General features: G+C 75.2%; 202 protein-coding genes and 6 pseudogenes (2 of these 208 running past the window's edge). 116 read left to right on the top strand and 92 right to left on the bottom strand.

All coding sequences use genetic code 11. The features are described 5' to 3' along the window. The 3 genes from KPL59_RS26645 to KPL59_RS26635 form a co-directional block, all read left to right on the top strand. A protein-coding gene (locus tag KPL59_RS26645) for a hypothetical protein (protein WP_226362399.1) crosses the window boundary here: on the top strand, positions 1-944 show its 3' portion. Its footprint begins 73 nt before the window's first position; 944 of the gene's 1,017 nt are visible here — the last part of the coding sequence; the start codon falls outside the window, past its left edge; it ends in the stop codon at positions 942-944. A gap of 108 nt (positions 945-1,052) precedes the next feature. Continuing rightward, entirely contained in the window at positions 1,053-1,520 is a 468-nt protein-coding gene (locus KPL59_RS26640; RefSeq protein ID WP_226362398.1) for a nitroreductase/quinone reductase family protein, read from the top strand. Positions 1,521-1,560: 40 nt separating this feature from the next. Continuing rightward, complete coding sequence (locus KPL59_RS26635; RefSeq protein ID WP_226362397.1) at positions 1,561-2,361, top strand: LLM class flavin-dependent oxidoreductase; 801 nt, start codon at positions 1,561-1,563, stop codon at positions 2,359-2,361. Here the strand turns inward: KPL59_RS26635 and KPL59_RS26630 are convergent. Continuing rightward, positions 2,345-4,063, bottom strand: coding sequence for a class I adenylate-forming enzyme family protein (locus tag KPL59_RS26630; protein ID WP_226362396.1), 1,719 nt, complete (start codon positions 4,061-4,063; stop codon positions 2,345-2,347). The two genes, KPL59_RS26635 and KPL59_RS26630, sit on opposite strands and share 17 nt — an antisense overlap. Before the next feature lie 144 nt (positions 4,064-4,207). Between KPL59_RS26630 and KPL59_RS26625 the strand changes: the two genes are divergently transcribed. Further along, positions 4,208-5,287, top strand: coding sequence for an AbrB family transcriptional regulator (locus tag KPL59_RS26625; RefSeq protein WP_226362395.1), 1,080 nt, complete (start codon positions 4,208-4,210; stop codon positions 5,285-5,287). A gap of 7 nt (positions 5,288-5,294) precedes the next feature. Here KPL59_RS26625 and KPL59_RS26620 read toward each other — a convergent pair whose 3' ends face one another. Next, positions 5,295-6,176, bottom strand: a complete 882-nt coding sequence (locus KPL59_RS26620) for an ABC transporter substrate-binding protein (protein ID WP_226362394.1) — start codon at positions 6,174-6,176, stop codon at positions 5,295-5,297. Positions 6,177-6,230: 54 nt separating this feature from the next. On the opposite strand from KPL59_RS26620, the gene pgm reads away from it, so the two are divergent. The 3 genes from pgm (at position 6,231) to KPL59_RS26605 (ending at position 9,406) form a co-directional block, all read left to right on the top strand. Further along, positions 6,231-7,889: a phosphoglucomutase (alpha-D-glucose-1,6-bisphosphate-dependent) gene (gene pgm, locus KPL59_RS26615; RefSeq protein ID WP_226362393.1), complete on the top strand. Its 1,659-nt coding sequence runs from the start codon at positions 6,231-6,233 to the stop codon at positions 7,887-7,889. Continuing rightward, positions 7,886-8,635 (top strand): polyphosphate--glucose phosphotransferase, encoded by a 750-nt coding sequence (gene ppgK / locus KPL59_RS26610; protein ID WP_226362392.1) that lies wholly within the window; start codon positions 7,886-7,888, stop codon positions 8,633-8,635. Before pgm ends, ppgK begins: the two co-directional genes overlap by 4 nt. Before the next feature lie 159 nt (positions 8,636-8,794). Next, positions 8,795-9,406 (top strand): TetR/AcrR family transcriptional regulator, encoded by a 612-nt coding sequence (locus KPL59_RS26605; RefSeq protein ID WP_158071490.1) that lies wholly within the window; start codon positions 8,795-8,797, stop codon positions 9,404-9,406. A 13-nt stretch (positions 9,407-9,419) separates the two neighbouring features. On the opposite strand, the gene KPL59_RS26600 is transcribed toward KPL59_RS26605, so the two are convergent. Further along, a complete protein-coding gene (locus tag KPL59_RS26600) occupies positions 9,420-9,965 on the bottom strand; it encodes a dihydrofolate reductase family protein (RefSeq protein WP_226353638.1) in 546 nt (181 codons plus the stop codon). Between the two features lie 74 nt (positions 9,966-10,039). After that, complete coding sequence (locus KPL59_RS26595; protein WP_226362391.1) at positions 10,040-11,521, bottom strand: mannitol dehydrogenase family protein; 1,482 nt, start codon at positions 11,519-11,521, stop codon at positions 10,040-10,042. Positions 11,522-11,728: 207 nt separating this feature from the next. Between KPL59_RS26595 and KPL59_RS26590 the strand changes: the two genes are divergently transcribed. The 9 genes and pseudogenes from KPL59_RS26590 (at position 11,729) to KPL59_RS26550 (ending at position 21,176) form a co-directional block, all read left to right on the top strand. After that, entirely contained in the window at positions 11,729-12,649 is a 921-nt protein-coding gene (locus tag KPL59_RS26590; RefSeq protein ID WP_226353639.1) for a TetR/AcrR family transcriptional regulator, read from the top strand. After that, entirely contained in the window at positions 12,646-13,539 is an 894-nt protein-coding gene (locus tag KPL59_RS26585) for a 3-keto-5-aminohexanoate cleavage protein (RefSeq protein WP_226362390.1), read from the top strand. The genes KPL59_RS26590 and KPL59_RS26585 overlap by 4 nt, the downstream gene beginning before the upstream one ends. A gap of 61 nt (positions 13,540-13,600) precedes the next feature. Next, positions 13,601-14,551: a 3-hydroxyacyl-CoA dehydrogenase NAD-binding domain-containing protein gene (locus KPL59_RS26580; protein WP_226362826.1), complete on the top strand. Its 951-nt coding sequence runs from the start codon at positions 13,601-13,603 to the stop codon at positions 14,549-14,551. Further along, entirely contained in the window at positions 14,544-15,017 is a 474-nt protein-coding gene (locus tag KPL59_RS26575; RefSeq protein WP_226362389.1) for a thioesterase family protein, read from the top strand. The genes KPL59_RS26580 and KPL59_RS26575 overlap by 8 nt, the downstream gene beginning before the upstream one ends. A 56-nt stretch (positions 15,018-15,073) precedes the next feature. Then, on the top strand, positions 15,074-16,627 hold the full coding sequence (locus KPL59_RS26570) for an ABC transporter substrate-binding protein (RefSeq protein WP_226362388.1): 1,554 nt from the start codon (positions 15,074-15,076) through the stop codon (positions 16,625-16,627). A 5-nt stretch (positions 16,628-16,632) separates the two neighbouring features. Then, positions 16,633-17,591, top strand: a pseudogene (locus tag KPL59_RS26565) (ABC transporter permease). Continuing rightward, entirely contained in the window at positions 17,588-18,463 is an 876-nt protein-coding gene (locus KPL59_RS26560) for an ABC transporter permease (RefSeq protein WP_226362387.1), read from the top strand. The pseudogene KPL59_RS26565 and the gene KPL59_RS26560 overlap by 4 nt, the downstream one beginning before the upstream one ends. Next, a complete protein-coding gene (locus KPL59_RS26555) occupies positions 18,460-20,067 on the top strand; it encodes an ABC transporter ATP-binding protein (protein WP_226362386.1) in 1,608 nt (535 codons plus the stop codon). Before KPL59_RS26560 ends, KPL59_RS26555 begins: the two co-directional genes overlap by 4 nt. Before the next feature lie 11 nt (positions 20,068-20,078). Further along, positions 20,079-21,176 carry a serine hydrolase domain-containing protein gene (locus KPL59_RS26550; RefSeq protein ID WP_226362385.1) on the top strand — a complete coding sequence of 366 codons (1,098 nt, stop codon included), beginning with the start codon at positions 20,079-20,081 and terminating at the stop codon, positions 21,174-21,176. Positions 21,177-21,206: 30 nt separating this feature from the next. Here KPL59_RS26550 and KPL59_RS26545 read toward each other — a convergent pair whose 3' ends face one another. The 4 genes from KPL59_RS26545 to KPL59_RS26530 all read right to left on the bottom strand — a co-directional run bounded on the left by KPL59_RS26545 (position 21,207) and on the right by KPL59_RS26530 (position 27,670). Further along, a complete protein-coding gene (locus KPL59_RS26545; protein WP_226362384.1) occupies positions 21,207-21,806 on the bottom strand; it encodes a malonic semialdehyde reductase in 600 nt (199 codons plus the stop codon). Positions 21,807-21,899: 93 nt separating this feature from the next. Next, positions 21,900-22,802, bottom strand: a complete 903-nt coding sequence (locus KPL59_RS26540; protein WP_226362383.1) for an aldose 1-epimerase family protein — start codon at positions 22,800-22,802, stop codon at positions 21,900-21,902. Between the two features lie 57 nt (positions 22,803-22,859). Continuing rightward, entirely contained in the window at positions 22,860-26,447 is a 3,588-nt protein-coding gene (locus KPL59_RS36585) for an AAA family ATPase (RefSeq protein WP_308187957.1), read from the bottom strand. Further along, positions 26,444-27,670: a DNA repair exonuclease gene (locus KPL59_RS26530; protein ID WP_226362382.1), complete on the bottom strand. Its 1,227-nt coding sequence runs from the start codon at positions 27,668-27,670 to the stop codon at positions 26,444-26,446. The genes KPL59_RS36585 and KPL59_RS26530 overlap by 4 nt, the downstream gene beginning before the upstream one ends. Before the next feature lie 224 nt (positions 27,671-27,894). Between KPL59_RS26530 and KPL59_RS26525 the strand changes: the two genes are divergently transcribed. Both KPL59_RS26525 and KPL59_RS26520 read left to right on the top strand, forming a co-directional pair. After that, complete coding sequence (locus tag KPL59_RS26525) at positions 27,895-28,077, top strand: hypothetical protein (protein ID WP_226362381.1); 183 nt, start codon at positions 27,895-27,897, stop codon at positions 28,075-28,077. After that, on the top strand, positions 28,074-28,301 hold the full coding sequence (locus KPL59_RS26520) for a hypothetical protein (protein WP_226362380.1): 228 nt from the start codon (positions 28,074-28,076) through the stop codon (positions 28,299-28,301). Before KPL59_RS26525 ends, KPL59_RS26520 begins: the two co-directional genes overlap by 4 nt. A gap of 7 nt (positions 28,302-28,308) precedes the next feature. On the opposite strand, the gene nhaA is transcribed toward KPL59_RS26520, so the two are convergent. The 3 genes from nhaA to edd all read right to left on the bottom strand — a co-directional run bounded on the left by nhaA (position 28,309) and on the right by edd (position 32,522). Then, positions 28,309-29,688: a Na+/H+ antiporter NhaA gene (nhaA, locus tag KPL59_RS26515; RefSeq protein ID WP_374111669.1), complete on the bottom strand. Its 1,380-nt coding sequence runs from the start codon at positions 29,686-29,688 to the stop codon at positions 28,309-28,311. A 313-nt stretch (positions 29,689-30,001) separates the two neighbouring features. Further along, a complete protein-coding gene (gene eda / locus KPL59_RS26510) occupies positions 30,002-30,619 on the bottom strand; it encodes a bifunctional 4-hydroxy-2-oxoglutarate aldolase/2-dehydro-3-deoxy-phosphogluconate aldolase (protein WP_226362379.1) in 618 nt (205 codons plus the stop codon). A gap of 31 nt (positions 30,620-30,650) precedes the next feature. Continuing rightward, on the bottom strand, positions 30,651-32,522 hold the full coding sequence (gene edd / locus KPL59_RS26505) for a phosphogluconate dehydratase (protein WP_226362378.1): 1,872 nt from the start codon (positions 32,520-32,522) through the stop codon (positions 30,651-30,653). Positions 32,523-32,661: 139 nt separating this feature from the next. Between edd and KPL59_RS26500 the strand changes: the two genes are divergently transcribed. Then, complete coding sequence (locus KPL59_RS26500) at positions 32,662-33,840, top strand: ROK family transcriptional regulator (protein WP_226362377.1); 1,179 nt, start codon at positions 32,662-32,664, stop codon at positions 33,838-33,840. Between the two features lie 5 nt (positions 33,841-33,845). Here the strand turns inward: KPL59_RS26500 and KPL59_RS26495 are convergent, their stop codons facing one another. Beyond that, positions 33,846-34,583 (bottom strand): GNAT family N-acetyltransferase, encoded by a 738-nt coding sequence (locus tag KPL59_RS26495; RefSeq protein WP_308187956.1) that lies wholly within the window; start codon positions 34,581-34,583, stop codon positions 33,846-33,848. A gap of 155 nt (positions 34,584-34,738) precedes the next feature. On the opposite strand from KPL59_RS26495, the gene galK reads away from it, so the two are divergent. Then, positions 34,739-35,818: a galactokinase gene (galK, locus tag KPL59_RS26490; protein WP_226362376.1), complete on the top strand. Its 1,080-nt coding sequence runs from the start codon at positions 34,739-34,741 to the stop codon at positions 35,816-35,818. Between the two features lie 175 nt (positions 35,819-35,993). Next, positions 35,994-37,511 (top strand): glucose-6-phosphate dehydrogenase, encoded by a 1,518-nt coding sequence (gene zwf / locus KPL59_RS26485; protein ID WP_226362375.1) that lies wholly within the window; start codon positions 35,994-35,996, stop codon positions 37,509-37,511. A 7-nt stretch (positions 37,512-37,518) separates the two neighbouring features. Here zwf and KPL59_RS26480 read toward each other — a convergent pair whose 3' ends face one another. From KPL59_RS26480 to cobT, 4 genes are all read right to left on the bottom strand, one after another. Further along, positions 37,519-38,196: a cutinase family protein gene (locus KPL59_RS26480; RefSeq protein ID WP_226351078.1), complete on the bottom strand. Its 678-nt coding sequence runs from the start codon at positions 38,194-38,196 to the stop codon at positions 37,519-37,521. 139 nt (positions 38,197-38,335) lie between these two features. Beyond that, complete coding sequence (gene cobM, locus KPL59_RS26475) at positions 38,336-39,079, bottom strand: precorrin-4 C(11)-methyltransferase (RefSeq protein WP_226362374.1); 744 nt, start codon at positions 39,077-39,079, stop codon at positions 38,336-38,338. A gap of 10 nt (positions 39,080-39,089) precedes the next feature. Next, positions 39,090-40,301: a precorrin-6y C5,15-methyltransferase (decarboxylating) subunit CbiE gene (gene cbiE / locus KPL59_RS26470; RefSeq protein ID WP_226351076.1), complete on the bottom strand. Its 1,212-nt coding sequence runs from the start codon at positions 40,299-40,301 to the stop codon at positions 39,090-39,092. Next, a complete protein-coding gene (gene cobT / locus KPL59_RS37160) occupies positions 40,294-42,012 on the bottom strand; it encodes a nicotinate-nucleotide--dimethylbenzimidazole phosphoribosyltransferase (protein WP_308187955.1) in 1,719 nt (572 codons plus the stop codon). Before cobT ends, cbiE begins: the two co-directional genes overlap by 8 nt. A 100-nt stretch (positions 42,013-42,112) precedes the next feature. On the opposite strand from cobT, the gene KPL59_RS26455 reads away from it, so the two are divergent. From KPL59_RS26455 to KPL59_RS26425, 7 genes are all read left to right on the top strand, one after another. Then, the gene (locus KPL59_RS26455; RefSeq protein ID WP_075306530.1) at positions 42,113-42,499 is read left to right on the top strand and encodes a YchJ family metal-binding protein; all 387 of its coding nucleotides are present in this window, start codon (positions 42,113-42,115) and stop codon (positions 42,497-42,499) included. A 53-nt stretch (positions 42,500-42,552) separates the two neighbouring features. Then, positions 42,553-43,200, top strand: coding sequence for a hypothetical protein (locus tag KPL59_RS26450; protein ID WP_226362373.1), 648 nt, complete (start codon positions 42,553-42,555; stop codon positions 43,198-43,200). A 116-nt stretch (positions 43,201-43,316) separates the two neighbouring features. Next, entirely contained in the window at positions 43,317-44,120 is an 804-nt protein-coding gene (locus KPL59_RS26445; RefSeq protein WP_226362372.1) for a DUF222 domain-containing protein, read from the top strand. A gap of 20 nt (positions 44,121-44,140) precedes the next feature. After that, positions 44,141-44,647, top strand: coding sequence for an HNH endonuclease (locus KPL59_RS26440; protein ID WP_226362371.1), 507 nt, complete (start codon positions 44,141-44,143; stop codon positions 44,645-44,647). Between the two features lie 35 nt (positions 44,648-44,682). Further along, complete coding sequence (locus tag KPL59_RS26435; RefSeq protein ID WP_226362370.1) at positions 44,683-45,867, top strand: CaiB/BaiF CoA-transferase family protein; 1,185 nt, start codon at positions 44,683-44,685, stop codon at positions 45,865-45,867. A 55-nt stretch (positions 45,868-45,922) separates the two neighbouring features. Beyond that, positions 45,923-46,405 (top strand): DUF4188 domain-containing protein, encoded by a 483-nt coding sequence (locus tag KPL59_RS26430; RefSeq protein WP_226362369.1) that lies wholly within the window; start codon positions 45,923-45,925, stop codon positions 46,403-46,405. Positions 46,406-46,448: 43 nt separating this feature from the next. Continuing rightward, the gene (locus KPL59_RS26425) at positions 46,449-47,846 is read left to right on the top strand and encodes a sugar porter family MFS transporter (RefSeq protein ID WP_226362368.1); all 1,398 of its coding nucleotides are present in this window, start codon (positions 46,449-46,451) and stop codon (positions 47,844-47,846) included. Here KPL59_RS26425 and KPL59_RS37155 read toward each other — a convergent pair. After that, positions 47,836-50,130 (bottom strand): molybdopterin-dependent oxidoreductase, encoded by a 2,295-nt coding sequence (locus KPL59_RS37155; protein WP_226351072.1) that lies wholly within the window; start codon positions 50,128-50,130, stop codon positions 47,836-47,838. The genes KPL59_RS26425 and KPL59_RS37155 overlap by 11 nt on opposite strands. A gap of 63 nt (positions 50,131-50,193) precedes the next feature. Here KPL59_RS37155 and KPL59_RS26415 point away from each other — a divergent pair, with 63 nt between their 5' ends. Next, positions 50,194-50,709 carry a DUF664 domain-containing protein gene (locus KPL59_RS26415; protein WP_226351071.1) on the top strand — a complete coding sequence of 172 codons (516 nt, stop codon included), beginning with the start codon at positions 50,194-50,196 and terminating at the stop codon, positions 50,707-50,709. Positions 50,710-50,736: 27 nt separating this feature from the next. Next, the gene (locus KPL59_RS26410; protein WP_226351070.1) at positions 50,737-51,660 is read left to right on the top strand and encodes a LysR family transcriptional regulator; all 924 of its coding nucleotides are present in this window, start codon (positions 50,737-50,739) and stop codon (positions 51,658-51,660) included. Positions 51,661-51,685: 25 nt separating this feature from the next. On the opposite strand, the gene crcB is transcribed toward KPL59_RS26410, so the two are convergent. The 8 genes from crcB to KPL59_RS26370 all read right to left on the bottom strand — a co-directional run bounded on the left by crcB (position 51,686) and on the right by KPL59_RS26370 (position 57,444). Next, the gene (gene crcB / locus KPL59_RS26405; protein ID WP_020625581.1) at positions 51,686-52,054 is read right to left on the bottom strand and encodes a fluoride efflux transporter CrcB; all 369 of its coding nucleotides are present in this window, start codon (positions 52,052-52,054) and stop codon (positions 51,686-51,688) included. Further along, positions 52,051-52,440: a CrcB family protein gene (locus KPL59_RS26400; protein WP_226351069.1), complete on the bottom strand. Its 390-nt coding sequence runs from the start codon at positions 52,438-52,440 to the stop codon at positions 52,051-52,053. Before KPL59_RS26400 ends, crcB begins: the two co-directional genes overlap by 4 nt. Continuing rightward, positions 52,437-53,684, bottom strand: a complete 1,248-nt coding sequence (locus KPL59_RS26395; protein ID WP_075553934.1) for an MFS transporter — start codon at positions 53,682-53,684, stop codon at positions 52,437-52,439. Before KPL59_RS26395 ends, KPL59_RS26400 begins: the two co-directional genes overlap by 4 nt. Next, entirely contained in the window at positions 53,681-54,121 is a 441-nt protein-coding gene (locus KPL59_RS26390) for a MarR family winged helix-turn-helix transcriptional regulator (protein ID WP_226351067.1), read from the bottom strand. Before KPL59_RS26390 ends, KPL59_RS26395 begins: the two co-directional genes overlap by 4 nt. 84 nt (positions 54,122-54,205) lie before the next feature. Beyond that, complete coding sequence (locus KPL59_RS26385) at positions 54,206-54,673, bottom strand: MarR family winged helix-turn-helix transcriptional regulator (RefSeq protein ID WP_020626520.1); 468 nt, start codon at positions 54,671-54,673, stop codon at positions 54,206-54,208. 346 nt (positions 54,674-55,019) lie between these two features. After that, positions 55,020-55,529, bottom strand: a complete 510-nt coding sequence (locus KPL59_RS26380; protein ID WP_226362367.1) for an SRPBCC family protein — start codon at positions 55,527-55,529, stop codon at positions 55,020-55,022. Between the two features lie 61 nt (positions 55,530-55,590). After that, on the bottom strand, positions 55,591-56,688 hold the full coding sequence (locus KPL59_RS26375) for a hypothetical protein (RefSeq protein WP_226362366.1): 1,098 nt from the start codon (positions 56,686-56,688) through the stop codon (positions 55,591-55,593). 45 nt (positions 56,689-56,733) lie between these two features. Further along, on the bottom strand, positions 56,734-57,444 hold the full coding sequence (locus KPL59_RS26370) for an IclR family transcriptional regulator (protein WP_083907928.1): 711 nt from the start codon (positions 57,442-57,444) through the stop codon (positions 56,734-56,736). Between the two features lie 85 nt (positions 57,445-57,529). Between KPL59_RS26370 and KPL59_RS26365 the strand changes: the two genes are divergently transcribed. The 4 genes from KPL59_RS26365 to KPL59_RS26350 are packed head-to-tail and all read left to right on the top strand — an operon-like array spanning position 57,530 to position 61,572. Continuing rightward, entirely contained in the window at positions 57,530-58,720 is a 1,191-nt protein-coding gene (locus KPL59_RS26365) for a CaiB/BaiF CoA-transferase family protein (protein WP_075553932.1), read from the top strand. Continuing rightward, the gene (locus KPL59_RS26360; protein WP_226362365.1) at positions 58,717-59,451 is read left to right on the top strand and encodes an acetoacetate decarboxylase; all 735 of its coding nucleotides are present in this window, start codon (positions 58,717-58,719) and stop codon (positions 59,449-59,451) included. Before KPL59_RS26365 ends, KPL59_RS26360 begins: the two co-directional genes overlap by 4 nt. A 1-nt stretch (position 59,452) precedes the next feature. Next, positions 59,453-60,355: a 3-hydroxyacyl-CoA dehydrogenase NAD-binding domain-containing protein gene (locus KPL59_RS26355; RefSeq protein ID WP_226362364.1), complete on the top strand. Its 903-nt coding sequence runs from the start codon at positions 59,453-59,455 to the stop codon at positions 60,353-60,355. Beyond that, positions 60,352-61,572: an acyl-CoA dehydrogenase family protein gene (locus KPL59_RS26350; protein ID WP_226362363.1), complete on the top strand. Its 1,221-nt coding sequence runs from the start codon at positions 60,352-60,354 to the stop codon at positions 61,570-61,572. The genes KPL59_RS26355 and KPL59_RS26350 overlap by 4 nt, the downstream gene beginning before the upstream one ends. On the opposite strand, the gene KPL59_RS26345 is transcribed toward KPL59_RS26350, so the two are convergent. Further along, the gene (locus KPL59_RS26345) at positions 61,526-62,410 is read right to left on the bottom strand and encodes a hypothetical protein (RefSeq protein ID WP_226362362.1); all 885 of its coding nucleotides are present in this window, start codon (positions 62,408-62,410) and stop codon (positions 61,526-61,528) included. The two genes, KPL59_RS26350 and KPL59_RS26345, sit on opposite strands and share 47 nt — an antisense overlap. Before the next feature lie 107 nt (positions 62,411-62,517). Between KPL59_RS26345 and KPL59_RS26340 the strand changes: the two genes are divergently transcribed. The 6 genes from KPL59_RS26340 to KPL59_RS26315 all read left to right on the top strand — a co-directional run bounded on the left by KPL59_RS26340 (position 62,518) and on the right by KPL59_RS26315 (position 68,184). After that, a complete protein-coding gene (locus KPL59_RS26340; protein WP_020626529.1) occupies positions 62,518-62,847 on the top strand; it encodes a hypothetical protein in 330 nt (109 codons plus the stop codon). 44 nt (positions 62,848-62,891) lie between these two features. Further along, positions 62,892-63,287 (top strand): hypothetical protein, encoded by a 396-nt coding sequence (locus tag KPL59_RS26335; protein ID WP_075306548.1) that lies wholly within the window; start codon positions 62,892-62,894, stop codon positions 63,285-63,287. A gap of 234 nt (positions 63,288-63,521) precedes the next feature. Continuing rightward, a complete protein-coding gene (locus KPL59_RS26330) occupies positions 63,522-64,679 on the top strand; it encodes a polyprenyl synthetase family protein (RefSeq protein WP_226362361.1) in 1,158 nt (385 codons plus the stop codon). 84 nt (positions 64,680-64,763) lie between these two features. Beyond that, on the top strand, positions 64,764-65,522 hold the full coding sequence (locus KPL59_RS26325; protein WP_226362360.1) for a class I SAM-dependent methyltransferase: 759 nt from the start codon (positions 64,764-64,766) through the stop codon (positions 65,520-65,522). Beyond that, positions 65,519-67,156: an FAD-dependent oxidoreductase gene (locus KPL59_RS26320; RefSeq protein WP_226351061.1), complete on the top strand. Its 1,638-nt coding sequence runs from the start codon at positions 65,519-65,521 to the stop codon at positions 67,154-67,156. The genes KPL59_RS26325 and KPL59_RS26320 overlap by 4 nt, the downstream gene beginning before the upstream one ends. Before the next feature lie 20 nt (positions 67,157-67,176). Continuing rightward, positions 67,177-68,184 (top strand): DUF5914 domain-containing protein, encoded by a 1,008-nt coding sequence (locus tag KPL59_RS26315; RefSeq protein ID WP_226351060.1) that lies wholly within the window; start codon positions 67,177-67,179, stop codon positions 68,182-68,184. Here KPL59_RS26315 and KPL59_RS26310 read toward each other — a convergent pair. Both KPL59_RS26310 and KPL59_RS26305 read right to left on the bottom strand, forming a co-directional pair. Further along, the gene (locus KPL59_RS26310; RefSeq protein ID WP_226351059.1) at positions 68,181-69,002 is read right to left on the bottom strand and encodes an enoyl-CoA hydratase/isomerase family protein; all 822 of its coding nucleotides are present in this window, start codon (positions 69,000-69,002) and stop codon (positions 68,181-68,183) included. The genes KPL59_RS26315 and KPL59_RS26310 overlap by 4 nt on opposite strands. 46 nt (positions 69,003-69,048) lie before the next feature. Then, entirely contained in the window at positions 69,049-70,101 is a 1,053-nt protein-coding gene (locus KPL59_RS26305) for an AraC family transcriptional regulator ligand-binding domain-containing protein (RefSeq protein WP_075306551.1), read from the bottom strand. A gap of 118 nt (positions 70,102-70,219) precedes the next feature. Between KPL59_RS26305 and KPL59_RS26300 the strand changes: the two genes are divergently transcribed. From KPL59_RS26300 to mtnA, 5 genes are all read left to right on the top strand, one after another. After that, positions 70,220-71,824, top strand: a complete 1,605-nt coding sequence (locus KPL59_RS26300; RefSeq protein WP_226351058.1) for an NAD(P)/FAD-dependent oxidoreductase — start codon at positions 70,220-70,222, stop codon at positions 71,822-71,824. After that, complete coding sequence (locus KPL59_RS26295) at positions 71,824-72,702, top strand: SDR family oxidoreductase (RefSeq protein WP_226351057.1); 879 nt, start codon at positions 71,824-71,826, stop codon at positions 72,700-72,702. The genes KPL59_RS26300 and KPL59_RS26295 overlap by 1 nt, the downstream gene beginning before the upstream one ends. Further along, a complete protein-coding gene (locus tag KPL59_RS26290) occupies positions 72,699-73,586 on the top strand; it encodes an alpha/beta fold hydrolase (RefSeq protein ID WP_226362359.1) in 888 nt (295 codons plus the stop codon). Before KPL59_RS26295 ends, KPL59_RS26290 begins: the two co-directional genes overlap by 4 nt. A gap of 109 nt (positions 73,587-73,695) precedes the next feature. Continuing rightward, a complete protein-coding gene (locus KPL59_RS26285; RefSeq protein WP_226362358.1) occupies positions 73,696-75,048 on the top strand; it encodes a sorbosone dehydrogenase family protein in 1,353 nt (450 codons plus the stop codon). Between the two features lie 102 nt (positions 75,049-75,150). Continuing rightward, on the top strand, positions 75,151-76,206 hold the full coding sequence (mtnA, locus tag KPL59_RS26280) for an S-methyl-5-thioribose-1-phosphate isomerase (protein WP_226351054.1): 1,056 nt from the start codon (positions 75,151-75,153) through the stop codon (positions 76,204-76,206). On the opposite strand, the gene KPL59_RS26275 is transcribed toward mtnA, so the two are convergent. The 5 genes and pseudogenes from KPL59_RS26275 to KPL59_RS26255 all read right to left on the bottom strand — a co-directional run bounded on the left by KPL59_RS26275 (position 76,124) and on the right by KPL59_RS26255 (position 82,390). Next, positions 76,124-76,801, bottom strand: a complete 678-nt coding sequence (locus KPL59_RS26275; RefSeq protein ID WP_226362823.1) for a class II aldolase/adducin family protein — start codon at positions 76,799-76,801, stop codon at positions 76,124-76,126. The genes mtnA and KPL59_RS26275 overlap by 83 nt on opposite strands. A gap of 509 nt (positions 76,802-77,310) precedes the next feature. Next, positions 77,311-77,397, bottom strand: a complete 87-nt coding sequence (locus KPL59_RS37840) for a CBS domain-containing protein (RefSeq protein ID WP_374111679.1) — start codon at positions 77,395-77,397, stop codon at positions 77,311-77,313. Between the two features lie 124 nt (positions 77,398-77,521). Then, positions 77,522-78,136, bottom strand: a pseudogene (locus KPL59_RS26265) (CBS domain-containing protein); the annotation flags it as partial. A gap of 64 nt (positions 78,137-78,200) precedes the next feature. Further along, the gene (locus KPL59_RS26260) at positions 78,201-81,611 is read right to left on the bottom strand and encodes a bifunctional proline dehydrogenase/L-glutamate gamma-semialdehyde dehydrogenase (protein ID WP_226362357.1); all 3,411 of its coding nucleotides are present in this window, start codon (positions 81,609-81,611) and stop codon (positions 78,201-78,203) included. A gap of 101 nt (positions 81,612-81,712) precedes the next feature. After that, complete coding sequence (locus KPL59_RS26255; protein WP_226362356.1) at positions 81,713-82,390, bottom strand: maleylpyruvate isomerase family mycothiol-dependent enzyme; 678 nt, start codon at positions 82,388-82,390, stop codon at positions 81,713-81,715. 183 nt (positions 82,391-82,573) lie between these two features. On the opposite strand from KPL59_RS26255, the gene KPL59_RS26250 reads away from it, so the two are divergent. Then, positions 82,574-83,266 carry a DUF4190 domain-containing protein gene (locus tag KPL59_RS26250; protein WP_226362355.1) on the top strand — a complete coding sequence of 231 codons (693 nt, stop codon included), beginning with the start codon at positions 82,574-82,576 and terminating at the stop codon, positions 83,264-83,266. A 34-nt stretch (positions 83,267-83,300) separates the two neighbouring features. Here the strand turns inward: KPL59_RS26250 and KPL59_RS26245 are convergent, their stop codons facing one another. Then, positions 83,301-84,482, bottom strand: coding sequence for an SGNH/GDSL hydrolase family protein (locus tag KPL59_RS26245; RefSeq protein ID WP_226362354.1), 1,182 nt, complete (start codon positions 84,480-84,482; stop codon positions 83,301-83,303). Positions 84,483-84,589: 107 nt separating this feature from the next. Between KPL59_RS26245 and KPL59_RS26240 the strand changes: the two genes are divergently transcribed. After that, the gene (locus KPL59_RS26240; protein ID WP_226351047.1) at positions 84,590-85,357 is read left to right on the top strand and encodes a PIG-L deacetylase family protein; all 768 of its coding nucleotides are present in this window, start codon (positions 84,590-84,592) and stop codon (positions 85,355-85,357) included. A gap of 32 nt (positions 85,358-85,389) precedes the next feature. Here the strand turns inward: KPL59_RS26240 and KPL59_RS26235 are convergent, their stop codons facing one another. Further along, the gene (locus KPL59_RS26235; RefSeq protein ID WP_226362353.1) at positions 85,390-86,352 is read right to left on the bottom strand and encodes an MEDS domain-containing protein; all 963 of its coding nucleotides are present in this window, start codon (positions 86,350-86,352) and stop codon (positions 85,390-85,392) included. Between the two features lie 198 nt (positions 86,353-86,550). Between KPL59_RS26235 and KPL59_RS26230 the strand changes: the two genes are divergently transcribed. Both KPL59_RS26230 and mdlC read left to right on the top strand, forming a co-directional pair. Beyond that, positions 86,551-86,772, top strand: a complete 222-nt coding sequence (locus tag KPL59_RS26230) for a hypothetical protein (RefSeq protein WP_139318721.1) — start codon at positions 86,551-86,553, stop codon at positions 86,770-86,772. A gap of 38 nt (positions 86,773-86,810) precedes the next feature. Further along, on the top strand, positions 86,811-88,400 hold the full coding sequence (gene mdlC, locus KPL59_RS26225; protein ID WP_226362352.1) for a benzoylformate decarboxylase: 1,590 nt from the start codon (positions 86,811-86,813) through the stop codon (positions 88,398-88,400). A 14-nt stretch (positions 88,401-88,414) separates the two neighbouring features. On the opposite strand, the gene KPL59_RS26220 is transcribed toward mdlC, so the two are convergent. Further along, positions 88,415-90,217, bottom strand: a complete 1,803-nt coding sequence (locus KPL59_RS26220; RefSeq protein WP_226362351.1) for an ABC transporter ATP-binding protein — start codon at positions 90,215-90,217, stop codon at positions 88,415-88,417. Positions 90,218-90,292: 75 nt separating this feature from the next. On the opposite strand from KPL59_RS26220, the gene KPL59_RS26215 reads away from it, so the two are divergent. Further along, positions 90,293-90,748, top strand: a complete 456-nt coding sequence (locus KPL59_RS26215; RefSeq protein ID WP_308187954.1) for a MarR family transcriptional regulator — start codon at positions 90,293-90,295, stop codon at positions 90,746-90,748. 130 nt (positions 90,749-90,878) lie between these two features. Here the strand turns inward: KPL59_RS26215 and KPL59_RS26210 are convergent, their stop codons facing one another. Beyond that, positions 90,879-92,150 (bottom strand): APC family permease, encoded by a 1,272-nt coding sequence (locus tag KPL59_RS26210; RefSeq protein WP_308187982.1) that lies wholly within the window; start codon positions 92,148-92,150, stop codon positions 90,879-90,881. A gap of 54 nt (positions 92,151-92,204) precedes the next feature. Here KPL59_RS26210 and KPL59_RS26205 point away from each other — a divergent pair, with 54 nt between their 5' ends. Further along, positions 92,205-92,492 (top strand): YrhK family protein, encoded by a 288-nt coding sequence (locus KPL59_RS26205; protein WP_075306564.1) that lies wholly within the window; start codon positions 92,205-92,207, stop codon positions 92,490-92,492. A gap of 133 nt (positions 92,493-92,625) precedes the next feature. After that, a complete protein-coding gene (hchA, locus tag KPL59_RS26200) occupies positions 92,626-93,504 on the top strand; it encodes a glyoxalase III HchA (protein ID WP_226362350.1) in 879 nt (292 codons plus the stop codon). A gap of 9 nt (positions 93,505-93,513) precedes the next feature. On the opposite strand, the gene KPL59_RS26195 is transcribed toward hchA, so the two are convergent. From KPL59_RS26195 to KPL59_RS26185, 3 genes are read right to left on the bottom strand one after another with little or no spacing between them, the layout of a single operon-like run. Continuing rightward, positions 93,514-96,237 carry a molybdopterin-dependent oxidoreductase gene (locus tag KPL59_RS26195; protein WP_226362349.1) on the bottom strand — a complete coding sequence of 908 codons (2,724 nt, stop codon included), beginning with the start codon at positions 96,235-96,237 and terminating at the stop codon, positions 93,514-93,516. After that, positions 96,234-97,040 (bottom strand): FAD binding domain-containing protein, encoded by an 807-nt coding sequence (locus KPL59_RS26190; protein WP_226362348.1) that lies wholly within the window; start codon positions 97,038-97,040, stop codon positions 96,234-96,236. The genes KPL59_RS26195 and KPL59_RS26190 overlap by 4 nt, the downstream gene beginning before the upstream one ends. Positions 97,041-97,044: 4 nt before the next feature. After that, positions 97,045-98,433 (bottom strand): 8-oxoguanine deaminase, encoded by a 1,389-nt coding sequence (locus KPL59_RS26185; RefSeq protein ID WP_226362347.1) that lies wholly within the window; start codon positions 98,431-98,433, stop codon positions 97,045-97,047. A gap of 93 nt (positions 98,434-98,526) precedes the next feature. Between KPL59_RS26185 and KPL59_RS37835 the strand changes: the two are divergent. Together KPL59_RS37835 and KPL59_RS37830 are read left to right on the top strand one after the other, a co-directional pair. Then, positions 98,527-98,877 (top strand): annotated as a pseudogene (locus KPL59_RS37835) (PucR family transcriptional regulator ligand-binding domain-containing protein); the annotation flags it as partial. A gap of 989 nt (positions 98,878-99,866) precedes the next feature. Continuing rightward, a complete protein-coding gene (locus tag KPL59_RS37830; RefSeq protein ID WP_226362346.1) occupies positions 99,867-100,082 on the top strand; it encodes a helix-turn-helix domain-containing protein in 216 nt (71 codons plus the stop codon). Here the strand turns inward: KPL59_RS37830 and yidC are convergent. The 3 genes from yidC to KPL59_RS26160 all read right to left on the bottom strand — a co-directional run bounded on the left by yidC (position 100,039) and on the right by KPL59_RS26160 (position 103,454). Next, positions 100,039-100,989 (bottom strand): membrane protein insertase YidC, encoded by a 951-nt coding sequence (yidC, locus tag KPL59_RS26170; protein ID WP_226362345.1) that lies wholly within the window; start codon positions 100,987-100,989, stop codon positions 100,039-100,041. The genes KPL59_RS37830 and yidC overlap by 44 nt on opposite strands. A 96-nt stretch (positions 100,990-101,085) precedes the next feature. Then, entirely contained in the window at positions 101,086-101,424 is a 339-nt protein-coding gene (locus KPL59_RS26165) for a DUF6412 domain-containing protein (RefSeq protein WP_198932171.1), read from the bottom strand. Between the two features lie 86 nt (positions 101,425-101,510). Next, positions 101,511-103,454, bottom strand: a complete 1,944-nt coding sequence (locus tag KPL59_RS26160) for a solute carrier family 23 protein (protein ID WP_226362344.1) — start codon at positions 103,452-103,454, stop codon at positions 101,511-101,513. Positions 103,455-103,702: 248 nt separating this feature from the next. Here KPL59_RS26160 and KPL59_RS26155 point away from each other — a divergent pair, with 248 nt between their 5' ends. The 6 genes from KPL59_RS26155 to KPL59_RS26130 are packed head-to-tail and all read left to right on the top strand — an operon-like array spanning position 103,703 to position 108,216. Continuing rightward, positions 103,703-104,005, top strand: coding sequence for an urease subunit gamma (locus KPL59_RS26155; RefSeq protein WP_020622559.1), 303 nt, complete (start codon positions 103,703-103,705; stop codon positions 104,003-104,005). After that, complete coding sequence (locus KPL59_RS26150) at positions 104,002-104,328, top strand: urease subunit beta (RefSeq protein ID WP_075333380.1); 327 nt, start codon at positions 104,002-104,004, stop codon at positions 104,326-104,328. Before KPL59_RS26155 ends, KPL59_RS26150 begins: the two co-directional genes overlap by 4 nt. Further along, a complete protein-coding gene (locus tag KPL59_RS26145; RefSeq protein WP_226362343.1) occupies positions 104,325-106,040 on the top strand; it encodes an urease subunit alpha in 1,716 nt (571 codons plus the stop codon). Before KPL59_RS26150 ends, KPL59_RS26145 begins: the two co-directional genes overlap by 4 nt. Continuing rightward, complete coding sequence (locus KPL59_RS26140; protein ID WP_226362821.1) at positions 106,037-106,741, top strand: urease accessory protein UreF; 705 nt, start codon at positions 106,037-106,039, stop codon at positions 106,739-106,741. Before KPL59_RS26145 ends, KPL59_RS26140 begins: the two co-directional genes overlap by 4 nt. Beyond that, positions 106,731-107,459 carry an urease accessory protein UreG gene (gene ureG / locus KPL59_RS26135; RefSeq protein ID WP_075306574.1) on the top strand — a complete coding sequence of 243 codons (729 nt, stop codon included), beginning with the start codon at positions 106,731-106,733 and terminating at the stop codon, positions 107,457-107,459. Before KPL59_RS26140 ends, ureG begins: the two co-directional genes overlap by 11 nt. A 1-nt stretch (position 107,460) precedes the next feature. Next, on the top strand, positions 107,461-108,216 hold the full coding sequence (locus KPL59_RS26130) for an urease accessory protein UreD (RefSeq protein ID WP_226359193.1): 756 nt from the start codon (positions 107,461-107,463) through the stop codon (positions 108,214-108,216). 37 nt (positions 108,217-108,253) lie between these two features. Here the strand turns inward: KPL59_RS26130 and KPL59_RS26125 are convergent, their stop codons facing one another. Continuing rightward, on the bottom strand, positions 108,254-109,903 hold the full coding sequence (locus tag KPL59_RS26125) for a cytosine permease (RefSeq protein WP_226359192.1): 1,650 nt from the start codon (positions 109,901-109,903) through the stop codon (positions 108,254-108,256). Between the two features lie 411 nt (positions 109,904-110,314). Between KPL59_RS26125 and uraD the strand changes: the two genes are divergently transcribed. The 4 genes from uraD to KPL59_RS26105 are packed head-to-tail and all read left to right on the top strand — an operon-like array spanning position 110,315 to position 113,597. Next, positions 110,315-110,821 (top strand): 2-oxo-4-hydroxy-4-carboxy-5-ureidoimidazoline decarboxylase, encoded by a 507-nt coding sequence (uraD, locus tag KPL59_RS26120; protein ID WP_226362342.1) that lies wholly within the window; start codon positions 110,315-110,317, stop codon positions 110,819-110,821. Continuing rightward, a complete protein-coding gene (locus KPL59_RS26115) occupies positions 110,818-111,123 on the top strand; it encodes a hydroxyisourate hydrolase (RefSeq protein ID WP_226362341.1) in 306 nt (101 codons plus the stop codon). The genes uraD and KPL59_RS26115 overlap by 4 nt, the downstream gene beginning before the upstream one ends. Before the next feature lies 1 nt (position 111,124). After that, positions 111,125-112,039, top strand: a complete 915-nt coding sequence (pucL, locus tag KPL59_RS26110; RefSeq protein WP_226362340.1) for a factor-independent urate hydroxylase — start codon at positions 111,125-111,127, stop codon at positions 112,037-112,039. Positions 112,040-112,073: 34 nt separating this feature from the next. Continuing rightward, on the top strand, positions 112,074-113,597 hold the full coding sequence (locus KPL59_RS26105; RefSeq protein WP_226359188.1) for a nucleobase:cation symporter-2 family protein: 1,524 nt from the start codon (positions 112,074-112,076) through the stop codon (positions 113,595-113,597). Positions 113,598-113,642: 45 nt separating this feature from the next. On the opposite strand, the gene KPL59_RS26100 is transcribed toward KPL59_RS26105, so the two are convergent. From KPL59_RS26100 to KPL59_RS26080, 5 genes are all read right to left on the bottom strand, one after another. Then, positions 113,643-114,539 (bottom strand): type IV toxin-antitoxin system AbiEi family antitoxin domain-containing protein, encoded by an 897-nt coding sequence (locus KPL59_RS26100; RefSeq protein WP_226362339.1) that lies wholly within the window; start codon positions 114,537-114,539, stop codon positions 113,643-113,645. Positions 114,540-114,862: 323 nt separating this feature from the next. Continuing rightward, positions 114,863-115,684: an IclR family transcriptional regulator gene (locus KPL59_RS26095; protein ID WP_226362338.1), complete on the bottom strand. Its 822-nt coding sequence runs from the start codon at positions 115,682-115,684 to the stop codon at positions 114,863-114,865. A gap of 9 nt (positions 115,685-115,693) precedes the next feature. Further along, on the bottom strand, positions 115,694-117,121 hold the full coding sequence (allB, locus tag KPL59_RS26090; RefSeq protein WP_226362337.1) for an allantoinase AllB: 1,428 nt from the start codon (positions 117,119-117,121) through the stop codon (positions 115,694-115,696). After that, complete coding sequence (locus KPL59_RS26085) at positions 117,118-117,849, bottom strand: aspartate/glutamate racemase family protein (protein ID WP_226362336.1); 732 nt, start codon at positions 117,847-117,849, stop codon at positions 117,118-117,120. The genes allB and KPL59_RS26085 overlap by 4 nt, the downstream gene beginning before the upstream one ends. Then, positions 117,849-119,387: an NCS1 family nucleobase:cation symporter-1 gene (locus KPL59_RS26080; RefSeq protein ID WP_226362335.1), complete on the bottom strand. Its 1,539-nt coding sequence runs from the start codon at positions 119,385-119,387 to the stop codon at positions 117,849-117,851. Before KPL59_RS26080 ends, KPL59_RS26085 begins: the two co-directional genes overlap by 1 nt. 224 nt (positions 119,388-119,611) lie before the next feature. Here KPL59_RS26080 and KPL59_RS26075 point away from each other — a divergent pair, with 224 nt between their 5' ends. The 6 genes from KPL59_RS26075 to alc are packed head-to-tail and all read left to right on the top strand — an operon-like array spanning position 119,612 to position 125,662. Then, entirely contained in the window at positions 119,612-120,004 is a 393-nt protein-coding gene (locus tag KPL59_RS26075; RefSeq protein WP_020623886.1) for an amidase, read from the top strand. Positions 120,005-120,041: 37 nt separating this feature from the next. Beyond that, positions 120,042-120,830: a hydroxypyruvate isomerase family protein gene (locus KPL59_RS26070; RefSeq protein WP_226362334.1), complete on the top strand. Its 789-nt coding sequence runs from the start codon at positions 120,042-120,044 to the stop codon at positions 120,828-120,830. Then, positions 120,827-121,723: an NAD(P)-dependent oxidoreductase gene (locus tag KPL59_RS26065; RefSeq protein ID WP_226362333.1), complete on the top strand. Its 897-nt coding sequence runs from the start codon at positions 120,827-120,829 to the stop codon at positions 121,721-121,723. The genes KPL59_RS26070 and KPL59_RS26065 overlap by 4 nt, the downstream gene beginning before the upstream one ends. Further along, complete coding sequence (gcl, locus tag KPL59_RS26060; RefSeq protein ID WP_075306584.1) at positions 121,720-123,510, top strand: glyoxylate carboligase; 1,791 nt, start codon at positions 121,720-121,722, stop codon at positions 123,508-123,510. The genes KPL59_RS26065 and gcl overlap by 4 nt, the downstream gene beginning before the upstream one ends. Beyond that, the gene (locus KPL59_RS26055) at positions 123,507-124,673 is read left to right on the top strand and encodes a glycerate kinase (protein WP_226362332.1); all 1,167 of its coding nucleotides are present in this window, start codon (positions 123,507-123,509) and stop codon (positions 124,671-124,673) included. Before gcl ends, KPL59_RS26055 begins: the two co-directional genes overlap by 4 nt. Next, positions 124,670-125,662, top strand: coding sequence for an allantoicase (gene alc / locus KPL59_RS26050; RefSeq protein WP_075306586.1), 993 nt, complete (start codon positions 124,670-124,672; stop codon positions 125,660-125,662). Before KPL59_RS26055 ends, alc begins: the two co-directional genes overlap by 4 nt. A 31-nt stretch (positions 125,663-125,693) precedes the next feature. On the opposite strand, the gene KPL59_RS26045 is transcribed toward alc, so the two are convergent. The 5 genes from KPL59_RS26045 to KPL59_RS26025 all read right to left on the bottom strand — a co-directional run bounded on the left by KPL59_RS26045 (position 125,694) and on the right by KPL59_RS26025 (position 128,057). Further along, positions 125,694-126,179 (bottom strand): sodium-independent anion transporter, encoded by a 486-nt coding sequence (locus KPL59_RS26045; protein ID WP_226359184.1) that lies wholly within the window; start codon positions 126,177-126,179, stop codon positions 125,694-125,696. 342 nt (positions 126,180-126,521) lie between these two features. Further along, positions 126,522-127,040 (bottom strand): hypothetical protein, encoded by a 519-nt coding sequence (locus KPL59_RS26040; RefSeq protein ID WP_226362331.1) that lies wholly within the window; start codon positions 127,038-127,040, stop codon positions 126,522-126,524. Beyond that, entirely contained in the window at positions 127,037-127,237 is a 201-nt protein-coding gene (locus tag KPL59_RS26035; RefSeq protein WP_043281068.1) for a hypothetical protein, read from the bottom strand. Before KPL59_RS26035 ends, KPL59_RS26040 begins: the two co-directional genes overlap by 4 nt. A gap of 185 nt (positions 127,238-127,422) precedes the next feature. Beyond that, positions 127,423-127,569, bottom strand: coding sequence for a hypothetical protein (locus tag KPL59_RS26030; RefSeq protein WP_226362330.1), 147 nt, complete (start codon positions 127,567-127,569; stop codon positions 127,423-127,425). Next, a complete protein-coding gene (locus tag KPL59_RS26025; RefSeq protein ID WP_226359181.1) occupies positions 127,518-128,057 on the bottom strand; it encodes an oxaloacetate decarboxylase in 540 nt (179 codons plus the stop codon). The genes KPL59_RS26030 and KPL59_RS26025 overlap by 52 nt, the downstream gene beginning before the upstream one ends. Before the next feature lie 135 nt (positions 128,058-128,192). On the opposite strand from KPL59_RS26025, the gene KPL59_RS26020 reads away from it, so the two are divergent. From KPL59_RS26020 to KPL59_RS26005, 4 genes are all read left to right on the top strand, one after another. Further along, entirely contained in the window at positions 128,193-129,140 is a 948-nt protein-coding gene (locus KPL59_RS26020) for an acyl-CoA desaturase (protein ID WP_043281069.1), read from the top strand. Between the two features lie 163 nt (positions 129,141-129,303). Next, complete coding sequence (locus KPL59_RS26015; RefSeq protein WP_226362329.1) at positions 129,304-131,280, top strand: MFS transporter; 1,977 nt, start codon at positions 129,304-129,306, stop codon at positions 131,278-131,280. Beyond that, the gene (locus KPL59_RS26010; RefSeq protein ID WP_226362328.1) at positions 131,273-131,899 is read left to right on the top strand and encodes a TetR/AcrR family transcriptional regulator; all 627 of its coding nucleotides are present in this window, start codon (positions 131,273-131,275) and stop codon (positions 131,897-131,899) included. Before KPL59_RS26015 ends, KPL59_RS26010 begins: the two co-directional genes overlap by 8 nt. 31 nt (positions 131,900-131,930) lie before the next feature. Further along, positions 131,931-132,773, top strand: coding sequence for an alpha/beta fold hydrolase (locus KPL59_RS26005; RefSeq protein WP_226359179.1), 843 nt, complete (start codon positions 131,931-131,933; stop codon positions 132,771-132,773). Positions 132,774-132,832: 59 nt separating this feature from the next. Here the strand turns inward: KPL59_RS26005 and KPL59_RS26000 are convergent, their stop codons facing one another. The 3 genes from KPL59_RS26000 to KPL59_RS25990 are packed head-to-tail and all read right to left on the bottom strand — an operon-like array spanning position 132,833 to position 135,607. Beyond that, positions 132,833-133,687, bottom strand: coding sequence for an ABC transporter permease (locus KPL59_RS26000; RefSeq protein ID WP_226362327.1), 855 nt, complete (start codon positions 133,685-133,687; stop codon positions 132,833-132,835). A 4-nt stretch (positions 133,688-133,691) separates the two neighbouring features. Next, positions 133,692-134,579 carry an ABC transporter ATP-binding protein gene (locus KPL59_RS25995; protein WP_226362820.1) on the bottom strand — a complete coding sequence of 296 codons (888 nt, stop codon included), beginning with the start codon at positions 134,577-134,579 and terminating at the stop codon, positions 133,692-133,694. Then, positions 134,576-135,607 (bottom strand): ABC transporter substrate-binding protein, encoded by a 1,032-nt coding sequence (locus KPL59_RS25990; protein ID WP_226362326.1) that lies wholly within the window; start codon positions 135,605-135,607, stop codon positions 134,576-134,578. The genes KPL59_RS25995 and KPL59_RS25990 overlap by 4 nt, the downstream gene beginning before the upstream one ends. Positions 135,608-135,824: 217 nt before the next feature. Between KPL59_RS25990 and KPL59_RS36045 the strand changes: the two genes are divergently transcribed. Beyond that, a complete protein-coding gene (locus tag KPL59_RS36045; protein WP_255677778.1) occupies positions 135,825-136,799 on the top strand; it encodes a hypothetical protein in 975 nt (324 codons plus the stop codon). Here KPL59_RS36045 and KPL59_RS25980 read toward each other — a convergent pair. The 7 genes from KPL59_RS25980 to KPL59_RS25950 all read right to left on the bottom strand — a co-directional run bounded on the left by KPL59_RS25980 (position 136,766) and on the right by KPL59_RS25950 (position 143,546). Then, a complete protein-coding gene (locus tag KPL59_RS25980; RefSeq protein WP_226362325.1) occupies positions 136,766-137,896 on the bottom strand; it encodes an amidohydrolase family protein in 1,131 nt (376 codons plus the stop codon). The two genes, KPL59_RS36045 and KPL59_RS25980, sit on opposite strands and share 34 nt — an antisense overlap. Beyond that, positions 137,893-138,333 carry a Rieske (2Fe-2S) protein gene (locus KPL59_RS25975; RefSeq protein ID WP_226353421.1) on the bottom strand — a complete coding sequence of 147 codons (441 nt, stop codon included), beginning with the start codon at positions 138,331-138,333 and terminating at the stop codon, positions 137,893-137,895. Before KPL59_RS25975 ends, KPL59_RS25980 begins: the two co-directional genes overlap by 4 nt. Continuing rightward, entirely contained in the window at positions 138,330-138,782 is a 453-nt protein-coding gene (locus KPL59_RS25970) for an aconitase X swivel domain-containing protein (protein ID WP_020626400.1), read from the bottom strand. The genes KPL59_RS25975 and KPL59_RS25970 overlap by 4 nt, the downstream gene beginning before the upstream one ends. Next, positions 138,779-140,059, bottom strand: a complete 1,281-nt coding sequence (locus tag KPL59_RS25965) for an aconitase X catalytic domain-containing protein (RefSeq protein ID WP_226362324.1) — start codon at positions 140,057-140,059, stop codon at positions 138,779-138,781. The genes KPL59_RS25970 and KPL59_RS25965 overlap by 4 nt, the downstream gene beginning before the upstream one ends. Before the next feature lie 56 nt (positions 140,060-140,115). Next, entirely contained in the window at positions 140,116-141,423 is a 1,308-nt protein-coding gene (locus tag KPL59_RS25960; RefSeq protein ID WP_226362323.1) for an FAD-dependent oxidoreductase, read from the bottom strand. 85 nt (positions 141,424-141,508) lie between these two features. Then, positions 141,509-142,468, bottom strand: coding sequence for a LysR family transcriptional regulator (locus tag KPL59_RS25955; protein WP_226362322.1), 960 nt, complete (start codon positions 142,466-142,468; stop codon positions 141,509-141,511). A gap of 94 nt (positions 142,469-142,562) precedes the next feature. Continuing rightward, on the bottom strand, positions 142,563-143,546 hold the full coding sequence (locus KPL59_RS25950; protein WP_226362321.1) for an AraC family transcriptional regulator: 984 nt from the start codon (positions 143,544-143,546) through the stop codon (positions 142,563-142,565). A gap of 82 nt (positions 143,547-143,628) precedes the next feature. On the opposite strand from KPL59_RS25950, the gene KPL59_RS25945 reads away from it, so the two are divergent. Further along, positions 143,629-144,063 carry a pyridoxamine 5'-phosphate oxidase family protein gene (locus KPL59_RS25945; RefSeq protein WP_075311844.1) on the top strand — a complete coding sequence of 145 codons (435 nt, stop codon included), beginning with the start codon at positions 143,629-143,631 and terminating at the stop codon, positions 144,061-144,063. A gap of 13 nt (positions 144,064-144,076) precedes the next feature. Here the strand turns inward: KPL59_RS25945 and KPL59_RS25940 are convergent, their stop codons facing one another. After that, complete coding sequence (locus KPL59_RS25940; RefSeq protein ID WP_226351037.1) at positions 144,077-144,655, bottom strand: hypothetical protein; 579 nt, start codon at positions 144,653-144,655, stop codon at positions 144,077-144,079. 315 nt (positions 144,656-144,970) lie between these two features. Between KPL59_RS25940 and KPL59_RS25935 the strand changes: the two genes are divergently transcribed. After that, positions 144,971-145,543 carry a L,D-transpeptidase gene (locus KPL59_RS25935; protein ID WP_226351036.1) on the top strand — a complete coding sequence of 191 codons (573 nt, stop codon included), beginning with the start codon at positions 144,971-144,973 and terminating at the stop codon, positions 145,541-145,543. Positions 145,544-145,632: 89 nt separating this feature from the next. Here the strand turns inward: KPL59_RS25935 and msrA are convergent, their stop codons facing one another. Then, entirely contained in the window at positions 145,633-146,145 is a 513-nt protein-coding gene (gene msrA / locus KPL59_RS25930) for a peptide-methionine (S)-S-oxide reductase MsrA (protein ID WP_020624599.1), read from the bottom strand. Between the two features lie 125 nt (positions 146,146-146,270). Here msrA and KPL59_RS25925 point away from each other — a divergent pair, with 125 nt between their 5' ends. Continuing rightward, a complete protein-coding gene (locus KPL59_RS25925; RefSeq protein ID WP_226362320.1) occupies positions 146,271-147,455 on the top strand; it encodes an acyl-CoA dehydrogenase family protein in 1,185 nt (394 codons plus the stop codon). A gap of 81 nt (positions 147,456-147,536) precedes the next feature. Then, positions 147,537-150,140: an HAD-IC family P-type ATPase gene (locus KPL59_RS25920; RefSeq protein WP_226362319.1), complete on the top strand. Its 2,604-nt coding sequence runs from the start codon at positions 147,537-147,539 to the stop codon at positions 150,138-150,140. Here KPL59_RS25920 and KPL59_RS25915 read toward each other — a convergent pair. Together KPL59_RS25915 and KPL59_RS25910 are read right to left on the bottom strand one after the other, a co-directional pair. Then, positions 150,125-151,468, bottom strand: a complete 1,344-nt coding sequence (locus KPL59_RS25915; protein WP_226362318.1) for an AI-2E family transporter — start codon at positions 151,466-151,468, stop codon at positions 150,125-150,127. The genes KPL59_RS25920 and KPL59_RS25915 overlap by 16 nt on opposite strands. Positions 151,469-151,671: 203 nt before the next feature. Further along, on the bottom strand, positions 151,672-152,484 hold the full coding sequence (locus KPL59_RS25910; RefSeq protein ID WP_226362317.1) for a hypothetical protein: 813 nt from the start codon (positions 152,482-152,484) through the stop codon (positions 151,672-151,674). Between the two features lie 158 nt (positions 152,485-152,642). On the opposite strand from KPL59_RS25910, the gene KPL59_RS25905 reads away from it, so the two are divergent. From KPL59_RS25905 to KPL59_RS25875, 5 genes are all read left to right on the top strand, one after another. Further along, entirely contained in the window at positions 152,643-153,179 is a 537-nt protein-coding gene (locus tag KPL59_RS25905) for a dimethylamine monooxygenase subunit DmmA family protein (RefSeq protein WP_226362316.1), read from the top strand. Then, a complete protein-coding gene (locus KPL59_RS25900) occupies positions 153,176-154,114 on the top strand; it encodes a PDR/VanB family oxidoreductase (protein ID WP_226351031.1) in 939 nt (312 codons plus the stop codon). The genes KPL59_RS25905 and KPL59_RS25900 overlap by 4 nt, the downstream gene beginning before the upstream one ends. Next, positions 154,111-155,076 (top strand): heme-dependent oxidative N-demethylase subunit alpha family protein, encoded by a 966-nt coding sequence (locus tag KPL59_RS25895; protein WP_226362315.1) that lies wholly within the window; start codon positions 154,111-154,113, stop codon positions 155,074-155,076. Before KPL59_RS25900 ends, KPL59_RS25895 begins: the two co-directional genes overlap by 4 nt. A 242-nt stretch (positions 155,077-155,318) precedes the next feature. Further along, positions 155,319-157,022, top strand: a complete 1,704-nt coding sequence (locus tag KPL59_RS25880; RefSeq protein WP_308187953.1) for a DUF222 domain-containing protein — start codon at positions 155,319-155,321, stop codon at positions 157,020-157,022. Positions 157,023-157,352: 330 nt separating this feature from the next. Next, positions 157,353-158,642, top strand: a complete 1,290-nt coding sequence (locus KPL59_RS25875; protein ID WP_226351029.1) for a hypothetical protein — start codon at positions 157,353-157,355, stop codon at positions 158,640-158,642. 80 nt (positions 158,643-158,722) lie between these two features. Here KPL59_RS25875 and KPL59_RS25870 read toward each other — a convergent pair whose 3' ends face one another. Genes KPL59_RS25870 through KPL59_RS25855 form a run of 4 tightly spaced genes read right to left on the bottom strand, consistent with a single transcriptional unit; the run spans position 158,723 to position 162,890 of the window. Further along, positions 158,723-159,589, bottom strand: coding sequence for a hypothetical protein (locus KPL59_RS25870; protein ID WP_226362314.1), 867 nt, complete (start codon positions 159,587-159,589; stop codon positions 158,723-158,725). A 45-nt stretch (positions 159,590-159,634) separates the two neighbouring features. Further along, a complete protein-coding gene (locus KPL59_RS25865) occupies positions 159,635-160,924 on the bottom strand; it encodes a glycosyltransferase family 2 protein (RefSeq protein WP_226362313.1) in 1,290 nt (429 codons plus the stop codon). Further along, positions 160,921-161,880 (bottom strand): hypothetical protein, encoded by a 960-nt coding sequence (locus KPL59_RS25860; RefSeq protein ID WP_226362312.1) that lies wholly within the window; start codon positions 161,878-161,880, stop codon positions 160,921-160,923. Before KPL59_RS25860 ends, KPL59_RS25865 begins: the two co-directional genes overlap by 4 nt. After that, entirely contained in the window at positions 161,877-162,890 is a 1,014-nt protein-coding gene (locus KPL59_RS25855) for a glycosyltransferase family 1 protein (protein WP_226351025.1), read from the bottom strand. The genes KPL59_RS25860 and KPL59_RS25855 overlap by 4 nt, the downstream gene beginning before the upstream one ends. A gap of 75 nt (positions 162,891-162,965) precedes the next feature. Between KPL59_RS25855 and KPL59_RS25850 the strand changes: the two genes are divergently transcribed. Further along, positions 162,966-163,868: a WcbI family polysaccharide biosynthesis putative acetyltransferase gene (locus tag KPL59_RS25850; protein ID WP_226351024.1), complete on the top strand. Its 903-nt coding sequence runs from the start codon at positions 162,966-162,968 to the stop codon at positions 163,866-163,868. 114 nt (positions 163,869-163,982) lie between these two features. Continuing rightward, positions 163,983-164,387 (top strand): glycosyltransferase, encoded by a 405-nt coding sequence (locus KPL59_RS25845; protein WP_226362311.1) that lies wholly within the window; start codon positions 163,983-163,985, stop codon positions 164,385-164,387. Here the strand turns inward: KPL59_RS25845 and KPL59_RS25840 are convergent. Beyond that, complete coding sequence (locus tag KPL59_RS25840; protein ID WP_226351754.1) at positions 164,295-165,518, bottom strand: ISAs1 family transposase; 1,224 nt, start codon at positions 165,516-165,518, stop codon at positions 164,295-164,297. The two genes, KPL59_RS25845 and KPL59_RS25840, sit on opposite strands and share 93 nt — an antisense overlap. A gap of 41 nt (positions 165,519-165,559) precedes the next feature. Between KPL59_RS25840 and KPL59_RS37150 the strand changes: the two are divergent. The 4 genes and pseudogenes from KPL59_RS37150 to KPL59_RS25825 all read left to right on the top strand — a co-directional run. After that, positions 165,560-165,928 (top strand): annotated as a pseudogene (locus KPL59_RS37150) (glycosyltransferase); the annotation flags it as partial. Between the two features lie 45 nt (positions 165,929-165,973). Next, positions 165,974-166,471 carry a glycosyltransferase gene (locus KPL59_RS37145; RefSeq protein ID WP_308187981.1) on the top strand — a complete coding sequence of 166 codons (498 nt, stop codon included), beginning with the start codon at positions 165,974-165,976 and terminating at the stop codon, positions 166,469-166,471. After that, positions 166,468-167,526: a glycosyltransferase gene (locus KPL59_RS25830; RefSeq protein ID WP_226362309.1), complete on the top strand. Its 1,059-nt coding sequence runs from the start codon at positions 166,468-166,470 to the stop codon at positions 167,524-167,526. The genes KPL59_RS37145 and KPL59_RS25830 overlap by 4 nt, the downstream gene beginning before the upstream one ends. Next, positions 167,523-168,323, top strand: a complete 801-nt coding sequence (locus KPL59_RS25825) for a glycosyltransferase family 2 protein (protein ID WP_226351022.1) — start codon at positions 167,523-167,525, stop codon at positions 168,321-168,323. Before KPL59_RS25830 ends, KPL59_RS25825 begins: the two co-directional genes overlap by 4 nt. 282 nt (positions 168,324-168,605) lie before the next feature. Here KPL59_RS25825 and KPL59_RS25820 read toward each other — a convergent pair whose 3' ends face one another. Together KPL59_RS25820 and KPL59_RS25815 are read right to left on the bottom strand one after the other, a co-directional pair. Further along, positions 168,606-169,169 carry a hypothetical protein gene (locus KPL59_RS25820; RefSeq protein WP_226351021.1) on the bottom strand — a complete coding sequence of 188 codons (564 nt, stop codon included), beginning with the start codon at positions 169,167-169,169 and terminating at the stop codon, positions 168,606-168,608. Between the two features lie 30 nt (positions 169,170-169,199). Then, the gene (locus tag KPL59_RS25815; protein WP_043276884.1) at positions 169,200-169,820 is read right to left on the bottom strand and encodes a LysE family translocator; all 621 of its coding nucleotides are present in this window, start codon (positions 169,818-169,820) and stop codon (positions 169,200-169,202) included. 81 nt (positions 169,821-169,901) lie between these two features. Here KPL59_RS25815 and KPL59_RS25810 point away from each other — a divergent pair, with 81 nt between their 5' ends. Next, entirely contained in the window at positions 169,902-170,387 is a 486-nt protein-coding gene (locus KPL59_RS25810; RefSeq protein ID WP_075306615.1) for an Lrp/AsnC family transcriptional regulator, read from the top strand. Between the two features lie 5 nt (positions 170,388-170,392). Here the strand turns inward: KPL59_RS25810 and KPL59_RS25805 are convergent, their stop codons facing one another. Continuing rightward, positions 170,393-171,583 (bottom strand): alcohol dehydrogenase catalytic domain-containing protein, encoded by a 1,191-nt coding sequence (locus KPL59_RS25805; RefSeq protein ID WP_226362308.1) that lies wholly within the window; start codon positions 171,581-171,583, stop codon positions 170,393-170,395. A 268-nt stretch (positions 171,584-171,851) separates the two neighbouring features. Here KPL59_RS25805 and KPL59_RS25800 point away from each other — a divergent pair, with 268 nt between their 5' ends. Genes KPL59_RS25800 through KPL59_RS25785 form a run of 4 tightly spaced genes read left to right on the top strand, consistent with a single transcriptional unit; the run spans position 171,852 to position 176,699 of the window. After that, positions 171,852-173,498 (top strand): phytoene desaturase family protein, encoded by a 1,647-nt coding sequence (locus KPL59_RS25800; RefSeq protein WP_374111668.1) that lies wholly within the window; start codon positions 171,852-171,854, stop codon positions 173,496-173,498. 56 nt (positions 173,499-173,554) lie between these two features. Next, positions 173,555-174,577 carry an acyl-CoA dehydrogenase family protein gene (locus KPL59_RS25795; protein ID WP_226362307.1) on the top strand — a complete coding sequence of 341 codons (1,023 nt, stop codon included), beginning with the start codon at positions 173,555-173,557 and terminating at the stop codon, positions 174,575-174,577. Beyond that, positions 174,577-175,863 carry a bifunctional PIG-L family deacetylase/class I SAM-dependent methyltransferase gene (locus tag KPL59_RS25790; protein WP_226351016.1) on the top strand — a complete coding sequence of 429 codons (1,287 nt, stop codon included), beginning with the start codon at positions 174,577-174,579 and terminating at the stop codon, positions 175,861-175,863. The genes KPL59_RS25795 and KPL59_RS25790 overlap by 1 nt, the downstream gene beginning before the upstream one ends. Continuing rightward, the gene (locus KPL59_RS25785; protein WP_226362306.1) at positions 175,860-176,699 is read left to right on the top strand and encodes a glycosyltransferase family 2 protein; all 840 of its coding nucleotides are present in this window, start codon (positions 175,860-175,862) and stop codon (positions 176,697-176,699) included. Before KPL59_RS25790 ends, KPL59_RS25785 begins: the two co-directional genes overlap by 4 nt. A gap of 18 nt (positions 176,700-176,717) precedes the next feature. Here KPL59_RS25785 and KPL59_RS25780 read toward each other — a convergent pair whose 3' ends face one another. Beyond that, entirely contained in the window at positions 176,718-177,485 is a 768-nt protein-coding gene (locus tag KPL59_RS25780; protein ID WP_226362305.1) for a class I SAM-dependent methyltransferase, read from the bottom strand. 8 nt (positions 177,486-177,493) lie between these two features. Then, on the bottom strand, positions 177,494-178,492 hold the full coding sequence (locus tag KPL59_RS25775; protein ID WP_226362304.1) for a methylenetetrahydrofolate reductase: 999 nt from the start codon (positions 178,490-178,492) through the stop codon (positions 177,494-177,496). Between the two features lie 123 nt (positions 178,493-178,615). Here KPL59_RS25775 and KPL59_RS25770 point away from each other — a divergent pair, with 123 nt between their 5' ends. The 5 genes from KPL59_RS25770 (at position 178,616) to KPL59_RS25750 (ending at position 184,905) form a co-directional block, all read left to right on the top strand. Beyond that, positions 178,616-179,275 carry an HAD family hydrolase gene (locus KPL59_RS25770; RefSeq protein ID WP_226351012.1) on the top strand — a complete coding sequence of 220 codons (660 nt, stop codon included), beginning with the start codon at positions 178,616-178,618 and terminating at the stop codon, positions 179,273-179,275. An 89-nt stretch (positions 179,276-179,364) separates the two neighbouring features. Next, the gene (locus tag KPL59_RS25765) at positions 179,365-180,684 is read left to right on the top strand and encodes a cytochrome P450 (RefSeq protein WP_226362303.1); all 1,320 of its coding nucleotides are present in this window, start codon (positions 179,365-179,367) and stop codon (positions 180,682-180,684) included. Positions 180,685-180,737: 53 nt separating this feature from the next. Next, positions 180,738-181,358, top strand: coding sequence for a TetR/AcrR family transcriptional regulator (locus tag KPL59_RS25760; RefSeq protein WP_020624550.1), 621 nt, complete (start codon positions 180,738-180,740; stop codon positions 181,356-181,358). Positions 181,359-181,440: 82 nt separating this feature from the next. Then, the gene (locus KPL59_RS25755) at positions 181,441-182,436 is read left to right on the top strand and encodes an amidohydrolase family protein (RefSeq protein WP_226362302.1); all 996 of its coding nucleotides are present in this window, start codon (positions 181,441-181,443) and stop codon (positions 182,434-182,436) included. Positions 182,437-182,775: 339 nt separating this feature from the next. Further along, positions 182,776-184,905: a DEAD/DEAH box helicase gene (locus KPL59_RS25750; RefSeq protein ID WP_226351009.1), complete on the top strand. Its 2,130-nt coding sequence runs from the start codon at positions 182,776-182,778 to the stop codon at positions 184,903-184,905. A 57-nt stretch (positions 184,906-184,962) separates the two neighbouring features. Here the strand turns inward: KPL59_RS25750 and KPL59_RS25745 are convergent. Beyond that, positions 184,963-185,831: pseudogene (locus KPL59_RS25745) on the bottom strand (alpha/beta fold hydrolase). Positions 185,832-185,927: 96 nt separating this feature from the next. On the opposite strand from KPL59_RS25745, the gene KPL59_RS25740 reads away from it, so the two are divergent. Further along, on the top strand, positions 185,928-186,410 hold the full coding sequence (locus KPL59_RS25740) for a CGNR zinc finger domain-containing protein (protein WP_226362301.1): 483 nt from the start codon (positions 185,928-185,930) through the stop codon (positions 186,408-186,410). A gap of 7 nt (positions 186,411-186,417) precedes the next feature. Here the strand turns inward: KPL59_RS25740 and KPL59_RS25735 are convergent, their stop codons facing one another. After that, positions 186,418-186,861, bottom strand: coding sequence for a Rid family hydrolase (locus KPL59_RS25735; protein ID WP_226351008.1), 444 nt, complete (start codon positions 186,859-186,861; stop codon positions 186,418-186,420). 68 nt (positions 186,862-186,929) lie between these two features. On the opposite strand from KPL59_RS25735, the gene KPL59_RS25730 reads away from it, so the two are divergent. Together KPL59_RS25730 and KPL59_RS25725 are read left to right on the top strand one after the other, a co-directional pair. After that, positions 186,930-187,487, top strand: a complete 558-nt coding sequence (locus tag KPL59_RS25730; protein WP_226362300.1) for a MarR family winged helix-turn-helix transcriptional regulator — start codon at positions 186,930-186,932, stop codon at positions 187,485-187,487. A gap of 36 nt (positions 187,488-187,523) precedes the next feature. After that, positions 187,524-188,519, top strand: a complete 996-nt coding sequence (locus tag KPL59_RS25725) for an LLM class flavin-dependent oxidoreductase (RefSeq protein ID WP_226362299.1) — start codon at positions 187,524-187,526, stop codon at positions 188,517-188,519. A gap of 9 nt (positions 188,520-188,528) precedes the next feature. On the opposite strand, the gene KPL59_RS25720 is transcribed toward KPL59_RS25725, so the two are convergent. Beyond that, the gene (locus KPL59_RS25720) at positions 188,529-189,518 is read right to left on the bottom strand and encodes a LacI family DNA-binding transcriptional regulator (RefSeq protein ID WP_226351006.1); all 990 of its coding nucleotides are present in this window, start codon (positions 189,516-189,518) and stop codon (positions 188,529-188,531) included. Positions 189,519-189,947: 429 nt separating this feature from the next. Here KPL59_RS25720 and KPL59_RS25715 point away from each other — a divergent pair, with 429 nt between their 5' ends. From KPL59_RS25715 to KPL59_RS36035, 6 genes are all read left to right on the top strand, one after another. Further along, the gene (locus KPL59_RS25715) at positions 189,948-190,961 is read left to right on the top strand and encodes an ABC transporter substrate-binding protein (RefSeq protein WP_226351005.1); all 1,014 of its coding nucleotides are present in this window, start codon (positions 189,948-189,950) and stop codon (positions 190,959-190,961) included. A 121-nt stretch (positions 190,962-191,082) separates the two neighbouring features. Continuing rightward, positions 191,083-192,657 carry a sugar ABC transporter ATP-binding protein gene (locus KPL59_RS25710; RefSeq protein ID WP_226362298.1) on the top strand — a complete coding sequence of 525 codons (1,575 nt, stop codon included), beginning with the start codon at positions 191,083-191,085 and terminating at the stop codon, positions 192,655-192,657. Between the two features lie 130 nt (positions 192,658-192,787). Further along, positions 192,788-193,819, top strand: coding sequence for an ABC transporter permease (locus KPL59_RS25705; protein ID WP_226351087.1), 1,032 nt, complete (start codon positions 192,788-192,790; stop codon positions 193,817-193,819). Further along, positions 193,816-194,841 carry a galactofuranose ABC transporter, permease protein YjfF gene (yjfF, locus tag KPL59_RS25700; protein WP_226362297.1) on the top strand — a complete coding sequence of 342 codons (1,026 nt, stop codon included), beginning with the start codon at positions 193,816-193,818 and terminating at the stop codon, positions 194,839-194,841. The genes KPL59_RS25705 and yjfF overlap by 4 nt, the downstream gene beginning before the upstream one ends. Further along, positions 194,838-195,179: a hypothetical protein gene (locus tag KPL59_RS36040; protein WP_308187952.1), complete on the top strand. Its 342-nt coding sequence runs from the start codon at positions 194,838-194,840 to the stop codon at positions 195,177-195,179. Before yjfF ends, KPL59_RS36040 begins: the two co-directional genes overlap by 4 nt. Further along, positions 195,152-195,847 carry an aldose epimerase family protein gene (locus KPL59_RS36035; protein ID WP_308187951.1) on the top strand — a complete coding sequence of 232 codons (696 nt, stop codon included), beginning with the start codon at positions 195,152-195,154 and terminating at the stop codon, positions 195,845-195,847. The genes KPL59_RS36040 and KPL59_RS36035 overlap by 28 nt, the downstream gene beginning before the upstream one ends. An 86-nt stretch (positions 195,848-195,933) precedes the next feature. Here the strand turns inward: KPL59_RS36035 and mmsB are convergent, their stop codons facing one another. The 3 genes from mmsB to chvE form a co-directional block, all read right to left on the bottom strand. Beyond that, a complete protein-coding gene (gene mmsB / locus KPL59_RS25690; RefSeq protein WP_020624558.1) occupies positions 195,934-197,184 on the bottom strand; it encodes a multiple monosaccharide ABC transporter permease in 1,251 nt (416 codons plus the stop codon). Beyond that, positions 197,181-198,698, bottom strand: coding sequence for a sugar ABC transporter ATP-binding protein (locus tag KPL59_RS25685; protein WP_305080587.1), 1,518 nt, complete (start codon positions 198,696-198,698; stop codon positions 197,181-197,183). Before KPL59_RS25685 ends, mmsB begins: the two co-directional genes overlap by 4 nt. Before the next feature lie 92 nt (positions 198,699-198,790). Next, the gene (gene chvE, locus KPL59_RS25680; RefSeq protein WP_075306627.1) at positions 198,791-199,921 is read right to left on the bottom strand and encodes a multiple monosaccharide ABC transporter substrate-binding protein; all 1,131 of its coding nucleotides are present in this window, start codon (positions 199,919-199,921) and stop codon (positions 198,791-198,793) included. 310 nt (positions 199,922-200,231) lie between these two features. Between chvE and araB the strand changes: the two genes are divergently transcribed. From araB to araA, 3 genes are read left to right on the top strand one after another with little or no spacing between them, the layout of a single operon-like run. Next, positions 200,232-201,935 carry a ribulokinase gene (gene araB / locus KPL59_RS25675; protein ID WP_226362296.1) on the top strand — a complete coding sequence of 568 codons (1,704 nt, stop codon included), beginning with the start codon at positions 200,232-200,234 and terminating at the stop codon, positions 201,933-201,935. Next, positions 201,932-202,618, top strand: coding sequence for an L-ribulose-5-phosphate 4-epimerase (locus KPL59_RS25670; RefSeq protein WP_226362295.1), 687 nt, complete (start codon positions 201,932-201,934; stop codon positions 202,616-202,618). Before araB ends, KPL59_RS25670 begins: the two co-directional genes overlap by 4 nt. Before the next feature lie 31 nt (positions 202,619-202,649). Beyond that, positions 202,650-204,161: an L-arabinose isomerase gene (gene araA, locus KPL59_RS25665; protein ID WP_226351000.1), complete on the top strand. Its 1,512-nt coding sequence runs from the start codon at positions 202,650-202,652 to the stop codon at positions 204,159-204,161. A gap of 34 nt (positions 204,162-204,195) precedes the next feature. On the opposite strand, the gene KPL59_RS25660 is transcribed toward araA, so the two are convergent. Continuing rightward, entirely contained in the window at positions 204,196-206,937 is a 2,742-nt protein-coding gene (locus KPL59_RS25660) for an AAA family ATPase (RefSeq protein WP_226362294.1), read from the bottom strand. 368 nt (positions 206,938-207,305) lie between these two features. On the opposite strand from KPL59_RS25660, the gene KPL59_RS25655 reads away from it, so the two are divergent. Then, complete coding sequence (locus KPL59_RS25655) at positions 207,306-207,605, top strand: GNAT family N-acetyltransferase (protein WP_020625919.1); 300 nt, start codon at positions 207,306-207,308, stop codon at positions 207,603-207,605. 106 nt (positions 207,606-207,711) lie between these two features. Continuing rightward, positions 207,712-208,635: pseudogene (locus tag KPL59_RS25650) on the top strand (DUF5996 family protein). A gap of 4 nt (positions 208,636-208,639) precedes the next feature. Here the strand turns inward: KPL59_RS25650 and KPL59_RS25645 are convergent. Further along, the gene (locus KPL59_RS25645) at positions 208,640-209,185 is read right to left on the bottom strand and encodes an NADPH-dependent F420 reductase (RefSeq protein WP_020625921.1); all 546 of its coding nucleotides are present in this window, start codon (positions 209,183-209,185) and stop codon (positions 208,640-208,642) included. A 312-nt stretch (positions 209,186-209,497) separates the two neighbouring features. Here KPL59_RS25645 and KPL59_RS25640 point away from each other — a divergent pair, with 312 nt between their 5' ends. Beyond that, positions 209,498-210,334 (top strand): TIGR03084 family metal-binding protein, encoded by an 837-nt coding sequence (locus KPL59_RS25640; RefSeq protein WP_226350997.1) that lies wholly within the window; start codon positions 209,498-209,500, stop codon positions 210,332-210,334. Positions 210,335-210,464: 130 nt separating this feature from the next. Next, positions 210,465-211,499 carry an ABC transporter substrate-binding protein gene (locus tag KPL59_RS25635; RefSeq protein ID WP_226362293.1) on the top strand — a complete coding sequence of 345 codons (1,035 nt, stop codon included), beginning with the start codon at positions 210,465-210,467 and terminating at the stop codon, positions 211,497-211,499. Here KPL59_RS25635 and KPL59_RS25630 read toward each other — a convergent pair. The 6 genes from KPL59_RS25630 to KPL59_RS25605 form a co-directional block, all read right to left on the bottom strand. Then, positions 211,486-212,298 carry an alpha/beta fold hydrolase gene (locus KPL59_RS25630; RefSeq protein ID WP_226350995.1) on the bottom strand — a complete coding sequence of 271 codons (813 nt, stop codon included), beginning with the start codon at positions 212,296-212,298 and terminating at the stop codon, positions 211,486-211,488. The two genes, KPL59_RS25635 and KPL59_RS25630, sit on opposite strands and share 14 nt — an antisense overlap. Further along, positions 212,295-213,935 carry a (2,3-dihydroxybenzoyl)adenylate synthase gene (locus KPL59_RS25625; protein WP_226362292.1) on the bottom strand — a complete coding sequence of 547 codons (1,641 nt, stop codon included), beginning with the start codon at positions 213,933-213,935 and terminating at the stop codon, positions 212,295-212,297. Before KPL59_RS25625 ends, KPL59_RS25630 begins: the two co-directional genes overlap by 4 nt. Further along, positions 213,932-215,419, bottom strand: coding sequence for a salicylate synthase (locus KPL59_RS25620; RefSeq protein WP_226362291.1), 1,488 nt, complete (start codon positions 215,417-215,419; stop codon positions 213,932-213,934). Before KPL59_RS25620 ends, KPL59_RS25625 begins: the two co-directional genes overlap by 4 nt. Before the next feature lie 105 nt (positions 215,420-215,524). After that, a complete protein-coding gene (locus KPL59_RS25615) occupies positions 215,525-216,211 on the bottom strand; it encodes a formyltransferase family protein (RefSeq protein ID WP_226362290.1) in 687 nt (228 codons plus the stop codon). Beyond that, the gene (locus KPL59_RS25610) at positions 216,208-217,527 is read right to left on the bottom strand and encodes an MFS transporter (protein WP_226362289.1); all 1,320 of its coding nucleotides are present in this window, start codon (positions 217,525-217,527) and stop codon (positions 216,208-216,210) included. Before KPL59_RS25610 ends, KPL59_RS25615 begins: the two co-directional genes overlap by 4 nt. Continuing rightward, positions 217,527-230,686, bottom strand: partial view of a non-ribosomal peptide synthetase gene (locus tag KPL59_RS25605; protein ID WP_226362288.1) — the 3' portion only. 1,054 nt of this gene lie beyond the right edge of the window; only the last 13,160 of its 14,214 coding nucleotides appear in the window; the start codon falls outside the window, past its right edge; the stop codon is at positions 217,527-217,529. The genes KPL59_RS25610 and KPL59_RS25605 overlap by 1 nt, the downstream gene beginning before the upstream one ends.

Genomic DNA, 230,686 nt, shown 5'->3' with positions numbered 1-230,686 from the left:
CCGTCGCCCGGGCCCGCGCCGAGGCCGACACCGACTCCGCCCGGGCGATCGCCGCCGCCCGGCGGCCGACCCGGGCCGCGTGGCTGGCGAACCTGCTGGTCGACGACGCCCGCGACGAGGTCGAGGGGCTCCTGGCGCTGGCCCCGGTGCTCGCCGACGCCCAGCGCTCGCTCGACGGCGCGGCCCTGCGGGAGGTGTCGGCGCAGCGCACCCGGCTGGTCGGTGCGCTGGCCCGGCGGGCCGCGGCCCTCGGCCGCGCCGCGGGGGCCCGGGTGGACCCCGGCCTGGAACGCGACGTGCGGTGGGTCCTGGAGTCGGCGCTGGCCGACCCGGAGCTGGCCGACCGCGTGCGGTCGGGACGGCTGGAGCGCTACGAGCGACACAGCGGCTTCGGCCCGCTCGCGGAGCCGGACTCCGGGCCACCTGCGCCGCGGACCTCGCCGCCGCACACCTCGTCACCGCCCACCTCGACGGACCGCGACGCCGAGCCTGCACCAGGCACCGGGGCTCCCCCGGACACCGGCGCATCCCGACCGGACGGCGACGGGGAGCTGTCCCGGCGCCGGCGCGAGGCCCGGCGCCGGGAGGCCGAGCGCCGGGCCGCCGAGGAGCAGGAGCGGCGCGCGGCGCAACGGCACGCGCGGGCGGTCGCCGAGGCCGAGAAGGCCGTCGAGACCGCCCGGCTGGCCGCCCACGACGCCGACCGGGAACGCGAGGACACCCGCGACCGCGCCGCGCTGGCCGCGGGGCGCCGCGACGACGCGCACCGCCGCGTCGCGGAGCTGACCGCCGAGCTGGCCCGCGCCCGGTCCGCCGCCGAGGACGCCGACCGCGCCCGGGACGAGGCCGAGCGCGCCGCCCGGGACGCGGCGGCCCGGGCCGACCGGGCCGGGGAGGACCTGGCCCGCGCCGAGGAGATCCTGGACGGGCTGCGGTCGGACTGAGGAGGACCCGTCCCTGCCCGGCCGCCACCGGGCACGGCGGCGAGCGGTGCCGCCACCCGTCCGCGGACCCGTGGCATCCTGGCCCGGATCCGACAACGAGGAGCTCCCGTGTCCGACGATCCCCGCCGTCACATCCGTGCCCCCCAGCAGATCAAGGACCACAACGACGACCTGCTCGCCCGGCGCGACCGCGGCGACCTGCCGTTCGAGCTGCCCGTCCTGACCGTCCCCGGCCGGCGCAGCGGCCGGCCGCGGCACACCCCGCTGACGGTGTACGCGACCGGCGGGGAGCGGTTCGTCGTCGGCGGGTTCCCGGGCGCGGACTGGATCGTCAACGTCCGGGCCGCGGGCGGGCACGCCACGCTGAGCACCGGGCACGACGCCGAGCCGGAGCCCGTCGTGCTGGTGGAAGTGCCGCCGGAACAGGCGCGCACCGTCCTCGAGGCGTGGCCGGAGGTCACCCCGGACGGCGTCGCGATCATGATGGAGAACGGGATCGTCACCGAGCCGACGCCCGAGGCGCTCGGTGCGCTGACCGGCATCTGCCCGGTGTTCCGCATCGACCCGGCCCGGTAGTCCTACGACGCCGGCGGCCGCGCGTGGCACGGTGACCGGTATGGACATCGGCATCGTCTTCCGGCCCGAGCTGCCCCCCGAGGAGCTGCCGGGCGCCGCCCGTGACGTCGAGGCCGCGGGGCTGGACCAGCTGTGGCTGTGGGAGGACTGCTTCCTGCACGGCGGGACCGCCACCGCCGCCGTCGCGCTGGCCCGCACCGAGGCCCTGACCGTCGGCGTCGGGCTGTTCCCGGTGCCGCTGCGGAACCCGGCGGTCGTCGCCATGGAGATCGCCTCGCTCGCCCGGCTGTTCCCCGGCCGGTACCTGCCGGTCCTCGGGCACGGCGTGCTCGACTGGATGGGCCAGGTCGGCAATCGGGTCACCTCGCCGCTGACCCTGCTCGCCGAGCACACGACCGCGGTGCGGGACCTGCTCGCCGGGCGCGAGGTCACCCGCTCCGGGCGCTACGTCCGTCTGGACCGGGTCCGGCTGGACCACCCGCCGACGACCGCGGCGCCGGTCCTGGTCGGCGGGCGCGGGCCGCGCACCCTGCGGCTGGCCGGGGACCTCGCCGACGGGGTCCTGCTCGACTCGGGTCTGACCCCCGAGGAGGTCCGGTCCTCGCTCGGGTCGTGCGGGCCGGGCGGCGCGGCGGACGGCTTCCGGCGCATCGGCTACGTCGCGCTGCCGGAGGGTCCCGCACTCCCGGAGCGGCGGCGGGCGGTCGAGACGATCGTCACGACCTACGCCGCGGCCGGGCTGGACACCGTCGTCCTGGTCCCGCCGACCGACGCCCCGGACCCGCGACCCTGGCTGGACGCCGCGTCCGCGGCCCGCAGGACCCTCACCTCGGAGCGGTGAAGCCCGCCCGCAGCTCGCGCTTGCGGATCTTCCCCGTCGCGGTCCTGGGCAGCGGCTCGTCGGTCCACCGCACGTGCGCGGGCGCGGCGAACTCCCCCACCCGCGCGGCGACGGCGGCGCGGACGGCGTCGTCGTTGCGAGCCGCCCCAGGGCGGGCCCGGACCAGCGCGGCGACCTCCTCGCCCAGCCGCGGGTGCGGCATCCCGAGCACCGCCACCTCCAGCACCCCGTCGACGGTGTGGATCGCCGCCTCCACCTGCGCGGAGTACACGTTCTCCCCACCGCGCAGCACGACGTCCTTGCACCGGTCCACGACGTACACCCAGCCGTCGGTCACGTGCCCCAGGTCGCCGGTGCGGAACCAGCCGTCGACGAACGCCTCGGCATCGGCGTCGGGCCGGTTCCAGTAGCCGCGGACCACGTTCGGGCCGCGGAACCACAGCTCGACGACCTCGCCGTCGCCCAGCGCCTCCCCGGCCGGGCCCACGACCCGCAGCTCGGCCCCCGGCGCGGGCCGGCCGACCGAGTCGGGGCGGGCCCGGTACTCGGGCCCGGTGTTCGCGCAGATCGCCGAGGTCGTCTCGGTCAGGCCGTAGCCGTTCGCCGCACCGGCGCCGAGGTCGCGTCCGATCCGGGCGACGAGCTCCGGCGGCACGGGTGCCCCGCCCATGCCGACCGTCCGCAGCGAGGCGAGGTCGGCGGGGTCGGCGCCGTCGAGCAGCTCCGCCGTCGTCGACGGGACACCGTTGGAGCGGGTCAGCCGCTCGGCCCGGACGACCGCCCGCGCCGCGGCAGGGTCCCAGCGGTGCAGGGTCGCGAGCTTCGCCCCGCCGAGCACGGCGCCGACGAGGCCGTTGATCCCGGCGATGTGGAACATCGGGTACATGAGCAGCGTCCCCTGCTGCCCCGGCGGCGGTTCCGTCCCGGCGTCGAGCGCGGTCGCCCGGGCGGTCAGCGCGACGTTGAGCAGGTTCGTCACGTGGTTGCGGTGGGTGCCGACCGCGCCCTTCGGGCGGCCGGTGGTGCCGGAGGTGTAGAGGATCGTCGCGTCGTCGTCGGGGCCGGGCGCGCTGTGGCCGACCGGGTCACCGGGACCGTCGGTGCGCAGCCCGAGGTCCTCCCACTCGACCACCGGGCCGGGCGCGGGCGCCCCGCCACCGCGGACCCGCACGACGGGCACCCCGAGGCCGCGAGCGCTGCCATCGGTGCCGCTGCCGCACAGGGCGGCGCACCGCTCCGGGTCGGCCACGACCACCCGGGCACCGGAGTCGGCCACCGCCCATGCCAGCTCGGGCGCGCTCCACCAGGCGTTCAGCGGCACGACGACCAGGCCCGCGACCTGCGCGGCGAAGAAGACCACCGGCCACTCCGGCAGGTTGCGCATCGCGATCGCGACCCGGTCACCGGGGCGCAGCCCGAACCGCCCGGTGAGTACGCCGGCCAGGTCGGCGACCAGGCTCCGGTGCTCGCCGTAGGTGCGCCGCTCACCCTGGTACACGGTGAAGGTGCGCTCCGGCCAGGCCGCCGTCGCCGCCCACACCTCGGCCAGGGTGTGCGGGCCACGCCGGTAGACCCGCATCGCGACGCCCCGCACCTCGGCGTCGACCAGCTCGAACTCCCCGCCGGGTGCGGTCAGCGCCGCGATCACCGGGCCGAGTCCCGTCGTCGCCGCTCGGGTGTCGTTCCTCGGGGTGTCTCCCATCGGCGCACCTCCTCGTGCCCGTCCGTCCTACCCCGGCGGCCGCTCCGACGGAAGCGGTGATCGTTCGCTCACGACAACGATCGTGTCCGGACTCACCGCGCCCCAGTACGTCCGTACCATTTAGGCTCGGGTCGTGATCCCACGGTGAGTTCCCGCCCGTCGCTGTCCGGATGGTGGCGCTGGCCGTTGCTCGCCGCCCTCACCGTGCTGGTGACCGCCGGGCTCGCCACGGTCGACGTGCCGTCTCCCGCCCTGTTCGCCGGGCTGCTGGTCGCGACCGTGCTCGCGCTGTCCGGGCTCGGCCCCACCCGGGTCGCCCGCCCGGCGACGTCAGCCGCCCAGGCGGTGATCGGTGTCGTCATCGGCCTGCTCGCCCGACCGGACACCCTGGCAGCGGTGGCCGCGGAATGGCTGCCGGTGCTGCTGATCAGCCTCGCGACGCTGCTGCTCAGCATGGGGTCCGGGCTGCTCATGGGGCTGCAGCGCGGGGTCACCCCGCTCACCGGGATGCTCGCGCAGACCGCGGGCGGTGCGTCCGGGCTGGTCGCGATCAGCCGCGAGCTCGGCGGCGACGAGCGCACCGTCGCCGTCATCCAGTACCTGCGGGTCGGTCTGGTCACCGCGACGATGCCGGTGGTCGCCGCGTTCGTCTACGGCGCCTCGCCCGGTGCCCCGGCCGCCGCGGGCACGGGCCCCGGCGCGCCGTGGTGGGTCGGGCTCGCGGTGACCGCGGTGTGCGTGGGCGTCGGCGTCCCGCTGGGGAAGGTCGCGCGGGTCCCTGCCGGGGCGCTGCTCGGGCCGATGGTGGTGGCGCTGGTGATCAGCCTGGCCGGGTTCTCCCTCGACGCGTCGGTGCCGCTCCCGATCGTCGACGTCGCCTACGCCGTCATCGGCTGGCAGGCCGGGCTGCGCTTCACCCGGGCCGCGCTCGGCACCGTCGCGCGGGTGCTGCCGCTGGCGACCGCCCTGATCCTGGGCGTCGTCGCGCTGTGCGCCCTGCTGGGGCTGCTGCTGTCGCACCTCACCGGCATGACCCCGCTGGAGGGATACCTCGCGACCACCCCCGGCGGGATCTACGCGGTGCTGGCGACGGCGATCTCGTCCGGCGTGGACGTCACCTCGGTGGTCGCGGTGCAGGTGCTGCGGGTGATCCTGATGCTGCTCGTCGCACCGTGGACCGCGCGGATGGTCGGGCGGCGCCTGGGCCCCGGCACCGGGGAGTGAGGCCCGCTCAGCGGACCCGCGCGACCCGTCCCGGCGGCGGCGCCGGGACCGCACCGGGGTGCAGCACGGCCGCGACCGCCTCCACCCCGTCGACCAGGCGCGGACCGGCCCGCACGACGTAGGACGCCGAGTCGATCGCGTGCACCGGGACCCCGGCGGGAAGCCACGGCAGCGCCGCGCGGGCCTGGGCGAGCGCGTCGTCGAGCCCGAACCCGCAGGGCGCGACCAGCACGGCGTCGCACGGGGGCAGGTCGGCCCGGTCGACCGCGGTGCTGCGCCCACCCGGGGCGGCGGCCACCGGGACACCGCCCGCCGCGGTGACCAGGTCGGGCACCCAGTGCCCCGGCAGGAACGGCGGGTCGGTCCACTCCAGCACCAGCACCCGCGGCGCCGGGCGGCCCCGCACCGCGGCGGCCACCGCGTCCAGGCGCGCCGACAGGCCCGCGACCAGCTCGCCGGCCCGGTCCGGCACCCCGGCCGCGGTGCCGACCGCGGTCACCACGTCGAGCACGTCGGCCAGCCGGTGCGGGTCCAGCGACAGCACCCGGGCCCGGGTACCCAGCTCGGCCTGCACCTGCGCGACGGTCGAGCCGGGCAGCGCGCACACCGCGCACAGGTCCTGGGTGAGGATCAGCTCCGGGTCGGCGGCGGCGAGGCGGGCGCGGTCCACCTCGTACAGCGGCAGCCCGGCCACGGCCCGCTCGCGGACGACGGCGTCGATCTCCCCCGGCGACGCGGCGGGCGGCAGCGCGGTGTCCACGACCACCGGCACCCGGTCCCGCACCCCCGCCGGGTCGTCGCACTCGAAGGTGACGCCGACCAGGTCGGCGGCCAGGCCGAGCCGCCCGGCGATCTCGGTGCCGGCCGGGAGCAGCGACGCGATCCGCACACCGCGCAACGGTAGGCGGTGGCGTGCGCCGCGACGAGAGGGAAGGATCGCCGCATGACCGTGCACGAGCGCGCCGGGACCCCGGCCCGCCCCGAGGACCTCGTCGACGTCGACGCGCTGCTGGCCGCGTACGCCACGACCCACCCCGACCCGTCGGTCGACGTGCAGCGGGTCGCGTTCGGCACGTCCGGGCACCGCGGGTCGGCGTTCACCGCGACCTTCAACGACGACCACATCGCCGCCACCAGTCAGGCGATCGTCGAGTACCGGGCCGCCCAGGGCACCGACGGCCCGCTGTTCCTCGGCCGCGACAGCCACGCGCTGTCCGAGCCGGCCTGGCGCACCGCGGCCGAGGTGTTCGCGGCCAACGACGTCGACGTCGTCGTCGACTCCCGGGACGGGCTGACCCCGACCCCCGCGATCTCGCACGCGATCCTGGTCACCAATGCCGGGCGCGACGGCCGGCACCTGGCCGACGGCGTCGTCGTCACGCCCTCGCACAACCCGCCCGCCGACGGCGGCTTCAAGTACAACCCGCCCGACGGCGGCCCCGCGGGCACCGAGGCGACGACCTGGATCGCCGACCGGGCCAACCAACTGCTGGAGAACGGCCTGAAGGAGGTGCGCCGCGCCGCCCGGTTCGACGCCGCGGCCGCGCACCGCTACGACTACCTCGGCACCTACGTCGACCAGCTCGACCAGGTCCTCGACATGGCCGCGATCCGCGACGCCGGGGTCACCATCGGCGCCGACCCGCTCGGCGGCGCCTCGGTCGACTACTGGGGCGCGATCGCGCAGCGCTGGGGCCTGGACCTGACCGTGGTCAACCCGGCCGTCGACCCGACGTTCGGGTTCATGACCCTGGACTGGGACGGGAAGATCCGGATGGACTGCAGCTCGCCGTACGCGATGGCGTCGCTGCGGGCCCGGATGGAATCCGATCCGGCTCCCTTCACCATCGCCACCGGCAACGACGCCGACGCCGACCGGCACGGCATCGTCACCGCCGACGGCGGCCTGATGAACCCCAACCACTACCTCGCCGTGGCCATCGGCTACCTGTTCGCCCACCGCCCCGGCTGGCCCGCCGCCGCCGGGATCGGCAAGACCGCGGTCAGCTCGTCGATGATCGACCGGGTCGCCGGTGACCTCGGCCGGACGCTGGTCGAGGTGCCCGTCGGGTTCAAGTGGTTCGTGCCCGGCCTGCGCTCGGGCGAGATCGGCTTCGGCGGCGAGGAGAGCGCGGGCGCGTCGTTCCTGCGCCGGGACGGCTCGCCCTGGAGCACCGACAAGGACGGCCTGCTGCTCGCCCTGCTCGCCTCGGAGATCACCGCGGTCACCGGCTCGACCCCCAGCGAGCACTACGCCCGGCTGACCGAGCGGTTCGGCGCCCCCGCCTACGCCCGCACCGACGTCGCCTGCTCGCGGGAGGACAAGGCGGCGCTGTCGAAGCTGGACGCCGGCGCCGTCACCGCCACCGAGCTCGCCGGGGACGCGATCACCGCGAAGCTCACCCGCGCCCCGGGCAACGACGCCGCGATCGGCGGGCTGAAGGTCCTCACCGACACCGGCTGGTTCGCCGCCCGCCCCTCGGGCACCGAGGACGTCTACAAGGTCTACGCCGAGAGCTTCCGCGGGCCGGAGCACCTGGCACGCATCCAGGACGAGGCGCGCGGCGTCGTCTCGGCGGCCCTGGCAGGATCGGGCGCGTGAGCAGCAAGCACGCACTCGGGTTCGGCATCGACATCGGCGGCTCCGGCATCAAGGGCGCCCCGGTGGACCTGCACAAGGGCCGGCTGGCCGCGGAGCGGGCGCGGATCCCGACGCCGCAGCCGTCGACACCGGAGGCGGTCGCGGAGACCGTCACGCAGATCCTCGACGAGTTCGACTGGCGTCACTCCTTCGGCTGCACGTTCCCGGCGGTCGTCACGCACGGGGTGACCCGCACCGCGGCCAACGTGGACCGGGCCTGGGTCGACTGCGACGCGGCCGCGGTGCTGCGCCGGGTCACCGGCCGGCACGCGGTGCTGGTCAACGACGCCGACGCCGCGGGCGTCGCCGAGGCCGAGTTCGGCGCGGCCGCCGACCACCACCACGGGCTGGTGCTCGTCGTGACCCTCGGGACCGGCATCGGGTCGGCGCTGGTCAACCACGGGAAGCTGGTGCCCAACACCGAACTCGGGCACCTGGAGCTCGACGGGTTCGACGCCGAGTCGCGCGCCGCCGACTCCGCCCGCGAGCGCGAGGACCTGGACTGGGAGCAGTGGGGCGGGCGGCTGCAGCGCTACTTCACCCACGTCGAGAACCTGCTGTGGCCGGACCTGATCGTCGTCGGCGGCGGGGTCAGCAAGAAGTTCGAGAAGTGGTCGCCCTACGTGCGGACCCGCACCAAGCTCGTCCCGGCCGGGCTGCTCAACGAGGCCGGGATCATCGGGGCAGCGCTGCTGGCGCACGGCTGACCCTCGTCCGGTGCCGGATCTCGTCGTGCAGTAGTTTGCGGTGCTCACGATCCTGCGAGCACACTGCAGTGACTGCACGACTGCACTCCCCGCTCGGGTCGAGGGTGCGAGCCGCGCGCCGGGACCAGCGGGAGAGGCGGGACGGGCATGATCGGCGACATGCTGACCGACCAGGAGGCACGCTGCCACGGGCTGCGGGAGCGCAAGAAGGTGCGGACCCGCCAGGCGCTGCGCGCCGCGGCACTGGAACGCGCCCGCACCCAGGGCCCGGACGCGTTCACCGTGGAGGAGATCTGCGCCGACGTCGACGTCGCGCCGCGCACGTTCTTCAACCACTTCCCGTCGAAGGACGCGGTGCTGTTCGACTGGGACGCCGCCTCCCTCGCCGAGCTCGCCACCGAGGTCCGCGCCCGGCCCGAGTCGTCCCCGCTCGGGGCCGCGACGGCGGTGCTCGCCGAGGTCGCCGAGGCGCTGACGACCAGCCCGACCTGGCACGGCCAGATGGAGCTGCTGCGCACCCACCCCGAGCTGCGCCCACGGATCGCCCACGTCGGACGGACCGTGGAGCAGACCGTCGCCGACGCGCTCGCCGAGCGCGACGGCACCGACACCCCCACCACGGCCCACCGGCTCGCCGCGGCCGCCGCGATGGCGATCATGCAGGTCGCCGTCGCCGGCTGGCTGGCCGCCCCGGAGGGTCCGGCGGCCCGCCAGGTCTACGGCGACGTGCTGGCGGCCGCCCGGGAGTCCTTCGCGGCGCTGCCGGACTGAACGCGCCCCCGGCTCAGGCCGCCGGCGGCCCGTAGGTCAGCCGGACCACGCCGTTCTCGTAGCCCTCCGACTCGCGCAGCCGCAACGGCACCCGGACGCCCTCGGCGAACAGCCGCAGCCCGGCCCCGAGCGACACCGGGTAGACGAACAGGTTGAGCGTGTCGACCAGGCCGTCGGCGAGCAGCGCACGGACCAGGGTGACGCTGCCGGAGACGTAGATGCCGCCGTCGGTCGCGTCCTTGAGCTGCTGGATCCGCACCGGGTCGTACGGGCCGAGCACCCGTGAGTTCTCCCACTCCAGCGGGTCGGCCAGGGTCGAGGTGACGACGTGCTTGGGCGCGCCGTTGAAGAACGCCCCGCCGGACTCGACGTCGTGGCCGCGGGCCGACCAGGACGGGTGGAACATCTCGTAGGTGGTGCGGCCGAGCAGGATCGCCGCGTCGGTCAGCCGGCCGATCGCCTCCCCCATCGCGTCGGGGAAGCCGTACTCGGCCGTCCACGACGGGTCGGACACGACCCCGTCGAGGCTGATGAACTCGTGCACGTCGATGGTGCCCACCGTGGTCTCCCGAGGTCCGGTACGGAGGTGACGGAGGTAGGACCGCGGCCCGGCCCGGATCTCATCGGCTCGGCTCAGGCCAGGTCCGCGACGGTGGACGCCGCGCCGCGTGACCACAGCGACTCCAGCGCGGTCCGGAACGCGCCCGCGAACCGCTCGTCGGAGCCGAGGCCGCCGAACACCCCGCGGTGGGACAGGAACGACCCCGGGGTCTCCCGTTCGGCGCGGGCCAGCGCGGTCATCTCCTCGGCGAGACGGTCCTGCTGGGGGATCTCGCGGCCCTGCTCGTCGGTGCCCTCGGCGTAGCGGCACCACCCGGCGACGACGGCCGCCGCCCGCGCGACCGGCCCGCCCGCGGCCAGCTGCTCGCGCACCACCGGCAACAGGAAGATCGAGATCCGGTCGGAGCTGCCGTAGTTGATCCGCATCAGCGTGTCGGCGACACCCGGGTTCGCGAAGCGTTCCAGCAGGGTGTCCTTGTAGGCGTCGAGGTCGATGCCGGGCACCGGGCGTAGCGTCGGGGTGGCCTCGTCGTCCATGTAGGACCGCAGGAACGCCGCGAACGTCGGGTCCTGGGCGACCTCGTGCACGTAGCGGTGCCCGGCGAGGTAGCCGAGGTAGCCGAGCGCCTGGTGGGTGGCGTTGAGCAGGCGCAGCTTCATGAACTCGTAGGGGACGACGTCGTCGACGAGCTGGACCCCGACCCGCTCGAACTCCGGGCGGCCCGCGGCGAAGTGGTCCTCGAGCACCCACTGGGTGAACGGCTCACACACGACCGGCCAGCCGTCGCGCAGCCCGAAGCGCTCGGCGAGGGCCTCGCGGTCGGTGTCGGCGGTGGCCGGGGTGATCCGGTCGACCATCGAGTTCGGGAAGGTGACCGACTCCGCGACCCAGGCGCCCAGCCCGGCGTCGCGGAGCTGCGCGACACCGGTGAACACCCGGCGGGCGACGTCGCCGTTGCCCTGCATGTTGTCGCAGCTCATGACCGTGAGCGGGCCGGTGCCGCGCTCCCGGCGACGCGCCAGCGCCTCGACGACCAGCCCGAACGCCCCGGTCGGGGCGGAGCCGGCGGCCATCGCGTCCAGGTCGGCGCGGATGCCGGGGAAGTCCGGGTCGAACTCGCCGGTCTTCTGGTCGATCGCGTAGCCGCCCTCGGTGATCGTCAGCGAGACGATCCGGGTGTCGGGGTGGGCGATCCGCTCGATGACGGCCTCGGGGTCGTCGGGGGCGTAGAGGTAGTCGACCAGCGACCCGACCACCCGGGGCGTCAGCGTCCCGTCGGCCTCCTTCAGCACGAGCGTGTACAGCCCGTCCTGGGCGGCCAGCACGTCACGCATCCGGTCGTCGGCGGCGAGCACGCCGACCCCGCAGATCCCCCACTCCGGCGCCCCGCCGGACGCGAGCAACGCGTCGACGTACATCGCGAGGTGCGCGCGGTGGAACCCACCGACGCCGATGTGGACGATCCCGCGCCCCACGGCGGCCCGGTCGTAGCCGGGGACCTCCACGCCCTCGATCCCGTCGGCCCAGATCCCGGTCTCGTCCAGCGAACGCATGGTCCCCCTTGCCACGTCCCCCGCGCCCCACGGCGCCGTCGGGTGAGACGCCGACCCTACCGCTCGCACCGTGCCGCGCAAGCGCTTCCGCGAGAAGCCCCGCGAACTGGTCCTACAACCGGTAACGCCTACGAAACAACGTCGTACGCTGCGACGATCAGAGATCAGTACTTGCGCATATCGCAAGTCAGGGCCTACGGTCGCCCGGTGACCGCCCCCCGTGCCACCCGGACCGCCGAGGACGCGGTGGCCGGACGGGTGCGCGCCCTGCTGGAGCGCGACGGCTGGACCCAGCGCCGGTTCGCGGCCGCGATCGGGCTGGAGGAGACCAAGCTGTCGAAGTCCCTCGCCGGGCGTCGCCGCTTCGCCGCCGACGAGCTCGTCCGCATCGCCGAGGTCACCGGTGAGACGGTCGCGCGGCTGCTGCACGGCCGCGACGGCGCCCGGGCCAGGACCGCGGTCCCCACCGGTGCCGCCGCCGCGGCGGCCGAGCCCGACACCGGACGCGAGCCCGGCGGGGCCCACGGCACCCGTGGCCGGATCCTCGACGCGGCCTGGGAGCTGATCGCCGACCACGGCTACCACCGGGTCCGCACCGCCGACGTCGCGCGGGCGGCGGGGACCAGCCCGGCGGCGATCCACTACCACTTCCCCACCCGCTCGGAGCTGCTCGACTCCGCGCTGCGGCACAACGTGCGCCTCGCCTTCGACCGCCAGGTCGCCGAGCTCGACACGATCGCCCACCCGCACGAGCGGCTGCTGCGGCTGATCGACCTGCAGCTCCCCGACGGCGCCCTGCTGCGCCGCGAGTGGTCGATCTGGATCCAGGTGTGGGCGGAGTCGGCGATCGACCCGGCCCGGCGCGCGCTGTACTGGGACGCCTACGACCGCTGGTACCGCAGCATCGCCATGACGATCGCCGAGGGCGCCGCGGCCGGGGTGTTCGTGTCCGGCCGCACCGAGGCCCTGGCCGACCAGCTCACCGCGCTGATCGACGGGCTCGGCATCCAGGTGCTGGCGATGACCCCGCGGGCCGGGACCGACCGGATGCGCGCCCTGCTGCACGACTTCATCGACCGGGCCGTGCTCGCGGCGCCGGCAGGCACGGAACGAACGGAGATCGGATGAACCATGACGTCATCATCACCTGCGCGGTGACCGGGGCCGGCGACACGGTGGGCCGCAGCCCGCACGTGCCCGTCACCCCGGCCGCGATCGCCGCGGACGCGATCGCCGCGGCCCGGGCCGGGGCCGCCGTGGTGCACATCCACGTGCGCGACCCGGAGACCGGGAGCCCGTCGCGGGCGGTGGAGCTCTACCGCGAGACAGTGACCCGCATCCGGGACTCCGGCGTCGACGTCGTGCTGAACCTGACCGCAGGCATGGGCGGCGACCTGGTGATCGACGCCGACGACCCGCTCAAGCCGATCGACGGCACGGACCTCGTCAACGCCCTGGAGCGGCTCCCGCACGTCGAGGAGCTGCTGCCCGACATCTGCACGCTGGACTGCGGCTCGCTGAACTTCGGGGAGGGCAACCAGCTCTACGTCTCCACCCCGGACATGCTGCGCACCGGGGCCAGGCGGGTGCAGGAGCTCGGGGTGAAGCCCGAGCTGGAGATCTTCGACACCGGACAGCTGTGGTTCGCCACCGTCCTGGTCGATGAGGGTCTGATCGACGCCCCGGCGCTGTTCCAGCTGTGCATGGGCATCCCCTACGGCGCCCCGGCCGACCCGGGTGTGCTGGCGGCGGAGGTGAACCTGCTGCCCGAGGGCGCCAACTTCGCGTCGTTCGCGATCGGGCGCGACCAGCTGCCGTGGGTGGCGCAGTCGGTGCTGGCCGGCGGGCACGCCCGCGTCGGGCTGGAGGACAACCTCTACCTCTCCCGCGGGGTGAAGGCGACCAACGAGCAGCTGACCGAGCGCGCGGTGGAGATCGTGCAGAACCTCGGCGCGAGCGTCGCGACGCCGGACCGCGCCCGCGCGATCCTCGGCCTGAAGGAGCGCGCCGGTGTCTGAGCCCGAGACCGAGTCCGTGTCCATCACCGAGTCCGAGCCCGACCTCCGGCCCGTCTCCGCGATCCGGACCGTCGCCTGCATCGGCGCCGGGGTGATCGGCGCGGGCTGGGCGGCGTACTTCCTGGCCCGCGGGCTGCGGGTCCGGGCCTGGGACCCCGCCCCGGACGCCGAGGAGACGCTGCGCCGCGTGGTCGACGCCGCCTGGCCGGCGCTCACCGAGCTGGGGCTGGCCGAGGGCGCCGACCAGGACGCGCTGACGATGTTCCCGACCGCGGCCGAGGCCGTCGCGGGCGCGGACTTCGTGCAGGAGAGCGCCCCGGAGGACCTGACGCTCAAGCGCTCCCTGCTGGCCGAGCTGGCCGACGCCGCGGTGGCGGCCGGTCCGGACGTGGTGGTGGCGTCGTCGACCTCGGGGTTCCCGATGACCGACATGGCGACGACCGCGGCGCACCCGGACCGGCTCGTCGTCGGGCACCCGTTCAACCCGCCCTACCTGATCCCGCTGGTCGAGGTCGTCGGCGGGGAGCGGACCGCGGCCTGGGCGGCGTCGCGGGCCGCGGACTTCTACCGGCACATCGGCAAGTCGGTGATCGAGATGGAACGGGAGCTGCCCGGCTTCATCGCGAACCGCCTGCAGGAGGCGATCTGGCGCGAGGCGCTGCACATGGTCGCCGCGGGCGAGGCCACCCCCGAGGAGATCGACCGCTCGATCACCGACGGCCCGGGGCTGCGCTGGCCGGTGCACGGGCCCTGCCTGACCTTCCACCTGGCCGGGGGCCGGGGCGGGATGGCGCACATGCTGGACCACTTCAGACCGTCGCTGAAGGCGCCGTGGACACGCCTGGAGGCCCCGGAGCTCACCCGGGAGCTGCGCGACGACATGGTCGCCGGCGCCGAGGTCTCCGCGGGTGGGCGACCGATGGCCGAGCTCGTCGCCGAGCGCGACCGCGCGGTCATCGCCGTCCGGCGCGCGGTGGCCGCGGCCCGCGCCGCCGGAGGAGCCGGTGCCTGAGCAGCTGCGCCACACCGACACCGTCCGTCCGGAGTGGATCGACTACAACGGCCACCTGCCCGAGCCGTACTACGTGCTCGTGTTCGGTGACGCGACGACCGCACTGATGGACCGGACCGGCATGGACTCCGGGTACCGCGAGGCCACCGGCTGCTCGCTGTACACGGTCGAGGGGCACGTCCGGTACCTGCGCGAGATCGGCCCGGACGCCGCGCTGGAGGTCCGCACCCGAGTGCTGGGCCGGGACGCGAAGCGGCTGCGGCTGTGGCACGAGCTGCACGTGGACGGGCGACTGCGGGCGACCGAGGAGCTGATGTGCCTGCACGTCGGCCCCGGCGGGACCGCACCGTTCCCCGACGACGTCGCGGCCGCTCTCGACTCGCTCGTCACACCCGGCGAGCCGGAGCACGCGGGCCGGTCGATCGCGGCCATCGGCCGGGAGGAGGTGCACCGCCCCTCGACGTGATGGGCCCGAGACCGCGGCCCCGGCGCGACCGGGGCCCTCTGCGAGGAGACACGTTCATGACCAGCCCCACAGTGGCGCGCGGCGGGTTCACCCGGCGCCGCCTGCTGGGCGGAGCGGCAGGCCTGGCCGCGGCGGCCTTCCTGGCCGGCTGCGGCGGGTCGGCGACGGCCCGTGAGGCCGGAGCCCCCCGGCGCGGCGGCGTCCTGCGGGTGGGGGTGACCGGCGGAGGCTCGTCGGACTCCCTCGACCCGCACAGCCCCTCCACCAACCCGGACATCGCCCGCGTCATCAGCCTCTACGAGCCCCTGGTGCGCTGGGACGACGACTACACGCTCCAGCCCGCCGTGGCCGAGTCCGTCCTGCCCGACCCCGGGGCCCGCAGCTGGACCGCGAAGATCCGGCCCGGCATCACCTTCCACGACGGGCGCCCGGTGACCCCCGACGACGTCGTCGCGACGTTCCGGCGGATCACCGACCCGGACGACCCGAAGTCCGGCGCGGCCCAGCTGGAGACGCTGCGGGAGGTCGTCGTCGGTGACGACCGGGTGCGGTTCGTGCTCAGCGAGCCCGGACCGGTGTTCGACCAGTACCTGGCCGAGTACAGCTGCGGGATCGTGCCCGCGGACTTCTCGCTCGACCGTCCGGTCGGCACCGGTGCGTTCCGGTTCGGGTCCTTCTCCCCCGGTCAGCAGAGCGTCTTCGTCCGCCACGACGGGTACTGGCGTCCGGACCAGCCATGGGTCGACCGGCTCGAGCTGATCAACTTCAGCGAGGAGGACGCCCGGATCAACGCGCTGCTGTCCGGGCAGGTCGACGCGATCGACCAGGTGCCGCTCTCGCTCACCGAGGTGGTCGGCGCCTACGACTCGATCACGCTGCTCACCGCCGAGACCGGGAGCTGGCTCCCGTTCACCATGCGGGTCGACGTCGAGCCGTTCGACGACGTCCGGGTCCGGCAGGCGCTGCGGCTGGCCACCGGCCGCGGCGAGATGGTCGGTCAGGTGCTGTCCGGGCAGGGCGTACCGGCGGGCGACCTCTACGGCCGCTTCGATCCCGACTTCCTGGCCCCCCGCCGGGAGCAGGACCTGGAGCGGGCGCGCGACCTGCTCGCCGCCGCCGGGAAGCCGAACCTGTCGCTGGAGCTGGTGACCTCGCCGATCCAGGCCGGATCGGTCGAGTCCGCGCAGGTCCTGGTCACCCAGGCCCGCGCGGCCGGGATCGACATCGGGTTGCGCCGGGTGGACACCTCCACCTTCTTCTCCGACCAGTACCTGCAGTGGGAGTTCGCGCAGAGCTTCTGGAACACCCGCAACTACCTGCCGCAGGCTGGGTCGTCGTCGCTGCCGGACTCGCCGTTCAACGAGACGCACTGGAACGACGCCGAGTACATCCGGATCGTCCGCCGGGCCCGGGCCGAGGTGGACGCGACCCGGCGCGGCGAGCTGGTTCGTGCCGCCCAGCGCATCGAGTACGACCGCGGTGGCTATCTCATCTGGGGCTTCCCGAACCGGGTGGACGCCCACCAGGCCTACGTCGGCGGGCTCACGCCCAGCCGGACCGGGCTCTCGCTGTCCGGCTACGAGTTCCGGAAGGCGTGGGTGGGCGCGTGAACCTCCTGACGAAGATGATCCTCAGGCGGCTGCTGGTCAGCGTCCTGGTGCTGTTCGTGGTGTCGCTGCTGGTCTTCGCGGCGACCCTGCTGCTGCCCGGTGACCCGGCCCGCGCCATCCTCGGGCAGCAGGCCACCCCCGAGCGCGTCGCGGCCCTGACCGCGCAGCTCGGCCTCGACCAACCGGTCTGGGAGCGCTACCTCGCCTGGCTGGGCGGGGTGCTCACCGGCGACCTCGGCTACTCCGCAGCCACCCAGGGCCCGGTGACCGAGCTGCTCGGCGGCCGGATCGCCGCGTCCGCGGTGCTGCTGGTCCTCACCGCGGTCGTCGCGACCCCGGTCGCGCTGGCGCTGGGCGCGTGGGCTGCGGTCCGCCGCGGCACGCGCACCGACTCGGTGCTGTCGGGTACCAGCCTGGTGCTCGCCGCCCTGCCCGAGTTCGTCATCGGCGTCCTGCGGTCGTGCTGTTCGCGACCTCGGTCCTGCAGGTCCTGCCGTCGGTCACGATCGCCCGGCCCGGTGAGCCGGTGTGGACCCGGCCCGAGCAGCTCGTGCTGCCGGTGCTGACCCTGGCGCTGGTCGTGATCCCCTACGTCGTCCGGATGACCAGGGCCACGCTGTCGGAGACCTTCGACACCGGGTTCGTCGAGATGGCGCGGCTGAAGGGTCTGCCCGAACGCACGGTGCTGCTGCGCCACGCCGTCCCGCACACCGTCGGGCCGGTCGCGCAGGTGCTGGCGTTGCAGCTCGCCTGGCTGGCCGGCGGGGTCGTCGTGGTCGAGTTCCTGTTCCGCTACCCGGGCATCGGGCAGGCCCTGATCGACGCGGTCAACAACCGCGACGTCCAGGTGGTCCAGGCGATCTCGATGCTGATCGCCGCGTTCTACGTCGTGGTCAACCTGGCCGCCGACGTGGCCGGGATCCTCGCCGACCCGCGGATCCGCAACTCCGGAGGTGCCCGATGAGCGTCGTGAACCCCCCTGTCGCCGCGGACCCCGCCCCGGCCGGGCTGATCCGGCGCACGTTCCGGCGCCGGCAGGCCCGGATCGGGGCCGGGCTGACCCTGCTGGTGGTGGCCGTCGCGGTGCTCGGTCCCGTGCTCGGGCCGTTGCTGACCGGGTTCGGCGTCGACGACTTCGCCGGGCGCCCGTTCGGCCACGACGGCGTCGCCGGTACCGACGACCTCGGCCGCGACGTGCTCACCCGCTTCCTGGCCGGCGGTGGGCCGGTCCTGCTCTACGCCCTCGCCGCGACCGCGGTGGGGCTGGTCGGCGGGGCCGCCGCCGGGATGCTCGCCGGGTACTCCGGCGGCCGGCTCGACACTCTGATCATGCGCGGCGGCGACGTGCTGCTGTCGTTCCCGCAGCTGGTGCTGGCGCTGCTCGCGGTCGCCGTGCTCGGCTCGTCCGGCTGGCTGCTGGTGCTGGTCATCGGGATCTCGCACATCCCCCGGGTGGCCCGGGTCGCCCGGCAGGCCACGCTCTCGGTCGCCGGTCAGGACTACGTGCTGGCCGCCCGGATGTACGGCGTCCCGCGCCGGCGCATCCTCGGTACCGAGATCCTGCCGAACATCACCGGCCCGCTGATGGTGGAGCTGGGCCTGCGGCTGACCTACTCGATCGGCTACATCGCCTCACTGTCGTTCCTCGGCCTCGGTGTGCAGCCCCCGGCCGCCGACTGGGGACTGCAGATCAACGAGAACCGGATCGCGCTGATCGTCGCCCCGTGGGGCGTGCTGCTGCCGGTGCTGGCCATCGCGGTCCTCACCGTCGGCACCAACATGATCACCGACGCCCTGGCCAAGGAGTCGGCGGACACCACCGGGGAGGGCGCATGACCGCCACCGATTCACCCACCGAGTCGCCCACCATCGGCTGCATCGACCTGCGCGTGTCCACCACGGGCGGGCGGGAGGTGCTGCACGGCGTCGACTACGCCGTCGCCCCGGGTGAGATCCTCGCGCTGGTCGGCGAGTCCGGCTCCGGGAAGACTACAGCGGCGCTGGCCGCGCTCGGTCACTTCCGGACCGGCCTCGTGCACACCGGCGGGACGATGGCGTTCCACGGGCACACCGAGACCCACGACGACCTGCTCACCCTCGACCCGGTCACGCTGCGCGGGGTCCGTGGCCGGCTGGTCAGCTACGTCCCGCAGGACCCGGCGCTGTCGCTGAACCCGCTGCTGCGGATCGACACCCAGGTCGCGGAGGTGCTGGAGGCGCACTCCTGGGACGGCGACGTCACCGCACGGGTCCGCGAGGTCCTCATCGAGGTCGGCCTCCCGGCCGACGACACGTTCCTGGCCCGGTACCCGCACCAGCTCTCCGGCGGCCAGCAGCAGCGGGTCGGGATCGCCGCGGCCTTCGCGAACCGGCCCGACGTCGTCGTGCTCGACGAGCCGACCACGGGCCTCGACGTCACCACCCAGGATCTCGTGCTGGACACCGTGCGTGAGCTGGTGACCCGCTCGCGGACCGCGGCGCTCTACATCACCCACGACCTGGCCGTCGTCGCCGGGCTGGCCGACCGGGTGGCGGTCATGCAGTCCGGCGAGGTCGTCGAGACCGGGCCGGTGGCCCGGGTCCTCACCGCACCCGAGCACCCCTACACCCGGGGCCTGATCGCCGCCGTGCCCGACCTGGACCGGCGGGTCGAGCGGGAGCCGGTGCCGTCCGGGGCCGGCGCGGGCGAGCCGGTACTGCGCGTGTCCGGCGCCGGGAAGCGCTACGGCGCGACGACCGTCCTCGACGGGGTCGACCTGGAGCTCTGGCCCGGCGAGTGCCTGATGCTGCTCGGCGAGTCCGGCTCCGGGAAGACGACGCTGGCCCGCGGGCTGTCCGGCCTGCTCACCCTGGACTCCGGCACGCTGACCCTGAAGGGCGAGGAGCTGACGACCCCGCGATCCTACGCCCAGCTGCGCAGCGTCCAGTACGTGTTCCAGAGCCCGTTCGCCTCGCTCAACCCGCGCCGCACACTGGCCGGGTCGCTGGACGTGCCGCTGCGTCACCTGACCGACTCCGACGCCGGGACCCGCCGGGCGCGGGTGCTCGACATGCTGCGCCAGGTCCGGCTGGACGAGAGCTTCGCCGGGCGCTACCCGGGGTCGCTGTCCGGCGGCGAGCGCCAGCGTGCGGCGATCGCCCGTGCCCTGGTCACCGCACCCGACGTGCTGGTGTGCGACGAGGTGACCTCGGCGCTGGACGTGTCGGTGCAGGCCGCGATCCTCGACCTGCTGGCGACGGTCCGCCGCGAGCTCGGCACCGCGATGGTGTTCGTGACCCACAACATCGCGCTGGCCCGCGAGGTCGCGGACCGGATCGCGGTGCTGCAGGGCGGGCGGATCGTCGAGCAGGGCACCGTCGAGGAGATCCTGGCGAACCCGTCGCACGACTACACCCGCGAGCTGCTGGCGCACACGCCGTCGATGGCGGCGGTCCGATGAGCGGGGCGCGGATGCGGGGCACGGTCGCACCCGGGTACGCGGCGGTCGCGGACGCGTTCGCCGCGGTGCTCACCGGGACACACGGGGGCGTCGCGTTCTCGGTGGTCCGCGACGGCGAACCGCTGGTCGAGCTGTACGGCGGCCTCGCCGACCCCGCCACCGGACGGCCGTGGGCGGCGGACACGGTCGCGGTGCTGTTCTCCGGCACCAAGGGGCTGACCGCGTCCGCCTGCGCCGCGGTCGCCGACCGGCTGGACCCGGACGCCCCGGTGGCCCGGTACTGGCCGGAGTTCGCCGCGGGCGGCAAAGGGGACGTCACCGTCGGCCAGGTGCTCTCGCACACCGTCGGGCTGCCCTACACCGACCCCGAGCCGGCACCGGCCGACCGGCTCGACGACCGGGTCTGCGCCGCGGCGCTGGCCCGGCAGGAGCCGATCTGGGAACCCGGCACCCGGGTCGCCTACCACCCGACGACCTACGGGGCGATGGCTGCCGAGCTGCTGACCCGGGTCACCGGGCGCGACCCCCGTGCGGTCGTGCGCGACACCGTCGCGCAGGTACCCGGCGCCCGGGTGTTCCTGGGCGGCGACCCGCCCGGGCCGGCGCGGATCGTGCGCGATCCCGAGTACCGGATCTCGACGTTCCTCACCGACCCGGAGCGACGTCGTCTCGTCGACCGGATGTACCGGATGCTCGTCGCCGAGCCGGACCTGCCGAACAGCCCGGCCTACCACCACAGCGGCGCACTGTCCGGGGCCGGCCTGGCGAGCGCGCCCTCGATGGCGCGCTTCTACGCGGCGCTGTGCGCCCCGGGCACCTCGCCGGTACCGGCCGCGGCACTGGCCCGGGCCACGACGACCTGGTCGGAGGGCACCGACGCGATCAACGACCGGCCGTTGCGGTTCGGGCTGGGCTTCGAGCTCGCCGACCCGATCGGCACCTACGGACCGGAACCGGTCGCGTTCGGACACAGCGGCGCGGGCGGCGGACGGCACGGTGCCTGGCCCGGCCGGGGGATCGGCTTCTCGTTCCTCACCAACGAGATGCGCGCCGAGGACGTCGACGACCGGGCGCCGAGCCTGCTGGCGGCGTTGCACACCTGCGGGTGAGGGCGTGCCGCGGCCGCCCGGCGTGCTTCCTCAGGCGAAGTCGAGGACCTGCTCGGCCGCGAGCCGCGGCAGCCGCGGGTGCCAGGCGTCCGGGCCGGGGTGGCCCAGGTTGACCACGAGCAGCGCGCGGTGCCGGCCGCCGGGGAAGAACTCCTCGGTGACGGCGTCGGCGTCGAAGCCGGCCATCGGGCCGGTCGCGAGACCGTGGGCGCGGGCCGCGAGCAGGAGGTAGCCGATCTGCAGCGACGCGTTGAACCGGGCCATCGGCTCGCGACCCTCGCGCCCCTGGGACTCCAGCCCCTCGCGGAAGCCGGGCTTCACCGGGAACGTGGTGTCCGAGTGCTCGTGGAAGTCCAGGTCTGCGGCCAGGATCGCCACGACCGGGGCGGCCTGGGACTTGGCCCGGTTGCCCTCGGCGAGCAGCGGCACCAGACGGGCCTTGCCCTCGTCGCTGCGGACGAACGTCACGCGCAGCGGCTGAGTGTTGGCCGCGGTCGGCGGCCACTGCGCCAGGTCCCACACCGCACGGAGCGTCTCGTCGTTGACGGGCTCGTCGGTGAAGGTGTTGGCGGTGCGGGCCTCGGTGAACAGCGCGGCGCGGCCGGCCTCGTCGAGACGGGGCAGGAGCACCGGGGAAGCGGTCTCAGCAGTCACGAAACGTAGAGCGTTCAACGACTTCGCCCGCATTCCCCGTTGCGCCGTGACACGAGTCACGTGCTGCGGTCACCCGGTGGCGTGGACGCCCCAGCGCAGCACCTGCGTCTCGCCAGGGACCAGCTCGATCAGGTCGGTGCCCGAGTTCAGCGCGTCCGGCGGGCAGGTCATCGGCTCGACCGCGATCGCCCGCGACGGCGTGACGACCCCGTCCGGGCCCTGGCGCGGGAAGTCCGACGGGGTGAAGACCTGCACCCAGCCGAACGCCGCGTCGGCCCACAACTCGGTGCCCCCGCCGTCGCGGGCCCCGACGCGGTGCCGGACCCGGCCGTCGGCTCCGCCGTCCGGGCCGTCGCCGGGCGTGCAGCCGCCGAACGCGCCGTCCAGGACGAGGCCGGCGAGCTTGGTGCGGGAGATCGGGGCGGGCAGCGGCGCCGGCGGGCCGTCGGGCAGCTGCTCGCGCAGCGGCAGCTCGGTCCGCGCGGACAGGGTGAGCTCCAGCTCGTCGGTCGGGACGTCACCGACCCGCAGGTACGGGTGGAACCCCAGGCCGAACGGGACGGGCGCGTCCCCGAGGTTCTCCACCTCGGTGGTGACGGTGAGCCCGTCGCGGCCGACGGCGTAGGTCACCGTGAGCCGCACCGGCTGCGGCCAGCCGGGCTGCACCGGCGCGACGGCGGTGAGCGTGATCCGGTCCCCCGCCCGCTCCACCGGTGTCCACGGCACGTGCCGCAGCAGGCCGTGGATGGCGTTACCGGCGTCGGGCTCGGTCAGCGCCAGCCGGTGGCGGGTCCCGCGGTGGGTCCAGACACCGCCGCGGACCCGGTTCGGCCAGGGCGCGAGCACCGCCCCGGAGCCCTTCGGCGGGCGTGCCGTGGGCGGGTGCGGCTCGATCCGGACCCGGCCCCCCTGGGAGAACCCGGCCAGCGCCGCCCCGACCTCGTCGACCTCGGCCCGGGAGTCGCCGCTCACGATCACGAACCGTTCACCGCACGCGTCCACGTCGGTGAGTCTCCGTGATCGCTCCGCTCAGCCGGCCAGCGGGGTGGCGCGGGCGGCGTCGGGGTCGCCGACGACCTCGACCGGGGCGGGCGGCCCCAGCTCGGCCACGGTGAACGCGACGCCCGCGTCCCGGGCGAGGCCGACGACGTGCTCGTGGTGGGTGAACAGCAGCACCTGCGCGGTGGCGGCCAGCTCCCCCAGCACGGCGACGGCGGCGGCGCCGCGCTCGTCGTCGAAGGTCATCAGGACGTCGTCGAACACGACCGGCACCGTCGGCAGCCCGGCGGCGACCCGATCGGCCTGCAGCTGCTCGATCCCGGCCAGGCGCAGCGCGAGGTGCACCTGGTCCGCGGTGCCCTCCGAGAGCCGGGTCGGCGCGAGCTCCTCGCCGTCGGCCCGCACCGCGACCAGGCTGCGTCCGGTGCCGCCCGCCTCGGCCGGGGGCCGCAGCGCGACGAACCGGCCGCCGGTGAGGCGTTCGAGCACCACCCCGGCGCGGACCAGCAGCGGGGAGGCGTGGCTGCGTTCGTAGGCCTCCAGCTCACGGCGCAGGATCTCGCGCTGCAGGTGCAGCACCAGGTAGCGCTCCGCGGCGTCGGCGACGCCCGCCAGCTCGGACTGGGCGCGGGCGTGCAGCTCGGCGGCGCCCTCGGCCTCCTCCAGCTCACGGCGCCGGGCCCGCAGCCCGCCCAGCTGCTCACGGACCTCGTCCTGCTCGGCCCCGAGTTCGCGCTCGTGGGCCTGCGCCCGGTCGAGCGCCTCGGTCAGCGCACCGGGCTCGGTGTCCGGGGCGGCGGCGACCAGCTCGTCCGCGTCGAGGTCGGGCGCCGCGGCGGCCAGCAGCCGCTCCTGCTCGGCGATGCGGGTGTCGAGCACGGCGACGTGCGCGCCGCGCTGCGCCGCGGCCTCCAACCCACCCGGCTCCGGGGCCTCGGTCAGCGCCAGCTCGACGGCGAGCCGGTCCAGCACCGCGGTGGCCGCGGCCGCGCTGCGGGCGGCGCGGGTGGCGTCGTCCTCGGCGGCGGCGATGCCGTCGTCGAGGTGGCCCGCCGAGACCGCGGCCTTGGTGACCTCACGGACCCGGTCGGCGAGCTCACCGAGCCGGTCCACGGCGGCGGTACCGGTCGGCGCGGGCTCCAGGTGCCGCTCCACCAGCGCGACGACCGCCCGCCCGTGTGCGGCGACGGCGCGCTCCAGGCGGCGGGCCTCCTCGTCGTCCTGGCGGGCGAGTGCCCCCGCGGTCCGGGCGTCGGCGACGGTGTCGCGGCGGGTGTCCCAGCCCGCGGGCTCCAGGTCGGTGGGCAGTCCGGCGCCGCGCAGCGCGAACCGCCAGCGCTGGGCGGCCAGCTCGCGCTCGTGCCGGGCGGCGTCGGCCGCTCCCCCGGCGCGTTCGGCCTCGCTGCGCAGCCGGGCCAGCAGCACCCGCCGGTCGCGGGCGTGCTCGGCCTCGGTGGCGAGGTCCGCGGCGGCGACGAGCAGCACGTCCAGCGGGGCGCCGTCGCGCGGGCGCCCGGCCGCGGCGAGCGCGGAAGCCAGCGCCCGCTCCTGCACCTCGGCCTGGTCGCGCAGCCGGGCGAGACGCTCGTCGGCGCGGGCGGCGTCGTCCTCGGCGCGGGCGGCCTCGGTCAGCGCGGCGACGACGGCGTCGGCGTCGTCCGGGTCCGGGACGGCGACGCCGTGCGCCCGCCACAGCGTCGCCCAGGCCGCGGCCGCGGCGGCGGTGCGCTCCGCGGCCGCGGTGGCGGCGGCCGCGGTGCGGGCGGCCTCGGCGGCGGCGGTGTCGAGCTCGGCGTCGCGGTGCGCCAGCTCGGCGACCCGGTCCGCGGAGGCGATCATGTCGTCGGCGACCCGGTCGGCCCCGGCGAGGGCGGCCGAGAGCCTGCCCGCGGCCGCGGCGGCGCCGTCCGGCCCGGCGGCGAGCAGCTGTTCCAGCGCGGCGTCGCGGGCGGCCCGGGCGGCGGCGAGCGCGTCCGCGCCGACCGGGCGGCCGTCGGCGGCCACCCCGTCGCGGGCGGCCCGGGCCCGGTGCACGCGGTCCGCGGCGTCCGCGGCGGCCCGCTCGGCCCCCCGCTGGTCGGACTCCGCGGCGCGCAGGGCGGCCCGCAGCTCCCGGACCTCACGGCGCGGCGGGGCCAGCACGCCGGGACCGACCACCCCTGTGCCGTCCACCGCGGGGCCGTCCACCGCGGGGCCGTGCCCTGTGGGGCCGTCGGGGGTGCCGCGGTACCCGGCCGCGACGAGCGCCTCGGCACGGCGGCCACGGGCGGCGTCGCGCTCGGCGACGGCGGCCCGGCACAGCGCGGCGGCCGAGCCCTCGGCCTCGATCGCGCGCCGGACCTCGGCGACCCGGCCGACCCGGTCGGCGTCGAGACCGCCCGGGACGTCGGCCACCTCGCGGACCTCGGCGAGCGCGTCGGCGTGCAGCCGCTCCGCCCTGGCCTGCTCGGCGATCGCCTCGGTGAGGCGTCGGGCGTGCTCGTCGAGATCACGGGCACGGTCGGCCGGCAGGTGGACGGCGGCGAGCCGGTCGGCGGAGCTGCGCCCGTCCTCGGCGACCAGTCCGGCCAGCGCGGTCTCGGCGCGACGGTGGGCCTCGGCGGCCTCGGCGCGCAGCCGGGCCGCCCGCTCGGCGTCGGCGCGCCGGGCCTGGGCGGCGGACTCCAGCTCGCGGACCCGGGTGGCGTCGGCGAGCAGGTCCTCGTCGAGGTCGAGCTCGGCGCGCCGGGCCCGCAGCGCGTCGGCGGTGGCGCGGTGCTCGTCGCGGGCGGTCTCGGCGTCGGCCAGCGCGGCGGTGGCGCGGGTGTACTCCTCCAGGGAGGCCGCGTCCAGGGCGGCGCCGGTCGCACACAGCGCGGCGCGCTCGGCCCGCAGCGCGGCCAGCTCCCGGGCCGGCTCCTGACCGCGGACGGCCTGCCGGGCCTTCTCCGCCGCCACCGCCGCCCCGCGACGGGTGCGGGTCAGCTCCGCGGCGCGGCGCTCCAGCCGGGCGATCTCCTCGGCGAGCGCCGTGACCTCACCGGCCCGCGAGACCCGCTCCTCCACGGCCTTCTCGGTCGCGGTGAACCGGGCGAACGCCGCCCGCACCTCGACCGACCGGTTGCCCCGGTGCTCCTTGAACAGGGCGTCGGCCTCGGTGTCCAGCGCGGCGATCAGGGCTCGGGCATCGCGGCCGCTGCGCGCGGTGAACACCAGCTCGGCGAGGTCCCCCTCACCCGCGCACAGGGCCCGGCCGCCCTCGCGCAGGTCCTCGTGGCCGAGCCCGAAGCCCTCCCGCCAGCGGCGCCGGGCGTCGGCACCGGACTCGCCCCAGGGCGGGTCGGCGACGGCGCCGGTGTCGTCGTGCAGGCCGCGGGTGGTGCGGCGCAGCACGGTCTCCCCGTCCGCGTCGGTGACCCGGGCCGAGACGGCCAGCCGCGACGGGCCGACGGCGTAGGCGTGACGCACCGGGCGGGGCATCCCCCACAGCAGGTCGGACAGGGCGTCGAGCAGGGTGGTCTTGCCCGCCTCGTTGGGGCCGGACACGATGGTCAGCCCCTCGCCGAGGGTCAGCTCGCGGCCCTCGTAGGCGCCGTAGCGCTCCAGGACCAGGGTGCGCAGCCGTGCGGTCGGGCTCACGACCCGGCCATCCGGGCCAGCAGCTGCTGCTCGGCCTGGCGGGCGAGCGCGGCGAGTCGCTCGTCGTCGCGCAGGTCCAGCAGGCCCGCCTCGCGCAGCCGGCGGCCGACCTCCCGTTCCAGCGGGGCGGCGAGTTCGCGGATGCGGTCCGGCTCGGCGGCCAGGCCGGCCGCGGCCGCGGACACCGCCGCCGTCAGCTCCGGGTCGACGGCGAGCGCCCCGGCGGGCGGCCGGGTGCGGTTGCGGACCTTCTCCAGGACCGCTCCGCAGCGCTCGGCGAGCAGCTCCAGCTCGGTGCGGACCCCGTCCGCGGAGGTGAGGTCCGCGGCGGCCGGGCCCGCGCCGTACAGCGTGACCTGGGCGACGACGGTCCGCGTCGCGGCCACCACGCAGCGCTCGCGCAGCGCGACCTCGACGGCGTCGTAGACGTCGTCGGCGCCGCCCAGGCCGGTGATGTCGACCTCGACGAGCTCCCAGCGGGCGACGTCGAGGACGAGCGGGGTGACCGTCGCCGCTGCGCCGGGGGCCGCGTCGACGAGCAGGGCGCCCTTCGCACCGCGCTCCTGCGGGTGGCGGCCCTGCAGGTTCCCGGAGAACCAGGCCGGGTGCGGGCCCTCGCAGACCGCGCGCTGCTCGTGCACGTGGCCGAGGGCGAAGTACTCGTACCCGCAGCCGGACAGGTCCTCGGGGCGGCAGGGGGCGTAGGTGTCGTGCCGGTCGTCGCCCTGCACCGAGGTGTGCAGCATGCCGACGTTGACCAGGCCGGGGATCCGGTCGGGGTAGGCGGGCACGAGGTTCTCCAGGACCGCGCGGCGGGCGAAGCCCTGGCCGTGCACGGCCAGGCCGAGGTCGTCGTCGACGACGGTCTCGGGGGCGTCCACCGAGAGCCGGCGGGTGGTCGGCGGGAGCCGCAGCGACCGGGTGATCTCGGACTCGGCGTCGTGGTTGCCGCTGATGAGGAACACCGGGATGCCCTCGTCGTGCAGCCGCGACAGCTGCCGGACGAAGAACGCGCCGGTCGCGTAGTCCTTCCAGTCGCCGTCGTAGACGTCGCCGGCCAGCACCAGCGCCTCGGCCCGGGAGTCGACGACCGCGTCGACGAGGTTCTCGCAGGCCCGCCGGGTCGCCGCGCGCAGCGTCGCGGCGAGCTCGGAGTCCCCGAGCCGCGACAGGCCGCGCAGCGGACTGTCGAGGTGCAGGTCGGCGGCGTGCACGAAGCGCACGGAGGAACTCCCGGAACGGTCGGGTACGGGGGAACCGCCGAGTCTAGGACGGGGCCCGCGCCGATCCCCGCCGCGACACCGCCCGCCGGGTCACCGATGACGGCGCCGCAGGTCAGGTGGGGCGCACCACACAGCGGCGCCGGTCACGTTCCGGTGTCCGGATGATGGCCGGTAGGTGGATCCTGGCCGTCCGATCCCGAGAGAGAGCCGCGAGGTCGAGCCCGATGATCCAGCTCTGCGAACGCTGCTTCGCCCCCGTCGACGCCGAGACCGAGCGCGTCTACCGGTTGTCCCACATCGAGTCGGCCGATGCGGCGGGCGAGGTGACCTGGCGCGAGGCCGTCGTGCACGTCGAGGCGTGCGTCCCCGCGGGCACCGTGGTCCCGGCCGGTCGGTGGGCTGCGTGATCCGGGACGCGCTCTGCGAGCGCTGCCTCAACCCGATCGACCCGACGACCGAGCCGCTGCGGATGCGCACCCACGGCGGGACGACGCCCGACGGCGGGCCCGTGCGCAGCTTCGTGCACGCCCTGCCCTGCGCGCGCCCGGACACCGGGGACTGGGACCACGGGCGGCGCGGCCTGTCCCCGGCCGCGGTGCAGCACGCCGCGGCCCGCGCCGACCACCGCTGACCGGCCCTCAGCCGTCCGGGCTGGTCCGGTCCTCCTGCTGGTACACGTCCGGGACGCCGTCCCGGTCGTCGTCGCGGGTCTCGATGTCCCGGATCCGCCGGTAGTGGGCGTTGCGGACACGCAGCACCACGGTCGCGAGCAGCGCCGCGAGCAGCGACCCGCCGAGCACACCGATCTTCGCGTGGTCGTCCTGCGGGGTCCCGGTGCCGAAGGCCAGCTCCCCCACGAGCAGCGACACGGTGAACCCGATCCCGGCGAGCTGCGCGAGGCCGAGCAGGTCCCACCAGGACAGGTCGTCGGACAGCTCGGCCCGGGTGCACCGCTGCACCAGCCAGGTCGCGCCGAGCACGCCCACGGTCTTGCCGACCACCAGCCCCGCGACGACCCCGAGGGTGACGGTGTCGGCCAGGGCGGCACCGATGCCCCCGCCCCCGCCGTCGCCGTTGCCGTTGCCGTTGCCGTTGCCGTTGCCGTTGCCGTTGCCGCCGACGACGGTGACCCCGGCGGCGAAGAAGGCGAACACCGGCACCGCGAACCCGGCCGACAGCGGGCGCCACCGGTGCTCGAAGTGCTCCGACAGCGACACCCCGTGCACCCGGCGCCGACCGAGGACCGGCACCGCGAAGCCGAGCAGCACCCCGGCGACGGTGGCGTGCACCCCCGATGCGTGGACGAGCACCCAGGTCAGGGCGGCGAGCGGTAGCAGCACCCACCAGGACCGGACCCCGCGCTGCACCGCGAGGGTGAACAGCGCGAGCGGGACGAGCGCCCCGAGCAGCGCGGCCACCGACAGCCGGTCGGTGTAGAACACGGCGATCACGGTGATGGCCAGCAGGTCGTCGACGACGGCGAGGGTCAGCAGGAAGGTCCGCAACGCGGTCGGCAGGTGGGTCCCGATCACGGCGAGCACCGCGAGGGCGAAGGCGATGTCGGTGGCGGTCGGGATGGCCCAGCCGACCAGGGCGTCGGGGTTCGCGAGGTTGATCGCGACGTAGATCAGGGCGGGCACCGCCATGCCGCCGACGGCCGCGGCGACCGGGAGCAGCGCCGTGCGCGGGTCGCGCAGGTCCCCGGCCAGGAACTCGCGCTTGAGCTCCAGCCCGACGACGAAGAAGAAGACCGCCAGCAGCCCGTCGGCGGCCCAGGTCGCGAGCGACAGGTCCAGGTGCAGCGCGGCGGGGCCGACGGTGAACCCGGCGAGCGCGGTGTAGGTGTCGCGCCAGGGCGAGTTGGCGAACAGCAGCGCCGCCGCGGCCGCGCTCACGAGCAGGACACCGCCGACGGTCTCGGTGCGCAGCACGTCGGCGACCCGGCGGGCGCGCGGCCAGGACCCGTGGGGGAACAGGCGTCGGCGGGTGGGGGTGGTGGGCACGGGACCGGTGTTCACGGGGCTCCGGGGAGGTCGGGCGGGCAGCGGGCAGCGCTCGCCGACCAGACTTCCCGGCACACCGGTACGGGATCCTAACGGCCGCCGGCGTCGGCGTCAGCCCGTTCGAGGCGCGCACCACCGGCGGCCCGACGCCCCGGCGCGGCCCCCTCGTGCCGTCCCCGGGCGTCAGGATCGCGTCCGGATCCCACCCGCCCGTGCCGCAGCGGCGCCACCATGGCGCGGTGAGCGACATCGCCGGAGCAATCCTGGTCCTCGGCTACGTGCTGCTGGCCGTGCTGGCGGCCCGGGCCGTGCTGCGTTCGCCGAACCGTCAGCCGAGCGCCGCGGCGGCCGCGGCGAGCCCGCGGATCCGCTCGAAGTCCCCCGCCGCGACGGCGTCGGCCGGGGTCAGCCAGGACCCCCCGACGCAGGAGACGGTGGGCAACGCGAGGTAGTCCGGCGCGGAGTCGACGGTGATCCCGCCGGTCGGGCAGAACCGCAGGTCCGGCAGCGGCCCGGCGACGGCCTTCAGGAACGGGCGCCCGCCCGCCGCCTCGGCCGGGAAGAACTTGCACGCGGTGTGTCCGCGCTCGGCGACGGCCATCATCTCCGAGATCGTCGCGGGCCCGGGGAGGAAGTCCAGCCCGGAGTCCTCCATCGCGTCGAGCAGCCGTGGCGTCGCGCCGGGGCTGACCAGGAAGCGGGCGCCCGCCTCGACCGAGGCGCGCACGTCGTCGGGGGTGCGGACGGTTCCGGTGCCGACGACGGCGTCGGGCACCTCGGCCGCGATCCGGCGGACGCCCTCGAGCGCGGCCGGGGTCCGCAGGGTCACCTCGATGACCGGCAGCCCGCCGTCGACCAGGGCGCGGGCGAGCGGGACGGCCGTCGCCGCGTCGTGCAGCACGACGACGGGGACGACGGGGGCCAGCTCCAGCAGCTTCTCGCTCACGGGCGGGGTCCTCTCGGTAGGGCAGGGCGGCTCAGTAGGGCAGGGCGACGGTCGCGCCGGCGTCGGCGGGTCCGACGGCCGCCCGGAACGCGCCGAACAGCTCCCGCCCGGTTCCGGTCGTCGGACCGGAGGGGCGGGTGGGTCGGGCGGGCTCGCGGGCGTCGAACTCGTCGGCGTCGACCAGCAGGGACAGCGTGCCGTTCAGGGTGTCCAGACGTACCAGGTCGCCGTCGCGGACGCTGCGCAGCGGTCCGCCCTGTGCGGCCTCCGGGGTGACGTGCAGTGCGGCCGGGACCTTGCCCGAGGCGCCGGACATGCGGCCGTCGGTGACGATCGCGACCTGGTGGCCGCGGTCCTGCAGCAGCCCCAGCGCGGGGGTCAGCTTGTGCAGCTCGGGCATGCCGTTGGCACGCGGGCCCTGGTAGCGGACGACGGCGACCAGGTCGCGCCCGTCGAGCTCACCCGCGGCGAACGCCGCCAGCAGGTCGTCCTGGTCGTCGAAGACCACGGCCGGTGCCTCGACGACGCGGTGGTCGGGCTCGACGGCGGAGGTCTTGACCACCGACCGGCCGAGGTTGCCGTGCAGCACGCGCAGCCCGCCGTCCGGGGAGAACGGGTCGGCGACCGAGCGGAGCACCGACTTGTCCAGGCTCTCCGTGGGTCCCTCGCGCCAGACGAGAACGCCGGTGTCGCTGCCGATGCCGCTGCCGCTTCCGGTGTCGAGGAACGGCTCGCGGGTGTACCGGCGCAGGCCGGGGCCGTCGACGGTGCGGACGTCGTCGTGGGCGAGGCCGTGGTCGAGCAGCTCGCGGACCAGCAGCGCCGTGCCGCCCGCGGCGTGGAAGTGGTTCACGTCCGCGGAGCCGTTGGGGTAGATCCGGGCCAGCAGCGGCACCACCGCGGACAGGTCCGAGAAGTCGTCCCAGGTGATCTGCACGCCCGCGGCGGCGGCCATCGCGACCAGGTGCATCGTGTGGTTGGTGGAGCCGCCGGTGGCCAGCAGCGCGACGATCCCGTTGACCACGGCCTTCTCGTCGACGACGGCGCCCATCGCCCGGTCCGGGTCCCCCGCGGCGTCGAGTGCGCGGCGGGCGACCTCGTCGATCAGGGCGTCGCGCAGCGCGGTGCCGGGGTTGACGAACGACGACCCCGGCAGGTGCAGGCCCATGACCTCCATCAGCAGCTGGTTGGAGTTCGCGGTGCCGAAGAAGGTGCAGGTCCCGGGGCCGTGGTAGCTGGCCGACTCGGCCCGGAGCAGCTCGGCGCGGTCGGCCTCGCCCGCGGCGAACGCCTGCCGGACGCGGGCCTTGTCCTTGTTCGGCAGGCCGGAGGTCATCGGGCCGGCCGGGGCGAGCAGCACCGGCAGGTGACCGAAGGACAGCGCCCCCATCACCAGCCCGGGGACGATCTTGTCGCAGACCCCGAGCAGGACGGCGGCGTCGAACATGTCGTGGCTCAGCGCGATCGCGGTGGACATCGCGATGACGTCGCGGGAGAACAGCGACAGCTCCATGCCGGCGCGGCCCTGGGTGATCCCGTCGCACATGGCGGGGACCCCGCCGGCGACCTGGGCGACCCCGCCCGCGGCGCGGGCCGCGGCCTTGATCCGCGCGGGGTAGGTCTCGAACGGCTGATGCGCCGAGAGCATGTCGTTGTAGGCGGTGACGATGCCGATGTTGCGGGCGGGCGACGCGGTGAGCGTCAGCTTGTCCGGGCCGCACGCGGCGACGGCGTGGGCGAGGTTGGCGCATCCGAGGTCGGCGCGGCCGGGACCGGCTGCGGGCCCCGCGGCGGCGGCCGCACGGATGCGCTCGAGGTAGGCGGATCGGGTGGTGGCCGAGCGGGCGACGACCCGCCGGGTGACGGCGTCGACGACGGGGTGCAGCGGGACGGAAGCGGTCACGGTACGTCGATCTCCAGAGGGTGGGGGGCCTGGCGAACCGTTCGATAAGCACTCTATCGACTGACTTATGTACTCACAAGACGTTAGTGCGACGGCATCAGCGTTTCACCAGGTGGAAGCCCTGTGGTTCACTGGACGAATGCGAGGACGCACCCCGACCAGCGCGCCCGCCACGGCGGGCGAGATCTTCCGGCTGGTCCGGGACGGCGTGGCCGGGACCCGGACCGAGATCGGTCGCGAGACCGGCCTGTCCCGGACCGCGGTCGCCGCACGCGTCGACCGGCTGCTCGCCGACGGCCTGGTCACCGAGGTGGTCGGCGCCGCCGCGACCGGCGGGCGCCCCGCCGCGCGCCTGGAGTTCAACGCCGCCGGCGGCACCGTGCTGGCGCTGTCGGTCGGGGTCAGCCGGTCCAAGGCTGCCGTGTGCGACCTGTCCGGCACCGTGCTCGCCGAGGAGGTCGTGGACATCCCCGCCTCCGCCGGTCCGGAGCACCTGCTCTCCGAGGCGGTCATCCGGCTGGAGAAGCTGCTGCTCACCGCCGGTGTGGACGACGCGACGATCCGCGGCATCGGGTTGTCGATCCCGGGCACCGTGGACGGCGAGCGGGGCTGGTCGGTGGGTGTCCCCGCGCTGCCCGGCTGGGAGCGGATCGCGCTGCCGCCGCTGCTCACCGCGCGCTTCCCGGCCCCGGTGCTGGTCGACAACGACGTGAACGTCATGGCCCTGGCCGAGCACGACGCGCATCCCGACGTCGACGACCTGTTGATGGTCAAGATCGGGTCCGGGGTCGGCGCCGGGCTCGTCTGCGGCGGCGTGCTGCAGCGTGGCGCCTGGGGCGCGGCGGGCGAGATCGGGCACACCCCGGTCCACGACGGGCCGGGCATCGGCTGCGGCTGCGGGAACATCGACTGCCTGGAGGTGCTGGCCTCGGGCCGCGCCCTGGTGCGCGACCTCGCCGAGTGCGGGCAGCCGGTCACCGCGATCGCCGACGTCGTCGCGCTGGTCAAGCAGGGCGACCCGGACGCGGTGCGGCTGGTGCGCATCGCCGGGCGCCGGCTCGGCGAGGTCCTCGCCGCCGCGGTGAACCTGGTCAACCCCGCGCTGGTCGCGATCGGCGGGGACCTGGTCGGGGCATTCGACCCGATCGTCGCGGGCGTGCGGGAGGCGATCTACCGGCGCTCGATGGCCGCGGCCACCCAGAACCTGCGCATCGAGCCGGGCCTGCTCAGCGGGCGCTCCGGCGTGATGGGCTGCGCGATCCTGGTGCTCGACGAGGTGCTCTCCCCCGGCTCCGTCGACGCCGCCCTGTCGGCCTGAGCCGCTCAGCGGTGCGGCACGCGCAGCAGGTCGAACCGCATCGCGCGGGCCAGCGTGAACCCCATCGCCTCGTAGAGCCGGATCGCGCCGTGGTTGTCGGCGGCCGTGTGCAGCACGGGGCGCTCGCCGCGGGCGACGATCCCGGCTGCGACGGCGTCGACCAGGCGGCGGGCCAGACCGCGGCCGCGGTACTGCGGGTCGGTGCAGACCGCGCTGATCTCGGTCGCCCCGGCGGCACCCTCGCCGCCGAGGCGCATCCGCTCCCCCGCCATCGCGACCAGCCGGCCGTCGTGGCGGACGCCGAGGTAGCGGCCCAGCTCGGCGGTGCGCGCCAGCCACGGCCCCGGCCGGGTGCGCGCGGTGAGATCCGCCATCTCCGGCCGGTCCGCCGGGCCCAGCTCGACGACGTCGTCGGCGGCCGCGCCCGGCACCGCGGAGCCGTCCATCTGCACCCCGGGGATCGCACGGAGCAGCTCCCAGCCCGCCGGGACCCGGGGTGGCCCGTCGGCGGAGCGCACGACGACCACCTCCTCGCCCGGCCCGCACAGCGCCGCGAGGTCGGCCCAGTCACCGGCGCTGCCGTGGCCGTCCCGGTCGAGCGGGAGCGCCCCGAACGGCGACACCTCCGGGTCGAAGCGCACCGCGCCACCGCGGGTCGCGCCGAAGGCGCCGAGCCGCCCGCGCAGGGTGGCGGTCACCGGGTCGTTCAGGACGGACTCGAGGCGATCGGACACGTCGGGCACGGAGGTCATCGTGCCCCGGCTCCCCGGCCCCGCGGCGCGGGGGTCGGCTACCGTGCCCGCGCCCCCGGACCAGCCACCGAGTCCGCCACAGAGTCCGCGACCGTGCCCACCACCGAGCCCGCCAGCGATCACGCACCAGTACGACCGGAGCTGCCATGTCCATCGTCTCCGACGCCTTCACCACCCGTCACGGGGCGGCCCCGACCGGGGTCTGGTTCGCCCCGGGGCGGGTCAACCTGATCGGCGAGCACACCGACTACAACGACGGGTTCGTGCTGCCCTTCGCGCTGCCGCACCGGGCCGTCGTCGCCGCCGCGCCCGCGACCGGTGGCCGCAGCCGCGTCCGGTCGGTGCAGGAGCCCGGCGGGGCGGTGGAGTTCTCCGCGGCGTCGGTGGTGCCGGGCCAGGTCCCGGGGTGGGCCGCCTACGTGGCCGGGACCTGCTGGGCGTTCCGCGAGGCCGGGTACCCGGTGGGCGAGGTCGAGCTGGAGCTGGACTCCGACGTGCCGGTCGGGGCGGGGCTGTCGTCGTCGGCCGCGGTGGAGTGCGCGGTCGGCGTCGCGCTCGCCGGGCTGGCCGGGATCGACGTCGACCCCACGACGCTGGCCCGGATCGCGCGGCGCGCGGAGAACGAGTTCGTCGGCGCCCCCACCGGCGGGATGGACCAGATGGCCTCGATGCACGGCCGCGCCGGTCGGCTGGTGTTCCTCGACACCCGCGACGACACCGTCGAGCTCGTCCCCTTCGACCTGCCGGCGCACGGCCTGGAGCTGCTGGTCGTCGACACCCGTGCGCCGCACGCACACGCCTCGGGCGAGTATGGGGCTCGGCGCGCCGACTGCGAGGCCGCGGCCGCCGCGCTCGGCGTCGCGGCCCTGCGCGACGCGGGCCCGGACGACCTGCCCCGCATCGCCGACGAGCGGATCCGCCGCCGGGCCCGGCACATCGTGACCGAGAACGACCGGGTCGTCGAGACCGTGCGCCTGCTCACCGGCGGCGCGGACCCGCGGGCGATCGGGCCGCTGCTCGACGCCTCGCACGCCTCGATGCGCGACGACTTCGAGATCACCGTCCCGCACGTCGACGTGGCGGTCGAGGCGGCCCGCGCCGGCGGCGCGACCGGCGCCCGGATGACCGGCGGCGGTTTCGGCGGCTGCGTGATCGCGCTGGTCGAGGCCGACGCCGCGGCCGCGGTCGCGGCGTCGGTGCGCGAGGCCTACGCACAGCGCGGCTGAACCGAGCCGGTCGTGTTCACCGGAACGCCGTCGGACGGGGCGGGCCGGCTGGCCTGACCGCATACCCCTTACGCCTTTCGCGGGCGGAACGGAATCGGTACAGTACGGAAGTGCCCGTCATGCGGGCCCTGGCACCGCTCGACCCGCACCCGTTCGCTTACCGAGGAGACGGCTCGTGCCGCACCCCCTTCCCGTCATGGCCCCCGCCGACGTCGTCGTGTTCGGCGGCACCGGCGATCTCGCGATGCGCAAGCTGCTGCCCGCGCTCTACCTCCGCGACCGCGACGGCCAGCTCGCCGACGACACCCGCATCGTCGCCGTGTCCCGCTCCGGAGTCGACGACCCCGGCTACCGCGACAAGGTCGACTCCGAGCTGCGGCGCACCGCGCCGCGCTGGGCCGGCCCCGACGCCTGCGCCGACGACGCGCAGCACCGCCGCTTCCTGGACCGGCTGCACCACGTGACCCTCGACGTCGCCGACGACGACTGGTCGCTGCTGTCGGACCTGATCGGGGCGCCCTCGCCGGGCCGCACCCGGGTGCTCTACCTCGCCTCCGCCCCGCAGCTGTTCGGCCGGATCTGCGTCGGCAGCGCGGCCGCCGGCATCGTCGACGAGCACACCCGCGTCGTGCTGGAGAAGCCGCTGGGCACCGACCTGGCGTCGGCGCAGGCGATCAACGACGAGGTCGGCTCGGTGTTCTCCGAGGAGCAGATCTACCGGATCGACCACTACCTCGGTAAGGAGACGGTGCAGAACCTGCTGGTCCTGCGCTTCGGCAACTCCCTGTTCGAGCCGCTGTGGAACGCCTCGCAGATCGACCACGTGCAGATCACCGTCGCCGAGTCGATCGGTGTCGGGAACCGCGCGGACTACTACGACGGTTCCGGCGCGCTGCGCGACATGGTGCAGAACCACCTGCTGCAGCTGCTGTGCCTGGTCGCGATGGAGCCGCCCGCCAAGATCGACGGCGAGGGCGTGCGCGACGAGAAGCTGAAGGTCCTGCAGTCGCTGCGGCCGCTCGACGGTCCGGACGTGGTGCGCGACACCGTGCGCGGGCAGTACGTCGAGGGGCTCGTCGACGGCACCGCGGTGCCCGGCTACGCCACCGAGCTGGCCGAGTCCCGCGCCGGGACCCCGCGGGAGCGGGAGCGCTCCTCCACCGAGACCTTCGTCGCGCTGCGCGCCGAGGTCGCCAACTGGCGCTGGGCCGGGGTGCCGTTCTACCTGCGCACCGGCAAGCGGCTCGCGACCCACGCGTCGGAGATCGTCGTGCAGTTCAAGCCGGTCCCGCACTCGATCTTCCCCGCGTTCGGCGAGGAGATCCCGGCCAACCGGCTCGTCCTGCGGCTGCAGCCCGACGAGGGCGTGCGGCTGCACATGACGGCCAAGCAGCCCGGCCCCGGCGGGATCCGCCCGATCCCGGCGCCGCTGGACCTGAGCTTCGCCCGCACCTTCGGCGACCGGCTGCCCGACGCCTACGAGCGGCTGCTCATGGACGTGCTGCGCGGCAACCCGACCCTGTTCATGCGCCGCGACGAGATCGAGGCCGCGTGGCGGTGGGCCGAGCCGATCCTGCGGACCTGGGAGGCGACCGACCAGCGGCCGCGCCCCTACAGCGCGGGCAGCCACGGCCCGGCCTCGGCCACCGCGCTGATCGAGCGCGACGGCCGGGCCTGGCACGAGGACTACTGAGCCGGGCTCAGCCGCCGATCCGCTGCACGGCGAACGTCGTGGCGGCGGTCCGGTCGCTCGCGTAGCGGTAGTGCCCCGAGCCGGTCGCCCCGCGCTGGCAGAAGTTGTCGGTGGCGTTGCAGTAGGAGCGGATCGAGGACGCGTAGGCCGACAGCGTGCCGCGCGAGCGGGCGAACACGCCGTTGCGGGCCGCGGAGTAGCTGCCGGTGTTGTAGCTCTCGCGGCCGTTGAACGTCGGGTCGCCGAAGAGCAGCACGGCCGGGATGCGGTCGGCGCCGGGTACGCCGCCCGCGGCCAGGGTGTCCCCGATGACCTGGGCGCCCTGCGAGTAGCCGATCAGGACGAACCGGGTGGACGGACACTGCGCGGAGGTCGCCGCCAGCCTGCTGCGCAGCGCGGACACCCCCTGGCGCACGCTGCTCGCGTAGTTGCCGAGCGAGGCCGGGTAGACCAGGTCGTGGGTCCGGACGGTCTGCGCGGACCGTGACTGGATCGACGACGCCTGCGGGCCCGCGATGCTGCCGCCGCCCTGGGCCTCGGTGCTGCCGCGTACGGCGATCGTCTCGATCTGCGGGCACCCGGTCGGCGGGGCGGGTGCCGCGCCCGCCGTGGGGGCGGCGACGACGCCTGCCAATGCGATGCCGACCGCGGCCGCGATCCCGGTGACGACGCTCCTGATCTGCACGGCTGGTTCCTCCCACCGACCGACGCCGATCCTCCGATCGGGTGCGTCCAGTGGGCCACGTGCGCGTTCGATCGATGATCGTCGCGCGCCCGGATGCCACCGTCGGGCGGCGAACGGACGACGAGCGGTCGCCGCGTCGTCAGCTCCGGCAGCGGTCCGCGCTGTAGAGGTGCGAGTCCGGGAAGTGCCGGGCCGCGAGCGCCTCGCCGACGATGATCACGGCGGTGCGCTGGATGCCTGCCTCGTCGACGGCCTTGGGCATCTGCTCCAGGGTCCCCCGCAGCGCGATCTCGTGTGCGCGCGACGCGTGCGCCACCACCGCGGCCGGGCAGTCGCCGCCGTAGGACGGGGCGAGCGCGTCGACGACCTCGGCGATGCGGTGCACGGCCAGGTGCAGCACGACGGTGCCGCCGGCGTTGCCCAGCTTGTCGAGACCCTCGTTCTCCGGCATCGGGGTCGCGCGCGCCGCGATCCGGGTCAGGGTGACCGTCTGGGCGACCGTGGGGACGGTGAGCTCGCGGCCCAGCGCCGCGGCCGCCGCCGCGTAGGCCGGGACGCCGGGGCACACGTCGTAGGGCACGCCGGCCGCCTCCAGCCGGCGCATCTGCTCGGCCATCGCGGAGAACACCGACGGGTCACCGGAGGCGAGCCGGGCGACGTCGAGCCCGTGCCGGTGCGCGCGCACCATCTCGTCCAGGATCTCGTCGAGCGTCATCAGCGCCGTGTCGACGGTGCGGGCCCCGGGCGGGCAGATCTCCAGCATCTCCAGCGGCACCAGGCTGCCCGCGTAGAGGCAGACCGGGGAGGCCGCGATCAGGTCGCGGGCCCGCAGGGTCAGCAGGTCGACGGCACCGGGTCCGGCCCCGATGAAGTGCACCGTCACGGTTCGGTCCTCACGAGGGGTTCCTCCAGCTCCACAGGGTCACGGGCATGGCGGGGCGCCATCCGTGGAAGCCGCCGACGGGGACGGCGCGGGCGACCTGCACCCGCACGAGGTCCCCGCCGTGTGCGGCGTGGGCGGCGGCCAGGGCCGCCTCGGTCTGCACCGTGACCGCGTTGGCGACCAGGCGGCCGCCCGGTCCCAGCGCGGCCAGGCAGGCGTCGAGGACGCCCTCGCGGGTCAGCCCGCCGCCGACGAACACGACGTCGGGGCGTTCCAGCCCGGCCAGCACGTCCGGCGCGGGGCCGGTCACCACCCGCAGGCCGGGGACGCCGAGGGCCGCGGCGTTGGCGGCGACCCGGTCGGCGCGCTCGGGGCGGCTCTCGACGGCGATCGCGCGGCACCGCGGGTGCGCCCGCATCCACTCGATGCCGATCGAGCCGGACCCGGCGCCGACGTCCCACAGCAGCTCCCCCGCGCGCGGCGCGAGGTGGGCGAGGGTGACGGCGCGGACCTCGCGCTTGGTGAGCTGTCCGTCGTGGTCGTAGGCGTCGTCGGGGAGACCGGGCGTCTCCCCCGGCGGGACCAGCCCGGCGTCGGGCACGCACTCGACCGCGACGACGTTCAACGCGTCCGCCTCGCCCCGCCAGGCCGCGGCGGTGGCGGACACCCGGCGCTCGTCGGGCGCGCCGAGCCGCTCCAGGACCGTCATCCGCGACCCACCCCACCCGGCGCCGGTGAGCAGCCCGGCGATCTCGGTGGGCGACCCGGCTCCGGCCGAGAGCACGACCAGCCGGGCGTCCGGGGCCAGTGCCCGGCGCAGCGCGTCGAGTGGGCGGCCGACGACGCTGAGCACCGCGACGTGCTCCGAGCCCCAGCCCAGGCGGGCGCACGCGAGCGCCACCGACGACGGGTGGGTCAGCACCCGCAGCCGGTCCGGCCCGGCGACGCGGGCGAGCGTGGCGCCGATCCCGAAGAACATCGGGTCGCCGGAGGCGAGCACCGCGACGCGGCGGCCGGACAGCTCGTCGAGGATCCCGGGCAGCGCCGGGACCAGCGGCGACGGCCACGCCCGCCGCTCCCCGGCGACGTCGGCGGGCAGCAGGTCGAGCTGGCGGGGCCCGCCGAGCAGCACCTCGGCGTCGCGCAGGGCGTCGCGGTGGGTCTCCGGCAGCCCGGCCCACCCGTCGGCGCCGACCCCGACGACGGTGAGCGGGTCACCCACCGGTCTTGTCCGTGACCCCGGCGGCGTCGAAGGTGGCGACGTCGGCCATCGCCCGCGCCGCGCCCTGCAGCACCGGCAGCGCGAGCAGCGCGCCGGTGCCCTCGCCGAGGCGCATGTCGAGCTCCAGCAGCGGCGCCAGGCCGAGGTGGTCCAGGGCGAGCGCACCGCCTGGCTCGGCGGACCGGTGCCCACCCAGGCAGTAGCCGGCGACCTCCGGGGCGAACGCGGCGGCGACGAGCGCGGCGGAGCCGGCGATGATGCCGTCGAGCACCACGGGGGTGCGCAGCGCGGCGGCGCCCAGGACGAACCCGGCCAGCCCCGCGTGCTCCAGCCCGCCGACGGCGGCCAGCACCCCGAGCGGGTCGGCCGGATCGGGCCGGTGCCGCTCCAGGGCACGACGCACGACGTCGGTCTTGCGGGCCAGGGTCTCGTCCTCGACGCCGGTGCCGCGCCCGGTCGCGACGGCCGGGTCGGCCCCGGTGAACGCACACACCAGCGCGGCCGCGGCGGTGGTGTTGGCGATGCCCATGTCCCCGGTGAGCAGGCAGCGGTTCCCGGCGGCGACCAGGTCTCGGGCGACCTCGATGCCGTGCTCCAGTGCCGCGCGGGCCTGCTCGCGGGTCATCGCGGGCCCGGCGGTCATGTCCGCGGTGCCGGACGCGACCTTGCGCGGGAGCAGCCCCGGGACGGTATCCAGATCGGCGGCCACCCCGACGTCGACGACGAGCACCTCCGCCCCGAGCTGACGGGCGAACGCGTTCACCACGGCACCGCCCGCGGTGAAGTTCGCGACCATCTGCGCGGTGACCTCCTGCGGCCACGGGGTGACGCCCTGGGCGTGCACGCCGTGGTCGCCGGCGAAGATCGCGACCGCAGCCGGGGACGGCACCGGCGGCACCTCGGCGCCGGCGATCCCGGCCAGCGCGACGGCGACGTCCTCCACCCGGCCGAGCGCGCCACGCGGCTTGGTCATGCGGTCGAGCCGGTCGCGAGCCGCGGCCCGGGCGGCCTCGTCGACCGGTGCGACGGCCTCCACGGTGGACTCCAGCAGCGCGGTGGGTGCGGCGCCGGGCAGCCCGCGGGCACCCCAGGTGTCCTGGTGCACCGCCCAGTCCAGCGGGCGGCGCCGGGCCCAGCCGTGCCGCTCCAGCTCGGGCCGGTCGGGGAAGGCGTCCACGTGGCCGACGCACAGGTAGGCGACGACCTCGACGTGTGCGGGCAGCCCGAGCAGCGCGCCGAGCTCGGTGAGCCCCTCGTCACCGAAGAACGACACCCAGCCGACGCCGAGGCCCTCGGCCCGGGCGGCCAGCCACAGGTTCTGCACCGCGAGGGCGGCGGAGTAGGGGCCCATCTCGGGCCGTTCGTGCCGGCCGAGGGTGTGGCGGCCGCCGCGGGTGGCGTCGGCGGTCACGACGACGTTCAGCGGGGTCTCCCGGATCGCCTCCACCCGGATCGCGCGCAGCGCCTCGGCGCGGGCGGCGGGCAGCGACGCGGCGTAGCGGTCGCGCTGGGCGGAGACCAGGGCGTGCACGCGCTCGCGGACGGCCGCGTCGCGGACCAGCACGAAGTCCCAGGGCTGGGAGAACCCGACGCTCGGAGCGGCGTGCGCGGCCGCCAGGACGCGGGTGAGGACGTCGTCGTCGACCGGGTCGGGCCGGAAGCCGGTACGGACGTCACGGCGGGAGTGCAGGACGTCGTAGAAGTCCGTCACGTCGGCATTCCTCCTGCGGTACACGGCACGGCGACGGATGAGACGACCACACGTCCGTCGAGGTGGTCAACTGTCCCGTCGGGTCGGTCGGGCACCTCACATGCGGGGTGGGGCATGCTCGACGACCGTGCTCTGCCCCTGCGGTACCGGCCGCCCCGAGGACACCTGCTGCGCCCCCGTGCTCGCCGGGCGCCCCGCCGCCACGGCGGAGGCCCTGATGCGCAGCCGTTACACCGCCTTCGTGCGAGGCGACCGCGCGTACCTGCTGGCGTCGTGGCACCCGTCGACGCGACCGCGGCGGCTGCGGCTGGAGCCGGGGTCGGTATGGACGGGACTGGAGATCGTCGCGCGTTCGGGCGGGACGATGTTCGAGACCGAGGGGACCGTCGAGTTCCGGGCCCACCGGACGGACGGGGTGCTGGCCGAGCGCAGCCGGTTCGTCCGGGAGGACGGGCGGTGGTTCTACGTCGACGGTGACGTCGGGTAGGTAACGCCCCGTGCCCCTCTGGCGACTCCGCGTGGACGGAGGGGTGGGGACGGTTGGCACGGCACGACAAGCGGGGCCCGGACGGCCGGTTCGTCAAGGCCGGAACCGGGGTGGGCGCGCTCCTGCTGGCGCTGTGGCTCGCCGTGTCCGGTGGAGGCCTCGGCAGCGGTGCGGCCGGCGGCGCGGCCGGAGCGGGGGCCGCGGCGTCGAGCGGGGCATCAGGATCCGCGGCAGCGAGCTCTCGCAGCGTCCGCGCGAAGGATCGGAACCAGTACGGCGCGGCTCGCCGGCTGGCCGGTGCAGGCCGTGAGGTCCGTCGTCTCGACGGCGACGTCCGCACCGACTGTGCCTCGGTCTCCTACGGCCGGGTGCGTGAGTTCTTCGCCGGTTCCCCGTGCGTCGCGGTCGGGCGGGCGTCGTTCGAGGTGCGCGAGCGCGGGGCCCGAGTGGTGGTTGCCGTCGCCGTCGTAGAGATGCCCGACATCACCGGCGCGGTCGAATTGAAGCGGCTCGTCGACACCTACGGCACCGGCAACGTCCGGGAGCTGCGGACACCTGAGGGGATTCGCTGGACGGGTCGCCATTATGCGTCGGGGCGTGACGAGGCGACGGTCGTGAACGCGCAGGCCGAGCCGGTCGGTGCCTCCGCGGTGGCCGCGCGGCTTGCCGAGGCAGTGGCCCGCGACGCCGCTCGGAACTGACGGCCCGGCACCCCGGGGAACGGGCGCCCGCACAGCGCGTTCGGGTGCGCGACGAGTGGCCTCCTGCCTGCGACGAAAGGCGTTCGATCGAACATATGGTCGAGTACCATGGTGAGGTGACCGCGACCCAGGAACCACCCGCCCACGCCACCGGCGTGGGCTCCGGCAGGTTCCGCTCCGGTGACCTCGCCCTGATCCAGCTCCTGATCGACCAAGCGATCGGCGACGACACCACCCTGTTCTCCGAGGCCGACCTGATCGACCAGGTCCAGCAGATCGAGTCCGTCCAGGCCTCCCTCGCCGCACTCCAGTCCACCCGCATCCGGGCGTTCGCCCGAGCCCACGTCGAGAACCGGCTCACCGACGACCGGACCGCCGGGAGCGACCGCGCCCGGACCGACCTCGAGCGGCTCCCCCGCAGTGTCGTCGCCCAGATCCAGCTCGCCTGCCGGGTCTCCACCACCGAGGCCCGCACCCGCCTCGCCAACGCCCGCGACCTGCACACCGGACTCGACCACATCCGCGGCCTCCACACCGCCGGCGAGCTCAGCGCCGCCAAGGTCACCGCCATCGCCGTCGAATGCCGCGACCTCGACCCACACCAGCGCAGACAGGTCGACACCCGCCTCGCCACACACGACCTCACCCGCCACGGCATCGGCCGACTCCGCGCCCTCACCCGCCACGGCATCGGCCGACTCCGCGCCCTCACCCGCCGACTCGTCGCCGAAATCGCCCCCGAACACTTCCGAGCCCGCGTCCACGCCGCCGCAGCCGAACGCCGGGTCACCCTGCGCCCGGCACCGGACGCGATGAGCTACCTCACCTCACCGCCTACCTCCCCGTCGCACAAGGCGCCGCCTGCCTCGCCGCACTGCAGAAAGCCTTCGTCCAAGCCCAGATCGACCCGGCACCCCTGACTCGCAGCCGCGGGCAGATCTTGGCCGACACCCTGGTCGAACGCGTCACCGGACAGACCACCGCCACCGCGGTCAACCTGGAAGTGCAGGTCACCGTCCCGGTCCAGGCGCTGCTCGACCCCACCTCCCCGCTCCCCGCGGAGATCCCCGGGCTCGGACCCGTCCCGGTCGAGCTGCTCGCCACCAGCGAGGGAACCTCATCCCTACGGCGGCTGCTCACCGACCAGGGCCTGGTCATCGGCGGCGACTCACGCCAACGCACCTTCACCGGACTCCTCGCCACCCTCGTCAAAGCCCGCGCGAACAACCGGTGCACCGAGCCCTACTGCGACGCACCCCTCCGCCACATCGACCACATCCACCGCCACACCGACGGCGGACACACCGAACTCGACAACGGACGCGGAGTGTGCGAGTTCCACAACCACATCCGCGAACAACTCGGCTGGCACGTGGCCCGCGGTCCGGACGGGGTCACGACCACGACACCCACCGGACACACCTACCTCGCACCCGACCCACCGTGAGCGGCCGGGCGTCGTCGCGGCTAGCGTGCCGGGACGTGGACCACTCCCCGTTCGGCGACGACCCCACCGGCGGACCGCTGGACGGCGTGCTGGTGGCCGACTTCTCCCGCGTGCTCGCCGGGCCCTACGCCACGATGATGCTGGCCGACCTCGGCGCGACGGTGATCAAGGTCGAGGGCCCGGGCGGCGACGACACACGCACCTGGAAGCCCCCGGTGGTCAGCGACCCCGAGCAGGGCGAGATCTCCACCTACTACCTGTCGATCAACCGGAACAAGCGGTCGGTCGTGCTCGACCTGACCGACCCGGGCGACCTCGCGGCGGCACGGGAGCTGGCGCGGCGGGCCGACGTCGTCGTCGAGAACTTCCGGCCGGGTGGTGCGGCGCGGTTCGGGCTGGACCACGACAGCGTCGCCCGTGACAACCCCGGGGTCGTGTACTGCTCGATCACCGGGTTCGGGGCCCGCGGCGGCGCCCACCTGGCCGGCTACGACCTGCTGGTCCAGGCGGTGTCCGGGCTGATGAGCCTGACCGGCGACGCCGACGGCCCCCCGTTCCGCGCGGGGGTCGCGGTCTTCGACGTCCTGACCGGGCTGCACGCGGCACTCGCCGTCAGCGCGGCGCTGCGGCACCGCGACCGGACCGGGCAGGGCCAGCTGCTGGAGACCAACCTGCTGTCGGTCGCGATGTCCACCCTGGTCAACCAGAGCGAGGCCTACGTCGCCGCCGGCGCGGTCGGCCGCCGGATGGGCAACGCCCACCCCAGCGTGTTCCCGTACCAGCCGATGCCCACCGCGGACGGCGACCTCATCGTCATCGCCGGCAACGACGGCCAGTTCCGCAAGCTCGCGACCGTCCTCGGCGACCCGGCCATGGCGCAGGACCCGCGCTTCGCGACCATGTCCGACCGGATCGGCCACCGCGAGGAGATCGAGCAGCGGCTGCGCGCCCGCCTCGCCACCCGCACCGCCCAGGAGTGGTACGACGCGATCACCGCCGCCGGTGTGCCCTGCGGCCCGATCAACACCGTCGACGGCGGTGTCGCCCTCGCCGAGGAGCTCGGACTCGACCCGGTCGTCCGGGCCGACGACGCCGCCGCCATCCCGACCGTCCGCAACCCGGTCGGCTGGTCGGCCACCCCGCCGTCCTACCGCCGCTCTCCCCCGCCGCTCGGGGCCGACTCCGCCGAGGTCCGGGCCTGGCTCGACCGCGACGGATGACCCCGCTATCGGATAGTGTCAGTATCCACAGCCCGCCGCACGAGGGAGTGGACCGATGGCGCCCTACACCCGCACGACCAACCAGCCGACCGAGGACCAGGTCGTCGTGTTCCTGATCGGGATGCGCTTCAACAAGCCCTGGAAGGTCCGGGCGTGGCTCCCGGTCGTGACCGCGATGGCCGGGATGCTGCGCGAGCTGGAACGCGAGCCCGCCCACGGGCTGCTCGGGACCCGCTCGGGGATCGGCCCCGGCGGTCCGCTGCTCGTCCAGTACTGGCGCGACCGCGAGTCCCTCTACGCCTACGCGAGCGACACCACGGCGACGCACCGGCCGGCCTGGGCCGCGTTCAACCGGCGGGCCCGCCGCTACCCCGGGGCCGTCGGCATCTGGCACGAGACCTTCGTCGCCGGGGAGTTCGAGACCGTCTACGGGGACATGCCGGCATCGGGGCTGGCGAAGGCGCTGGGGGTCCGGGAGGTCGACGCCGCGACCGACGACGGACGCCGCAGGCTGGACGCCTCCCGGCACGCCACCTGACCCTCCTGTTGCGGCCCGCAACACCCCGCCGGAGGATCAGCGGATGAGTTCGGGGGCAGGGACGGCGAAGCGGCCGTCGCAGTGGGCGATCTGGTTCTTCGGGGCACTCGGCGGGATCCTGTGGGGGTACGACACGGGCGTCATCTCCGGGGCGATCCTGTTCATCCCCGACGACATCCCGCTGTCCTCACTGGAGCAGGGCACCGTGGTGTCCGGGCTGCTCGTCGGCGCGATGCTCGGGGCGGGTGTCTCCGGCAAGCTCGCCGACACCCTCGGCCGACGGCCGCTGATCCTGCTCGGCGGCATCGTGTTCGTCGTCGGCACGCTCGGCGCGGCCCTCGGGGTGAACGTCGCGATGCTCGTCGGGTTCCGGTTCGTGATGGGCGTCGGCGTCGGGATCGTGTCGGTGGTCGTGCCGATGTACCTGTCCGAGCTGGCCCCGGCCCGGATCCGCGGGCGGCTCACCTCGCTCATGCAGCTGCTGGTGACGGTCGGGATCTTCCTCGCCTACGTCGTCGACTACGCCTTCGCCGACGCCCGGGACTGGCGCTGGATGATCGGGCTCGGCGTGATCCCCGCGGTCGTGCTCGCGATCGGCATCTACACCCAGCCGGAGAGCCCCCGCTGGCTGGTCGCACACGGACCCGGCGGTGACGAGGACGGTGTCACCACGGCCCGGGCCGTCCTGGAGCGGCTGCGCGGCACCCCGGAGGCGGCCGAGGCCGAGCTGTCGGAGATCCGGGAGAGCGTGCGCGTCGAGCGCGAGCACACCGAGAAGGTCGCGATCGGCACGCTGTTCTCCCCGCGGCTGCGGCGGCTGACCCTGATCGGGATGCTCCTGGTGTTCTTCCAGAACTTCGTCGGCATCAACACGATCATCTACTACGCGCCGACCCTGCTCACCGACGTCGGCTACGGGGCGACCGACGCGATCGGCGCCAACGTCGCCATCGGTGCGGTGAACATGCTGATGACGCTGCCCGGGATGTGGCTGATCGACCGCGCCGGGCGACGCCCGCTGCTGCGGTGGGGCGCGGTCGGCATGTGCCTGGCGATGATCGTCCTGGCGGTCACGAACCTGATCGGCCTGGAGCAGGGACCGCTGCTGCTCGGCCTGACGCTGGCCGGGATCGTCGTCTACATCGCCTCGTTCTCGATCTCCTGGGGCCCGGTGCAGTGGGTGCTGCTGCCGGAGCTGTTCCCGCTGCGGGTACGCGCCGGCGCGGTCGCGTTCTGCGTGACGTTCAACTGGCTGTTCAACATGACCGTCGCGCTGCTGTTCCCGTCGCTGCTCGAGGCGTTCGGGGCGGGCTGGAACTTCCTGTTCTTCGCGGTGACGACGGCCGCCGCCTACCTGTACGCGACGAGGCTCCTGCCGGAGACCAAGGGCCGCAGCCTCGAGGAGATCGAGAAGGACCTGGCGGGCCCGGTCACCGCATGACCGGCGGGACGTGCGCGGTGACCTGCGGGGCGTCGTGGCGGTACCGCTCGACGGCGACCGCGCACAGCTGACCGCTGCAGCCCTGCGCGAAGCTCGACGTCCCGCGGTCGCGGGTCACGGCGTTCGGGTTGCCGTGCACGCAGAGGCCGTCGTCGCCGAACTCGGGACGGTCCGGGTCGGGGCGCGGGTCCCACCACGCCCCGGTCGGCAGCTGCAGCACGCCGGGCCGGATGTCGTCGGTGACCCGCGCCGCGGCCAGACAGGCACCGCGGTCGTTGTGGATGCGGACGACGTCGCCGTCGCCGATCCCGAGCCGGGCGGCGTCGTCGGGGTGGATGCGCACGACCTCGCGCCCGGAGCGTTTCGCCCCGGCCGAGTGGGCGCCGAAGTCGAGCTGGGAGTGCAGCCGGGTCGCCGGCTGGTTGGAGACCAGCCAGAACGGGTGCCGGTCGTCGGGGACCTCGGTCGGCTCGATCCACGCGGGGTGGCCGGGGTGGTCGGGCAGCCCGAGCGCGGCGATCGGGCCGGACCCGAGCTGGACGCGGCCGGACGCCGTCGGCAACGGGTGCCGGGCGGGGTCGGCGCGGAAGCGGCCGAGCACCCCGCCGTCGTCGGGACGCTGGGGCAGCTCCAGCTCGCCGCGCTCCCAGAACTCCTCGAACGACGGCGCGTCGAGTCCCCGGTCGGCCAGGCCCTTGCGGGTGCGGTCGTACATGTCGACCAGCCACTCGTGCGACGTCCGGCCCTCGGTGAAGGCCTCGCCGTGCCCGAGCCGCGCGGCCAGGTCGGCGAGCACGTCGTAGTCGTCGCGGGCCTCGCCGTGCCGGGGCACGAGCTGCTTCATCGCGACGACGAGCGGGTCGGAGCTGGTGGCGCCGATGTCGTCGCGTTCCAGGGTCGTCGTCGACGGCAGCACGACGTCGGCGTGCCGCGCCGTCGCCGTCCACATCGGGTCGTGCACGACGAACGTGTCGAGCTCGGCGACCGCACGCCGCAGCCGGCGCAGGTCCTGGTGGTGGTGGAACGGGTTGCCCCCGGCCCACCAGGCCATCCGCACGTGCGGGTAGGTGTGGTCGACGCCCTGGTAGGAGTAGGTCTCCCCGGGGCGCAGCAGCATGTCCGCGACCCGCGCGACCGGGATGAACGAGGTCACCGGGTTGGGCGCCCGGGAGAACGTGGGCACCGGCACCGCGTTGCGCGGGCGCCCGTAGTGCCCGAGCGACCCGAGGCCGTAGTTGAAGCCGCCCCCGGACAGGCCGATCTGGCCGAGCACCGCGGCGAGCGCCGTCCCGCCCCACACCGGCTGCTCGCCGTGCTCGGCGCGCTGCAGCGACTGCGCGACGGTGACCAGGGTGCGGCCGTGCGCCATCCGCCAGGCCAGCTCCCGGATCGTCGCGGCCGGGATGCCGGTGATGTCCTCGGCCCACCCGGCGTCGCGCGCCGGGGCGGCGAACAGGTACTCGCGCAGCCGGTCCCAGCCGTCGCAGTGCGAGGCGAGGAAGTCGGTGTCGGCCCGCCCCGCCTCGACGATCGTGTGCATGAGCGCCAGCATCAGGGCGACGTCGGTGCCCGGCCGGATCGGCAGCCAGGTGGCGTCGAGGGCCTCCGGCAGATCCGGGCGCAGCGGGCTGACCAGCACGAACACCGCGCCCCGTTCACGCGCGGCACGCATCGCCCCGCGCTCGACGTGCCGGCTGACCCCGCCCGCGGCGATCGCGGAGTTCTTCAGCGCCATCCCGCCGAACGCGACGACGGTGTCGGTGTGCGCCGCGACCTGGTCCCAGGTCACCGCGTAGCGGGTCACCGCGTCGAAGGTGCCCAGCACGTGCGGCAGGACCACCTCGGCGGCACCGCCGGAGTAGGTGTTGACCGAGCGGGTGTAGCCCCCGGTCAGCGCCAGGAACCGGTGCAGCTGGCTCTGCGCGTGGTGGAACCGCCCGGCCGACGCCCAGCCGTAGGAGCCGCCGTAGACGGCCTCGTCGCCGTGGGTGGAACGGACCCGGTGGGTCTCCTCGGCGAGCCGGTCGAGCACGGCGTCCCAGGACACCGTGCGATAGCCGTCGCGCCCGCGGCCGGGGTCACGGCCGGGGCCCCGGTCCCACCAGCCGCGGCGCACCGCCGGTGCGGCGACCCGGGCGGCGTGCCCGACGGCCGCGGGGACGTTGTCCAGCACCGGCGACGGGTCCGGGTCGCCGGGGTGCGGGCGGACCCGCAGCCTGCTGCCGTCCCAGCGGGCGTGGAACACGCCCCAGTGCGCGCTGTGGGTCCTCACGTTCTCGGTCACCACGGCCCACCGTAACCCGCACGAACCCGCATGCGGAGGCCTGCATACGGGAACGCCTGCCGCATGACGACGACCGCGGAACTGCTGACCGACCACGTCGGCCGGATCGACGAGCTCGTGCGCGAGGTGGTCGACGGCCTGTCCGAGGCCGACCTCGCCCGCCGCCCGGAGGGTGCGGACGGCCCCGGCAACCCGATCGGCTGGCTGGCGTGGCACCTGCTGCGGGTGCAGGACGACCACGTCGCCGAGGCCTTCGACGCCGAGCAGGTCTGGACCGGCGAGGGCTGGGCCGAGCGGTTCGGCCTCGACCTCGACCCCGCCGACACCGGGTTCGGGCACACCTCGGCGCAGGTCGACGCCGTGCGGACGACCGCCGACCTGCTGACCGGCTACGGCGCGGCGGTGCACGAACGCACCGTCGGGCACCTCGCGGGCCTCGCCGACGAGGACCTGTCGCGTGTCCTGCCGCCCACCTGGGGGGAGAACGTGACCCTCGGCGAACGCCTGGTCAGTGTGGTCGGCGACGACCTCCAGCACGCCGGTCAGGCGGCCTATCTGCGCGGGCTGCTGGGAGTGTGACCCCGCCCGCCACCTAGGCTGGCTCCGATGGCCACCGCACCTGCACGCGTCCCCGACCTGACCGCTCTCGCCCTGCTCCGTGACATCGCCTGCTCCGGGAGCATGGCCACCGCGGCCGAGGGGCTCGGGCTGACGGTGCAGGCCGCGTCGGCGCGGATCCGGGCCGCCGAACAGCAGGCCGGCGGGCCGGTGCTCGAACGCGGCCGGCGGGGGCGCCGGTCGAGCAGCCTCACCACCCGCGGTGTCCTGCTCGTGGAGTGGGCGGGCCCGCTGCTGGCCGCCGCGGCCGACCTGGACGTCGCGGTCGCGGCCCTGCGCGACGAGCCGGCCGGGGAGGACGCGGTCGTCCTGGCGGCGAACCCGGTGGTCGCGGAGTGTCTGCTGCAGGGCTGGCTGGTCGAGCTGCGCGACGGTCCGGGCGGGCGGGTCGTGCTGCGCGACACCGCGGACCCCGCCGCGGCGGTCCGGTCCGGTGACGCGGCCGTCGGTGTGGTGTCCACGCCCGGCCCCCTGGAGGACCTGCACGCGGCGACGGTGGCGTCGGACCCGCTGGTGCTCGTCGTCGCCCCCGGGCACCCGTGGTCCGCGGTCGACGGTGTCGACGCCGCGGAGCTGGCGGGTACCCCGCTGCTCACCCGGCCGCCCGGTGCCGGGGCCCGGCCCGCGCTGGAGGCCGCGCTCGACGCCGCCGGTGCCGGTGAGCTCGCTGCGCCGCGTCGCGAGTACGCCGCGGACGCCGCCCTGCGTGCCGCCGTCCGCGCGGGTGCGGGCCCCGCGGTGCTGGGGCGTGCGGTGGTCGCCGCCGACGTCGCGGCCGGGTCCCTGGTCGTCGTCGACGTCCGCGGCCTCGACCTGACCCGGGAGTTCCGTGCCGTCTGGCGGGAGGGCACCTCCCCCCGCGGCACCGCCCGTGACCTGCTGCGCATCGCCACCGGCGGCCGCATCCGCTGACCCGGCCGCCGTCTCCCGGCGCGGCTCAGCCGGCCACGGCGGTGAGCAGCGCGTGCCCGGCCAGCGCCGCCGCGACACCGACGACGGCGCTGGCCGCCGCGTAGCCCACGGCGAGCGCGGTGCGACCCCGTTCGAGCAGCGACAGCGTCTCCCAGCCGAAGGTGCTGTAGGTGGTGAACGCCCCGCAGAACCCGGTGCCGAGCAGCGCGGCGAACCCCGGCCCGGCCGACGGGGTCAGCGCCACCACCGCACCCAGCACGAACGACCCCACCACGTTGATCACCCAGGTGCCCCACGGGAACGCCGACGGCGTCCGCGCCTTCACCGCGGTGTCGACCAGGTAGCGCAGCGGCGCCCCGACGGCCGCACCGAGGGCGACGAGCAGCGCCGTCATCGGGGGCTGCCCCCGGCGAGCGCGCGGGTCAGGCTCGCGCCGAGCGCCGTCGCGGCGACGGCGAGCACCGGGGTGCCGACCATCAGCGCGAGCGACCCCGGTGACCCGAACGCCGGCGCGGCGACGTCGACGGCGTAGGTGGAGAACGTCGTGTACCCGCCGAGCACCCCGACCCCGAGGGCCGGTCGGACCAGCGGGTGGGCGGAGAACCGCTCGGTGACCAGCACCATCAGCATCCCCATGAGCAGGCAGCCGGTGACGTTGATGATCAGCGTCGTCCACGGTGCCGGCGGGCCGACGAGCCCCAGCAGCCAGCGCACCTCGGCGCCCACCACCCCGCCGGCGGCGACGGCCGTGAGCACCGCCGGCCGGCCGGGCGCGCTCACGACGCGGCCTCCGCCCGGGCGGCGCGGCGCGCCGTGGGGAGGCCGATCGCGGCCGCGACCAGGCAGGCCACCGCCCCCAGCGCGAGCCCGCCGCGACCACCCCACTGCTCGCTGACCCAGCCGGCGATCGGGCCGCCGATCGGGGTGGAGCCGAGGAAGGCCACCGACCACAGCGCCATCACCCGCCCCCGCATGTGCGGGGCCGAGGCCAGCTGCAGCGTCGAGTTGCCGCCCGCCATGAACGCGACGCTGGCCATCCCGACCAGCCCCATCGCGACCAGCGCGACCCACAGCGACGGCGCGATCGCGGCGAGCCCCATGACCAGGCCGAACAGCAGCGCGGTGCGCACCAGCATCGGCACCCCGGTGCGCCCGTTCCCGGCGACGACGAGCCCCCCGACGACCGCGCCGACACCCATCGCGCCGGTCAGCCAGCCGTAGGTGCTCGCGTCGCCGCCGAAGGTCTGCGAGGCCACCACCGGCAACACCACCGGGAACTCGTAGGCCAGGCAGCCGATCAACGCCATCATCACCAGCGGGACCCGCAGCTCGGGGTTGTCCCGCACGTGCGCGAGTCCCTCGCGCAGCTGCCCGGGCGCCCGCGGCGCCGGCGCTGTGGGCACGAGCGCGGAGGTGTCCAGGCGCAGCAGCGAGGTCACGACGGCGACGAAGCTGACCGCGTTGACCGCGAAGCAGATCCCGGTCCCACCCGCGACGATGACCAGCCCGGCGACCGCGGGACCGACCGCGCGCGCGGCGTTGACCAGGACCGAGTTGAGGGTGACGGCGTTGCGGAGGTCGTCGGGGCCGACGAGCTCGTGCACGAAGGTCTGCCGGGCCGGGTTCTCGACGGCCTTGTTCAGCCCGAGCACCGCGGCCAGCACGTAGACGTGCCAGAGCGCGACGGTGCCGGTGAGGGTGAGCACGGCGAGCGCGGCGGCCTGCAGGCCCATCATCGTCTGCAGGCCGATCATCAGCCGTCGCCGGTCGAGCCGGTCCACCCACACCCCGGCGTAGGGCCCGAGGAGCAGCGTGGGCACGGTCTGGACGGCGACGACGGTGCCGAGCACGGCCGCGGACCCGGTCAGCTCGTAGACCAGCCAGGACTGGGCGATCGACTGCATCCAGGTGCCGACCAGGGAGATCGACTGACCGCCGACCCAGAGCCGGTAGTTGTGGCCGGACAGCGACGCGAAGGTCCGGGCGAGCGCCCGCCGGGGTGCCTGGTCCGGGCCGGCGGTCACCGTGCGTCCCGCAGGGCCGCGGCGAGCGCGTCGAGCGCGGGCAGCGCGGCCCGCAGCCGTGCGGTGTGGTCGGGGGTCAGGGCGTCGACGTGTGCGCCGAGCAGACGGGTGCGTTCCTCGCGCCGTCGGCGGTGCTCGGCCGCGCCCGCCTCGGTGACCGCGACGCGCACGGCGCGGCCGTCGTCGGGGTCGGTGTCGCGGACGAGCAGTCCCGCGGCCTCCAGCCTGCCGGCCAGACGCGACAGCATCGTGGGGTTGACCCCCTCGACGGTGGCGAGCTCCCCCATCCCGATGGGGCCGCGGACGGCGACGGTGCCGAGCACCGACAGGGCGCTGCGGGTGAGGTCGGAGCCGCGGGTGGCCCGGTCCAGGCCACGGGCGATCCGGGCCAGGTCCGTGCGCAGCCGCGCCAGCTCGTCGGGGTCGAGGCCGCTCATGCACACTCCATATGATTGCCTGTCGGCAAGCATATACCCGTGCAACGATCCGCGCCGCGTCGCGGACGCGTGGTGCGGCCCCGGTCAGGCCGAGGCGGCCCCGGCCTCCGACGCCCGGAGGCGGGAGGCGAGCCGCTGCAGGTCGTCCCGGAGGCGGAACAGCTCGTCCGTCGACATGCCGGTGGCCTTGATGACCTCGTCCTGCGCGGCGGCGGCCTGGTCCCGCAGCGCCTTGCCCTTCTCGGTGAGCGACACCTGCACGGTGCGCTCGTCGTCCGGGCGACGGGCGCGGGTGACCAGCCCGCGGCCCTCCAGCCGGGTCAGCATCGGCGACAACGTGCCGCTGTCGAGGAACATGCGCTCCCCGAGCTCCCGCTGGGGCACCGTCTCCTCGGCCCACAGCACGAGCAGGACCGCGTACTGGCTGTAGGTCAGCCCGATGGCGTCGAGGATCGGGCGGTAGCACCCGGTCATCGCGCGGGACGCCGAGTGGAGCGCGAAACAGAGCTGCTCGTCGAGCGCCAGCGGCGCCACGGTTCCGGGCTCGGTCATTCCCACAGGGTATGCGTTCGGCGTCGGGAGTACATCCGAGCCCGCGGGATCCGGCGTGCCGCGACGGCCCGCCGGGGTGGCCGCGACGAGGAACGGGTCCGGGGTGCGACCACCCCCGAAGCGGTCGCACCCCGGACCCGGGGCCCACGGACCGGAAGGCTCCCCAGCGCCCGGTCCGTGCAGGAGTTCGTGTCGTGCATTCGTGGCCCCAGGATTCCCCGGCCGTGCGCGGCTCAATCGCAAACAGGTCCGGTTCACCCGCACCGCCCAGTGCCGGCGCGCACCGTGGCCCGGTCGTCGGCACCGCGCTACGACAACGGGGTGACAGCGGGGTGACGGCGGACCGCTACGACGGTGGTACGGCGACCACCGGTGCCGGGAACGTCTGCACGGTCCGGGCGAGGATGCCCAGGGTCGCCCTGAGCGACGACGCGGAGATCACCGGGAACAGGTCGGAGTCGCGGTACTGCGGGTGGATGTCGGACCAGTCGCACCACGAGACGACCCGGGTGCCGCCGCCGTCGGCCTGGTCGACCGGCTCCAGCCGGTAGCCGTACACGTGGCCGACCGGCGGGCGCATGACGCCGACGATGGTCCAGGAGATCTCGCGGTCCGGCACGTAGCTCGCGATGTGCACGGTGACGTCGTAGCGCCCCATCGGACGGTCGCCGAGCGATTCGCGGTCCATGTGCACGACGAAGGTGTCCCCGGCCGCCGAGACCGGTTCGCCCTCGGCCGACATCAGCATGCCGGAGCTGTCGATGGCCACGTGCCCACGCGGGTCACGGAGCACGGCGAAGATCTCGGCCGGGCTCGCGTCGACGATGCGGGAGGTCTCGATCCGCTGGTCGCTCATGGAACCGATCATGCCCCGTCCCGGCCGGTCCGGCCCGGGACGGAGCACGACGATCGCGGGCTCAGGCGGCGGGACCGACCGGGAAGCGCAGGACGGCGCCGACACCGTCGGTGAGCGAGACCTCGTCGCCCGGGTGGACCAGCACGACGGCGGCATCGGTCGCGGCGGCCGCCCGGACGAGCACGTTCGCGGCCGGTCCGGACAGAACCGGGGTGTCACCGACGAGCTCGTCGGCCTTCTCCCCCACTGCCGCCGGGTCGGTCCCGGCGACCAGCTCGGTCCCGGGCACCGCGGACGGGTCGACCAGCAGCGTCTCGACGGCGTGCGCACGGGTGGCCCCGACGACGTCGCCGAGCCCGGTGACGGCGAGCCCGTCGTCGCGGCCGGAGGCGGTCGCGAAGCTCGAGACGGCCTCGCCGCGGCGGGCCTCGCGGACCTCGTCGGCCGCGGCGCGGACGGTGTCGTCGACCTGCTCGGGCGCCGTGCCGCCGGTGTTCTCGATCTCGGCCATGATCCCGGCCGAGGCCGGCGGGAGCTCGTCGCGCAGGCGGGCCCGGGACTCCGCGTCCCCGGCGACGACGAGCAGGTCCGCGTTGCCGCCGCGGACGATCGTGTCGACCCGCTCGGCGACGGCCCGGGCGTTGCGCTTCCAGGTCTCCTCGACCCGGGCGTCCGCGGAGCCCTCGCCGGGGCCTGCGACGTTCGCCTTGTGGACCGGGCCGCCGGAGTCGGTCGACACCTCCTCGACGGTGCCGTCGACACCGCGGATCCGACCGCCGGTCCGGTCGAGCGCGACGACGACGGTCGCCACGTCCTCCCCCACCGCGCCGAGCACGCCCAGCAGGTCCGGGACCGCACCCCAGGTCGCGGTCCCGCGCTCGGGCGGGACCTCGGTGTGCCGGTCGAGCAGCACCCGCGTCGCGTCGGCGACCAGTACCCGCCCGGCCGTGCCGTCGGGGGCGTCGGCGGCGGTCACGGCCTCGTCGAGGACGGCGAGCGCCGAGGAGTCGGCGCCGGAGTCGGCGAGGCGCTCACGCAGGTCGCGCCAGCGCAGGCGGTACTGCTCGGTCGCGTCGGCGGTGTCGTGCGTGGCGTCGAGCACGACGGTCGCGAAAGGGCCGTCGCTGTCGTTCAGGGGTCGGATCCAGTCGGTACGCATCGACCGTCGCCTTCCCGGCACACCGGTCGGCAAACGTCGCGCGGCTCAGGTCGACCACGCGTCCGCGGCGTCGGCGAGTGCGTCGGCGACCCCGCGGGGCAGCGGTCCCGACCCACGGTCGGCGGCCGAGAGCGCCCCCGTGACGCGGCCGTCGTGGCGGAGTGCGACCGCGACGGCGACCGCCCCGGGCAACAGGGCTCCGCTGGCGCCGCGTTCGAACCCGTCGGTGCGGATCCGTGCGCAGGTGTCGAGCAGCGCGGCGGCGGCGCCGGGGTCGCCGTCGTGCGCGGCCAGCGCCACCCGCTTGCGCTCGGCCGGGGCGAGGTGGGCGAGCAGGACCCGGCCGGCAGCGGTGTCGGGCAGCGGCGCGCGGACCCGGGCGGACAACGCCACGTCGAAGCTCTCGTCGGCGCCCGCCCAGTCGAGGTAGACGGCGTCGTCGCCGATCCGGGCGGCGAGGAGCACGGGCAGGCCGGTGTGCCGGGCCAGCTGGTCGAGTGCCTCGTGCGGGATCGCCGGGACGGGTGGTTCTCCCGCTCTCGCCGCGAGCATCCACGGCGCGGGCCCCAGGGTGTAGCGACGGTCGCGTTCGTCGAGGTAGCCGGTGGCGACGAGACCGTCGACGAGCTTCTGCACCGAGGACACCGGGGCACCGACGCGCCGGGCCAGCGCGGAGAGGGTGCTGCCGTCGGGGCGGCGCGCGGCGGCTTCGAGCAGACCAGCCACCCGGTCCACCGTCCGGTGGTGCTTACGCATATGGGTAAGGGTAGCTCGCAGGAGCGAGAGAAGTTAGCCATGCTCATGGAGAACGTGATCGCGGACCGACCGGAGGGAGCACGACATGGGTGGCGCACTGGACGGGCTGCGGGTGATCGACCTGGCCTCGGTGGTCATGGGCCCCTACGCCTGCCAGATCCTGGGTGACCTGGGCGCGGAGGTGATCAAGATCGAGCCGCCCGCCGGGGACATGACCCGCCGGACGCTGCCCCAGCGCCACCCCGGCATGGGTGCGCTCGCGCTGAACGTGAACCGCAACAAGCGCTCGGTCGCCCTCGACCTCAAGACCGACGCCGGGCGGGCCGTGCTCGACGACCTGCTCGACACCGCCGACGTGCTCGTCACGAACATGCGCCCCGGTGCGCTGGAGCGGCTCGGGCTCGATCCCGGGCGGGTCGCCGAACGCTTCCCGCGTCTGGTTCAGGTGCGGGCGCAGGGCTTCCGCAGCGACTCCGAGCTGGCCGACCGGGCCGCCTACGACGAGATCGTCCAGGCGTCCTCGGGGATGGTGGACCTGATGCGGCGGGCGACCGGCACCCCGTCGTACGCGCCGACGATCCTCGCGGACAAGGTGTGCGCGCTGACCATCGCCTACTCCACGCTGGCCGCGGTGATCCACCAGCGGGCCACCGGTGAGGGGCAGCTGGTCGAGGTCCCGATGACCGACACGCTGCTCGCGTTCAACCTGGTGGAGCACCTGTCCGGGCACACCTTCGTGCCCGCGGAGGGCCCGACCGGGTTCAACCGGTCGATGGCGGCCGGGCACGAGGCCGTCGCGACGAAGGACGGCTGGGCGTGCATCCTGCCCTACACCCCGCGCAACATCGCGGACTTCTTCGCCGCGGCCGGCCGTGAGGACCTGGCCGCCGACGAGCGGTTCGCCACCTCGCCGGCGATGGCGGCGCACCAGCCCGAGCTGTACGCGCTGATCGGCGAGCTCGCCCCGCAGCGCACCACCGACGAGTGGGCGGCGCTGTGCGCCGAGCACTCGATCCCGTTCGCGCCGGTGCTCGCCGTCGACGACGCCGAGACCGACCCGTACGTCACCTCCGGCGGTCTGCTGACCGAGGCCGAGCACCCCACCGAGGGCCGCTACCGCTCGATCGGCTTCCCGGTCCGGCTCTCGGCCACCCCGGCCGGGATGCGCACCCCCGCCCCCGCACTCGGTGCCGACGGCGCCGCGGTGCTGCGCGAGCTGGGGCGCACCGAGGACGAGATCGACGCGCTCGTCGCCGAGGGGGTGCTGGTCCGATGAGGGCCGCCGACGTCCTCGCCGCCGGGACCACCCCGCTCACCGCGCCGGCGTTCCCGCCCGGGGCGCACCGGTTCACCGACCGCGAGTACCTCAACGTCGTCTACCGCACCGACCCCGACGCGTTCCGCCACGCCCTGCCCGAGCCGCTGGTGGCCGGTGACCCGCTGGTCCGGTTCGAGGTCATGCACATGGGCGACGTCGACGGGTTCGGCCCCTACACCGAGTCCGGTCAGGCGCTGGCCTGTTCCTTCGACGGCGAGCAGGGCGAGTACCTGCACGGGATGTGGCTGGACAACTCGCCGGCCACCTTCGCCGGTCGCGAGCAGAGCGCCTATCCCAAGGCGTTCGGCACCCCGCGGCTGACCGTGGAGGACGGCGCGCTGGTCGGGACCCTGCACAAGGGGTCGCTGCCGGTCGCCGTCGCCACGATGGCCTACCAGCACGCCCCGCTCGATCCGGCCGAGGCCGCCGCGCAGATCGGCGTCCCGACGTTCATGGTCAAGCTCGTCCCCGGCCGCTCCGGCCCGGTCGACGCCCGCCTGGTCCGCACCCGGATCACCGACCTGACCGTGAAGCGCGCCTTCACCGGCCCGGCGCGGCTGCAGCTGTTCCACCACGTCCTCGCACCGCTGGCGGACCTGCCGGTGCGCGAGGTCGTCTCCGCATCGCACGTGCTCACCGACCTCACCCTGGCGCCGGTCGAGACCGTGCACGACTACCTGGAGCGCTGACATGAGGATCACCGAGATCGGCGCCGGCACGATCGGCGTCTCCTGGACGGTGCTGCTGGCCGCGGCCGGGCACGACGTCGTCGTCACCGACCCGCGGCCGGACCTGGCCGACGTCGTCGAGACCGAGGTGGCGCGCTTCGGCTCGCCGGACCTGCTCGACCGGGTCGTGTGCGAGCCCGACCTCGCCGTCGCCGTCGCAGGCGCCGACGTCGTCCAGGAGCAGGGCCCGGAGGACCTGGCGGTCAAGCGGGAGATCTGGGCGACGGTGGCGGCGCACGCCACCACCGGGGCGCTGCTGCTCAGCTCCACCTCCGGGATCCTGCCCAGCGACATCGCCGCCGAGCTGCCCGACGACGCCGCCGCGCGGCTGCTGGTGGCGCACCCGTTCAATCCGCCGCACGTGCTGCCGCTCGTCGAGCTCGTCGCCGGGCGGCGGACCGGGCGGGACGCCGTCGAGCGCGCCGCGGCGTTCCTGCGCGGCGTCGGCAAGGACCCGGTCGAGATCCACAAGGAGGTGTACGGCTTCGTCGGGAACCGGCTCCAGTCCGCGCTGTTCCGCGAAGCCGTGTCCCTGGTCCGCGACGGCGTGGTCTCCCCCGCCGAGCTCGACCGGGTGGTCACCGGGGCGCTCGGCCCGCGCTGGGCGACCGGCGGGCCGTTCCTGTCCTTCCACCTCGGCGGCGGTGACGGCGGCCTGCGCCACCTGCTCGAGCACCTCGGCCCGGGCATGGCGCGCCGCTGGGCCGACCTGGGGAACCCCGCCCTCGACGCCGACACCGTCGAGGCGATCAGCAGCGCCACCGAGGACGCCTACGGCCCCAGCCGCGAGGCGCTGACCACCGCACGCGACCGCGCCGAGACCGCCGTGCTCGCCGCCCGCGACGACATTCTGGAGCAGTCATGACCAGCCCCCTGCCCGCCGACCTCTACGGCTACCTGGACCTGCTGGGCGAGCAGGAGAAGAAGTTCCTCGCCCGGGTCCGCGAGTTCGCCGAGACCCGGATCGCCCCGATCGCCGACGACTACTGGGACCGCGCCGAGTTCCCGCACGAGCTCATCCCCGGCTTCGCCGAGCTCGACGTCGTCGGCCTGGCCCGGGAGTGGCCGGACCGGCCCGCGTACTCGCGGCTGCTCACGTCGTTCGTGTCGATGGAGCTGTCCCGCGTCGACCCCTCGATGGCGACCTTCTTCGGCGTGCACGCCGGGCTCGCGCTCACCTCGATCGACCTGTGCGGCTCGGAGGAGCAGAAGCAGCGCTGGCTCCCCGCCATGCGGCGGATGGAGCTGATCGGGGCGTTCGCGCTGTCCGAGCCGCACGGCGGTTCCGACGTCGCGGGCGGGCTGGAGACCACCGCGCGGCGCGAGGGGGACGGCGCGGACGCGGTGTGGGTGATCGACGGTGCGAAGCGCTGGATCGGCAACGGCACCTTCGCCGACCTGGTGGTCGTGTGGGCGCGCGACGTGACCGACGACACCACCGGCGGCCCGGTGAAGGGCTTCGTCGTCGAGAAGGACATGCCCGGTTTCACCGCGACGAAGATGGAGGGCAAGCTCGCACTGCGCTCGGTGCAGAACGCCGACCTCACCTTCGACGGCGTGCGGGTGCCCGAGGCGAACCGGCTGCCGGGTGCGGAGTCCTTCCGCGACACCAACCGGGTGCTGCGGGTGACCCGCGGCGGGGTCGCCTGGAACGCGGTCGGCGCGATGGCCGGGGTGTACGAGCTGGCCCGCGACTACGCCGTCGAGCGCGTCCAGTTCGGGCAGCCGATCGCGTCGTTCCAGCTGGTGCAGGACCATCTCGTGTCGATCCTGGGCGACGTCGTGGCCTCGCTCGGGATGGCGGTCAAGGTCGCGCAGATGCAGGACGACGGCACCTTCCGCGACGAGCAGGCGGCCCTGGCCAAGCGGCAGGCGACGATCATGCTGCGCGACGCCGTCGCGCGGGCCCGGGAGGTGTTCGGCGGCAACGGCATCCTGCTGGAGAACAAGGTCGGCCGCTTCTTCAACGACGCCGAGGCCCTCTACTCCTACGAGGGCACCAAGGAGATCAACACTCTGGTCGTGGGGCGTGCGGTCACGGGGATCGGGGCGTTCGTGGGGCGGAAGCCGGCGAAGCACTGAGCCGGCCCCTCGGCACGGCCCGTGGAGCACCGACCAGCGCCACGGCGTCGCGCAGGGCCCGCAGCCCGGCGACGACGGGGTCGGCATCGGGCAGCGCCGCGAGGTGGGCGTCGACGCACTCCCGGTAGAGCCCCGCCAGGTGGTCGGTCAGCAGCGACCAGGCGGCGACCCGGTCGCCGAGCGTCCCGCCGCGCCACCGCAGGGCCGCGGTCGCCAGAGCGCCGTGCTCGCCGTCGTAGGACGCGACGGCGTCGTCGTTGCGGCCGATCTCCCCGGTCGTGAGGGTGTGCAGGAACCGGACGGGGAACAGCACCGTCTTGGTGACCGCCCGCGGCCCGCGGGCCAGCAGTGTCGCCGGGTCGGCGATCCCGGCGAGCCAGGCGTCGTCGACCCGCTCGACGAGGAACTCCGCCGAGCCGCGGACCAGCTCGTCGTGGGTGGGCCGCACGGCGCCGTCGCGCACGTCGGTGCCGTGGCGCAGCACCCCGGAGTCGAGCAGGTCGAGCCGGTCGACGGCGGGCAGCCGGGCCGGCCGGTCACCGGGGCCGTGGCGGACGGTGTGCGGGTCGGCCCAGAACACCGAGAGCCGCTCGGCCAGCCCGTCGGTGCCCGCGGCGGCGTCCCGGGCCGCGGCGACGACGTCGTGCACCCGCGCCGCCGTACTGCCGCCGGTCTCCGACAGCACCAGGGCCAGGTCGACGTCGCTGACGGCGGGGGCGAACCCGCCGTGCGCGAGGCTGCCGAGGGTGTAGGCCGCCACCAGGTCGTCACCGAACTCCCGGCGTGCCGCGTCGGTCGCCGCGCCCAGCACCGCCTCGCCCCGAGCGTCGTCCGTCACCGGTCCAGCCTGCCACGCGGGACCGGTCGCCGACCGCCGGGCGAACCGGGGCGCCCGCCCGGCCCCCCGGCGTTGCGCACGTCCGGCTCCCGGGGAGGATCACCGACGTGCTCTACATCGGACCGGTGGAGATCCCCGGGTCGGACGACCACGAGGGTTTCGTCAGCGCGGACACCGCCGACGGTCGCGCGACGGGGATCTGGGCCGACGCGCGTCGCGCACCGGCCGTCGCCTACCGCGCGGCCTGCGAGTGCGGCTGGCGTGACGACGTGGCGTACGTGCCGGGCCCGTGCGGCCACTCCGCGGCGCTGCGCGCGTTCGTGGACCACCACTTCGTGCCGGTCACCGGCGTCCGGGCGCTCGACCCGGCGCGGCACTTCCTCCCGGCGTGGTCGGCCGTCGTGGGCGTGCGGGCACTCGCACCTGCGATGGCGTGAACGCCCGGTTCGTACACCTGCGGCCGGTTCGGCAGACTGGAAGAATGACCGTCCCACACCGCCACGCCGCACCCGACGCCGTCCGCTCCACGCCCGTCCTGGCCCTGCGGGTGCTCGCGACCGCCTCGGTCGTGGTCCTGGCCTGGCAGTTCGTGACAGCCGCCGGCCTGTTCACCGGCGGCGACGTCGGTCCGCACGGCGCCGGGGCGATCGTGCTGCACGTCGTCACCGGGCTCGCCGCGGCGGCCGCGGTGTGGCTGCGGGTCGTCACGGCCGGGTCGTGGTGGCCGTCCGTGCTCGCCGTCGCGGTCTTCGCGTTCACCTTCGTCCAGGCGTGGTTCGGGAGCATCCCGGGCCTGGTCGTGCACGTGCCCGGGGCGATGGCGCTGGTCGCCGGATCGGTGTGGCTGGCCGCGTGGTCGTTCCTCCGCGCCGGCTGACCGGCCCGGGTCGGTGACGGGGGTCACCCGAACCATGCGGACGCGTCCGTCCGAACACGACCGGGGTGGTCCGTCCGGTTCGGCGCGCGCGATGACGGCACCCCCCATACCCTCGACAGGACCCGGCCCGGCGGCGCCCTCGGCTCCCGACCGGGTCCGGACGCCGACGTCCGGCCGCCCACCACCCCAGGCGACCCGACGGGAGGCCGCGTGACGTCCGTGAAGAGCACGTCGGTGACGACCACGTCCGTGCAGACCAGCTCTGTGAAGACCGGCTCCGCGCAGACCACACAGCCCCGGCGCCCCGAGCTCGTCCCCACCCATCCGGGCTGGGCGGAGGAGATCCGCGACCGGGTCCGTGAGCAGGTCGCGGAGACGGTGCGCCGTCGCTGCGCCGAGCACGTCCACTCGATGCGCGGGGCGGACGTCGTGACCGGGGTGCTGAGCGACTTCGTCGGTCGCGGCAAGTACCTGCGCTCGATGTTCGGCTACCTGGGCTGGCGGGCCGCCGCCCCGGACTCCCCCGCCGCGCTGGCCGCGGTGTCCGGGCTGGAGCTGCTGCACGCGTTCGCGCTGCTGCAGGACGACGTCATGGACCGCTCGCAGCTGCGTCGCGGCCGGCCGACGGTGCACGTCCAGCTCGCCTCCTGGCATCGCGGCCAGGGCATGTCCGGCTCCGCGGAGCGGTTCGGCGAGTCCGGCGCGGTCCTGCTGGGCGACCTGTGCCTGGTCTGGGCCGAGCAGGCGATGCGCGAGAGCGGGCTGCCGCGCGCCGCGCTGGACCGCGGCTGGCCACGCTACGACGAGATGCGCTCCGAGCTGGCCGTCGGCCAGTTCGCCGACCTGCTCAACGAGGCACGCCGCGTCCCCACCCTCGACGAGGTGATGGACGTGCTGCGTCGCAAGTCCGGCAACTACACCGTGCGCCGCCCGCTGGAGCTCGGTGCCGCGATGGCGGGCGCCGGGCCGGAGCTGCTCACCGCCCTCGGCGACTACGGGACGATGGTCGGCGAGGCCTTCCAGATGCGCGACGACGTGCTGGGCGTGTTCGGCACCGACGCCACCGGCAAGACCGCGGGCGACGACCTGGCCGAGCGCAAGGCCACCAGCCTGGTCGTGCTGGCCCGCGAGGTCGCCGGGCCGGCCACCCGGGACACCCTCGACGCGCTGCTGCACGGCTCCGACGAGACCGACGGTCCGGTCGACGTCGCCGCGGCGCGGGTCGCGATCGAGTCCACCGGCGCCCGCCGCCGCATCGAGGAGCTGATCGCCACCCGGGTGCAGGGCGCGCTGCGGCTGGTGGACGGTGCGGTCGACGGCGGCTTGCTCGGCGACGACGTCGCCGCGGTGCTGCGGGCGATGGCCGTGCGCTGCGCCGACCGGGTCTCCTGACCGGGCCCGCCCCGCGAACGGCTGCGGTGCACCAGGATGCGACCCGACGCGCCGGGCGCCGTGGGCGGTCCTAGGCTCGCGGACATGGCCGACCGTTCCCCGTCCCGCCCCGCCCGCCCCGGAACCCTCGGCCGCGCGGGTCTGCCGCGCGAGCAGGTGCCGTCGCACTTCGACGACGGCGCGGCCGACTACGACCGGCTGGTCGGGATGAACCCCGGCTACCACGACCACCTGCGCGCCTCCGCGGCCCGGATGCGGCTGCCCCGGGACGGCGCCGGGCTGCGGCTGCTCGACGCGGGCTGCGGCACCGGGGCCTCCACCGCGGCGCTGCTCGGGGTCGCCCCGCGCGCCGAGATCGTCGCCGTCGACGCCTCGGCCGGGATGCTGGAGCGCGCCCGCACCAAGCCGTGGCCGGCGTCGGTGCGGTTCGTGCACTCCACCGCCGAGGCCCTCGCCGAGAACGGGGTCGAGGGCCCGTTCGACGGGATCCTCGCCGCCTACCTGCTGCGCAACCTGGACGACCCGGACGCCCAGCTGCGCCGCTTCCGCGACCTGCTGCGCCCCGGTGGGGTGCTCGCGCTGCACGAGTACTCGGTGGCCGACTCGCCCCGCGCCCGGCTGTCCTGGCACGCGGTCTGCTGGGGGATCATCGTGCCGCTCGGCCGGATGACCACCGGTGGGACCGCGCTGTACCGGCACCTGTGGCGCAGCGTGAACACCTTCGACGGCATCGGCCGCCTGCGCGACCGGGTGCGCGGCGCCGGGTTCGACGCCGTGCACTCCGAGACCATGACCGGCTGGCAGAACGGCGTCGTGCACACCGTGCTCGGGACGCGGTCGTGACCGCCCGCCCGACCGACCCGCGCCGGGTCCGCCACGAGCCCGCCGGCGGCCTCGGCGACGCCGGGCAACTGGGGCGGCGACCGCGGGTCGTCGTCGTCGGCGGCGGGATCGCCGGGCTGGCCGCGGCGACCGGGCTCGCCGAGCGCGGGGTCGTCGTCGAGCTACTGGAGCGCGAGCCCTACCTGGGCGGGCGGGTCGGCGGCTGGTCGGAGCCGCTGCCCGACGGCACCCCGGTGTCGATGAGCCGCGGCTTCCACGCGTTCTTCCGCCAGTACTACAACCTGCGCGCGCTGCTGCGCCGGGGCGACCCCGAGCTGGAGCGGCTGGTGCCCCTGGAGGACTACCCGCTCGTCGACGCCGACGGGCGCCGGGACACCTTCCGCGGGCTGCCGCGCACCCCGCCGTGGAACGCGGTGCTGTTCGCCCTGCGCAGCCCCACCTTCCGCCCGTCGGACCTGCTGCGCCTCGACGCCCGCGCCGCCGCGCCGCTGGCCGCGGTCAGCGTGCCCGGCATCTACGAGGCGATCGACCACGTCGACGCGCAGAGCTTCGTCGAGTCGATCAACTTCCCGCCCGCGGCCCGGCACCTGGCGTTCGAGGTGTTCTCCCGCAGCTTCTTCGCACCGCCCTCGACCATGTCGGCCGCCGAGCTCGCGACGATGTTCCACATCTACTTCCTCGGCTCCTCCGAGGGCCTGATGTTCGACGTGCCCGACGCGGGCTTCGACACCGCGCTGTGGGAGCCGCTGCGCCACTACCTGACCACCCGCGGCGTCACGTTCCGGACCGGGGTCACGGTCTCCTCGGTCGAACGATCCCCGGCAGAACGGTCCCCGGCCGACGGTGTCGGCAGTGGACGGTTCCACGTGAATCATCACGACGGCGGCGGCACCGGCGGCAGCAGCGAGGCGGACGCGGTCGTGCTGGCCCCGGACGTACGCGGGTTGCGCGACATCGTCGCCGCCTCCCCCGGTCTGGGCGACCCCGTCTCGGCCGTCGACGGGCCGGACGCGCTCGCCCGCTGGCGCGCCGACGTCGCCGCGCTGGGCAGCGCCCCGCCGTTCCTCGTGCAACGGCTGTGGCTCGACCGGCCCGTCGACGCCGCCCGCCCGCCGTTCCTCGGCACCGGCGGGCTCGACCCGCTCGACAACATCTCCGTGCTGGACCGCTACGAGCGCGACGCCGCGGGCTGGGCGGCCCACCACGGCGGGTCCGTCGTGGAGCTCCACGCCTACTCCGCGGCGCCGCCGCCGGGCACGGGCGACGACGCCTGGACCGCCGAGCTGCGCCGTCGCACGGTCGCCCGGCTGCACGAGCTCTACCCCGAGACCGCGGATGCCGGGGTGGTCGGCGAACTGGTGCAGTGGCGGGCGGACTGCCCGATGTTCGGCGTCGGCGACTTCGCGCGGCGGCCCACGGTCGCCACCCCCGTCGACGGCCTGGTGCTGGCCGGCGACGGCATCCGGATCGACCTGCCCGTCGCGCTCATGGAGCGGGCCGCGAGCACCGGCTGGCAGGCGGCGAACCGGCTGCTCGCCGGCTGGGGTCTGGCCGGCCACCCCCTCGAGACCGTCCCCACCAGCGGCCGCCTCGGTCCGCTGCGGCGCGCCGCCGAGTACGCGATGCGCACCTGACCCCCGAAGGACACCACGCCATGACCCTGCTCTCCCGGATCACCGAGAACTGGCCGTCCCACTGGCCGCTGCAGCCGCTTCCGTCGCAGCGGTGGGCGGCGCAGAAGCCGACCTACGCCGGCGCGGACCCGAAGCTGATCTCGGCCTCGCTGGAGCGGGCACAGGCACGTCCGTCGGGGAACTGGTTCGTCGTCGCCGCGAGCCGCGAGATCCGCCGCGACCGGCCGCACGGCGTCCGGGTCGGCGGGACCGAGCTCGTCGCGTGGCGGGAGCAGGACGGCACGGTCCGGGTGGGTCCCGGCGCCTGCCCGCACCTCGGTGCACCGATGGCGCTGGCCGCCGTCGACTGCGGCGAGCTGGTGTGCCGCTGGCACGGGCTGCGCCTGGGCGCCCGGTCCGGCCCGGGCTGGGCGGTGCTGCCCGTCCACGACGACGGGGTCCTGGTCTGGGTGCGGCTCGACGACCTCGGCGGCGAGGAGCCGACCGACGCCCCCGTCGTCCCGGCCCGACCGGCCGGCGCGGTGCTCGACGCCGTCACCACGCTGACCGGGGTGTGCGAGCCGGAGGACATCGTCGCCAACCGGCTCGACCCGTGGCACGGCGCCTGGTTCCACCCGTACTCGTTCCAGCGGCTGACGGTGGACTCCGCGCCCGCCGTCACCGACGTCGCCCCCGACGACGACCGGTTCCTCGTGAGCGTCACCTTCAAGGTCGGACCGGGGCTGGGTGTGCCGGTGCGGGCGGAGTTCGTGTGCCCGGAGCCGCGCACCGTGGTCATGCGGATCGTGGAGGGCGAGGGTGTCGGGTCGGTCGTCGAGACCCACGCGACCCCGCTCGGCCCCGGCCCCGACGGGCGGCCGCGCACCGCGGTGATCGAGGCCGTCGTCGCCGGGTCGGACCGGCCCGGTTTCGCGGTGGCGACCCGGCTCGCCCCGGCGATCCGCCCGGCGATGGCCGCGGCCGCCACGAAGCTGTGGCGCGACGACCTCGACTACGCCGAGCGCCGCTACGCGCTGCGGGCGCGCTAGGTCCGGTCGAACCGCCACCGCCCGTCGAACCCGGCGTCGCGGCGCTCGACGAACGCGGCGATCCCCTCGGGGGCGTCGGTGACGAAGTTGATCGCCTGCGAGATGGCCTCGGCGTCGAGTGCCTCGGCGAACGACGACCGGGTCGCGGCGTGCAGCATCGCTTTGTCCCTGGCCAGCGCGACCGGCGGTCCGTCCGCGAGCCGGCCGGCGATGTCGGCGACGAAGGCGGGCAGCTCGTCGCCGTCGACGACCCAGGTGACCAGGCCGAGCGCGTGCGCCTCCTCGGCGCCGATCGTCTCGGCGAGCAGCGCTAGCCGCTTGGCCTGCTGCATCCCCACCAGCCGGGGCAGCAGCCAGGTCCCGCCGAAGTCCACCGACAGGCCCCGGCGGGCGAAGATCTGGGAGAACCGCGCCGCGGGGGTGGCGACGACGAGGTCGCAGCCCAGCGCGAGGTTCCACCCGGCACCGACGGCGACACCGTCGACGACCGCGACGGACGGCACCGGCAGCTCGTGCAGCGCCAGCGCGACGTCGTTGATCCGCCGCATCAGCCGGGTCGGGTGCTCGGCGTCCGCCCCGCGGGCAGCCGGGTCGAGGTCGGCGCCGCCGCAGAAGGCACCACCGGCGCCGGTGACGACGACCGCGCGGACCTCCTCGTCGACGGTGGCCCGGTGCAGCGCCTCGCCGAGGGCGTCCCACAGCGCCCGGTCGATCGCGTTGCGCCGGTGCGGGCGGTTCAGGGTGAGGGTGAGCACCGGGCCGTCGAGCCGGGTGAGCAGCACCGCGTCGGACACTCGTACCCCCTTCGTCGGGCCCATCGTCGGGCGACCGTGGTGAGCACCCTGCCACCCCCGCGGATGATGGTCATCCGTGGGCGGCCGGCACCGGGGGCGCCGGCAGCCCGCCCGGGCCGGCCCGGCGCAGGGCGCGGGGCGACTCGCCGAACCAGCGCCGCGCCGCCCGCGACAGCGCGGACTGCTCGGCCAGCCCCACCATGGCCGCGACCTGGGTGAACGGCAGGTCGGTCCGCAGGATGAGCCGCTCGGCGGTGTCCCGACGCGCCTCGTCGACGACGGTCTCGAAGGTCGTGCCCTCGGCCGCGAGGTGGCGTTGCAGGGTCCGTGGGTGCACCCGCAGCAGCCGGGCCACCGAGCCGATGCGCACCGGCCCGGTGCCCAGCGACCGGTCGACCGCGGCTCGCACCCGGTCGGTGACGGTGCGGCCGGGGCGCGCGAAATGGGTCTCCAGGTACTCGATCGCGATGGCCCGGACGGTCTCGTCCCCGCCGGCCACCGGCCTTCGCAGCAGGTCGCCGGGCACCCGCAGGACCGCGGCCGGCCGGTCGAAGCGGACCTCGGCCCCGAAGAACTCGCGGAACCGCTCCGGGGCAGGCGGTGCCTCGTGCGGCAGGTGCACCGAGCGCAGGCCGTAGGGCCCGCCGGCCAGCAGGCTCACGATCCGGTGCAGCACCCCCGTGCCGAGGTCGGCGACCTGCGGCGGGAGCGGCTCGGTGCTGCCGTACGCCACGCCGGTCACCCCCGGCACGCCCTCCGGGTCGGGCACCGCGCCGACGGTCAGCACCGGGCTGTGCACGTAGAGGTAGCGCGAGGCGCAGTCCAGGGCGGCCCCCAGCGTCGGGGACGCCTCGACGGCGACGGCCAGCGGGCCGAGGATCTCCGGGCCCTGCCGCTGCGCGAGGCGCAGCCCGAGGTCGCCGCAGCCCAGCTCGGCTGCCGCGGTCTCCAGCACCCTGGCGACCGAGCGCGTCGGGACCAGCGCGTCCGGGTCGTTGCCCTCGACGGCGTCGATCGGGATCCGGAACCGGGCGAAGAGCTCGGCGCCGTCGCCGCCCAGCTCCCCGACCAGCGCGACGAACCCACGCAACGCCCTCGCCCGGGTGAGTGATCCGGTTCCCATGTCGTCCGAGGGTAAGTTGTTGTCGCGCCAGGTCAAGTTACTCCGGGTAGGTTTGGGGCACACTGGCCCCCGGTCGACAGAGGTAGTCAGCGCGGACGCGCCCGATGAGGAGGACCACATGACCCAGGCCGGTACGACACCCGCTCCGGACGGCACCGCCGTCGAGCACCGCGACGTGATCATCGTGGGGGCCGGGCTCTCCGGTATCGGTGCGGCGGCCCGGCTGCACCAGGAGCTGCCCGGCAAGGACTACGTGATCCTGGAGGGCCGCGAGAACATCGGCGGCACCTGGGACCTGTTCCGCTACCCGGGCATCCGCTCGGACTCGGACATGTTCACCCTGGCCTACCCGTTCCGGCCGTGGCGCGAGCCGAAGTCGATCGCCGACGGCGCCGACATCCGCCGCTACATCACCGAGACCGCCCGCGAGTACGGCGTGACCGAGCGGATCCGGTTCGGCACGAAGGTCGTCGACGCCTCCTGGGACTCCACCACCGCGCGGTGGACCGTCGAGACCACCACTGCCGACGGCCCGAAGCGCTACACCTGCTCGTTCCTGTTCATGTGCTCGGGCTACTACGACTACGACCGGGGCTTCCAGCCCGAGTTCCCGGGCCGGGAGGACTTCGCCGGCACCTGGGTGCACCCGCAGTTCTGGCCGGAGGACCTGGACTACACCGGCAAGAAGGTCGTCGTCATCGGCTCCGGCGCCACCGCCGTCACCCTGATCCCGTCGCTGGCCGCCCGGGCCGGGCACGTCACCATGCTGCAGCGCTCACCGTCGTACCTGACGGTGCTGCCCAGCAAGGACCCGGTCGCCGACCAGCTCCGCCGCTTCCTGCCCGCGAAGCTCGCGCACGCCATCCTGCGCCTGCAGTACGTGACGCTGACCCAGGCGTTCTACCAGCTCGCCCGGCGCCGCCCGGAGCGGGTGAAGAAGGTCCTGCGCGGGCTCGCCCTGAAGTTCCTCAAGGACGAGGCCTACGTCGACCAGCACTTCACCCCGAGCTACGACCCGTGGGACCAGCGCCTGTGCGTCATCCCGGAGGGCGACTTCTACAAGTCGATCAACCGTGGGGACGCCTCGGTCGTCACCGACCACATCGACCGGATCACCGCCAACGGCATCCGGCTGCGCTCCGGCGAGGAGCTGGAGGCCGACGTGATCGTGTCGGCGACCGGGCTGTCGCTGAGCCCGCTGGGCGGCATCACGATCCACGTCGACGGCGAGCAGGTGGACATCGGCAAGACCGTCACCTACCGCGGCCTGATGCTCTCGGGCATCCCGAACCTGGCGTTCTGCATCGGCTACATCAACGCGTCCTGGACGCTGCGCGCCGACCTCGTCGCCCGCTACGTGCCGAAGCTGCTGGCGCTGATGGACCGCGAGCGGATCGCGATCGCCACCCCGGCCCCGACCGTCTCGCCGGACCGCCCGCTGCTCGACATCGAGTCGAACTACGTGAAGCGCTCCGAGCACCTGTTCCCCCGCCAGGGCCGCAAGGACCCGTGGCGGCTGCACCAGAACTTCTTCCTCGACGCCGTCGGGCTCGGACGGGCCGACCTCAAGCGGGACATGATCCTCACCCCTGCCTCGGCGCTGGGCGCCCGCGACGCCCGCGTCCCCACCCCGACCGCGGCCGGCATCGCCGCCGACGCCACGACCGGCACCGGATCCGGCACCGCCGCCCCGGCGGCCGCACAGCAGGAGGTGGCTTCCTGATGGCCCGCTCACCGTTCCGTTTCGCCGAGGGCACCGCCGTCGTCACCGGCGCCGCCGGTGGCATGGGCGAGCACGTCGCGAAGCTCCTGGGCGAACGCGGCAGCGACCTCGTGCTCGTCGACCGCGACGGCGACCGGCTCGACACCGTCGCCGCCGCGATCCGCGCGAAGCACCCCGGCCTGTCGGTGACCACCGAGACCGTCGACCTGGCCGACCGCGAGGCCGTCGACGCGCTGGCGGCCCGGATCCTGGCCGGTCACCCGGAGATCAGGCTGCTGGTCAACAACGCCGGCGTCGCGCTCGGCGGGGACTTCGCCCGGCTGACCCTCGACGAGTTCGACTGGGTCATGGACGTCAACTTCCGCGCCCCGGTGCGGCTGACCCACGCCCTGCTGCCCGCGCTGACCGCGCGCCCCGGCGCGCACGTGGTCAACGTGTCCAGCCTGTTCGGGCTGATCGCCCCGCCGGGGCAGTCGGCGTACTCGTCGTCGAAGTTCGCGATCCGCGGGTTCTCCGAGGCGCTGCGCGCCGAGCTCGCCCAGGTCGGCGCGAGCGTCACCACGGTGCACCCGGGCGGCATCCGGACCAGGATCGCCGCGAGCGCCCGGGTCGGGGTGAACATCCCGGCCGAGGAGGCCGAGCGGGGGAAGAAGGACTTCGAGAAGCTGCTGACCTTCCCCGCCGAGAAGGCCGCCGAGCTGATCGTCGACGCCATCGAGAAGCGCCGCCCGCGGCTGCTCATCGGGATCAGCGCCAAGGTCCCGGACCTGCTGGCCCGGCTCGCCCCGGCGAACAGCATCCGGATCTTCGCGAAGATCGTCGGTGCCTCGGGGAACGCGAAGTCGGCGAAGTCGGCGCGATCGGCGGGGGCGCGATGACCGTCCCGCAGCCCCGCTTCGTCGACGTCGGGGGCACCCGGATCCGGGTCCGCGAGTCCGGTGACCCGGCCGGTGAACCGGTCCTGCTGCTGCACGGCATCGGCCGGAGCCTCGAGGACTGGGACCCGCAGCACGAGTTCCTGTCCCGGTACCGGGTGGTCGCGGTCGACCTGGCCGGGTTCGGTCACTCCGACCGGGTGCCCGGCCCGGCGACGCTGGAGAAGCTCGCCGACACCGCGCTGGTCACCCTCGACGCGCTCGGGGAGACCCGGCCGGCGCACGTCATGGGCAACTCGCTCGGCGGCGCCGTCGCGCTGCTGATCTCCACCCGGCACCCGGAGCGCGTCGTCTCGCTGGTGCTGGCCGACCCGGCCGGGTTCGGGGCCGAGGTGACGCCCGCGCTGCGGGTCATCGGGGTGCCGCTGCTCGGCCGGTTCCTGCTGGGCCACCTCGACGCCGCGGCCGCCCGACGCTCGGAGCGGTCCCTGTTCGTCGACGGCTCCCTGGTCACCGACGAGCGGGTCGCCCGCGCCGTGGAGATCGCGCGGCGGCCGGAGTTCGCGCAGACCTTCGCCGAGGTCGCGGCCGAGCTGGGCACCGTCCGCGGCGTCCGCCCGGGCTGGCGGCGGGCGCTGCTCGACGCGTTCGCCCGCGCGCCGAAGCCGACGCTGGCCGTGTGGGGCGAGCGGGACCTGATCCTGCCCGCGGCCCAGCTGCGGGCGGCGAGCCGGCTGCCGCAGGTCACGACGCACGTGTTCGGCCGGGTGGGGCACATGCCCCAGATCGAGGTGCCCGCCGCGTTCGCGACGCTGGCCCTGGACCACCTCGCCCGGGCGGGACAGCAGGCCGGCATCCCCGGCGACACCCGCGCCGGCACCCGGTAGCCCGGGCCCGGGCCGGTCTGGCCCGGGCCCGGTCGGCCGGGTCCGGGCTCGTCCGGCGGCCGCGCGCCCCGCCGCGCGACGGACCGGTTCCGGCCGTAGCGTCGGGTTCATGCGGATCGCCCCCTGGCTGGCCGCCCTGGTCACGCTGCACCTGCTCGCCGCCTGCGACACCGGCCCCAACCCGGTGACCAACGCGTTGTCCGGCGCCGAGGCCCCGGTCGCCGCGGCGGGTGCGGGCCTGGTGCCGGTCCCGGTGTCGGTGCCGCCCGGGGCCGCGACCGCCCCGTTCGACGAACCCCGCGACGCACTCGTCCCGGCCGGCTGGACGATGTCGGTGTTCGCCCGCGTCCCGAACGCCCGGCTGGCCGTGTGGAGCCCCGACGGTGAGCTGCTCGTCTCGGTGCCCGACGACGGCAGGGTGCTGGCGCTGTCGCGCACCGGTGCGCAACGGCCGCTGCTGACCGGGCTCACCCAGCCGCACGGGCTGGCGTTCTCCCCGGACGGCACGGCCCTCTACGTCGCCGAGTCGAACCAGGTGTCCGCCTTCACCTGGGCGCGCGGCGTGGCGACCCGGCAGCGGGTCGTCGTGCCCGGCCTGCCCGATGCCAACTCCCCCGACCTGCGCGGCGCCTACGGCCACGAGCTGAAGTCGGTGACCGTCGGCCCGGACGGCGCGGTCTACGTCTCGGTCGGCTCGACCGGCAACATCTCGGTCGCCGACCGGGACGCCACTCCGCCGCGCGCGTCGATCCTGCGGATGCCGCCCACCGGCGGGCCCGCCGCGCCGTTCGCGACCGGCGTCCGCAACGGCACCGGGCTGGCCACCGCCCCCGACGGCTCGGTCTGGACCGCGGTCAACGGCCGCGACAACGTGCCCTACCCCTACGACCGGCCCTACGGCGACGACACCGGCTCGTCGTTCGGGAAGGTCGTCGACGGCTACGTGACCGACCACCCGGCCGAGCCGCTGGCCCGGCTCACCCCGGGCCGCGAGCTGGGCTGGCCGTTCTGCAACCCGGATCCGGACACCGACCCGGGCGTCACGGGGTCCGCGCAGGACTTCGCCGACGTCGCACTGGTGGCCGACGCCGAGCTCAACCCCGGCGGGCGCGCGATGGACTGTGCGGCGCTGGCCCCGATGGAGCAGTCGTTCCCGGCGCACTCGGCGCCGCTGGGGCTGTCGTTCACCGAGGGTGTGCTGCCCGCGCCGTACGCGGCCGGAGCGCTGGCCGGGGTGCACGGCTCCTGGAACGCGGACCCGCCGCGGGCACCGGAGGTGTCGTTCTTCCCGTGGCGGGACGGTGCCCTGGGCGCGCAGCAGACCCTGGTCGGCGGGTTCCAGGACCCGTCGGGAGCGCGCTGGGGCCGGCCGGTCGCGGCCGTCGTCGGGCCGGACGGAGCGGTCTACGTGACCGACGACGACGCCGGTGCCGTCTACCGGGTGGCCCCGCCCGGGCGGTGAGTGCCCGCCGTGACCGGGGCCGCAGTCGGCCCCGGTCGTCTCCGGCACCGCGATAGGTTCTGCCGGGCACCCGAGGGCGGATGCCCGGGAGGGTGCGGGCGGATGCGGATCGTGGACTGGGCCGGCGACGACGAGGGCGGCCCGGCGGTGGTCCTGCTGGACCAGCGCGCGCTGCCCGCCGCAACCCGGCACCTGTACCTGCGCACCGTCGACGAGCTGATCGAGGCGATCCGGTCGCTGGCCGTGCGCGGCGCCCCGAGCCTGGGCATCACCGGCGCCTACGGGGTCGCGCTGGCCGCGCACCTGCACGGCACCGCGACGCCGGTCGCCGTCGCCGCGGTGCGGGCCGCGGCCGAGCGGATCGCGGTCGCCCGGCCCACCGCCGTCCCGCTGGGGCTGGGGGTCGCGAGTGCCCTGGAGGCGCTCGACGGCGGTCCGGCCGCGGTGCTGGCACGGGCACGGGCGGTGGCCGCGGAGGCCGCCCGGGTCAACGCCGCGGCGACCGGCCGGGCCGCTGACCTGGCGCAGGAGCTGTGCCCGGACCGTCCGCTGCGGGCGCTGACCGTGTGCAACACCGGCCCGCTGGCCACCGGCGACGGCGGCACCGCGCTGGGGGCGATCCTGCGGCTGCACGAGCGCGGCGCGCTGGCCGAGGTGCTGGCCTGCGAGACGCGCCCGCTGCTGCAGGGTGCGCGGCTGACCGTGTGGGAGCTGGCGGCGGCCGGGGCGCCGCACCGGCTGTGCGTCGACTCGGCGGGCCCCGCGGCGATCGCCTCGGGACTGGTCGACGCGGTGTTCGTCGGGGCCGACCGGATCGCGGCCAACGGCGACGTCGCGAACAAGATCGGGACCTACATGCTGGCCTGCGCCGCGGCCCGGTCCGGGGTCCCGTTCGTGGTGGTCGCGCCGGAGGAGACGATCGACCCGCACACCCCGACCGGCGCGGACATCGTCGTCGAGCAGCGGGGGGCCGACGAGGTCCGCGAGCACGGCGGCACCCTGCTCACCCTGCCGGGGACCCCGGTCTACAACCCGGCGTTCGACGTGACGCCGTTCGACCTGGTGACCGCGATCGTCACCGAGGAGCGGGCGTGGGGGCCGGGGTCGTCGCCCGCACCCTCGCCCGCTGGGCGGCGAACCGCCGGCGCACCGCGCTGATCTCGGCGTCGGGCAGCAGCCGCGGCTCGCCGACGGCGCGGGCGCGCAGCCAGACGTCGCAGAGCCACTCCAGCTGGCGGGCGCCGTCGTAGGCGGCACCGAGGGTGTCGCCGAGCACCAGCGTGCCGTGGTTGCCGAGGACGACGGCGGTGGACTCCCCCAGCGCTGCGAGTGCGTTCTCGACCAGCTCGGGGCTGCCGAACGGCGCGTACTCCGACACCCGCACGCCCTCGCCGAACATCGCGAGCTGGTAGTGCACGGCCGGGACGTGGTCGGACAGCGTCGACAGGGCGACCGCCGCCGGGGAGTGGGTGTGGACGACGGCGCCCGTCCCCGGCCGGGCCTGCGCGGCCACGTGCAGCCCCAGCTCGCTGGTCGGCTCCCGGGTGCCCGCGACGACCGTGCCCGCCCCGTCGACGAGCACGACGTCCGCCGCCGTCATCGTCTCGTAGTCCACTCCGGACGGGGTGACCGCGATCAGGTCGCCGGTGCGCAGCGACAGGTTCCCCGAGGTGCCGACGACCAGGCCGTCGCGGACCATCCGGCGGGACCACGTGCACAGCAGCTCGCGGGCGGGGGTGTGGTCGTGGGGCACCCCGCCACGATCCCACGCCCACCCCGACCGAGGGTCACACCTCCGGGTCGATCCGCTCCCGTCGGGGCGCGCCGGGTGGCCGCGGGGCCGCACGATCGTCGCACCGCGGACACCGGCCGGGCCGGGACGCCACGCGGAGGGCGGTAGGACCCCGACCGCGCCGGTTCCCGGCGCAGGAAGCGAGCACATCGTGAGGACCGCCCTGCGTGCCGCCACCACCGCGGCAGGCGCCGTCGCCGCCGCACTCGCACTGGCCGCCGTGACCGCCGGGACCGCGTCGGCGCAGCCCGCCCCGCCCACCGAGCCGCCGCTGACCCCGGCCGACCAGGCCGCGCAGCTGGTCTGTCTGCAGAAGTACCTGGACTTCGGGGCACTGCCGGCGCAGTCGCTGGCGGACCCGGTGGCGTTCTCGGCCCTGGTCACCAAGGCAGCCCAGGAGTGCGACGCCGTCCGCGCACCGGCCACACCGGCCGCGCCCACCGCCCCTGTGGCGGGGGCCTGACCGCGGGTCAGAGCAGGTCGCTGCGGCTGAGCACCCCGACCAGCACGTCGTCGGCATCGACGACCGGGACGACCCGGAACCCGCGCCGGGACAGCAGGTCCTCGGCGTCGGTGAGCGGGTCCGTCCGGCTGCACCGTCTCGACGTCGCGGGTCATCACCTCCGACACGGTGCGGGCCCGCAGCCGCCGGCCTCCGTCCAGGGAGCCGTGCATGAGGTCGGCCTCGGAGACGATGCCCAGCAGGTGGTCCCGGTCGTCGACGACCGGGACGGCGGTGAACCGGTAGGACAGCAGCACCTCGGCGGTCTCGTCGAGGGCCAGCTCCGGCGGGATCGCGACCAGCCCGCCGTCGGTCATCACGTCCGAGACCCGCAGCGACGACGTCGGCCGGCCGCCGACCCGGCCGGCCCCGCGCGGGGCCATCGCCTCGGGCAGCGGTGCGACCGGGAGGACACCGCCGATCCGGCGGGCGGTTCGCCGCAGCCGTCCCCCGGAGTGCCGGTGCCGCAGCAGGTCGCTGCGGGTGATCACGCCGACCAGGATGCCCTTGTCGACGACCGGGACGAGCCGCAGCTCGCCGTAGACGCGCATCCGGTGCGCGACGATCGAGACGTTCGTCGTCGGGAGCACCGACACGACCTGCTCGGTCATCGCGTCGCCGACGACGGCGTGCGGGTCGTCGCGGTGCCGCAGCACGTCCACCAGCGAGATCACCCCGACCAGGGAGAACCGGCGGTCGACGACGGGCAGGGCCGAGAACCGGGACTCGGCCATCCGCTCCTGCGCCCGCGCCAGCGGTGCGTCCGCCCAGATCGTGACGACGCGTTCGGTCATGACATCACGAGCACTCACCACCATGGACGCACCGTAACCACGGCGGCGTCGCGTCCGCCATCGTTCACCGTTCGAGGTGGCCGAACCGGTGCCGGGTGCGACTGACCGCCTGCTCGCGCAGCACGGTGAGCATCTCCCGGCGGCCGTCGAGCACCACCGGGGTGTCCACGACGGAGGCGCCCACATCGGCGGCGGCCGCCCGCAGACCCTCGGGCACGGTGCCCAGGGCCCGGATCCGCTCGCCCGCGACGGGGACGAGGTCGTCGCCGCCGTGCACCCCGCCGGGGACCTCGCCCGGCGGGATCCCCGGCCCGTGCAGCCGTACCGGCACCCCCGCCGTGGCCGCGGCGAGCAGCACCCGCAGGACGTCGGCGCGGGCGGTGCCGGTGCCGCACCACAGCGTCGCCGACGGGGCGGGCCGGTAGCGGAACACGTTGGACTCCGCGGCCAGCCCGGTCGGGTCGTGCTCGACCCCGAACTCGGTGTCCCACGCGCGGGCGTCGGAGGCGGCGGCGCGGGCGAGACGGTCGCGGGCGGCCGGGTCCAGGTCGGCCGCGGCGGCCAGCACGCGGTCGGCGGCCGGGCCGGAGGTCGGGCCCGGTGCGGGGAGGTCGCCATCGTGCCAGGTGCCGAACTGGGCGACGTAGTTCGGTCCGCCGGGCTTGGCGCCCGGGCCCAGCACCGAGCCCTTCCAGCCGCCGAAGGACTGGCGCTGCACGATCGCGCCGGTGATGTGCCGGTTGACGTAGGCGTTGCCGACCTCGACGCGGTCGAGCCAGTGCGCGATCTCGTCGTCGTCGAGGGAGTGGATGCCGCCGGTGAGGCCGAAGCCGGTGTCGTTCTGCCAGGCGATCGCCTCGTCGAGGTCGCGGGCGGCCATCAGGCCGAGCACCGGGCCGAAGCACTCGGTGCGGTGGAACCAGCTGCCCGGCGAGACCCAGGCCCGCACGCCCGGCGTCCACGCCGTCTCGGAGATCCGGCGTGGACGCACCAGCCACCGCTCCCCCGGCTCCAGCGTGGTGAGCGCGCGGTGCAGCTTCGCCGAGGGCGCCTCGATCAGCGGGCCCATGGTCGTCGCGAGGTCGGTGCCGGGGCCGACGCGCAGGGTGCTGACGGCGTCGACGAGCTGACGGCGCAGCCGCCTCCCGACGGCCGAGCCGGTCGCGGCCGGACCGACCAGGATGGCCAGCGACGCCGCGGAGCACTTCTGCCCGGCGTGGCCGAACGCCGAGCGCACGAGGTCGGCGACGGCGAGGTCCGGGTCGGCGGCGGGGGTGATGACCAGCGCGTTCTTGCCGCTGGTCTCCGCGAGGAGGTTCAGGTCGGGCCGCCAGGAGCGGAACAGCGCGGCGGTCTCCGAGGAGCCGGTCAGCACGACCCGGTCGATCGCGGGGTGGGTGACGAGCCGGCGTCCGGCGTCGGCCTCGTCGGTGGGCAGCAGCTGCAGCGCGTCGCGCGGGATCCCGCCGCGGTGCAGCGCGGCCACCCCCGCCTCGGCGCACGCGCGGACCTGCGGGGCGGGCTTGAGCAGCACAGGGGCGCCGGCGGCGAGCGCGGCCAGGCAGCCGCCGAGCGGGATCGCGACCGGGAAGTTCCAGGGCGGGGTCACCGCCACGACCCGGTCCGGGGTGAACACGGCGCCGTCGAGCTCGGCGGCGCGCTCGGCGTAGTAGGCGGCGAAGTCGACGGCCTCGGAGATCTCGGGATCGGCCTCGGCGACGGTCTTGCCCGCCTCGTGCAGCATCACCGACAGCAGCGTCCCGCGGGCGGCGGCCAGTGCGCGGGCGGCGCGGCGCAGCGTCGCGGCCCGCTCCGCGGCGGGGACCTCGCGCCAGCCGCAGGTGCGGGCACGCTCGACCGCGGCGTCGACCGCGGCCGGGTCGGTGACGACCGGGACCTCCGAGCGCGCGACGACGGTCGTCGCGGCGCGGCGGGCCCACTCGCGGTTCGCGGGCAGCGACGGGTCGGTGTCGGGCTCGGCGCGGAACCCGGGCGGCACGGGGTCCCCCGGCAGCGGGCCGTCGGTACCGACCGGCGCGGACACGGTGCGGTCCTGGGTGCGGCGCGGGGTGGCGGCGACGGCGTCGCGGTCGCGTACCGAGGCGAGGAACCGCTCCTGGTAGCTCGCCGGGCCGCCGGAGTCGGGGGCGAACAGTGTGTACAGGTACCCCTCCGGCGAGGCGTTCTCCTCCAGCCGTCGGACCAGGTAGGACACCGCGGTGTCGAAGTCACCGCGGTGCACGACGGGGGTGTAGAGCACCAGCTGCGAGCCCGGTCCGGACTCGGGCAGGTCGCCCGCGACGGCGTCGGCGAACGCGGGTGCCATGCCCTGCAGCATCTCCAGGTCCAGCTGGGGCCGGGCACCGCGGGCCTCGGCCAGTTCCAGGGCGAGCGCGACGTGGTGGAGGTGGTGCGACGCGATGCCCAGGCGCATCCCGTCGGCGTGCGGACCACCGATGCCGCGGTCGAGGAGCCGGACGTAGTTGGCGTCGACCTCGGCCTTGGTGGCGTAGGGGGCCTGCGGCCAGTCGTGCAGCTCGGCGTCGACCCGTTCCATGGCCAGGTTCGCGCCCTTCACCAGACGCACCTTGATCGGGGCTCCGCCCGCGGCGGCGCGGCGGGTGGCGAACTCCCCGAGCTCGTCGAGCGCGGCGACGGAGTCGGGCAGGTAGGCCTGCAGGACGATGCCGGCGGGCAGGTCGTGGAACTCCGGGCGTGCCAGCAGCGTCGTGAACAGCGCGATGGTCAGGTGGAGGTCCTTGTACTCCTCCATGTCGAGGTTCACGAACACGCTGTGCTCGCGGGCGGCCCGGTAGAGCGGCAGCAGCCGGTCCACGAGCAGGTCCCGGCTGCCCTCGAGGTCCCACGGCACGAGCTGAGCGACGACCGAGGACGCCTTCACCGAGACGTGGTCGACGCCCGGCCGGCGCACCAGCGCGATCGTGCGGGCGAGGCGACGGTCGGCCTCGTCGCGGCCGAGGACCGCCTCGCCGAGCAGGTTCAGGTTCAGCCGGTGTCCGTCGCGGCGGGCCGCGGCGAGCCGCCGGTCCAGGCCCCGCCCGCCGGCGTCGACGATCAGGTGCCCGACCAGGCTGCGCAGCCGCGACCGCGCCGCGGGCACGACGACGTGCGGCAGCGCCGCCACCAGCCGGCCGCCGGCCCGCAGCAGCAGCCGGTCGGTACCGGCGACGAACGCCGGCAGTGCGGCGCCCGCCCCGGCGAGCCGGGCCAGCTCGCGGGCCGCGACCCGGTCGTCGGCGGGACGGGCCACGCGGTCGACGAAGCGGAGGGTGAAGTCGACCCCGGCGGGGTCGTGCATCAACGCGGCCAGCCGCTGCGTCGGGTCGGTACCGCGGCCGGGGCCGGTGGACGGGGAGGTGCCGGTGCGCTCGGTCCAGCGGCGCACACGGTCGACGGCGCGCGCGGTCAGCGCGTCGTCGAGGGCGGGGACGGGGTGGGTGGGGTGCACGCTCACCGGCCCAGTCTGGACCCACTGTCAGGACCGTGTCACGTCGACGGTACTGACCGGCGCTGACCGGTGCCGGCCGGTGCCGGCCCCTTCGGTGACGACCGCGGTCAGGACTCGGTGAGGTCGGTGTCGGGCAACGGCCCGAGCAGGGCGAACGCATCCAGGTACGGCTCGACGTCACCGCGCTCGGTCCAGGCCCGCAGCTGCGCCGCCGACCGGCGGGTCATCAGGGCCCTGGCCAGCTCGAAGTCGGGGGCCCGCACGACGACCGCGGCCCCCGCCTCGTCGCCGGCAGACACCCAGCGGCGGCCGTCGCCGATCAGCGCGATCGGTGCCCGGTCGCCGAGCGCGGCGGCGAACCGGCCCAGGAACCGGTCCATGACCGCGTAGAGGCCGGGGGTGTGCTGCCCGCCGGGCTCGCGCAGCGCACCGCGCAGGTCCTGCTCGTGGATGATCACGTCGCCGAGCGGGCGGGTGGTGTTCGCCGCCATCCAGTCGCGCAGCGGGCCGGTCAGCGACTCCCACTCCGCGACGAGTGCGGCCATGTCGTGGTCGCGCCGCTCCCGCACCTGCCGGCTCGTCCACTCCTCGTTGTGGTCGTCGGGCTCGTCGCCGCGCACCACGTCGGCACCCAGACCGACCATGTGCGAGAACAGGTCGCGCACCGTCCAGTCCGGGCAGGCCGGGACGGCCAGCTCCGTGCGCTCGGGTGGCAGGTCCCGCACCAGGTCGACGACCCGGCGCTGCGCCCGGGCCCACTCCTCGATCTCGTCGATGCCGCTCACGGGCACCGATCCCATCACGACCGGGGTCTCCGCGCCGCTCCCCTGGGTGTTTTGCCTGGACCGGACACGGGCACCTGGGGATCATCGAACCGGACACGACGGCGAGGACGGTCACGGCGACTCCGCCGGACGACACCGCCGGCATCGGGGACCACCCGGTGCGTCGGTGAGGAGAGGACGAGCGTGAGCAGCCCACCCCCGTACCCGGGTCAGCCCGGGGACCCGCAGGACCCGAACAACCTGGACCAGCCGACCCGGCAGAACCAGCCCTACGACGGGCAGCCCCACGGCGAGCACCCCGGCGCCCAGCCCTACGGCGGACAGCAGCAGGGTCAGCAGCAGTACGGCCAGCAGCCGTACGGGCAACAGCCCTACGGCCAGCAGCAGTACGGTGACCAGCAGTACGGCCAGCAGCCCTACGGCGCGCAGGGCCACGAGCAGGCCGCCTACCCGGACCGACCGGCCGCCGGGCCCCCGGGGTGGCCGCAGGGCGGGGCGCCGGCGACCCCACCGCGCAACGGCGTCGGGATCGCCGCGCTGGTGCTCGGCATCCTGGCCGTGCTGCTCGGGTTCTTCCTGATCGGCGCCCTGTTCGGTGTCGTCGCCGTCGCGCTGGGCATCCTCGGGATCAGCCGGGCGTCCAAGGGCGCCGCCACCAACCGCGGTGTCGCGATCGCCGGGCTCGTCCTCGGCGTCGTCGGCATCGTCATCGCGATCGCCGTCGTCGCGTTCGGCGTGAGCGTGTTCAACCAGGTCGGCGGCAGCGAGTACGTCAGCTGTGTGCAGCAGGCCGGCGACGACCAGTCCGCGATCGCGCAGTGCCAGCAGGACTTCGAGGGCCGCCTCGAGGGGCAGTTGGACCAGGACGGCAACTGAGCCCGTTCCCGCGGGCCCCCCGGCCGGTCACCGGTCAGGCGGGGCCCGCGGTTCGCGGTGTGGAACGCGCCGCCGCGTGGAACGCACCCCCCGCACCGAACGCCAGCCGGGCGAACCGCTCCCCCATCCGCACGTGCGCCTCCGGACACGGGTGCAGCCGGTCGGGCAGCGGCAGCTCGGCCGCGTCGTCCTCGCCGTAGAGCTCCCGGCCGTCGAGGGCGGCCAGTGCCGGGTCCTCCGGGGTGCGGTCGGCCACGATCCGGGCCAGCTCCTCGCGGATCACCGACAGCGTCAGCTGCCCCGCCGCGACCCCGGCCGGGTCGCCGGTCGCGCGGAACAGCAGCCGCCCGTCGACGACCTCCGGCGCCCCCGGGCCCGGGGTGTGCTCGTGGATCGGGCACAGCACCGGCGACACCACCAGCAGCGGGGTGTCCGGGTGCCCGTCGCGGATCGTGTCGAGGAACCCGTGCACGGCGGGGGCGAAGGCGCGCCGGCGCATGAGGTCGGCGTTGACGATGTTGATCCCGATCTTGACGCTGATCATCGCGGCCGGGGTGTCGCGCAGCGCGCGGGCGACGAACGGGTCCAGCATCGCGCTGCCGGAGAACCCCAGGTTGACCAGCTCGACGCCGGCGGTGCGGGCGGCGAGCGCCGGCCAGGTGGTGCTGGGGCCCGCGGCGTTGCTGCCCTGGCTGATCGAGCTCCCGTGGTGCAGCCACACCGGGCGCCCACCGGGCGGGACGACGGCGACCGGCGCGTCGGTGCGCAGCGCGACGACCTCGGTGATCTCGTTGTGCGGCAGCCAGATCTCGACGAGCGTGTCGTGGCCGGGCAGGGTGAACCGCACCGGGCCGGGCGCGCCGCCGGTGACCGTGACCTGTCCGGTCGCCGGGTCGGTCATGAGGAGCTTCCCGCCGGAGGTCGTGGCACTGCCCATCGGCCGGCCGTCGACGAGCAGGTCGTAGGCGCCGTCGGGCCGTAGCGGGGCTCCGACGAGCCCGACCCGGGTGCGCAGGGTCTCCAGCTCGACCGTCCGCGCGGCGGTGCGGAACACGACACGGACCCCGGACGGCTGGCTCTGCGCCCCGGCCAGCTGCGGGTCGCCGTTGCGGGCGCGGGCGGGGGCGGGGAGCCGCTGCGGGAGCAGGCCCCGCTCGCCGTCGACGGCGTCGAGGACGCCGTGCAGCAGCTCGGGCCCGATCGGGGTGGTGATCACTCCGGCAGCCTGGCACGCACGCGGCCGACGTTCATCCCGGAATCGGACGGCGCCCGTGGAGGGGTCCTGCCGGTGACCGCCCCGGGCGCGTGACCCAGGATGACCGGGTGACTGCGACCGAGGACGAGCGCACGGCGGCCGACGACCGCGCGCACACGGGGGTGGAGCGCGTGCTGGTGATCGCCGCGCACCCCGACGACATCGACTTCTCCTGCAGCGGCACCGTCGCGGTGTGGACCGCGGCCGGCGTCGCGGTGACCTACTGCCTGGTGACCGACGGCGACGCGGGCGGGTTCGACCCCGCCGTGCCGCGCAGCGACATCGCGGGCATCCGCCGGGCCGAGCAGACCGCCGCGGCCGCCGTGGTGGGCGTCTCCGACCTGGTGTTCCTCGGCCACCCCGACGGGCGGCTGACCGTCACCCTGGAGCTGCGCCGCGACCTGGCGCGGGTGATCCGGCAGGTCCGCCCGGACCGGGTCCTCGTGCCGCAGCCGGTGCGCGACCTGCGCAGCATGTACGGCAGCCACCCCGACCACACCGCGACCGGCGAGGCCGCCCTGTGCGCGGTCTACCCCGACGCGCGCAATCCCTACGCCTTCCCCGAGCTGGCCGAGGCCGGGTACGAGGCGCACACGGTCGGCGAGGTGTGGATCATGGGCCCGGCCCCGGCCGACGACCCGGAGGGGGCGCGGCACGTCGACATCACCGACACCATCGACGTGAAGATCGCGGCGCTGCGCGCGCACGAGAGCCAGACCGCCCACATGACCGACCTGGAGGACATGATCGGGCAGTGGTCCGCGTCGCTGGCGAAGCGGGCCGGGTTCCCGCCCGGGCGGCTCGTGGAGTCCTTCCACGCACTCGACACGCGCTGAGGCCACCGGATCCCGGGGCCCGGGCCGGTCGGTCAGATCGCGGCCGCGGTGTCGGCGCCGGGCGTGGACCGGTCCGCTCGCTGGGCCGCGCCCGCCGCGAGGTCCAGCGCCTCGGCGGGGCGCAGGGCGTGCCGCTCGCGGATGCTCATCTCCAGCTGCGGGGCGAACCCCGCACCGCAGCGTTCGAGGAGCCGGGCCACGCCGGGGCGGAGGTTCACCAGCTGCAGCCGCACACTGGCCGGGAGCTCGTCGGCGGCGTGCACGAGGCTGACCGCACCGGCGACGTCGACGAACCGCAGCGCGGACAGGTCCGCGGTCAGCGTGCCCTCCCCGACGTCGCCGCGCACGACCTGGTCGATCAGTCCGGCCAGCACGCGGCGGACCTGGGGGCGGTTGGCGTGGTCGACCTCGCCGGCCAGCCGGATCCGGGCCGGCCCGGTCTCGGTGACGCGCAGCAGGCTGTCGTCGTGGAGCGGGGTGGCGGTCAGCTCGGCGGGGTGCCGGGCGCGCATCGTCGCGATGAGATCGTCGGGGTAGCGCAGGTGGTCGTAGACGCACAGCACGCGCAGCGGCTGGTCGCGGACGGCGTCGTCGAGCCTGCGGTCGTACTCGTCGAGCACCTGCCCGCCGGGCCGGCGCAGGCCGTGGTCGGTCTGGCCGCTGACCCGCAGCCCCGCCCAGCCGTCGTCCAGGGCGGAGGTGAGGTGGTGCGCCACCAGCCCGGTCAGCTCCTCGAGCGGGCCGCGCAGGGCGGCGCGGGTGACCTCGCCCGGGACGAGCCGGAACTGCCCGGAACGCAGCGGGCCGGTGACGTCGACGCCGTCGTCGGTCAGGCGGGAGAGGACCAGACCTGCGGTGTCGTCGTCGAGGTAGACGACCCGCTCCCCCGCCGCGAGCCCCTCGGCCAGGAACGCGGCGACGTCCTCGGCGAGCTGCTCATCGCTGACCGGCACGGTCAGCACGTGTCGGTGCGGGACCCGTACCGGTGCGGTCACACATCACCCCCGTCATGGCGTCCCCTCGGTCCCCCGGCGGGCGTGACGCTGCGTGCACGATAGGTGATCACCGATCCCGTGGCGACCCGACGCTGTTGTTCAGGCGCGCCGAGGCGTAGAGTTAGCCGGACCGAACTCCAGGGTTCGGGGCGTACTGTGCGAGTCGGTGGCACGGGCGCCGACCAGGAGGTGGACGCCATGTTCCGAGCCGCTCCGCAGTCGCGGACGACCGAGGTGCGCGCGGTCGTGCTCGCCGGGGTGCTGATGGTCCTGCTGGCCGTCGCCACGATCGTCTCGGTGTCGCTGGCCCCCACCTCCGTCACCCTGGTCCTGGCCGCCGCCGCGCTGGCCGTCCGGCCGCTGGTCGTCGCCCACCTGCGCCGCAGTGCCCACGACGAGCGGGTCGCCGCGCGCCGCTGAGGCGACCTACGGTGGGGTTCCGCGACCCGAGGAGCCCCATGACGACCGTCGGTGAAGCCGGCTGGCAGGTGCTGACCGCCCACGGCATCGACACCGTGTTCGGCAACCCCGGCTCCAATGAGCTGCCCTTCCTGGCGGCGATGCCCGACGGGGTGCGCTACGTGCTGGGTCTGCACGAGGGCGCGGTGCTGGGCATGGCCGACGGCTACGCCCTGGCCTCCGGCGGCCCGGCCCTGGTCAACCTGCACGCGGCGTCCGGGTCGGGCAACGCGATGGGCGCGCTCACCAACGCCGTCTACTCCCACTCCCCGCTCGTGCTCACCGCGGGCCAGCAGGTGCGGTCCACCGTCGGCCAGGAGGTCATGCTGACCAATGTGGACGCGGCCGCCCTGCCGCGTCCGCTGGTCAAGTACTCCGCCGAGCCCGCGTCGGCCCAGGACGTCCCGCGGGCGCTGTCCCAGGCGGTGCACACCGCGCTGCTGGCGCCACGGGGCCCGGTCTACCTCTCGATCCCCTACGACGACTGGTCCCGCGAGGCCGGCCCGGACGCCGCGCACCTGCCGTCGCGACGCACGACCACCGCCGCCCAGCTGGGTGAACGGGCGGTCGCCGAGCTGGCCGGGGCACTGGCCGGGGCGGCGAACCCGGTCCTGGTGCTGGGTCCGCAGGTCGACGCGGACCGGGCGAACGGCCACGCCGTCGCCCTGGCCGAGCGGCTCGCCTGCCCGGTGTGGATCGCGCCGTCGGCGTCGCGGTGTCCGTTCCCGACCCGGCACCCGGCGTTCCGCGGGATCCTCCCGGCGTCGGTGCGCGACGTGTCCGACCGGCTGGCCGGGCACGACGTCGTGCTCGTCGCGGGTGCGCCGGTGTTCCGCTACCACCAGTGGGTCCCCGGTGACCTGCTGCCGGCGGGCTCCCGGCTGCTGCACCTGACCGCTGATCCGGCCGAGGCCGCGCGGGCCCCGATGGGCGAGGCCTGGGTCGGCCCGGTCGGTCCGGCGCTGGCCGCGCTCGCCGGGCGGGTGCCCGCCTCGGGGCGGGCGCCGCTGCCGCCCCGGCCCGCACCGCCCGCCCCGCAGGGCGCCGCGGACCACGTCCCGCCGCAGCAGCTGTTCGCGCTGGTCCGCGACGCGGCGCCGGCCGGGACCGTGCACGTGTGCGAGTCCACCTCGACGATCGACGACTTCGTCACCCAGGCCGACCTGACCGAGCCGGGCAGCTACCTGTTCCCCGCGTCCGGCGGTCTCGGGTTCGGGCTGCCCGCCGCCGTCGGCGCGCAGCTGGCGCACGGCGACGCGCGACGGGTGGTCGCACTCGTCGGCGACGGGTCCGCCAACTACGGCATCACCGCGCTCTGGACGGCGGCGCAGTACCGGGTGCCGGTGGTCGTCGTGATCCTGCGCAACGGGACCTACGGTGCGTTGCGCGGCTTCGCCGAGCTGCTGGGCACCGGGGAGACACCGGGCCTGGACGTCCCCGGGATCGACTTCGTGCGGATCTCCGAGGGCTACGGCGTGCCCGCGGTGTCGGTGCGGGACGCCGCCTCCGCCGCGGCGGCGCTGAAGGAGGCCTTCGCCGACGACGGCCCCCGGCTCATCGAGGTCGTGACGGCGCCGGGCGTGGCGTAGGCCGGCGCCGTCCCTCACACCGCGGCGAGCGCGGCGTAGCGGCCCGCGTCGGCGAGCAGCTCGTCATGGCTGCCGGACTCGACGATCCGGCCGTGGTCGACGACGGCGATCCGGTCGGCGTCGCGCACGGTCGTGAGCCGATGCGCGATGGTGATCGTCGTGCGGCCGTGGGCCAGCGCGTCGAACGCGGCCTGCACCGCCCGCTCGGTACGGGTGTCCAGCGCACTGGTGGCCTCGTCGAGGACCAGCACCTTCGGGTCGCGCAGCAGCGTGCGGGCGATCGCGATCCGCTGCTTCTCCCCGCCGGAGAACCGGTGCCCGCGTGAGCCGACGACGGTGTCGTAGCCCTCGGGCAGCGAGACGATCAGGTCGTGGACCTGCGCGGCGCGGGCGGCGGCCTCGATCTCGGCGTCGGTGGCGTCCGGGCGGGCGTGGCGCAGGTTCTCCCGCACGGTGGCGTGCAACAGGTAGGTGTCCTGCCCGACGACGCCGACGATCCGGGTCAGGTCGGCCGCGGCCATGTCGCGCAGGTCGATCCCGTCGATGGTCACCCGGCCCGCGGTCGGGTCGTGCAGCCGGGACACGAGCCCGGCCAGGGTGGTCTTGCCCGACCCGGTCTCCCCGACCAGGGCCAGCGTGGTGCCGGCGGGGACGTCGAGGTCGATGCCGGCGACGGCGGCGGCGTCGCTGCCCGGGTAGACGAAGGTGACGCCCTCGATCCGCACGTGCCCGCGGACGCGGTCGTGGTCGACGGCGACGGGGTGCTCGGGCTCGGGCACGTCGGTGGTCAGGTCGAGGTAGGAGAAGATCCGCTCGAACAGCGCCAGCGAGGCGACGATCTGCACGCCGCCGCTCAGCATGCCCATGACCGGGCGGAACAGCCCGCCCTGCAGCGCGGTGAACGCCACCAGGGTGCCGATGCTCATCGTCCCGGCGGCGAACGGCAGCCCGGCGGCGAGGTAGATGGCGGCCGGGACGGCGGCGAACACGACCTGGGTGACGGCCATCGTCCAGCGTCCGGCGAGCTGGGAGCGCAGCTCCAGCCCGATCAGCCGGGACGAGGACTCGGCGAACCGGCGGCTCAGCTCCGGGCCACTGCCCAGGGTCTTGGACAGGGCGATCCCGTCGACGGACAGGTTCTCCTCGACCGCGACGCTCAGGTCGGCGAGCTCGCGCTGCTGGGCCGCGGTGATCGCGCGGCGGGTGCGGGCGACCCGCCGGGTCAGCAGGATCGCCGGGGGCAGCACGACCAGGGACACCAGGGTGAGCTGCCAGGACAACGCGGTCATCGCGACCAGGGTGGCGACGGTGGTGGTCAGGTTCGACGCGACCGAGGTGGCGGTGCTGGTGACCACCGACTGCATGCCGCCGATGTCGTTGGTGATCCGCGACTGCACCTCCCCGGTGCGGGTGCGGGTGAAGAACGCCAGGCTCTGGCGCTGCAGGTGGGCGAAGACGCCGGTGCGCAGGCCGTGCATGACCTCCTGCCCGATGCGGGTGGAGATCCAGGTCTGGGCGACGCCGAGGGCGGCGGTGACCGCGGCGACCGCGACCATGCCCGCGGCCAGCCAGGCGAGCAGGGTGACGTCGCGCTCGGGCAGGGCGACGTCGATGACCTCGCGGAGCAGGAACGGCGAGGCCATTCCCACGATCGAGGACGCCACGATCGTCACGACGACGACCGTGAGCGGGCCCCGGTGCGGGGCGAACAGTGCGCCGATGCGGCGCAGCGAGACCGCGCGCGCCTGCTCCCGTTCCTCGGGGGTGGCGGTGCGGGTGTCCGGCCGTCCGGGCCGGTTCGGGGGTCGGGTGTCCAAGGGGTCTCCTCCGGGCCAATTACTGTGGTTGCCTCACTATGAGGCAGCAACAGCGTCCTGCGCTAGTCTGTTCCCGTGCCGGACCGGGAACCACCCAGCCAGTCGCGCGGCGACCTCGTCGACGCGTTCTGGTCGGTGGCGCGCTCGCTGCGCCACGCCTCGGCCGAGCGGCTGGCGGCCTGGGGTCTGACGCCGTCGCAGGCGCGGGCGCTGGGCACGCTGGTCCGGCACGGCGAGATGCGCCCGGGCACGCTGGCCGGGCACCTGCGGATCACGCCGCGGTCGGCGACCGAGGTCGTCGACGCGCTGGCCGGACTCGGGCTCGTCGAACGGGCGACCGACCCGGCGGACCGGCGGGCGGTGCTGGTGCGGGTCACGGACGCGGGCGCGGCGACCGCGCGCGACGTGCGGGCCGCACGGGCCGACGGGGCCGAGGCGTTGTTCGCGCGGCTGTCCGACGACGACCGCGCCGAGCTGGCCCGCATCCTCGCCGTCCTGCGCGACGGCGCCGACGAGCACCGCCGCTGCTGAGCCCGGCCGCCCACGACCGGAGCAGCCTCCGTCGGGGCCGGGCCCTGCCGGGGCCGGGCCGGGGCGGGCGGGGGAACGGTCGCGGCGGACCGAGCGGGCCCGGGGCCACCGCGGGCGGGGCGTCCGCGGCTCAGCGTCCGACGGGATCCGTCCGGTCGTCGCCGGTGGAGGTGCCGCCACGGCGGACCCGCACGGCCCGTACGAGCGCCCGCACCGTCGTCCCGGCCGCCAGGACCACGGCCCCGGCCAGCACCGACACCGGCGGCAGCAGCGTCGCGAGCACCACGCAGCCGAGCAGCCCGAACCCCGACAGGGCGCGGCGCCACGGCCGGTCGCGGTGCAGGGTGAGCGCTGCGGCGTTGGCGACGGCGTAGTACAGCAGCACCGCGAACCCGGACAGGCCGATCGCGGTGACCGGAGCGGCCGTGACCACCAGCAGCAGCACGACCGCGCCGACGGCGAGCTCGGCGCGGTGCGGCACCGCAAACCGCGGGTGGACCGCGGCGAGTGCGCCCGGCAGCTCCCGGTCCCGGGCCATGGCCAGCACGGTGCGCCCCACCCCGGCGACCAGCGCGAGCAGCACCCCGGCCGACGCGACGGCGCCCCCGATGCGCACCAGGGGTGCCGTCCCGTCCCCGGCCGCGGTGGCCAGCGGGGCCGCGGACGCCGCGAGCGCGTCGGGCCCGGCGGCCCGCAGCGCGGCGACGGCGACCACCGCATAGACCACCAGCACCAGGCCGAGCGCGAGCGGGATCGCCCGTGGGATGGTGCGTGCGGGGTCGCGGACCTCCTCGCCGAGCGTCGCGATCCGGGCGTACCCGGCGAAGGCGAAGAACAGCAGCCCGGCGGCCTGCAGCACCGCGAGCGGACCGGCGTCGGCCCAGCCCTGCAGCGGCGCGGCGACGGCGGGGCGGGAGAACGCGGCGACGACCACCGCCGTCAGCGCCGCGAGGGTGCACCCGACCAGGACCCGGGTGGCGAGCGCGGTGCGGGTGACGCCACGCAGGTTCACCGCGACCATCGCGACCACCGCCGCCGCCGCGACCGCGCGGGCGTTGTCCGGCCAGGCGTAGGAGCCCAGGGTGAGGGCCATCGCGGCGCACGACGCGGTCTTGCCGGTGACGAACGCCCACCCGGCGAGGAACCCCCACGTCTCCCCCAGCCGGCGGCGGCCGTAGACGTAGGCCCCACCGGACTCGGGGTGGCGGGCGGCGAGCCACGCCGAGGACATCGCGTTGGCGACCGCGACCGCGCCGGCCACGGCGAGCGCGGGCAGCAGGGCGGTCCCGGCGACGGCCGCGGCGGGCCCGAAGACCGCGAACACCCCGGCGCCCAGCATGGACCCGATCCCGAGGACGACGGCGTCGCCGGTGCCGATCCGGCGTTGGGGCGTCGTGTGCACGTGCTCACCCTTCCCGGCGTGCGGACGGCCGGTCGAGGGGGTACCCACCACGGCATGGGACCGACCCCGCACGACCGACCGCTGACGTTCACCATCGGGCACGAGGAGCTCGTCGTCCGGAAGCGCTACGAGGTGCTCAGCATCGTCAACGACATCCTGGTGGCGCTGTGGTTCGTGATCGGCAGCGTGCTGTTCTTCTCCGAGGCCACCAGCTACGCGGGGACCTGGCTGTTCCTCCTCGGCTCGATCGAGCTGATGATCCGACCGGTGATCCGGCTCGCCCGCCGGGTGCACCTGCAGCGGATCACCGGGGCACCGCCGGAGGCGAGCCACGACTTCTGACCCGGACGACGTCGCCCGCCACCGTTCACCGCACGCACCGTCCTTCCCACGGCGGGGTCCGGCGGCGCGGTTCGCGGGCACCGGGCGGGGGTAGGCCGCTGGGGCACCGCACGAACGACCCGGAGGCACCCCGATGTCCGACAGCACGCTCAGCAAGGATCCGACCGCGGACCCGGCGGAGCACGATGCGTACTTCCCGTCGCCGTACTCGCTGGACGCCTACACCGCGCCGAGGACGGACTTCGACGGTCTCGCCACCGAGCGGCGCGCCTGGTCCGGCGGCCGCTGGAAGGTGCTCGTCCTGGCCACCGACGAGCGCTACCTGCGCATGGGCAACGGCACCTTCTTCTCCACCGGCAACCACCCGGTGGAGACCCTGCTCCCCCTGCACCACGTGCTGGAGGCCGGGTTCGGCGTCGAGATCGCGACGCTCACCGGCAACCCGGCGAAGTTCGAGTGGTGGGCCTACCCCGGCGAGGACGAGGCGGTCGCCAGCGCCCGCGAGAAGCTGCTCGCGCAGTGGCGGGCCCCGAAGTCGCTGGCCGAGGTCGTCGACCGCGAGCTGGGCGAGGACTCGGACTACCTGGCGGTGTTCGTCCCGGGAGGGCACGGTGCGCTGTCCGGGCTGCCGTTCTCCACCGACGTCCGCGACACCCTGGAGTGGGCCATGCGCACCGACCGGCTCGTGGTGTCGCTGTGCCACGGGCCCGCGGCGTTCCTCTCCACCCGCATCGGCCGCGGCCGGTCGGTCTTCGAGGGCTACGAGATGTGCGTGTTCCCCGACGCACTGGACGCCGGCGCCAACATCGACATCGGCTACCTGCCCGGCGAGATGCCGTGGCTGCTCGGCAAGGCACGCCAGGACGAGGGCGTCCGCGTGGTCAACGACGACATGACCGGCCGCTGCACCACCGACCGCAACGTCATCACCGGTGACAGCCCCCTGGCCGCGAACGAGCTGGGCAGGCGCACCGCGACCGCGCTGCTGGAGCACGCCCGCCGCCGCGGCTGACCACGCAGCTCACGGCGCCGTGCCACCGGTCGCCAGCCGCCACACCCGGTCGCGGCTGAACGGCTGGTGGTACGGCCGCACCCCCAGCGCCCGGCGGATCGCGTTCGCGACCGCGGGCGCCACCGGGTTGTAGGGCGCCTCGCTCATCGACTTCGCGCCGTAGGTGCCCAGCGCGTCGTGGGTCCGGGCGTAGCGCACCTCGGTGACCGGGACGTCGGCCATCTGCGGCACCCGGTACGTGCGGAACACCGGGTTGAGGATCTCCCCGGACTCCCCGACGTACACCTCCTCGTAGAGCGCGCTGCCCAGCCCCATCGCGGCACCGCCCTCCACCTGCCCGCGCAGCTGCTCGGGGTTCAGGACGGTGCCGGCGTCGACGGCCTGCACCGAGCGCAGCACCCGGACCTCGCCGGTGGCGGTGTCCACCGCGACCCGCACGCCGTGGCAGTTCGCGGTGATCGCCCGCGCGGTGCCGGGCTCCTCCCCCGTCGCGGGCAGTCCCCCCGGCGACGACGCGGCGGCCAGCACCTCGTCGAGGGACCACTCGCCGTCGGGGGTCGTGACGCCGTCGGCGTGCAGCTCTCCGCCGCCGGTCACCGCGAGGATGCGGGCCCGCAGCGCGGTGGCCGCGGCGTGCAGGGCCTTGCCCGCGACGGTGGTGCCCGCCGAGGCGAACGCCCCGGTGTCGTAGCCGCAGGCGTCGGTGTCGCCGTGGTGGGCGTCGACCCGGTCCGCGGTCGTCCCCAGCACGGTCGCGACGACCTGGCGATGGGTGGTCGTGGTGCCGTTGCCGAACTCGACGGTGCCGGCACCGAGCCGGTAGCGCCCGCCGGGCAGCAGGGTCACCGTGGTGGTGGCGGCGTGCCCGAACGGGGCCATCGTCGTCATCATGCCCAGGGCGGTGCCCTCGCCGACGCGCCACGTCGGGCCCTCCGGCACGGGGTCGCCGCTGCCGTCGGCCAGTGCGTCCTGCACGAGGTCGAGGCACTGGTCCATGCCGTAGCTGGTCCAGTGCAGGTCGTGCTCGGGATCGCCGTGGTGGGCGACGTGCAGCGGGTCCCCGGCGCGGACCATGTTGCGCCGCCGCAGGTCGAACGGGTCGAGGCCGGTGACGATCGCCAGCTCGTCCATCGCGGACTCGACGGCGAACATCACCTGGCCCAGGCCGTAGCCGCGGAACGCGCCGCTGGGGACGTTGTTCGTGTAGACGACCTCGGCGTCGAGGTGCTTCACGGGGCAGTTGTAGACGCTGACCGACTCGGCGACGCCATGGAACAGCACCCCGCGGGAGTGGTTGCCGTAGGCGCCGGTGTCGGACAGGACGTCGAGCTTCATCGCGGTGAGCCGGCCGTCGTCGTCGGCGCCGAGGGTGACCGCGACCCGCATCGGGTGGCGCAGTGCGGTGCGGGTGAACTCCTCGGTCCGGGTGAACTCGTGGACGACGGTGCGCCCGGTCCGCAGCACCGCGAGCCCGACGAGGTCCTCGGCGAACATCTCCTGCTTGCCGCCGAACCCGCCGCCGACCCGCGCGGTGTGCACCCGGACCCGGTCGGGGTCGAGGTCGAGCACGCGGGCGAGCTCGGCGCGGGTGAGGAACGGGACCTGGGTCCCCGCGCGGACGACGAGCCGCCCGTCGCCGTCGAGGGAGCCGATGGCCCCGTGGCACTCGAGCTGGGCGTGGGAGACGCGGCTGGTGCGCCAGGTGCCGGTGACGGTGTGCGCGGACCCGGCGAGCGCGGCGTCGACGTCACCGCCGTGTCCGCCGTGCAGGGCCAGCACGACGTTGCGGGACGCCTCGTCGACGCGGTCGGCCGGGGTCCGGTCCGGGTGCACCAGCGGCGCGCCGGGCAGGCGGGCCGCCTCCGGGTCCAGCACGGCGGGCAGCACCTCGTAGTCGACGGCGATCAGGGCGCAGGCGGCCTCCGCCTGCGCCGGGGTCTCGGCGACGACGGCCGCGACCCGCTGCCCGACGTGCCGGACGACGTCGTCGAGCATCCGGGTGTCGTCGGGGTCGTCGGTGCGGTGCTCGTGCCGGGCGGTGGAGTACCGCAGGTCCGGCACGTCGTGGTGGGTCAGCACCAGCGCGACGCCCGGCGCGGCCCGTGCGGCGGTGGCGTCGATCGACCGGATCCGGGCGTGGGCGTGCGGGGAGCCGAGGATCCGCAGGTGCAGGGCACCGGTGAGGTCGACGTCGAAGGTGAACGGCTCGGCACCGGTGACGATGCGCTCGGCCGCCGGGGGCCGGGCCGAGCAGCCGACCGTGCCCTCCGCGGCGCGGGGACCGTCGACGGCGCACCCACGACGGACGCCGGTCTCGATCGCCTCCCGGATGCTGCGGTAGCCGGTGCAGCGGCACAGGTTGCCCTTCATCCGCCGCGGCAGGTCGTCGAGGTCCTCGGCGGTCAGGGCGGACGCGGTGACGATCTGCCCGGCCGTGCAGAACCCGCACTGGTAGCCGAACTTCTCCACGAACGCCTGCTGCACCGGGTGCAGCTCCCCGTCCGGCCCGGCCAGCCCGGCGACGGTGGTGACCCGCGCGCCGTCGAGACGCTGGGCGGGGATCAGGCAGGAGTGCACGGGCCGGTCGTCGAGCAGGACGGTGCAGGCACCGCAGTCCCCGGCGTCGCAGCCCTTGCGCACCTCCAGGTGCCCGTGCTCGCGCAGGAACGTGCGGGTGCACTGCCCCGGGGCGGGCTCGGCCTCCAGCTCGGTGTCGTTGATGTGCAGCTTCACGACAGCTCCTCCCGGATCTGCTCCAGCAGCACCGCACTGACCCCGTGGCGCCAGTCCGCGGAACCGAGCGGGTCGGTGTACCAGCCGTCGACGGCGTCGACGTCGGCGCGCAGCCGGTCCGGGTCGGGCACACCGGCCGGGTAGCGCAGGACGGTGGGTGCCTCGGTCGCGGCGGTGATCACGAACGTGGCCGCGCCGCCGTCGCGCGCGGTGTCGACCCGCCCGGTGAGCACGGCGCCGGAGCGGCCGAGCTCGGCGAGTGCGATCTTGCGGAAGGCGGTGCGGGCGCGCAGTGCGGCACCGGGCAGCTCGACCGCGCGCAGGACCTCGCCGGGGCGCAGCGCGGTGGTGCCGTTCCCGGTGACGAGCGTCGCGACCGGGACCCGGTGCTCGTCGCCGTCGGGGGTCCAGACGACGGCGACGCCGTCGAGCGTCGCGGCGAGCGCGACCATCCCGGCGGCGGCGTAGGCACGGCACACGTTCCCGCCGACGGTCGCGGTGTGCCAGATCTTCCACGACGCCAGCAGGGCGTGCGCGCACTGGGCGAACAGCGGGGCCCCGGTGCGCTCCCCGTACCCGGCGAGGTCGGCGATCGGGCAGGTCGCCGCCACCGACAGGCCGCCGTCGGGCAGCGGCTCCAGGGGCTCCCAGCCCATCGTGGTCAGGTCGACCAGGCCGGTGACGCCGGGCTGCGGCTCGGAGAACAGCCAGGTCCCGCCGGCGAGGATCCGTTCCCCCGGCGCCAGCGCCAGGTCGGCGCGCTCGCGGGCGCGCCGGAACCCGGTGACGGTGTGCAGATCCATCCGCTCACCCGGCCCGCGAGACGAGGTCGCGGTGCACCGCGGCGCACTCGGCGGCGACGGCGTCGGTGTCGACGGTGAGGACCGTGTCCTTCTCCACGACCGGGCGGCCGTGCACCAGCAGCAGCTCCAGCGGCGGCGGGGTGCCCAGGACGAGGGCGGCGACCGGGTCGGCGACGTCGCGGTGCCGGAACCCGTCGAGGCGCCACAGCGCGAGGTCGGCGAGCTTCCCGGTCTCGATCGACCCGATCTCGTCCTCGCGACCGAGCACCCGGGCGCCGCCGAGCGTGCCGAGCTCCAGGGCCTCGCGCACCGACAGGGCGCGGGGGCCGCCCGCGGCGCGGGCGAACAGGACGGCGTGCTTGACGTCCTCCAGCAGGTGGGTGCCCTCGTTGGAGGCGGCGCCGTCCACGCCGATCCCGACCCGGGCGCTGGCGTCGACGAGATCGCGGACCCGCGCGATGCCGGCGCCGAGACGGCCGTTGGAGGTGGGGCAGTGCGCGACGCCGGTGCCGGTGGCGCCGATGGACTTCACCGCCTCGTCGTCGAGGTGCACGGTGTGGGCGAACCACACGTCGGGCCCGGTCCAGCCCAGGTCGGCGACGTACTCGGTGGGCGTGGCACCGAAGCGCTCCCGGCAGTACGCCTCCTCGTCGTCGGTCTCGGCGAGGTGGGTGTGCAGCCGCACGCCGAGCTCGCGGGCCAGCGTCGCGGACTCCCGCATCAGCTCCGGTGTCACCGAGAACGGCGAGCAGGGGGCCAGCGCGATCCGCAGCATCGACCCCGGTGACGGGTCGTGCCAGCGGGCGACGGCGTCGGCGGAGGCGGCGAGGATCTCGTCGCGGTCGGAGACGACGTGGTCCGGCGGCAGCCCGCCCGCGCTGCGCCCCAGGTCCATCGACCCGCGGGTCGGGTGGAACCGCAGGCCCACCTGCTGGGCGGCCCGGATCTCGGCGCCGAGCACGTCGCCGCCCTCCCGGGGGAAGACGTAGTGGTGGTCGGTGGTGGTCGTGCATCCCGACAACGCGAGCGCCGACAGCGCCCCGGTGGCGCCGGTGTGCACGGCGTGCTCGTCGATGCCGGCCCACACCGGGTAGAGCGTGGTCAGCCACTCGAACAGCGTGTGGTCGACGGCGAGTCCACGGGTCACCCACTGGTAGAGGTGGTGGTGGGTGTTGACCAGCCCCGGAGTGAGCAGGCAGCCGCGGGCGTCCACCCTGCGGTCGTAGGACCCCGCCGGGGCGGGGCCGGGCCCGACGGCGGCGATCCGTTCCCCCTCGACGACGACGTGCCCGCCGGGGATCTCCTCCCCGCTGACGGTGACGACGTGGGCACCCTCGATGGCGATCCGGCTGGCGACCCGGCTGGCGGCCCGCCCGGCGTTCGGCTGCTGCATGGACCCCAGTGCACCGTGTGACGGTCACCAGGAGAAGGCACCACTGTGACGAATCGGGGTCCCAGCGGGTGCACCGAGTTGTAGGTTCCTCCCATGCTGCTCTCGGAGCTGGTCGCGCGACCGGAGCTGCGGCTGCGGGTCCTGCACGGCTCGGCGGCCGATCTGGACCGGTCCGTGCGCTGGGTGTACCCGACCGACCTGCCCGACCCGTCGCGTTACCTGGGCGGCGGCGAGCTGGTGGTGTCCGGGCTGGTGTGGCGACGGACACCCGCGGACTCGGAGCGGTTCGTCGCGGCCGTCGCCCGGTCCGGGGCGGCGGCGCTGGTGGCCGGCGAGGCCGTGTTCGGCGACATCCCGGCCGACGTCGTCGACGCCTGCCGCCGCCACGACCTCGTCCTCATCGCGGTCCCGGTGGACGTGTCGTTCGGCGCCGTGACCGAGGTGGTGATCGGGGCGCTGTCCGCGGCCCGCGGGGACCGGCTCGCCCACACCCTGGGCCGGCACCGGCGGCTGCTCGCCGCGTTCGCCGGCGGCGCGGAGCTGGCCGAGCTGGCCGGGTCGGTCTCGGCGGGCACCGGCCTGGTCTGCCGGGTGCTCACCGCCGCGGGCGGCCTCCTGGCCGGGCCGGCCCTGCCCGACGCCGAGCGCGACGCCGTCGTCGCCGGGTTCCTCACCGCGGGCCGGCTGCCGGTGACCGTCCCGGCCGGTCGGGAGGATGCCGCGCACCTGGTGGTCCCCGCGGCACCGGGAACGGCACGGGCCACCGGCTGGCTGGTCGCCGCGCAGCTGCCGCCGGGCACCGCACAGGCGGGCACCGAGGCCGTCGACGCCGTCGGGGAGCTGGCCGCCATCGCCGCGCTGGACCGGTCCCGGCGCCGCGAGGGCGCGGCGGTGGCTCGCCCGATCGCCGACGACGCACTGGCCCGGATCGCCGCCGACACCGGCGACCGGCCGGAGACCCGGGTGCGGCTGCGCCAGGCCGGGGTGGAACCGGACGGGACCCTCGCCGTGGTCGTGCTGCGTGCCTCGGGCGTCGCGGACCCGGCCGACACCGCGCACACCGTGCTGCTCGACGCGCTGGTCGGCACCGGCCCGGCCGCGGTCGGGGTGCTGGGTGGCGACGCGGTCGCCGTCGTCGCGGTGCCCGGGCGTGCGGACACCCCGGACCCGGTCGAGGTGGTGCTGGGCGCGGTGCACCGGCTCGGCCCCGGTCTGGCGGGCGGACGGCTGTCGGCCGGGGTGTCGCGGCCGTCGACGGCGGAGGCGCTGTCGGGTGCGCTCGCCGAGGCCGGGCACGCCGCGGGACTGGCGGCGTCCCGGGTCGGCCCGGTGACCTCGGTGCGGGCCGGGGAGATCACCTCGCACGTGGCGCTGCTGGCCGGGGTCCCCGACGACGTCCGGCGCGGCTTCGCCGCCCAGGTCCTCGGCGCCCGGTGCTCGACCACGACGCGCGGTCGGGCACCGGGCTGGTGGAGACCCTGGAGGTGTTCCTCGACGAGTCCGGGTCCTGGAACCGGACCGCGGCCCGGCTGCACCTGCACGTCAACACCGTCCGGTACCGGATCGGCCGGGTGGCGGAGCTGACCGGGCGGGACCCGTCCTCGTTCACCGACCGCGTCGACCTCTACCTGGCGCTGCGCTCTCGGTGACGGCGGCCCGGCGGCGGGCGCCGGCGGCGCGGCGGCGCACCGGCTTGGCGCCCGGCCGTGGCGCCCGGCTGCGTTCCGGCGCCGGCGGGGCGACGACGACCGGTGGCCTGCGGTCGAGCAGCCGGGTGAGCACGAGCTGCTGGACCAGGGTCGCGACGCTGCCGGTCATCCAGTAGAGCAGCAGCGCGACCGGCGCCGGGTAGAGCAGCCCACCGGCGAGGACACCGACCGGCGCGATCCAGGGCAGGGCCGCGAGGATCCGGGTTGTGCCCTGCGGCACGGCACCCGGGTCGACCCGGGCGTAGCGCATGCTGAGGTGGGTGCAGACCGCGGCGAGCACGGCCAGCACCACCACGACGGCGGCGACCGCCGCCCCGTCGACGGGGGTCCCGCCGAACGCGGCGAGCTGCTCGGCGGGCATCCGCAGCCACGCCGACAGCGGCGCCCCGAACAGCCGGGCCTGCAGGAACGAGGCGACCTGGTCGGGCGGGAAGGCGTAGTTGGCGAGCGCGGCGTTCTGTTCGAAGGTCAGGCCGGGCCGGTTGAACGAGCGCAGCACGTGCAGCAGCGCGACGAACACCGGGATCTGCAGGAACACCACCCCGAGCCCGGCGACCGGCGACGAGCCGTGCGTGCGGTGCAGCGCGGCGGTCGCCTCGGCCAGTGCCCGGGCGTCGCCGCGGTGGCGTTCGCGGAGCCGGGCGACCTGCGGGGCCAGTGCGCGACCGATCCGGGCGGCGCGCATCCGGGTCCAGGCCGAGCGCACCAGCAGCGCCCGGACGGTGAGCACGAGGAACACCACCGACAGCGCCCAGGACAGGCCGGTGGCCGGTCCGAACAGGGCGCCGAACAGCTCGTGCCACAGGCGCATGACGAAGGAGACGGGGTAGTACAGGAAGTCGAGCACTTCTCACTCCGGGGACGTCCGAGGGGCAGGACGGGTCCCGGAGCAGGGACGACGACGGGCCGGTGCGCACACCGCACCGGCGCGCGGCGCGGCGCGTCAGGCGGCCGCGACGACGCCGGGAACCTGCTCCGGGTGGAGCGGTCCCGGAGCGCGCGGCCGGGGACGGCCCGCCGCGTCGGGATCGGTCTGGCGGACGATCCCGGCCCGGTGCCGGACCCGGCGGGCCTCACGGACCGGGGTGGTCGCGGCAGTGGCGACGAGGTGGATCGCGCCGAGCTCGCGGTGCCCGGCCCACACGAGGACGGCGAGCGCGACCACGGCGCCGACGAGCCCGGTCTCGACCTCGGCGGGCAGCAGGACCGGCACGAGCAGGAGCAGCGACGCGACCAGCAGGGCCGCCCCCGCCCGCGCGCGCCGTCCGATCCCGAGGTCCACGCCGCCCACCGTACCGGCCCCGGACACCCGCAGCGGCCGGCGCGGACCTCCCGCGCCGGCCGCCGGGCCCTGCGCCCGTCACCGGGTCAGCCGGACACCAGGTCGTCGAACCGGCGCCCCGCGACCTTGGCGATCTCCACCAGGGCCGTCGCGTGCTCCTGCGCGGGCGGGTGCTCCAGCCTCCGCCGCGCGGTGGCGAGCAACGTGCGGGTGTCCCCCGCGTCGCGCAGACAGACGATCAGCGGGAACCCGAAGCGCTCCCGGTAGGCCGCCGCCACGGCGCAGAGCTCGGCGCGGTCGTCGTTGCCGAGCAGGGCCAGCCCGGCCCGGTCACGCAGCGCCGCCGCGGCGGTGCCACCGACGGGGCCACCGACCGGGCCGACGCCGTCGGGGCGGCGGGGAGCCGGGGCGCCGGAGCCGCCCGCGCCGGCGAGCCCTCCGAGGTCGGGGTAGTGGCCCATCAGCGCCCGCTGCTCCTCGGGCGGCGCGGCGAACAGCTCGTCCTGCACCGCGGCGCGCAGCGCGGTGGCGTCGGCGAAGGGGCCGCGGGCGTGCACCCGGGCGGGCACCGCGGTCGGGCCCTCGAACAGCCGCCCGAGCACCGCGGAGAACTCGCCGGCGTCGGCCGAGGCGAGCCGGTCGAAGGTCACCGTGTCCCCGCCGGGCGTCGCGGGTGCGATGTCGCGGCGGCGCCCGGTGTGGAAGAAGAGCAGGTTGAGCCCGATCGCGACCACGCTGCCCGCGGTGATCCCGGAGCCGAGCACGATGCCCGCCCACTCCGGCAGGGCCTGCGCCACGTCCGGCTGCACGGTCACGAACAGCGCGACCCCGAGCCCGGACCCGACCACGACGACGTTGCGGTGGTCGCGGAAGTCGACCCGCGACAGCGTCTGGATCCCGACGACGGCGACGGTCGCGAACATCGCCAGCGCCGCACCGCCCAGCACCGGGTGCGGCACGGCCGCGACCAGCGCCCCGGCCTTCGGCACCAGCCCGATGAGGATCATGAAACCGCCCGCGGCGGCCACCACCCAGCGGCTGGAGACCCGGGTGAGACGGACGAGGCCGACGTTCTCGGCGAAGCAGGTGTAGGGGAAGGAGTTGAGGACACCGCCCAGGGTGGTGGCGGCGCCGTCGGCGCGCAGGGCGCGGGCGACGTCGTCCGGCCCGACCTTCTTGTCCACGATCTCGCCGGTGGCGATCACGTCACCGGTCGTCTCGACCGCGGTGATCATCATGACGACGATCATCGACAGGATCGCGGCGATCGAGAACTGCGGCCAGCCGAAGTGGAACGGCGTGGTGACCCCGACCCAGTCCGACTCCCCCACCGCGGACAGGTCGACCAGACCGAACGGCACCGCGGCGAGCGTGCCGAGCACGAGCCCGGCCAGCACGGCGACCGTCGCGAGGAACCCACGGAACAGCCGCTGGATCAGCACGATCACCGCCAGCGTCCCGAGGGCGAGCCCGAGGTAGAGCGGGTTGCCGGGGTCGGGGGCGTTCGAGCCGCCGACCGCGTCGGTCGCGGCGACCGGCAGCAGCGCCAGCCCGATCACGGTGATCACCGTGCCGGTGACGACCGGTGGGAAGAAGCGCAGCAGCCGCGCGAAGTAGGGCGCGGCGAAGAAGGTGACCAGCCCGGCGACGATCACCGCGCCGTAGATGGTGGTCAGCCCCTGCGTCCCGCCCCCCGCGGCGAGCCCGATCGCGATCATCGGGGAGACCGCGGTGAACGTGACGCCCTGCAGCAGCGGCAGCCGCACCCCGATCCGGCCGATCCCGACCGACTGCAGGATCGAGGCGATGCCGCAGGTGAACAGGTCGGCGTTGATCAGGTGGATGAGCTGGCGCTCGTCGAGCCCGATGGCGTTGGCGAGCAGGATCGGCACGACGACGGCGCCGGCGTAGAACGCCAACACGTGCTGCATGCCGTAGACGGCGAGCCGTCCGGCGGGCGGCACCCGGTCGACCGGGTGGACGGGACGGGCGGGATCGGCGGTGGCGCTGGTGGATCGGCGCAGGCGCATCGGTGACCTCGATGAGAGCCGGAGGGGGATGACGGGGCAGGGCGCGCAGAGGGGCCGGATTGCGACCTGCATCACCATGCGCCCGGGCCGGGACCCCCCGGCACCGCCGTCCCCGACGAACCCCGGGCCGCTCGCCGCTGGGCTTTCGTAGGTTCCGACAGTCGACCCGGACATCGGGACACCGGCGGGACACCGTTCGGAACCTCCCGGACATCCCGTCGAAACCCGGGACCGGACACAATGCGGGCATGCACCTCAGTCCGAGCGAGCGCGACAAGCTCCTCGTCCACGTCGCCGCCGACGTCGCCCGCAGGCGACGCGAGCGGGGTCTGCGGATGAACTACCCGGAGTCGGTCGCCCTGATCACCGAGCACGTCCTGGAGGGCGCCCGCGACGGCCGCACCGTCAGCGAGCTGATGAGCAGCGGCCGGGAGGTCCTGACCCGCGACGACGTCCTCGACGGCGTCCCGGAGATGCTCGACTCGGTCCAGGTGGAGGCCACCTTCCCGGACGGCACGAAGCTCGTCACCGTGCACGGGCCGATCGCGTGACCCCCGGCGAGATCCTCGTCGGCGAGGAGCCGGTCGAGCTGCACCCCGGCCGCCCCCGACTGACCCTGACCGTGGTCAACGCCGCGGACCGCCCGGTGCAGGTCGGCTCGCACTACCACTTCGCCGCCGCGAACCCCGGCCTGTCCTTCGACCGCGACGCCGCCTGGGGACACCGGCTCGACGTCCCCGCCGGGACCTCGGTGCGGTTCGAGCCCGGGGTGGAGCGCGAGGTGACACTGGTGCCGATCGCCGGGGCACGCAGGGTCCCCGGTCTGCGCCCCGAACGGGCCGGCGCCCTCGACGAGCGGAGCTACGAGCAGTGAGCATCGACCGAGCGCGCTACGCCGACCTGTACGGCCCGACCGTCGGCGACCGGATCCGGCTCGCGGACACGAACCTGCTGATCGAGGTCACCGAGGACCGCTCCCGCGGCCCGGCGTCCGGCGACGAGGTGCTGTTCGGCGGCGGCAAGGTGATCCGGGAGTCGATGGGCCAGGCCGCCGTCCTCGCCGCGGACTGCCCGGACCTCGTGATCACCGGTGCCGTCGTGCTGGACCACTGGGGTGTGGTGAAGGCCGACGTCGGCGTGAAGGACGGCCGGATCGTCGCCATCGGCAAGGCCGGCAACCCCGACACCATGGACGGCGTCGACCCCGCCCTGGTCATCGGGCCCGGCACCGAGGTGCTGGCCGGCAACGGCCGCATCCTCACCGCGGGCGCGGTCGACGCGCACGTCCACTTCATCTGCCCGCAGCTGGTCGAGACCGCACTCGCCTCCGGCGTCACGACGCTGTTCGGTGGCGGCACCGGGCCAGTGGACGGCTCGAAGGCCACCACCGTCACCCCCGGCCCCTGGAACATCGGCCGGATGCTGGCGGCCATGGACCACCAGCCGGTGAACCTGCTCCTGATGGGCAAGGGCAACACCACGTCGCACGAGGCACTGCACGAGCAGCTGCGGGCCGGAGCGGGCGGGTTCAAACTGCACGAGGACTGGGGCACCACCCCGTCGGCGATCGACGCCTGCCTGCGGGTGTGCGAGGAGACCGGCGTGCAGGCCGCGATCCACACCGACACCCTCAACGAGGCCGGGTTCCTGCAGTCCACGCTGGCCGCGATCGACGGCCGCTCGATCAACGCCTTCCACACCGAGGGCGCGGGCAGCGGGCACGCCCCGGACATCATCGAGGTCGTCGGCACGGGGCACGTCCTGCCGTCGTCGACGAACCCGACCCGGCCGCACACCGTCAACACCCTCGACGAGCACCTCGACATGCTCATGGTGTGCCACCACCTCAACCCGTCGGTGCCCGAGGACCTGGCGTTCGCCGAGTCCCGGATCCGCCCGACGACGATCGCCGCCGAGGACGTGCTGCACGACCTGGGCGCGATCTCGATGATGAGCTCGGACTCCCAGGCGATGGGCCGCATCGGCGAGGTCGTCATCCGGACCTGGCAGACCGCGCACGTCATGAAGGCCGCCCGCGGGCCGCTGCCCGGCGACTCCGACCGCGCCGACAACCTGCGTGCCCGGCGCTACGTCGCGAAGTACACGATCAACCCGGCGCTGGCGCACGGCGCCGCCGAGCACATCGGGTCGGTCGAGGTCGGCAAGCTCGCCGACCTGGTGCTGTGGGAGCCGAAGTTCTTCGGGGTGCGCCCCGAGGTCGTGCTCAAGGGCGGGTTCGCCGTGTGGGCGCAGATGGGCGACGCGAACGCCTCCATCCCGACCCCGGGCCCGGTGTACGGCCGGCCGATGTTCGGCTACGCCCACACCCCCGCGGCGCTGGGGTCGCTGACGTTCATGGCCCCATCGGCCCTCGACGAGGGCGTCCCCGACCGGCTCGGTCTGGCGACCCCCGCGGTGCCGGTGGCCGACACGCGCTCGGTGCGCAAGGCCGGGATGCTCCTCAACGACGCGACCCCGGACGTGCGGGTCGACCCGGACTCGTTCACCGTGACGATCGACGGCGACGTCGTCGAGCCCGCCCCGGTCGCCGAGCTGCCGATGGCGCAGCGGTACTTCCTGTTCTGATGCTCGCCTCGCTCGTCCTGTCCGACGCCCGGTTCCCCGGCGGCGGGCACGTGCACTCCGGAGGTCTGGAGGAGGCCGCCGACCGCGGCCTGGTCACCGACGTCGCGTCGCTGCACGCCTTCCTCCGGGGGCGGCTGCGCACCGCGGGCCGGGTCGCCGCCTGCGCCGCCGCGGCCGCCGCCGACCTCGCCGCCGGCCCCGCTGCCGACCTCGCTGCGGGGAGCGGCGCCGGGTGGGCGGAGCTCGACGCCGCACTCGACGCGCGCACCCCCTCGGCGGCCCAGCGGGAGGCGTCCCGGTCCCAGGGCCGGGCGTCGCTGCGCGCGGTCCGCTCGGCGTGGCCGTCGGCCGCCCTCGACGCCCTGGTCGCGGTCCACCGGCGGCCGCACCACCCGCTGCTCGTCGGGGTCGTCGTCGGCGCGGCCGGGGAGCCGCCGGCCGCGGCGGCCCGCTGCGTCGGCTACCTCGCCGTGTCCGGGCCCGCGTCGGCGGCGGTGCGGCTGCTCGGGCTGGACCCGTTCGCCGTCAACACCGCCGTCGTCGCCCTCGGCGACGAGCTGGAGGCCCTGGCCGCCGAGGCCGCGGCCCTGGCCGGGGGCGACCCCGCCGATCTCCCGGCGCCCGGGGCGCCGCTGCTCGACCTCCTGGCCGAGTCCCACGTCCACCACCACCGCGAGAGGGTGCGTCTCTTTGCCTCCTGAGTCCGCAACGACCGGCCACGGTCACGGCCACGTGATCAGCTTCGACCCGACGGTCACCGACCACGACCACCACGCCCCGGCCCCCGCCGGCGGTCGCGCGGTGCGCATCGGCATCGGCGGCCCGGTCGGCTCCGGCAAGACCGCGCTGGTCGCGGCGCTGGCCCGCAGCCTCGCCGGGCGGGTCCGTCTCGCCGTGGTCACCAACGACATCTACACCACCGAGGACGCCGACTTCCTGCGCCGCAACGCCGTCCTCGCGCCGGAGCGGGTCGAGGCCGTGCAGACCGGCTGCTGCCCGCACACCGCCATCCGCGACGACATCACCGCCAACCTCGACGCGGTCGAGCTGCTGGAGGAGCGTTTCGCCGACGTCGACGGCGGGCTCGAGCTCGTGCTGGTCGAGTCCGGCGGGGACAACCTGACCGCGGTGTTCTCCCGCGGGCTGGTGGACCGGCAGATCTTCGTCGTCGACGTCGCCGGTGGGGACAAGGTGCCGCGCAAGGGCGGCCCGGGTGTCACCACCGCCGACCTGCTGGTGATCAACAAGACCGACCTGGCGCCGCTGGTGGGCGCCGACCTCGGGGTCATGACCGGCGACGCCGCGCGGATCCGCGGGGAGCTTCCGGTGATCGCGCAGTCGCTGGTGGAGGACCCGGGCGCGACCGAGGTCGGGGCGTGGGTGTGCGAGCAGGTCGCCGCCGTCCGCGCCACGGTCTGAGGTGCGGGCACGCGCCGAGCTGGTCGTCGACGAGCACGACGGCCGGACCGTCGTCCGGCGCCTGCGGGCGCAGTCCCCGCTCGCGCTGATCCCCCGCCGGGGCGCCGCCGGGGCCGGGGCCGACGGTGCGGTGGTGCACCTGGTCGGATCGGCGTCGACCCCGCTGGCCGGTGACGACGTCGAGCTCGTCGTCACCGTCGGGCCGAGCGCGCACCTGACGCTGTGCGGCGTCGCCGCCGCCGTCGCGCTGCCGGGCGGCGGCCCCGGCCGACCGAGCCGGACGGTGCTGCGCTGCACCGTCGGCGAGGGCGGCTCGCTGACCCACCTGCCCGAGCCGACGGTGGTCACCGCACGCGCCCACCACGAGACCGTCCTGGACGTGGAGCTGGCCGCGACCGCGTCGCTGCACGCCCGTGACGTCCTGGTCGCCGGCCGCACCGGCGAGCGACCCGGCCGCTACCGCGGCACCGTGCGGATCACCCAGGACGGCCGGCCGCTGCTGGTGCAGACCCAGGAGATCGGCGACCCGTTGCTCGACGGCTCCCCTGCCCATCTCGGCGGGCACCGGGTGCTGGGCACCGAGGTGCTCGTCGACGCTCCGGGCCCGGTGGCCGCGGCCGCCGGGCCGGGCTGGAGCCTGTCCCCGCTGGCGGTGCGCGGCGTGCTCGCGACCGCCGTCGGGCACGACGCCGTCACCGCGGGCCGCCGGCTCGCCGCCGCCGTGGCGGCCGCGGGTCCGGTCCCCGCGCCGGTGTGACCGTGCCCGGCCGCGGCCGGGAGCCCGGCCGCGGACCTCAGGGCTGCGCGGGCAGCACGTGCTCCTTGGCACGGTCGGTCGCCAGGCACAGCGAGCAGACGTGCCCACCCGCCGCGCTCGCCGTCATGTCCGGGCGCTCCAGGTCCTGTCCGCACGAGCGACAGTTCAGGACGGCGGCGGAGGGGTTGCCGTGCTCGTCGAACATCGGCTCGTCGATGCCGTCGTCGGTGCGTCGCAGGTAGTAGCGGCCTCGGGTCGCCACCGCGAGCACCGGCGGCAGGACGAACCCGAGGACGATCGCCACCACCGGCGAGAACGGCTGGACCGCGCTGCCGAGCGCGCCAAAGAACGTCGCGATGGACAGCCCGCCCGCCACGACGACCGACCCGAAGCCGACCGGGTTCACCGCGTAGAGCATGCCGCGGCGGAACTCCGGGACCTTCGGCGAGATCTTGAGCAGGTACTTGTTGACGACGATGTCGGTCGCGACGACCACGATCCAGGCGATGCCCATGTTGGCGTAGAAGCCGAGGATGGTGTTGAGGAAGTCGAACATGTTCGCCTCCATCAGCACCAGCGCGATCAGCAGGTTGACCCCGAGGAACACCAGCCGACCCGGGTAGTGCCCGGTGATGCGGGTGAAGGAGTTCGTCCACGCCAGCGAGCCCGAGTAGGCGTTCGTGACGTTGATCTTGATCTGGCTGATGACGACCAGCACGACGGCCAGGGTGATGGCCAGCCAGCCCGGCATGAGGTCCTGGTAGATGAGCAGGAACTGCTGCACGGGCTCGTTCGCGACCTCGGCACCGCCGGCGACGTTGGCGATGAAGTAGACCGCCAGGAACAGCCCGACGACCTGCTTCGCCGCGCCGAACAGCACCCAGCCCGGCCCGGCGAGCAGCGTCGCGGTCCACCAGCGGCGCGCGTTCTCCGGGGTCTTCGGGGGCATGAACCGCAGGTAGTCGATCTGCTCGGCGATCTGGGCGATCAGCGACAGGCAGACCCCGGCGGCGAGCATGACCGAACCGAGACTCGGCGTGCCCATCCCGTCCTCGCCCTGGTAGGCCAGGAAGGTCGACACCGAGTCGGGGTGGGCGAACAGCAGGTAGCCGAAGGGCAGCACCATCAGGACCAGCCACAACGGGGTCGTCCACAGCTGCAGCTTCGACAGCAGCGACATCCCGTAGACGACCAGCGGGAAGATCACCACGGTGGACAGCGCGTAGCCGAGCCAGACCGGGATGCCCAGTCCGAGCTCGAGGCCCTGGGCCATGATCGAGCCCTCGAGGGCGAAGAAGATGAAGGTGAACGTCGCGAAGATGACGTTGGTGAGGATCGAGCCGTAGTAGCCGAAGCCGCTGCCGCGGGTGATGAGGTCGAGGTCGAGGTTGTAGCGCGCGGCGTAGTAGGCCACCGGCGTGCCGGTCGCGATCACCACCAGGGCGAAGACGAGGATCCCCCACAACGCGTTCGTCGTGCCGTAGGCGATGCCGATGTTGGCCCCGATCGCGAAGTCGGCGAGGTAGGCGATCCCGCCGAGCGCGGTCACCCCGACCACCCCGGGCGACCAACGCCGGTAGCTGCGCGGCGCGAACCGCAGCGTGTAGTCCTCGAGCGTCTCGCGCGCCGCGCCGACGGCGGTCGGCGCGCCGTCGGTCGTCGCCGGCGAGCTCATCTCCTGGGTCATCTCCGCTCCTTCGGCAGCCGGGTCGGGGGCCGCCGGGGACGAATGCTCCGTCGCGCACCCGTCGCGCACGGTTGCCCGGATGTGACGACTGTGTGACGGCGCAGCCCGATGAACCGGATGTTCCGGACATCACGTGACGAGAGATCACCGGCGGTGACGACTGCGTGACGTTCGGGGCGGGGCGGGTGCGCCACGCCGCCGGCACGGACCACCGTGGAGGCCCGGAGCCCCCCTGCGCCCCACCGGGATCCGACGACACCCGGTGCCGGGACCGGCACATCGGGACCTCCACCGTGTCCGGACACCGCACGGTGAGCCTTGACACCGCGTCTTCCCGACACCAACACTGACATCGTTCGGAATCACGATTCCGCATCATGGAATGTGCGGAACCGCACGGAAGCAGGGCCCATGTCGGACGCACTGTCCCTCGATCATCTCAACACCGCGCCGCCGGACGAGCTGCGCCCCGTCCTGCGGGCCTGCGTCACCTCGTCCGCCTGGGCCGACCGGTTCCTCGCCGGCCGGCCCTACGCCCGCGTCGACGACGCCGTCGCCGCGGCGGAGAAGGCGGTGCTCGCCCTCGACACCGCGCAGATCGACGCCGCCCTCGCCGGGCACCCCCGGATCGGCGAGCGCCCCGGTGGCGCGCACGCCGACGGTGCCGCTTTCTCCCGCTCCGAGCAGTCCGGTGTGGACTCCGGGGCGGACACCGCGGCCCGGCTCGCCGCGGGCAACGCCGCCTACGAGCAGCGGTTCGGCCACGTCTTCCTGATCCGCGCCGCGGGCCGCGACGCGGACCAGATCCTGGCCGAGCTGGAGCGCAGGCTGGGCAACGACCCGGCCACCGAGCGCGCCGAGGCCGCCGGGCAGCTGGCCGAGATCACCGCGCTGCGGATGCGGCAGGTGCTGGCATGAGCAGCTTCTCCACCCACGTCCTCGACGCCGCGGCGGGCCGCCCGGCCACCGGCGTCCCGGTGACCCTGGCCAGCGCCGACGGGACCGTCCTGGCCTCGGGCACCACCGACGACGACGGGCGCTGGCGCGCCCCGGACTCCGCCGCGCTCACCGCGGGGGTGCTGCACCGGATCACGTTCACGACGCCGAGCCCGTTCTTCCCGGAGGTGTCGATCGCGTTCCGGCCGGAGCGCACCGACCGCCACCACCACGTCCCGCTGCTGCTGTCGCCCTACTCCTACTCCACCTACCTCGGGAGCTGACATGTCCGTCTCGGTCCACCTCGGCGACAACAAGTACGGCAAGGCGGAGGTCCGCGTGGTGCGGGTCGTGCGCGACACCGCCCGGCACGAGATCACCGATCTCAACGTCACCAGCCAGCTGCGCGGCGCGGAGCTGGAGAGCAGCTACCTGGCCGGGGACAACTCCAAGGTCGTCGCCACCGACACCCAGAAGAACGTCGTCTACGCCTTCGCCGCCGAGCACGGGATCACCTCCCCCGAGGAGTTCCTGATGCTGCTCGGGGACCACTTCACCGGCGAGTTCGAGTGGATCACCGGCGGGCTGTGGCAGGCCGAGCTCTACGAGTGGGAGCGGATCGTCGTCGACGGCGCGGGGCACGACCACTCCTTCGTCCGCAAGGGCCGCGCCACCCGGCTCGCCACCGTGCAGAAGGTCGGTGGGGCCACCCACGTCACCGCAGGGCTGAAGGACCTCACCGTGCTGAAGTCCACCGGCAGCGAGTTCCACGGCTTCCCCCGGGACCGCTACACGACCCTGGTCGAGACCGACGACCGCATCCTGGCCACCTCGGTCACCGCGCGCTGGCGCTACCTGTCCGAGGCCGTCGCCGCCGGGATCGACTACAACGCCGCCTACGACACGATCGGCGCGGCGATGCTGTCCGCGTTCGCCACCACCCACTCGCTCGCACTGCAGCAGTCGCTCTACGAGATGGGCCGCGCCGGCATCGAGGCGTGCGACGGCGTCGCCGAGATCCGGTTCGCGATGCCCAACAAGCACCACTTCCTGTCCGACCTCTCCCCGTTCGGCCTCAAGAACCCGAACGAGGTGTTCTACGCCGCGGACCGCCCCTACGGCCTGATCGAGGGCACCGTCGTCCGCGACGGCGTGACCCCGGCGCCGGAGGCGTGGACCGACGTCCCGTCGTCGGTCTGACCCATCCCACCACCTCCGCACCGAGGGGACGCCCATGAGCACCGACGACGCGGACGCGCCGGCGACGACCGGCCGACGCACGACCGCCACGACAGGCCCCCGCCCCGAGGACGACCGGCTCGGCCTCGGACCCACGGTGGGCTACGGCGTGCAGCACGTTCTCGCGATGTTCGGCGGCGTCATCGCCGTCCCGATCATCATCGGCGGCGCGGCCGGGCTCGACCCCGCGCAGAGCGCCGTCCTGGTGGCCAGCGGGCTGTTCGTGAGCGGGCTCGCGACGCTCCTGCAGACGCTCGGGCTGCCGTTCTTCGGCTCCCAGCTGCCGCTGGTGCAGGGCACCTCGTTCGCCTCGGTGTCGACGATGATCGCGATCATCGGCGACGACGGCACCGACGGCCTGCGCGTCGTCTTCGGCGCGGTGATCGTGGCCGCGCTGGTCGGGCTGCTCATCTCGCCGTTCTTCGCGAAGGTGGTGCGGCTGTTCCCGCCGGTGGTCACCGGGTCGATCATCACCGTCATCGGGCTGTCGCTGATGCCGGTGGCGACCGGGTGGATCACCGGCCGGGAGACGGTCACGGTCGCCGGCGCGACGGTGCCCAACCCCGCGTTCGCCTCGCTGCCGAACATCGCGCTGGCCGCGTTCACCTTCCTGGTCGTGATCGTCGCCAGCAAGATCCGGGTCGTCTCCCGGCTCTCGGTGCTGCTCGGCCTGCTGGTGGGCACCGTCGTCGCCCTGGTGCTGGGGCTGAGCAGCTTCGCGAAGGTGGGCGAGGCGAGCGTGGCCGCCATCCCGACGCCGTTCGCGTTCGGCGGGCCGCTGTTCGAGATCGGCGCGATCGTCTCGATGGTCATCGTCATCCTGGTGGTCATGGTGGAGACGACCGCGGACATCCTCGCGGTCGGCGAGGTCGTCGGGGCCGAGGTGGACTCCCGCCGGGTCGGGGACGGCCTGCGCGCGGACATGGCGGCCTCGGCGCTCGCGCCGGTGTTCAACTCCTTCCCCGCGACGGCGTTCGCCCAGAACGTCGGCCTGGTCGCGCTGACCGGGATCCGGAGCCGGTTCGCCGTCGCCGCGGGCGGGCTGCTCCTGCTGGTGCTGGGGCTCTCGCCGATGGCCTCGGCGGTGTTCTCGGCGATCCCGCAGCCGGTGCTCGGCGGGGCCGGGATCGTGCTGTTCGGCACGGTCGCCGCCAGCGGCATCCGGACGCTCGCCTCGGTCGAGTACCGCAACACCAACAACATGGTGATCGTCGCGGCGGCGGTGGCGTTCGGTCTGATCCCGGTGGTGTCGCCGGACTTCTGGGCGAACTTCCCGGAGTGGTTCGCGACGATCTTCCACTCCGGCATCAGCTCGGCGGCGATCGTCGCGGTGCTGCTCAACCTGTTCTTCAACGTGCTCGCCCCCGGGCGGCCGTCGGCACCGTCCATCGTCGCCGCGGGGCCGCCGGTGCTCGTGCAGACCGGGGAGATCCGGATCCTGTCCTCCGGTGAGGTGCTGGGCCCGGACTCCTACGAGCCGGTCACTGCCAAGCCGGGGACCCAGGTCCGCGACGAGTGATCGTCTCCTCCGAGGGGTCCGGTGCCGGATCCGGCACCGGACCCCTCAGGCGGCGCGATCACCGACGGCCCGCCGGATCCGCCCCACCGTCTCGCCCGGCCGGTCGTGCACGTCCGACCAGGTGAACCGCAGCACCGTCCACCCGGCCGCGACCAGCGCGTTCTGCTTGCGCCGGTCGGCCCGGAACCGCTCCGGGTCGCTGTGCCAGGCCCAGCCGTCGACCTCGACCGCCACCCGTGCCGCGGGGAAGGCGAGGTCGACCGTCCAGGGCCCGAACGGCATCGCCCGCACGAGCCCGGGGAGCCGGGCCTCGCGCAGCAGCCGCAGCAGCCGTCGTTCCAGGGCGGAGTCGGCCCGGTCCCCCGCCGCGACGAGCAACCGCGCGGCGGCCGCGATCCCCGGTGTACCCGCCACCCGGCAGTACGCCGCGTGCAGCTCGTCGTGGGACACCCACCGTTGCAGCGCCCGGTCCAGGAACGCGGGCCCGTCGGTGCCACCGAGCGCCGCGGCCGTCTCCAGCACGGTCAGCGGCGTCGCGGTCACGACGATGCCCCGGTGGACGACCCGGTCGGCCGGGTCCAGGGTGCGGCGACGCAGACGCACCCCCGGCCGCCGGGCCCGCTGCACCGTCGACGGGACGGCGAGCAGCACCTCGGCCGGGGCACCGGGACGCATCCCCAGCCAGTACGCGGCCGCGGGCCCGGTCACGACGCAGCGGGCGCCGCCCCAGAGCCACGCCGCCCGGACCCGGGTCTCGTCGGTGACCCGATGACCGGCGACCAGGTAGACCCCGGGGTGCCGCGCCCGCCAGGCCCCGGAGGACACCCGTCGCGCGACGGTGCGGGCAGGAACGCCGTAGGCGATCGCCTGGGTCCGGGTGACCAGGCCGCCCTGCCGGACCAGCAGCCGTTCCAGATCGGTCGGATCGGTCAGATCAGCCATCGGGGCAGGGTGGTGGACCGGCCCGGCTCCCGGAGGCGAACGGCGGCCCCGGTTCGCGGGTGCGAACGGCGAGCCCCGGGGCGGGACACCTGGTGATCGCGACGGGCGAGGGGTCCGGTGCCGGATGTGGCACGGAATCCCTCGCTCGTCGCGATCATGCCGGGGCGCCCGGGGCAGGCCGAGCCGTCGCGCCCGGTCGCGATCATGCCGGGGCGGCCGGAGCAGGCCGGGCAGGCGCGCCCGGTCGCGGCCATGCCTGCTCGGCGCAGCATGCCGGGCGGGCGCCCGGGATGTGCGGCGCCTGGGCGTCGGCACCGGGTGGGTCAGACCCCGGCCGCGTCCTGCCGGGCCAGCTCGGCCACCAGCGCGGCGGCGACGGCCTGCAGCTTCGGCACCGCGGAGTCGAGCAGCGCGTCGGTCATCCGGGTCGTCGGCCCGGAGATGGACACCGCGGCGGGCAGCGGCCCGTCGAGCGCGACGGCCACGCACCGCACCCCGAGCTCTTGTTCACCCTCGTCGACGGCGTACCCGGCGGCGCGGACCTTGTCGAGCTCGGCGAAGTACTCCTCGGGCGAGGTGATGGTGTTGTCGGTGTGCCGCACGAACTCGGTGTGCCGCAGGATCTCCCGCGCCCGCTCGACCGGCATCCGGGACAGCAGCGCCTTCCCGACGGCGGTGCAGTGCGGCGACACCCGTCGGCCGACCTCGGTGAACATCCGCATCGAGTGCCGGCCGGGCTCCTGGGCCACGTAGACGACCTGGTTGCCCTCCAGCAGCGCGAGGTTCGCGCTCTCCCCCAGGTCGTCGACCAGGGCGGCGAGCCGGGGCCGGGCCCACATGCCCACCAGACGTCCCGCGGTGTCGCCGAGCCGCACCAGGCGGGGGCCGAGGGCGTACTCGCGCGAGGACTGCTGGCGGACGTAGCCGCGCCCGGCCAGGGTCCTGACGAGCCGGTGGATGGTCGGCAGGGGAAGCCCGGAGGTGGCCGCGAGGTGGGACAGGCTGACCGTCCCGCCCGCGTCGGCCATCGCCTCCAGCAGGTCCACGGCCCGCTCCACGGACTGCACGCTCCCCGAGCGGGCCGGTGCGGCCGCGGCGACGTCCGCGGCGGCACCGACGCGACTGTCGGGATCGTTCTTCCGCATGACGGAAGTCTAGCCCTGCTCGGGCGGTGCGGCCGGGACCTCGGAGGCCTCCGGGGCGCCGGGGGCCTCCGGGGCGCCGGGGGCACCGGTCACCCGCTCCACCGAGCCACGGCGCAGCAGCCGTCCGTGCGGCTCGCCGGCCACGTCGACGTCGCGGCCGCCCAGGACGGTGCGCCGGACCACGCCGGACAGCGACCGTCCGGCGTAGGCGCTGACCTTGTTCTTGTGGTGCAGCCGCTCCGGGTCCACCACGTACGCGGCGTCGGGGGCGAAGACGACGAGGTCGGCGTCGTACCCCAGCGCGATCCGGCCCTTCGAGCGCAGCCCGACCAGGTCGGCCGGCTTCGAGGCCATCCACTGCACGACCTGCGCCAGCCCGATGCCGCGCCGGCGGGCCTCGCTCCACACCAGAGACAGTCCCAGCTGCAGCGACGACACCCCGCCCCAGGCGAGCCCGAAGTCCCCGGAGTCGAGCAGCTTCAGCTCGGCGGTACTCGGCGAGTGGTCGCTGACGATGCAGTCGATCGTCCCGTCGAGCAGCCCCTCCCAGAGCAGCTCCCGGTTGGACGCCTCGCGGATCGGCGGGCAGCACTTGTGGGTGGTGGCGCCGTCGGGGATCTCCTCGGCGAACAGCGTCAGGTAGTGCGGGCAGGTCTCGGCGGTGATCCGGACGCCGTCGCGGCGCGCGGTCGCGATCATCGGCAGCGCGTCGGAGGACGACACGTGCAGCACGTGCGCACGCGCCCCGGTCCAGCGGGCCCGCTCGATGACCTCGGCGATCGCCAGGTTCTCCGCGCCGCGCGGGCGCGAGCGCAGGAAGGTGTCGTACTTCGCGCCGTGCGGGGTGGGGGCCTTCTCGATGGCCCGGGAGTCCTCGGCGTGCACGATCATGACGGCGTCGAACGTGGCCAGCTCGGCCATGTCGCGTTCCATCTCGTCGGCGTCGAGCGGCGGGAACTCGTCGACCCCGGAGTGCAGCAGGAAGCACTTGAAGCCGAAGACTCCCTCGTCGTGCAGGCCGCGCAGGTCGCCCAGGTTGCCCGGCACCGCCCCGCCCCAGAACCCGACGTCGACGAACGCCTGGTGCTCGGCGACCTTGCGCTTCACCTCGAGTGCGGCGACGTCGACGGTCGGCGGGATCGAGTTGAGCGGCATGTCGACGATCGTGGTGACCCCGCCCGCCGCGGCGGCCCGGGTCGCCGAGGCGAAGCCCTCCCACTCGGTGCGGCCGGGCTCGTTGACGTGGACGTGGGTGTCGACGAGCCCGGGGAGCAGCACCTCGTCCTCGGCGAGGTCGATCACCCGGGCACCGTCGAGGCCGTTGCCGAGCGGCTCGATGGCGACGATCCGCCCGCCGGTCACACCGATCTCGCGGGGCTGCTCGCCCGCCGTGGTCATGATCCGCTGCCCGCGGACCACCAGGTCGTAGCTGGTCATGGCATCTCCAGGGGGAATCCGGTGATCTTCTTGGTTCGGGGGGCCGCGTAGGTGCGGGCCTTCGAGGTGCTCAGGCGCAGGCGCACCAGCGACTCGGCGACGGTCACCGCGGCCTGCACCCCGTCGACGACGGGCACCCCGGTCTCCGCGCGCACCTTCTCCTCCAGGCCCGCCATGCCGCCGCAGCCCAGGCAGATCACCTCGGCGTGGTCGTGCTCGACGGCCAGCCGGGCCTCCTCGACGATCGCGGCGACCGCCCGGTCCGGGTCCTGCTCCAGCTCCAGCACCGCGAGCCCGGAGGCGCGCACCGAGGCGCAGCGCCGCTCCAGCCCGGCCAGCAGCAGCCGGTCGGAGATCAGCGGCACGGTGCGGTCCAGCGTGGTCACCACCGAGTAGCGGTGGCCGAGGTACATCGCGGTGGTCGCGGCGGCCTCGGTGATGTCGACGACGGGCACGTCGAGCATCTCCTGCAGGCCCTCCCGGCCGTGCTCGCCGTAGCCGGCCTGGATCACCGCGTCGAACGACTCGCCGGCGGCGTACCGCGCGACGGCGTCGGCGACCCCGACCGCGGCCAGGTAGCTCTCCAGGTTGCCCTCGACCGACTCGGCGCCGAACCGCGGCGTGAGCCCGACGATCTCGGTGCCGGGCGCGGCGACCGAGCGCGCCGAGGCGGCGATGGCCTCGGTGACCGAGGCCGTGGTGTTGACATTGACGACGACGATGCGCACTAGTGCCCCCCGGTGGGTGCGACGGCCAGGGACTCCCCGGACACCGCGCGGTAGGTCCGTCCGCGCGGGGCGACGAGCACGGTCAGCAGTGCGGCGAGCCCGGCGCCGAGGAACCAGCTGAACGGGGCGACCGGCTCCAGCGCGGGCACGAACCCGACGGCGACGGCGACCAGCGCGGACGGCACGAACACCGCGACCGCGCGCCGGTTGATCCCGCCCCGGTAGTGGTAGGCGGCCCCGCTCGCCTCGGAGTACAGCGCGGGGACGTCGATCCGGCCGCGCCGCACCAGCCAGTAGTCGGCCATCACGATCCCGAACAGCGGCCCGAGCAGCGCGCCGAGCACACCCAGGAAGTAGGTGATCACCAGCGGGGAGTCGTAGAGGTTCCAGGGCAGGATGACGAGCCCGATCAGCGCGCTGACGACCCCGGCCCGGCGGAAGTCGAGGACCTTCGGGAACAGGTTGGACAGGGCGTAGCAGGGGGCCACGAAGTTCGCCATCAGGTTGACCGCGATCGTCAGGATCAGCAGCGCCGCCGAGGCGAGCAGCAACAGCGGGGTGTTGGGGATGGTGTTGACGACGTCGGCCGGGCTGGAGATGACCTGCCCGCCGATCCGCAGCTGCCCGCCCGCGAGCACCACGACGACGACGCCGAAGAACAGGGTGTTCGGCAGGATCCCCCAGAAGCTGCCGCGCCGGACCGCGCCGGTGGACACCGCGCCGCGGGTGAAGTCGCAGAAGTTGAGGACGAAGGTGCCGTAGATCGCCGTCCACAACGACGCACCGGCCAGGATCTGCACCCACATCGCGCCGCCGGTCAGCGGGTCGGGCACCGACCAGGCGATCTCCCCGCCGGTCTGCCACAGCACCCATCCGGAGAGCACGGCGAGGGTCACCAGCACGATCGGCCCGGCCACCGCCTCGTAGCGGCGGATGCCGTCCATGCCGCGCAGCAGGATCGCCACCTGCACGACCCACAGCACGAGGAAGCAGATCCAGCCCAGCACCGACAGACCGAGGAACGACACCTGCTCCAGCCCACCGGCCGACGGCGCCACGGCCAGGACCATCACGACGAGCACCTGGGTGGCCAGGTAGGTCTGGATGCCGAACCACGCGATCGCGACCGCACCCCGGACCAGGGCCGGGAGCTGCGCGCCACGGACGCCGAAGGAGATCCGGCTCATGACCGGGAACGGCAGGCCGGTCCGGTAGCCCATGTACCCGGCGACGGTGAGCAGCACGAACAGCACCAGCGCACCGATGCCGAGCGAGACCAGGATCTGCCAGGCGCCGAGACCGAGGGCGAACAGGCCGAGGGCGAAGCCGTAGTTGCCCAGGCTGTGCACGTCGACGGCCCACAGGGTGAAGATGTTGTAGGCCTTCCACGACCGCCCCTCGACGGTGGTCGGCGCGAGGTCGCGGTTGTAGAGCCGTGGGCTCGGTGCGTCCGCGCCGCCCGGCGCGACGGGCACGGCGGTCACCTGGTCGTCGGTCGGGGCTGCTGCGGACCGGTCGCTCGTTCCGGGTCCCGTCATCGGGGCCACCTCGGTTCCCACGTCGTGGCGCGTCGGATGTGACGCGCTGGTTTCCGCGATGTGAAACGGATCTCTTGCGGTGCGGAATCACGCTATGGCGCCTGTCACGCAAGCGTCAAGGGGTCACCGACGACAGCGATGCTTGACACCCCCGGATGCCGTGGTCCGATTCATGCCGCACAACGGAATCACTATTCCGCATTGCGGAAGGATCGGAGGCTCCGGTGACTGCCCTCTTCTGTTCCGGTGACGCGATGCGCGGCGGCCGGCTCCACCACAACGTGTCCGCCCACCCGTTCCTCGGACAGGTCCGGACCGCTCCGCACTACCGCATGTACTCGGTGCGCGACGAGTTCCCGGCCCTGCTGGAGGACCCCGCCGGCGGCGTACCGCTGGCCGGGGAGATCTACGACGTCCCGCTCCGGGCGATCCGCACCGACTTCCTGCCCGACGAGCCGCCGGAGCTCGAGCTCACCGTGATCGAGCTCGACGACGGACGCGACGTCCTCGCCGTCGGGCTGCGCCCCGGCGTGCTGGAGCGCCAGCGCGACGAGCTCACCGACATCACCACCCACGGCGGCTGGCGTGCCTACAAGGGACTGCCCGAGCCCGCCTGAGAACCGCACCGCCCGTCCTCAACGAGGAGGCCCCTTCGTGCGCTACACCGTCAACTGCTCCATCGTCCTCGGTGACCTGCCGCTGCTGCAGCGTCCCGCGGCCGCCGCGGCGGCCGGCTTCGACGCCGTCGAGTTCTGGTGGCCCTTCGCCGCCTCCGTGCCCGGCGACCGCGAGGTCGACGCCTTCGTCACCGCCGTCGCCGACGCCGGCGTCACCCTCACCGGGCTCAACTTCTCCGCGGGCGACATGCCCGCCGGGGAGCGCGGCATCCTGTCCGACCCCGCCCGCGCGGGGGAGTTCGCCGACAACGTCGCCGTCGCGGTCGGCATCGGCGAGCGGCTCGGCACGCTGGGCTTCAACGCCCTCTACGGCAACCGTCGCGACGACCTGGACCCGCGCGTCCAGGACGAGACGGCGCGGGGCAACCTCGCGCTCGCCGCCGACGCGGCCGCCCGGATCGGCGCGGTCGCGCTGCTCGAGCCGGTCAGCGGCGTCGACGCCTACCCGCTGCGGACCGCCGACGACGCCGTCGCCGTGCTCGACCGGGTCGGGTCGCCGCACCTGCGGCTGCTGCTCGACGTCTACCACCTGGCCGTGAACGGCGACGACCCGGCGGCCGCGATCGACCGCCACGCCGACCGGATCGGCCACGTCCAGATCGCCGACTCCCCCGGCCGCGGCGAGCCCGGCACCGGGGACCTGCCGATCACCGACCTGCTCGCCCGGGTCGTCGCCGCCGGCTACGACGGGCCGGTCGGCCTCGAGTACAAGCCCGTCACCGCCGACCCGTTCGGCTGGCTGGTCGGACAGGGAGCGTCCGCATGAGCAGCACCGACACCCGCACCGTCGCGTTCATCGGTCTCGGCATCATGGGTGGCCCGATGGCCCGCCACCTCGTGCGCGCCGGGCACGACGTCGTCGGGTTCAACCGCAGCCCGGGCAAGGCCGAGGCGCTGGCCGCGGACGGCGGCCGCGCCGCGGCGACGGTCGCCGAGGCGGTGGCCAAGGCCGAGGTCGTGGCGCTGATGCTGCCCGACTCCCCCGACGTCGTCGACGTCTGCACCCGCGACGGCGGGGTGTTCGACACCGCCGAGCCCGGCACCCTGGTCGTCGACTTCTCGACGATCCGGCCCGACGTCGCCCGGGACCTGGCCGCCCGTGCCGCCGAGCGCGGCCTGCGGATGCTCGACGCCCCGGTCTCCGGCGGCCAGGCGGGCGCCGAGAACGCCGCACTGTCGGTCATGGTCGGCGGCGACGGGGCGGACGTGGCCGCGGCCCGGCCGCTGCTCGACGTCGTCGGGAAGACCGTCGTGCACGTCGGCCCGTCCGGGGCCGGACAGACGGTCAAGGCCGCGAACCAGCTCATCGTCGCCGGGAACATCGCCCTGCTCGGTGAGGCACTGGTGTTCCTGCAGGCGCACGGCGCCGACCTCGACGCGGCCGTCGAGGTGCTCGGTGGCGGGCTCGCCGGCTCGAAGGTCCTCGACCAGAAGGCGCAGAAGATGCTCACCGGGGACTACTCCCCCGGCTTCCGGATCGACCTGCACCACAAGGACATGGGCATCGTCGCCGACTCCGCCCGGGAGGCCGGTGTGGTCGCCCCGGTGGCCGCGCTCGTCGCCCAGCTCGTCGCCGCGACCCGTGCCGCCGGCGACGGCGGGCTCGACCACTCCGCCCTGCACCGCACCGTCCGCCGCCTGAACGGGGACCTGTCATGACCCGGATGACCGCGGCCGAGGCCGCCGTCCGCATCCTGGAGGCCGAGGGCGCCACGCAGGCGTTCGGCGTCCCGGGCGCGGCGATCAACCCCTTCTACGCGGCGATGCGCGCCCGCGGCACGATCGGCCACGTCCTGGCCCGCCACGTCGAGGGCGCCTCGCACATGGCCGAGGGCTTCACCCGGTCCGGTCCGGGCAACATCGGCGTCTGCATCGGCACGTCCGGCCCGGCGGGCACCGACATGGTCACCGGGCTGTACTCGGCGTCGGCGGACTCGATCCCGATCCTGGCGATCACCGGACAGGCGCCGGTCGCGCGGCTGCACAAGGAGGACTTCCAGGCCGTCGACATCGCGGCCATCGCCGCACCGGTCACCAAGATGGCGATGACCGTGCGCGAGGCCGCGCAGGTGCCGGGCGCGTTCGCCCAGGCGTTCCACCTCATGCGGTCCGGCCGTCCAGGGCCCGTGCTGATCGACCTGCCGATCGACGTGCAGCAGACCGTCATCGACTTCGACCCCGACACCTACGCCCCGCTGCCGGTGCACCGCCCGGCGATGACCGGCCCGCAGGCGTCGCGGGTGCTGGACCTGCTCGCCGAAGGCGAGCGACCGCTGATCGTCGCGGGCGGCGGGATCGTCAACGCCGACGCCTCGGCCGAGCTCGTCGAGCTGGCCGAGATCCTCGGCGTCCCGGTGGTCCCGACCCTGATGGGCTGGGGCACGATCCCCGACGACCACCCGCTCGCCGCCGGGATGGTCGGCCTGCAGACCGCGCACCGCTACGGCAACGCCACGTTCCTGGACTCCGACGTCGTCGTCGGGATCGGCAACCGGTGGGCCAACCGGCACACCGGCGGGCTCGACACCTACCGGCGCGGGCGTCGGTTCGTCCACGTCGACATCGAGCCGACGCAGATCGGGCGGGTCTTCGCCCCCGACTACGGCGTGGTCTCCGACGCCGGGGCCGCGCTGCGCGCCCTCCTGACCGAGGCCCGCCGCCGTCGCGACGCGGGGACCCTGCCGGACCGCAGCGCCTGGGCCGAGTCCTGCCGCGAGCGGAAGGCGACGCTGCTGCGGCGCACCGACTTCCCGCACGTGCCGATCAAGCCGCAGCGGGTCTACCAGGAGATGAACCGGGTGTTCGGCCCGGAGACCCGCTACGTGACGACGATCGGGCTGTCCCAGATCGCGGCCGGTCAGTTCCTGCACGTCTACCGGCCCCGGCACTGGGTCAACTGCGGCCAGGCCGGACCGCTGGGCTGGACCATCCCGGCGGCGCTGGGCGCCGTCGTCGCCGACCCGTCGACCCCGGTCGTCGCGCTCTCGGGCGACTACGACTTCCAGTTCATGCTGGAGGAGCTCGCCGTCGGCGCCCAGTTCGGGCTGCCCTACGTGCACGTCGTGGTCAACAACTCCTACCTGGGGCTGATCCGGCAGGCACAGCGCGCGTTCGACATGGACTTCGAGGTCTCGCTGGCCTTCGACAACATGCACGCCGACGAGGAACTCACCGGACTGCCGAAGGGCTACGGCGTCGACCACGTCCGCGTCGCGGAGGGTCTGGGCTGTGTGGGGCTGCGGGTCACCGACCCCGACGAGCTCGCCACGACCCTGCGCCGGGCGTCGCAGCTGGCCCGTGAGCACAAGGTGCCGGTCGTCGTCGAGGTGGTGCTGGAGCGGGTCACGAACATCGCGATGGGCACCGAGATCGACGCCGTCACCGAGTTCGAGGACCTCGCGCAGACCCCCGCCGACGCCCCGACCGCGCTGGCCCACCTCAGGTGAGCGCGATCCTGCTGGCCCCGGACAAGTTCAAGGGCTCGCTGGACGCCGCCGCCGTCGCCGACGCGCTGGCGGCCGGGATCGCCGACGCCGACCCGGGCCGCCCGGTGCGTCGCTGCCCGGTCGCCGACGGCGGGGAGGGCACGGTCGCCGCGGCACTGGCCGCCGGCTGGGAGCCGGTCGCGACCGTCGCGACCGGACCCACCGGGGCTCCGCTGACGGCCGTCTGGGCCCGGTCCGGGGCGTCCGCGCTGGTGGAGCTGGCGTCGACGGCCGGGCTCGCGGTCCTGCCCGGCGGGGTGCGCGACCCGGGCGGCGCGGGCACCGAGGGGCTGGGGACCGTGCTGGCCGCGGTGCTCGACGCCGGGGGCACCGACGTCGTCGTCGGGCTCGGGGGCAGCGCCACCACCGACGGCGGCGCCGGGCTGCTGCGCGGGCTCGGCGCCCGCGTGCTCGACGCCGACGGCGCCGACGTCGGGCGGGGTGGCGCGGCGCTGGCCCGGGCCGACCGGCTCGACCTGTCCGGGCTGCACCCGCGGCTACGGGACCCGGCCGTCCGGGTCCGGCTCGCCGCCGACGTCGACAACCCGCTGCTCGGCCCGCACGGCGCCGCGGCCGTCTACGGTCCGCAGAAGGGCGCCGACGCCGGCGGGGTCGCCGCGCTCGACGCCGCGCTGGCCCGCTGGGTGCGGGTGCTCGCCGCCGCCACCGGCGGGGACCCGGCCACCCTGGCCGCCGCGCCGGGGGCGGGTGCCGCCGGGGGCGCCGGGCTCGCGCTGACCGCGGTCTGCGGTGCGCGGGTCGTCCCCGGCGTCGGTACCGTCCTGGAGCTGACCGGCTTCGACGACGAGCTGGCCGGTGCCGGTCTCGTCGTCACCGGGGAGGGCAGGCTGGACACCCAGACCCTGCACGGCAAGGCCCCGGCCGGGGTGGCCGCGGCCGCGCGGGTGGCCGGGGTCCCGGTCGTCGCCGTCGCCGGCCAGGTCACGCTGGACGCGGCCGCGCTGCGGACCGCGGGGTTCGCCGGGGCCTACGCCCTGGCCGACACCGCGCGCGACCAGCACGACGCCGTCGACCGCGCCGCCGAGCTCCTGCGCCTGCTCGGCGCCCGGATCGCCGCCGACCACCCGTCCCCCACCCGTCCGATGATCAGGAGCAGACCGTGACCGACCCCTCGCTCATCGACCTGGCCTCCCGCGCGCTCGGCGGCTCGGTCGTCGCCGCGAACGACGAGTTCTTCGCCCAGCGCGAGAACCTCATCACCGCCGCGCCGCCCCGCTTCGACCCCGACGAGTTCGGCCTCAAGGGCAAGGTCTACGACGGCTGGGAGACCCGCCGTCGCCGCGAGCCCGGCCACGACTGGGCGCTGGTCCGCCTGGGCGCGCCGGGTGTGGTGGACCACGTCGTCGTCGACACGTCCTGGTTCAAGGGCAACTACCCGCCGGAGATCGCGGTGGAGGCGACCGCCGTCGACGGGCACCCCTCGCCCGACGAGCTGGAGAAGGCACCCTGGCACGAGATCGTGCCGCGATCGGCCTGCGCGGGGCACACCGCGAACGTCTACCCGGTGACCGACACCCGCCGGGCCACCCACCTGCGCCTGATCATGCACCCCGACGGGGGGATCGCCCGGTTCCGGGTGCTCGGCCGGGTGCTGCCCGACCCGCGGTTCCTGGAGGGCACCGTGGACCTGCTCGCGGCGGAGAACGGCGGGCACGTCACGGGCTGCTCCGACGAGTTCTACTCCTCCCCCGGCAACCTGCTGCTGCCCGGGAAGGCGCGGCACATGGGCGAGGGCTGGGAGAACGCCCGGCGCCGCGACGGCGGCAACGACTGGGTCGAGTTCGCCCTCGCCGCGGGCGGAGTGCCGCGGCACGTGGAGGTCGACACGACCTGGTTCGTCGGGAACGCGCCGGGCTGGGTCTCGATCAGCACCCGCGACGAGCGCACCGGCGGGTCGTGGACGGTGCTGCGGGACCGCGAGCGGGTGCAGCCCGACACCCGGCACCGGTTCCTGCTGCCCGGCGCCACCGCGGCCACCCACCTGCGCCTGGACGTGTTCCCCGACGGCGGGCTGTCCCGGCTGCGTTGCTGGGGCGAGCTCGACGACGACGGCGCGGCCGCCGTGCGCCGCGCCCACGACGCGGCGGGCTGAGGGCCCCGGGCCGACCCCGGGCCGGTCGCGGTCAGGTGGCGGAGGAGACCGGCCGGTCGTCCGTGCGGTCCCTGCGGTCCCCCGTGCGGTCGTCGCCGGCCCGGCGCGGTCCGGGCACGCTCCCGCCCTCGCCAGCGGCACCGGGGCGGGCCGCGGTCAGTGCCCGGACGGCGACCTCGGCGGAGGGGAAGGCGCTGCACCGCTGCAGGACCTGGCGGGCACGCAGCGGCAGCAGCTCCGCCCGGCCGCCGCACCCGGCCAGGTGCAGCCGCACGCCGTCGGCACGCGAGCGGGCGACGACCGCACCGAGCAGCTCCGTGGCGGGCCCGTCGAAGGCGTTGACCCCGGAGAGGTCGACGACGAGGTGGCCCGGGATTCGGCCGCACCGCGTCTGGGCGTCGAGCATCCGGGCCAGTGCCTCCACGCCCGGACGGTCCAGCCACCCGGACACCCGGACCAGCCGCACCCCCGGCCCCGCCGTCTCGACCGCCAGCCCGATCGCCGTCTGCCCCGCCACGTCCGCCTCCTCGCTCGTGCCGAGCCCACCGCGGGACCGGCACCAGCGACCTTCCCGGTGATCCACGGGCTACACGCGCACCGCCGGCTGGATCGATACCGTCGCCCGGTTCGGGGAAAGCGGACCAACCGGGCCGCCCCACGTGATATACATCACCTCGCGTGGCCGGTCGGTCGACACCGGCAGCCTCAGCCCCGTCGCGGGCCACGCAGCCCGAGGACCCACCACCCGTCGCTGGGGAGCGGACGGGTGGTCGCCCCGGCCGGGGCCGGCGGATTCGGGACCGCCGACCCCGGCCGACACGGCCGTACGGACGGGGCGATCGCACCGCCCCGTCGGGACTCAGGCCGGGCGGTGCCCGGTGCCGGGTGCGGACCCGCCCACGGCGCGCCGCAGGTGCCGCGGGACACCGGCCGACCCCAGGGCCGACTCCCTGGCCGACTCCAGGGGGTGCAGCCGGTCGGCGCCGACCGCGGGCCGGACCGGCGCCGGGCGCAGCCGGTCGTGCGCCGCGGCCGTGAGCAGCTCGACCACGGCCTCGAACGACGGGTACCGCCCGTCCGGCAGCGGGACGAGCTGCTCGCGGACCAGGCCGCTCACCCCCCACGCCTCGACCTCGGCGAGGATCTGCCAGCGGTGGGCGGGCCAGCGCAGACCGGCCAGCACGCGTCGGAGGTTCTCGCGCAGCCGTTCCAGGGCGGCCGACGACACCGGAAGCGGGTCGGCCGGCGGGAGCACGGTCCGGGCGGGCGGCGCGGTTCGGACATGCGGTGCGGGCCGGCCGGGCGGCACGGTCCGGGCGCGCGCGACCGGCGCGGGGACCGGGCGCAGCGTGCGTCCCGGCACGGGGAGCGCGCTCATGCGACCCACCTCGTCTCCAGCTCGGGCTGCTGCGCCCCGCTGCACGCCGGGTCACCGTCGAGGTGACGGTAGGAGAAGGTGGGCCTCTCCAGCGGAGCGGTGGGGTCGGAGTGCCGGAAGATCCGACAGACCGAGCCGTCCGCGACCGACGACCAGCATCGTTCGCAGATGCGGAGCCGGGGAGTGTTCTGCTGCACGATCCACCGCCCCCTGGGGCGATTCCGGGACCCTGCCGGCCCGCCCCGTTCCGGTCGACGTCCGCAGGTCGGCAAGGTCATCTGCGCCAAGTGTGGTGGACGACATATCGACCCGCCACTCGTGACCGTGTAGTGCCAATCTCCCCGCGGAGGAATGTGGACGGCGGGCGGCGGCCGGGAACCGGTCAGCCGCCGTCGGCGCGGTAGCGCTGCTCGAGCTCGCGGACCTCCCCGAGCCCGGCGAGCTCGGCGAACGCATCGAGACCGCCGAGCCGGTCGATCAGCGTCGCCGGTGTGCCCTCCGCACGCAGCCGCTCGAGCAGCTCCCGCATCCCGGCCGTCGCCGCGAGCAGGGTGCCCACCGGGAACAGGACCAGGGCGAATCCGAGCTCGGCGAGCCGGTCGCGCGACAGCGGCGGGGTGCGGCCGCCCTCGGCCCGCACCGCTTGGGCATGACCTGATCCTCCAGGAGCAGCGCGGCGACCCCGGCCCGTTCGTAGTCGCGGACGGTCCGGATGACGTTGAGCGGGTTGCCGTAGCCAGTGTCCGCGTCGGCGATCACCGGGAGGTCGACGGCGTCGGCCAGCCTGCCCGCGTGCGCGGCCATCTCCGCACCCCCGAGCAGCCCGACGTCGGGGCGGCCGAGCACCCCGGCCGTCGTCCCGAACCCGGTCATGTAGACGACGTCGAACCCGGCCTGCTCGACCAGCCGCGCGGACAGCGCGTCGTAGGCGCCGGGGGCGAGCACCGGGGTGCCGGCGTCGAGCAGGGCACGCAGCCGGGCCCGCCGGTTCCCGGGTCGGCCGAGGAGGTCCGCCACGGCGAGGTCCCTTCGTCGAGCTCCGATGGTGTCCTGCGCCGGCCCCACGGCCAGACCTGAGAAGTCCTCACTCAGGTTACGTGAGGGGGGTTGTCCCCACTGTCCGTTCTGGTGCGAGCCGGAACCATCGTGGGCGTGACCGACACCCGGCCCGCGCCGCGCTCGGACTTCTCCGACCGGCTCCGCCATCCCGTACCGCACCTGTTCGTCTACGCGTTCGCGATCGTCCCGGCGGTCGCGCTTGTCGCCGCCGTCCCGCTCGCCTGGGGCTGGGGGCTGACCTGGCTCGACGCCGGCCTCGCGCTCGGCCTGTACGTCGTGTCGATGCTGGGGGTGACCGTCGGTTTCCACCGGTACTTCACCCACGGCTCGTTCACCGCGAACCGGCCCCTGCGGATCGCGCTCGCCGTCGCGGGCAGCCTCGCCGTGCAGGGGCCGGTCCGACACTGGGTGGCCGACCACCGCCGTCACCACGCCTACGCCGACGCCGAGGGCGATCCGCACTCGCCGTGGCGCTACGGCACCTCCCCCGCCGCACTGGTCCGCGGCTTCTGGCACGCCCACATGGGCTGGATCTTCGACCGGTCGCTGACCGACCAGCGCCGCTTCGCCCCGGACCTGCTCGCCGATCCCGACATCGACCGGGTGCACCGCGGCTTCACGGTCCTGACGATCCTGTCCGTGTTCGGGCCCGGCGTCGTCGGCGGCCTGGTGACCTGGTCCTGGTGGGGAGCGTTCACCGCGTTCTTCTGGGCCGGGCTGGTCCGAGTCGCGGTGTCGCACCACGTCGCGTGGTCGACCAACTCGATCTGCCACCTCGTCGGCGAGCGGCCGTACAAGGCACGGGACCGTTCCACCAACGTCTGGCTGCTCGCCATCCCCAGCATGGGCGAGTCCTGGCACAACCTGCACCACGCCGATCCCACCTCGGCCCGGCACGGTGTCGGCCGCGGCGAGATCGACATCTCGGCCGGCACGATCCGGCTGTTCGAGAAGCTGGGCTGGGCGTGGAACGTCCGCTGGCCGACCGAGAAGCGCCTGGCCAAGCTGGCCGTCCGGCCGGACGAGCCCGCCACCGCCTGAGTCCGTCCCCGCCCGGGTCCGCCCCCGGCGCGGGGGCTCCCGGCGTGGAGCTCACGCGGCGGCAGGGACGGCTCGGGCCGCCCGGGCCGCATCGGTGCAGAGTGTGCGCCGACGCACGATCGGCAAACTTGCACAGTCTGCATCTTTGCGTCAGAATCGTTGCGTGACGTCAACTACCCGCCCCGCGCGCACCCCCGAGGAGGCCGCGGCCCACCGCCGCGACGTACTGCTCCCCCTGACCGGCCTCCTGATGGCGCTGTTCGTCGGCGTGCTGTCCAGCACGATCGTGTCGAACGCGCTGCCCCGGATCCTGGGCGACCTCGGCGGGACGCAGGCCGAGTACACGTGGGTGGTCTCGGCGTCACTGCTGGCGATGACGGCCTCGACCCCGATCTGGGGCAAGCTCACCGACCTCTACTCCAAGAAGCTGCTGGTCCAGGCCGCGATCGGGATCTTCCTGGTCGGCTCGCTGCTCTGCGGGCTGGCGGTCTCCACCGGTCAGCTCATCGGCTTCCGGGTCCTGCAGGGCCTGGGCATGGGCGGTCTGCAGGCGCTGACCCAGGTCGTGATCGCGGCGATCATCACCCCGCGCGAGCGCGGCCGCTACATGGGCTACCTCTCCGGGATCATGTCGATCGCCGTCGTCGGCGGGCCACTGCTCGGCGGCATCATCGTCGACTCGCCGCTGGGCTGGCGCTGGTGCTTCTTCGTCGGCGTCCCGCTCGCCGCGCTGTCGCTGCTCGTGCTGCAGCGCACCCTGAACGTGCCCACCCCCGTCCGTGCCGACGGCGAGCGCGTCAGCATCGACTACCTGGGTGCCACCCTCATCGCCGCCGCGGTGTCGGCGCTGCTGCTGTGGACCTCGTTGGCCGGCAAGCAGTTCGCGTGGGCCTCGCCCACCTCGTTCGGCCTGATCGGCGCCGGCCTGGTGCTGCTGGTGGCCGCGGTCGTCGTCGAGCGACGGGCGAAGGACCCGGTCGTGCCGCCGTTCCTGTTCCGCGACCGCACCGTCGTGCTCGCCACCGTCGCGAGCCTCTTCGTCGGCGTCGCGATGTTCGGCTCCACGATCTTCCTGTCGCAGTACTTCCAGCTCGCCCGGGGCGCCACGGCCACCGAGGCCGGGCTGCTCACGCTGCCGATGATCGTCGGCATGTTCGGCGCGTCGAACATCGCGGGCCAGCTCATCAGCCGCACCGGCGTCTGGAAGCGCTACCTCGTCGGCGGTGCGGTCTCGCTGACCGCGGGCCTGTCGCTCGGTGCCGCGGTGATCTCCTCGACCGCGCCGTACTGGCTGGTCGCGGTCGCGATGGCGCTGGTCGGCATCGGCGTCGGCAGCACCCAGCAGAACCTCGTGCTCGCCGTGCAGAACACCGTCGCGCTGCGGAACATGGGCGCCGCGAGCTCCACGGTGACCTTCTTCCGCTCGCTGGGCGGTTCGGCCGGTGTCGCCGGGCTGGGCGCGCTGCTCGCCTCCGTGGTCGGCTCCCGGACCGCGGCCGGGCTGGCCGAGGCCGGCGTCGACGGCGGGGCGGCGGTCGGCGGCGGCCAGGTTCCGCACCTGGGCGACCTGCCCGAGCCGGTGCGCTCGATCGTCATGGAGGCCTACGGGCACGCCACCTCGATGATCTTCCTGGTGGCCGCGCCGCTCGCCGCACTGGCGCTGGTGGCGATCCTGGCCCTGCGCGAGGTGCCGCTGCGCGACACCCTCGACATCGAGAAGCCGGCCGACCCCGCTGCCGGGGCCACCGTCACCCCGGTCCCGCCGACCGGTCCGTCCGGTCCGGTGCTGCACGGGTTCGTGCGGGCCGACGGAGCCCCGGCGGGCGGTGCCGTGCTGACCGTCCTCGACCCCACCGGCGACGAGCTCGGCCGGACCCGCGCAGACGCCGACGGGCACTACCGCATCTGCGTCGCCACCGGGATCGTGTCCACCGTGTACCGCTGGGAGAGCCGCCCCGCCGCGCGCCGGGTCACCGTCGGTTCGGACGGGCTCCGCCTCGACGTCGACCTGCCGACCGGCACACCCGTCGACGGCCCCACCGACGGCATGGCAGGGACCGGCGGGCAACCGGGCCGCCACGAGCTCGTCTCGGTCATCGAGGCGCCCGAGCGCGAGCGGACCGGAGCCGACCGTGGCTGAGCAGACCGCCCCCGGGCGTCGCGAGCGCAAGAAGGCCGCCACCCGCGCCGCGCTCGCCGGTGCCGCGCTGCGGCTGTGCAGCGCCCGCGGGCTGGACGCGGTGACCGTCGAGCAGATCGCCGACGCCGCCGACGTCGCGCCCCGTACCTTCTTCAACTACTTCACCTCCAAGGAGGAGGCGGTCGTGGCGGCCAACGAGTCGGCGGCCGACACCCTGCTGACCGCGTTCACCGCCCGCCCCGACGACGAGCCGGTCACCGAGTCGCTGCGGCACGCACTGCGCGCCGTGGTCACCGACCCCGGCTACCTCGACCGGGTGCAGGCGCTGCGGGCGCTGCGCGGGCACCCGACGATCGTGGCGCACCAGCTGGCCGTGTTCGCCGCCCAGGAGCGGGCGCTGGCCGAGGCCGTCGTCACCCGGACCGGGTCCGACCCGGCCCGCGACCTCTACCCGACCCTGGCCGCGGCCGCCGCGGTGACCGGGCTGCGCGTCGCGGTGCAGCACTGGCTGGGCGACCACGGCGTGGACCCGCGCTCGCCGACGCTGCCCCAGCTGGTGGACGAGATCATGGCCGTGTTCGACGCCGGCCTGCGCACGCTGGCGGGGGTCCCGGCCTGACCCCGCGGGCGGCCGGGAGAGGATCACCGGCGTGCCCGTCACCATCGTCCTGGACCGTCCGGCCCCGGCCCCGCTGGAGCTGACCCTGCACCCGGTGCCCGACCCCGGTGCGCCCGTGCTGCTGGTCGTGCCCGCGATGGGGCTGCGGGCGTCGTTCTACGCCCCGCTGATGACCGCGCTGACCGACGCCGGTGTCGCCGCCGCGGTCACCGAGCTGCGCGGGCACCAGGCCCGCCCCGCTCCCCCGCCGGGACGCCGCAACGACTTCGGCTACGAGGACCTCGTCGGTGACCTCGCCGCCGCCGTGGAGGCGGTGCGGACCGCGCGGCCGGGCGCGCCGGTGTTCGTCGTCGGACACAGCCTCGGCGGGCACCTCGCCGCCGCCCATGCCGCACGGCACCCCGACCGCATCGACGGTGTCGCCCTGGTCGCGTCGGGCAGCGTCGCCTGGCGGGTCTGGGGGCTCGCGCACCTGCTGCGCACCCAGGCCGTCGTGGCCGCGTCGACGCTGATCGGGCACTTCCCCGGCGACCGGATCGGCTTCGCCGGGCGGGAGGCCCGCGGGCAGATGTGCGACTGGGGCCGGTGGGCCCGCACCGGGCGGCTCGCGTTCGGCACGCCGCGGGTCGACCACACCCCGTCGATCGCCGCGGTGCACCTGCCGGTTCTCGGGATCGGGTTCGACCGCGACGGGTTCGCCCCGCCCGCCTCGGTCGACGCGCTGCTGGCCATGTTCGGCGCGGCGACCCGGAGCCGCCACCACCTCGACGTCCCCGGGGCGCGCCCGCACATCGGGTGGGCACGCGAGCCGCAGGCACTCGCCGTCGTCGTGCCGGTGCTGACCGACTGGGCCCGCGGCGCCGCCGGGGCATGACCCCGGCGGCGCCGCCGTGCTCGGCAGCCGTGCTCGGGTCGCCGTGCCGCCGCGGCCGGTCAGACCCCGGTGTTCACCGACTCGTGCCACGGGATGACCAGGCGCTTCGCAGTCGTCACCATCATGTAGAGCAGCGACCCCAGCACCGCGAGCAGCACGATCACCGCGAACAGCCGTGGCGCGTCCAGGGCGTTGAGGCTCGACACCACGAGGTAGCCGAGCCCGGCGCTGCCGCCGAGGTACTCACCGACGATCGCGCCGATCACCGAGAACACGATCGCGACCTCGGCGCCGGCGAACACGTACGGCAGGGTCGCGGGCAGCTCCAGGTTCCGGAACGTCGCCCAGCGCGAGGCGCCCAGCCCGGTCATGACGTCGCGGTGCCCGCGCTCGACCGAGCGCACCCCCAGCATCACGTTGAGCATGATCGGGAAGAACGCGAGCAGCCCGGCCATGATGATCTTCGAGGTGGGGCCGAAGCCGAACCAGATCACGAAGATCGGCACGAACGCGACCTTGGGCACGACCTGCAGCGCGACCAGGGCGGGCTGCACCGCGCGGCGCAGCCACTCGATGCGCCCGAGCACCGCGCCGACGCAGACGCCCGCGACGAGCGCGGCGCCGAACCCGACGAGGACCTCCAGCAGCGTCACGCCGATGTGGCCCCAGATCTCCGGGTCGGCCAGCAGCTCCCCCAGCGCCCCGACGACGGCGGCCGGCGCGGGCAGGATGAACTCCGAGACCCCGACCACCGAGACGGTGAACTGCCAGACCCCCACGAGCAGCAGCAGGAGCACCGGTCCGGAGATCCACGGCAGGCGCCGCAACCACGGCGACTCCTTCTCCGGGCCGCCCGGGTCGGTCACGGGGGTGGCGGGGTCGGTCGCCGCGGCGGGCCGTTCGGTCGTGGTCATCGGCTCAGTCCTCCCGGTCCAGCTCGGTGCGCAGCCCGGCGACCAGCGCGCCGAACTCCGGTGTCGTCTCGGTCGCCGCGGACCGCGGGCGGGGCAGGTCGATCGCGGTGACCGACCGGATCCGTCCCGGGCGCGGGGTCAGCAGCACGACGCGGTCGGCCAGGAACACGGCCTCGGGGATCGAGTGGGTCACGAACACGACGGTGGCGCCGGAGACGGCGTGGATCTGCTGCAGCTCCAGGTTCATCCGGTCGCGGGTCAGGGCGTCCAGCGCACCGAACGGTTCGTCCATCAGCAGTACCGACGGGTCACAGGCCAGCGCGCGGGCGATCGCCGCCCGCTGGCGCATCCCGCCGGACAGCTCGCGCGGGTAGGAGTCCTCGAACCCGCCGAGGCCGACGGTGGCGCACAGCTCTGCGGCCCGGGCCCGCCGCTCGGCGCGCGGCACGCCACGCAGCTTGAGCGGCAGCGCGACGTTGTCGGTGATCGTGAACCACGGGAACAGGTTCGCCTCCTGGAACACCAGCCCGAACTCGGCGAAGACCGCGTCGTCGCGACGGCCGGCGGCCCAGGCGGGCCGGCCGCCGGCCTCGACGAGCCCCGCGGACGGGGCGAGCAGACCGGACAGGATCCGCAGCAACGTCGTCTTGCCGCAGCCCGAGCGCCCGACCAGCGAGACGAACTCGCCGCGGGCGACCTCCAGGTCGATCCCCGACAACGCGCGCACCTCGCCGCGCCGGGTCGGGTACACCTTGTCCACGCCGGACACCCGCAGGCCGACCGCGCCCCCGGTCGGGGCCGCCTGTGCGGTGGAGCGGATCGCCGTCTCCTGGGTCATGCTCGTCTCCTGCTCCGGTGCCGGGGACCGTCGTCGTGTCGTCGGGGTGCTCATCGGGTGCCCTCCGTGCCGTTGAGGCCGGCGTCGAGCCACTGCGCCGGGTCCTGGCCGGCGGGGACCTGACCGACCGAGGAGACCTCGTCGTAGGTGGCCTGCCAGCGCTGCGGGTCGATGCCGGTCGGGCCCCGGCCCGCGGCGTAGCCGTCGACGTAGGCGGCGAGCGCGGCGCGGGCGACCTCGGGCCGGTCCAGCGTCGAGACCTGGTACTTCGAGCCGATGAGCTGCATCGTCTCGGTGAAGCCGGCTGCCTCGTCGGCGGCGATGAAGGCGGTGGCGTCGGCGATCGCGGCCAGGTAGCGGCGCAGCTTGTCCTGCTCGGCCGGGTCGGCCGCGGTGGCCTTCGAGGTGGCGTAGATCTGCGACCCGGCGGAGATCGCGTCGTTGGGGTCGTAGACGACGGCCTCGGGCCGGGTCGCCTGCAGCAGCATCGCCGTGTCGAGCGAGACGATGAACGCGTCGACGCGGCCGGTGTTCACCAGGTCGAACACGCCCGGGCTGAGCCCGACGACCTGACGCCGCAGCTCGGCGGGGGCGATCCCGGCCGACCCGGCGATCAGGTCGAGGGTGATGGAGCTGGTGCCACCCTCCGAGGGCGTCCCGACGAACTTGCCGCGCAGCTGCGCGGCGTCGGTGATCGGCGCCCGCCGGGAGGAGACCAGGCGCAGCGGCCCGTCGTGCACCACCCCGCCGATCGCGACCAGCGGTGCGCCGCGCTCCCCCGCGGCGACCATCGTCTCGATGTCGCCGATCCGGGAGATCTCCGCGGACCCGGCGAGCAGGGTCTGGATGGCCGGCGCGGAGCCCTGCGTGGCCTCGAAGGTCACGTCGAGACCGTGGGCGGCGAAGAAGCCCTTGGTGTCGGCAACCATCTCGGCGGCGTAGCCGAGCGACTCCATCGGCAGGATGTTGAGGAAGGTGATCCGGTCGCGGCCGTCCTGGCCGCCGCCGCCCGACCCGCATCCGGCGAGGACGAGGCAGGCGGCGAGCAGGACCGCGGCGAGCCGGGTCGTCGTGCGGGTCATCGGGGGACCTCCGGTACGTGGTGGGTCGACGCGAAGGACGGCGACGGTGTGGCGGCGGTGTCCGGGCCGCGGTGCCACGCGGTGTCGGCGCCGCGGTACCACGCGGTGTCGCTGCCGCGGTACCACGCGGTGTCACTGCCGCGGTACCACGCGGTGGCGTTGCCGTGGCGGACCGCGGCCCGGGCGGCCGGGCCGCCCCGTCGCCGTGGCGGTGCGGGTGGTCACCGGCGTGGAGCAGGATCTCGGCGGCGCCGAGGACGTCCAGGGCGTCGCGCAGCTCGCCGGGGTCGCGTGGCAGATGGACCGGCGCGGTGGTGAACCGGACCTGCTCGCGGACGTACTGCGACGGCATCCGGTCCACCCACGGCACCTCGCGGCGGATGCCGCGCCACTCCTTGTCCAGCCGCCACAGCAGCGGCGGCAGCCAGGACGACCCGCACTCGGCGACGGTCACCCGCAGTCCGGGCAGCGCCCCGAGGGCGCCCTCGGCGACCAGCGACACCAGCTGGGACTGCGCGACCTGCCCGTGGGACAGGTAGTCCTGCAGGTAGGTGTGGGTGAACCCGGTCGTGGTCGGGGCGCTGCCGACCCGGCCCCAGGCGTGCAGGGTGACGACCAGCCCGGCCGCGGCGGCCGCGGCGAGGACCGGCCGGAACACCGGGTGACCCCAGCGCAGGTCGTGGCCGCGCACCGGGAGCAGCACCTGCACGAAGCGCGGGTCGTCCGCCCAGTGCTCGATCTCGGCGACGGCCGCCGCCGGGTCACCGAGCGGCACGGCGACCGACCCGCGGGCGCGGGGCTCGTGGTCGAGGAACCGCTGCGCGACCCAGGTGTTCACCGCCCGGCACAGGGCGGCCTCGAACGCGTGGTTGCGGCTGACGTCGAACGCGGTGGTGCAGGTCAGGATCGCCGTGGTGACCCGTCCGCCACCGGGGGCCGGGGGGTCGAGGACGGCGGCGCGCAGGGTCGCCACGTCGTGTGGAGCGGGGCCCTCGACCATCGCGGGCGGGTAGGCACCGGCCTGGACGGGGTCCACGCGCAGCGCGGCCCCCAGGGCGTAGTCGCGCCAGTAGGGGCTCAGCAGCGGCGAGAGGTCGGCGATCGAGGCCGGTGCGACGTGGGTGTCGGCGTCGAAGAACTCCTCGGCCGGCTCGGCGCTCATTCCTCGCTCCCGGTCAGGGTCAGGCCGTAGAGGCGGGCGGCGTTGGCGGCCGCCATCGGCCGGCGAAGCGCCGCGGGCAGCACCCGCAGCGCGGTGATCGGGTCGTCGAAGTCCCAGTGCGGGTAGTCGGAGGAGAACAGGATCCGGTCGGTCATCCCGGTCTGCTCCCAGGTCGTCGCCAGGTGCGCGGGCACCGGCGGCTCGTCGATCGGCTGGGTGGTGAACCAGACCCGCTCGCGCACGATCTCCGACGGGGGACGGGTCAGCCACGGCACGTCGTCGCGGCACAGCTCCCAGGCGTCGTCGAGGCCCCAGAGCAGCGACGGCAGCCAGGACACCCCGCCCTCGACGAGCACGAACTGCAGGTCCGGTACCGCGTCGAGGACGCCGCCGGCGACCAGCCCGGTCAGCGCGACCGCGACCGCGTTGCCGTACCAGGCGTGCTGCTCCAGGTAGAACGACGGCCAGCCGTCGCCGCGGTGGCCCTCGGTGCCGCCGAGGTGGATCGCGACCGGCAGGCCGTGCGCGGCGGCCGCGGCGTGGATCGGCCGGTACTTGGGGTCCGACCATGGCAGGAACGTGCCGCTGGGGAACAGGACCTGCACGAACCGCGGGTCGTCGGCGCGGCGCTCGATCTCGGCGACGGCCTCGGCCGGCGACTCGTGCGGGATGCAGATGCTGGCCCGCAGCCGCGGCTCGGGGTCGAGCCAGTCGGTGACGAGCACATCGTTGTACGCCCGGCACAGCGCCGCGGCGAACGCGGGCTCCTCGGCGCCCGCGGTGTGCCCCTGCATCGGGATCAGCACCCCGGCGACGACGTCGTAGGGGTCGAGCAGCTGGCTGCGCATCAGATCGAGGTCGCTGCCGGGCGGCCGGGCGGGGCCGCCGGCCGCGTCGGGGTGGGCGTCGCGGCGCATGCCGCCGTGCCGGACCCGGGGGTAGACCGCGGGCGGCGGCGCGCCGCGCAGCCCGAACCGGTGCAGACGGCGCCGCCAGGGCTCGGGCAGCGCGGCCGCGAGCCGGTCGGCGGTGACGACCGGGTGGATGTCGGCGTCGACGATCGGGGTCCGGGCGCGGCGCCGGGCCGGGGCCCGGGTGGTGGCCGTGGCGGAGTCGGTGGTGGTCATGACGTCTCCTCGGTGGCGGGGCGACGGCCGGTGTCGATGACCACCCAGCGGTCCTCGACGGTGACCTCGAAGGTCTCGGCGGTGTAGGGGCCGGGTGTCATCCCCGGCGGGCCCGGCTCGACCGACGCCGGGAGGCTGCGGGCGGGGGCGTCGCCGGGCTGGTAGGAGCGGCCGGTGCGCACGTCGTACTCCCAGCCGTGCCAGGGGCAGGCGACGAGCACGTGGTCGTCGTCGAGCCGCACGTCGGCCGGGCCGGTCGCCACAGGGGCCCCGGCGACGGAGCCGCGGCACAGCGGGCCGCCCTGGTGCGGGCAGTGGTCGGCGAGGGCGTAGTAGTCGTCGCCGACCCGGAAGACGCCGATCGAGCGGGTGCCCACCCGCACCACGCGGTGCTCCCCGGGGGCGAGCTCGTCGGCGGGGAGCACGGCGAGCCTCATGTCCCCTCCCCCGCCCGGTGCCCGTCCGCCCGCGCGAGGAGCTCGACGGTGCCCGCGGTGGCGTCGAGCCGGATGCGGTCACCGGTGCGCAGGACCCGCACCGGGTCGACGTCGAGGTCGGCCAGTGCGGGGACGCGGGTGACGACGGCGCCGAGCGCGGCCTTCGTCGTGGTGACCGTGAAGATCATCCCGAGTGGGGCGGTGCCGAGCAGCCGGGTGCTCTGGAAGAACGCCGACCAGCCCGAGGAGCCCTTGGCGCCGGGGAACACCAGGATCCGCCCGGTGAAGCAGACACCCTGCAGCGGGTGCCGGGCCTCGACGATCGTCCCGCTCGCCGGGTCGATGCCGCCCCACCCCGAGATCGTCTCCGGCGAGACCAGCGCCTCGCCGGTGACCACACCGGGGACCACGGTGCGGCCCCGCAGGACGGTGCCGACCGTCGCGGTCATCGCAGCTCACCCGACCAGCGACCGGTGACCGCGGCGTGCACGCAGTCCTCGGTGGTGCCGAACCACGCCTCGATCCCGAGGATCGCGGGCAGGTAGTGGGCCTGCTTGGCGGAGTCGGTGGCGAACACCCGCGTGCCCGGCGGGGCGAGGCGGGACATGGCCGGGCACGAGTCGGTGAGCACCTTCGCCCCGGCCGCCTCGATGACGGCGGTGTAGCCGCTGCGCTCGGCGACCGCGGCCAGCGCCCGCGGCGCCATGATCCACAGCGAGGTGCCGTCGTGCAGGCGGCGGCCGTCGAGGAGCCGGGCGACGTCACGGATCTGGTCGAGCGAGGCGTGCGGGCAGCCGAGCAGGACGAAGTCGACGGACCCGCTGGTGCCCTGGTCGTTGAGCCGGGCGTAGGTGGCGGCCCGCTCGGCGGCGCCGTAGACGACGGCGTCGACCGGGACGCTGCCGCCGAAGGCGGCCTCGACCGTCGGGGCCTCCGGGGTGACCCCGGGGACGTGGTACATCTCGACCCCGCCGGAGGAGGCGGCCGCGGCGCCGAAGTGCTTGAGGTCGGTGAGGTCGGGCAGGGCGAGGTCGCCGGTGACGACCGGGCGGGCCTCCTGCACGACCTCGCCGGTGAAGTAGCCGAGCAGCCCCCAGTCGAGGAACCCGCCGACCGGGGTGTCGACCCGGACCAGGTGGGTGCCACGGCGGTGGGCGTCGTGGTGGTTGCCCCAGCACGGGACGCGTCCGGTGAGGCTCGCCGCGCCGGTGGACGCGGTGCCCTCGCAGTTGGTGCGGGCGCCGAGCACGGAGTTGGCGTAGACGACCGCGGAGGACTCCATCCAGGCGCAGTGCTCGCCGCGGACCGGGAGGTTGCCGACCTGGTACGGCGTGCAGGTGGCGAGGATGGAGACGCCGCGACGGCCGTAGAAGGTCTCGGCGTCGGCCTGCAGCTCCACGAACTCCGCGGGGTAGGGCGCGACGGCGGCCGCATCGGCGCCGAAGCCCTGCTGGAGCTGGCAGGTGGGCACCGCCATCGGCGGGATCTCGTGCGTGGTGTCGCTGTCGAGGTTGATGACGGAGAAGGCGCGGTCCCAGCCGCCCTCGGCGACCAGCCGGGCCTTGAGCGGCGAGGGCTGGGTGGCGGTCCCGGCCACGTTGCGGACCGAGCAGAGCCGCTCCGCGTCCAGCGCCTCGGCGTAGCGGGTGAGCAGGTCCATCGCGGCGGCGACGGCGGGGCCCTCGGCCCCGTCGAGCATCCTGCGGTCGTCGTCGGTGAGTATCACGGAGCGCCTCCGGGCATCGTTGCCTGTCTCCTCGTGGTGGTGGCGGCGGGGCCGGGTCAGCCGTCGACGTTCTCCCGGATCCGGTCGGTGAGGGCACCGGCGGGCACGTCGTGCAGGCTGCCCGCCGGTCCGGCGAGGTCGAGGGCGTGTGCGGCGGCGTGGCCCATCGCCGCGCACGGGCCCATGACGCGCACGCTGGACAGGGCGGCGGCGTCGCCGTCGATGCAGCGGCCCGCGGCGACCAGGTTGGACGCGCCGGGCGGCAGCATCGAGCGCAGCGGCACGTAGTGCAGGTGGTCGGCGTCGAAGGTCTCCCAGACGTAGCCGTCGGGGCTGTCGTGCAGCTCGATCGGCCACGCGGTGCGGGCCACGGCGTCGTCGAAGCGGACCCCGGCGCGCACCTCCTCGACGGTCAGCTGGTGGACGGCGGCGATCCAGCGGGTCTGGCGACGGCCGGGCAGCCCGTAGGAGCGCACCGCGGCCTTGCCGAACACCTCGGGGAACTCCGCGCGCAGGAACTCGACGACCCGGTCGGCCTGCGCCTTCCCCTCCAGCTGGGCCTCGGCGGCGGCGAACGGGTCCAGCGGCGCCTCGATGTGGGTCATGTTGAGCACGGCGGTGTCGCGCCCCGGGAAGTAGAACGCCAGGCCGTCGCGGCGGAGCAGGCCGTAGTCGCCCGCCTTGGCCGCGACCCGCTCGGCGAGCTCGGCCGGCTCGGGGGCGGCACTGGCGTCGAGATGCTCGACGACGAGCTGCTGGCTGCCGTAGATCTCCCGGTCGGGCAGCCGGCACTCCAGGCCCGCGGCCCAGGCGAGCGCGGCGTCGCCGCTGGCGTCGACGAATCCGGACGCGGTGACGTCGACGGCGCCGTAGCGGGTGGCGAGGCGGGCTCCGAGGACACGGTCGCCGTCGCGCTCGACGCCGGTGAGGGTGGCGTTGGTGAGGACCCTGATGCCGTGGGCGCGGACGGTGTCCTCGACCCAGCGGCCCAGGCGCACCTCGTCGTAGCCGACGGTGAGGGTGTGGCCGGAGCGGCGGAACAGGTCGCCGCTCGCCTCGAGGTCGGGGAACAGGGAGTCGAACAGCCCGTGGGTCAGCTGCCGGAACTCCGGACCGTTGCCGTAGACCCCGCAGAACAGCCCGATCAGCGAGTTCACCATCTGCCCGCCGAGGACGGGGGCGGCGTCGACGAGGACGACGTCGCGGCCGAGGCGGGCGGACTCGACGGCGGCGGACAGGCCGGCGATGCCGGAGCCGACGACGCAGACGTCGGCGGTCACCGCGTGCTCGGCCGCGTCGTCGGCGCGCAGTGGGGCGTCCCGGGTCACGGTGTGGACCGGCAGGGGCGTCAGCGGGTGAGGCATGGCTCACACACTAGGAACGGCGCGCACCGTCCCGGAAATAGAACGTTCGCCTGCCGGACCATCGACCGGACGAATAGTGGCAGCTCTACAGGGTGGCCGACAGCTCGACGAGGAGCTCGCGCAACCACTGGTGGGCCGGGTCCGGGTCGAGGTCGGTGTGCCACCAGAGGCGCTCGCGGATCGGTCCGGGGTCCCCGGGGCAGGGCAGCACGACCAGCCCGAGGCCGTCGGCGACCTGGCGGGCGAGCCGCTCCTGCAGCAGCGCGACGCGGTTGGTGCCGACGACCATGTACGGCACCGACAGGTAGCTCTCGACCCGCACCCGGATGTCGGGCTCGACGCCGAGGCGGGCGAGCTGGCGGGTCATCGGCGCCGCCGCCGACATGCCCCGGTCCGGGGCGAACGGGACCACCCAGGGCATCGCGGCGAGCTCGTCGAGGTCCAGGGTCGGGTCCGGCCCGGCGGCGACCGGGTTGGCGGCGTCGACGACGCAGACCCAGCGGTCGTCGAACAGGGCGGTGGAGCGCAGCTCGGGTCGTTCGAAGCGGGCGGCGGGCGGGGCGATGAGCCCGTCGATGAGCCGGATGGTCTCGCCGATGTCGGCGGAGAACGACTCGCGGACCAGCCGTAGCCGCAGCTCGACGCCGGGGGCGCGCCGGGCCGCCGCCGCGGACAGCGCGGGCCCGAGGACGGCGACGGTGTAGTCGGCGACGAGCAGGGTGAACCCGCGCCGGGCCGTCGACGGGTCGAAGCCGTGGCCGGTGCCGAACAGCCGCTCGGCGGCCGAGCAGACGCCCTCCACCTGGTCGACGAGCTGCGCGGCGAGCGGGGTGAGCACGTAGCCGCCGGGATGGCGGGACAGCAGCTCGTCGTCGAAGTGACGGCGCAGCCGGGACAGGGCCGCGCTGGCGGGCGGCTGGGAGATGCCGATCCGGGCGGCGGCCCGGGTGACGTTGCGTTCACGCAGCAGCTCGCGCAGCGAGACGAGCAGGTTGAGGTCGAGGTTCGCCAGCCGGACCGACGGTGGGTGCGGCGGGACCGTCACGACCGGCCGCTGACAGCGACGACGACGGCGGTCACACCGGAGGTGCGGCCGAGGGCGCGGTGCAGGACGGCGACGGTGGTCACGGCGCTGCAGGCTAGCCGCTCACCCCGTCCGGAGCATCCGCCCGCTCGCCGGGCCGCCCACCTCGCGACCCGCCCCGGCGGAACGCGCTGGGGGTGACGCCGCGGACCCGGGTGAACGCCGCGCTGAAGCCGAACGGGTCGGCGTACCCGACACGGCGCGCGATGCCGGCCAGCGTCGCGTCGGGCTCGGCGAGCAGCAGGTCCGCGGCCAGGGTCATCCGCCAGCCGGTGAGGTAGGTCAGCGGCGGCTCGCCGACCCGGTCGGTGAACCGCTTGGCCAGCGTCGCCCGGGACACCCCGGTGGCGGCGGCGAGCCCGGCGACGGTCCAGGCCGCGGCGGGGTCGGCGTGCAGCAGCCGCAGCGCCCGCCCGACCACCGGGTCGTGCTGGGCGGCCCACCAGCGCGGGCGGCTGCCGTCGGCCCGGTCGAACCACTCGCGCAGGGTGCAGACCAGCAGCCAGTCCAGGAGCCGGTCGAGCACGACCTGCTGCCCCGGCGCGTCGACGGCGACCTCGGCGGCCACGTGGTCGAGCACCGTGTCCCCGCTGCCCCCGGCGCCGACCCGCAGGACCGGCGGGAGCGCGTCGAGCAGCCGGGCGCCGACCTCGCCCCCGGCCACGGAGGCCGCGGTGATCAGAGTGCTCGCGTCGCTGTCCGGTGCCGGCGCCGGGTCGCGCCAGCCGAGCCGGTGGCGGGTGCCGCCCTGCTCGGGCGTCGCGCAGTCCACACCGCAGACGATCGGCTCGGCCGGGGTGGCGACCTCGTCGACCACGTGGAACCCGGCGGGCCCGCGTACGACGGCGGTCTCCCCCGCGGTGAGCCGCACCGGGTCGGCGCCGGGCACGACGATCCACCCCGCGCCGGTGAGCAGCGCGCACAGGGTCAGCGGTGCGCCGTCGACGAAGTGCAGCGACCAGGGCGGGGTCAGGGTGGTGCTGCCGAACAGCGAGCCGTGCGAGCGCAGCCCGCGGACGAGGTCGCCGAAGGGGTCCACCGCACCGAGGTTAGACGATCGGACAGGAGATCCGGTGTCTCACCCATGTCGTCGTCCGCGTCGTGCTGGTGTCGTGGACGCCATGCCCACCACCGACATCCGCACGGCACTGACCGACGACGACCGCGCCTTCCTCGCCCGCCCCTTGCACGGCTTCCTCAGTGTCGCGGGCGGCCCGGTACCGCCGCAGCCCCGGCCGGTCTGGTTCGAGGCGACCGACGACGGCACGGTGCAGCTGTTCACCGGACCGGAGTCGCTGCACATCCGGCGCAGGCGGAAGGACCCGCGGGCCTCGCTCGTCGTCGCCGCTCCGGTCGGGGAGCGGGAGCGTTGGATCGCGGTCGAGGGCGGCACGACCGTCGAGACCGACGGGGCGCACGCGCTGGCGCAGCGTCTGGCGCAGCGCTACTGGGACCTCGACGACCCCACGCGGGCCGCGGACCTCGCGGCGATCCTCGCCGAGGACCAGGTGCGGCTGGTGATCCACCCCGAGCGGGTACGGCGGCTGATGTTCTGACGCGTCGCCCGGCTCAGGGGGTGCGGCGGCCCGACCACTCGGGCTCGACGGCGGCCCAGTCCTCCGCCCAGGCGCGGGCGAACGTGCGCCCGTTCCAGGCGAAGGCCAGCCGCCCGAGCACCAGTACCCCGCCGGCCCACCCGGCGGCGGTGAGGAACCCGGCCGCGACGGCGACCGTGACGGCGTCGGCCGGGGTCGACGGCGGCGGCGCCAGCCTGCCGTCGGCACCGACCCAGGCCGACACCCGGTCGCCGACGTCGTAGATGCCGGGCAGCGAGCTGCCCCCGGAGTGCGCCACGCCGTCCGGCCCGGTCCAGCTCAGCGTGAGCGACTGCTGCCCGGTCTGCAGGTCCCCGACCGCGTTCGCCCGCGCGGTGACCGTCGCCTCGACCGGCACGCGCTGCCGGGCCTCGACAGCCCCGCGTTCGAGCACCGTCCCGTGGGCCGCGGCACCGGCGAGCCACGCCACGGCGAGCCCGCAGGCGGCGAGCAGCCCGCACAGCACCGCGAGCAGGTCCTCGCGACGGGACGCCCGACGACGGAGCCGGTCGGCAGGTCCCGGCTCGGAGCCCGGACGGTCGGCTGCGCGCATCGTTCCTCCTGGGGTCGGTCACGACGGGGGCGTCCCCACCACCGCGGGTGAGGAGGCGATCACCGAGACCTACCCCCGTTATCGCGCCGTGACATCCCGTCGGGACGGAGATCACGCCCCCGGACGCCGGACGGTCCGCTCCCGTACCCCGGCGGTCGACCGGCCATCGGTCCGCCGCCGGGCCCGCCGCCCACCCGTTCGCCGTGCACCGCTGCCCACTCGCCGCCGCGGGACGCTCCCGCGCAACCGCGACATCCGGACGGGCGTCTGCCCTGTTGTCACCCGGGTGGGTGATCTGTGGCGTGGGAGGTGGGCATGTCCCGGACCGAGCGGCTCCGTCGCCGTCGCGGTGTGCTGGTGATCGGTCTCGTGCTCGTGGCCGGGGTGGGGCTGGGTGGGACCGCGATCGCCACCGCCGACCCGGAGCAGAGCCGGGTCGCGCAGCAGGCGCACGCCGAACCCGCGGCCCCGGGTACACCGTGCTCGGCGTCGGTGCGCGCCTGCGTGGACCTCGAGACGCGGCAGGCGTGGCTGGTCCGCGACGGCAGGGTCACCGGCGGCCCGTTCCCGGTCACCACCGGCGGCGAGGGGAAGGCCACCCCGGTCGGGCACTCGTTCCGGGTGTACCGCAAGGAGGCCGACCACCGCAGCGGCGAGTACCCGGGCCCGGACGGCCGTCCGGCGCGGATGCCGTGGTCGGTGTTCTTCGCCGACGGCGGGATCGCCTTCCACGGCGGGGACCTCAGCCGCGAGTCCGCGGGCTGCGTGAAGCTCCGCACCCGCGACGCCCGGCGGTTCTTCGAGACCCTGCAGGTCGGGGACAAGGTGCAGGTCGTGAACGGGTCGGTGGAGCGCCGGCACCGCGCCGAGGCCCGCAGCCACCTCTGAGCGACCAGAGCGAGGCCGCCCGGCGCACACGGGACCGGCCCGCGATGCGTGGTCGCGGGCCGGTCCGTACGTGCTGGGAACGGAGGGCCTCAGCCCGTGCTGGCCGTCCGCCGCGGCAGCACCCAGTTCGGGCGCGGGAAGTGGCAGGTGTAGCCGTAGGGGAACTTCTGCAGGTAGTCCTGGTGCTCCGGTTCGGCCTCCCAGAAGTCGCCGGCCGGCTCCACGTCGGTGGTCGCGCGGCCCGGCCAGAGCCCGGACGCGTCGACGTCGGCGATCGTGTCCAGGGCGACGGCCCGCTGCTCCTCCGTGGTGTAGAAGATCGCGGAGCGGTAGCTGCGGCCGATGTCGTTGCCCTGGCGGTCCTTCGTCGACGGGTCGTGGATCTGGAAGAAGAACTCCAGGATCTCGCGGTAGGAGATCCGCTCCGGGTCGAAGACGATCTCGACGGCCTCGGCGTGGTCACCGTGGCGCCGGTAGGTGGCGTTCGGGGTGTTCGGATCGCCGGAGTAGCCGACCCGGGTGGAGACGACGCCCGGACGCGCGCGCAGCAGCTCCTGGACGCCCCAGAAGCAGCCACCGGCGAGGATCGCGGTCTCGGTCATGGGGATGAACCTCCCTGTGTCGGGTCTCGGAACCTACAACGGTCCCACCGCCGCGGATGTTCCGTCGCACACGACCGGTCACCCCGGCGCGCGGGGTCCCCGGTCGATGACCGATGCTCGGTCGCATGGACGGGCAGAGCGCCGGGTCGGACACGGGGTTGAGCACCGAGGAGCGGGCGGTCGTGGAGACGGTGCGCGACTTCGTCGACCGGGACGTCCGCCCGGTGGTGCGGGAGCTGGAGCACGCGAACACCTATCCCGAGGGGCTCATCGAGCAGATGAAGGAGCTCGGGATCTTCGGGCTCGCGGTCCCCGAGCCGTGGGGCGAGGCGCCGGTCTCGATGCCCTGCTACGCCCTGGTCACGGCCGAGCTGGCCCGCGGCTGGATGAGCCTGGCCAGCGCGATGGGCGGGCACACCGTCGTCGCGAAGCTGCTGGTCGCCTTCGGCACCCGGGAGCAGCAGGACCGGTACCTGCCGCGGATGGCCACCGGTGAGCTGCGCGCGACGATGGCGCTGACCGAGCCCGGTGGCGGCTCGGACCTGCAGGCGATGACGACCCACGCCCGTCGCACGGACGACGGGTGGGTGGTGAACGGCGCCAAGACCTGGATCACCAACTCGCGGCGCTCGGGACTGATCGCGCTGCTGTGCAAGACCGACCCGACCGCCGAACCGCGCCACCGCGGCATCTCGGTGCTGCTCGTCGAGCACGGCCCCGGCCTGACCGTGTCCCGGGACCTGCCCAAGCTCGGCTACAAGGGGGTCGAGTCCTGCGAGCTGTCCTTCACCGACATGGCCGTCCCCGCCGACGCGGTGCTCGGCGGAGAGCCGGGACACGGCTTCGCCCAGATGATGAAGGGCCTGGAGACCGGCCGGATCCAGGTCGCCGCGCGCGCACTCGGCGTCGCCGACGCCGATCTGGCCGACTCCCTGGCCTACGCCCAGGAGCGGGAGTCGTTCGGCAAGCCGATCTGGCAGCACCAGTCGGTCGGCAACCACCTCGCCGACATGGCCACGAAGATCACCGCTGCGCGGACCCTGATCCTGCACGCCGCCCGGAAGTACGAGTCCGGGCAGCGGTGCGACATGGAGGCCGGCATGGCGAAGCTGTTCGCCTCCGAGACCGCCATGGAGGTCGCCCTCGACGCGGTGCGCATCCACGGCGGCTACGGCTACTCCACCGAGTTCGACGTCGAGCGGTACTTCCGCGACGCCCCGCTGATGATCGTCGGGGAGGGCACCAACGAGATCCAGCGCAACGTGATCGCCGCCCAGCTCGTCAAGCGCGGGGGTCTGCAGCGCTGGTGAGCGCTCAGCTCGCGCACAGCCGGCACACATCCCGGCCTGCCACGATCGCCGCACGGGGATCGACGGCGGAGAGGGGACGGTGTGACGACCGGGACCGTCCAGACGGCGCCCGACGACGGGCTGACCGCGGCGCAGGTCGCGGCGGCGCGCCGCGCGGGTAGGACGAACGCGCCGGTGAGCGCCGGGACACGCGGCTACGGGCGGATCCTGCGCACCAACGTCTTCTCCTTCTACAACACGATCCTGTTCGCGATCGGGCTGGCCCTGTTGGTGCTGGGTCGCTACGGCGACGCCCTGACCAGCGTGGGGCTCGGCCTGGTCAACGCCGTCGTCGGGGCGGTGCAGGAGATGCGCGCCAAGCGGAAGCTGGACCGGCTGCAGCTGCTCGACGCCGCGGAGGTCACCGTCGTGCGCGACGGTGTCGAGCAGCGGGTCCCGGCCGCCGACGTCGTCGTCGGGGACGTGCTGGTGGTGCGGGCGGGCGAGCAGGTCGTCGTCGACGGGCCGGTGCTGACCGGGCGGGCCGAGGCCGACGAGTCGCTGCTCACCGGCGAGTCCGACCCGGTCGTCAAGGATCCCGGCGACCTGCTGCGCTCGGGCAGCCACTGCGTCGCCGGGACCGCTCGCCAGCGCGCGACCGCCGTCGGCGTCGACAGTTACGCCGGCCGGCTGACGCTGCAGGCCCGCGCGGACACCACCGAGGCGACACCGCTGCAGCGGCGCATCGACTTCGTCGTACGGCTGACGATGGTGCTGGTCGTCCTGATGAGCGGCGCGATCCTGGCCCAGGCGTTCCTGGAGGGGTTCTCGCTGCTGCGGGTCGTGCAGATCACCGCGGTGCTGTCCGGGCTGGTCCCCTACGGCCTGTTCTTCCTCATCGCCGTCGCCTACACCCGGGGTGCGGCCCGGCTCGCCGGGCGCGGCGCCCTGGTCCAGCGGGTCAACGCGGTGGAGGCGGTCACCCACGTCGACGTCGTCTGCACCGACAAGACCGGCACCCTGACCACCGGCGCGCTGCGCCTGGACCGTGTCGACCCGCTCGACGGGACCGAGCCGGGCCCCGTGCTCGCCCGCTTCGCGGCCTCGGTGACCGACCCGAACCCCACCACCGCCGCACTCGCCGCCGCGCTGCCCGGCGCCCCGTCCGAGCTGCGCGACGAGGTCCCGTTCACCTCGTCGCTGCGCTGGTCCGGGCAGGTCACCACCGACGGCGAGGCGTTCGTGCTCGGCGCCCCGGACGTGCTCGCCCCGCACCTGGGCGACCCGGACGCCGTCGCCGACCGGGTGGCGGCACGCGCCGCCGCCGGGCTGCGGGTGCTGCTGCTGGCCCGGTCCGCGCGGCCGGCTGCCGGGCTGCGCGGCGACGACGGCCGTCCCGCCCTGCCCGACCTGGTCCCGGTGGCGCTGGTGGCGCTGTCGGACGAGCTGCGTCCCGGCGTCGCCGACGCCCTGGAGCGGTTCGCCGCGGACGGGGTCGCGGTGAAGGTGCTGTCCGGCGACGACCCGCGCACCGTCGCCACGCTCGCGGCGCAGGCCGGGCTCGACGTCGGCGAGCCGGTCGACGGGTCGGCGGTCGCGGAGCTCGCTGACTTAACCGAGTCCAGCGACTCCGCCGACAACACTGCCGACTCCGCCGACTCCGCCGACAACACTGCCGACCGCCGGGCCGCGCTCGACGCGCTCGTCGCCCGGACCACGGTCTTCGGGCGGGTCGCCCCGGAGCAGAAGGAGCGGATCGTCGCGAGCCTGCGCCGGGGCGGTGCGCACGTCGCGATGCTCGGCGACGGCGTGAACGACGCGCGGGCACTCAAACGGGCCCACGTCGGCGTCGCGATGCGCAGCGGTTCGGCGGTGACCCGCGACGTCGCCGACATCGTGCTCGTCGACGACTCGTTCGCCGCGCTGCTGCCGGCCCGCACCGAGGGACGCCGGATCGTCGACGGCATCGCGGTGTCGATGTACGTGTTCCTCACCCGGGTCGCCACCCAGGGCCTGGTGATCATGGCCGTGACCATGCTCGGGCTCGGGTTCCCCTACTCCCCCACCCAGGTCGGGCTGACGTTGCTGACCGTCGGCGTGCCGACGCTGTTCCTGACGCTGTGGGCGACGCCGTTCGAGCCGGACCCGGACCTGCTGGGCAACCTCGCCCGCTTCGTGGTGCCGGCCTCGGTGGTGACCGCGGGCGCGGGGACGGTCGTCTACACGCTGCTCTACCAGGGCATCCTGCAGGGCTTCACCAGCGGGCGGACCCCGGAGCAGGTGATCGCACAGTTCCAGAGCTACACCGGGCTGACCTACGGCACCGACGCCGACTTCGCCGAGGCGGCCGCGACGCTCGGCGCGCAGACCGGGCTGTCGACGTTCGTGGGGCTGGCGTCGTTCGTCCTGATCCTGTTCCTGCTGCCACCGCACCGGTTCCTCGCGGCGTGGACGGCGCCGGTGCCCGACCGTCGCCCGGCCTGGCTGGTACTGGGCCTGACCCTGGTGTTCGCGGGCGTGGTCGGGACCCCGGCGCTGTCGTCGTACGTCGGGCTCACCGGCGCGGAGCCGCCGGTGGTCCTGGTCGTGCTGCCGACCCTGGTCTGCTGGTTCGCCGTGATGTGGGTGGTGCTCCGGTTCCGGGTGATGGACCGGCTGCTGGGGACCGACCGGCTGCCCGGGCGAGTCGGTCAGCCGCCGTCCTGACGAGCCGAGTCCGGCGGCGCGGGCACGGAACCGTCCCCGGGGCCGCTCCCGGCGCCCTCCGTCTCCCGGTCCGGGTCTCCCGCCGTGGAGGTGTCGGCGGGTGCCGCGTCGTGGGCGGCGGCGACCGGCGGGCCCGCGGCGGCGATGTCGTCGACGCGAGAGAAGCGGCGGTCCCGCAGGTCGATCTGCTCGCCGAGGTAGCGCAGCAGCACCGCGACGACGGCCGCGACCGGCACCGCGAGGAACGCGCCGGCGATCCCGGCGAGCGAGCCGCCCGCCGTCACCGCCAGCAGCACGACCGCGCCGTGCAGCTTGAGGCTCTGGCCCTGCAGAAAGGGCTGCAACACGTTGCCCTCGATCTGCTGCACCGCCACGACCAGCACCACCACCGCGACCGCGGTGCCGAAACCCTGCGTGACCAGCGCGATGAGGACCGCCAGCGAGCCCGCGACGACCGCACCGACGATCGGGATGAACCCACCGATGAAGGTCAGCACGGCCAGCGGCAGCGCCAGCGGGATCCCCAGCAGCACCAGGCCGATGCCGATGAACACGGCGTCGATGAGGCTCACCAGTGCCTGGACGCGGATGAACCCGCCGAGGACGTCCCACATCCGGCGCAGCACCTCGGCGATGTGCCCGCCCGCGCTGCGCCCGGTGATCGAAGTCAGCCACGGCAGGAACCGCGGCCCGTCCTTGACGAAGAAGAACGTCAGCACCAGGGCCAGCACCAGCGAGACCAGTCCGGACGCGACGGTGGACACCCCGGTCAGGACGCCGCCGGCGATGGAGGTCGCGCTCTGCTGCAGCTGCTGGGTGACCTGGGTGATGATGTCGCCGATCTGGCTCTCACCGAGGTTCAGCGGCGGACCGGAGATCCACTGCTGGATCTGGCCGAGCGCCGCGATCACGCCGGAGGTGATCTGCTGGGTCTGCCCGGCGATCGACGGCGCGATGCCCACGAACAGGCCGGTCACCGCGGCGATGCCGACGAGCAGCACCACCGCCGAGGCGGCCGCGGGTGGGAAGCGCCACCGGATGAGCAGCGCCGCGGGCGGACGCAGGACGGTGGCCAGCAGGATCGCGAGCACCACCGGCCAGACGACGACCCACAGCATGCCGGTGACGTAGCCGAGGATGACCAGCCCCAGGGAGATCAGCGCGACCCGCAGGCTCCACGCCGCCACCCAGGTGAGCCCGTTGCCGATGACGGTGCCGCGGCTCGCGGCCCCGGCCGTCGGCGACGGGTTCAGCAGTCCGCCCTCCGCCGGGTCCCGCCGCGCCCCACCGTCCTCGGCACGCGCGGCCGGTTGCGCCCCCGAATCCATGACCCACTCCGTTCGTCCCGGTTGACCTGCGGCGGGAACCCTAGCGGCGCAGGGGCTCCGATGCCCGCCGCAACGACACGCCACGCCCGTGCGTCGCGGACGGAGGGGCTCTCGGAGGTCGTGGAGCACTGTCCACAAGGGGCCCGCGAAGCCGATGGAGGGTCGCGGCGGCGCGGACGCACCGGGCGCGGAGTGCCCGCCGGTCAGCCGCCGGACAGCAGCGTGAGCCGGTCGGCGACCGCGCCCAGCTGCGAGCTCATCCCGTTCAGCTCCCGGGCCGCGTCGCCGAGCAGTCCGGGGTCGCCCAGTGACGCCCCCGCGATGCAGTGCCGGGCGGCATCGGCGCCCGCGGCGAGCCCGCCTTGCCAGTACGTCTGGGCGACGGCGTCGGGGATCGCCGGGTACGCCTGGGCGGAGGCGACCTCGTCGCGCAGGCCGCGGCAGGCCTCGACCAGGGCCGGGATCCCGCCGTCCGACCCTGCCCGGGCGATGTCGCGCAGGGCCCCGGTGATCGCGGTGACGTGCACCTGGCCGCCCTCGGCGCGCCAGTCGCCGACCGCGGCCGTCGCCGTGGCGGCGTCCTCGATCCCGCGACCCGCCGCCCCCGCGGCGCCGACGACCACCGCGAACACGACGAGCATCCCCGCGATCGCGCCGGCCAGGCCCGCACCGACCGCCAGCGGACGACGGCGGCGCGGCAGCAGCGCGGTCGGGAACCCGGGCAGTCTCCCGTCGGTGCCGGGCCCGGCCGCGGGCTCGACGACGACCGGGACCGGGGTGAACCAGGGCCGCTCGGGCGCCGGGGCGGGCGGCGCAGGGTGCGCGGTGCCGTCCCGGGGCGCCGGGACCGTCGTCCACCACGGACCCGCGCTGTGCGGCTCGTCGGTGTCCGGCCGGGTCACGGAGTCCGGCCGGGTCACGGCCTCGGCCCGCGGGGCGCCCCGCTGCGCCGGGACGGCGATCGTGGGCGGGGTCTCACGCAGGGCGTGCCGCGGGCGGTACGGCGTGCCGTCCATGACGTCCCCCTCTCCGACGTGCGGGCGCTTCACGCAGTCCATCGCGCCGGCGCCGAGATCGTGACCGACTCGGCGACAGTTTCACCAGAAATGGCGACCTACGCATTCGCTGGGCGCCATGTGGTGTTCACGCGACGCCCGTATGATCACTCTCCGTCATGCCCGACCCCGTCCGCCCGCTGCGCACCGGCGCGGCCGCACCGTCCGTGCACGTCGCACCGGAGTGGACCACGGTGCCGCGTTACGCCGGTCCGGCCGAACGCGGCGGGTCACCGCACCTGGTCGTCGTCTGCGGCTCCGCGCCCGCTCCCGACCTCGGGCCCGCCGACCGCCTGGTCCGGCTCCCTGCCGGCGCGGACGCCGCGACGCTGCTCGACCGGGAGCTCGCGACGCTGGTCACCGGCACCCGGATCCTGGTCACCGGGCCCGAGGCGCTCGTGCAGGCCGTGCGCGCCGCAGCGCTGCACCGTGGAGCCCTCGACGAGGAGCTCGTCCTGGTCCCGACCGACGTCGCCCACGCCACCCGGGAACGGACGGTGCACTGCGCACACTGCCACCAGCACGTCGTCGTGCACGCCGCCGTCGGGGACGCCGTGGCCTGTCCCGGCTGCCGGGTCGTGCTGCACGTCGCCGGGCACCACTCGCGCCGGCTCGGGGCGTTCCTCGGCGCACCCACCCCGCAGCGGGCGCCGTGACCCGGCCCGGGGTGCACCTGCGGGTCGTCGCGGTCACCGACGCTGCACCCGACGTCCGTTCCCTGGAGTTCGCCGCCGCGCCGGGGACCGGACCACTGCCCGCGGCGCCGCCCGGCGGCCACATCGGCATCGAGTGGGCGCCGGGCCGCTGGAACTCCTACTCGCTGACCGCGCCGTCCCCCGCACCCGACCGCTGGCACGTCTCGGTCGCGCGGCGCCCGGACTCCCGTGGCGGCTCGGTGTGGGCGCACGGTCTCGCCCCGGGTGACGCGGTCGTGGCGACGACGCCGCGCAGCTCGTTCCCGCCGGTCGACACCGCGCGCCACCACCTGCTCGTCGCGGGCGGGATCGGGGTGACCGCGGTCCTGTCCCACGCCCGCTGGCACGCGTTCTGGGGGAACCCGTACACCGTGCTCACGGTGCAGCGGCCCGGTCCCGCCCCGCACCGCGACGCGCTGCGCGCACTCTGCGGGGACCGGCTCGTCGAGGCGACCGGCCGCGTCGAGGCCCGGGCCGCGCTGGAGCGGCTGCTGGGCACGGCACCGTTCGGCAGCCACGTCTATACCTGCGGCCCGCCCGGCCTGATCGCCGCGACCGCCCGGACCGCCCGCGCCGCGCACTGGGTCGAGGCCCGCATCCACGCCGAGGCGTTCGTCGGCGAGCCCGAGCCCGGCACCCCGTTCCGCGCGGTGCTGCGCCGCAGCGGCCGCACGGTCGAGGTCGGTGCCCACGAGACCCTGCTCGACGCCGTGCAGCGAGCCGGGGTCACTGCGCCCGCGATGTGCCGGCGCGGGGTCTGCGGGGAGTGCGTGACCCCCGTCGTCGACGGCGGGGTCGAGCACCGCGACACGGTCCTGACCGCCGACGAGCGCGCCGACCGGATGGCGCTCTGTGTGTCCCGCGCCGCCGGGGCGACACTGGAGCTGGATCTGTGACCGGCGTCGACGACTACCCGTTCCCGCTGCCGCACCCGACCTACCGGATCCGCGCGAACGTCGAACCGGCCGGCGTGGAGCGCCGCACCGAGGCCGGCTCCTGGGGCGCGCGGATCCTGCACGACGGCCCGGACCGGCCCGCCGTCGCCGCCGAGCGCGCGTCGATCCTGGACCGCGAGTCCGCCCGGTTCGTCGCCGCGCCGCACGCCCGCGCGTCCTGCTGGGACGCCTGTCTGTACCTGCTCGGTCGGCTCGCCGCCGAGCAACCCGGCACCTGCACCCTGACCCGCACCCCCGGCAGGGCCGGCGGGTGGCGGTTCCGTGATACGGCGACCGGCACCGACCGGGAGTTCGTGTTCGGCGACGACGCCACCCTCCCCGAACACCCGTTGCGCTGGGTGTCCCGGCTCGTCGCGGAGGACGTGGTCGTGCTCGGTGCCCGCGACGACGCGCTGTGGCTCGACGCCGGTGCCGTCGCGTTCGCCTCCGTGTGGTCGATCGGGTTCGACGCCGGCATGAGCTTCCGGGAGCTGCACGGACCGGTCCCCGGGAACGGACCCGGCGGCGTGTTCGAGCGCGCCGAACGCTTCCTGCTGCGGCTGCACCCCGGCGAGGCCTACCGCCGCCTGAACTGGGGTTTGCAGCCCGACGACCACCGCGACCTGTCCCTCGACGCCGCCCCGCACTGGCAGCCCGCCCGGACCCGGCTCGATCTCACCGACCCCGGCCGACAGATACATCTGCGCACCGAGGTGCAGCACCTGGTGCGGCTCCCGCTGACCGGGGCGGTGCTGTTCCTGATCGGGATCCGCCTGCTTCCGCTCGACGGGGTCGCGCAGGTCCCGGCCTGGCGCAGCCGTCTCGCGTCGGTCCTGGAGACGCTGCCGCCGGAGGTCGCGGAGTACAAGGAGCTCGAGCCGCTGGCCTCGATCGCCGCGGGGTGGCTGCGCGCCCAGTCCTGACCAGGGCCGCCCCCGCCCGGGGTCGCCCCGCCCGAGATCGCCTCCTGCCCGGGATCGCCTTCCTGATCGGGATCGCCTCCTGACCGCGCCTCATGACCGGGGGCGCCTGCGGTGGTCGCGGTGGGCGTCCGCGCGCGTTCCGCGGAACGCACCCCGCAGACCCGGCCCCACCACGGGTCGATCCGAACTGTCGGACCCCTCGGCCACACTCGTGCGAACACACGTTCGACGAAGGAGCCGTCGTGGAACCGTCCGCCGAGCCGACCATCCCCGCAGCGGACCCGGGCCCGCCGCCACTCGACCTGCACGAGCTCGAGTCCGAGCTCCTCGGTCTCGCCGGCCACATCGCCGCCGCCGAGTGCCGCTTCCTGCGCCTGCTCGCCGAGTTCGACGACCGCGGCGGCTGGTGCGGGGTCGGCGTCCGGTCCTGCGCGCACTGGCTCACCTGGCGAGCAGGGATGAGCCTGCGCACCGCGACCGAGCACCTGCGCGTCGCGCATGCGCTGACCCGACTGCCGCGGATCACCGAGGCGTTCGCGGCCGGCCGGATCTCCTACTCCAAGGTCCGGGCGATCACCCGCCTCGCCGGCGCCGAGGACTCCGTCCTCGCCCGCCTCACTCCCACTCCCACACCGGCCGTCATGCCGCACACTCCTGCCCCCTGCCCCACAACGGCGTCGCCCCACCTCGACGCCGCCTCCCGCACCGACCCTCGCCCCGGCGACGACACCACCACCTGCGGCGCCGGCGACGACCCCGGGACCAGCCCGCACCAGGGCCTCCTGTCCTCGTCAGCAGCCGGTCGCGCCGACGACACCGACCCGGCCGTGCACGGCACCGACGGCACCCCAGCCGCGCCCGGACGCCCGACCGGCGCACCCGTCCCCGGTGCGCACGGCCCGTCGCCGGCATCCGCGCCTCCGCCCGCGGAGCAGGTCCTGCTCGACCTCGCCCTGACCGGCACCGCGAGCCACGTCGAGAGCGTGGTCCGCGCCGCGCGCCGCCGCCTCGCACCGCCCGCGAACACCGCAGCCCTGCGTGGCGTGAGCTGGTACCACGACAGCGACGGCTCGCTCGTCCTGCGCGCCCGCCTCACCCCCGACGACGGCGCGGCCCTGGTCGCTGCGATCGAGTCACACGTCGTCGCCCCCTCGACCGCGGCGCCGTCAACCGAGCCCGATCCGCGGGTCGGCCCTCACGAACGGGCCCGCGAGGCCGCCGAGCACGCCCCGGGCGCCGTCGTCGACACCCTGGCCGCGCGGCGCGCCGACGCCCTGCTGCACCTCGTCACGCGTGAGGGTGACGCCGACGGCGGGCCGGTCGTGTCCCGCCCCGGGACGCGGGTCACGGTGGTCGTCGACGCCACCACCGGTACCGCCCGCCTCGACGGCGGACCCGAGATCCCCGCGCCGACGGCCGAGCGGCTCGCCTGCGACGCGCGTGCCCGCGTCCTGCTCACCGACCGCCACGCGAACCACCTCTACCTGGGCCGGTCCCGCCGACTCGCCGGTCCCTCCCAGATCGCCGCACTGAGCGCCGCGGGCGCTGCCGAGGGTCGGCCCGGGTGCCGGTTCCCCGGCTGCGCGCACACCCGGCACCTGCATGCCCACCACGTCCGGCACTGGCTGCACGGAGGCCCCACCGACATCGACAACCTGGTGCTGCTGTGCAGCTTCCACCACCGGCTCGTGCACGACCACGGCTACGTGATCCTCCGCCCGCCCGGTGGGACGTGGACCGTCCACCGCCCCGACGGCACCGTCGTCCGACCGACCGGAGCCCCGCTCGACGGCAGCGCCGAGACACTCCTAGAGATCAACACCCGAGCCCGTCTCCGCATCGACCGCGACACCCTGACACCCGATTGGTACGGCGACCGCCTCGATCCGGGCCCCATCCTGGACGCACTCCTGCCTCCCGATACGGCATCGGCGGCCGCGGCCTGACCCGACGCGCCGGTGCCGCCGTCCACGTTCCGCGGAACGCGACGGCACGGCACCCGGCCCAGGGCAGGCGTCCCTGCTCTCCTGCGCTGGTCTCCTGAGCGGCTGGGCCCGTCCCCGGGCTCCGGCACGGTCCTGCCACCGCCACCCATCTCGGTCCGCCACACGACCACACGGCCACACAACGTGCGACCGCACGATGGTCCGCCACCCGGCGGAACGCTCACCCGCCATCCGCCCCGCTGTCCACAGGCTCGCGGTCCACCGGTCCCGCCGGCGGGCCCGCCTCCGACGTCGTGCCGCCACGGTCAGTGGGCACTAGCCTCACGCCCCGTGACCGACGCGACCCGCACCACCGTGCTCGACCTCGTCGCCGACCCCGGGTTGCCGACCGAGCTCGCCCACCGGCTCGTCCGCGACCTGCCGGCCGCGCTCGGCGCGCACGACGACGCCCGCTGGGAGGTCCGCGTCGCCGACGAGCCGATCGTGCTGGACGAGCGCGGCGCGCTGCCCGCTCTCGACATCGGCGACCGGGTGCGCGAGCGGGACGGTGCCGACGCCGTCGTGCTGCTCACCGACCTGCCGCGCCGCTCCGGGGCGGACCCGGTCGTGGCCGACGGCGGGACCGGGCACCGGGTGGGCCTGGTGTCGCTGCCCGCGCTGGGCGCGATCAACCAGTACCGGCGGTGCCGCGACACGGTGGTCCGTCTGGTGACCGGGCACCTGATGCCCGCCGACCCCGCGCACGCCGGAGAGGCAGGAGCGCCGGGCGCCGGCCATGCGGGTCCCCTGACCCGGATCGATCCGGGGTCGGGAGCCAGGTCCGACGACGACCGCCGGGGCCGGGACCAGGACCGGGGGCAGGCAGACGCGGACGGGGACGACTCCGGCGCCGGCAGCGGCGGGGTCGAGGACGACATCGACGTCCGGCTGGCCCTCACCGGGCTCCGCGGCCGTGTCCGGCTGCTGGCCGGGCTGGTCCGCGCGAACCGTCCGTGGCGGCTGGTGCCGAGCCTGTCCCCCGCCATCGCCGCGGCGGCGGCCGGGGCCGCGTTCGGGATCTTCTACTCCAACATCTGGGAGCTGGCGACGGCGCTCGGGACCGCCCGGCAGGTGACGGTCATGCTGATCGCCCTGGTCGGGATGACCGCGTGGCTGATCCTCGACAACCGGCTCTGGGAGTCGCGGCGACACCGCTCACTGCGCGAGGAGATGCTCCTGTCGAACCTGTCCACGGTGATCACGGTGGCCTGCGGGGTGCTCGCGATGTTCGCCCTGCTGTTCGTGCTCGCACTGGTGGCGGCGTTCCTCGTGATCCCGCCGGACTACCTCTCCTCGAAACTCATGCGCGAGTCCGGGCCGGACGACTGGATCATGATCGCCTGGCTGTCGACCTCCATGGGGACCGTCGCCGGGGCGCTGGGTTCCGGGTTCGCGGACGACGGCGCGGTCCGTCAGGCCGCGTACAGCCGCCGGGAGCAGGAGCGGCGGGCACGGCTGGACCGGGCCGACGACCGCGACGGTGCCCGCGCCAGTGGCCGCGACCGCGGCGGCGACAGCGACCGTGGCGGCGACGGCGACGGCAACGGCGACCGTGGCGGTGGCGGCGACACCCGGGCCTGACCCGCACCGGTCGCGTCCCCGGCTCCGCGACCGCCCTGGATCCGGCAACGGACAGCGCCAACGGCCAGGACCCGGGCGGGTCAGCCCCGGACGAGTGCGTTCCGCAGAACGCGCAGCGCCGCGGCGTCCCTCGGCGCTCCGTCCGCGGCGGCGTCGAGCCGGGCGACCAGGTCGGCCGGCAGGTCGAGCACGATCCGGACCGGTGCCGCGTCCGGTGCCACCTCCGGCGCAGCACCCGGGGTGCCGGTGCCGTCGTCCTCGGCAGTGGCCCCAGAGGAGGTGGTCCCAGAGGAGGCGGCCCCGGTGGAGGTGGTTCCGGTGGAGGAAGGCCTGTGCTCCCGTCGGCCGCGCAGGACCAGGGCCAGCACCGGCAGGGCGATGGTGCCGAGTGCGTCGACGATCCCGGCGACACCGAACCAGCGCCAGTACCACTCGCCGCCGCCGACCGCGCCGGCGGTGATCACCGGCAGCGCCAGCATCGTCGCGACGACGGCGATCGCGGCCAGGGTCAGCACCAGGCCCGTGCGGATCACGGTCCGCCGTCGCTCGGCGAGCAGCAGGAGCAGGTTCGCGTGCGCGAGGCTGATCGCGACGATCGTCGCCACCAGCAGGGTCTTCAGCACCGAGCCGTCGCCGTCGCCCTCGAACAGCTCGTCGCCGCTCCAGACCAGCCACAGGGCCGCCCCCGCGGCGACGACGCTCGCCGCCAGGCCGGCGAACCCGAGGAGCCGCACGGCACGGGTGACGACGGCGAGATGGCAGAGCGCCGAGGTGCCGAACGCGGCGACGATCAGGGTGGTGGCGACGATCCGCGCCTGCAGGTCACCGAAGCCGCCACCGAGCAGGGCGACGATCCCGCAGAGCGAGGCGACGAGCAGCGACGCGACCACCGCGACGATCATCGCGCGGCGGGCCCCGCGGACCGGGGAGGCAGCTGGTGCGGTCATGCCGGCGAGGCTAGGGCCCTGCGGGGCGGTCGGGCCTCCGTAGGGCTACGGCATCCCGGGCAGCGTCCCTGGCGGCGTCCGGGGCAGCGTCCCTGGCAGCAGGGTGGCGACACCCTCCCGGTGCTGGGCGACGGCGGCGTCGACCCGCCCGCGCCGGGCCCGGCCCGCCGCCCGGGTGGAGACGAGTGCGGCGAGGGTCCGTCGGTCGGGTCCGGCGATCTCGACGCGGCCGAGGTCGTGGCCGGTGAGCAGGCCCATCGCGCGGGCCAGCGCGTCGGGCGGGAGCGGCGCGTTGACGTGCAGCCGGGCCCGGGCGCGGCGGAGCCGGTCGGGGCTCCACGGGCCGGGGTCGGCGACCCCGCGGTAGAGCTCGTCGAGCCGTGGGTCGCCGCCGGGCAGCCGCACCCGCACGTCCCGGTGGGTCTGGTTGAGCACCGCGTCGACGATCTCCACCAGCTCCCACCCGCGCGCGTCGGCGTCGACGGTGGCGAGGACGTCGGGGACCGCGCCGGGCAGCGGTGCGCCGCGCACGCCCGGGTCGGGGACGAGCGCGGCGATCCGGATCCGTTCGCCGTCCTTGCCGCCACCCACCGCGTCGTGGTCCGCCGGGCGGCCACCCCAGTCGGGGCCGTCGTGCCAGGCCACCGCGGCCGGTTCGTGGACCAGCAGCGCCCCGTTGTTCCAGACCCGGTAGGCCAGGTCCCAGTCCTCGCCGCCGTAGCCGACGTAGCGCTCGTCGAAGCCGCCGAGGTCGTCGAACAGGCCGCGGTGCAGGGCGAGCACGGCACTGATGACCAGCTGCCAGTCCGTGCCCGAGGCGTCGAGCAGGTCGCGGGTGCGCCGGTAGCCGTCGGCGAGCCAAGCCGGGTCGGGCAGCTGAGGTGCGGCGGCCGGGTCGTCGCCCGGTGCGGTGCCGGACAGGTCGGCGTGCCGACGACGGCCGACGGCGAGCACGTCCGGGCAGGCCGCGATCCGTGCGGTGATCGCGGCGAGGAACCCGGGCCCGGGGACGGTGTCGGCGTCGAGGAACACCAGGATCTCGCCGTCGGCCCGTGCGGCACCGCGGTTGCGCGCGGCGGCGGCGCGGAAGCCGCGGTCGTCCTGGGTCACCACCCGCACCGGCACCGGTCCGGCGAGCGCGGCCGGGTCCGGCGGCTCCGGCGACCCGTCGTCGGCGACGACCACCGACACCGGCGGGAGCGTCTGGCCCTGCAGCGCGGCGACGGTGCGGGCCAGCTGCGCGGGCTGGCGGTAGTGGCACACCACCACCCCCACCGACGGCGGCGGCCCGGTGTGCGGGCGGAGCAGGTCCCAGCGGTTTCCCGGCACGCTCACCGGGCGAGCAGCCCGCGGTAGAGGGCGGCGTGCCCGGCCCCGGCGTCCGGCCAGTCCGGGACCGGGCCGCGGGTGGCGGTGGGCCGGGTCAGGGCGTCGGCGACGAGGGCGTCGCGGCGGTCCTCGTCGTCGTAGAGCGCCACCGAGCCCGGGGCGGCGACGGCGACCTCGCGGGCGTAGGCGCCCGCCGCCGCCAGCGGGTAGCGGCCGTGGGCCAGCCACGCCAGCAGCGAACCGCTGGCGCTGACGGTGCGGCCCGGCGCCACCGGGACGGTGACCGCCGCGGCGGCCGCGGCGAGCGCCGCCGGTTCCAGGTGCCCGGTCAGGATCCACTCCACCCCGCGGGAGCGGGCGCGCCCGGCGAGGGACCGGGCGAGGTCGTCGTGTCCGTCGGAGACTGCCCCCGCGGCGACGACCGCGGGCCGGTCCGGGTGCGCCGCGGCCGCGTCGATGACGGCCTCGTGCCCCTTGCCGGGGTAGACGAACCCGAGCACGCCGAGCGTGCGGAGCCCCGCCCAGCCCGGCGCCTGCTCCGCGGGCACGACGACCGGCAGCGGCAGCGCCACGGTCACCGGGTCGACCGCGCCGAGCGCGCGAGCCTTGTCGACCTCGTGCCCCGCGGACACGACGACCGCGTCGGCGGCGGCGACCACACGCCGGTACCCGGCGCAGCGGCGGGCGTCGCGGGCCGGGTCGGGGTCGGCGCCGGGCAGGTCGTGCAGGGTCACGACGAGCGGCCGGGGCAGGACCCGCGCCTGCTCGACGAAGGCGTCGGCGGCCGCGGCGACGTCGGCGCCCCAGAGCGCGTCGGTGAACTGGGCGTGGGAGAGGTCGGCCTGGCCGGAGCCGACCGGGACGAGGCCCTCGGCAGCCACCGCGGCGGCGACGGCGGCGGCGTGCCGGACCACGCCGTGCCCGGACGCGCCGGGCGCGACGACCCGCACGGTGACGGTCACCGCGCCACCCCGGCCAGGACCCGGCGGTACTCGCGGGCGTGGGCGTCGGCGACCTCGGCGCGGCGCCGCTCCCGGTCGTCGGGGTCGGCCCGCCAGGCCGGACGGGTCCGGTGCGCCAGCGCGACGGCGGCGCCGAGCGAGGCGCGGTCGGGGCCGTCCTCGGTGAGGGCGTAGGTCAGACAGGGCGCCTGCTCGCGGAAGTGCCCGACCTCGGGCACCAGCGCGGTCGTGCCGAGGTCGTGGCAGGCCTCCAGCCAGCCGGAATGGGTCCCCCACCGGTACGGGAGCACCGACACGTCGAGCTCCTGGAGGTAGGAGTGGAAGGCGTCGTCGTCGAACGGGGGGTGCACCCGCAGCTCCAGGCGGGGCTCGTCGCGCAGGGCGTGGGCCACGGCGCGGCCGCGCGCGTCGTCGTGCGCGTCGACCCGCAGCGCGACCTCGGGCGGGGCGGTCGCGGCGAGCGCGCGGGCCACCCCGACCGGGTCGGCGTTGGTGCGGTGGCTCTTGGCGTGCAGGCCCACGACGAACCCGTCGGCGCGGCGGGGCCGGGGGCGGCGCAGCCAGTCCGGCCCGACGACGGCCGGGTGCCCCAGCACCAGCGCGTCGCGTCCCCAGCGCTCCCGGATCCGCGCGGCGGCCCCCGGGGTCAGCGTGACCAGCCCGGCGGCGGCCGGCACCAGCACGTCGAGGGCCGCGGCGTGCGGCGCCGGGTCGGCGTGGTGCGGGTTGCGCAGGTCGTGCACGGTCAGCACCAGCGGGACACCGGTCTCCCCCAGTGCCGCGACGAGTGCGTGCAGCTGGTCGGGGGTGCGGTCGTCGAAGCCGAAGTGGACGTGCAGCACGTCCACCTCCGCGGCGTGCGCGCGCAGGTGCTCGGCGTCGAGCCAGGGCGAGGGCCACCACACCCCCGGACGGGCACCCGGGACCGGCGGGTCCGGGAGCCGGACCACCTCGGGGTGGTGCAGCGACGCCACGTAGGGATGGGCGGTGGGCACGGATGCCACGCGCACGCGACGGCTCCTCTCCTCGGATCCACCGGGATGCCCGTCCGGGCGCGGATCAACCGCGCGGGCCACGATGACCGGGTGACCGATCCGCGCCGCCGCCACTACGGCGTCCTCTACGGCCTCGAGGCCCCGCCGCCGGGACCGCTCGCCCTGGTGTGGGGCAACTGCCAGGCCGAGTCGGTCCGGGTGCTGCTCGCCACCGTCGCCGACCTGCCGGTCACCCCGGTCCGCATCCCGCCGGTGCACGAGCTCACCGCCGACGACCTGCCGCACCTGCGCCGGCTGCTGCCCCGGACCCGGCTGCTCGCGTCCCAGCCGGTCCGCGACGACTACCGCGACCTGCCCCTGGGCACCGCCCAGGTCGCCGCCGGGCTCGCGCCGGGGGCGGTCGTCGTGCGCTGGCCGGTGATCCGCCATCCCGCGCTGCACCCGTGGTCGGCGATCGTGCGCCACGCGTCCGACCCGGCCGCCGTCCCGCCCGGGGTGCCCTACCACGACCTGCGGGCCCTCGCGGCCGCCGCCGGACGCCCGGCAGGGCCGACGCCGACGCCGGACGCGCTGCGCGAGGTGGGCCGGCGCGGGATCGCCGAGCTCGCCCGGCGGGAGGCCCGCGACACCGACGTCGGGGTGTCCGACGCGATCGCGGGCTTCGGCGCGGCGGCCGCGCACACCCTCAACCACCCCGGCAACGAGGTGCTGACGCTGCTCGCCGGACGGGTCCTCGACGCCGCAGGGATGCCGGGCGTCGTCGGTGATCCCGGACGCACCCTGCTGGGCGGGATCCGGGCCCCGCTGCGCGCCGACGTCGTCGACGCCCTCGGGCTGGACGTGCCGCCGCGCCCGCACTGGTGCGTCTCCGGCCGGCCGGTCGCCGAGGACGAGGTCGCCGCGGCGCAGCGGGCCTGGTACGCCACGCACCCCGGATGGGTGGACGCCGGACTGGCCCGACACGCCGACACGCTGGAGGTTCTGGGGCTGTAGCCGGGTCCCGGCGACCATGGTCGAGTTGTGGGGGGCTCCGGGGAGCCGCATGATCGGTGGAACGTCCGGGTTCAGCCGCCAGCTCGCACGGTTCCGTCCTTCGAGCCTCGGAGCGTGTCGACCCATGACCCCGTCCGCCTTCCGCCGGTGACCTCCCGGATCGCGCTCATCGCCTCGGCCCGCTACCCGATCCGTGAACCGTTCCCGGGTGGGCTGGAGGCCCACACCGCCGGGCTCGCGTCCCGGCTGCGACGCCGTGGTCACGACGTGACCGTGTTCGGCGCGCCCGGTTCCGACCCGGGGCTGCGGGTCCGGGAGATGGCGGTGCTGCCGCCGATCTCGCCTGCCGCGCGCAGCGACGTCGGCATGCCGGCGGAGTGGTTCCTCGCCGAGCACCACTCCTACCTCAGGGCCCCGGCAAAGTCGCTAGATGATCTTGTAGGTGGTCAGTGGTCGATGGGGGTCGCGGGCGTGGTGGCGGAGTGCTGCGGCGATGTTGCTGACGCCGTGCAGGCGTAGCGCGGTGATCGCGAGGTTCCGCAACGCCGACATGACCTGCGGGGCGTGACCGGTGTGGGCGGTGGCGCGGTCTTCGTCGAAGCAGACATCACGGACCCAGTGCAGGCGATTCTCGATCGACCAGTGCCCACGGATCCAGCGGGCGAGCAGTCCTGGATCGGCGTCGGTGCTGGTCAGGCTGGTGATCGCGTAGGCGGTCTCGGTTCTCCACTTCCCGCCAGGCCGCAGTGGGCGACGCCGGCGCACCAGCTTGATCGCCTGGGATGCGTGGGGGAAGAACTCTGCGCCCAGGTCGGGACAGGGGTGCAGGCTGACCACGCTGATCGTGCGGGTCTCGACGCGGCCGTGCCCACGCCCGCGTTGACGATCAGCGACGCCGATCTGGGTCCAGGGCAGCGCCCGTACCCGTGCCAGCAGCGTGGGCTGGTTCGCTTTGATCGTCATCAGGTAGTGCCCGCCGCGGCGGTGTAGGTAGTCGGCGTGGGCTCGCTGGGTGTGCAGAGCGTCCGCGGTGACCAGTACATCGTCGAGGTCGAGGGGGTCGAGCAGCGCGGTGAACGCGGTGATCTCGCTGCCCTTCTCTGCGACCTGAACCTGGCCGAGCACGCCACCGCTGGTCTGGTCGAGCACCGACACCAGATGCGGGAGCCAGACCCTGCCGTCGGCGGCACGGACGCGGGCGCCGCGCAGGGTCTTGCCGTCCAAGGCCAGCACGCGACGCTGTTCTCGCCGGGGTGTGCCCTCCGCCGCCGGCTGGGCGCTGAGCTGGGGCAACACCCAGGACTGCAACGCCGCCTCCAGCGCCGAGGCGTCGACCCGTTGCAGGACCCGGCGGATGGTCGACTCGTGCGGAGCGACCGCGCCCACCCCGAGCACGTCCAGCACGGCGCGGCCGACGTCATGGGCGTACTCGGCGATCGCGGTGAACGACCGGGCCCCCGCCAACACCGCGCACGCCCCCAGTAGCAACACCGCGAGGACACCGTGGCGGACACCGCGTGGTTTCCGCGGGTCCGGCACTCGCGACAGGGCCTCCACCAGCGACAACCCCGCCGCCTCACCGACCGGCGCGGCTCTCCCCGCGTCAGGACCGACCTCCAGGCCTTCCAGAGCAGCAACGATCGGAGACACTGACACTGCGGACACAGGCTTCCTGACGTGAGCAAGGATTCGACACCCTCATGATCACGCCAAGCCTGTGTCCGCACCCACCCCCACCCCCCACATCACCGCAGCTCAGGACCCACCCATCACGACTTTGCCGGGGCCCTGACTCCTACCTGGAGCTGCTGCTGGCGCTCTCCCGCGAGCGCGGACGCTTCGACGTGGTGCACAACAACTCCCTGCACTACCTGCCGCTCGCGCTGGCCGACACCCTCGACGCGCCCGTCCTGACCACGCTGCACACGCCGCCGACCCCGTGGATGGAGTCCGCCGTGCGGCTCGGCGACCCACGCCGTCTGCGGTTCGCCGCGGTCAGTGCGCACACCGCCCGTTCGTGGGCGCCGACCGGAGCCCGCGCGACGGTCGTCCGCAACGGCGTCGACATCGCGGCCTGGGAGTACGGGCCGGGCGGCGGGGTCCCGGTGTGGTCGGGCCGGGTCGTGCCGGAGAAGGGCCCGGTGGAGGCGATCCACGCGGCGCGGCTGGCCGGGACCGGGCTGCGGCTGGCCGGGCCGTGCCCGGACCGGGCGTTCTTCGATTCCTGCGTCGCCCCGCTGCTCGGCGACGGCGTCGACTACGTCGGCCATCTCGACCACCGCGCGCTGGCCCGCCTGGTCGGGGACGCGACCGTCGCCGTCGTGTCGCCGTGCTGGGACGAGCCCTACGGTCTGGTCGTCGCCGAGGCGCTGGCCTGCGGGACCCCGATCGCCGGGTTCGCCAGGGGCGCACTGCCCGAGATCGTCGACCCGCTCAGCGGGGTGCTGGCCGAGCCCGGCGACGTCGAGGGTCTGGCCGAGGCGATCCGCGCGGCGTCGCTGTTGTCGCGCACCGACGCCCGCCGGCACGCCGAGGCGACCTGCTCGGCCGAGGTGATGGTCGAGGGCTACGAGCGCATCTACCGTGCCCTGGCCGCCGCATGACCGGCGGCACGATCGTCTACTACGTGCACCACCACGGCAGCGGGCACGCCCACCGCGCCGCCGCGATCGCCGCGCACTGCCGCACCCCGGTCGTCGGGGTGGGGAGCAGGCCCGCCCCGCCCGGCTGGCCCGGCGCCTGGCACGAGCTGCCCCCGGACACCGGCGGCAGCGACACCTGCGCCAGTACCGATGCCGTCACCGATACCGATACCGCCGATGTGACCGCGGGCGGGACGCTGCACTGGGTGCCCCGCCGGCACGACGGTCTGTGTGCTCGCACCGCCGCGGTCTCGGCGCTGCTCGCCGCGGGACCGGCCCGGCTGCTCGTGGCCGACGTGTCCGTGGAGATCGCCCTGCTGGCGCGGCTGCACGGGGTTCCGGTCGCCGTCGTCGCGCAGCCCGGGGAGCGGCTCGACCGGCCGCACCGCACCGCCTACGACCTGGCCGAGGTGCTCCTCGCGCCGTGGCCCGCGGACCCGCCGCGGCCGTGGCGCCCGGAGCTGACCGGCCGGACGGTGCACCTGGGCGGCCTGTCCCGCTACGACGACCGCACCGCCGGCCCGAGCCCGGGCCGGCGTCGGGTGCTGGTCCTGACCGGCAGCGGCGACGGCGGCGCCGACCCGGCCGCGCTCGCCGCCGCGGCCGCCGCGACCCCGGACTGGACCTGGCGGGTCGCCGGCGGCCTCACCGGCGCGCTGGCCGGCGCCCCGCCGAACCTCACCTGCGCCGGCTGGACGGGCGAGGTGTGGGCGGAGCTGGCCGACGCCGACGTCGTCGTCGGCCACGCCGGCCAGAACGTCGTCGCCGAGATCGCCGCCGCGCGCCGGGCCGCCGTCGTCGTCCCGGCCGAGCGCCCGTACGGCGAGCAGACCGCGACCGGTGCGGTGCTGCGGGCGGCGGGCCTCGCCACGGTCCGCGACCGCTGGCCCGCCCCGGCCGACTGGCCGGGGGTGCTCGACGAGGCGCTGTCCCGCGGCGGGGCGGGCTGGTCGCGCTGGTCCGACGGCCGGGCCGCGCAGCGCGCGGCCGCGGTCCTCGAACGGATCGCCGCGTGAGGGCGCCCGCGACGCGGGTCGCCGTGGTCACCGTGGTGCGCGGCCGCGCCGACCACCTCACCCGCCAGCGACGTGTGCTCGCCGCGGGCCCGCCGGTGAGCCACGTCGTCGTCGGGATGGGCGAGGACCCCGTGACCGACGGTGCGGGCCCCCCGACCCGGGTCCTGACCGTCCCCGCACCGGGCCCGTTGCCGCTCGCCGCGGCACGCAACGCCGGGGCGGTCGCCGCGCTCGCCGACGGCGCGACGCTCCTGGTGTTCCTCGACGTCGACTGCCTGCCCGGCGACGACCTGGTCGACGGCTACCGCCGCGCCGCGGCACGGCGCCCGGACGCGCTGCTGTGCGGGCCGGTCACCTACCTGCCGGCGGAGGTGCTGCCGGAGCGGGACCTGCACCGGCACACCGATCCGCACCCGGCGCGCCCGGCCCCGGCCGACGGAACCCTGGTGGCCGAACCGCGTCGCGAGCTGTTCTGGTCGCTGTCGTTCGCCGTCACCGCCGACGCGTGGCGGGCCGGCGGCGGGTTCTGCGAGGACTACGCCGGCTACGGCGGCGAGGACACCGACTTCGCGCTGTCCTGCGGGCTGGACCTGGTGTGGGTGGGCGGGGCGCACGCCTACCACCAGCATCATCCGCCGGCCCGTACCGACCCGGCCCGGATCGCCGAGATCGTCGGCAACGCCCGGCTGTTCCACGCCCGGTGGGGCTGGTGGCCGATGGCGGGCTGGCTGAGCGAGCTGCACGCGGCGGGCGCAGTGGAGTTCGACCCGCGGCGCGACGTGCTGCGGGTCGGATGAGACCGGTCGGGAACTAGCAGGCGGTGCGGGGCGGGCAGGCGCAGAACTGCACCGGCCGCATGCACGAGTAGCACAGGTCCGACGCCCGGCCCGGCCGCGCACGGCGGGCCAGGGCCCGGTGTGCGTACGCGAGGATCGACATGACCAGGATCTTTCCCGGCGACACCGCGTTCACACGCCACCGGTCCGGATATGGGACGGACGGCGGCGCGGCTGCGACGGACGGCCCCGGCCGGCGCGACGTCCGGTCGAGCGGTTGCCGCCGTCCGTCTCAGCGCGGTCTCACTCCGGGCCCTGCGAGCGCAGCTCCTCCACCCGTCCCATCGCCTCGCGCAGCTCGGTCAGCCACTCGTCGGCGTGCCGGCCGACCAGGCGCACCGACCAGGCCAGCGCGTCCGACCGGGACCGGGCCACCCCGGCGTCGACGAGGGTGTCGAGCACCGCCCGCTCGGGCTGGCGCAGCCGGGTCATCACCGGCACCGAGATCGTCGTGAACAGCTCGCGGGTCCCGCCGATCCGCGCGCCCCAGGCGACCTTGCGCCGGTAGCGGCTCTCGGCCTGGCGGGCGATCTCGATCCGCCGGTCCCGGGTCTCCTCCCGGAACCGCGAGATCCGCCCGGCCTCGGCGGCCGCGGCGTCGGCGCGCCCCTCGTCGGTGTCGGGGTGGTCGGCGTCGAGCGGGGGCAGCTCCCCCACCACGACGATCTCGTCCCGGTCGACCGTCACCTCCGGCGCCCCGGTGAACCACCCGTCGGGCAGCCGTCCGGAGAACCACGCCGCGGCGTCGTCGGCCGGGGGGAGGTCGGCCTGCTGCCAGCCGCCCCGCCCGCGTCCTCGTCCTGTCATCGCGCACCTCCCGCATCGATGCTTACATAATTACACCGTTGCGAGCTGGGATGCCAGCAGCACGGCGCCGAGGGTCACCATCGCGGCACCCGCGACCCGGGACACCACGCGCGCCGCGGCGGGCCGGGCGGCCAGGACGGCGCGGGCGCCGACACCCACGCCGGTGTAGACGAGCGCGCAGCCGAGGACGTGCACGAGGCCGAGCAGGAGGATCTGACCGCCGACGGGGACCGGCGCGGCCGGGTCGGTGAACTGCGGCAGCAGCGCCAGGAACAGCAGCAGCGCCTTCGGGTTGAGCCCGCTGACCCCGGCGCCACGGACCAGGTCGCCGAGCCCGGACCCCCCGCCGTCGACGGCCGCCACGGCGGGACCGGCCGGGCGGAGCAGTGTCGTCGCACCGAGCACCAGCAGGTAGACCGCGCCGACGGCGGTGAGCACGGTGAGGACCTCCGGCCGGCGCGCGACGACCGCGGCGATCCCGGCAGCGACCAGGCCGGTGAGCGCCAGGTGCCCGCCGAGCAGCCCCGCCAGCGACGGCAGCACGGTCCGTCCGCGCAGCCCCGCGCGGATCATGTACGCCCAGTCCGCGCCGGGCGTCAGGACCAGCAGCAACGACAGGCCGGAGAACCCCAGCACACTTCCGATCGGCATGCCACGACGCTAGGCACGAGGCGCCGACAGGTGTTCCCGTTGTTCCCACCGAGCACCCGGCATGGTGCAAGATTCTTCTCCGTGGACACGATCGACCGGAAGATTCTTGCCGAGCTGCAGGCCGACGGCCGCCTGACCGTCACCGAGCTGGCCGAGCGGGTGCGGCTGTCGGTGTCGCCGTGCCACCGCAGGCTGCGTGCTCTGGAGTCCTCCGGGGCGATCGCGGGCTACCGCGCCCACCTCGACGCGCACCGGCTCGGCCTGGGGTTCGACGCGCTGGTGTTCGTGACCATGCACGAGGCAGTGCAGGACACGGTGCAGGCGTTCGAGTCGGCCGTCGACGACATCGAGCAGGTCGTCGCGGCGCAGCGGCTGTTCGGCGACCCGGACTACCTGCTGCGGATCATCACCCGGGACCTGCCCGCGTTCCAGCGGCTCTACGACGAGCGCCTCACCACGCTGCCCGGCGTGCAGCGGCTGTCCTCGACGCTGGTGATGAAGGACGTCGTCGCCGACCGGGGGCTGCCGCTGGAGCACGGGCTCGACACCGGACGACGAGGATCATGACGAGCTCAGGGGGTGAACAGCACCTTCACCGCGCCGTCGCTCTTGTCCTGGAACATCGAGTAGGCCTGGGCCGCCTCCTCCAGCGGGACCCGGTGGGTGGCGAAGTGGTCGACGCCGAGCGGGTCGTCGTCGCCGAGCAGCGGCAGGAGGTCCGGGACCCAGCGCCACACGTTGGCCTGGCCCATCCGCATCTGCACCTGCTTGTCGAACAGGGTGAGCAGCGGCAGCGGGGTGGCGCTGCCGCCGTAGACGCCCGACAGTGAGATCGTGCCGCCCCGGCGCACCGCGCCGATCGCCAGCTCCAGCGCCGCGGTCCGGTCACTACCGGCCGTCTCCATGACCGTGCGGCCCAGCCCGAAGGGCATCGCGGCCACGAGCTTCTGGGCCGCGGCCGCGGCCGCGACCGGGGACCCGTGCGCCTCCATGCCGACCGCGTCGATGACGGCGTCGGCGCCACGGCCCCGGGTCATCGACCGGATCGCGCCGAGCACCTCGTCGTCGCCGTGGCCCAGGTCCAGCGCGGTCACCCCGCGCGCCTCGACCCGGGCCAGGCGCTCCGGCACGACGTCCACGCCGACCACCCGCCGGACCCCCAGGTGCGCGGCGATCCGGGTGCACATGTCGCCGATCGGCCCGAGCCCCAGCACCACCAGCGTCCCGTCGGCGGGCGTCGCGGCGTACTGCACGGCCTGGTAGGCGGTCGGCAGCACGTCGGACAGGAACAGGAACCGGTCGTCCGGCGGACCCTCGGGGACCCGGATGGGCAGCGAGTTGCCGAACGGCACCCGCAGGTACTCGGCCTGTCCGCCGGGCACCTGCCCGTAGAGCTGGGTGTAGCCGAAGAGGGAGGCGCCGGTCCCCTGCTCACGGTTCTGGGTGGTCTCGCACTGCGACTGCAGGCCGCGCTCGCACATCCAGCAGTGCCCGCAGCTGACGTTGAACGGGATCACGACGCGGTCACCGACCGAGAGCTCGGTGACGGCCGATCCCACCTCCGCCACGACACCCATCGGCTCGTGGCCGAGGATGTCGCCGGGGGTCAGGAACGGGGTGAGCACCTCGTAAAGGTGCAGGTCGGAGCCGCACAGGCCGGAGCTGGTGATCTGGACGACCACGTCGTCGGGCTGCTCGATGACCGGGTCGGGAACGGTGTCTACCCGGACGTCGCGGCGGCCGTGCCAGGTCAGGGCACGCATGGGGTCTCCTCGGGGTCGCCGGTGGTGTGGGCGCCCGGCTACCCGGGCGCACCCCGGCGAAACCGGCACGGGCGTCCGGCCGGCAACCAGCATCCGGCGGTCCGTCCCACCGCGGCCCGCCGCGTGGCCGTGGGAGTGGTGCCGGGCCGGGTCGGCATACTCGGCCGGGTCCGTGGCACCGGTCGGTCGACGTGCCGGCGCGGCCACCCGCGCACCGGCGGGCTGCCCGTCGTGACCGGCATGACGTCCGTGAGCCCGGGTACCGCGGATGCACGCGGGCCCGCGGGCCGTGGCACGGGAGGGGGACCGCGTGGCAGAACGGGTGGCAGAACGGGTCGACGCCGTCGTCGTCGGGGCCGGGCACAACGGTCTCGTCGCGGCGAACCTGCTCGCCGACGCCGGCTGGGACGTCCTGGTCTGCGAGGCCGCCCAGGCGCCGGGCGGCGCCGTGCGCTCGGCCGAGATCACCGCGCCCGGCTTCGTCAGCGACCTCGCCAGCGCCTTCCACCCCCTCGGCGCCGCGTCCCCGGTGCTGCGCGAGCTCGACCTCGGCGCGCACGGGCTGGTGTGGCGCCACGCCCCCGCCGTGCTCGCCCACCCCACCCCCGACGGCCGGTGCGCGGTGCTGCACCGCCGCCTCGACGACACCGCCGACGCGCTCGACGACGACCACCCCGGCGACGGCGCCGCGTGGCGCGCACTCGTCGCGCAGTGGGACCGGATCGGCGACGACGTCCTCGCGGCCGCGCTGCGCCCGTTCCCACCGGTCCGCCCGGCGACCCGGCTGCTGCGCACGCTCGGCACCGGCGACGCCCTGCGGCTGGCCCGGATGCTGGTACAGCCGGTCGCCCGGATGGCCCAGGAGCACTTCGGGGGCCGGGCCGCCCCGCTGCTGCTCGCGGGCAACGCCCTGCACACCGACCTCGGGCCGGACTCCGCGGCGGGCGCCGCCTACGGCTGGCTGCTGGCGATGCTCGGGCAGCGTGTCGGCTTCCCCGTCCCGGAGGGCGGTGCCGGTGCCCTGACCGGTGCGCTCGTCGCCCGGCTCACGGCACGGGGCGGTCGGCTCGACTGCGGACGACCGGTCCGGACCGTGCTGGTCGGACCGTCCGGGCGGGCCGGCGGTGTCGTGGACGCGGCCGGGCAGCGCGTCCTCGCCCGCCGGGCGGTGCTCGCCGACGTCGACGCGCCCCGCCTCTACCGCGACCTCGTCGGCGAGGAGCACCTGCCGGCCCGCTTCGTCGCCGACCTCGACCGGTTCCAGTGGGACCACTCGACGGTGAAGCTCGACTGGGCGCTCGACGGGCCGGTCCCCTGGACCGCGCCGGGCGCCCGGTCGGCGGGCACCGTGCACCTGGGCGCCGACCTCGACGGCCTGCGCCGCTACGCCGCCGACCTCACCGCGGGACGGCTGCCCGGTGACCCGTTCCTGCTGTTCGGGCAGATGACCACGGCCGACCCGACCCGCTCCCCGCCCGGCACCGAGTCGGCGTGGGCCTACACCCACGTGCCGCGCGGGCTCGGCTGGGGCCGCGACGAGGTGCTGCGCTGGGCCGACCGGATGCAGCAGGTGGTGGAGGACCACGCCCCCGGGTTCGGGTCACTGGTCCGGGCCCGCGCCGTCGCCGGGCCCGCGGACCTGCAGCGCCGCGACGGCAACCTCGTCGACGGGGCGATCACCGCGGGCACCTCCGCGGTGCACCAGCAGCTGGTGTTCCGTCCGGTGCCGGGTCTGGGCCGCGCCGACACCCCGGTGCCGGGCCTGTTCCTGGCCGGGGCGTCGGCGCACCCCGGCGGGGCGGTGCACGGCGGGCCCGGCGCCAACGCGGCGCGGGCCGCGCTGGCCGCGGCGGGGGCGACCGGTGCGCTCTACCGGGGTGCGGTCCGGTTCGCCCACCGGCGGCTGTACGGCTGAGCCCGACCACCCTCCGGTCGGGTTTGGACCCGCGGGAGACGGACATACGGTCATCCGTGACCATCGATCACCGACCCGCCGTCACCGGCACCGGCGTCCTGGACCCGGTGCCCGCGCCGACCGGCCCCACCGAGCCGTTCCCGGCCGCACCCGGGGCGACGCTCACGGCCGTCGTGGCCGCCGGTGAGCTGGACCTCCCGCTGCCCGGCGCCGGGGCGACCGCGACCCGGTGGGCCCGGCTGGCCCGCATCGCACGACGGGACCTGCCGGTCGCGCGGCTCGCCGAGGGGCACGCCGACGCCGTCGCGATCCTCGCCGACCTCCACCGCTCCCCCGCCCCGGGCGCCAGTTACGGGGTCTGGGCGCCGCGGTCCGGCGGCGGGGCCCGGCTCGACGGCGGCCGCGACGGGCTGCGCCTCACGGGCACCGTGCGGTTCTGCTCGGGCACCCACCTGCTCGACCGGGCCCTGGTCGTCGCCGGGGCGCAGGACGGCACCCGACTCGTGGACCTGGACCTGCGCGCCCCGCAGGTGGAACGGGTGACCGCCTGGCGGGCGTCCGGGATGGCCGCCAGCGACACCCACGACGTCGTGCTGCACGACGTGCCCGTACCGGCCGAGGCCGTCGTCGGCGGCCCGGACGCCTACACCGCGCGCCCCGGCTTCGCCCACGGCGGAGCCGGGGTGGCCGCGGTGTGGCTGGGTGCCGCCGCCGCGGTCGTCGACCACGTCGCGGAACCCCTGCGCACCACCGACCCGGACCCGCACCGGCTCGCCGCGCTGGGGGCGGTGCACGCGGCCGTCGCGGCCGCCGACGCCCTGCTCGCCGTCACCGCCGCCCGGATCGACGCCGACCCCACGAGCCCCCACCACGACGCGGTCGCCACCGTGCGGGCCGCGGTGGAGCGGGCGTGCCGCACCGTCCTCGACGCCGCCCCGGAGATCGCCGGGGTGGCCGTGCTGGCCGGGTCGCCGCTGCTCACCGAACGTCTCGCGGACCTGCAGATCTACCTCCGCCAGCACCACGGCGGACGCGACCTCGCCGCCCTCGGGCGCGCCCTGGTCGCCCCGGCGACCTGATGGAGCCCGTACAGGCCGCGCACGTCTGGGAGGACGCGGCCGTGACCCTCGCCCGGCGCGAGCTGGACCCGTCGGCGTTCGGCCGCCTGGTCGTGGTCTGCGCCCACCCCGACGACGAGACCCTCGGCGCGGCCGGGCTCATGCGCAGCGTCGTCGCCGCGGGCGGCACCGTCGAGATCGTCCTGGCCAGCGACGGGGAGGCCGCCCTGCCCGAGGTCGGGTCGATCGACCGGGCCGAGCTGGCCCGCACCCGCCTCGCCGAGCTCGACACGGCGCTGGCCGAGCTGGGCGTCCCCGCGACGGTCCACCGGCTCGGGCTGCCCGACTCGGCGCTGCACGAGGACCAGCTCGTCGGGCCGCTGACCGGGCTGCTCGCCGGCGCCGACGCCTGGGCGAGCCCGTGGCGCGGCGACCCCCACCCCGACCACGCCGCGGTCGGCCGGGCCTGCCCCCGGGCCGCCCCGGTGACCGCCCACGGCTTCGGGTTCCCGATCTGGGCGCGCACCCGGATCCCACCGACCGACCCCGGCGTGCCATGGGAGCGCGCCCACCGGCTGACCCTGTCGCCCGAGGACCGCGACGCCCGGCGGCGCGCGATCGCCGCGCACGCCTCGCAGTCCGCGGTGCCGCCCGGCGGGACCCGGGCGGTGCTGTCCGCGGCGACGCTCGCGCACTTCGACGGCGACCACGAGGTCCACTTCCGGGAGCCGTCCCCCTCGGGGGCGCCGCCGGAGCTGTTCGCCGGGCTCTACCGCGACGGCGCCGACCCCTGGGACGTGCGCGGCTCTTTCTACGAGCGGCGCAAGCGCGACGTCCTGCTGGCCTGCCTGCCCCGGGAGCACTACGCCCTCGCCGCCGAACCGGCGTGCGGGCTCGGCGAGCTGACCCGCGCGCTGGCGGCCCGCTGCGACCGGCTGGTGGCCTCCGACGTCGTCGACGAGGCCGTCGCCGCCACCACCGAGGCCGTCCGCGAGACCCCGGGCGTCGAGATCCTCCGGGCCGACGTCGACGACGACCGGGCCGTCCCCGGCGGCGTCGACCTCGTGGTGCTCGCGGAGTTCCTCTACTACCTGCCCGCCACGCGGGTCGACGCCGTGCTCGACCGCATCGCGGGTGCGCTGGTGCCGGGCGGCGACCTGGTGCTGGTGCACTGGCGACAGTGGCCCGCCGAGGCACCCGCCGACGCCGCGGCCGTGCACGCACGCGTGCTGGCCGACGACCGCTTCGACACCTTGGTCGAGCACACCGACGAGCAGTTCCTGCTGCACGTGGTCCGGCGCCGGTGAGCCGGCCCGTACGGACCCGTGGCGCACCGTCCGCCGTCGGGGTGCTCGTCCCCGCCCACGACGAGGCGGCCACCGTCGCCGCGTGCGTCCGCTCCGTGCTGACCGCCCTCGACCACACGCCAGGGCTCACCGCGCGGGCGCTGTGCGTGGTCGCCGACCGCTGCTCCGACGCCACCGCCGCGCTCGCCAGGGCCGCAGCCGCGACGCACCCGGCCGCGGCCCGGGTGCGGGTGACGGTGCTCGAACCCACCGCCGGGGTGGCCCCGCTGCCCGGCGGCCGGCCCGTGCAGCGGCCGCACGGGGTCGCCGGACCGGTCACGATCGGCGCGGTCCGCGAGCTCGCCGCCCGCACCCTGGCCACGCTGCTCGCCGCCGACGGCGCCACCCCCGCCACGACCTGGCTGCTCGGCACCGACGCCGACGGCACCGTGACCCCCGGCTGGGTGGCCGCGCACCTGACACTGGCCGCGGCCGTCGCCGACGCCGGCGCCGGTGGGGTGGTGCTCGACCTGCCCGGGCTGCCGCGCCCGCCCGGGGAGCCGGCGCCGCCCGAGCACCCGGTGTACGGGGCCAACCTGGGCGTGCGCGCCGACGCGTGGGCCGCGGTGGGCGGGTTCCCGCCGCTGGCCTGCGGCGAGGACCACGGGCTCGTCGCCCGGCTGCGGGCCGGTGGCTATCGCGTCGTCCCGGGTGCGCCCGGGACGGTCCGGACCAGCGCCCGCACCCGGGGCCGGGCCCGCGGCGGGCTGGCCGACCTGCTGCGCGACGCCGGTCCGGCCCTCCCGCAGCCCCGGCCGGGTGTCGGCGCGGGCGGGGCGGGCATGCCTGTCGCGTGAGCCCGGCGGGCGCCGCGGTCAGCGCGCGACGGCGTGCAGCAGCAGGCCGGTGACGGTGCCGTCGGCGATCAGCCGCCCGATCCGCTCGGACTGCTCGCGGGCCGCGGCGTGGCGCGGATCGTGCCCGTGGTCGCGGTCCAGGACCGCGTCCACCCGGGCCGTGCTGTCCCGCCAGTCCTGCGGGGACGGGGGAAAGGCGGTGAGCGCCGCCTCGTCGGTGAGCGCGAACCCGGCGTCGTGCAGCAGGGCGCGCAGCTCCGGCGCCGACGGGAACCGGTTGCCCTCCGGGGACCCTGCCGGGCGTTCGGTGTCGGCCAGGAACACCAGCAGCCCGAGCGACCCGCCCGGGCGGAGCACCCGGTGCAGCTCGGCCAGCACGGCGGCCTTGTCCTCGACCGTGCAGAGCACGCCGAGGCACCAGCAGGCCGGGAACGCACCGTCGGCGAGCGGGACGGCGTCCCCGGCCCCGACCAGCGTCGGCAGCCCGAACAGGGCGGCCGCGGTCCGGCAGGCCTCCGGCATCGGGTCGACCACGACGGGGTCGGCCCCGGCGCGTCGCCGGGCCCACGCCGCGGGGCCTCCGGTACCGCCCCCGATGTCGGCGAGCCGGGTGCCCGGCCCCAGCCCGCACGCCGTGACCAGCCAGTCCAGCCCGGCCGGGCTCGCGCTGCCCCGGCACGCCGCGGGCAGGGCGTGGTCGGGACCCAGCTCCGCGACCGCGGCGCGGGTCCACTCGGCGACGGTGTCGAACTCCTGTGCCATCCGCTCCGGGACGAGGTCGGCCATGGGCGCGCCTACCCCGTCGTCGCCAGCTCACGCCGGATCCGCCGGCCGATCTCGGCCTTGATCTCCGCCGCGGCGTCGTCGCCCGCGGAGGTGCCGCGCCCGGACAGGTTGACCCCGTCCACCCCGTCGACGGCGAGCAGCTCCAGCGCCTCGGCGGTCGCGGCGGCGATCCCGGCCTCCACCGGGTCCGGCGCGCCCAGCACCGCCTCGACCGCGGCGGCGTCGAGGCCGAGCCCGGGGAACGCCGCCAGGGTGCGCGCGCCCTGCTCGTCGGTGAACACCGCCACCCCGGCGACGACCGGCAGGCTCGCGCCGTACGCCCGGGCGGCGGCGGTGAACTCCGCGACCCGCCGCGGGGACGCCGCATGGTTGAGCACGGCGGCCCCGGCACCGGCGCGCTGCTTCTGGGCGAGCCGCGCCGGGCGCAGCGCCACCGGTGCGGCGTCCGGTGCCTCCGGGACGACGGCGGCCATCCCGGCGGCGGCCGCCAGCGCCGCGAGCCGGGTCCCGTCGAGGTCGAACACCTGGGTGACCTCGGGACGCACCCCGGGCCCGCGGGCGTCGCCGGTCACGCAGAACACCGCGTCCGCGCCGGCGGCGCCGAGCCCGGCGACGTCCTGCTCCAGCACGACCCGGTTGCGGTCCCGGCAGGTCAGTGTCACCCACGGACGGGCACCGGCCTCCCGCACGAGTGCCGCCAGCATGGTCGGCGGGAAGTCGGGGGCGTCGTGGTGCTGGCCGACGAGCACGGCGTCGCAGCCCGCGGCGGTGGTCGCCACGATCCGGCGCAGCGCCACCGGGTCGTAGGGCGGGCTGGTCAGGTCGGTCAGCACGAGCGGTCCGCCGCCGTCGAACGCCGAGGGCAGCACCGGGCGACCGGCGGGCCCGGTCCAGGGGACCAGCGGCGCCGAGGCGAACGGGCAGGGGCCGGTGCCGAGCTCGCAGCCGTGGTCGGGGCGGACCCCACCGCACGGGCCGAACTGCATCCGCTTGGGGCAGGCGTGCACCCGGCCGACCCTAGGTGCGGCACCGCGGCCCGGCAGGCCGGTCGCTCCACCCGGCGGCACCGCAGGGCGCAGATCACCGGGCGGACCCGGACTGGACCGGCGGCGCGCGGGTACCCCGCGCGGATGACGACCCCGGACACCGCGGTGATCGACGTCGACGGCACGCTCGTCGACACGAACTACCACCACGCCCTCGCCTGGTCCCGCGCCCTGCGCCGGTTCGACGTCACGGTGCCGCTGTGGCGGCTGCACCGCGCCGTCGGGATGGGCGGCGACCAGCTGGTACCCGCCGTGGCGGGGCAGGAGTTCGAGGACGCCCACGGCGACGACGCCCGCGCGGCCTGGAAGGAGGAGTTCGACCCGCTGCTCGGCGAGGTCGTCGCGTTGCCGCAGGCCGCGGAGCTGCTCGCCGACCTGCGCGACGGCTTCGGGATGAAGGTCGTGCTGGCCAGCTCCGGCGACCCGGAGCACGTCGAGGCCTACCTCGACCTGTTCGGCGGGCGCGAGCTGGCCGACGCCTGCCTCACCCGGGAGGACGCGCGCCGCACCAAGCCCGACCCGGACCTGGTCAGGACCGCGGTGCGCCGGGTCGCCGGGTCGACCGCGTTCGTGCTGGGCGACTCGGAGTGGGACGTGCGCGCCGCGGCGGCCGCCGGGCACCCGGCCTACGCGGTGCGCACCGGCGGCGCCGGTGTCGACGAGCTGACCGCGGCCGGCGCCGTCGAGGTCCTCACCGACCTCGCGGCGGTGCGGCAGGCAATCCCGCGGATCCTGCGCGGCTGAGGCGGGCACTCGATTTCGCTGCACACCGTGCAGCGAGTTGGTAGCGTCGGCGGCGCCCCACCACGCACCGACCCACCGCAGGGAGCCCCATGTCGAGCCCCATGTCGACCGACGCCGCCGCGCCAGGGACGACGGACACGACCGGCTCGCCGGTCGGGTTGCGCAGCATCGTGCCCCAGGACCTGCTCGAACGGCCTCCCGGCTGCCCGTTCGACCCCGCCCCCGGCCTGGCCGCCCGCCGCGGTGGCGGCGCCGTGCAGACCGTCGAGCTGCGCAACGGGGCACGCGCGTTCCTCGTCCTCGGTTTCGAGGAGGCCCGCGCGGTGCTGGCTGACACCCGGTTCAGCTCGGACCGCGTCCGCTACAAGGACGCCACCGCACTGCAGCCGCACGAGGTGGCCGAGCTCGCCGCCGCGGCCGATCGGGGCGAGCCGCTCCGGCCTGCCGACGTCGAGCGGACCGACGGCATGTTCGTCTTCATGGACCCGCCCGAGCACACCCGGATCCGCCGCCTCCTGCAGGGCCAGTTCACGGTGCGCCGGATGCGGGCGCTGACCGAGCGGATGCGGGCGATCGCCGACGAGCACATCGACGCGATGCTCGCCACGGGCCCCGGCGCGGACCTGGTGGCCGCCTATGCGCTCCCCCTGCCGTCGCAGATGATCTGCGAGCTGCTGGGCGTCGACTACACCGACCGGGCCCGGTTCCAGGAGAACACCGCGGTCGGGCTCAGCTCCACCTCGTCCGACGCCGACCGGGCCCGCGCCCTGGGCGAGCTGTACACCTTCCTGGCCGGGCTGGTGGCGCACAAGAAGGAGAACCCGGCCGACGACCTGCTGTCCGGGCTCGTGCACGACACCGACCCGCCGCTGCCCGACAACCAGCTCGTCGACATCGCCCTCGTGCTGCTCGGGGCCGGCCACGAGACAACGGCGAACATGCTCGGCCTGGGAGCGTTCGCCCTGCTGCGTGACCCCGGGCAGCTGGCCTTCCTGCGCGAGCACCCCGACCGGATCGACGACGCCGTCGAGGAGCTGCTGCGCCACCTCAGCATCATCCAGCTCGGCGTGAGCCGGGTCGCCACCGAGAACCTGGAGGTCGGCGGGGTGACCGTCCCGGCAGGGTCGACCGTCGTCGTCGCCCTGCCGGAGGTCAACCGCGACCCGCGCACCGTCGACGCCGGTGACGAGCTCGACCTGTCCCGCCGGCGCGTCCCGCACCTCGCGTTCGGGCACGGGGTGCACCAGTGCATCGGCTCCCAGCTGGCCCGGGTGGAGATGCAGGTCGCCTTCGAGCGTCTGTTCACCCGCATCCCCGGGCTCCGCCTGGCCGTCGAGGCCGAGCAGGTGCCGCTGCGCAACGAGATGCTGATCTTCGGGGTGCACGCGCTGCCGGTGACCTGGGGCTGACCTGGGGCCGACCTGGGACTGAGGCCCCGCCGGCCGGAGGGCAGGATGCCGGGGTGGACACCTCCGACCGGACCAGGCCGCCGTCGCCCGGTGTGCGCGCGCGGCGCAAGCTCGCCACCCGCGAGGGGGTGCGCTCCGCCGCGGTCCGGCTGTCGGAACGGCACGGCCTCGACGGCGTCACCGTCGAGATGATCGCGCACGAGGCCGGGGTGTCGGTGCGGACGTTCTTCAACCACTTCCCCAGCAAGGAGGACGCGGTCCTCGCTGTCGTGCGTGACCGCGCCGCGGACCTGGTCGAGGCGTTCCGCGCCCGCCCCACCGACGAGCCGGTGCTCGACGCGGTGCGCGAGGCCGCGCTGGGCGTGCTCACCGGCGACGACGGGGACCCGGACACCCGGGCCGCACTCCACCTGGCCCACCACGACCCGGCGTTGCAGGCCCGGCAGATGGCCGTGCTGCTGGAGCAGGAGGCCGCCCTGGCCGAGGCGATCGCCGACCGGGCGCCCGACAGGGACGCACAGGTCCTCGCCGCGGTCGCGCTCGCCGCGCTGCGGGTGGCCCAGGCCCGTGGCCTGGCCTCCGGCGGACGCGACCACGCGGCCCGGCTCGCCGTGGAGATCGACTCCGCACTGCGGCTGCTGCGCGTCGACCAGCCCGGCGGCACCGGGCGCTGAGACCCCGCCGTCCCCACGATGGCAGCATCGTCCTCGGCCCCGTGATCGCGCGGCCGGTCCTCCGACAGCCGCGGGAGCACCCATGTCGATCATCGCCGTCGAGGAGCACTGGACCTCGCCCGTGCTGGACGCGGCGCTGGCCGCCCTGCCGGCGGACCGGCGGGACCCGAGCACCGCGCTGAACGACATCGGCGACCACCTCGCGCAGCTGCACGACCTCGGCGCGGGCCGGATCGCCGCGATGGACGCCCAGGGCGTCGACCTGCAGGTGCTCTCGGTCGCCCCGCCCTCGACCGGGCCGCTGGACCCGGCGGACGCGGTCGCGCTGTGCCGCGAGCTCAACGACACCGCCGCCGCGGCCGTCGCCGACCGTCCGCGACGCCTGCGGGCGATGGCGACCCTGCCCACCGCGGCGCCGTCGGCGGTCGCGGCCGAGCTGGAACGCGCCGCCGACCTGGGCATGGTCGGGGCGATGGTCTACGGCCGAAGCGGCGAGCTCCTGCTCGACGACCCGCGCCTCGACGACCTGTTCGCCGTGGCCGCGGCGCGTGCGCTGCCGGTGTTCGTGCACCCGCAGGTCCCGCCGCCCGCCGTGCGCGACGCGTCGTACTCCGGGTTCGGCACCACCACCGACCTGGCGCTGGCGACGTTCGGGTGGGGCTGGCACGTGGAGGCCGCCGTCGCGGTGCTGCGCCTGATCGCCCGCGGCACCTTCGACCGGCACCCCGGTCTGACCGTCGTGCTCGGCCACTGGGGGGAGCTGCTGCCCTACTGGGCCGACCGGGCGAACGGCGTCGCCCGGGTCGCGGGGCTGGAACGCTCGGTGCCCGAGTACGTGCGCGAGAACATCGTGCTCACCTGCTCGGGCATGCTCGACCCCGCGCACCTGCGGCACGCGCTGGCGGTGACGACCCCCGACCGGCTGCTGTTCTCGACCGACCACCCCTTCCAGCACCCGTCGCGGGTGGAGGTCGAGACGTTCCTCGACGAGTTCGACGCCACCGACCGCGCCCTGTTCACCGAGGGCAACGCCCGCCGGCTGTTCCGGATCGAGGGACCGGTCGGCCCGGACCGGTGACGGCAGTGCTGTCGGCAGGGGTGTCGGCAGTGGTGTCGACCGCCACCGGTGTGTCACGCGCCGACCGGGCCCGCGCGGGGTAGGGTGGGACCCGGATCAGATCTGCCGCCCGTCCCGGGCGTTCCACGGCCGGGGCGGAGAGCGGGTCCCGGACACCGTCGACGGCCTGTGGCGCTTCCCGCAGCCGGACCGCCGACCTCCGTGACTGCGATCCCCCACCGGCCGGTTCGTGGTGCGGAGGGGCCATCAGGCCCTTCGTCACGTCGAGCACGTCCGGCCGCGGCCCCCGACGGGACGCGGCCACGGACCGGCGCCGCAGGACGTCGACAGGAGCAGTACGTGGCGCGAGGAGGCAGGCCCCGGACCGGGGCTCGCCAGGGCACCCCCCAGCGACGTCGCCGCCCGCGCGGCAACGACGTGATGTCGGTGCTGACCGGGGCCGCACGCGAGGTGCGGACGGCTCTGCGGAGCGGCCGGGTCACCCCGGCCACCCGCACCAAGTTCCAGACGGTGGCGCTGCTGCTGCGTGACGAACGGGCCCGGGTCCGCGACCGGCACGACGACGCGAAGCGCGCCGAGACCCTGCAGCGCCTCGACGAGATCGCGAAGGCGCTGGCGATGGACGCGGTACGCGACGCCGGCCTGCTGGCCCTGCTCGCCGACGACGCCGTCGTCTCCGACTCGGCGCGCGCGCTGAAGCGGGAGATGCTGCGTTCGGCCGGTATCGAGGTCGACGAGCCGGAGCCGGAACCGGAGCCCGTCGACGTCCCGCAGGTCCCGGCGAAGCCGCAGGTCGTGCCGCAGTCCGTGGTGGCCCGGCAGATGGCCAACCCGTTCCTGGCGCCCGACTTCTCCGCCGCCCCGCCGAGCGGCCCGCGCCCGACCCCGCTGACCGGCTGGGAGCTGCTCGGCCCGCTGCTGCGTTCCTTCGAGCGCGCCGGGGCCGGTGCACCGGCCTGCATGGAGCTGCCCGAGCCGTCGACCCGCCCGATCCCGGGTGGCCGGGAGCTGATGCCGCACCAGGCGAAGCTCGTCGCCGCCGCCGAGAACGGGCACCGCACCTTCCTGCTCGCCGACGAGCCCGGCCTGGGCAAGACCGCGCAGGCGCTGCGCGCGGCGGAGGCGGCGAACGCCTACCCGCTGCTGGTCGTCGTGCCGAACGTGGTGAAGACCAACTGGGTGCGCGAGGCCGCGCTGTGGGCGCCGCGCCGGTCCGCGACCGCCATCCAGGGCAACGGCGACTCCGTCGACGGCTTCGCCGACATCGTCGTCGTCAACTACGAGGTGCTCGACCGGCACATCGGCTGGCTGGGCGACTTCGGGTTCCGCGGCATGGTCGTCGACGAGGCGCACTTCATCAAGAACCGCACCTCGCAGCGGTCCAAGCATGTCCTGGAGATCGCCGAGAAGATCCGGGCCTTCATCCCGCGACCGCTGCTCATGGCGCTGACCGGCACCCCTCTGATCAACGACGTCGAGGACTTCCTCGCCATCTGGCAGTTCCTCGGCTGGATCGACGCGACCAAGCCGCGCGCCGAGCTGCTCGACGCGCTGACCGCGACCGGGATGACCCCGGCCGACGGGCTGTTCGAGCGCGCCGCCCGCCAGTGCGTCGTCGACATGGGCATCGTGCGTCGTCGCAAGATCGACGTCGCCGCGGACATCCCGGCCCGGCGCATCGCCGACCTGCCCGTCGAGATCGACGGCCCGACCGGCCGGTCGATCCGGGCGGCGGAGAAGGCGCTGGCCCGGCGGATGGTGGCCCGCTACACCGCGGCGCTGGCGGCCCGCCGGTCCGGCCCGGGCGTCGAGGGCATCGACCACGGCCTGGTCCGCGACGTCGCGGGCTGGGAGCAGAAGGACGCGGCGGAGGCGGGCTCCGGGGACAACGTGTTCACGATGATGCGCCGCCTCGGCCGGGCCAAGGCCGGGCTGGCGGCGGACTACGCGGTGCAGATCGCGCGCAGCGCGGGCAAGGTCGTGTTCTTCGCCAAGCACGTCGACGTCATGGACGCCGCCGAGCAGACCTTCGCCAAGCAGGGCGTGCGGTACTCCTCGATCCGCGGCGACCAGACGCCGACGGTGCGCCAGCGCAACATCGACGCGTTCGTGAACGACCCGGGCGTCGCGGTGGCGGTGTGCTCGCTGACCGCGGCGGGGGTCGGGCTGAACCTGCAGGTCGCATCGAACATCGTGCTCGCGGAGCTGTCCTGGACCGCCGCCGAGCAGACCCAGGCGATCGACCGCAGCCACCGGATCGGCCAGTCCGAACCGGTGACCGCGTGGCGGATCCTCGCCGCGCAGACGATCGACGCCCGGATCGCGGACCTGATCGACGCCAAGGCCGGCCTCGCGGCGGCGGCGCTCGACGGCGCCGACGACGTGTCCGGCTCGTCGGCCGACGTGCAGCGCGAGGCGCTGGTCGCGCTGCTCACCGAGGCGCTGGAGGCCGATCTGGCGGCCGCGTGAGCGGCGGTCGTCGGCGCGGCCGGGACCGACCCGCGCGTCCACCGTCGGGCGCACGCCTCACCGCGGGACCCGCTCCAGGAAGCGCCGTAGCTGCCCGGCGACGACGTCGAGGTGGCTCTCTCGAGCAGGAAGTGGCCGCCGTCCACCAGGTGCACCTCGACGTCGCCGGCGTCCCGGGCGAACGCCCGTGCCCCGTCCGGTCCGAAGATCTCGTCGTTGCGCCCCCACACCGCGAGCACCGGGACCCCCGAGGTCCGCAGGAACTCGTGCAGACGCGGGTACAACGGTCGGTTGGTGCGGTAGTCGCGGAACAGCGCGAGCTGGACCGCGTCGTTGCCCTCGCGCGAGACGAGCGCGTGGTCGTGGTGCCAGGTGTCCGGGTCCACCGTGCCCGGGTCGGGCACCCCGTGCAGGTACTGCCACCGGATCGCGTCGAGGCCGAGGGCGGCACGGACGGGGGGCTCGGTCTCCGGGCCGGGCGCGTCCCCGTAGGCCCAGACGTCGGTCCAGAACGACTCGACGAACCCGTCCTCGTAGCCGTTGCCGTTCTGGGTGACGATCGCGGTGATCCGCTCCGGGTGGGCGAGGGCGAGCCGCCAGCCGATCGGTGCGCCGTAGTCCTGGACGTAGAGCGCGTAGCGGTCGACCCCCAGCAGCTCGAGCAGCCCGTCGGTGACGTCCGCGAGCGCGTCGAAGGTGTAGTCGAACTCGGCCGCCGTCGGGGCGGCGGAGTGCCCGAAGCCGAGGTGGTCCGGTGCGATCACGTGGTGGTCGCCGGCCAGCAGCGGGATCAGGTGCCGGAACATCGACGAGCTGGTCGGGTAGCCGTGCAGGAGGACGATCGTGGGTGCGTCCGCGGGACCGGCCTCCCGGTAGAAGACCTCGTGTCCGTCGACGGTCGCGGTCCGATGGTGGACGAGCGGCATGACTAACTCCTTCACGTGCTCGATGTGGTTAGACACCGTCACGGAAGCACGCTCGCATGTAACCTGTCAAAGAAGTCGATGTGGTTAGGAGGCGACGTGGACCTGCTACTGGACCTGCTCAACAGCAGACCCCTGGTCGACGGCACGGAGCGCGACGCCCTCCGCGACCCCGCCGCGGCACACAGCTGGGCACGGGCGCACGGCGGCGACGGCGACCCGGAGGAGCTGGCGGCACTGCGCCGCGTGCGGGATGCACTCACCCGGGTCGCACGGGGGGACACCGACCCGAGTGTCGCGCTGACCCCGCTCCTCGACGGCGTGCACCGGACACCGGAGTTCACCGACGGCCGGCTGACATGGCGGACCGTCACGCCCCCGCACGCCCGGCTCGCCGTCGAGGCCGTACTCGCCTGGGCCGCCGTCGAGGAGCAGCTGCCCGGGCGGCTGCGCCCCTGCGCCAACGACGCGTGCCGACTGTTCCTGCTCGACCGCAGCCGTGCGAACCGCGCCCGGTGGTGCTCGATGGCGGTCTGCGGGAACCGCGCCAAGGCGCGCCGGCACTACGAGCGGACCCGCTGAGCCGGCCTCAGCCGGCCGACCCCACCAGGGCGGTCACCCGGATCTCGATCCGCATGGTGGCGAGCCCGAGCACGGTGACCCCGGTCTGGGTCCAGACCGGCGCGCGCCCGCCGAGCCGGTTGCGGAACTCCCGGACCATGACCCGGTTGTGCTCGTCGCCGATGGCCTCGGCCCCGGGCTCGACCTTGTGGTAGGAGTTCATGTGGACGACGTCGGCCCAGGTCGCACCCGCTTCGGCGAGCGTGCGCCCGACGTTGTCGAACGCCTGCACGATCTCCTGTTCCAGGTCCTCGGCGACGACCAGGTCGTCGTTCCAGCCACCCTGGCCCGAAGTCTCCACCCGGTCGCCGATCCGGACCGCCTGGCTGTAGCCGAGCAGGTCGCGGGCCGTGACGCCGTAGCCCGGCGTGACGTGGAACGTGGGGGTCGCGTGGTCAATGACTTCACTCATGAATTCAAGCTACGACTCATGGCTTCACCTGTAAAGTACGAGCTCGGAACCAGGGACGGGGGCGACGGGTGACGACGGAGCGGGCGACGCCGGAGGTCGGTGGTGACGAGCCGACGTGGCTGGACGGCGAGGAGAAGGCGGCGTGGACCAGTGTGATCTCGCTGATCATGCTGCTGCCCGGCCGGCTGGAGGCCCCGCTGCAGCAGGCGCACGGCATCACCCTGTTCGAGTACCTGACGCTCAGCCATCTGTCCGAGGCGCCGGGACGCAGGCTGCGGATGAGCGAGCTCGCCTTCCTGACGAACGGCTCGCTGTCGCGGTTGTCCAACGTGGTGAAGCGGTTGGAGGGCCGCGGCTGGATGCACCGCTCCCCCGATCCCGACGACGGCCGCTACACCCTCGCCGCCCTCACCGACGCCGGGTTCGACGTCGTGCACGCCGCGGCACCGACCCACCTGCGTGCGGTCCGGGACGTCGTGCTCGACCGGCTCGACGCGCAGGACCGGGCGGCGCTGGGCCGGATCGGCGTCGCGCTCAGGGTGCAGGACTTCCCGCCGCGCGCGGGGTCGCAACATTCCCGATCCGGAACCCGCGGGACGGAAGAGGACGGGCCTCCGGTTCGTTGACCGAGAGGTCACCGTGTCGATCCGTGAGGTGCTGTCATGCCGCTACCGCTGCCGTTGTCGATCCTGGACCTGGCCACCGTCGCCCGGGGTGAGACCGTCGCCCAGGGCCTGGAGGCCAGCACCAGGCTGGCGCAGCGCGCCGAGGACTGGGGGTTCCGGCGGATCTGGTACGCCGAGCACCACAACATGGGCTCGATCGCGTCGGCGGCGACGAGCGTGCTCATCGCCCACGTCGCCGCGCACACCGAGCGCATCACGCTCGGCTCCGGCGGGGTGATGCTGCCGAACCACTCGCCGCTGCAGATCGCCGAGCAGTTCGGCACCCTCGCCGAGCTCCACCCCGGCCGCATCGAGCTGGGGCTCGGCCGCGCGCCCGGCACCGACCAGGCGACCGTCGCGGCCCTGCGGCGGGATCCGCGCGCGTCGGAGACCTTCCCGCAGGACGTGCAGGAGCTGCAGGCCTTCCTCGGGACGACCAGCCTGGTCCCGGGCGTCGAGGCCCACCCGGGCCGCGGCACCGGGGTCCCGCTGACGATCCTCGGGTCCTCGCTCTACGGCGCGCAGGTCGCTGCCGCGCTGGGGCTGCCCTACGGCTTCGCCTCGCACTTCGCGCCGGACGCCCTGGAGAAGGCCGTGGCGCTCTACCGCCGCGAGTTCCGACCCTCGGAGCAGCTGTCCGCCCCGCACGTCCTGGCCGGGGTGAACGTGATCGCCGCGGACTCCGAGGACGAGGCGCAGCAGATCCAGCGCGAGGTGCAGCGGTCCCGGGTGCGGCTGTTCACCGGCCGGCGGGGGGCCTCGCTGACCGACGCCGAGGCCGACGCGGTCCTCGACAGCGCCTCGGGCGAGCAGATCCGGTCGATGACCCGTTACACCGCGGTCGGGACACCGGAGACCGTCAGCGCGTACCTGGAGGAGTTCGCCGCCCGCGCCGACGCCGACGAGCTGATCGTCACCGGTCCGGCGCCGCGCCGGGAGAGCTGGTGGCGCAGCTGGGAGCTGCTCGTGACGAAGGTGCAGACCACCGACTGACGGCGGCCGTCAGCGGGGCGGCGGGCCGACGCTGTCGCGGGACACCAGCACCGGGGCGATCCTCCGGTGCACCGCCTGCGGCGCGTCCGGACCGTCGCCGTGGTTCAGCAGCAGGTCCAGCGCCTCCCGGGCGACGGCCTCGAAGTCCGCGCGCAGACTCGTCAGCGGCGGGATCAGGTGCGCCGAGACAGGCACGTCGTCGAACCCGACGACGCTGACGTCGCCCGGGACCCGCCGGCCGCGGTCGTGGAAGGCGTGCAGCAGGCCGGTGGCCAGCGCGTCGTTCGCGGCGAACACCGCGGTCACCTCGGGCATCCGGGCCATCAGCTCCCCCGCCCGGTACCCGGCGTCGGCGCTCCAGTCCGCGGCCATCACCGGGGGCACCTCGGCCCCGGCCGCACGCAGTGCCGCGGCCCAGCCGGCCGCGCGGCCCGCCGCGTCGAACCAGTCGGTGGGGCCTGCGACGTGCCAGACGGTCGCGTGCCCCGCGGCCAGCAGGTGCTCGGTGGCGATCCGGCCGCCCTCGACCTGGTCGACCGTCGCCATTGGCAGCTGCTGCTCGGGGTCGCCGTCGACGGTCACGAGCGGGACGTCGCCCGGGACGGAGTCGAGCGCCTCGGCCACCGACGCGACCGGCGCGATCACGACGATCCCGGCGACCTGCCCGTCGAGGTGACGCTGGACGGCCTCGCGCACCGACCCGCCGTCGATCTCGCGGACCCGGACGACACTGACCCCGAATCCGGCACCGACCGCCTGCTCCTCGAACGCGGCGAGCAGCGACACCGGGCCGAACAGGGTGGACCGGGGGGCGACGATCCCGAGCACCCGGTCACGGCCGGTCACCAGGGTGCGGGCGGCACGGTTCGGCCGGTAGCCGAGCTCCTCGATCGCGGTCCGGACCCGCACCCGGGTGCTCTCCCGGACGTTGGGGTGCGCGTTCAGCACCCGGGACACCGTCTGGTGGGAGACCCCGGCACGGCGGGCCACGTCGAACATGGACGGTGCCCGCCCCGGCCTCGGCCCAGGCTCCATCGCGATCCCCACGCCCACCCCCTCCGATCCGTGCAGCGTAGCCGTCCGTGACCGTGTCACCCACGGAGGGCGTTCGCCGGTCGCGACACGACCGGGACCTCCCCGGCACCCCGCAGAAGCGTCCCCCGAACAGCCGGGAGACCGGCCCGCCTACGGGTCGCGCGGAGCGGATCGATCGATTGTTAACCTTCACATCCACGATGTCCAGCACGGCGACGGACACTCGCAAGGTTCGCCGATCGATCGCCCGGCGGCTCGAATGGAGCCTTGACCGGGCTTCGTGTTCGCGTTAACAATCTCTCCTCACCGAGACCGTCGGCGCCGGGACCGCGAGGTCCCGCTCCGGCCCTCACCGCAGGCCGCGCACCGCAGCGCACCACCCGGAGGATTCCGATGTCGACGACGACACCCACCCCGACGGCGTCCACCGGGCGCCGCGTCTTCCACAGGCTGGCCGGCGCCGCCGCGGCCATCGCCCTCACCGCCGGGATCGCGGCCTGCGGCTCCGGCGGCTCCGGCGGCACGGCCCAGGACACGCTCACCCTCGGCTTCGCCCAGGTCGGCGCGGAGTCCGGCTGGCGCACCGCGAACACCGCCTCGATCCAGGAGTCGGCGAAGCAGGCCGGGATCGAGCTGCAGTTCTCCGACGGCCAGCAGAAGCAGGAGAACCAGATCAAGGCGATCCGGTCCTTCATCCAGCAGCGGGTCGACGTGATCGCGTTCAGCCCGGTCGTCGAGACCGGCTGGGACACCGTGCTGCAGGAGGCCAAGCGGGCACAGATCCCGGTGATCCTCACCGACCGCTCGATCGACTCCGCCGACCCGACCCTGGTGAAGTCCTTCATCGGCTCCGACTTCGTCAAGGAGGGCGAGAAGGCAGGCGAGTGGCTGGTGAAGGACTCGGCGGGCAAGCCGGAGGTGAACGTCGTCGAGCTGCAGGGCACGACCGGCGCCGCCCCCGCGATCGACCGCACCGCGGGCTTCCAGAAGGCCGTTGCCGGCACGCCGTCGATCAAGGTAGTCGCCTCGCAGACCGGTGACTTCACCCGGTCCGGCGGCAAGCAGGTGATGGAGGCGTTCCTGAAGTCCCAGCCGAAGATCGACGTCGTGTACGCCCAGAACGACGACATGGCGCTCGGCGCCATCGAGGCCATCACCGCGGCGGGCAAGGTGCCGGGCCGCGACATCCGGATCATCTCGGTGGACGCCACCAGGGACGGGATGAAGGCGACCGCCGACGGGAAGATCAACTACATGGTCGAGTGCAACCCACTGCTCGGCGGCCAGCTGATGGACATGGTGAAGAAGGTCGCCGCCGGCGAGCAGGTGCCGGCCCGCGTCGAGGTCACCGAGACCACCTTCGACCAGGCACAGGCCGCGGCCGCCCTGGCCGAGCGCAAGTACTGATCCCGCACCGTCCGCCCGGTGCCGGTGGAGCGCGATCCACCGGCACCGGGCGGCTCCACTCCCGGGAGCCGCGCCCGACCGCGCCCGGGACGCCCACCGGAGACGACCCCCGGAGACGACGATGACCGAGACCGGACCGCCACCGGCCGCCACGACCGATCCCGTGGTGGCACTGCACGGCATCGAGATCGGGTTCCCCGGGGTGAAGGCCCTCGACGGGGTCTCCCTGCGGCTGTTCCCCGGCGAGGTGCACGCCCTCATGGGCGAGAACGGCGCCGGCAAGTCCACCCTGATCAAGGCGCTGACCGGCGTCCACCGCATCGACGCGGGCACCATCACCGTCCGCGGCGGGCTCCGGGAGTTCACCGGCCCCGGGCACGCCCAGGAGGCCGGCATCGCCACGGTCTACCAGGAGGTCAACCTCTGCCCGAACCTCTCCGTCGAGGAGAACATCATGTTGGGCCGCGAGCCGCGGGCCCCGTGGTGGGGCGGCCGGCGCATCGACCGGGCCGCGGTGCGGCGCACCGCCGTCGCGGTGCTCGGGCGGCTCGGGCTCGATCTCGCCCCGGCCTCGCTCGTCGGTGACCATCCACTCGCCGTGCAGCAGCTCGTCGCGATCGCCCGCGCCGTCGCCACCGACCTGTCGGTGCTGATCCTCGACGAACCCACCTCCAGCCTCGACGCCGGCGAGGTCCGCGAGCTGTTCCGCGTCCTGCGCGAGCTGCGCGACGCCGGGGTGGCGATCCTGTTCGTCTCGCACTTCCTCGACCAGGTCTACGAGATCGCCGACCGGACCACGATCCTGCGCAACGGCCGTCTGGTCGGCGAGTACGCGATCGCCGACCTCCCGCGTCTGGAGATGGTGTCGAAGATGGTCGGCCACGCCCTGGAGGAGCTGGCGGACCTCGACCGCCAGCCCGCGGGCCCGGGCGCGGGCCACGCCGGCACGCCCTTCCTCGACGCCCGGGGGATCGGCCGGGCAGGCGGGGTCGCGCCCACCGACCTCGCGGTGCACCCCGGCGAGGTCGTCGGCGTCGCCGGGCTGCTGGGATCGGGTCGCACCGAGCTGGTGCGCCTGCTCTTCGGTGCCGACCGTGCCGAGACCGGGTCGATCCGGGTCGACGGCCGGGAGGTCACCCTCGGCGGCCCGACCACGGCGATCGCCGAACGCATCGCGTTCTGCTCCGAGGACCGCAAGGGCGAGGGCGTCATCGCCGACCTGTCGGTGCGCGAGAACATCGTGCTCGCCCTGCAGGCGCGGCGCGGGTGGGCCCGGCGGATCCCGCGGAGCACCGCCGACGAGCTCGTCGGGAGGTGGATCACGGCGCTGGACGTCCGCCCGGCGGACCCGGACGCACTCGTCGGCACCCTGTCCGGCGGCAACCAGCAGAAGGTGCTGCTCGCCCGCTGGCTGATCACCGACCCCAGGCTGCTGATCCTCGACGAGCCGACCCGCGGCATCGACATCGGGGCCAAGACCCAGATCCAGAAGCTGGTCGCGGACCTGGCGGGCGACGGGATGGCCGTCGTGTTCGTCTCCGCCGAGCTGGAGGAGGTCGTGCGGCTCTCCGACCGGATCGCGGTGCTGCGCGACCGGCACAAGGTCGGCGAGCTGACCCGCTCCGAGGCCTCCACCGCCGCCGTCATGGAGATCGTCGCCGAGGGAGGCACCCAGCGTGGCACGCCTGCTGCCTGACACCGGTCCCGTCCGGGCCGCCACCGACGCCCCGGACGGGCCGGCGGCCGACCCCACGACGGCGCCGGACGCGCCGGCCGCTCCCCCGCCGCCGACGGGCACGACGCCGGGGCGGCGGCCCTGGTCACGGATCACCGGCTCGTCGCTGTTCTGGCCGGTCCTGGCCCTGGCGGCGCTGCTGCTGGCCAACCTGGTGTGGACCCCGGGGTTCTTCGCGATCACCGTCCAGAACGGCGCCCTCTACGGCAGCCTGGTCGACATCGCCAAGAACGGCGCCCCCACCGCACTGATCGCGCTCGGGATGACCCTCGTCGTCGCGACCCGCGGGATCGACCTGTCCGTCGGTGCCACGGTCGCGATCTCCGGTGCGGTGGCCTGCACCTGGATCGCCTCCGCACCGGACCCGGCCTCCCCCGGCGCGGCGCTGTCCGGGATCGGCCTCGCCCTGGGCCTGGCGCTGGTGCTCGGCGTCTGGAACGGCGCGATCGTCTCGGTGCTCGGGATCCAGCCGATCATCGCGACACTGGTCCTCATGACGGCCGGGCGCGGCATCGCCATGCTGGTCACCGACGGGCAGATCGTCACCGTCGCCAACCCGACCTACGCTGCGCTCGGCAGCGGGTTCTGGTTCGGCGTCCCGGTCGCGGTGGTGCTCACCGCGCTGGTCTACCTCGCCGTCGCCCTGCTCACCCGGCGCACCGCGCTGGGGATGCTGCTGGAGTCGGTGGGCATCAACCCCGTCGCGAGCCGGCTCGCCGGGGTGCGGGCCCGGGGGATCGTCTGGTCGGTCTACCTGTTCGTCGCGCTCTGCGCCGGCGTCGCCGGGCTGCTGATCAGCTCGAACGTCACCGCGGCCGACGCCAACAACGCCGGGCTGTGGATCGAGCTCGACGCGATCCTCGCCGTCGTCATCGGCGGCACGCTGCTGTCCGGCGGCCGGTACTCCATCGGCGGCACGCTGGTGGGCGCGCTGATCCTGCAGACGCTCACCACCACCGTCTACACCGCGGGCATCGCGCCCGAGGTGACGCTGGTGTTCAAGGCCGTCGTGATCATCGCGGTCTGCCTGCTCCAGTCCCCGAAGGCCCGGTCCGCCCTCGCCCGCAGGCGGCGACGGAGGCCCACCGGTGCCCCGACCACCTCCCAGGCGGTGTCCCGATGACGACCACGACGCCCCGGCCCACCCGGCGGGTCTCCGCCGGATCGTTGCTGTCCCGCCTGCCGCGGCCCTCGACGCAGGTGCTGCCGGTCCTCGCGACGTTCGTGCTGTTCGTGCTCCTGTTCGGAGCGGGCTCGGTCCGCTACGACAACTTCCTGTCCCCGCAGGTCTTCCTGAACCTGTTCGTCGACAACGCCTACCTGATCGTCCTCGCCGTCGGCATGACCTTCGTGATCCTCACCGGCGGCATCGACCTGTCGGTCGGGTCGGTGGTCGCGCTGTCCGGGGTGCTGGCCGCGACGCTGCTCGCGGACGGCTGGCCCGCGCTGCCGGTGATGGCGGCGGTGCTGGTCGTCGGCGTGGCGCTGGGGACGGCGATGGGACTGGTGATCCACCACTTGGAGATCCAGCCGTTCGTCGTGACGCTCGCCGGGATGTTCCTCGCCCGCGGGCTCTGCTACGTGATCAGCGTCGAGTCCGTCCCGGTGACCGACCCGACGTTCACCGCGATCGCGCAGGCCGCCATCCCGCTGGGCGGCCGGTCCTTCGTCAGCCCGTCGGTGGTCGTGGCGCTGGTCGTCGTCGCCGTCGCCGCGTGGGTGCTGCACCGGACCCGGTTCGGCCGGACCGTCTACGCCGTCGGCGGCAACCGGCACTCGGCGATGCTGATGGGCCTCGCGGTCGGGCGCACCCGGGTCGCGGTCTACGCGATCAGCGGGTTCTGCTCGGCGCTGGCCGGGCTGCTGTTCACCTTCTACTCGCTGTCCGGGTACAGCCTGGCGGCCGTCGGCACCGAGCTCGACGCCATCGCCGCCACCGTCATCGGCGGAACGCTGCTGTCCGGCGGCGTCGGCCTGGTCGTGGGGTCGCTGCTCGGAGTGCTCGTCCTGGGCCTGATCCAGACCTTCATCTCCTTCGAGGGCACCCTCAGCTCGTGGTGGACCAGGATCGTGGTCGGCGCGCTGCTGCTGGTCTTCGTGCTGCTGCAGCGGGCGTTCGCCCGCCGCGGCGCGGGTGGGTCGTGATCGATCTGGGCGTGCCCGGCGGGCCGATCGCGGTGGCGGTCGACCCGCACGGTGCCCGGCTCGCCGGGCTGCGCACCCCCGACCGCGACGGCGTCGTCGGCGAGGTGCTGCTCGGCTGCGCCGACCCGCGCACCGACCCGGCCTTCCGCGGCGCGACGGTCGGCCGCTTCGCCAACCGCATCGACGGCGGGCGGTTCGTCCTCGACGGCACCGAGCACGTCCTGACCTGCAACGAGCCCGGCGTCTCGCTGCACGGCGGGACGGCCGGGTTCTCGACCACGCCGACTTCGTCGCCGGGCCCGTCGAGCAGGTGCCCGGCGGGCGCCGCGTCACGCTGACCCACCGCAGCCCCGGCGGCGACGGCGGTTACCCCGGCACCCTGGACGTCGCCGTCGTCTACACCGTGACCGGCTCCGACGTGGGCATCGAGCTGACCGCCCGGACCGACGCCCCGACGGTGGTGAACCTGACCAACCACGCCTACTTCACCCTCGGCGGGGCCGGGGTCGCCGGGTGCGAGATCACCGTCCGGGCCGACCGCTACCTGCCCGTCGACGACCGTCTCGTCCCGCTCCGCGGCGCCCCGGCCCCGGTCGAGGGCACCCCGTTCGACCTGCGCGTGCCGGTCCGGGTCGGCGATCTGCTCGATCGGGAGCACCCGCAGCTGGCGGTGGCGGGCGGGTTCGACCACACCTTCGTCCTCACCGACGGCGGCCCGGTCGCCGACGGGCTGCGCGGCGCGGCCCGGGTGGTCGAGCCGGTCACCGGCCGCACGCTGACCGTGTTCACCGACCGGCCGGGCGTGCAGTTCTACTCGGGCACGATGCTCGACGGCTCGAACACCTTCCCCGACGGACGGCCCGCCCGGCGCGGCGACGCCTTCTGCCTGGAGCCGCAGGACTTCCCGGACGCGCCGAACCGTCCCGACTACCCGTCGACGGTGCTGCGGCCCGGCGGGACCTACCGCAGCCGCATCCTGCTGCGCTGCGGCGTCGACACGGCCTGACCGGCCCCACGCACGACACGGCCCACGCACGGCGACGGCGGCCGGTCGCGGATCCCGCGGCCGGCCGCCGTCGGGCGGAGCCGTGCTCAGCCGTCGCCGCGGGCGCGGCGCTTGTTCCACACGTCGAACGCGACGGCGAACAGCAGCACGAGTCCCTTCACGACCGACTGCACGGACTGGTCGACGCCCATGAGCTGCATGCCGTTGCTCATCACGGCCATGATCAGGCCGCCGACCAGCGCGCCGACCACGGTGCCGACTCCGCCGGTCACCGCGGCGCCGCCGATGAACGCGGCGGCGATCGCGTCGAGCTCGAACATGTTCCCCGCTGCGGGCTGGGCGCCGTTGGACCGGGCCGAGTAGATGACCCCGGCCACGCCGGCCAGGAAGCCCATGTTCACGAAGATCCAGAACGTGACGGCCCGGACCCGCACCCCGGACAGCCGGGCCGCGGCCGCGTTGCCGCCGAGGGCGTAGACGTGGCGGCCGAACACGGTGCGCCGGGTGAGCAGGCCGTAGGCGAGCACCAGCACCGACAGGACGACCAGCACCACGGGCAGCCCGCGGGAGGACGCCAGCTGCCAGGCGAACGCCATGACGACCAGCCCGACGAGTGCGATCCGGCAGGCGAACAGCGGGAACGACTCGACCTGCTGCAGGTCGAGGACCTTCGCGACCCGGCTCCGGTAGGCGAGCACCGCGTACCCGGCGACGCCGAGCGCGGCGATCAGGACGGTGAACGCGTCGTAGCCCTGGCCGCCGATGAGCCCGTTGAGGAAGCCGCCCGCGATCTGCTGGTACTCCGCGGGGAACGGCGAGAGCGAGATGTTGCCCAGCACCTGCAGGGTCAGTCCGCGGAACAGCAGCATCCCGGCGAGGGTCACGATGAAGGCGGGGATGCCGACGTAGGCGACCCAGAAGCCGTGCCAGACGCCGACCAGCACGCCGACGCCGACGGCCGCGACGACACCGACCCACCAGGGCAGGCCGCCGCCGATCACGAGCACCGCGGCGACCGCGCCGGTCAGCGCGACCACCGACCCCACCGACAGGTCGATGTGCCCGCCGACGATGACGATCACCATCCCGATCGCGAGGACCAGGATGTAGGAGTACTGCAGGACGATGTTGGTGATGTTGCCCGGGCTCAGCGAGACGCCGCCGGTGAGGACCGCGAACAGCGCGACGATCGCCACGAACGCGATCACGATGCCGCTCTGGCGGACGTTGCCGGCCAGCAGCCGTCGCAGGTCGCTCGTGCCGGAGTGCAGGGCCGCCGCGCCGGCGCCGGGGCGCTCGTCGGAGGAGGGGTCCTTCTTCGGGAGGGTGCTGGTCATGCGGAGCTCTCCGCCTCCTGGGTCATGAGGGCCATCAGGCCCTCCTGGGTGGCCTCGGCGACCGGCACCTCGCCGGTGATCCGTCCGGCCGACAGGGTGTAGACGCGGTCGCAGATCCCCAGGAGCTCGGGCAGCTCGGAGGAGATGACCAGGACCGCCTTGCCGGCCTCCACCAGCCGGTTGATGATCACGTAGATCTCGTAGCGGGCGCCGACGTCGATCCCGCGGGTCGGCTCGTCGAGGATGAGCACGTCCGGCTCGGTGAACAGCCACTTGGCCAGGACGACCTTCTGCTGGTTGCCGCCGGACAGGGTGCCGACCCCGACACTCGTGCTCGCCGCCCGGATGCCGAGATCCCGCCGGTAGGACTCGGCGACGCGCAGCTCGGCGTCGGCGTCGACCCAGCCGTGGCGGGCGAGCCGGTGCAGGCCCGCGCCGGAGACGTTGCGCCGGATGTCGTCGACCAGGTTGAGGCCGAGGTGCTTGCGGTCCTCGGTGACGTAGGCGAGCCCGGCCTCGATCGCGTCGGACACCGAGCGGGCGCGGACCTCGCGACCCCCGATCCGCAGGGTGCCGCTGACGTCGCGGCCCCAGGACCGCCCGAACACGCTCATCTCGAGCTCGGTGCGGCCCGCGCCCATCAGCCCGGCGATGCCGACGACCTCCCCGGCCCGCACCGACAGCGACGCGGCGTCGACGACCTTGCGGTCCTGGGTCGGGTGCCAGACCGTCCAGTCGGTGATCCGCAGCAGCTCCTCCCCCGGGCTGCTCGCCCGCTCCGGGTAGAAGGAGGTGAGGTCACGGCCGACCATTCCGCGGATGATCCGGTTCCGCGGGGCGGGCTCGTCGGCGACGGTGAAGGTCTCGACGGTGCGGCCGTCGCGGATGACGGTCGTGCGGTCGGCGATCGAGACGATCTCGTCGAGCTTGTGCGAGATGATGATCGAGGTGATGCCGTTGTCGCGGAAGCGCCGGATCAGCTCCAGCAGGTGCGCGGAGTCGGTGTCGTTGAGCGCGGCGGTGGGCTCGTCGAGGATGAGCAGCCGGACGTCCTTGGTCATCGCCTTGACGATCTCGACGAGCTGCTGCTTGCCGACGCCGAGCCGCCCGACCGGCGTCGCGGGGTTCTCGGTGAGACCCACCTCGGCGAGCAGGCGGGCGGCCTCGGCGTGGGTCCGTCGCCAGTCGACCAGCCCCAGCCTGCCGCGCCGCTCGTTGCCGAGGAACACGTTCTCGGCGATCGACAGGTGCGGCACCAGCGCGAGCTCCTGGTGGATGATCACGATGCCGTCGGCCTCGGAGTCGCGGATCCCGGCGAACCGGGCCGGTCGCCCGTCGAGGACGATCTCGCCGTCGTAGGTGCCCGCCGGGTGCACCCCGGAGAGCACCTTCATCAGCGTCGACTTGCCGGCGCCGTTCTCGCCGCAGATCGCGTGGATCTCGCCCCGGCGCACGGCGAGCGAGACCTCCGACAGCGCGGTCACCCCCGGGAAGGTCTTGGTGATGGCGCGCATCTCGAGGATGGTGTCCGGCAGGTCGCCGCCGGGGTCGTGGTCGGTCACGTCGTCCTCCGTCACGGAAGGTGGGGTGCGGCCGGTCGCGGGGCTCAGCCCTGGCGGCCGCGGGCGACGTCCTGCGCCGTGTAGTAGCCGGAGTCGACGAGGACGGGCCGGATGTCGGCCTTGAACACCGTCCGGACCGGCAGCAGGTAGGACGGCACGACCTTCACCCCGTTGTCGTAGGTGGTGGTGTCGTTGGCCTGCGGGGTGCCGCCGGAGAGGAACGCCTTCGCGGCGACGACGGCCTGCTCGGCGAGCTTGCGGGTGTCCTTGAAGACCGTGGAGCTCTGCACCCCGTCGTCGATCAGCTTGACCGAGGCGATCTCGGCGTCCTGCCCGGTGACGGTCGGCATCGGCTTGGCCGGGGTGCCGAAGCCCGCGTTCTGCAGGGCGGTGATGACGCCGCGGGAGATGCCGTCGAAGGGCGACAGGATGCCGTCGGGCCGGCTGCCGTCGTTGTAGGTGGAGGTGAGCAGGTCCTCCATCCGCTTCTGGGCGGTCTCCTGGCCCCAGCGCAGCGTGGCGGTCTGCTCGATGGTCGTCTGGCCGCTCTTGACCCGGATCGTGCCGTTGTCGATCAGCGGCTTCAGCACCGACATGGCGCCGTCGAAGAAGTAGAAGGCGTTGTTGTCGTCGAGGGAGCCCGCGAACAGTTCGACGACGACCGGGCCCTTCTTCGGACCGGGTGACCCGTCGGCGTTCTGCAGGCCCATGCCGCGCAGCAGCGCCTTCGCCTGGGCGACGCCGACCTGGAAGTTGTCGAACGTGACGTAGAAGTCGACGTTCGGGCTCTGCCGGATCAGCCGGTCGTAGGCGATCACGGGGATGCCGGCGTCCTTGGCGGCCTGCAGCTGCCCGGACAGGGCGGTCCCGTCGATGGCCGCGACGATCAGCAGGTCCGCGCCGCTGGTGACCATCTGGTCGATCTGCTGGGACTGGGTGGGGATGTCGTCGCCCCCGTACTGCAGGTCGACCTTGTAGCCGGCGGCGGTGAGCTGGTCGCGGACGGCGTTGCCGTCGGCGATCCACCGCTCGGAGGTCTGGGTCGGCATCGAGACGCCGACCGTCAGGTCGCCGGGTGCCGCACCGGCTCCGGCCCCGCCACCTCCCCCGGCTCCCTGGCCACCACAGGCGGCCAGCCCCAGCACCAGCAGGGCACCGACGGCGACGGTGCGCATCCTCGTGAACACAGGCGATCTCCTCGTCGAGACGGCGGCGGGTGGGTCCCGCCCGACCGGACCGGCGCACCCAGGAATGTGAACGCTAACTACAGACGCACCGACACGGAAGGCGCCGTTACCGCTCCGTTATCCGGCCGGTCGGTCCGTCTCGGTCAGCGACCTCATGATCGACGTGAACGTGTCGTACGACCAGCCGTCGCCCACGGAGCATCCGCACCGGACCGTTGAGTTCGACTTCTGTTAGCGATAACATTCGCTCGCCGTCCGATCGCTCGGCCGGCCGTGTTCGTGACCCGAGGAAGTGCTCATGATCCGACCACCGATCGACCTCGCCGACGCCCTCGTGGTGGGCGTCGACTTCGGGACGCTGTCCGGACGGGCGGTCGTCGTCCGTGCGGCCGACGGGGCCGAGCTGGGCTCCGCCGTCCACGCCTACCCCCACGCCGTCGTCACCGACGCCCTGCCGGGGCGGCCGGACCTCCGGCTGCCGCCGGACTGGGCGCTGCAGGTGCCGTCGGACTACGTCGACGTCCTGCGCCACGCGGTCCCCGGTGCGGTCGCCGCCGCCGGGGTGGACCCGGCGCGGGTGGTCGGCATCGCCACCGACTTCACCGCCTGCACCATGGTCCCGACCCTGCGCGACGGCACCCCGCTCAACGAGGTGCCCGACCTGGCCGACGAGCCGCACGCCTACACCAAGCTCTGGCGCCACCACGCCGCCCAGCCCCAGGCCAACCGGATCAACGCCCTCGCCGCCGAGCGGGGCGAGAGCTGGCTGCCCCGCTACGGCGGGTTCATCTCCTCGGAGTGGGAGTTCGCGAAGGGCCTGCAGATCCTGGAGGAGGCCCCCGCGGTCTACGCCCGGACCGAGCGCTGGGTCGAGGCCGCGGACTGGATCGTCTGGCAGCTGTGCGGCCGCTACGTCCGCAACGCCTGCTCGGCCGGCTACAAGGGGATCCTGCAGGACGGCGCCTACCCCGGCCGTGACTTCCTCGGCGCGCTGAACCCCGCCTTCGCCGGGTTCGCCGAGACCAAGGTCGCCCACGAGATCGGCGAGCTGGGCACCGTCGCCGGGACGCTGACCGCCGAGGCGGCAGGCTGGACCGGGCTGCCCGAGGGGATCGCGGTCGCCGTCGGCAACGTCGACGCGCACGTCACCGCCGCGGCGGCGAACGCCGTCCGGCCGGGGCAGATGGTCGCGATCATGGGCACCAGCACCTGCCACGTCATGAGCTCCGACGTGCTGCGCGAGGTGCCGGGCATGTGCGGGGTCGTCGACGGCGGCATCGTCTCCGGGCTCTGGGGCTACGAGGCCGGGCAGAGCGGCGTCGGCGACATCTTCGGGTGGTTCGTCGAGCACGGCGTGCCGCCCGCGTACCACGAGGCGGCCCGCGCGCGGGGGCTCGACCTGCACGAGTACCTGACCGAGCTGGCCGCCGGGCAGGCGGTCGGTGAGCACGGGCTCGTCGCGCTGGACTGGCACTCGGGCAACCGCTCGGTGCTGGTGGACCACGAGCTGTCCGGCGTCGTCCTCGGACAGACCCTCGCGACGCGGCCCGAGGACACCTACCGGGCGCTGCTGGAGGCCACCGCGTTCGGCACCCGGATGATCGTGGAGACCTTCGCGGCCTCCGGCGTCCCGGTGACCGAGCTGATCGTCTCCGGCGGGCTCACCCGCAACGCCCTGCTCATGCAGATCTACGCCGACGTGACCCGGCTGCCGCTCACCGTCGTCGAGGCCGGGCAGGGCCCGGCCCTGGGCTCGGCCATCCACGCGGCCGTGGCCGCGGGCGTCCACCCCGACGTTCCCACCGCGGCCGCCGCCATGGGTCGCGTCCGCGAGGGCGCACACCTGCCCGACGAGGAGTCGGCGAAGTCCTACGACGCCCTGTTCGCCGAGTACACCCGCCTGCACGACCACTTCGGCCGGGGCGGCGACGACGTGATGCACCGCCTGCGCGCGATCCGCCGCGAGGCCCGCGCCCAGCGAGAAGGAGACCCCGACGCATGACCGACACCCTGGCCTCCCCCGAGCTCGCCGCCACCGTGGCGCGGCTGCGCGAGCAGGTGTGCGCGCTGCACGCCGAGCTGGTGCGCTACGAGCTCGTCGTCTGGACCGCGGGGAACGTCTCGGCCCGCGTGCCCGGCCACGACCTGATGGTCATCAAGCCCAGCGGGATCTCCTACGACGACCTGACCCCGGAGAACATGGTGCTGTGCGACCTGCGCGGCACCCCGGTCGAGGGCGACCTGACGCCGTCGTCGGACACCGCGGCGCACGCCCACGTCTACCGGGCCATGCCCGAGGTCGGCGGGGTGGTGCACACCCACTCCACCTACGCCAGCGCGTGGGCGGCACGCGCCGAGCCGATCCCCTGCGTGCTCACCGCGATGAGCGACGAGTTCGGCGGGGACATCCCGATCGGCCCGTTCTCGCTGATCGGCGACGAGTCGATCGGCCGCGGCGTCGTGGAGACCCTGACCGGCAGCCGCTCCCCCGCCGTGATCATGCAGAACCACGGCGTGTTCACCGTCGGCGCCGACGCCCGCTCCGCGGTCAAGGCCGCGGTGATGTGCGAGGACGTCGCCCGCACCGTGCACCTCGCCCGCCAGCTCGGCGACACCGTGCCCATCCCCCAGGACCAGATCGACAGCCTCTGGGACCGCTACCAGAACGTCTACGGGCAGCGCTGAGCTCCGCCCGACCCCGAAGGAGGGATGTCTGATGAGCGGCTCGCTGCTCGACAGCTACGAGGTCTGGTTCCTGACCGGGAGCCAGGGCCTCTACGGCGAGGAGACCCTCGCCCAGGTCGCCGACCAGTCCGCGGCCGTCGCCGCCCGGCTCGACGCCGCCGACGAGATCCCGGTGCGGGTGGTGTGGAAGCCCGTGCTGACCGATGCCGACGCGATCCGGCGGATCTGCCTGGAGGCCAACGCCGACGACCGGTGCCTCGGCGTGATCACCTGGATGCACACCTTCTCCCCGGCGAAGATGTGGATCCCCGGGCTCGAGGCCCTGACCCGGCCGCTGCTGCACCTGCACACCCAGGCCGACGTCGACCTCCCCTGGTCGGAGATCGACATGGACTTCATGAACCTCAACCAGGCCGCGCACGGCGACCGCGAGTTCGGCTACGTCCAGACCCGGCTCGGCCTGGCCCGCAAGACCGTCGCCGGACACGTGTCCGACCCGGTGCTCCGCGACCGCATCGGGACCTGGACGCGTGCGGCCGCCGGTGCCGCGGAGCTGCGCGCGCTGAGGCTCGTCCGGTTCGGTGACACCATGCGCGACGTCGCCGTGACCGACGGCGACCGCGTCGAGGCCACCCGGGTCTTCGGGATGTCGGTGCAGACCTACGGCGTCAACGACCTCGTCGCCGTGGTGGACCAGGTCGCCGACGCCGACGTCGACAAGCTCGTCGGCGAGTACGCCGAGATCTACGACGTCGCCCCCGAGCTGCTCCCCGACGGCGCCCGGCACGACGCGCTCCGCTACGGCGCGCGGGTCGAGATCGGGCTGCGCTCGTTCCTGGAGTCCACCGGGGCGCAGGCGTTCACCACGAACTTCGAGGACCTCGGCGGTCTGCGTCAGCTCCCCGGGCTCGCGGTGCAGCGCCTGATGGCCGACGGCTACGGCTTCGGCGCCGAGGGCGACTGGAAGACCGCGGCCATGCTGCGCGCGGTGAAGGTCGTCGCCACCGGGCTGCCCGGCGGCACGTCGTTCATGGAGGACTACACCTACCACCTGCGTCCCGGCCACGAGCGCATCCTCGGGGCGCACATGCTGGAGGTCTGCCCGAGCATCACCGGGTCCCGGCCGTCGCTGGAGATCCACCCGCTGGGCATCGGCGGGCGGGAGGACCCGGTCCGGCTGCGGTTCACCGCCGACCCCGGCCCGGGCGTCGTGCTCGGCATCTGCGACCTCGGGGAGCGGTTCCGCCTGGTCAGCAACGACATCGAGGTCGTCGACCCGGACGAGCCCATGCCGAGGCTCCCGGTGGCGACGGCGACCTGGGTCCCGGAGCCCTCGCTCGCGACCTCGGCCGAGTGCTGGCTGATGGCGGGCGGCCCACACCACACGGTGCTGTCGACCGCCGTCGGGGTCGAGGCCCTCGACGACCTCGCCGAGATCGTCGGCACCGAGCTGGTGCACATCGGCGACACCACACGGCCGCGGACGTTCCTGCACGAGCTGCGCTGGAACAACGCCTACCACCGGCTCGCGCGCGGCTTCTGAGCTCCGCCGCACGGCGACGGGCCGGCGGTCCGGGTCACTCGTGCCCGGGGGTGCGGAACCTCAGGTCGCCCGCCATGTCGATCCGCGCGAGCTCGGCCCGGGAGGTGACGCCGAGCTTGGGGTAGACGCTGCCCAGGTGGTGCCCGACCGTGCGGTGGCTGATCAGCAGCCGGGCCGCGATCTCCCGGTTGGTGAGCCCCTCGGCGGCCAGCCGGGCGACCCGCAGCTCCTGGGCGGTGAGCCCGGCGGCGGCCGGCTCGTGCCGCACCCCGGACTGCGCGGCCAGCCCCAGCTCCCGCAGCGCCCGCGCCCGCAGCGGCTCCGCGCCGAGGCGGCCGAAGGCCTCGGCCGCCCCGGCGAGCTCGTGCCGGGCGTCGGCGCGACGGCGGACCCGACGGAGCCATTCGCCGTACAGCAGCCGGGTACGGGCCCGCTCGAACGGATCCGGAGCGGCACCCGCGCCGTCGAGCGCGGCCCGGTACGCGGCCTCCGTGTCCGGCCCGCCTGCGGCGAGGCCGCGCAGACGGTGCGCAGCGGCGCGGGCCCAGTGGGCATCGGTCCGCCCGGCCCACGTCTCGACGGCCGCCAGCCGGGCCGAGGCCGTCTCCGTGCGCCCCTCCTGCGTCGCGGCCTCGGCGGTGTCCGGGGCGGCGAGCAGTGCGAAGGTGGGGTGTGCGGCCTCGTGGCCGGGCTCGTCGAGCGGCATCAGGTGGTGCAGGGCCTCGCGGGGCCTGCCGTCGAACAGCGCCGCCCGGCCGCGCACCCAGTACACCGACGCGGTGAGCACGCGCACCTCCTGCCGGACCGAGACGGCCAGTGCCCGGGTGGTGTGTTCCTCCAGGCCGGGGGCGTCGCCGCGGGCTGCGGCCAGGTTCGCCAGACAGAGCCGGCACTGGCTCGCCACGTGGTTCGCCCCCACCTCCTCGGCCAGCCGCAGGCCCTCGGTGGCGCCGGCCTCGGCGGTCTCCCACCGGCCCGCCGCGGCGTCGAGGACCGCGCTCTGTGCGAGCACCATCGCGAGCGCGGCGAACTCGTGCCGCCGCCGCAGCTGCGCGGCCTGTACCCGCAGCACGTCGTGCAGCGGCCCCTCGACCCCGCAGGCCTGGACCAGCGGCACGGGCGGCAGCAGCTCCCACGGCACGGTCCCGAGCAGGCCGACGGTGGCCGCGTCCGGGGCCGGGAGCGACCCGGCCGCCCGGCCGGTCCCGTCGTAGCAGGCCCACCAGGCCCGCAGTGTCGGCATGACCGGTGCCAGCTCCGGGACGCCGCCGGGGTCGAGGGCGAGCAGCCGCTGCAGCGCCGCCTGCTGCAGGTCCGGGCGGCCCGCCGACCACGCCGCGCGGGCCGCCACCGTACCCAGCTCCATCGCCGTGCGGGTCCCCGCGACGACGGCCATATCCCCCACCAGGTAGTGGTGGGCGCGTTCGGAGAGACCCGTGGTGAACTGGAGGATCCCGCGCAGCCCGCCGCTGTACCGCACGACGGGCTCCGCCCCGCCCCGGCGCTCGGCGTCGTCGAGCAGTCGCCGGGCTCCCTCGGCGTCGCCGGCGCCCCAGGCGGCGCGGGCGGCGACCGCCAGCCGGCGCGCGGCGTCCGCGGGGTCCGGCGACAGGTCGGCCGCCCGCCGCAGCGTGCGTGCCGCCAGTGGACCGGCGCTGCGCTCCAGGCACCTGGCGGCCGCCTGCTCCAGCAGCGCCGCGACGTCCTCGTCGGGGCCGTCCGCGGCGGCCGCCAGGTGCCAGGCGCGGTGCTCGACGTCCTCGGCCGGCAGCGCCGCGGCCAGCGCCCGGTGCGCGGCCCGGCGGTCGGTGACGGGGGCGCCGTCGTAGAGGGCGGCCGGGACCAGCGGGTGGCGGAACCGGACACGTGTGCCCGAGGCGTGCAGCAGGCCGGAGCGCAGCGCCTCGTCCCAGGTGGAGGCGTCGACACCCCACCCGGCCCCGGCCCGGTCGACGACGTGCCGGTCGCCCCGCCCCTCCGCGGCCGCCAGCAGCAGCAACGCCCGGGTGGCCGGCTTCAGGGCCTCGGCGCGGGCGCAGAACGCCCGCCGCAGCCGGGGCCCCACCGGCATCGGCTCCCCGAACGCCTCGTCGTCGGCCTCGCGCCCGACGGTGGGCAGCTCCTGCAGCGCGAGCGGGTTGCCCGCCGCCATCGCGACCGTGTCGTCGACGAGGGCCTCGTCGGCGTCGGGGACGGCGGCGGCGACCAGCCGGCGGGCGTCGTCGTCGGCGAGTCCCACGACCTCCAGCGCCGGCACCCCCTCCCAGGGCCCCTGGGCCGGGTCGGCGTGGTCGGTCAGGATCACCACGACCGGCTCGGTCCGCACCCGACGCGCGAGGAAGCCCAGACAGTGCGCGGTCGCCTCGTCGACCCACTGCGCGTCGTCGACGACGACGAGCACCGGCCGGTCCCGGGCCAGGCCGGAGAGCAGCGACACCACGGCCGCGCCGATGAGGAAGCGGTTGGCCGGGTCCCGGCTGATCCCGAGCGCGCCGCGCAGTGCGGCGGCCTGCGGGTCCGGGAGCGCGTCGAGCCGGTCGAGGACCGGCCAGAGCAGCGCGTGCAGTGCGCCGAAGGCGAGCCCCGTCTCCATCCGGGTGCCCCTGGTCCGCAGCACCGTGACCCCGGACGCGGCCTCGACGACGTGGTCGACCAGTGCGGTCTTGCCGATCCCCGGCTCCCCCCACAGCACGAGCGCCGCACCCGCGCCGTCGGCCGCGCGTGCCAGCAGCCGCTCCAGTGCCGCGGTCTCGGCACGCCGTCCGAACAGCTCCATGACCCCCCGCAGCCTCGTCCCGCCTGCTCCCCGTGGCACGGCGGATCCGTCGGACCACCGTAGCCGCGTCGTCCGGATCGTCCGGTGACCGATCCGGCGACCGATCCGCCGGGACCGGCCGGACCCGACACTCGCCGGGTGATCCGACCCGCCCCCACCGATGCGCCCGGGACGTGCGGGGGTCCCGACGTCACCGGTGTTCCGCGCGACCGGCGTCGAACCCGGTCGTCGACCGCGGCAGCGCGAACGTGACCGATAGCCTGACCCACCTCGCCTCGATGATCCGGGGCGCGGGCGGGGTCCCGGCCCCGGACCACCCCCGAGTACCGCCGGCCCGGTCGACGGGCGACCACGGAGAGAGGCCCCACATGATCGTCGTCACCGACAACCGCTCCGCGAACCGGTTCGAGGCCCACGACGGCACGACGCTCGCCGGCGTCGCCGCGTACGTACGCACACCGGAGCTCGTCGCCTTCGTGCACACCGAGGTCGACCCGGCCTTCGAGGGACGCGGGGTGGGATCGGCGCTGGCCCGCGAGGGCATCGCGTCGGCGCAGGCCGACGGGCTGCGGGTACTCGCGATCTGCCCGTTCGTCGCTGCCTGGCTGGCGCGCCATCCCGAGCTCGCCCACCTCGAGTACCGGGCGACCAGCAGGGTCACCGACTGACCGGTCGCCGGCGCCACATCCGCGGCCCCGGTGGACACCACCACGGGCCGCGTCACCGCCGGGACCGGGAACGCGACCCCGGTCCGGCCGATCCACGAGGAGACCGATGAGCAGCACGACGACGAGCTGGCCGAGCCTGCGCGTGGCGGACTGGACCGCCACCCGCGAGACCCTGCACATGTGGACCCAGATCGTGGGCAAGATCAGGATGGCACACGCCCCGCTGATCAACCACTGGTGGCAGGTGACCCTGTACCCGAGCGCGCGGGGCCTGACGACGTCGGCCGTCCCGTACGGCACCGGGGCCTTCGAGATCGAGCTCGACCTGCTCGGCCACCGGCTCGAGGTCCGCAGCAGCGACGGCGGCGCGCTCGGCTTCGACCTGGCGCCGATGTCGGTGGCCGAGTTCTACGGCGCCGTCCTGGACGTGCTCGGCCGGCTCGGCATCTCCGCACCGATCCGGCCGCACCCCAACGAGGTCGACCCGGCGATCCCGTTCGCCGAGGACCTCACCCACGCCTCCTACGACGCCGAGGCCGCCACCCTGTTCTGGCGGCAGCTGCTGCAGGTGAACCGCGTGCTCGGTGAGTTCCGGGCGCACTTCGTCGGCAAGGTCAGCCCGGTGCACTTCTTCTGGGGCAGCATGGACATGGCCTGCACCCGCTTCTCCGGGAGGCCGGCGCCGGCGCACCCGGGCGGGGTGCCCAACTGCGGCGACTGAGTCATGGTCGAGGGCTACTCGCGGGAGCTGTCCAGCTGCGGGTTCTGGCCCGGTGGCGGCGAGGAGGGCGCCTTCTACTCCTATGCCTACCCCGCGCCCGACGGCTTCGCCGAGGCCCCGGTCGGCCCCGACGGTGCCTTCTACAGCCCGGACTTCCAGCAGTTCCTGCTGCCCTACGAGGTCGCCCGCGCCGCACCCGACCCGGACCGCGCGGTCGCCGAGTTCCTCCGCACGACCTACGAGGCGGCTGCGGACCTCGGGCACTGGGACCGCTCCGCGCTGGAGGACGACCCGCTCCGCTGGGCGTGACCGCCTAACCGGCGGTCGGGGTGATCCGGTAGAAGAACGGGCCGGTCCCGTTGCGGGCGATCGCGATCAGCAACGGGCCGGCGTCCTCGATCGCCCGGGCCGCCTCCAGGCCGCCGACGTGGATCGGGTCGAACCCCGCGTCCCGGTTGAGCCGGTCGACGAGCGTGCGGATCGCGGGGTCGGCCGCCACCAGGTTGCCCGGGGGCGTGGTCTGTGTCGCCAGGCGCGGGTACTCGGACGCGAAGTTCGCGCAGAAGGACTTCGCGACGGGCCCGCCCGTCCGGGAGCGGACGAGGTGCGCGTTCGACTCGTGCTCCGGGTCGCGCGGTCCGTAGACGTTGGTGGCGTCGATCGCGGGGACGCCGGCGATCCCGGTCGTCCGGCCCAGCGCGTCGGCGACCTGGTCTCCGGGGACGGCGACGACGAGCACGTCGGCCCCGGTCGCGTCACCACCGTCGCGGCCCAGACCGGTGACGGTGTGCCCGGCGGCCGACCAGAGCGCGGCCAGGCCGCCGCCGACGGTGCCGCGTCCCAGGATCGTGATCCTCACGTCTACCCCTCTCCCACCGGGACCGTGGCGGGCCCGGTGCACCAGCCGGGCGATCGGTCGCCGCGGGGGCCTCCCGTCGCGCTGTCGCGTGCCGAGGTGCGGGACGGGCGACCCGGCGGTGACGTTACGAAGGGCGCGGTCCCCGGGGATCGGTCACGCAATCGGTCGTCCGTGCTTCCCGATGTCCTCCTCTGTACTTCCCGATGTCCTCGACACGGTCCACCATGATCCGCAGGCCGTGGCAGCGAGGTGACGGCCCGACACGAGCGACGTGACCTACGGCGCGCCCGTCCGGCAGGAGAGCATCTGACCATGGTGTCCATGGACGCGGTCCTCGACGACCTGGAGGCCGAGAGCGCGGTCGTCCGGGCGATGGTCGCCGACCTCGACGACGCCGGGATCGGCGCGCCGACCCCGGCCGAGGGCTGGAGCGTCCGCGACCAGCTCACCCATCTCGCCTACTTCGACGAGGCCGCCGCCCTCGCCGCGACGGACCCGGAGACCTTCCGGTCGCGGGCGGCCGCGCTGCGGGAGCTGGGTCCCGGCTTCCCCGACCGGGTCGCCGCGGACCACGCCGGGCTCGGGGCGGAGGAGGTCCGGGCGTGGTTCGCCGGGGCCCGCGACGCCCTCGTCGGCACGTTCCGCGGCATCGAGCCGAAGACCCGGCTGCCCTGGTACGGGCCCGACATGAGTGCCCTGTCCTCGGTCACCGCCCGGCTGATGGAGACCTGGGCGCACGGCCAGGATGTCGCCGACGCGCTCGGGGTGCTCCGGGAGCCGACGGACCGGCTGCGCCACGTCGCCCACCTCGGCGTGCAGACCTTCGGCTTCACCTTCCGCAACAACGGCCGCGAGGTCCCGCAGGTGCCCGTGCGGGTCGAGCTGCTCGCCCCCTCCGGCGCCTCGTGGACCTGGGGCCCGGAGGACGCCGCGGACCGGGTCACCGGTTCCGCGCTCGGCTTCTGCCTGGTCGCCACCCAGCGCCGGCACGTCGAGGACACCGACGTGACCACGACCGGTCCGGTGGCCGCGGAGTGGGTCGCGATCGCCCAGACCTTCGCCGACACGCCCGGCCCCGGCCGCGCCCCCGGCGCCGTCGCGGCCGCCTTCCCGGCGCCGACCCGGACGCCCACGGGAGGACCCGCGTGACCCGAGCGCCGGGGCGCAACGGGCGCGGCGACCCCGCTCCGCCGGGGGACATCGCACGCGGACGGGCGCCGCGGGTGTGGGGAACGCCGCTCGCCGGAACCGGGAGCCGCCCGCGGACGACTGTCGGACCGTGCACACCCCATCGCTCGGCCCGGCCCGCTCGTCGGTCGTCGCCACCGTCGTCGCACTCGTCGTCGCGACCGTGCTGCTCGTCGCCGGATGCTCCGCCGCACCGCAGGCGGCCGGGCCGCAGGGCGCGGACGCCGCGTTCCCGCTGACGCTGGACCACGCCTTCGGGACGACGACGATCCCGGCCCGTCCGCAGCGGGTCGTCGCGCTGGGGTCGGCCGACGTCGCGGTCGCCAGGGCGCTCGGGGCGGACGTCGTCGGTGGCCTGCGCAACGCCGGGGAGTCGCAGCCGCAGGCGCCCTACCTCGCGCCGTTCCCGGACGGGGTGCTGACGATCAGTGAGCTGGAGCCGCTGCCGCTGGAGCGGATCGCGGCGTACCGCCCGGACGTCATCCTGGCCGTGTCGTCCTACCTGGTCACCGACCGCGACGCCTACGAGCGCCTGAGCGCGATCGCCCCGACCGTCGTCTACCGCGACGTGCTGTTCGGCGCCCCGATGGAGGACGACGCCCGGCGGATCGGCGCGGCCCTCGGGGCACCGGAGCGGGCCGAGGAGCTGGTGGCGCGGGCCGACGGCGCCGTCGCCGCGCTGCGGGCCCAGCTGCCCGGCCTCGCCGGCCGGTCGGTGCTGGTCGGACAGGCACGGGGCGACGTCATCCCGGTCATCGTCGACCCCGCGAACCAGTCCACCGCGCTGACCCGCGCGCTCGGGCTGGGCCTGCCGCCGACCTTCGCCACCGACCCGCCCGCCGGTGACGAGGTCGCCCCCGGCACGGTCGCGCTGTCCTACGAGGAGGCGGGTCGCCTGGCCGAGGCCGACCTGGTCGTCATGAGCTTCCCGACCCCGGCCGACCGTCGGCGGTTCGAGGGCAACCCGGTGGTCGCGCGGGCGCTGGCCCGCACGACCTACGTCCCGATCGGCCTCGACGAGGCGATCGCGCTGCAGGCACCGAACGTGGTGTCCACCGGCTGGCTCCTCGACCGGCTGCGCCCGGCGCTGGAGCGGGTGGCCGCCGCGCCCGCTACCGGCCGCTGAGGAACGCGACCGTCGCCCGGTTCACCTCGGCGGGCCGCTCGAGGTAGCCGTAGTGCCCGGCGTCGGCGATCTCGACGTACCGGGCACCGGGCACGGCGTCGGCGACCTCGCGGCTCAGGTGCGGTGGGATCGCGGCGTCGTCGGCGAAGGCGAGCACCAGCAGCGGCACGGCGAGCGCCCGGTAGGCCTCGGTCCGGTCCCCCAGGTCCATCGACACCTGCAGCTGGGCCCGGTGTCCCTTGGACACCCCCGCCCCGGCGAACGCCAGGACGTCGAGCCAGTCCTGGGCCTCCCGGTCGGCACGCAGGGTCGACGGCGACAGGTACTGCAACGCGGACACCGCGGCGTGGTAGTCCTCGGGCAGCTCGACCCCGGCGTCGGCGAGTGCGATCTCGCCCGCGGTGATCGCCCGCTGCACGGGGCCGAGCCGGGCGTGCGCGGCCATCGCGACGACCCGGGTGACCAGGTCCGGCCGGGCCAGCGCCGCCTCGATCACGACGCGGGAGCCGAGCGAGGTGCCGACGAGCGCCGCCGGGCCCGCGTCGAGGTGGGTGACCAGGGCGAGCACGTCGGCAGCCATGTCGTCGACGGTGAACCCGTGCGCGCACTCGTCGGTCGGCGGGATGCCCCGGTTGTCGAGGGTCACGACGCGGTGGCCGGCCTCGCGGAGCGCGGGAACCTGGTGGGTCTGCCAGACCCGTCCCGGGCTGCCGGTGCCCATCACCAGGACGACGGGCGGGCCGTCGCCTCCGTGGTCGGTCCAGGACAGCCGGATGCCGTTGAGGGTCGTGACCGTCATCCGCGCACCTCGCTCTCGGCGGCGAGCAGCGCACCCAGTGCCCGCTTGTCGATCTTACCGACGGCGGTGAGCGGCAGGTCGTCCCGGACGACGACCCGGTCCGGGGACATGAAGCGGGCCAGCCCGCGCTCGGTCAGGAAGGTGCGCAGGTGACGCCGCTTCGGCGGGGTCGCACCGGGTGCCGGGACGATCACCGCGCACACCGCCTCGCCCAGGTCGTCGTCCGGGATGCCGATGACGGCCGCGCCGGCGATGTCCGGGTGCGCCAGCAGGTGCTCCTCCAGCTCGGTGGCCGCGACGTTCTCGCCGCCGCGGTTCACGACGTCCTTGATCCGGCCCTCGACGACGAGGTGCCCGGTCGGGAGGCGGCGCACCAGGTCGCCGGTGCGGTAGTAGCCGTCCGGGGTGAACGACGTCGCGTCGTGCTCGCGGGCCCGGTAGTAGCCCCGCAGCGTGTACGGGCCGCGGGTCCACAGCTCCCCCGCCGTCCCCTCCGCGACGTCGGTGCCGTCGCGGTCGACGACCCGGACCTCGTCGGCCGGGCTGAGCGGGCGCCCCTGGCTGACCGCGACGAGGTCGTCGGGGTCGTCGAGCCGGGTGTAGTTCAGCAGCCCCTCGGCCATCCCGAAGACCTGCTGCACGGCGGCGCCGAGCTCGGGGCGGACCCGGCGGGCGAGCGTCGCGTCGCACTTGGCCCCGCCGACCTGGACCAGGCGCAGGGTCGACAGGTCCCAGGACCCGCGGCCGTCGCCGGCGAGGTCGGCCCAGAGCCGCAGCAGCGGCGGCACCATCGCGGTGACCGTGACGCCCTCGGCCGCGACCAGCCCGAGGGTGACGTCGGGGCTCGGGACCGACGCGAGGACGACCGTGGCCCCGACCCCGAGGGCGCCGAGCAGGCCCGGGCAGGCCAGCGGGAAGTTGTGCGCCAGCGGCAGGCAGGCGAGGTAGACGTCGTCGGCGGTCAGCGCGCAGACCTCGGCGCTGGCCCGGGCGTTGTAGGCGTAGTCGCGGTGGGTGCGCGGGATCAGCTTCGGCTTGCCCGTGGTGCCGCCGGAGACGAGCAGGACCGCGACCTGTCCGGGGTCGGGCCGCGGGAGCGGCTCGGCGGTGCCGGCGGGCAGGTCGGCGATCGCGGTCGTCCCCGGCAGCGGTTCGCCGTCGACGAGGAGGTGCCGCAACGAGGGGACCGCCTTCGCCACCTGCAGTGCGAGCTCGCGGTGGTCGAAGCCCTCGACGACGTCGGGTCCGACGTAGGCGACGGCCCCGGAGAGCGCGGCGAGGTGCTCGATCTCGGCCTGCCGGTGCGCGGGCAGGGTCAGCACCGGCACCGCCCCGGCCCGCAGCAGCCCGAACAGGGTCACCGGGAACTCGGCGGTGTTGGGCAGGTGCACCACGACGCGGTCGCCCTCGGCGATGCCGAGTGCCCGCAGCGAGCGGGCGCGAGCGTCCGCGGCCCGGTCCAGCTCGGCGTAGGTCCGCCGGCTGGGCCCCGCGACGACGGCGACGGCGTCGCCGTACCGGCCGGCCCACTGTCCCAGCAGGTCGCCGAGGGTGTCCTCGCCCCAGTAGCCCTCCCGCCGGTAGCGCTCCACGTCCGCGTCGGGCCAGCCGAGCGCCCCGTCGATGAGCACGGTCACGTCGTCTCCTCTCCGACCAGGAACCGGCTGACGCTGCGCAGCTTCTCCCGGGTCTCCTCCAGCTCCCGTTCCGGGGTGGACGCGCCGACGATGCCGGCCCCGGCCCGCAGCCAGGTCCGGCCCTGCGCGCGGTAGATGGCGCGCAGCACGAGCGCCGCGTCGAGCGCACCGGTGTGGTCGACGGTCAGCACCGCGCCGCTGTAGAGGCCGCGTGCTCCCTCGTGGCGGCTGATCGCCGCGCACGCCGGGGCCTTCGGCAGCCCGGACGCGGTGACCGCGGGGAACAGCCGTCCCAGCGCGTCCCAGGCGGTGGCGCCGGGCCGGAGCCTGCCGCGGACGCGGGACGCGAGGTGCTGCACGCTGCCGCGCTCGACCACCCGCATGAACTCCTCCACGACGACGGCGTCCGGGTCGCTCACCTCGCACACCTCGTCCTGGGCGACCTGGACCGACACCGCGTGCTCGTAGATCTCCTTGGGGTCGCGCCGCAGCTCGTCGGACAGCTCGGCGTCGCGTTCCGGCTCGCCGGACCGGGCCCGGGTGCCGGCGAGCGGCTGGGTGGAGAAGGTCCCGTCCGCGGCGACCTCGACGACGGTCTCCGGGCTGAACCCGGCCGCCTCCAGCCCACCGAGGCGCAGCAGGAACGAGCCGGCCGGGGTGTTGTGCGCCCGGCCGTGCCGGTAGGTGGCGGGCAGGTCGACCGGCTCGGTGACCGGGACGGTGCGGGACAGGATGACCTTGCGGAAGCGGTCCTCGCCGATCTCGGCGACGGCGGCGGCCACCGAGCCGCGGTAGGCCTCGGCGCGGGCGGACTCGTCGACGGTCACCGCCGGCCCGGTGCGGGGTGCTGCGTGCCCGGCACCGAGGATCGCGTCGCGCCAGGCCCGTGCGACGGCGTCGTCGGCGGTGTCGACGTCCACGCCGCCGGGGTGCAGGTGCGCGGTGTGGAGGGGAAGCAGCAGGTGCAGCAGGTGCAGCAGGGTGCCGGTGTCCGCGGGGAGCTCCCCGCCGTGCAGGAGGTGGGCCAGCTCGAACGACGCCCAGCCGAACGCCTGCCACCCGGTGCCGCCGACCTCGGCGAGGGCGGCGGAGACCTGGCCGAGCGGGTCCGCGCCGAGCGGCTCGTGCCGGGTGCCGGTGGGCGCGGTGACGGTCAGGCCGTCGGGACCCAGCACGATCTCGGCGGCGGTGCCCGCGGCCAGGAACACGTCCTCGCCGCGCTCGTAGAGCACGTAGGGGTCCGAGTCGGGCACCGTGCGGGCGACGGCGGTCGCGCCGGCGATGCGGTCGGTGGCGGTGCGGTCGGTGGCGGTGCGGTCGGTGGCGGTGCGGTCGGTGGCGGTGCGGTCGGTGGCGGTGCGGTCGGTGGCGGTGCGGTCGGTGGCGGTGCGGTCGGCAGGCGTGCGATCGGCGGCGCTGCGGGTCGGATCGGTGGGGGCGGGCTGGGTGCGCGGCGGGCCGGCCGCCTCGGTGGTCGTGGACATGGTCGGTTCTCCTTCGGGCCGGCGCTCGTGCCACCGGGGTGGGGGTCGTCGTGGGGTGCCGGGGCGTGGTGGGCCGGGCGTCGACGGGCAGGTGGGACGGCCGGCTCAGCGGCCCCAGGCCGTCGCGGCGTCGGGGTAGTAGTCGGCGAACATCCCCAGGTCGGTGGCCTGGTCGTAGCGGGGGTGGTCCCGCATCCCGGCGAGTGCGAGTCCCTCGGCGAGCCCGTAGTAGCCGGGTTCGCCCTCGGGCCGGCGGGCCGGTCCGGCGGTGCCGTCGACGACCGCGCCGAGGTTCTCGGTGAACGCCCGGTGCGCGGCCTCGACGAGGTCGGACAGCACGTCCTCCAGCACCGCGTCGGCGTCGACGGGGAACCGCGCCTCGGCCAGCACCGGGCCGGTGTCGATACCGGCGTCGATCTCGTGCAGGGTCGCGGCGAAGCTGGTCTCGCCGTGCAGCACGGCGTAGGCGGCCGTCACCGGAGGGAGGCCGCGGTAGGACGGCAGCGGCCCTCCGTGCACGTTGAGCAGCCGCAGCCCCGAGGCCAGTACCTTCTCCCGGAACAGGAACGGGTTGTCGATCGACCACAGCAGGCCGTCGGTGCACCGCTCGGCGAGCTCGCCGGCGAGCGCGTCGAGGTCGGCTCCGCTGCGGACCTCGCGGGCGGCGCCCGGGTCGAACCCCGGCGGTGGGGTGGTGCGGGGCCCGTGGCAGACGAGGTCGACGGGGTGGCCGTCGGCCCGGGCGTGCCGGACGGCGCGCCACAGCAGGGCGCCGTCGCCGACGAAGATCATCGTTCCTCCTCGATGGATGCGCGGGTGACCCGGCGCAGCGGTCCGAGCAGCAGTCCGGTCGCGGCGGCGACCAGACCGGTGACGGTGTTGTAGACCCAGAGCGCGTCGCCGTCGCCGACGACGCCGCCGACGAACCCGGCGACGACGGCGCCGATCGCGGCGCCGGTCATGGCCTGGGCGGCGAACAGGCTGTTCACCCGGCCCAGCAGGGCGTCGGGGGTGCGGAGCTGCAGCAGGGTGTAGCGCAGCACCTCCTCGATCGCGTTCGTCGCGCCGGCGGCGACCAGGGCGGCGAGGACCAGCGCGACGGTCGGTGCGGCGCCGGCCAGCGCGTAGCAGGCGTAGCAGAGGACCATCAGGGCCAGCAGGAGCCGGCCGGGGCGCGGGCTGCGCCGGACCCAGCCGCTGCCCAGCGAGCCGAGCACCACCCCGGCCGCGAGTGCCGAGTACATGAGGCCGACGACGGTGGACGAGCCGCCGAAGCGGGCCTCGACGAAGGCCGGGACCAGCACGAACGAGCCTCCGCCGACCATCCCGACGAGACCGGCGACCATCACGCCGAACACCACCGGCTCGCGGACCGCGAACCGGGCACCGGAGCGCAGGGCGGCCAGCGGGCTCTCCACCGGTTCCTGCGGTGCGCCGTCTCCGCCGCCCGCGCCGGCCGCCGCGTCGGGCCGGTCGCCGTCCGGACCGGCCGAGGCGGCCGCGGTCGTCCGTCCCCGGCCCGGTGGCGGCGCGACCATGAGCAGCACCCAGGTCACGGCGGCGGCGAGTGCGCCGGCGGTGTAGTTCCAGGCGGCGGAGGCGACCGCGAACACGATGCCGCCGACGGCCGGGGCGACCACCGCGCCGAGTCGCAGCGACACGGTGTTCAACGCCCCGACCGCGTGCAGCTTGGCCCGGTCCACGATGGACGGGGTCACGGCGAGCATCGCGGTGATGCAGGTGGCGCCGGACAGCCCGTTCGCGGCGACCAGTGCGGCGGTCAACGGGGTCGACCCGATCCAGGCGGCGTTCACCGCGAGCCCGGCGAACGTCGTCCCGCTGATCAGCCAGGTGACGCGCACCAGGAGCCAGCGGTCGACCCGGTCGGCGAGGACCCCGCCGCCGAGGTAGCCGACGACGAACGCCACCGACTCGATCGCGGTCACCATCCCGACGACCGGGGTGGAGCCGGTGCGGCCGTAGACCTCCAGCGGCACGGTGACCGCGACGATCCCGACCCCGAACAGCAGGATGGTCCGGGCGACGAACAGGTTGCGGAACGTCCGGTCCTCGCGCAGCGGGCTGACGTCGACCAGCAGGGACGCCATCAGCCACGCACCGACCAGGTCATGAGGACCTCGGCCCAGCGCTGCGCGACCCGGTCGACCGTGCCGGCGTCGAGGACGCCGGTGGGGTGGGCAAAGGTCGACTCCAGGACGGGGCCGTCGATGGTGTCGCGCAGCAGCACGTCGACGACGAGCGAGTGCGCGACCCGCACGCCGGGCGCGGGTCCGACCCGTACCGCGGTCTGCTCGGGGGCGAGCTCCCAGCCGCCGCTCGCGGTCCCGGCGGGCCGGGTGGTGCGACCGAGCCAGTTGAGCGCGACCTCCGCTCCCGGGCCGGTGACCCGGGCCGTGCCGTCGGCCGGGTACCGCAGCAGGCCCCAGCCCAGGCCGCGCCCGGGCGGTGCGGCGACGGCGTCGCGGGCCCTGGCGATCGCGGGAGCCGCGTCGGGTACCTCCGGGCCGGGGGTGCCGCGCACCGGGACCGGGGCGAGCACGGTGAGGCAGCCCACCGTCCGGGCGAGGTCGATGTCGTCCCCGAGCTCCTCGGCGCGGCCGTGGTGTTCGAGGTCGACCAGCAGCGGGCCGTCCGGCGCGGTGACGGTGAGCGCCTCCCCGAGGACGGCGAGCAGCACCGCCTCGGCGCCGGCGCCGTGCAGCCCGGCGAGCGTGGTGACGACGTCCGGGCCGGTCACGACGGTCTGCCGGAGGTCGGCGTGGGTGTCCCGGTGGTCGCGGGGCCGCAGCGCCGGCAGCAGGGCCGACGAGGCGAGGGTCTCGCTCCAGAAGCCGGTCTCCGCGGTGACCTGTGGTCCGGCGCCGTGGGCCCGCAGCCGCGCGGCGAACGCGGCGAAGCCGGTGGCCTCCGGGGCCGGTTCGGTCCCGGTGCCGTGGGTCGCGATGTCCTCGGCGAGCACCCGCCAGGACGTGCCGTCCACGGCGAGGTGGTGCGCCACGACCGCGAGCCGTCCCGGTTCGGTGCCGCGGTCGAACCAGAGCAGCCTCAGCATCCCGCCGGGTCCCGCGTCGAGCTCGTCGCGGGCGGTGCGGGTCGCGTCGGCGACGGCGCGGGTGAGTGCGTCGGCCCCGGCGGCCGGGTCGACGGGAACCCGCCGGACCAGCGCAGCCGGGTCGGCGTCGCGGCGCGGGAGGATCTGCAGGCCCGTCCAGCGCCCGTCCGCGTCGGTCTCCAGGGCCGAGTGCAGGACCGGGTGCCGGGTGACCAGGGCGTCGGCCAGCGCGGTGAGGTCGTCGGCGTCGAACCCGGCGGGGGTGGTGACCAGCACCGCCTGTGCCCGGCCGGCGACCGGGCCGCCCACGGATCCCAGCCAGGACAGGACCGGAGTGAGCGGCGCGGTGCCGGGCTCGTCGGCGGCCGGGGTGGCCGATGCCCCGGCACCGACCGTGCCGGCGGTACCGGCTGTGTCACCGCCCTCGCCCTCGCCCTCGCCGGCGTCGAGCGCCGCCGCGACCGCGGCGACCGTCCCGGCGACGAGCAGGTCCCGTACGCGCAGCTCGATGCCCTCGCGCCGGGCAGTGGCGGCGATGTCGATGGCGCCGAGGCTGTCGCCGCCGAGGCCGAAGAAGTCGTCGTCGATGCCGACCGTGTCGAGTCCGAGGACGGCGGCGACGATCGCGCACAGCCGCTGTTCGAGCGGGGTGCGGGGGGCGCGGGAGGCGCGGTGCGCGATCGGTTCGGGCTCGGGCAGCGCACCGGTGTCGAGCTTGCCGTTGACCGTCAGCGGCAGCGCGTCGACCACCGCCCACAGGGTGGGCACCATGTAGTCGGGCAGCACGCGGGCCACCGCGTCGCGGACCGTCTCCGGGTCGGGATCGCCGACCAGGTAGGCCGCGAGCCGCTTCGTCGTCCCGGTCGTGCGGATGACGACGGCGGCCTGGTCGACCCCCTCCACCGCGCCCAGCGCGGTCTCGACCTCCGCCGGTTCCACCCGGTAGCCACGGATCTTCACCTGGTCGTCGCTGCGGCCGAGGAAGTCCAGGTTCCCGTCGCCGCGGCGCCGCACCAGGTCACCGGCCCGGTACATCCGGCCACCCGGGGTCCACGGGTCGGCGACGAACCGCTCCGCCGTCGAGTCCGGCCGGTCCAGGTAGCCGCGGGCCAGTCCGGTTCCGGCGATGTAGAGCTCGCCGACGACGCCGTCGGGCACCGGCCGCAGCCGGCCGTCGAGGACGTGCGCGACGGTGTTGGTGATCGCCGTGCCGACGGTCGACGTCGCGCTGTCGGTGGTGCCCGCGCCGAGGGTGTTGATCGTGTACTCGGTCGGCCCGTACAGGTTGTAGCCCCACGTCCCCTCGGTGTCGCGCAACCGCGACCACACCGACTCCGGCACCGCCTCACCACCGAGCAGCACCAACGGCGGCACGTGCGGACCGTCCAACAAGCCCGCGGCGAACAGGTGATGGGCATAGGTCGGGGTCACGTTCACCACGTCGACCCGGTGCTCGCCGCAGTACTCGACGAGCCGTTCCGCGTCGCGACGCAGTTCCTCGTCGCACACGTGCACCTCGTGGCCCTCGACCAGCCACAGGAGCTCCTCCCACGACATGTCGAAGGCGAACGACACCGTGTGCGCGATCCGCAGCACCCGTCCGCCCGCCGCCTCGATCGTCGGGGCGAAGATCTCGCGCCGGTGGTTGACCTGCATGTTCGTCAACCCACGGAACGGAGTGACGACACCCTTCGGCTTGCCCGTGGACCCCGACGTGAAGATCACGTACGCAGGGTGGTCGAGCCGGCCCAGGGTGCCGGGTGCGAACGACCCCAGCTCCTCGTGGGTCAGCGGTGTGTCCGGGACACCGTCGAACAGACCGGTCTCGTCCAGGCGCACCTGCTCCACCGCACCGTCGAACCGTGCGGCCACCCCCGCGACCGTCACCAGCAGCGTCGTCCCCGAGGCGGCGAGCACCTCGGCCAGCCGCTCGTCGGGGTGGTCCAACTCCAACGGCACGTAGGCCGCACCGGCACGCAGGACCGCGAACAACGCCACCACGTTGTCCACCGAGCGCGGGAGCCCGAGTGCCACGACCGTCTCCGGGCCGGCCCCGCGGGAGCGCAGGACGCGGGCGAGCCGGGTGACGCGGGCGTCGAACTCGGCGAAGGTGACGTGCTCGTCGCCGGAGACCAGAGCGGTCCGGTCCGGGCAGGTCGCCGCGCGCTCGGCGAGCAGCTCCGCGATGGTGGCGTCCGGGACCGGGGCGACCGCGGACGCCGCACGCGCGACGGCGTCGGCGTGGTCGCCCGGGGCGAGGACGTCGATCGACCCGACCGGACGTGCCGGGTCGTCGGCGAAGGCCCGCAGTACCGCGACCATGCGGTCGGCGACGCGCTCCATCGTGGACCGGTCGAACAGGTCGGTGGAGTACTCGACGACGCCGGAGAGCAGGTCGGGGGTGTCGGTGAAGTTGAACGACGCGTCGAACTTCGCCGTGCCCGTGCGGACGACGTCGGCGCTCGCGTCCACGCCGTCGAGGCGGGGGGTCAGGGCGTTCGCGTCGCCGCCCAGGCACACCACCATCACCTGGAACAGCGGGCTGCGCCCGGGCGCCCGGTCCGGGGCCACGGCGGCGACGACGTCGGAGAAGGGCACGTCGGCCCGGTCGTAGGCGTCGAGGTCGGCGCCCCGGACCGCGCGCAGCAGGTCGGCCACCGTGTGGTCGAGCGCCACGTCGGTCCGCAGGGCGAGGGTGTTGAGGAAGTAGCCCACCGCGTCGTCGAGCGCCGGGTCGAAGCGGGTCGAGATCGGGGTGCCGACGACCACGTCGGGCGAGCCGGTGTGCCGGGACAGCAGCACGGCGAGGGCGGCGTGCAGCAGCATGAACACGGTGACGTCGTGCGAGCGGGCCAGCCGGTGCAGCGCGGCGGTCAGCTCCGGGCCCACCTCGACCGGTACGGCGTCCCCCGCCCCGGTGGGGGCGGCGGGACGCGGCCGGTCGACCGGCAGCGTGGTCTCGACCGGGGCGCCGGTCAGTGTGGTCCGCCAGAAGTCCAGCTGCGCCGTGGCCGAGGTGTCCGACCCGTCGGCGAGGCAGTCGCGCTGCCAGGCGGCGAAGTCGGCGTAGCGGACGGTCGGTGCGGGCAGCGAAGACGGCGCGTCCGGGCCGGAGCGCAGCCGTGCCCGGTAGGCGCTCTGGAGGTCCTCGATGAGGGGGCGCCATGACCACTCGTCGACGGCGATGTGGTGCAGCACCGCGACCAGGACGTGCTCGTCGGGGCCCAGCTCGAACAGGGTGACCCGGGTCGGTGCCTCGCGGGCGAGGTCGAACGGGGTGCGCACCGCGGTCTCGATCCGGCCGTCGAGGTCCGCCGCGTCGATCCGCTCGGTGGTGACGACCGGTCCGACGGCGCCCGGCTCGAGCACCCGGGCCGTGGTCGCGCCGTCGGGGTAGATCGTGCGCAGCACCTCGTGCCGGCCGAGGACGTCGAGCCAGGCGGCGCGCAGCGCGTCGGTGTCGAGCGGGCCGTGCAGGCGCAGGACGCCCGGCACGTTGTAGACCGCGCTGGGTCCGCCGACCCGCGACAGCGCCAGCATCTGCCGCTGCCCGGCGGAGATCTCCCGTTCGGGTCCGTCGTGGTGCACGGGCTGCAGGGCCGGGCGGGCCGTGGCGGTCCGGCTGCCGTAGGGGGCGAGCCGGGTGACGGTGCGGGCCTCGAACACGTGGCGGGGGCGGATCCGGATGCCGGCCTTGCGGGCCCGGTTCGCCAGGGCCAGCGCCGAGATGCTGTCGCCGCCGAGGTCGAAGAAGTCGTCGTCGGGGCCGACGCCGTCGACGCCGACGACCTCCGCGACGATCGAGCAGAGGGTCTCTTCCAGTGGTGTGCGCGGTGCGCGTCCGCCGCTGCGGCGCAGGGCGGCGGGCTCGGGGAGGGCGCCGACGTCGAGCTTGCCGTTGACGGTGAGCGGGAGCGCGTCGACCACCGCCCAGAGGGTGGGCACCATGTAGTCGGGCAGCACGCGGGCCACCGCGTCCCGGACGGTGGCCGGGTCGGGATCGCCGACGAGGTAGGCCGCGAGCTGGCGCTGGCCGGGGACCTCCGGGTGCGGGCGGGCGACGACGGCGGCCTGGGAGACCCCGTCGGCGGCGGCCAGCGCGGTCTCGATCTCGGCCGGTTCCACCCGGTAGCCGCGGATCTTGAGCTGGTCGTCGCTGCGCCCCAGGAAGTCGAGGTTGCCGTCCGGGCGGCGCCGGACCAGGTCACCGGTGCGGTACATCCGGCCGCCCGGGATCCACGGGTCGGCCACGAACCGCTCCGCGGTCAGGGCGGGACGGTCCAGGTAGCCGCGGGCGAGCCCTGCTCCGGCGATGTAGAGCTCGCCGACCACGCCGTCGGGCACCGGCCGCAGCCAGCCGTCGAGGACGTGGGCCGCGGTGTTGGTGATGGCGGTGCCGACCGTGGAGGTGGCGCTGTCGATGGTGCCCGCGCCGAGGGTGTTGATCGTGTACTCGGTCGGCCCGTACAGGTTGTAGCCCCACGTCCCCTCGGTGTCGCGCAACCGCGACCACACCGACTCCGGCACCGCCTCACCACCGAGCAGCACCAACGGCGGCACGTGCGGACCGTCCAACAGACCCGCGGCGAACAGGTGATGGGCATAGGTCGGGGTCACGTTCACGACGTCGACCGCGTGCTCGGCGCAGTAGGCCACCAGACGCTCCGCGTCCCGGCGCAGCTGCTCGTCACACACGTGCACCTCGTGCCCCTCGACCAGCCACAGGAGCTCCTCCCACGACATGTCGAACGCGAACGACACCGTGTGCGCGATCCGCAACACACGACCACCCGCCGCCTCGATCGTCGGGGCGAAGATCTCGCGGCGATGGTTGACCTGCATGTTCGTCAACCCGCGGAACGGAGTGACGACACCCTTCGGTTTCCCCGTCGACCCCGACGTGAAGATCACGTACGCAGGGTGGTCCAGCCGGCCCGGGGTACCGGGCGCGAAAGCACCCAGCTCCTCGTCGGTCAGCGGCGTGTCCGGGACACCGTCGAACAGACCGGCCTCGTCCAGACGCACCTGCGGCACGGACGGATCGAAGCGGGCGGCGACGGTGGAATCGGTGACCAACAGCGCCGCACCCGACGCGTCGAGGATCTCCGCGAGCCGCTCGTCGGGATGGTCCAGCTCCAACGGCACGTAGGCCGCACCGGCACGCAGCACCGCGAACAACGCGACGACGTTGGCCGTCGAGCGCGGCAGACCCAGCGCCACGACGGTCTCGGGGCCGGCACCGCGGGCCCGCAGGACCCGCGCGGTGCGGGTGACCCGGGCGTCGAGCTCGGCGAAGGTCAGCCGGGACTCCCCCGCCACCAGGGCGGTGCGGTCCGGGCAGGTCGCGGCCCGCTCGGCGAGCAGCTCGGCGATCGTGGCGTCCGGGACCGGGGTGGCGGTCGCACCGGTGTCAACGGCGACGCCGAGGTCGACCGCGGCGAGCGGGGCGTCCGGCGCGGCGGTGAGGGCGTCGAGCACCGCGACGAAGCGGTCCATCAGCGACCGTGCGGTATCGGTGTCGACCGCCTCCGGACGGTGGTCGACGGTCAGCTCCATGTCGTCGAACGGGTTGACCGCGAACGACAGCGGGAAGTGGGAGTCGTCGAGGGTCTCGACGTCGGCCATCCCGTGCCGCTGCGCGGCCTCGGCGAACGCGTCCCAGGCGTTGCGCAGGGTGAACAGGGTGTCGAACAGCCGCGGACGGCCGGTGGCCTGCTGGATCTGCCCCAGCCCGAGGTACTCGTGCGCGACGAGGTCGGCGCGCTCGTCGGCGAGGCGGCGCAGCACGTCGGCGCCGGTGTCGGTGGGGGCGAGCCGGACCCGGACGGGGACGGTGTTGAGGAAGAGCCCGACGGCATGCTCCACCCCGGCGATCTCGTCCGGTGCGACGGCCATCGGCGTGCCGAGCACGACGTCGTCGCCGCCGGTGGCATGGCCGAGCACGACGCCGAGCGCCGCGATCAGGACGGTGTTGATGGTGACCCCGTGCCCGGCGGCGACGGCCCGGACCCGGTCGGACAGCGGGACCCCGAGCCGGGTCCCGATCCGGGCCGAGGGTTCGGTGAAGGACCGCTGCTCCTCGCCCGCGACCAGGGTCGGGGCGGCGAGGTCGGCGTAGGCCCGCTCCCACACCTCGCGCGAGGTCTTCTCGTCCTGGTCGGCGGTCCAGCGCAGGTACGTGTCGTAGCCGGGCGCCGCCGGGGGCTCGCCACCGTCGTGCAGGGTGAGCAGGCGGTCGACGACGCGCATGGCCGAGGCGCCGTCGAACAGCTGGAAGTGGTTGGTGAGCACCAGCCGGTCCCGGCCGTCGGGCAGGTGCACGAGGAGCAGGCGGAACAGCGGCGGCGCGTCGAGCGGGATGGGGCGCGCCCGCTCCTGCTCGGCGGCCTCGCGGGCACCGTCCACGGACGCCACGGACAGCTCCGGCACCGGCAGGTCGGGGAGGTGACCCCGGACGACCTGGACCGGGCGACCGCGGTCGTCGGTGGTGAACCCCACCCGCAGCAGCGGCGTGGCCGCGACCAGCCGGGCCAGCGCGTCCCGGAGCCGCTCGCGGTCCAGGGTGCGGTCCAGGGTGAACACGGTCTGCAGGATGTAGACGCCGCTGCCGGCCGTGTCACCGCCGGTGCCCTCGGCGGCGTCGTAGACGGACTGGAAGTAGAGGCCCTCCTGCAGCGGGGACATCGGCCAGACGTCGGTGGCGGTGCCGCCGACCCGCTCGCCGAGCGCGGCGACGTCGGCCGGGCCGAGCCCGAGCAGGTCGCGCAGCAGCCGGGTGTCGGTGCGGACCGTCTGCGGTGCCGTGCCCGCGACGCGGGCCATCCCGGCCGGGGTCCGGTGGGCGAACACGTGCGAGGTGCGGACGTCGAGTCCGGCCTCGCGCGCGGCCCGCACGACCCGGGTGGCGAGGATGCTGTCGCCGCCGAGGGTGAAGAAGTCGTCGTCCGGGCCGACCCGGGCAGCACCGAGGACCTGGGCGAACGCGGCGCACAGGGTCCGCTCGACGTCGTCGGCGGGCTCGCGGTCCGCGGTGACGGGGCCCCCGCCGAAGTCGGGCTCGGGCAGGGCGCGGCGGTCGAGCTTGCCGTTGACGGTCAACGGCAGCCGCTCCAGCACGACGATCGCAGCCGGGACCATGTACCCGGGCAGGACGGCGCCCAGCGCGGTGCGCACGGCGGCGGGGTCGGCCGTGGTGCCGGGGGTCGGCACGACGTAGCCGACGAGCCGCCGGTCGGCGGCGTCGGTGCCGGTGTGCACCCGGGTGACCGCCTGCGCGATCCCCGGCAGCGTGAGCAGGCCGGCGTCGACCTCCCCCAGCTCGACCCGGTACCCGCGGATCTTCACCTGTTCGTCGGCGCGGCCGGCGAACTCCAGCTCCCCGGCCCGGTCGAACCGGGCGAGGTCACCGGACCGGTAGAGCCGGGTGCCGGGTGGGCCGTCGGGGTCGGCCACGAACCGGACGGCGGTGAGGTCGGGGCGGTCGGCGTAGCCCTGGGCGAGCTGGGCGCCGGCGACGTGGATCTCGCCGACGACGCCCTGCGGGACCGGTCGCAGCCGCCGGTCCAGCAGCCGTACCTCCAGCCCGGCCAGTGGGCCACCGACCGGGCTGACCGGCCGGTCGAGGTCGGCGGGGCCGATCTCGCGGTAGGTGGTGTGCACCGTGGTCTCGGTGATGCCGTAGAGGTTGGCCAGCACCGGGGCGCCGGGGGCGTGCCGGGCGCACCAGTCCCGCAGCAGCCGCGGCTCCAGTGCCTCCCCGGCGAACACCACGTAGCGCAGGGTCTCGGCCGCCGCGCCGCCGGTGGGCTCGGCGAGGGCCAGGGGGCCGAACGCCGAGGGCGTCTGGCTGAGCACGCTGACCCGCTCGGCCGCGATCAGTGCCCAGAGGCGCTCCGGGTCACGGGCGGTGTCGCCGTCGACGACCACGACCGTCGCGCCGGTCGCGACCGCGCCCCACAGCTCGAACACCGACACGTCGAAGGCGATCGAGTGGACCAGGGAGAACACGTCGTCGGCGGTGACGTCCATGGTGCCGCCGGGTGCCACGGTCGCCGCCAGCAGCGACAGCACCGCGCGGTGCGGGACCTCGACGCCCTTGGGCCGGCCGGTGGACCCGGAGGTGTAGACGATGTACGCCGGCTGCGCTGCGGGGACGGCGACGGGCTCGGGCAGCGGTGCGACGTCCGCCGGGAGCGCGTCGACCCTGACCACGCGCGGGCCGAGACCGGTCACGCTCTGCGGGGTCGTGGCGACGGCCAGCAGGCTGTGCGGCCGGGCGTCGCCGACGATGAGCGCGAGGCGACCGGCCGGGGAGTCGACGTCCAGCGGGACCGCGGTGGCCCCGGCGAGGGCGACGGCGAGCACCGCGACGACCATGTCTGCGCCGCGCGGGACGCCGACGGCCACCCGGTCCCCCGGGCGGACCCCGTCGGCGACGAGCACGGCGGCCAGCCGCCCGGCACGGTCACCGAGCTCGCGCCAGGTCAGCCGCTCCGCCCCGGCGACCAGCGCGGGGGCGGCGGGCCGGGCCGCGACGGTCGCGGCGAACAGCGCCGCGAGGGTGGCGGGGAGGGTCTCCGGGAGCCGGTCGGTGCCGGTCGGCGCCGGAGCGGGTGCCGGGGCCGGCGGGTCGAGCCGCAGCTGGGAGAGCCGGGTGCCGGGCGCCGAGGCGACCAGGTCCAGCAGCCGCTCCAGCCGCGCGAGCACCGCCTCGATCGTCGTGGCGTCGTAGAGCTCGGTGGCGTACTCGACGATCACGCCCAGCCGCGGGTCGCCGGTCGCGGTGACGGACTCGTGGAAGGCGAAGGTCGCGTCGAACTTCGCCGAGCCGGTGCCGGTGCGCCGGGCCGTGGTGACGGCGCCGTCCAGGTCGAGTTCGCTGCGGTCGGGGTCGGTGCGCAGGTAGAGCAGCTCCACCTGGAACAGGGGCGAGGCCGCGCCCCGCTCCGGGCCGATCCGGTCGACGACGCGGTCGAAGGGGACGTCGGCGTGCTCCATCGCGGCCAGGTCCGCGGTGCGGGCCCGGTCCAGGACCTCGGCCAGGGTCGGGTCACCGTGCAGGTCCAGCCGCAGCGCCAGGGTGGTCAGCGCGAACCCGACGACGTCCTCGGCCCCCGCGTGCCGCCGCGCCGAGACCGGGGTGCCGACCACGACGGTCTCCCCGGCGTCGTCGCCGGGGTCGCGGTCGGCGTCGGCGTGCGCCTCCAGCAGCACGGCCAGTGCGGCGTGCAGGAGCATGAACATGCTGGTCCCGTGCCGCTGGGCGGCGGCGCCGAGCGCCGCGGCCAGCTCGGTGCGGAACTCGGAGCGGACCTCGGCGCCGTGCCCACCGGGCGTCGCGGGCCGGGGCCGGTCGGTGGGGAGCGTGCTGACCGGCGGTGCGCCGGTCAGCCGGTCGGCCCAGAACTCCAGCTGGCGTCGTGCCCGGTCGGTCGGCTCCTGCGGGGTCCCGACGAGCGCGGCCTGCCAGGCGGCGACGTCGCCGAAGCGCAGCGGCGGTGCGGGCAGGGCGGGGGCGCGCCCGGCGCGGCGGGCGGCGTAGGCGGTGCCGAGGTCGGCGAGCAGGACCCGCAGGGACCACTCGTCGACGGCGATGTGGTGGCAGACGAGCCCGATGCGGTGGCGGTCGTCGGCAGTGCGGACGATCTCGGCGCGGACCGGGGCCTCGCGCTCCAGGTCGAAGCGGTGCCCGACGAGCGCGGCGAGCGTCGCGTCGGCGCCCGCCTCGTCCGACGCTCCGGTCCCGACGTGCACCGGGAGCTCACCGGGCGGATGGACGTCCACCGTGACCGTGCCGTCGGCGGTCTCGCCGTAGGTGGTGCGCAGCACCTCGTGACGGGCGACGACGTCGTGCAGCGCGGCACGGAACGCCTCGGGGTCGAACGGGCCGGCGACGGTCCACTCGCGGGGGACGTTGTAGGCCGCGCCGGGGCCCTGCATCCGGTACAGCGTCCACATCGGATGCTGGGCAGGGGCGAGGACCGCGGGTGCGGTGTCCGGGCGGCGGACCGGGCCGTCGGCGGCAGCCGGGTCCCGGTCGTCGGTACCGGCGAGGGCGCGGTCCGCGACCAGCGCGGCGAGTCCGGCGACGGTCGGGCGGGCGAAGACGTCGGGGACCGTGACCGGGGCGCCGAGCCGTGCCCGCACCCGGTTGGCCAGCCGCAGCGCGGACAGCGAGTGCCCGCCGAGGACGAAGAAGTCGTCGTCGACGCCGACCCCGGTGCGGTCGAGGAGCTGTTCGAACAGTGCGCACAGTGCGCGCTCGCGGTCGTCCCGGGGCGGGCGCGAGCCACCGTGGACGCGGTCGGGGACCGGCAGCGCACGCGTGTCGATCTTGCCGCCGGGGGTGCGCGGCAGCTCCGGGAGCACGACGACCGTGGCCGGCACGAACTGCGAGGGCAGCCGCTGCGCGACGGCCGTGCGCAGGTCCTCCCCCACGAGCTCGGCGGTGTCGTCGGCGGGGACGACGTAGGCGACCAGGGACGGTCCGTCGCCGACCGTGCGGGCGACGACCACGGCCGCGCGCACACCCGGCTGTGCGACCAGGGCGGCCTCCACCTCGCCGGGTTCGACCCGCACGCCGCGCACGGTGACCTGGTCGTCGGCGCGGCCGAGCAGCTCGAACCGGCCGTCGGGCAGGCGCCGGGCGAGGTCACCGGTGCGGTAGAGGCGGGCACCGGGCACGGCAGGGTCGGCGACGAACCGGGCGGCGGTCTCGGCCGGCCGGCCGGCGTAGCCGCGGGCCACCTGCTCGCCGCCGACGTACAGCTCGCCGACGACGCCGTCGGGTACCGGGGCCAGGAACCGGTCGAGCAGCGCGACGGTGCTGCCGGGCACCACCCGTCCGGCCGTGACGTGCTCGCCGTCGACCTCGCCGGCGAGCACGTCGCCGGCGACCTCGGAGGATCCGTAGGAGTTCACGACGACCGAGCCGGGCGCCCACGCGCGCGCGGCCGCGACGGCGGTGGCGGTCAGCGGCTCGCCGGAGCAGATCCAGCGGCGCACCGCGACCGGGCCGGGGGTCTCGGCGAGCACGGACACCAGCGACGGGACGGCGGTGACCTGCGCGACCGGCTCGGTGCGCAGCAGCCGGGCCAGTGCCTCCGGCTCCGTCGCGGTGGCGTCGTCGGCGACCAGCACCCGCGCCCCACCGGCCAGCGCGGCGAGCAGTTCGGTGACCCCGTCGATGAAGGCGATCGAGCTCTTGGCGACCCGGACGTCACCGGGCTCGACCGGCCAGGCCCGGCCCGCCCAGTCCAGCCGCCGGGCCAGGCCGCGGTGGGTGCCGAGGACGCCCTTGGGCACGCCGGTCGATCCGGAGGTGTAGACGAGGTAGGCGGCCTGCTCGGGGCGCGGCCGGACGAACGGCCGGTCCGGGGCCGGGCCCGTCGCCAGGTCCGCGACGCTCGCCGTGGCCGCACCGGTCGTGACGGCGGCACCGTCGGTGATCACCAGGGCGGGCGCGGAGTCGGCGAGCACGTGCCGGATCCGTGCGGCCGGGTAGCCGGGATCCACCGGTACGAGGACCGCGCCGGCGCGCAGGACGCCGAGCACGGCGGCGACCAGGCCGGTGGTGCGGGGCAGCAGCACGGCGACCCGGTCCTCCGGCCCGATGCCGCGCGCACGCAGCGCGGCGGCGACGCGGTCGGCGGTGTCGTCGAGCTCGGCGACGGTCACCTCCACCGGAGCCTTCCCGGGGCCGGGCGCGCCGACCAGGGCCACCTCGTCGGCGCGGTCGGCGACGCCCGGGCCGAGCGCGTCGGCCGGGTTCCAGCGGGGCGCGCCGTCGGTGGCGGTGAGCGACCGGTGCACCGGGCGGGTGGTGAAGACGTCGGCGAGCCGGCGGTCCGGGTCGTCACCGGCGTCCTCGATCAGTGCCTCGAGGTCGGCCAGCAGGGTGGACACGGCGTCCGCGGTGAGGTGCGCCGCGGCGTAGGTGGCCTCGACGTCGAAGCCGTCGTCGGTGAGGAACACCTCCAGCGCCAGCGGGTGCTGGGCGGTGCCGTTGTCGGTGCGCAGCCAGCTCGTGGTGGCACCGGGCAGCTGCGGGCCGTCCAGCTTCTGGGTGAGGAACAGCAGCTGGGCCTCGAACAGCGAACGGTCCTGTCCCGACGCCGACGGGTTCAGCTGCTCGACGAGCCGGTCGTAGGGGAAGCCCTGGTGGGCGAACCCGTCGGCCGCGACGCCCGCGACCC

It is taken from the genome of Pseudonocardia sp. ICBG1142, assembly GCF_020496255.1.
In the GTDB taxonomy this organism is placed as follows: domain Bacteria; phylum Actinomycetota; class Actinomycetes; order Mycobacteriales; family Pseudonocardiaceae; genus Pseudonocardia.
This window is presented reverse-complemented; position numbering and strand designations above follow the sequence as displayed.

Coding starts and splice junctions, on each gene's coding strand:
- uraD (WP_226362342.1), top strand. CDS start 110,315: ATGTCGGACGCACTGTCCCTCGATCATCTCAACACCGCGCCGCCGGAC.
- pgm (WP_226362393.1), top strand. CDS start 6,231: ATGACCGTGCACGAGCGCGCCGGGACCCCGGCCCGCCCCGAGGACCTC.
- KPL59_RS26525 (WP_226362381.1), top strand. CDS start 27,895: ATGATCCAGCTCTGCGAACGCTGCTTCGCCCCCGTCGACGCCGAGACC.
- hchA (WP_226362350.1), top strand. CDS start 92,626: ATGTCCGACAGCACGCTCAGCAAGGATCCGACCGCGGACCCGGCGGAG.
- crcB (WP_020625581.1), bottom strand. CDS start 52,054: ATGACGGCGCTGCTCGTCGCCCTCGGTGCGGCCGTCGGGGCGCCGCTG.
- KPL59_RS26230 (WP_139318721.1), top strand. CDS start 86,551: ATGTTCCGAGCCGCTCCGCAGTCGCGGACGACCGAGGTGCGCGCGGTC.
- KPL59_RS26595 (WP_226362391.1), bottom strand. CDS start 11,521: ATGCGTTCGCTGGACGAGACCGGGATCTGGGCCGACGGGATCGAGGGC.
- KPL59_RS25735 (WP_226351008.1), bottom strand. CDS start 186,861: ATGAGTGAAGTCATTGACCACGCGACCCCCACGTTCCACGTCACGCCG.
- KPL59_RS26555 (WP_226362386.1), top strand. CDS start 18,460: ATGACCGCCACCGATTCACCCACCGAGTCGCCCACCATCGGCTGCATC.
- KPL59_RS26205 (WP_075306564.1), top strand. CDS start 92,205: ATGGGACCGACCCCGCACGACCGACCGCTGACGTTCACCATCGGGCAC.
- KPL59_RS25640 (WP_226350997.1), top strand. CDS start 209,498: ATGGTGTCCATGGACGCGGTCCTCGACGACCTGGAGGCCGAGAGCGCG.
- KPL59_RS25755 (WP_226362302.1), top strand. CDS start 181,441: ATGTCGATCATCGCCGTCGAGGAGCACTGGACCTCGCCCGTGCTGGAC.
- KPL59_RS25820 (WP_226351021.1), bottom strand. CDS start 169,169: ATGACAGGACGAGGACGCGGGCGGGGCGGCTGGCAGCAGGCCGACCTC.
- mtnA (WP_226351054.1), top strand. CDS start 75,151: ATGCGGATCGTGGACTGGGCCGGCGACGACGAGGGCGGCCCGGCGGTG.
- KPL59_RS25990 (WP_226362326.1), bottom strand. CDS start 135,607: ATGACCCGCACGACGACCCGGCTCGCCGCGGTCCTGCTCGCCGCCTGC.
- KPL59_RS25790 (WP_226351016.1), top strand. CDS start 174,577: ATGGAGCCCGTACAGGCCGCGCACGTCTGGGAGGACGCGGCCGTGACC.
- KPL59_RS25620 (WP_226362291.1), bottom strand. CDS start 215,419: ATGTCCACGACCACCGAGGCGGCCGGCCCGCCGCGCACCCAGCCCGCC.
- KPL59_RS26160 (WP_226362344.1), bottom strand. CDS start 103,454: ATGCGCCTGCGCCGATCCACCAGCGCCACCGCCGATCCCGCCCGTCCC.
- KPL59_RS26370 (WP_083907928.1), bottom strand. CDS start 57,444: ATGCGTAAGCACCACCGGACGGTGGACCGGGTGGCTGGTCTGCTCGAA.
- KPL59_RS26125 (WP_226359192.1), bottom strand. CDS start 109,903: ATGACCCAGGAGATGAGCTCGCCGGCGACGACCGACGGCGCGCCGACC.
- KPL59_RS25935 (WP_226351036.1), top strand. CDS start 144,971: ATGTCCCGGACCGAGCGGCTCCGTCGCCGTCGCGGTGTGCTGGTGATC.
- KPL59_RS25915 (WP_226362318.1), bottom strand. CDS start 151,468: ATGGATTCGGGGGCGCAACCGGCCGCGCGTGCCGAGGACGGTGGGGCG.
- KPL59_RS25910 (WP_226362317.1), bottom strand. CDS start 152,484: ATGGACGGCACGCCGTACCGCCCGCGGCACGCCCTGCGTGAGACCCCG.
- KPL59_RS25805 (WP_226362308.1), bottom strand. CDS start 171,583: ATGCGTGCCCTGACCTGGCACGGCCGCCGCGACGTCCGGGTAGACACC.
- KPL59_RS26355 (WP_226362364.1), top strand. CDS start 59,453: ATGAGGATCACCGAGATCGGCGCCGGCACGATCGGCGTCTCCTGGACG.
- KPL59_RS25655 (WP_020625919.1), top strand. CDS start 207,306: ATGATCGTCGTCACCGACAACCGCTCCGCGAACCGGTTCGAGGCCCAC.
- KPL59_RS25970 (WP_020626400.1), bottom strand. CDS start 138,782: ATGACCGCGACGGTCGGCACCGTCCTGCGGGGCCGCACCGTGGTCCCC.
- KPL59_RS26570 (WP_226362388.1), top strand. CDS start 15,074: ATGACCAGCCCCACAGTGGCGCGCGGCGGGTTCACCCGGCGCCGCCTG.
- KPL59_RS25610 (WP_226362289.1), bottom strand. CDS start 217,527: ATGGCGTCCCTGCTGGTCGACGTCAGCCCGCTGCGCGAGGACCGGACG.
- gcl (WP_075306584.1), top strand. CDS start 121,720: ATGACCCGGATGACCGCGGCCGAGGCCGCCGTCCGCATCCTGGAGGCC.
- KPL59_RS26410 (WP_226351070.1), top strand. CDS start 50,737: ATGGCCACCGCACCTGCACGCGTCCCCGACCTGACCGCTCTCGCCCTG.
- KPL59_RS25780 (WP_226362305.1), bottom strand. CDS start 177,485: ATGGCCGACCTCGTCCCGGAGCGGATGGCACAGGAGTTCGACACCGTC.
- KPL59_RS26290 (WP_226362359.1), top strand. CDS start 72,699: ATGACCGTCCCGCAGCCCCGCTTCGTCGACGTCGGGGGCACCCGGATC.
- KPL59_RS26350 (WP_226362363.1), top strand. CDS start 60,352: ATGACCAGCCCCCTGCCCGCCGACCTCTACGGCTACCTGGACCTGCTG.
- KPL59_RS25975 (WP_226353421.1), bottom strand. CDS start 138,333: ATGAGGCTCGCCGTGCTCCCCGCCGACGAGCTCGCCCCCGGGGAGCAC.
- KPL59_RS26285 (WP_226362358.1), top strand. CDS start 73,696: ATGCGGATCGCCCCCTGGCTGGCCGCCCTGGTCACGCTGCACCTGCTC.
- KPL59_RS25870 (WP_226362314.1), bottom strand. CDS start 159,589: ATGACCGCACCAGCTGCCTCCCCGGTCCGCGGGGCCCGCCGCGCGATG.
- KPL59_RS26380 (WP_226362367.1), bottom strand. CDS start 55,529: ATGAGCGACCAGCGGATCGAGACCTCCCGCATCGTCGACGCGAGCCCG.
- KPL59_RS25765 (WP_226362303.1), top strand. CDS start 179,365: ATGTCGAGCCCCATGTCGACCGACGCCGCCGCGCCAGGGACGACGGAC.
- galK (WP_226362376.1), top strand. CDS start 34,739: ATGTCCATCGTCTCCGACGCCTTCACCACCCGTCACGGGGCGGCCCCG.
- KPL59_RS26100 (WP_226362339.1), bottom strand. CDS start 114,539: ATGGCTGATCTGACCGATCCGACCGATCTGGAACGGCTGCTGGTCCGG.
- KPL59_RS25715 (WP_226351005.1), top strand. CDS start 189,948: ATGTCGACGACGACACCCACCCCGACGGCGTCCACCGGGCGCCGCGTC.
- KPL59_RS26065 (WP_226362333.1), top strand. CDS start 120,827: ATGAGCAGCACCGACACCCGCACCGTCGCGTTCATCGGTCTCGGCATC.
- KPL59_RS26365 (WP_075553932.1), top strand. CDS start 57,530: ATGGGTGGCGCACTGGACGGGCTGCGGGTGATCGACCTGGCCTCGGTG.
- allB (WP_226362337.1), bottom strand. CDS start 117,121: ATGACCAGCTACGACCTGGTGGTCCGCGGGCAGCGGATCATGACCACG.
- KPL59_RS26095 (WP_226362338.1), bottom strand. CDS start 115,684: ATGCGGAAGAACGATCCCGACAGTCGCGTCGGTGCCGCCGCGGACGTC.
- KPL59_RS26415 (WP_226351071.1), top strand. CDS start 50,194: ATGACGACGACCGCGGAACTGCTGACCGACCACGTCGGCCGGATCGAC.
- KPL59_RS26040 (WP_226362331.1), bottom strand. CDS start 127,040: ATGAGCGCGCTCCCCGTGCCGGGACGCACGCTGCGCCCGGTCCCCGCG.
- KPL59_RS26310 (WP_226351059.1), bottom strand. CDS start 69,002: ATGGGCCCGACGAAGGGGGTACGAGTGTCCGACGCGGTGCTGCTCACC.
- KPL59_RS26360 (WP_226362365.1), top strand. CDS start 58,717: ATGAGGGCCGCCGACGTCCTCGCCGCCGGGACCACCCCGCTCACCGCG.
- msrA (WP_020624599.1), bottom strand. CDS start 146,145: ATGACCGAGACCGCGATCCTCGCCGGTGGCTGCTTCTGGGGCGTCCAG.
- KPL59_RS26295 (WP_226351057.1), top strand. CDS start 71,824: ATGGCCCGCTCACCGTTCCGTTTCGCCGAGGGCACCGCCGTCGTCACC.
- chvE (WP_075306627.1), bottom strand. CDS start 199,921: ATGCGCACCGTCGCCGTCGGTGCCCTGCTGGTGCTGGGGCTGGCCGCC.
- KPL59_RS25630 (WP_226350995.1), bottom strand. CDS start 212,298: ATGACGGTCACGACCCTCAACGGCATCCGGCTGTCCTGGACCGACCAC.
- KPL59_RS25815 (WP_043276884.1), bottom strand. CDS start 169,820: ATGCCGATCGGAAGTGTGCTGGGGTTCTCCGGCCTGTCGTTGCTGCTG.
- KPL59_RS26390 (WP_226351067.1), bottom strand. CDS start 54,121: ATGAGCGGCCTCGACCCCGACGAGCTGGCGCGGCTGCGCACGGACCTG.
- KPL59_RS25660 (WP_226362294.1), bottom strand. CDS start 206,937: ATGGAGCTGTTCGGACGGCGTGCCGAGACCGCGGCACTGGAGCGGCTG.
- KPL59_RS25685 (WP_305080587.1), bottom strand. CDS start 198,698: ATGCGCGCCATCACCAAGACCTTCCCGGGGGTGACCGCGCTGTCGGAG.
- KPL59_RS26605 (WP_158071490.1), top strand. CDS start 8,795: ATGCTGACCGACCAGGAGGCACGCTGCCACGGGCTGCGGGAGCGCAAG.
- KPL59_RS26500 (WP_226362377.1), top strand. CDS start 32,662: ATGCGAGGACGCACCCCGACCAGCGCGCCCGCCACGGCGGGCGAGATC.
- KPL59_RS26185 (WP_226362347.1), bottom strand. CDS start 98,433: ATGCAGCAGCCGAACGCCGGGCGGGCCGCCAGCCGGGTCGCCAGCCGG.
- KPL59_RS25925 (WP_226362320.1), top strand. CDS start 146,271: ATGGACGGGCAGAGCGCCGGGTCGGACACGGGGTTGAGCACCGAGGAG.
- KPL59_RS26375 (WP_226362366.1), bottom strand. CDS start 56,688: ATGCGTACCGACTGGATCCGACCCCTGAACGACAGCGACGGCCCTTTC.
- KPL59_RS26430 (WP_226362369.1), top strand. CDS start 45,923: ATGGCGCCCTACACCCGCACGACCAACCAGCCGACCGAGGACCAGGTC.
- KPL59_RS26335 (WP_075306548.1), top strand. CDS start 62,892: ATGACCGTCCCACACCGCCACGCCGCACCCGACGCCGTCCGCTCCACG.
- KPL59_RS25830 (WP_226362309.1), top strand. CDS start 166,468: ATGACCGGCGGCACGATCGTCTACTACGTGCACCACCACGGCAGCGGG.
- pucL (WP_226362340.1), top strand. CDS start 111,125: ATGTCCGTCTCGGTCCACCTCGGCGACAACAAGTACGGCAAGGCGGAG.
- KPL59_RS25980 (WP_226362325.1), bottom strand. CDS start 137,896: ATGACCACCACCGACTCCGCCACGGCCACCACCCGGGCCCCGGCCCGG.
- KPL59_RS26105 (WP_226359188.1), top strand. CDS start 112,074: ATGAGCACCGACGACGCGGACGCGCCGGCGACGACCGGCCGACGCACG.
- KPL59_RS25725 (WP_226362299.1), top strand. CDS start 187,524: ATGCCGCTACCGCTGCCGTTGTCGATCCTGGACCTGGCCACCGTCGCC.
- KPL59_RS25995 (WP_226362820.1), bottom strand. CDS start 134,579: ATGAGCACCCCGACGACACGACGACGGTCCCCGGCACCGGAGCAGGAG.
- mmsB (WP_020624558.1), bottom strand. CDS start 197,184: ATGACCAGCACCCTCCCGAAGAAGGACCCCTCCTCCGACGAGCGCCCC.
- KPL59_RS25770 (WP_226351012.1), top strand. CDS start 178,616: ATGACGACCCCGGACACCGCGGTGATCGACGTCGACGGCACGCTCGTC.
- KPL59_RS25945 (WP_075311844.1), top strand. CDS start 143,629: ATGCCCACCACCGACATCCGCACGGCACTGACCGACGACGACCGCGCC.
- KPL59_RS26425 (WP_226362368.1), top strand. CDS start 46,449: ATGAGTTCGGGGGCAGGGACGGCGAAGCGGCCGTCGCAGTGGGCGATC.
- KPL59_RS26300 (WP_226351058.1), top strand. CDS start 70,220: ATGACCCAGGCCGGTACGACACCCGCTCCGGACGGCACCGCCGTCGAG.
- yjfF (WP_226362297.1), top strand. CDS start 193,816: ATGACGACCACGACGCCCCGGCCCACCCGGCGGGTCTCCGCCGGATCG.
- KPL59_RS26385 (WP_020626520.1), bottom strand. CDS start 54,673: ATGACCGAGCCCGGAACCGTGGCGCCGCTGGCGCTCGACGAGCAGCTC.
- KPL59_RS25960 (WP_226362323.1), bottom strand. CDS start 141,423: ATGCCTCACCCGCTGACGCCCCTGCCGGTCCACACCGTGACCCGGGAC.
- KPL59_RS26305 (WP_075306551.1), bottom strand. CDS start 70,101: ATGGGAACCGGATCACTCACCCGGGCGAGGGCGTTGCGTGGGTTCGTC.
- KPL59_RS26585 (WP_226362390.1), top strand. CDS start 12,646: ATGAACCATGACGTCATCATCACCTGCGCGGTGACCGGGGCCGGCGAC.
- araB (WP_226362296.1), top strand. CDS start 200,232: ATGATCCGACCACCGATCGACCTCGCCGACGCCCTCGTGGTGGGCGTC.
- KPL59_RS25615 (WP_226362290.1), bottom strand. CDS start 216,211: ATGATCTTCGTCGGCGACGGCGCCCTGCTGTGGCGCGCCGTCCGGCAC.
- KPL59_RS26155 (WP_020622559.1), top strand. CDS start 103,703: ATGCACCTCAGTCCGAGCGAGCGCGACAAGCTCCTCGTCCACGTCGCC.
- KPL59_RS25670 (WP_226362295.1), top strand. CDS start 201,932: ATGACCGACACCCTGGCCTCCCCCGAGCTCGCCGCCACCGTGGCGCGG.
- KPL59_RS26635 (WP_226362397.1), top strand. CDS start 1,561: ATGGACATCGGCATCGTCTTCCGGCCCGAGCTGCCCCCCGAGGAGCTG.
- KPL59_RS25800 (WP_374111668.1), top strand. CDS start 171,852: ATGCACGCGGGCCCGCGGGCCGTGGCACGGGAGGGGGACCGCGTGGCA.
- KPL59_RS25905 (WP_226362316.1), top strand. CDS start 152,643: ATGCCCGACCCCGTCCGCCCGCTGCGCACCGGCGCGGCCGCACCGTCC.
- KPL59_RS26190 (WP_226362348.1), bottom strand. CDS start 97,040: ATGGATCTGCACACCGTCACCGGGTTCCGGCGCGCCCGCGAGCGCGCC.
- KPL59_RS25720 (WP_226351006.1), bottom strand. CDS start 189,518: ATGTTCGACGTGGCCCGCCGTGCCGGGGTCTCCCACCAGACGGTGTCC.
- KPL59_RS26455 (WP_075306530.1), top strand. CDS start 42,113: ATGCGGGGTGGGGCATGCTCGACGACCGTGCTCTGCCCCTGCGGTACC.
- araA (WP_226351000.1), top strand. CDS start 202,650: ATGAGCGGCTCGCTGCTCGACAGCTACGAGGTCTGGTTCCTGACCGGG.
- KPL59_RS26115 (WP_226362341.1), top strand. CDS start 110,818: ATGAGCAGCTTCTCCACCCACGTCCTCGACGCCGCGGCGGGCCGCCCG.
- KPL59_RS26080 (WP_226362335.1), bottom strand. CDS start 119,387: ATGACGGGACCCGGAACGAGCGACCGGTCCGCAGCAGCCCCGACCGAC.
- KPL59_RS25940 (WP_226351037.1), bottom strand. CDS start 144,655: ATGCGCGCAGCCGACCGTCCGGGCTCCGAGCCGGGACCTGCCGACCGG.
- KPL59_RS26630 (WP_226362396.1), bottom strand. CDS start 4,063: ATGGGAGACACCCCGAGGAACGACACCCGAGCGGCGACGACGGGACTC.
- KPL59_RS25710 (WP_226362298.1), top strand. CDS start 191,083: ATGACCGAGACCGGACCGCCACCGGCCGCCACGACCGATCCCGTGGTG.
- KPL59_RS26325 (WP_226362360.1), top strand. CDS start 64,764: ATGGCCGACCGTTCCCCGTCCCGCCCCGCCCGCCCCGGAACCCTCGGC.
- KPL59_RS26315 (WP_226351060.1), top strand. CDS start 67,177: ATGACCCTGCTCTCCCGGATCACCGAGAACTGGCCGTCCCACTGGCCG.
- KPL59_RS26550 (WP_226362385.1), top strand. CDS start 20,079: ATGCGGGGCACGGTCGCACCCGGGTACGCGGCGGTCGCGGACGCGTTC.
- KPL59_RS26000 (WP_226362327.1), bottom strand. CDS start 133,687: ATGACCACGACCGAACGGCCCGCCGCGGCGACCGACCCCGCCACCCCC.
- KPL59_RS26030 (WP_226362330.1), bottom strand. CDS start 127,569: ATGCGGGAGCTGCTCGAGCGGCTGCGTGCGGAGGGCACACCGGCGACG.
- mdlC (WP_226362352.1), top strand. CDS start 86,811: ATGACGACCGTCGGTGAAGCCGGCTGGCAGGTGCTGACCGCCCACGGC.
- KPL59_RS26560 (WP_226362387.1), top strand. CDS start 17,588: ATGAGCGTCGTGAACCCCCCTGTCGCCGCGGACCCCGCCCCGGCCGGG.